The 230,686-nt window shown below is 31.5% G+C and carries 218 protein-coding genes and 2 tRNA genes (2 of these 220 only partly in view); 91 read left to right on the top strand and 129 right to left on the bottom strand.

All coding sequences use genetic code 11. The features are described 5' to 3' along the window. From IFB02_RS09520 to IFB02_RS09500, 5 genes are all read left to right on the top strand, one after another. Positions 1–753, top strand: partial view of an ABC transporter permease gene (locus IFB02_RS09520; protein ID WP_106687147.1) — the 3' portion only. It extends 84 nt beyond the left edge of the window; 753 of the gene's 837 nt are visible here — the last part of the coding sequence; the start codon falls outside the window, past its left edge; its stop codon occupies positions 751–753. Between the two features lie 77 nt (positions 754–830). Continuing rightward, a complete protein-coding gene (locus IFB02_RS09515; RefSeq protein WP_191072690.1) occupies positions 831–4,154 on the top strand; it encodes a T9SS type B sorting domain-containing protein in 3,324 nt (1,107 codons plus the stop codon). 35 nt (positions 4,155–4,189) lie between these two features. Then, positions 4,190–6,031, top strand: a complete 1,842-nt coding sequence (locus IFB02_RS09510) for a T9SS type B sorting domain-containing protein (protein WP_191072689.1) — start codon at positions 4,190–4,192, stop codon at positions 6,029–6,031. Between the two features lie 108 nt (positions 6,032–6,139). Continuing rightward, positions 6,140–10,981 carry a T9SS type B sorting domain-containing protein gene (locus IFB02_RS09505; protein ID WP_191072688.1) on the top strand — a complete coding sequence of 1,614 codons (4,842 nt, stop codon included), beginning with the start codon at positions 6,140–6,142 and terminating at the stop codon, positions 10,979–10,981. A gap of 60 nt (positions 10,982–11,041) precedes the next feature. After that, the gene (locus IFB02_RS09500; protein WP_106687143.1) at positions 11,042–13,369 is read left to right on the top strand and encodes a T9SS type B sorting domain-containing protein; all 2,328 of its coding nucleotides are present in this window, start codon (positions 11,042–11,044) and stop codon (positions 13,367–13,369) included. A gap of 30 nt (positions 13,370–13,399) precedes the next feature. Here the strand turns inward: IFB02_RS09500 and IFB02_RS09495 are convergent, their stop codons facing one another. Continuing rightward, positions 13,400–13,711 carry a GIY-YIG nuclease family protein gene (locus IFB02_RS09495; RefSeq protein ID WP_106687142.1) on the bottom strand — a complete coding sequence of 104 codons (312 nt, stop codon included), beginning with the start codon at positions 13,709–13,711 and terminating at the stop codon, positions 13,400–13,402. A gap of 452 nt (positions 13,712–14,163) precedes the next feature. Between IFB02_RS09495 and uvrB the strand changes: the two genes are divergently transcribed. After that, positions 14,164–16,167 carry an excinuclease ABC subunit UvrB gene (gene uvrB / locus IFB02_RS09490; protein ID WP_106687141.1) on the top strand — a complete coding sequence of 668 codons (2,004 nt, stop codon included), beginning with the start codon at positions 14,164–14,166 and terminating at the stop codon, positions 16,165–16,167. Here uvrB and IFB02_RS09485 read toward each other — a convergent pair. After that, on the bottom strand, positions 16,164–16,565 hold the full coding sequence (locus IFB02_RS09485) for a hypothetical protein (protein ID WP_106687140.1): 402 nt from the start codon (positions 16,563–16,565) through the stop codon (positions 16,164–16,166). The genes uvrB and IFB02_RS09485 overlap by 4 nt on opposite strands. 168 nt (positions 16,566–16,733) lie before the next feature. Here IFB02_RS09485 and IFB02_RS09480 point away from each other — a divergent pair, with 168 nt between their 5' ends. Then, entirely contained in the window at positions 16,734–17,057 is a 324-nt protein-coding gene (locus IFB02_RS09480; protein WP_106687139.1) for a DUF1456 family protein, read from the top strand. A gap of 36 nt (positions 17,058–17,093) precedes the next feature. Next, entirely contained in the window at positions 17,094–17,795 is a 702-nt protein-coding gene (locus tag IFB02_RS09475; protein WP_106687138.1) for a phosphoadenylyl-sulfate reductase, read from the top strand. A gap of 53 nt (positions 17,796–17,848) precedes the next feature. Here IFB02_RS09475 and sucC read toward each other — a convergent pair whose 3' ends face one another. Next, entirely contained in the window at positions 17,849–19,042 is a 1,194-nt protein-coding gene (sucC, locus tag IFB02_RS09470) for an ADP-forming succinate--CoA ligase subunit beta (RefSeq protein WP_106687137.1), read from the bottom strand. A gap of 205 nt (positions 19,043–19,247) precedes the next feature. On the opposite strand from sucC, the gene lysA reads away from it, so the two are divergent. After that, positions 19,248–20,453, top strand: coding sequence for a diaminopimelate decarboxylase (lysA, locus tag IFB02_RS09465; RefSeq protein WP_106687136.1), 1,206 nt, complete (start codon positions 19,248–19,250; stop codon positions 20,451–20,453). On the opposite strand, the gene IFB02_RS09460 is transcribed toward lysA, so the two are convergent. The 3 genes from IFB02_RS09460 to IFB02_RS09450 form a co-directional block, all read right to left on the bottom strand. After that, on the bottom strand, positions 20,448–20,822 hold the full coding sequence (locus IFB02_RS09460; RefSeq protein ID WP_165569192.1) for a VOC family protein: 375 nt from the start codon (positions 20,820–20,822) through the stop codon (positions 20,448–20,450). The genes lysA and IFB02_RS09460 overlap by 6 nt on opposite strands. A gap of 2 nt (positions 20,823–20,824) precedes the next feature. Continuing rightward, on the bottom strand, positions 20,825–22,225 hold the full coding sequence (locus IFB02_RS09455) for a M20/M25/M40 family metallo-hydrolase (protein WP_106687134.1): 1,401 nt from the start codon (positions 22,223–22,225) through the stop codon (positions 20,825–20,827). Positions 22,226–22,363: 138 nt separating this feature from the next. Continuing rightward, positions 22,364–23,242, bottom strand: a complete 879-nt coding sequence (locus IFB02_RS09450) for a PPK2 family polyphosphate kinase (protein ID WP_106687133.1) — start codon at positions 23,240–23,242, stop codon at positions 22,364–22,366. A gap of 67 nt (positions 23,243–23,309) precedes the next feature. On the opposite strand from IFB02_RS09450, the gene IFB02_RS09445 reads away from it, so the two are divergent. Beyond that, positions 23,310–24,515, top strand: coding sequence for a hypothetical protein (locus tag IFB02_RS09445; protein ID WP_106687132.1), 1,206 nt, complete (start codon positions 23,310–23,312; stop codon positions 24,513–24,515). Between the two features lie 29 nt (positions 24,516–24,544). Here the strand turns inward: IFB02_RS09445 and IFB02_RS09440 are convergent, their stop codons facing one another. The 7 genes from IFB02_RS09440 to IFB02_RS09410 form a co-directional block, all read right to left on the bottom strand. Further along, positions 24,545–25,708, bottom strand: coding sequence for a sigma-54-dependent transcriptional regulator (locus tag IFB02_RS09440; protein WP_106687131.1), 1,164 nt, complete (start codon positions 25,706–25,708; stop codon positions 24,545–24,547). Beyond that, the gene (locus IFB02_RS09435) at positions 25,708–26,592 is read right to left on the bottom strand and encodes a DUF6268 family outer membrane beta-barrel protein (RefSeq protein WP_223878831.1); all 885 of its coding nucleotides are present in this window, start codon (positions 26,590–26,592) and stop codon (positions 25,708–25,710) included. Before IFB02_RS09435 ends, IFB02_RS09440 begins: the two co-directional genes overlap by 1 nt. After that, on the bottom strand, positions 26,573–27,481 hold the full coding sequence (locus tag IFB02_RS09430; protein WP_191072687.1) for a mechanosensitive ion channel family protein: 909 nt from the start codon (positions 27,479–27,481) through the stop codon (positions 26,573–26,575). Before IFB02_RS09430 ends, IFB02_RS09435 begins: the two co-directional genes overlap by 20 nt. Next, complete coding sequence (locus IFB02_RS09425; protein ID WP_106687130.1) at positions 27,481–28,794, bottom strand: ABC transporter permease; 1,314 nt, start codon at positions 28,792–28,794, stop codon at positions 27,481–27,483. Before IFB02_RS09425 ends, IFB02_RS09430 begins: the two co-directional genes overlap by 1 nt. A gap of 2 nt (positions 28,795–28,796) precedes the next feature. Continuing rightward, a complete protein-coding gene (locus IFB02_RS09420) occupies positions 28,797–29,720 on the bottom strand; it encodes an ABC transporter ATP-binding protein (RefSeq protein WP_106687129.1) in 924 nt (307 codons plus the stop codon). Positions 29,721–30,026: 306 nt separating this feature from the next. After that, positions 30,027–31,151, bottom strand: a complete 1,125-nt coding sequence (gene dnaJ, locus IFB02_RS09415; RefSeq protein ID WP_106687128.1) for a molecular chaperone DnaJ — start codon at positions 31,149–31,151, stop codon at positions 30,027–30,029. 40 nt (positions 31,152–31,191) lie between these two features. Next, entirely contained in the window at positions 31,192–31,749 is a 558-nt protein-coding gene (locus IFB02_RS09410) for a nucleotide exchange factor GrpE (RefSeq protein WP_106687127.1), read from the bottom strand. A 159-nt stretch (positions 31,750–31,908) separates the two neighbouring features. On the opposite strand from IFB02_RS09410, the gene IFB02_RS09405 reads away from it, so the two are divergent. Beyond that, entirely contained in the window at positions 31,909–32,553 is a 645-nt protein-coding gene (locus tag IFB02_RS09405) for a YceI family protein (protein WP_106687126.1), read from the top strand. 196 nt (positions 32,554–32,749) lie between these two features. On the opposite strand, the gene IFB02_RS09400 is transcribed toward IFB02_RS09405, so the two are convergent. From IFB02_RS09400 to IFB02_RS09385, 4 genes are all read right to left on the bottom strand, one after another. After that, on the bottom strand, positions 32,750–33,655 hold the full coding sequence (locus tag IFB02_RS09400; RefSeq protein ID WP_106687125.1) for a TIGR01777 family oxidoreductase: 906 nt from the start codon (positions 33,653–33,655) through the stop codon (positions 32,750–32,752). A gap of 86 nt (positions 33,656–33,741) precedes the next feature. Continuing rightward, a complete protein-coding gene (gene mnmD, locus IFB02_RS09395) occupies positions 33,742–34,419 on the bottom strand; it encodes a tRNA (5-methylaminomethyl-2-thiouridine)(34)-methyltransferase MnmD (RefSeq protein WP_106687124.1) in 678 nt (225 codons plus the stop codon). A gap of 5 nt (positions 34,420–34,424) precedes the next feature. Beyond that, positions 34,425–34,862, bottom strand: a complete 438-nt coding sequence (locus tag IFB02_RS09390) for a hypothetical protein (protein WP_106687123.1) — start codon at positions 34,860–34,862, stop codon at positions 34,425–34,427. Positions 34,863–34,865: 3 nt separating this feature from the next. Continuing rightward, the gene (locus IFB02_RS09385) at positions 34,866–35,381 is read right to left on the bottom strand and encodes a DUF4920 domain-containing protein (protein ID WP_106687122.1); all 516 of its coding nucleotides are present in this window, start codon (positions 35,379–35,381) and stop codon (positions 34,866–34,868) included. A gap of 107 nt (positions 35,382–35,488) precedes the next feature. On the opposite strand from IFB02_RS09385, the gene IFB02_RS09380 reads away from it, so the two are divergent. After that, entirely contained in the window at positions 35,489–36,556 is a 1,068-nt protein-coding gene (locus IFB02_RS09380; protein WP_106687121.1) for a branched-chain amino acid aminotransferase, read from the top strand. Positions 36,557–36,668: 112 nt separating this feature from the next. Here the strand turns inward: IFB02_RS09380 and IFB02_RS09375 are convergent, their stop codons facing one another. Then, a complete protein-coding gene (locus IFB02_RS09375) occupies positions 36,669–37,058 on the bottom strand; it encodes a pyrophosphohydrolase domain-containing protein (RefSeq protein WP_106687120.1) in 390 nt (129 codons plus the stop codon). 62 nt (positions 37,059–37,120) lie between these two features. Here IFB02_RS09375 and IFB02_RS09370 point away from each other — a divergent pair, with 62 nt between their 5' ends. From IFB02_RS09370 to IFB02_RS09365, 3 genes are all read left to right on the top strand, one after another. Continuing rightward, positions 37,121–37,306 carry a hypothetical protein gene (locus tag IFB02_RS09370; protein WP_106687119.1) on the top strand — a complete coding sequence of 62 codons (186 nt, stop codon included), beginning with the start codon at positions 37,121–37,123 and terminating at the stop codon, positions 37,304–37,306. Positions 37,307–37,400: 94 nt separating this feature from the next. Next, positions 37,401–37,727: a DUF1624 domain-containing protein gene (locus IFB02_RS13985; RefSeq protein ID WP_262891935.1), complete on the top strand. Its 327-nt coding sequence runs from the start codon at positions 37,401–37,403 to the stop codon at positions 37,725–37,727. After that, positions 37,705–38,550: a DUF1624 domain-containing protein gene (locus tag IFB02_RS09365; protein ID WP_262891934.1), complete on the top strand. Its 846-nt coding sequence runs from the start codon at positions 37,705–37,707 to the stop codon at positions 38,548–38,550. Before IFB02_RS13985 ends, IFB02_RS09365 begins: the two co-directional genes overlap by 23 nt. Positions 38,551–38,602: 52 nt before the next feature. Here the strand turns inward: IFB02_RS09365 and IFB02_RS09360 are convergent, their stop codons facing one another. Continuing rightward, the gene (locus tag IFB02_RS09360) at positions 38,603–40,642 is read right to left on the bottom strand and encodes a dipeptidyl-peptidase 3 family protein (protein WP_106687117.1); all 2,040 of its coding nucleotides are present in this window, start codon (positions 40,640–40,642) and stop codon (positions 38,603–38,605) included. Positions 40,643–40,734: 92 nt separating this feature from the next. Here IFB02_RS09360 and IFB02_RS09355 point away from each other — a divergent pair, with 92 nt between their 5' ends. Together IFB02_RS09355 and crcB are read left to right on the top strand one after the other, a co-directional pair. Next, positions 40,735–41,754, top strand: a complete 1,020-nt coding sequence (locus IFB02_RS09355; RefSeq protein ID WP_106687116.1) for an SRPBCC family protein — start codon at positions 40,735–40,737, stop codon at positions 41,752–41,754. Position 41,755: 1 nt separating this feature from the next. Continuing rightward, a complete protein-coding gene (gene crcB, locus IFB02_RS09350; protein WP_106687115.1) occupies positions 41,756–42,121 on the top strand; it encodes a fluoride efflux transporter CrcB in 366 nt (121 codons plus the stop codon). 1 nt (position 42,122) lies between these two features. On the opposite strand, the gene IFB02_RS09345 is transcribed toward crcB, so the two are convergent. Further along, a complete protein-coding gene (locus IFB02_RS09345) occupies positions 42,123–42,725 on the bottom strand; it encodes a DUF1684 domain-containing protein (protein ID WP_106687114.1) in 603 nt (200 codons plus the stop codon). Positions 42,726–42,999: 274 nt separating this feature from the next. Between IFB02_RS09345 and IFB02_RS09340 the strand changes: the two genes are divergently transcribed. Beyond that, positions 43,000–44,229, top strand: a complete 1,230-nt coding sequence (locus tag IFB02_RS09340) for an MDR family MFS transporter (RefSeq protein ID WP_191072686.1) — start codon at positions 43,000–43,002, stop codon at positions 44,227–44,229. A 75-nt stretch (positions 44,230–44,304) separates the two neighbouring features. Next, positions 44,305–45,276 (top strand): YpdA family putative bacillithiol disulfide reductase, encoded by a 972-nt coding sequence (locus IFB02_RS09335; RefSeq protein ID WP_191072685.1) that lies wholly within the window; start codon positions 44,305–44,307, stop codon positions 45,274–45,276. Here IFB02_RS09335 and IFB02_RS09330 read toward each other — a convergent pair. Further along, on the bottom strand, positions 45,273–45,713 hold the full coding sequence (locus IFB02_RS09330) for an Lrp/AsnC family transcriptional regulator (RefSeq protein ID WP_106687111.1): 441 nt from the start codon (positions 45,711–45,713) through the stop codon (positions 45,273–45,275). The two genes, IFB02_RS09335 and IFB02_RS09330, sit on opposite strands and share 4 nt — an antisense overlap. Before the next feature lie 118 nt (positions 45,714–45,831). On the opposite strand from IFB02_RS09330, the gene IFB02_RS09325 reads away from it, so the two are divergent. Next, positions 45,832–46,227, top strand: a complete 396-nt coding sequence (locus tag IFB02_RS09325) for a hypothetical protein (RefSeq protein WP_106687110.1) — start codon at positions 45,832–45,834, stop codon at positions 46,225–46,227. On the opposite strand, the gene IFB02_RS09320 is transcribed toward IFB02_RS09325, so the two are convergent. The 7 genes from IFB02_RS09320 to IFB02_RS09290 form a co-directional block, all read right to left on the bottom strand. Beyond that, entirely contained in the window at positions 46,224–46,763 is a 540-nt protein-coding gene (locus tag IFB02_RS09320; RefSeq protein WP_106687109.1) for a sigma-70 family RNA polymerase sigma factor, read from the bottom strand. The two genes, IFB02_RS09325 and IFB02_RS09320, sit on opposite strands and share 4 nt — an antisense overlap. A gap of 229 nt (positions 46,764–46,992) precedes the next feature. Next, positions 46,993–48,078: an SMP-30/gluconolactonase/LRE family protein gene (locus IFB02_RS09315; protein WP_106687108.1), complete on the bottom strand. Its 1,086-nt coding sequence runs from the start codon at positions 48,076–48,078 to the stop codon at positions 46,993–46,995. A gap of 11 nt (positions 48,079–48,089) precedes the next feature. Further along, positions 48,090–48,602, bottom strand: a complete 513-nt coding sequence (locus tag IFB02_RS09310) for a lactoylglutathione lyase family protein (RefSeq protein WP_027880746.1) — start codon at positions 48,600–48,602, stop codon at positions 48,090–48,092. A gap of 68 nt (positions 48,603–48,670) precedes the next feature. After that, positions 48,671–49,297 (bottom strand): DEAD/DEAH box helicase, encoded by a 627-nt coding sequence (locus IFB02_RS09305; RefSeq protein ID WP_191072684.1) that lies wholly within the window; start codon positions 49,295–49,297, stop codon positions 48,671–48,673. Between the two features lie 33 nt (positions 49,298–49,330). Next, positions 49,331–49,789, bottom strand: a complete 459-nt coding sequence (locus IFB02_RS09300; protein WP_191072683.1) for an RES family NAD+ phosphorylase — start codon at positions 49,787–49,789, stop codon at positions 49,331–49,333. A gap of 4 nt (positions 49,790–49,793) precedes the next feature. Continuing rightward, positions 49,794–50,297 carry a type II RES/Xre toxin-antitoxin system antitoxin gene (gene parS, locus IFB02_RS09295; RefSeq protein WP_106687105.1) on the bottom strand — a complete coding sequence of 168 codons (504 nt, stop codon included), beginning with the start codon at positions 50,295–50,297 and terminating at the stop codon, positions 49,794–49,796. A gap of 268 nt (positions 50,298–50,565) precedes the next feature. Then, entirely contained in the window at positions 50,566–54,009 is a 3,444-nt protein-coding gene (locus IFB02_RS09290) for a methylmalonyl-CoA mutase family protein (protein ID WP_191072682.1), read from the bottom strand. Between the two features lie 146 nt (positions 54,010–54,155). Here IFB02_RS09290 and purU point away from each other — a divergent pair, with 146 nt between their 5' ends. The 3 genes from purU (at position 54,156) to IFB02_RS09275 (ending at position 56,334) form a co-directional block, all read left to right on the top strand. Then, on the top strand, positions 54,156–55,004 hold the full coding sequence (gene purU, locus IFB02_RS09285; RefSeq protein ID WP_191072681.1) for a formyltetrahydrofolate deformylase: 849 nt from the start codon (positions 54,156–54,158) through the stop codon (positions 55,002–55,004). A 183-nt stretch (positions 55,005–55,187) separates the two neighbouring features. Then, on the top strand, positions 55,188–55,889 hold the full coding sequence (locus IFB02_RS09280; RefSeq protein ID WP_191072680.1) for a DUF4197 domain-containing protein: 702 nt from the start codon (positions 55,188–55,190) through the stop codon (positions 55,887–55,889). Positions 55,890–56,136: 247 nt separating this feature from the next. Further along, a complete protein-coding gene (locus tag IFB02_RS09275) occupies positions 56,137–56,334 on the top strand; it encodes a Lacal_2735 family protein (protein ID WP_106687101.1) in 198 nt (65 codons plus the stop codon). Here IFB02_RS09275 and IFB02_RS09270 read toward each other — a convergent pair. From IFB02_RS09270 to IFB02_RS09255, 4 genes are all read right to left on the bottom strand, one after another. Then, the gene (locus tag IFB02_RS09270; protein WP_191072679.1) at positions 56,302–57,102 is read right to left on the bottom strand and encodes an ABC transporter substrate-binding protein; all 801 of its coding nucleotides are present in this window, start codon (positions 57,100–57,102) and stop codon (positions 56,302–56,304) included. The two genes, IFB02_RS09275 and IFB02_RS09270, sit on opposite strands and share 33 nt — an antisense overlap. Further along, complete coding sequence (gene pyrF / locus IFB02_RS09265) at positions 57,102–57,917, bottom strand: orotidine-5'-phosphate decarboxylase (RefSeq protein ID WP_191072678.1); 816 nt, start codon at positions 57,915–57,917, stop codon at positions 57,102–57,104. Before pyrF ends, IFB02_RS09270 begins: the two co-directional genes overlap by 1 nt. A gap of 110 nt (positions 57,918–58,027) precedes the next feature. Continuing rightward, positions 58,028–59,104, bottom strand: a complete 1,077-nt coding sequence (prfA, locus tag IFB02_RS09260; protein WP_106687098.1) for a peptide chain release factor 1 — start codon at positions 59,102–59,104, stop codon at positions 58,028–58,030. Positions 59,105–59,191: 87 nt separating this feature from the next. Beyond that, positions 59,192–59,887: a hypothetical protein gene (locus IFB02_RS09255; protein ID WP_146131244.1), complete on the bottom strand. Its 696-nt coding sequence runs from the start codon at positions 59,885–59,887 to the stop codon at positions 59,192–59,194. A 392-nt stretch (positions 59,888–60,279) separates the two neighbouring features. On the opposite strand from IFB02_RS09255, the gene IFB02_RS09250 reads away from it, so the two are divergent. Next, positions 60,280–60,939: an ATP-binding cassette domain-containing protein gene (locus tag IFB02_RS09250; RefSeq protein ID WP_106687096.1), complete on the top strand. Its 660-nt coding sequence runs from the start codon at positions 60,280–60,282 to the stop codon at positions 60,937–60,939. A 1-nt stretch (position 60,940) separates the two neighbouring features. On the opposite strand, the gene IFB02_RS09245 is transcribed toward IFB02_RS09250, so the two are convergent. The 10 genes from IFB02_RS09245 to IFB02_RS09200 all read right to left on the bottom strand — a co-directional run bounded on the left by IFB02_RS09245 (position 60,941) and on the right by IFB02_RS09200 (position 73,334). Then, positions 60,941–61,885, bottom strand: a complete 945-nt coding sequence (locus tag IFB02_RS09245) for a DUF3078 domain-containing protein (RefSeq protein WP_106687095.1) — start codon at positions 61,883–61,885, stop codon at positions 60,941–60,943. Positions 61,886–61,899: 14 nt separating this feature from the next. Next, complete coding sequence (locus IFB02_RS09240; RefSeq protein ID WP_106687094.1) at positions 61,900–63,078, bottom strand: AIR synthase related protein; 1,179 nt, start codon at positions 63,076–63,078, stop codon at positions 61,900–61,902. A gap of 94 nt (positions 63,079–63,172) precedes the next feature. Next, positions 63,173–64,660, bottom strand: a complete 1,488-nt coding sequence (locus IFB02_RS09235) for a carboxypeptidase regulatory-like domain-containing protein (protein ID WP_106687093.1) — start codon at positions 64,658–64,660, stop codon at positions 63,173–63,175. A gap of 3 nt (positions 64,661–64,663) precedes the next feature. Further along, a complete protein-coding gene (locus tag IFB02_RS09230; RefSeq protein WP_106687092.1) occupies positions 64,664–66,151 on the bottom strand; it encodes a CsgG/HfaB family protein in 1,488 nt (495 codons plus the stop codon). Between the two features lie 15 nt (positions 66,152–66,166). After that, entirely contained in the window at positions 66,167–66,571 is a 405-nt protein-coding gene (locus tag IFB02_RS09225) for a curli production assembly/transport component CsgF (RefSeq protein ID WP_106687091.1), read from the bottom strand. Positions 66,572–66,581: 10 nt separating this feature from the next. Beyond that, positions 66,582–67,391, bottom strand: coding sequence for a CsgE family curli-type amyloid fiber assembly protein (locus IFB02_RS09220; protein ID WP_106687090.1), 810 nt, complete (start codon positions 67,389–67,391; stop codon positions 66,582–66,584). A gap of 4 nt (positions 67,392–67,395) precedes the next feature. Further along, a complete protein-coding gene (locus IFB02_RS09215; RefSeq protein ID WP_106687089.1) occupies positions 67,396–67,893 on the bottom strand; it encodes a hypothetical protein in 498 nt (165 codons plus the stop codon). A gap of 119 nt (positions 67,894–68,012) precedes the next feature. Continuing rightward, positions 68,013–69,515: a hypothetical protein gene (locus IFB02_RS09210; protein ID WP_106687088.1), complete on the bottom strand. Its 1,503-nt coding sequence runs from the start codon at positions 69,513–69,515 to the stop codon at positions 68,013–68,015. Between the two features lie 320 nt (positions 69,516–69,835). Then, on the bottom strand, positions 69,836–70,855 hold the full coding sequence (locus IFB02_RS09205) for a hypothetical protein (RefSeq protein WP_106687087.1): 1,020 nt from the start codon (positions 70,853–70,855) through the stop codon (positions 69,836–69,838). A 292-nt stretch (positions 70,856–71,147) separates the two neighbouring features. Beyond that, positions 71,148–73,334, bottom strand: a complete 2,187-nt coding sequence (locus IFB02_RS09200; protein ID WP_106687086.1) for a glutamine synthetase III family protein — start codon at positions 73,332–73,334, stop codon at positions 71,148–71,150. A gap of 186 nt (positions 73,335–73,520) precedes the next feature. Here IFB02_RS09200 and IFB02_RS09195 point away from each other — a divergent pair, with 186 nt between their 5' ends. Then, positions 73,521–74,540, top strand: a complete 1,020-nt coding sequence (locus IFB02_RS09195) for a glutamine synthetase beta-grasp domain-containing protein (protein ID WP_106687085.1) — start codon at positions 73,521–73,523, stop codon at positions 74,538–74,540. 66 nt (positions 74,541–74,606) lie between these two features. On the opposite strand, the gene IFB02_RS09190 is transcribed toward IFB02_RS09195, so the two are convergent. Both IFB02_RS09190 and IFB02_RS09185 read right to left on the bottom strand, forming a co-directional pair. Then, positions 74,607–75,548, bottom strand: coding sequence for a calcium/sodium antiporter (locus tag IFB02_RS09190; RefSeq protein WP_106687084.1), 942 nt, complete (start codon positions 75,546–75,548; stop codon positions 74,607–74,609). 104 nt (positions 75,549–75,652) lie between these two features. Continuing rightward, complete coding sequence (locus IFB02_RS09185) at positions 75,653–77,602, bottom strand: endonuclease (protein ID WP_106687083.1); 1,950 nt, start codon at positions 77,600–77,602, stop codon at positions 75,653–75,655. Between the two features lie 529 nt (positions 77,603–78,131). On the opposite strand from IFB02_RS09185, the gene IFB02_RS09180 reads away from it, so the two are divergent. The 3 genes from IFB02_RS09180 to IFB02_RS09170 all read left to right on the top strand — a co-directional run bounded on the left by IFB02_RS09180 (position 78,132) and on the right by IFB02_RS09170 (position 78,710). Beyond that, complete coding sequence (locus IFB02_RS09180; RefSeq protein WP_106687326.1) at positions 78,132–78,284, top strand: SsrA-binding protein; 153 nt, start codon at positions 78,132–78,134, stop codon at positions 78,282–78,284. A 63-nt stretch (positions 78,285–78,347) separates the two neighbouring features. Beyond that, positions 78,348–78,421 (top strand) — tRNA-Arg (locus IFB02_RS09175). Positions 78,422–78,506: 85 nt separating this feature from the next. Further along, a complete protein-coding gene (locus IFB02_RS09170) occupies positions 78,507–78,710 on the top strand; it encodes a YgaP family membrane protein (protein WP_106687082.1) in 204 nt (67 codons plus the stop codon). A 26-nt stretch (positions 78,711–78,736) separates the two neighbouring features. On the opposite strand, the gene IFB02_RS09165 is transcribed toward IFB02_RS09170, so the two are convergent. The 7 genes from IFB02_RS09165 to IFB02_RS09135 all read right to left on the bottom strand — a co-directional run bounded on the left by IFB02_RS09165 (position 78,737) and on the right by IFB02_RS09135 (position 85,047). Then, positions 78,737–79,012 carry an ATP-dependent Clp protease adaptor ClpS gene (locus tag IFB02_RS09165; RefSeq protein ID WP_106687081.1) on the bottom strand — a complete coding sequence of 92 codons (276 nt, stop codon included), beginning with the start codon at positions 79,010–79,012 and terminating at the stop codon, positions 78,737–78,739. Between the two features lie 86 nt (positions 79,013–79,098). Then, positions 79,099–79,935, bottom strand: coding sequence for a M57 family metalloprotease (locus IFB02_RS09160; protein WP_106687080.1), 837 nt, complete (start codon positions 79,933–79,935; stop codon positions 79,099–79,101). Positions 79,936–80,160: 225 nt separating this feature from the next. Continuing rightward, complete coding sequence (prmA, locus tag IFB02_RS09155) at positions 80,161–81,000, bottom strand: 50S ribosomal protein L11 methyltransferase (RefSeq protein WP_191072677.1); 840 nt, start codon at positions 80,998–81,000, stop codon at positions 80,161–80,163. Positions 81,001–81,144: 144 nt separating this feature from the next. Then, positions 81,145–81,894: a triose-phosphate isomerase gene (gene tpiA / locus IFB02_RS09150; protein WP_106687078.1), complete on the bottom strand. Its 750-nt coding sequence runs from the start codon at positions 81,892–81,894 to the stop codon at positions 81,145–81,147. Between the two features lie 143 nt (positions 81,895–82,037). After that, positions 82,038–83,114: an ABC transporter permease gene (locus tag IFB02_RS09145; RefSeq protein ID WP_106687077.1), complete on the bottom strand. Its 1,077-nt coding sequence runs from the start codon at positions 83,112–83,114 to the stop codon at positions 82,038–82,040. 11 nt (positions 83,115–83,125) lie between these two features. Then, positions 83,126–84,427 (bottom strand): BT_3928 family protein, encoded by a 1,302-nt coding sequence (locus tag IFB02_RS09140; RefSeq protein ID WP_106687076.1) that lies wholly within the window; start codon positions 84,425–84,427, stop codon positions 83,126–83,128. An 80-nt stretch (positions 84,428–84,507) separates the two neighbouring features. Next, positions 84,508–85,047: a DUF1599 domain-containing protein gene (locus IFB02_RS09135; RefSeq protein WP_106687075.1), complete on the bottom strand. Its 540-nt coding sequence runs from the start codon at positions 85,045–85,047 to the stop codon at positions 84,508–84,510. Between the two features lie 115 nt (positions 85,048–85,162). On the opposite strand from IFB02_RS09135, the gene folP reads away from it, so the two are divergent. Genes folP through cdaA form a run of 3 tightly spaced genes read left to right on the top strand, consistent with a single transcriptional unit; the run spans position 85,163 to position 87,458 of the window. Then, a complete protein-coding gene (gene folP / locus IFB02_RS09130; protein WP_106687074.1) occupies positions 85,163–85,987 on the top strand; it encodes a dihydropteroate synthase in 825 nt (274 codons plus the stop codon). Continuing rightward, positions 85,980–86,636, top strand: coding sequence for a hypothetical protein (locus IFB02_RS09125; protein ID WP_106687073.1), 657 nt, complete (start codon positions 85,980–85,982; stop codon positions 86,634–86,636). The genes folP and IFB02_RS09125 overlap by 8 nt, the downstream gene beginning before the upstream one ends. 36 nt (positions 86,637–86,672) lie before the next feature. Then, positions 86,673–87,458 (top strand): diadenylate cyclase CdaA, encoded by a 786-nt coding sequence (cdaA, locus tag IFB02_RS09120; protein WP_106687072.1) that lies wholly within the window; start codon positions 86,673–86,675, stop codon positions 87,456–87,458. Here cdaA and IFB02_RS09115 read toward each other — a convergent pair. Together IFB02_RS09115 and truA are read right to left on the bottom strand one after the other, a co-directional pair. Beyond that, positions 87,455–89,221 carry an ABC transporter ATP-binding protein gene (locus tag IFB02_RS09115; protein WP_106687071.1) on the bottom strand — a complete coding sequence of 589 codons (1,767 nt, stop codon included), beginning with the start codon at positions 89,219–89,221 and terminating at the stop codon, positions 87,455–87,457. The genes cdaA and IFB02_RS09115 overlap by 4 nt on opposite strands. Next, positions 89,214–89,963: a tRNA pseudouridine(38-40) synthase TruA gene (truA, locus tag IFB02_RS09110; protein WP_106687070.1), complete on the bottom strand. Its 750-nt coding sequence runs from the start codon at positions 89,961–89,963 to the stop codon at positions 89,214–89,216. The genes IFB02_RS09115 and truA overlap by 8 nt, the downstream gene beginning before the upstream one ends. Positions 89,964–90,059: 96 nt before the next feature. Here truA and IFB02_RS09105 point away from each other — a divergent pair, with 96 nt between their 5' ends. After that, the gene (locus IFB02_RS09105) at positions 90,060–90,554 is read left to right on the top strand and encodes a metallophosphoesterase family protein (RefSeq protein ID WP_106687069.1); all 495 of its coding nucleotides are present in this window, start codon (positions 90,060–90,062) and stop codon (positions 90,552–90,554) included. Positions 90,555–90,612: 58 nt separating this feature from the next. On the opposite strand, the gene IFB02_RS09100 is transcribed toward IFB02_RS09105, so the two are convergent. Next, the gene (locus IFB02_RS09100; RefSeq protein WP_106687068.1) at positions 90,613–91,026 is read right to left on the bottom strand and encodes a DUF4293 domain-containing protein; all 414 of its coding nucleotides are present in this window, start codon (positions 91,024–91,026) and stop codon (positions 90,613–90,615) included. A 211-nt stretch (positions 91,027–91,237) separates the two neighbouring features. Between IFB02_RS09100 and rho the strand changes: the two genes are divergently transcribed. Then, positions 91,238–92,884, top strand: a complete 1,647-nt coding sequence (gene rho / locus IFB02_RS09095; protein ID WP_106687067.1) for a transcription termination factor Rho — start codon at positions 91,238–91,240, stop codon at positions 92,882–92,884. A 133-nt stretch (positions 92,885–93,017) separates the two neighbouring features. Here the strand turns inward: rho and rpsT are convergent, their stop codons facing one another. From rpsT to proS, 3 genes are all read right to left on the bottom strand, one after another. Further along, positions 93,018–93,269: a 30S ribosomal protein S20 gene (rpsT, locus tag IFB02_RS09090; RefSeq protein ID WP_106687066.1), complete on the bottom strand. Its 252-nt coding sequence runs from the start codon at positions 93,267–93,269 to the stop codon at positions 93,018–93,020. Positions 93,270–93,294: 25 nt separating this feature from the next. Beyond that, a tRNA-Glu gene (locus IFB02_RS09085) sits at positions 93,295–93,366 on the bottom strand. 162 nt (positions 93,367–93,528) lie between these two features. Next, a complete protein-coding gene (gene proS, locus IFB02_RS09080) occupies positions 93,529–95,007 on the bottom strand; it encodes a proline--tRNA ligase (protein WP_106687065.1) in 1,479 nt (492 codons plus the stop codon). A 100-nt stretch (positions 95,008–95,107) separates the two neighbouring features. On the opposite strand from proS, the gene IFB02_RS09075 reads away from it, so the two are divergent. Together IFB02_RS09075 and IFB02_RS09070 are read left to right on the top strand one after the other, a co-directional pair. Then, positions 95,108–96,100, top strand: a complete 993-nt coding sequence (locus IFB02_RS09075; RefSeq protein WP_191072676.1) for a hypothetical protein — start codon at positions 95,108–95,110, stop codon at positions 96,098–96,100. A 71-nt stretch (positions 96,101–96,171) separates the two neighbouring features. Continuing rightward, positions 96,172–97,692, top strand: coding sequence for an OmpP1/FadL family transporter (locus IFB02_RS09070; RefSeq protein ID WP_106687063.1), 1,521 nt, complete (start codon positions 96,172–96,174; stop codon positions 97,690–97,692). Positions 97,693–97,953: 261 nt separating this feature from the next. Here the strand turns inward: IFB02_RS09070 and IFB02_RS09065 are convergent, their stop codons facing one another. Next, the gene (locus IFB02_RS09065) at positions 97,954–105,042 is read right to left on the bottom strand and encodes a T9SS type B sorting domain-containing protein (RefSeq protein WP_191072675.1); all 7,089 of its coding nucleotides are present in this window, start codon (positions 105,040–105,042) and stop codon (positions 97,954–97,956) included. Between the two features lie 48 nt (positions 105,043–105,090). Next, positions 105,091–105,561, bottom strand: a complete 471-nt coding sequence (locus IFB02_RS09060) for a hypothetical protein (protein ID WP_106687610.1) — start codon at positions 105,559–105,561, stop codon at positions 105,091–105,093. 195 nt (positions 105,562–105,756) lie between these two features. Here IFB02_RS09060 and folE point away from each other — a divergent pair, with 195 nt between their 5' ends. From folE to IFB02_RS09040, 4 genes are all read left to right on the top strand, one after another. Beyond that, on the top strand, positions 105,757–106,443 hold the full coding sequence (folE, locus tag IFB02_RS09055) for a GTP cyclohydrolase I FolE (protein ID WP_106687611.1): 687 nt from the start codon (positions 105,757–105,759) through the stop codon (positions 106,441–106,443). 7 nt (positions 106,444–106,450) lie between these two features. Next, complete coding sequence (gene cysS, locus IFB02_RS09050; RefSeq protein ID WP_106687612.1) at positions 106,451–107,935, top strand: cysteine--tRNA ligase; 1,485 nt, start codon at positions 106,451–106,453, stop codon at positions 107,933–107,935. Between the two features lie 44 nt (positions 107,936–107,979). Next, positions 107,980–108,225: a membrane protein insertion efficiency factor YidD gene (gene yidD / locus IFB02_RS09045; RefSeq protein WP_106687613.1), complete on the top strand. Its 246-nt coding sequence runs from the start codon at positions 107,980–107,982 to the stop codon at positions 108,223–108,225. Positions 108,226–108,366: 141 nt separating this feature from the next. Further along, entirely contained in the window at positions 108,367–108,870 is a 504-nt protein-coding gene (locus tag IFB02_RS09040) for a hypothetical protein (RefSeq protein WP_106687614.1), read from the top strand. A 163-nt stretch (positions 108,871–109,033) separates the two neighbouring features. Here IFB02_RS09040 and IFB02_RS09035 read toward each other — a convergent pair whose 3' ends face one another. The 12 genes from IFB02_RS09035 to IFB02_RS08980 form a co-directional block, all read right to left on the bottom strand. Beyond that, positions 109,034–109,549: a DUF192 domain-containing protein gene (locus IFB02_RS09035; protein WP_106687615.1), complete on the bottom strand. Its 516-nt coding sequence runs from the start codon at positions 109,547–109,549 to the stop codon at positions 109,034–109,036. Further along, a complete protein-coding gene (gene lgt, locus IFB02_RS09030) occupies positions 109,550–110,476 on the bottom strand; it encodes a prolipoprotein diacylglyceryl transferase (RefSeq protein ID WP_106687616.1) in 927 nt (308 codons plus the stop codon). A gap of 289 nt (positions 110,477–110,765) precedes the next feature. Beyond that, on the bottom strand, positions 110,766–113,777 hold the full coding sequence (gene secDF, locus IFB02_RS09025) for a protein translocase subunit SecDF (RefSeq protein ID WP_106687617.1): 3,012 nt from the start codon (positions 113,775–113,777) through the stop codon (positions 110,766–110,768). Positions 113,778–113,907: 130 nt separating this feature from the next. Further along, a complete protein-coding gene (locus IFB02_RS09020) occupies positions 113,908–114,510 on the bottom strand; it encodes a hypothetical protein (RefSeq protein ID WP_106687618.1) in 603 nt (200 codons plus the stop codon). A 105-nt stretch (positions 114,511–114,615) separates the two neighbouring features. Further along, positions 114,616–115,263, bottom strand: a complete 648-nt coding sequence (locus IFB02_RS09015; protein ID WP_191072674.1) for a DUF4412 domain-containing protein — start codon at positions 115,261–115,263, stop codon at positions 114,616–114,618. 123 nt (positions 115,264–115,386) lie between these two features. After that, the gene (gene mdh, locus IFB02_RS09010; protein ID WP_106687620.1) at positions 115,387–116,313 is read right to left on the bottom strand and encodes a malate dehydrogenase; all 927 of its coding nucleotides are present in this window, start codon (positions 116,311–116,313) and stop codon (positions 115,387–115,389) included. Positions 116,314–116,397: 84 nt separating this feature from the next. Next, positions 116,398–117,411 carry a DUF6588 family protein gene (locus IFB02_RS09005; protein ID WP_317173456.1) on the bottom strand — a complete coding sequence of 338 codons (1,014 nt, stop codon included), beginning with the start codon at positions 117,409–117,411 and terminating at the stop codon, positions 116,398–116,400. Between the two features lie 80 nt (positions 117,412–117,491). After that, complete coding sequence (gyrB, locus tag IFB02_RS09000; RefSeq protein ID WP_106687622.1) at positions 117,492–119,426, bottom strand: DNA topoisomerase (ATP-hydrolyzing) subunit B; 1,935 nt, start codon at positions 119,424–119,426, stop codon at positions 117,492–117,494. A gap of 304 nt (positions 119,427–119,730) precedes the next feature. Further along, on the bottom strand, positions 119,731–120,471 hold the full coding sequence (locus IFB02_RS08995; RefSeq protein ID WP_106687623.1) for a hypothetical protein: 741 nt from the start codon (positions 120,469–120,471) through the stop codon (positions 119,731–119,733). Positions 120,472–120,669: 198 nt separating this feature from the next. After that, entirely contained in the window at positions 120,670–122,343 is a 1,674-nt protein-coding gene (gene asnB, locus IFB02_RS08990; RefSeq protein WP_106687624.1) for an asparagine synthase B, read from the bottom strand. 182 nt (positions 122,344–122,525) lie between these two features. After that, a complete protein-coding gene (locus IFB02_RS08985; RefSeq protein ID WP_106687873.1) occupies positions 122,526–123,074 on the bottom strand; it encodes an HNH endonuclease family protein in 549 nt (182 codons plus the stop codon). 67 nt (positions 123,075–123,141) lie between these two features. Next, positions 123,142–123,771 (bottom strand): 7-carboxy-7-deazaguanine synthase QueE, encoded by a 630-nt coding sequence (locus tag IFB02_RS08980; RefSeq protein ID WP_106687625.1) that lies wholly within the window; start codon positions 123,769–123,771, stop codon positions 123,142–123,144. 168 nt (positions 123,772–123,939) lie between these two features. On the opposite strand from IFB02_RS08980, the gene IFB02_RS08975 reads away from it, so the two are divergent. From IFB02_RS08975 to IFB02_RS08935, 9 genes are all read left to right on the top strand, one after another. Continuing rightward, entirely contained in the window at positions 123,940–124,680 is a 741-nt protein-coding gene (locus IFB02_RS08975; protein WP_106687626.1) for a hypothetical protein, read from the top strand. Between the two features lie 36 nt (positions 124,681–124,716). Continuing rightward, positions 124,717–125,409 (top strand): hypothetical protein, encoded by a 693-nt coding sequence (locus tag IFB02_RS08970; protein WP_106687627.1) that lies wholly within the window; start codon positions 124,717–124,719, stop codon positions 125,407–125,409. Between the two features lie 87 nt (positions 125,410–125,496). Continuing rightward, on the top strand, positions 125,497–127,017 hold the full coding sequence (locus IFB02_RS08965) for a helicase HerA-like domain-containing protein (protein WP_106687628.1): 1,521 nt from the start codon (positions 125,497–125,499) through the stop codon (positions 127,015–127,017). 17 nt (positions 127,018–127,034) lie between these two features. After that, a complete protein-coding gene (locus IFB02_RS08960) occupies positions 127,035–127,586 on the top strand; it encodes a hypothetical protein (protein WP_106687629.1) in 552 nt (183 codons plus the stop codon). A gap of 62 nt (positions 127,587–127,648) precedes the next feature. Next, positions 127,649–128,050, top strand: coding sequence for a hypothetical protein (locus IFB02_RS08955; RefSeq protein WP_106687630.1), 402 nt, complete (start codon positions 127,649–127,651; stop codon positions 128,048–128,050). Then, positions 128,047–128,412 carry a cupin domain-containing protein gene (locus IFB02_RS08950; protein WP_106687631.1) on the top strand — a complete coding sequence of 122 codons (366 nt, stop codon included), beginning with the start codon at positions 128,047–128,049 and terminating at the stop codon, positions 128,410–128,412. Before IFB02_RS08955 ends, IFB02_RS08950 begins: the two co-directional genes overlap by 4 nt. Positions 128,413–128,414: 2 nt before the next feature. Next, on the top strand, positions 128,415–129,254 hold the full coding sequence (locus IFB02_RS08945; RefSeq protein ID WP_223878830.1) for an alpha/beta hydrolase: 840 nt from the start codon (positions 128,415–128,417) through the stop codon (positions 129,252–129,254). 2 nt (positions 129,255–129,256) lie between these two features. Then, positions 129,257–130,018, top strand: coding sequence for a 23S rRNA pseudouridine(2604) synthase RluF (gene rluF, locus IFB02_RS08940; RefSeq protein WP_106687632.1), 762 nt, complete (start codon positions 129,257–129,259; stop codon positions 130,016–130,018). 91 nt (positions 130,019–130,109) lie between these two features. Beyond that, complete coding sequence (locus IFB02_RS08935) at positions 130,110–130,298, top strand: hypothetical protein (RefSeq protein WP_106687633.1); 189 nt, start codon at positions 130,110–130,112, stop codon at positions 130,296–130,298. Here the strand turns inward: IFB02_RS08935 and IFB02_RS08930 are convergent. The 5 genes from IFB02_RS08930 to IFB02_RS08910 form a co-directional block, all read right to left on the bottom strand. Then, positions 130,285–130,989: a YwaF family protein gene (locus IFB02_RS08930; protein WP_106687634.1), complete on the bottom strand. Its 705-nt coding sequence runs from the start codon at positions 130,987–130,989 to the stop codon at positions 130,285–130,287. The two genes, IFB02_RS08935 and IFB02_RS08930, sit on opposite strands and share 14 nt — an antisense overlap. A 49-nt stretch (positions 130,990–131,038) precedes the next feature. Beyond that, the gene (locus tag IFB02_RS08925; RefSeq protein ID WP_106687635.1) at positions 131,039–131,926 is read right to left on the bottom strand and encodes a bifunctional 5,10-methylenetetrahydrofolate dehydrogenase/5,10-methenyltetrahydrofolate cyclohydrolase; all 888 of its coding nucleotides are present in this window, start codon (positions 131,924–131,926) and stop codon (positions 131,039–131,041) included. Between the two features lie 74 nt (positions 131,927–132,000). Further along, the gene (gene ffh, locus IFB02_RS08920; protein WP_106687636.1) at positions 132,001–133,329 is read right to left on the bottom strand and encodes a signal recognition particle protein; all 1,329 of its coding nucleotides are present in this window, start codon (positions 133,327–133,329) and stop codon (positions 132,001–132,003) included. 119 nt (positions 133,330–133,448) lie between these two features. After that, a complete protein-coding gene (locus IFB02_RS08915; RefSeq protein ID WP_223878829.1) occupies positions 133,449–133,919 on the bottom strand; it encodes a hypothetical protein in 471 nt (156 codons plus the stop codon). A 39-nt stretch (positions 133,920–133,958) separates the two neighbouring features. Further along, positions 133,959–136,355: a hypothetical protein gene (locus IFB02_RS08910; RefSeq protein WP_106687637.1), complete on the bottom strand. Its 2,397-nt coding sequence runs from the start codon at positions 136,353–136,355 to the stop codon at positions 133,959–133,961. Positions 136,356–136,503: 148 nt separating this feature from the next. On the opposite strand from IFB02_RS08910, the gene IFB02_RS08905 reads away from it, so the two are divergent. From IFB02_RS08905 to IFB02_RS08890, 4 genes are all read left to right on the top strand, one after another. Continuing rightward, positions 136,504–137,019 (top strand): RNA polymerase sigma factor, encoded by a 516-nt coding sequence (locus tag IFB02_RS08905; RefSeq protein ID WP_106687638.1) that lies wholly within the window; start codon positions 136,504–136,506, stop codon positions 137,017–137,019. 72 nt (positions 137,020–137,091) lie between these two features. After that, positions 137,092–137,982: a FecR family protein gene (locus IFB02_RS08900; protein WP_106687639.1), complete on the top strand. Its 891-nt coding sequence runs from the start codon at positions 137,092–137,094 to the stop codon at positions 137,980–137,982. After that, complete coding sequence (locus IFB02_RS08895; protein WP_106687640.1) at positions 137,975–140,260, top strand: TonB-dependent receptor plug domain-containing protein; 2,286 nt, start codon at positions 137,975–137,977, stop codon at positions 140,258–140,260. The genes IFB02_RS08900 and IFB02_RS08895 overlap by 8 nt, the downstream gene beginning before the upstream one ends. 59 nt (positions 140,261–140,319) lie before the next feature. Next, on the top strand, positions 140,320–140,898 hold the full coding sequence (locus IFB02_RS08890) for an outer membrane protein (RefSeq protein WP_106687641.1): 579 nt from the start codon (positions 140,320–140,322) through the stop codon (positions 140,896–140,898). 33 nt (positions 140,899–140,931) lie between these two features. Here IFB02_RS08890 and IFB02_RS08885 read toward each other — a convergent pair whose 3' ends face one another. The 36 genes from IFB02_RS08885 to rpsL form a co-directional block, all read right to left on the bottom strand. Further along, entirely contained in the window at positions 140,932–141,846 is a 915-nt protein-coding gene (locus IFB02_RS08885) for a dimethylarginine dimethylaminohydrolase family protein (protein ID WP_106687642.1), read from the bottom strand. Between the two features lie 66 nt (positions 141,847–141,912). Further along, positions 141,913–143,199, bottom strand: coding sequence for a citrate synthase (locus IFB02_RS08880; RefSeq protein ID WP_106687643.1), 1,287 nt, complete (start codon positions 143,197–143,199; stop codon positions 141,913–141,915). 175 nt (positions 143,200–143,374) lie between these two features. Beyond that, positions 143,375–144,667 carry a phosphopyruvate hydratase gene (gene eno, locus IFB02_RS08875; protein WP_106687644.1) on the bottom strand — a complete coding sequence of 431 codons (1,293 nt, stop codon included), beginning with the start codon at positions 144,665–144,667 and terminating at the stop codon, positions 143,375–143,377. A gap of 149 nt (positions 144,668–144,816) precedes the next feature. Further along, on the bottom strand, positions 144,817–145,920 hold the full coding sequence (gene carA / locus IFB02_RS08870) for a glutamine-hydrolyzing carbamoyl-phosphate synthase small subunit (protein WP_106687645.1): 1,104 nt from the start codon (positions 145,918–145,920) through the stop codon (positions 144,817–144,819). An 85-nt stretch (positions 145,921–146,005) separates the two neighbouring features. Then, positions 146,006–146,476 (bottom strand): 50S ribosomal protein L17, encoded by a 471-nt coding sequence (gene rplQ / locus IFB02_RS08865; protein ID WP_106687646.1) that lies wholly within the window; start codon positions 146,474–146,476, stop codon positions 146,006–146,008. A gap of 59 nt (positions 146,477–146,535) precedes the next feature. Next, positions 146,536–147,528 (bottom strand): DNA-directed RNA polymerase subunit alpha, encoded by a 993-nt coding sequence (locus tag IFB02_RS08860; RefSeq protein WP_106687647.1) that lies wholly within the window; start codon positions 147,526–147,528, stop codon positions 146,536–146,538. A gap of 95 nt (positions 147,529–147,623) precedes the next feature. Next, a complete protein-coding gene (rpsD, locus tag IFB02_RS08855; protein WP_106687648.1) occupies positions 147,624–148,229 on the bottom strand; it encodes a 30S ribosomal protein S4 in 606 nt (201 codons plus the stop codon). Positions 148,230–148,414: 185 nt separating this feature from the next. Beyond that, on the bottom strand, positions 148,415–148,807 hold the full coding sequence (gene rpsK, locus IFB02_RS08850; RefSeq protein ID WP_106687649.1) for a 30S ribosomal protein S11: 393 nt from the start codon (positions 148,805–148,807) through the stop codon (positions 148,415–148,417). Between the two features lie 107 nt (positions 148,808–148,914). Next, positions 148,915–149,286 carry a 30S ribosomal protein S13 gene (rpsM, locus tag IFB02_RS08845; protein WP_106687650.1) on the bottom strand — a complete coding sequence of 124 codons (372 nt, stop codon included), beginning with the start codon at positions 149,284–149,286 and terminating at the stop codon, positions 148,915–148,917. A gap of 2 nt (positions 149,287–149,288) precedes the next feature. Further along, on the bottom strand, positions 149,289–149,405 hold the full coding sequence (gene ykgO, locus IFB02_RS08840) for a type B 50S ribosomal protein L36 (protein WP_010519235.1): 117 nt from the start codon (positions 149,403–149,405) through the stop codon (positions 149,289–149,291). Positions 149,406–149,409: 4 nt separating this feature from the next. Continuing rightward, a complete protein-coding gene (infA, locus tag IFB02_RS08835; protein ID WP_007094967.1) occupies positions 149,410–149,625 on the bottom strand; it encodes a translation initiation factor IF-1 in 216 nt (71 codons plus the stop codon). A 9-nt stretch (positions 149,626–149,634) separates the two neighbouring features. Continuing rightward, positions 149,635–150,984 (bottom strand): preprotein translocase subunit SecY, encoded by a 1,350-nt coding sequence (secY, locus tag IFB02_RS08830; RefSeq protein ID WP_106687651.1) that lies wholly within the window; start codon positions 150,982–150,984, stop codon positions 149,635–149,637. A 13-nt stretch (positions 150,985–150,997) separates the two neighbouring features. Next, complete coding sequence (gene rplO, locus IFB02_RS08825) at positions 150,998–151,450, bottom strand: 50S ribosomal protein L15 (RefSeq protein WP_106687652.1); 453 nt, start codon at positions 151,448–151,450, stop codon at positions 150,998–151,000. Between the two features lie 12 nt (positions 151,451–151,462). Continuing rightward, complete coding sequence (gene rpmD / locus IFB02_RS08820) at positions 151,463–151,645, bottom strand: 50S ribosomal protein L30 (protein WP_106687653.1); 183 nt, start codon at positions 151,643–151,645, stop codon at positions 151,463–151,465. An 11-nt stretch (positions 151,646–151,656) separates the two neighbouring features. Beyond that, positions 151,657–152,181, bottom strand: coding sequence for a 30S ribosomal protein S5 (rpsE, locus tag IFB02_RS08815; protein ID WP_106687654.1), 525 nt, complete (start codon positions 152,179–152,181; stop codon positions 151,657–151,659). A 6-nt stretch (positions 152,182–152,187) separates the two neighbouring features. Further along, on the bottom strand, positions 152,188–152,544 hold the full coding sequence (rplR, locus tag IFB02_RS08810) for a 50S ribosomal protein L18 (protein ID WP_106687655.1): 357 nt from the start codon (positions 152,542–152,544) through the stop codon (positions 152,188–152,190). Positions 152,545–152,554: 10 nt separating this feature from the next. Beyond that, positions 152,555–153,097 (bottom strand): 50S ribosomal protein L6, encoded by a 543-nt coding sequence (gene rplF, locus IFB02_RS08805; RefSeq protein ID WP_106687656.1) that lies wholly within the window; start codon positions 153,095–153,097, stop codon positions 152,555–152,557. A gap of 19 nt (positions 153,098–153,116) precedes the next feature. Further along, on the bottom strand, positions 153,117–153,515 hold the full coding sequence (gene rpsH / locus IFB02_RS08800) for a 30S ribosomal protein S8 (protein WP_106687657.1): 399 nt from the start codon (positions 153,513–153,515) through the stop codon (positions 153,117–153,119). A gap of 59 nt (positions 153,516–153,574) precedes the next feature. Beyond that, a complete protein-coding gene (gene rpsN / locus IFB02_RS08795) occupies positions 153,575–153,844 on the bottom strand; it encodes a 30S ribosomal protein S14 (protein WP_106687658.1) in 270 nt (89 codons plus the stop codon). 3 nt (positions 153,845–153,847) lie between these two features. Next, positions 153,848–154,399 carry a 50S ribosomal protein L5 gene (rplE, locus tag IFB02_RS08790; protein WP_106687659.1) on the bottom strand — a complete coding sequence of 184 codons (552 nt, stop codon included), beginning with the start codon at positions 154,397–154,399 and terminating at the stop codon, positions 153,848–153,850. Positions 154,400–154,401: 2 nt separating this feature from the next. Further along, on the bottom strand, positions 154,402–154,713 hold the full coding sequence (gene rplX / locus IFB02_RS08785; RefSeq protein WP_106687660.1) for a 50S ribosomal protein L24: 312 nt from the start codon (positions 154,711–154,713) through the stop codon (positions 154,402–154,404). A gap of 13 nt (positions 154,714–154,726) precedes the next feature. Further along, positions 154,727–155,095, bottom strand: coding sequence for a 50S ribosomal protein L14 (gene rplN / locus IFB02_RS08780; RefSeq protein WP_106687661.1), 369 nt, complete (start codon positions 155,093–155,095; stop codon positions 154,727–154,729). 2 nt (positions 155,096–155,097) lie between these two features. Further along, positions 155,098–155,355, bottom strand: coding sequence for a 30S ribosomal protein S17 (rpsQ, locus tag IFB02_RS08775; RefSeq protein WP_027880204.1), 258 nt, complete (start codon positions 155,353–155,355; stop codon positions 155,098–155,100). Between the two features lie 12 nt (positions 155,356–155,367). Further along, positions 155,368–155,559 (bottom strand): 50S ribosomal protein L29, encoded by a 192-nt coding sequence (rpmC, locus tag IFB02_RS08770; RefSeq protein WP_106687662.1) that lies wholly within the window; start codon positions 155,557–155,559, stop codon positions 155,368–155,370. A 12-nt stretch (positions 155,560–155,571) separates the two neighbouring features. Then, the gene (rplP, locus tag IFB02_RS08765) at positions 155,572–155,991 is read right to left on the bottom strand and encodes a 50S ribosomal protein L16 (RefSeq protein WP_106687663.1); all 420 of its coding nucleotides are present in this window, start codon (positions 155,989–155,991) and stop codon (positions 155,572–155,574) included. Between the two features lie 20 nt (positions 155,992–156,011). Further along, positions 156,012–156,731, bottom strand: a complete 720-nt coding sequence (rpsC, locus tag IFB02_RS08760) for a 30S ribosomal protein S3 (protein WP_106687664.1) — start codon at positions 156,729–156,731, stop codon at positions 156,012–156,014. A 7-nt stretch (positions 156,732–156,738) separates the two neighbouring features. Then, the gene (gene rplV, locus IFB02_RS08755; RefSeq protein ID WP_106687665.1) at positions 156,739–157,146 is read right to left on the bottom strand and encodes a 50S ribosomal protein L22; all 408 of its coding nucleotides are present in this window, start codon (positions 157,144–157,146) and stop codon (positions 156,739–156,741) included. A gap of 3 nt (positions 157,147–157,149) precedes the next feature. Continuing rightward, on the bottom strand, positions 157,150–157,428 hold the full coding sequence (gene rpsS / locus IFB02_RS08750; RefSeq protein WP_013869040.1) for a 30S ribosomal protein S19: 279 nt from the start codon (positions 157,426–157,428) through the stop codon (positions 157,150–157,152). 6 nt (positions 157,429–157,434) lie between these two features. Then, entirely contained in the window at positions 157,435–158,259 is an 825-nt protein-coding gene (rplB, locus tag IFB02_RS08745; RefSeq protein ID WP_106687666.1) for a 50S ribosomal protein L2, read from the bottom strand. Positions 158,260–158,269: 10 nt separating this feature from the next. Then, on the bottom strand, positions 158,270–158,560 hold the full coding sequence (rplW, locus tag IFB02_RS08740) for a 50S ribosomal protein L23 (protein ID WP_106687667.1): 291 nt from the start codon (positions 158,558–158,560) through the stop codon (positions 158,270–158,272). Positions 158,561–158,568: 8 nt separating this feature from the next. Continuing rightward, positions 158,569–159,198 carry a 50S ribosomal protein L4 gene (rplD, locus tag IFB02_RS08735; protein ID WP_106687668.1) on the bottom strand — a complete coding sequence of 210 codons (630 nt, stop codon included), beginning with the start codon at positions 159,196–159,198 and terminating at the stop codon, positions 158,569–158,571. Continuing rightward, the gene (gene rplC / locus IFB02_RS08730; RefSeq protein ID WP_106687669.1) at positions 159,198–159,815 is read right to left on the bottom strand and encodes a 50S ribosomal protein L3; all 618 of its coding nucleotides are present in this window, start codon (positions 159,813–159,815) and stop codon (positions 159,198–159,200) included. Before rplC ends, rplD begins: the two co-directional genes overlap by 1 nt. A gap of 145 nt (positions 159,816–159,960) precedes the next feature. After that, entirely contained in the window at positions 159,961–160,266 is a 306-nt protein-coding gene (rpsJ, locus tag IFB02_RS08725; RefSeq protein WP_007650482.1) for a 30S ribosomal protein S10, read from the bottom strand. A gap of 11 nt (positions 160,267–160,277) precedes the next feature. Then, positions 160,278–162,404, bottom strand: coding sequence for an elongation factor G (gene fusA, locus IFB02_RS08720; protein WP_106687670.1), 2,127 nt, complete (start codon positions 162,402–162,404; stop codon positions 160,278–160,280). A 5-nt stretch (positions 162,405–162,409) separates the two neighbouring features. Beyond that, positions 162,410–162,886 (bottom strand): 30S ribosomal protein S7, encoded by a 477-nt coding sequence (gene rpsG / locus IFB02_RS08715; protein ID WP_106687671.1) that lies wholly within the window; start codon positions 162,884–162,886, stop codon positions 162,410–162,412. Between the two features lie 22 nt (positions 162,887–162,908). Then, positions 162,909–163,283, bottom strand: a complete 375-nt coding sequence (gene rpsL / locus IFB02_RS08710) for a 30S ribosomal protein S12 (RefSeq protein ID WP_008269190.1) — start codon at positions 163,281–163,283, stop codon at positions 162,909–162,911. Positions 163,284–163,465: 182 nt separating this feature from the next. On the opposite strand from rpsL, the gene IFB02_RS08705 reads away from it, so the two are divergent. The 7 genes from IFB02_RS08705 to rlmB all read left to right on the top strand — a co-directional run bounded on the left by IFB02_RS08705 (position 163,466) and on the right by rlmB (position 176,525). After that, positions 163,466–165,148, top strand: a complete 1,683-nt coding sequence (locus tag IFB02_RS08705) for a BamA/TamA family outer membrane protein (protein ID WP_106687672.1) — start codon at positions 163,466–163,468, stop codon at positions 165,146–165,148. A gap of 117 nt (positions 165,149–165,265) precedes the next feature. Next, positions 165,266–168,487 (top strand): SusC/RagA family TonB-linked outer membrane protein, encoded by a 3,222-nt coding sequence (locus IFB02_RS08700; RefSeq protein WP_106687673.1) that lies wholly within the window; start codon positions 165,266–165,268, stop codon positions 168,485–168,487. Between the two features lie 11 nt (positions 168,488–168,498). Then, positions 168,499–169,917 carry a SusD/RagB family nutrient-binding outer membrane lipoprotein gene (locus IFB02_RS08695; RefSeq protein WP_106687674.1) on the top strand — a complete coding sequence of 473 codons (1,419 nt, stop codon included), beginning with the start codon at positions 168,499–168,501 and terminating at the stop codon, positions 169,915–169,917. A 185-nt stretch (positions 169,918–170,102) separates the two neighbouring features. Continuing rightward, positions 170,103–173,417 carry a SusC/RagA family TonB-linked outer membrane protein gene (locus tag IFB02_RS08690; protein ID WP_191072673.1) on the top strand — a complete coding sequence of 1,105 codons (3,315 nt, stop codon included), beginning with the start codon at positions 170,103–170,105 and terminating at the stop codon, positions 173,415–173,417. 20 nt (positions 173,418–173,437) lie between these two features. Continuing rightward, positions 173,438–174,946, top strand: coding sequence for a RagB/SusD family nutrient uptake outer membrane protein (locus tag IFB02_RS08685; protein ID WP_106687676.1), 1,509 nt, complete (start codon positions 173,438–173,440; stop codon positions 174,944–174,946). A gap of 53 nt (positions 174,947–174,999) precedes the next feature. Beyond that, on the top strand, positions 175,000–175,722 hold the full coding sequence (locus tag IFB02_RS08680; protein ID WP_106687677.1) for a DUF4843 domain-containing protein: 723 nt from the start codon (positions 175,000–175,002) through the stop codon (positions 175,720–175,722). Between the two features lie 68 nt (positions 175,723–175,790). Beyond that, positions 175,791–176,525, top strand: coding sequence for a 23S rRNA (guanosine(2251)-2'-O)-methyltransferase RlmB (gene rlmB, locus IFB02_RS08675; RefSeq protein WP_106687678.1), 735 nt, complete (start codon positions 175,791–175,793; stop codon positions 176,523–176,525). Here rlmB and IFB02_RS08670 read toward each other — a convergent pair. Then, positions 176,522–177,286, bottom strand: coding sequence for a rhomboid family intramembrane serine protease (locus IFB02_RS08670; protein WP_106687679.1), 765 nt, complete (start codon positions 177,284–177,286; stop codon positions 176,522–176,524). The genes rlmB and IFB02_RS08670 overlap by 4 nt on opposite strands. A gap of 227 nt (positions 177,287–177,513) precedes the next feature. Between IFB02_RS08670 and IFB02_RS08665 the strand changes: the two genes are divergently transcribed. Then, positions 177,514–178,791, top strand: coding sequence for a replication-associated recombination protein A (locus IFB02_RS08665; protein ID WP_106687680.1), 1,278 nt, complete (start codon positions 177,514–177,516; stop codon positions 178,789–178,791). Here the strand turns inward: IFB02_RS08665 and IFB02_RS08660 are convergent, their stop codons facing one another. The 4 genes from IFB02_RS08660 to radC form a co-directional block, all read right to left on the bottom strand. Further along, a complete protein-coding gene (locus IFB02_RS08660; RefSeq protein ID WP_106687681.1) occupies positions 178,792–179,583 on the bottom strand; it encodes a hypothetical protein in 792 nt (263 codons plus the stop codon). 4 nt (positions 179,584–179,587) lie between these two features. Next, on the bottom strand, positions 179,588–180,271 hold the full coding sequence (locus IFB02_RS08655) for a YjjG family noncanonical pyrimidine nucleotidase (protein WP_106687682.1): 684 nt from the start codon (positions 180,269–180,271) through the stop codon (positions 179,588–179,590). Next, on the bottom strand, positions 180,264–181,562 hold the full coding sequence (locus tag IFB02_RS08650) for a polysaccharide deacetylase family protein (RefSeq protein WP_106687683.1): 1,299 nt from the start codon (positions 181,560–181,562) through the stop codon (positions 180,264–180,266). The genes IFB02_RS08655 and IFB02_RS08650 overlap by 8 nt, the downstream gene beginning before the upstream one ends. An 85-nt stretch (positions 181,563–181,647) precedes the next feature. Next, positions 181,648–182,346, bottom strand: coding sequence for a RadC family protein (radC, locus tag IFB02_RS08645; protein WP_106687684.1), 699 nt, complete (start codon positions 182,344–182,346; stop codon positions 181,648–181,650). A 63-nt stretch (positions 182,347–182,409) separates the two neighbouring features. Between radC and IFB02_RS08640 the strand changes: the two genes are divergently transcribed. The 4 genes from IFB02_RS08640 (at position 182,410) to IFB02_RS08625 (ending at position 184,503) form a co-directional block, all read left to right on the top strand. Beyond that, positions 182,410–182,862, top strand: coding sequence for a DUF1569 domain-containing protein (locus tag IFB02_RS08640; protein WP_106687685.1), 453 nt, complete (start codon positions 182,410–182,412; stop codon positions 182,860–182,862). 113 nt (positions 182,863–182,975) lie between these two features. Further along, a complete protein-coding gene (locus IFB02_RS08635) occupies positions 182,976–183,575 on the top strand; it encodes an FMN-binding negative transcriptional regulator (RefSeq protein ID WP_106687686.1) in 600 nt (199 codons plus the stop codon). Between the two features lie 4 nt (positions 183,576–183,579). Continuing rightward, positions 183,580–183,942 (top strand): DUF1304 domain-containing protein, encoded by a 363-nt coding sequence (locus IFB02_RS08630; protein ID WP_106687687.1) that lies wholly within the window; start codon positions 183,580–183,582, stop codon positions 183,940–183,942. 3 nt (positions 183,943–183,945) lie between these two features. Continuing rightward, on the top strand, positions 183,946–184,503 hold the full coding sequence (locus IFB02_RS08625) for a hypothetical protein (protein WP_106687688.1): 558 nt from the start codon (positions 183,946–183,948) through the stop codon (positions 184,501–184,503). Between the two features lie 81 nt (positions 184,504–184,584). Here IFB02_RS08625 and IFB02_RS08620 read toward each other — a convergent pair whose 3' ends face one another. The 4 genes from IFB02_RS08620 to IFB02_RS08605 all read right to left on the bottom strand — a co-directional run bounded on the left by IFB02_RS08620 (position 184,585) and on the right by IFB02_RS08605 (position 190,731). Continuing rightward, positions 184,585–186,015: a hypothetical protein gene (locus IFB02_RS08620; RefSeq protein ID WP_106687689.1), complete on the bottom strand. Its 1,431-nt coding sequence runs from the start codon at positions 186,013–186,015 to the stop codon at positions 184,585–184,587. Between the two features lie 219 nt (positions 186,016–186,234). Then, positions 186,235–188,112, bottom strand: a complete 1,878-nt coding sequence (locus IFB02_RS08615; RefSeq protein WP_106687690.1) for a hypothetical protein — start codon at positions 188,110–188,112, stop codon at positions 186,235–186,237. 25 nt (positions 188,113–188,137) lie between these two features. Beyond that, entirely contained in the window at positions 188,138–189,490 is a 1,353-nt protein-coding gene (locus IFB02_RS08610) for a UDP-N-acetylmuramate--L-alanine ligase (protein ID WP_106687691.1), read from the bottom strand. A gap of 230 nt (positions 189,491–189,720) precedes the next feature. Then, the gene (locus IFB02_RS08605) at positions 189,721–190,731 is read right to left on the bottom strand and encodes a tetratricopeptide repeat protein (protein ID WP_223878828.1); all 1,011 of its coding nucleotides are present in this window, start codon (positions 190,729–190,731) and stop codon (positions 189,721–189,723) included. A gap of 113 nt (positions 190,732–190,844) precedes the next feature. Here IFB02_RS08605 and IFB02_RS08600 point away from each other — a divergent pair, with 113 nt between their 5' ends. Beyond that, positions 190,845–196,967 (top strand): alpha-2-macroglobulin family protein, encoded by a 6,123-nt coding sequence (locus IFB02_RS08600; protein ID WP_106687692.1) that lies wholly within the window; start codon positions 190,845–190,847, stop codon positions 196,965–196,967. A 111-nt stretch (positions 196,968–197,078) separates the two neighbouring features. After that, positions 197,079–198,653 (top strand): hypothetical protein, encoded by a 1,575-nt coding sequence (locus tag IFB02_RS08595; RefSeq protein ID WP_106687693.1) that lies wholly within the window; start codon positions 197,079–197,081, stop codon positions 198,651–198,653. Between the two features lie 43 nt (positions 198,654–198,696). On the opposite strand, the gene IFB02_RS08590 is transcribed toward IFB02_RS08595, so the two are convergent. The 3 genes from IFB02_RS08590 to IFB02_RS08580 all read right to left on the bottom strand — a co-directional run bounded on the left by IFB02_RS08590 (position 198,697) and on the right by IFB02_RS08580 (position 201,805). Beyond that, complete coding sequence (locus IFB02_RS08590) at positions 198,697–199,419, bottom strand: SDR family oxidoreductase (protein WP_106687694.1); 723 nt, start codon at positions 199,417–199,419, stop codon at positions 198,697–198,699. 225 nt (positions 199,420–199,644) lie between these two features. Then, complete coding sequence (obgE, locus tag IFB02_RS08585; protein ID WP_106687695.1) at positions 199,645–200,640, bottom strand: GTPase ObgE; 996 nt, start codon at positions 200,638–200,640, stop codon at positions 199,645–199,647. Between the two features lie 49 nt (positions 200,641–200,689). Further along, a complete protein-coding gene (locus IFB02_RS08580) occupies positions 200,690–201,805 on the bottom strand; it encodes an adenylate kinase (RefSeq protein WP_106687696.1) in 1,116 nt (371 codons plus the stop codon). 119 nt (positions 201,806–201,924) lie between these two features. Here IFB02_RS08580 and IFB02_RS08575 point away from each other — a divergent pair, with 119 nt between their 5' ends. The 9 genes from IFB02_RS08575 (at position 201,925) to IFB02_RS08535 (ending at position 208,672) form a co-directional block, all read left to right on the top strand. Further along, complete coding sequence (locus tag IFB02_RS08575) at positions 201,925–203,079, top strand: 5-(carboxyamino)imidazole ribonucleotide synthase (protein WP_106687697.1); 1,155 nt, start codon at positions 201,925–201,927, stop codon at positions 203,077–203,079. Position 203,080: 1 nt separating this feature from the next. Then, entirely contained in the window at positions 203,081–203,566 is a 486-nt protein-coding gene (gene purE, locus IFB02_RS08570) for a 5-(carboxyamino)imidazole ribonucleotide mutase (protein ID WP_106687698.1), read from the top strand. Positions 203,567–203,933: 367 nt separating this feature from the next. Then, on the top strand, positions 203,934–205,964 hold the full coding sequence (locus IFB02_RS08565; protein WP_106687699.1) for a M3 family metallopeptidase: 2,031 nt from the start codon (positions 203,934–203,936) through the stop codon (positions 205,962–205,964). A 129-nt stretch (positions 205,965–206,093) separates the two neighbouring features. Next, positions 206,094–206,597, top strand: a complete 504-nt coding sequence (locus IFB02_RS08560) for a GbsR/MarR family transcriptional regulator (protein WP_106687700.1) — start codon at positions 206,094–206,096, stop codon at positions 206,595–206,597. 54 nt (positions 206,598–206,651) lie between these two features. Continuing rightward, entirely contained in the window at positions 206,652–206,987 is a 336-nt protein-coding gene (locus IFB02_RS08555; RefSeq protein WP_106687701.1) for a hypothetical protein, read from the top strand. Continuing rightward, positions 206,984–207,334 (top strand): hypothetical protein, encoded by a 351-nt coding sequence (locus tag IFB02_RS08550; RefSeq protein WP_106687702.1) that lies wholly within the window; start codon positions 206,984–206,986, stop codon positions 207,332–207,334. The genes IFB02_RS08555 and IFB02_RS08550 overlap by 4 nt, the downstream gene beginning before the upstream one ends. A 3-nt stretch (positions 207,335–207,337) precedes the next feature. Beyond that, complete coding sequence (locus IFB02_RS08545) at positions 207,338–207,736, top strand: hypothetical protein (RefSeq protein WP_106687703.1); 399 nt, start codon at positions 207,338–207,340, stop codon at positions 207,734–207,736. Between the two features lie 127 nt (positions 207,737–207,863). Further along, positions 207,864–208,415 (top strand): sigma-70 family RNA polymerase sigma factor, encoded by a 552-nt coding sequence (locus IFB02_RS08540; RefSeq protein WP_106687704.1) that lies wholly within the window; start codon positions 207,864–207,866, stop codon positions 208,413–208,415. A gap of 2 nt (positions 208,416–208,417) precedes the next feature. Continuing rightward, complete coding sequence (locus IFB02_RS08535) at positions 208,418–208,672, top strand: hypothetical protein (RefSeq protein WP_106687705.1); 255 nt, start codon at positions 208,418–208,420, stop codon at positions 208,670–208,672. Here IFB02_RS08535 and IFB02_RS08530 read toward each other — a convergent pair. Further along, positions 208,652–209,479, bottom strand: a complete 828-nt coding sequence (locus IFB02_RS08530) for a UbiA prenyltransferase family protein (RefSeq protein WP_106687706.1) — start codon at positions 209,477–209,479, stop codon at positions 208,652–208,654. The genes IFB02_RS08535 and IFB02_RS08530 overlap by 21 nt on opposite strands. A gap of 175 nt (positions 209,480–209,654) precedes the next feature. Between IFB02_RS08530 and gcvP the strand changes: the two genes are divergently transcribed. From gcvP to IFB02_RS08510, 4 genes are all read left to right on the top strand, one after another. Next, positions 209,655–212,504 carry an aminomethyl-transferring glycine dehydrogenase gene (gene gcvP, locus IFB02_RS08525; RefSeq protein WP_106687707.1) on the top strand — a complete coding sequence of 950 codons (2,850 nt, stop codon included), beginning with the start codon at positions 209,655–209,657 and terminating at the stop codon, positions 212,502–212,504. 99 nt (positions 212,505–212,603) lie between these two features. Beyond that, entirely contained in the window at positions 212,604–213,662 is a 1,059-nt protein-coding gene (locus tag IFB02_RS08520; protein ID WP_106687708.1) for a 3-oxoacyl-ACP synthase III family protein, read from the top strand. A 23-nt stretch (positions 213,663–213,685) separates the two neighbouring features. Further along, on the top strand, positions 213,686–214,213 hold the full coding sequence (locus IFB02_RS08515; RefSeq protein ID WP_106687709.1) for a methyltransferase domain-containing protein: 528 nt from the start codon (positions 213,686–213,688) through the stop codon (positions 214,211–214,213). 7 nt (positions 214,214–214,220) lie between these two features. Next, positions 214,221–215,069, top strand: a complete 849-nt coding sequence (locus IFB02_RS08510) for a glycosyltransferase family 2 protein (protein WP_106687710.1) — start codon at positions 214,221–214,223, stop codon at positions 215,067–215,069. A gap of 16 nt (positions 215,070–215,085) precedes the next feature. Here the strand turns inward: IFB02_RS08510 and IFB02_RS08505 are convergent, their stop codons facing one another. The 3 genes from IFB02_RS08505 to IFB02_RS08495 form a co-directional block, all read right to left on the bottom strand. Further along, complete coding sequence (locus tag IFB02_RS08505) at positions 215,086–215,892, bottom strand: DNA/RNA non-specific endonuclease (protein ID WP_106687711.1); 807 nt, start codon at positions 215,890–215,892, stop codon at positions 215,086–215,088. Between the two features lie 89 nt (positions 215,893–215,981). After that, entirely contained in the window at positions 215,982–216,686 is a 705-nt protein-coding gene (locus tag IFB02_RS08500; protein WP_106687712.1) for a hypothetical protein, read from the bottom strand. A 232-nt stretch (positions 216,687–216,918) separates the two neighbouring features. Further along, positions 216,919–219,555 carry a valine--tRNA ligase gene (locus IFB02_RS08495; RefSeq protein WP_106687713.1) on the bottom strand — a complete coding sequence of 879 codons (2,637 nt, stop codon included), beginning with the start codon at positions 219,553–219,555 and terminating at the stop codon, positions 216,919–216,921. A gap of 186 nt (positions 219,556–219,741) precedes the next feature. On the opposite strand from IFB02_RS08495, the gene IFB02_RS08490 reads away from it, so the two are divergent. Beyond that, the gene (locus IFB02_RS08490) at positions 219,742–220,167 is read left to right on the top strand and encodes a DUF1573 domain-containing protein (protein WP_106687714.1); all 426 of its coding nucleotides are present in this window, start codon (positions 219,742–219,744) and stop codon (positions 220,165–220,167) included. 49 nt (positions 220,168–220,216) lie between these two features. On the opposite strand, the gene IFB02_RS08485 is transcribed toward IFB02_RS08490, so the two are convergent. Beyond that, the gene (locus tag IFB02_RS08485; protein ID WP_165569190.1) at positions 220,217–221,440 is read right to left on the bottom strand and encodes an aspartyl protease family protein; all 1,224 of its coding nucleotides are present in this window, start codon (positions 221,438–221,440) and stop codon (positions 220,217–220,219) included. A gap of 241 nt (positions 221,441–221,681) precedes the next feature. On the opposite strand from IFB02_RS08485, the gene IFB02_RS08480 reads away from it, so the two are divergent. The 11 genes from IFB02_RS08480 to IFB02_RS08430 all read left to right on the top strand — a co-directional run. Next, the gene (locus tag IFB02_RS08480) at positions 221,682–222,872 is read left to right on the top strand and encodes a pyridoxal phosphate-dependent aminotransferase (protein WP_106687716.1); all 1,191 of its coding nucleotides are present in this window, start codon (positions 221,682–221,684) and stop codon (positions 222,870–222,872) included. After that, the gene (murB, locus tag IFB02_RS08475) at positions 222,872–223,885 is read left to right on the top strand and encodes a UDP-N-acetylmuramate dehydrogenase (RefSeq protein WP_106687717.1); all 1,014 of its coding nucleotides are present in this window, start codon (positions 222,872–222,874) and stop codon (positions 223,883–223,885) included. The genes IFB02_RS08480 and murB overlap by 1 nt, the downstream gene beginning before the upstream one ends. A 52-nt stretch (positions 223,886–223,937) precedes the next feature. Next, a complete protein-coding gene (locus IFB02_RS08470; RefSeq protein ID WP_106687718.1) occupies positions 223,938–224,468 on the top strand; it encodes an RNA polymerase sigma factor in 531 nt (176 codons plus the stop codon). A gap of 12 nt (positions 224,469–224,480) precedes the next feature. Further along, complete coding sequence (locus tag IFB02_RS08465; RefSeq protein WP_191072672.1) at positions 224,481–225,281, top strand: anti-sigma factor; 801 nt, start codon at positions 224,481–224,483, stop codon at positions 225,279–225,281. Between the two features lie 113 nt (positions 225,282–225,394). Next, positions 225,395–225,598, top strand: a complete 204-nt coding sequence (locus IFB02_RS08460; protein ID WP_106687720.1) for a membrane or secreted protein — start codon at positions 225,395–225,397, stop codon at positions 225,596–225,598. 5 nt (positions 225,599–225,603) lie between these two features. Then, positions 225,604–226,716 (top strand): glycosyltransferase, encoded by a 1,113-nt coding sequence (locus tag IFB02_RS08455; RefSeq protein ID WP_191072671.1) that lies wholly within the window; start codon positions 225,604–225,606, stop codon positions 226,714–226,716. Next, positions 226,707–227,252: an RNA polymerase sigma factor gene (locus IFB02_RS08450; RefSeq protein WP_191072670.1), complete on the top strand. Its 546-nt coding sequence runs from the start codon at positions 226,707–226,709 to the stop codon at positions 227,250–227,252. The genes IFB02_RS08455 and IFB02_RS08450 overlap by 10 nt, the downstream gene beginning before the upstream one ends. After that, positions 227,252–228,466 (top strand): Nramp family divalent metal transporter, encoded by a 1,215-nt coding sequence (locus IFB02_RS08445; RefSeq protein WP_191072669.1) that lies wholly within the window; start codon positions 227,252–227,254, stop codon positions 228,464–228,466. Before IFB02_RS08450 ends, IFB02_RS08445 begins: the two co-directional genes overlap by 1 nt. A 49-nt stretch (positions 228,467–228,515) precedes the next feature. Next, positions 228,516–229,394: a lipoyl synthase gene (lipA, locus tag IFB02_RS08440; RefSeq protein ID WP_106687723.1), complete on the top strand. Its 879-nt coding sequence runs from the start codon at positions 228,516–228,518 to the stop codon at positions 229,392–229,394. Beyond that, the gene (gene gap, locus IFB02_RS08435; protein ID WP_191072668.1) at positions 229,394–230,392 is read left to right on the top strand and encodes a type I glyceraldehyde-3-phosphate dehydrogenase; all 999 of its coding nucleotides are present in this window, start codon (positions 229,394–229,396) and stop codon (positions 230,390–230,392) included. The genes lipA and gap overlap by 1 nt, the downstream gene beginning before the upstream one ends. A gap of 44 nt (positions 230,393–230,436) precedes the next feature. Next, positions 230,437–230,686, top strand: partial view of an ATP-binding protein gene (locus IFB02_RS08430; protein WP_191072667.1) — the beginning only. Its footprint extends 1,985 nt past the window's final position; 250 of the gene's 2,235 nt are visible here — the first part of the coding sequence; it begins with the start codon at positions 230,437–230,439; its stop codon lies beyond the right edge, outside the window.

Raw genomic sequence — 230,686 nt, 5'->3', positions numbered from 1 at the left:
TTAACTTCAATAGCATTAATAGCTTCAATTAAATTTGATATTGGTCCAATTAAATTTCATTTAGCAGATCAAGGTATTTTTGACTTTCCGTATATATGGCATTTTAATACTTATGTCGCAGCATCTTTAAAATTTTTCTTAGCTATTGTAATTGTGTCTATGATGGCAAATGAGTATAGCAACAAAACCATAAAACAAAACTTAATAGATGGCTTAAGTAAAAAAGAATTTATTGCCTCAAAATTTGTAACAGTTAGTGTATTTGCTTTGTTTTCTACACTATTTGTTGCAATAATAACTTTAATTTTAGGATACTCGTTTTCAGATATAACAGAAGCTTATCATGTGTTTTCTGATACCGAATATGTATTAGCCTTTTTTATAAAACTATTAGGATTCTTCTCTTTCTGTTTATTTTTAGGCATCTTAATAAAACGATCTGCATTTGCATTAGGCTTTTTATTTGTGTGGTTTATCATAGAAAAAATCGCCTATGGATTATTACGTTGGGAAATAGAATTTACAGAAAACTCATGGAAAACCATTACACAATTCTTTCCTCTAGAAAGTATGTCTAATCTAATCGTAGAACCAGGATCAAGACTTGGTGCTGCTAAAGAATTAGCCAAACAAGTTGGCGAAGATTTCAACTTTGACTACTCAGTACATTGGTATCAAATAGTAATCGTTTTAGTTTGGACAGCAATTTTTATTTACGGATCCTATAAATTACTTGAAAAGCGCGATTTATAAAACCTAGATTTTAACAATCTAAACAATATTATTTTTTTGTAATTATAATATCTTTACGCTGCTATGCTAACAAGGTTATGAAAAAGATAATATTATTAACAATTTTATTGGCAACTTCATTATGTTATTCTCAAAATGAAGCTGCCAATTGGTATTTTGGAAACAACGCAGGAATAAACTTTGACACAGGAACAAATACTGTATCTGCACTTCTAGATGGACAATTAGCAACAGATGAAGGTTGCACTAGCATCTCTGATAGTAATGGTGACTTATTATTTTACACTGATGGAATTACAGTATTTAATAAAAACCATCAAGTTATGGCTAATGGTAATGGATTAAAGGGTAATCCATCTAGTACACAATCTGCTATTATCATACCTAAACCTCAAGATCCTGATATTTATTATATTTTTACTGTTGATACACAATATCAAAACACTCCAGACGAAGGTTTTCATTATTCTGAAGTAGACATGTCCTTAAATACTGGGTTAGGTGAAGTAACTAATAATAAAAACATAAATTTACTTAACAATACTTCAGAAAAGTTAAGTGCTGTATTAAAAGATTGCCAGACAGAAAATATTTGGGTTATAACTTTTGCCAATTCAGACGGTAATAGTGACATTAATAATTCATTTTACGCTTATGAAGTTACCTCTTCTGGTGTAAATACAACTCCAGTTGTTAGTATATTTAATTTTTTTATAACTGAAAGAAGAGGCTACTTAAAAATATCTCCTGATGGATCAAAAATTGCTTGCGCAAATATCGGTGAAGGACTATATTTATTTGATTTTGACACAAATACTGGTCAGGTTTCTAACCCGCAAAGTATTAACATAAACATAAATCCGCAAGGTAATCCTCAAAGAGCTTATGGTGTAGAATTTTCACCTAGTAGTGAAATACTTTATGTTTCAACTTATTTTGAAACTCCTCAAGACGATTTCAATAATCCAAATGCACAATACGGAGCACTTTTACAATACGATTTAAATGCAACCAACATTAGTGCTTCAGAAAATGTACTTGATCAAAGAGTAATGTATCGTAGTGCTTTACAGTTAGGTCCTGACGGAAAAATTTACCGCTCTTTAAGTGCGACTTACAATCAAGGTACTCCTTTTTTAAGCACAATAAACTCTCCTAATAACTTAGGTCAAGCAGCAGATTACCAACACCAATCTATAAGTCTAAACAATAGACTTTCTAGACAAGGTTTACCGCCTTTTATAGCTTCATTTTTTGTTGAAAAAATTGATATTATTCCAACAGACACCTCAAACAGCGTTGATTTACCATTGTGTACTGGCGATAATTATACATTAATTGCCGAAGATATTCCTGGAGCAACATACACATGGACTCAAGACGGAAATCCGTTACCAACACCTTCTACACCTAACGAATTACTTATTAACCAAGATGGAAATTATGAAGTTGTTATAGATCTAAATAATGGCGACTGTGATGTAAAAGAAGGACAAGCTATTGTTACATATTACGATATTCCTACAGCTACAATGCCTAACGATATAATAATTTGTGATGATAATAACGATAATGTTTGGACATTTAATTTAAGTAACCAAAATGCAGATATATTAAATGGTCAAGATGCATCAATTTATCAAGTAAGCTATTATATATCGCAAACAGATGCAGATAACAAACAAAACCCGTTAAACATAAACTATCAAAATGTATCACCAATCGAAACAATTTATGCGCGAGTAGAAAATATTGCTAACACAAATTGTTTTGCTACTACATCATTTAATTTAGAAGTTTATCAAACTCCGGTAATACCAACATTAGACGACTATCTAGTTTGTGATGATTCTTCAGATGGAGACGACACTAATGGTCAAACTAACATAGATTTATCAAGCTTTAACAACCAAGTGTATAACGGGCAAAGCACGTCTTTATTTAATATCTCTTATCATTCTAATTTAAATGAAGCAAATGCTAATCAAAACCCTTTAAATTTAAACTATTACAATACAACACCTTTTCAAGAAGAAATTTTTGTAAGATTAGAAAACATGAATAATATAGATTGTTATTCTGTTGAAAGTTTTAATTTAATAATCAATCCTGTTCCAGAAAGTTTTGATCATACAATATTACAATGTGACGAAGATGGCATACCAGATGGTTATACAATTTTTAATTTAGAAGAAGCTGTGTCAGACATCACTAACGGAGACAATAACTTAGATGTTATATTTTATAACTCTTTAAATGATGCAGAAAACGAGAATTCACCAATAACAAATTCTACATCGTATAACAATTTAACTAATCCGCAAGTTGTCTTTGCTTCTACTATAGATGTAAATGGTTGTTCACATATTACAGAGTTAACACTTGAGGTTAGCACAACTCAAATAAATAATTTTCAATTTGAAGTTTGTGACGAATTAGGCTCTGAAGACGGTTTTAACACCTTTAATTTAACTGAAATAAGTACAGAAATGTCTTTAGCATTACCAAGCACAGTTACAATTAATTTTTACGAAACTTATAACGATGCCTTAACTGAAAGTAATATACTTCCAACATCGTACAATAATACAAATGCATATAATCAAACCATTTTTGCTAGAGCTGAAAATAATAATGATTGTTACGGTATAAGCGAAGTAAATTTAGTTATTAATCAAAGACCAGAATTAGAAGCAGATTCAACTTTATACTACTGTTTAAATGATTTTCCTGAAGAAATAACGCTATCTGCAACAACACCTTTAAACAATACTTATTATTATAGTTGGTCTACAGGAGAAAATACAAACAGTATACAAGTAAATCAACCAGGAACATACACTGTAACAGCAACTACGGTAAACGGATGCGAAAAAACAAGAACCTTTGTTGTAGAACCTTCAAATATTGCAACCATTAGTGATATTATAATTTTAGATGGTGATAACGCATACAATCAAGTTACTGTACAAGCTAATGGAGAAGGAATTTATCAATACGAATTAGTAGATGCATTAGGCAATAGTACTGGTTATCAAGACAACAATACGTTTACCGAAGTTCCTGCAGGCTTATATACTGTTAATGTTAGAGATGTTAAAAATAATTGCGGAATTGTAGATCAAACAATTTCGGTAATTGGATTTCCTTCATACTTCACACCAAATAATGATGGCGTAAATGATTATTGGCAAGTGTATGGTGTTTCATCTCAATTTCAGCCAAATTCTAAGATTTTCATTTTTGACAGATACGGAAAATTACTTAAACAAATAGATCCAAAAAGTGAAGGTTGGGACGGAAACTTTAATGGTCAACCAATGCCTTCAAATGATTATTGGTTTTCTGTAACCTTACAAGATGGTCGTGTTTTTAAAAGTCATTTTACCTTAAAAAGATAGTTTTTTAGTACATTTAGAACGTATTGTCCTAAATTATGAAAAGCTATACATTTTGTATTACTCTATTTTTATTATGCATTTGCAACCTTGCTAATGCACAAAACATAGAATTGTTTCAGCAATTTAATGGTAGATACGACTATTTAGCTATAGGAAACACATTAAATCCTGCCGAAAATAATTTAGATGGCTCTTTTTGTTCTATAGCTACATCAGCTTCTGCAGATTTACAACTTCCAGCTAACACAACTATTATTGCTGCGTACCTTTTTTGGTCTGGATCTGGAAGTGGCGATACAAACGTCTTGCTAAACTCTACAAGTATTGATGCGCAAGATACTTTTAACGTAGATTATAATGCTGGATCTAATGGGTTGCTCACCTATTTTTCGTCTTACGCAGATGTGACAAATCAAGTTTTATCCGAAGGAAATACTACATATACAGTTTCAGATTTAAACGTTAATGATGTATTACTATCCAACTTTGGGTATTGTAATAATCGTACAAATTATGCAGGTTGGAGTTTGTATGTTATTTATGAAGATTTAAATCTTCCACTAAATCAAATCAACCTATTTTTAGGTTTAGAAATCATAAATTCTGAAGTTCAAGAAAAAACAATAACGCTTACCAATATTGATGTTTTAGATAATGATAATGCAAAAATTGGCTTTTTAGCTTGGGAAGGCGACAATGCTTTAAACTATGGAGAAAGCCTTTCTATTAACGGAAATGTATTATCCAATCCACCATTAAACCTAGCAAATAATGCTTTTAATGGTACAAATAGCTTTGCTAACGCCACTAATTTTTACAACGCAGATTTAGACGTTTATAATATTGAAAACAACATTTCTATTGGAGATACCGAAGTTGTTATTAACCTAACTACTGGTGGATTAGATGAATTTGGTTTTTTTAGAGCAGATCTTATAATTTTAAACAATATAATTACTGTTTTAAATAGCCAACTTCCAGACGCTACAGTTATTGACAATTTTTACACAGTTACTTGTGGTAACCGAGAAATTGACCTAAACTATACCATACAAAATGCAAACAGCACAGATATTTTACCGGCAAATACACCTGTAGCATTTTATATAGACGGAAATTTAATAGGTCAATCTAATACCATAAATGATATTGACATAAACGCAACCGAAACTAACCAGATCACATTAAATATACCTTCTATATATCCCGATGATTTTATTTTAGAAATAGTAGTTGATGATAATGGCAATGGAATAAGTACTATTACAGAAACTAATGAAAATAATAACAACATATTTCTTACTATTAATTTAATTCCGCTTCCAGAAACCAGTCAAATTAACGGATTGCTAGACTGTGATCAAGGTTTTAATGCAGCAATTTTTAACCTTACAGAGGTAACAAATCAAATAGATCAATCTATGTATTCAAATTTTTCATTTTATGAAACCTATGAAGCTATCTCCCAAAATAATCCTATAATCAACACAGCAAATTACGTATCCAACCAAACGCCTCAAACCATTTATATGACTGCAGATAACAGTAACTGTTTTGATATTTTTGTATTTGAACTAAACACAGAAAACTGTCCTCCTTATATACCTCAAGGCTTCTCTCCTAACGACGATAACAAGAATGATTTTTTCAATATTCAAGGTCTTTATGATGTATTCGAAAATCATGAATTACTAATTTACAATCGCTACGGTACGCTATTATTTAAAGGCAATAATAACCTAAAATGGCATGGACAAATTAATCAAGGTGTGATAAACATCAACCAAATTGTACCTTCTGGCACGTATTTTTATGTCTTAAAGCTAAACGATAAAAACTACAAAGATCTAGTTGGTTGGGTTTATTTGAATAAATAATTTTTTAAACATTTTATCGTAATTATTTGCATTTTATCGATATTTTAAATACGTTTGTCGTATCCTAAATCAATTCCCAACGTTTAGATAAACTATTGATAGCGAGCTATGAAAACGGAAAAAACCTACAACAAAAGTCTAATTTTTTGGCTAACCATTGTACATTTATTATTAGGCTATTTAACATTTGCCCAGCAAATCACAATAAATGATACATTTTCTGCGCAAGAATTGGTAGAAAATAATCTTGTACAAGGTTGTGTAGAAGTGAGCAATATTAGCTCTAACATTAATGGTCAAATTGATGGGTTTTCTAGTTTTGGATATTTTGAAAGAGCTGGCTCTAGTTTTCCTTTTGAAAACGGTATAATGCTTTCCACTGGACAAGCTGTTTCAGCTGGAAATGCTTTAAACGCTAATGAGTTAAACGATGGTACAACCAATTGGACTACAGATCCAGATTTAGAAACTGCTTTAGGGATAAGCAATACATTAAATGCAACTTCAATAGAATTTGATTTTATATCTACTTCAAGTACTATTTCATTTAATTACATATTAGCATCAGAAGAGTATTTTGCAGATTACCCTTGTCAATATTCAGATGGATTCGCTTTTTTAATTAGAGAAGCCGGAACAAGTAATCCTTATCAAAATATTGCGTTAGTTCCTGGTACATCTACACCAGTTAACACTATGACTATTCATGATGAAATAGTTGGGTTTTGTCCTGCTGAAAATGCCAATTATTTTGAAGGTTATAATATAGGTGATACTAACTTTAACGGACGAACAACAATTTTAACTGCTTCTGCTACCATTACACCAAATGTGCAGTATAATATAAAATTAATTGTTGCCGATCAAACAGACCAAAATTATGATACAGCTGTTTTTATAGAAGGAAATAGCTTTACAGATTCGGTAGATTTAGGTAACGATATTAATACTTGTGATGCATCTGTTACGTTAGATGCAAACACTAATAATCCTCAAGCAACTTACCAATGGTATTTAGATGGCGCTATTATTCCTGCTGAAATTAACAGCACACTAAATGTAACGTCAGATGGTGCATATACAGTACAAATCACTGTGCCTTTAAATGCTAGTTTTTGTACGTTTGAAGATACTATAAATGTAACTTTAAATACAATACAAACTGGTCCATCTGTTACAGATATAGTTGTTTGTGACGATGCATCTAATGACGGTACAGAAGTTTTTGATTTAAATCCTAAAATTACCGAAGTTGAAGCTGTTTTACCAAATTCGACTTACAATATTACATTTCACACATCACAATCAGATGCGATAAATGATCAAAACTCAACAACTTCTGTAACTAGTACTTCACCAACTCAAGCTGTGTATTACAATGCGCAAGACACAAACACTGGTTGTATTTATGTTGGAACCTTCAACTTAATAATTAATCCGTTTCCTACAGTTACAAACCCAACAACACTTTCGGTTTGTTCTAATAATGGTGGTAGCGTAGATTTAACTGTAAAGGATGACGAAATTACTAACAGCAACGTAAATTATTTAATTACTTACCATTTTAATCCTGCAGATGCTCAAACAGGAGCAAATCCAATACCTCAACCTTATACACCTTCAAATCCAACCGAAACTGTTTATGTTCACGTTATGGATGTTACAACTGGTTGTATTGCAACAACGTCTTTAGATATAGAGGTTAACACCAATCCTGTTATAAATCCTGATGTACAACAATTAGATGCTTGCGAACAAGATGGAGATGGTTTTGATACTTTTGATTTAACCCAAAATATAGACGATATTTTAAACGGACTCACTAACGTAACGGTAACTTATCATGAAACTTTAGACGATGCAAATCTTGGTTTAAATCCTATTAACAACCCAACAAGTTATGATAATATAGATCAAGATGTACAAGTAGTTTTTGTTAGAGTTGAAGATAACGCAACTGGTTGCGCATCTGTAGTACCAATGGAACTGCATACCTTTTTATTAGAAACCGGGACAAATATTACAGATTTTTACGAGTGTGACGATGCTAGTAATGATGGTATTGTGGATTTTGATTTACAACAAGTTGGGATAGAAATTATTAACGACTTAGAGAATGTAACTATAGATTTTTACGAAACCGAAACCGATCAAACTAACGGTACAAACGCTATAGACCAATCTGTTTTATATACGATTACTACAAATCCAACCGAATTATTTATAACCTTAAACAGCTCTACTTGTACGCATTTTGCAAGTATATTTTTACATATCAATGAAGGATTTGACATTTCACTTACAGACACACAATATTACTGCGATACCGACGACGATGGATTTACAAGCATAGAACTTTCAAGTTTTGATGCTTACGCTGGAACTGGTGTACCTAATCCTTATGTAAGTTATTTTGAAACCCAAACCGATGCCGATAATAATGCTAATATTTTACCAGCATTTTATAATAATCCAACTAATCCTTTAACACTTTACGTTAGAGTACAAAACACAAATACTAGTTGTTACGCAATTTCTTCAATTAATATTGAAGTTTTGCCTGCTCCAACCATTATGCAACCTTCAGATATTGTTATTTGTGACGACGATCAAGATGGTATGTACATAGTAGATTTAGATGCTAAAATTGCCGAAATTGTGAGCGATACAACTAACCGCACAATAACTTTTCACACATCTCAAAATGATGCAGATGCTAGCAATAACGCTATTACTAACACATTAAATTATAATGCAGATACACAAACCATATTTTGTAGAGTAGAAAATACAACTACTGGTTGTTATGCTGTACAACCCTTTGAAATTATTGTAAATACCTTACCTGTTTTCCCTAACATTTCTACCTATACTAATTGCGAAACCGATGGTAACCAAATAGCAGATTTTATCTTCCAAGATAAAGATGCCGAAATTTTAAACGGTCAAACAGGTAAAGAAGTTTTGTATTTTGAAACTGCTCAAAACGCTATAGACAATATTGCTCCAATAGATAAAACGGTTGCATACCAAAATACATCTTCGCCTCAAACTATTTATGTTAGAGTACAAAACTTAACAGACAATAGTTGTTATGGGACTTCATCGTTTGATATAGTCGTTGGATCGTACCCTATTTACAATGCACCAACGGATGTTTTTGTTTGTGACGATGTGACTAATGACGGATCAGAAACTTTTGATTTAAATACAGTAACTGCAGAGATTATACAAGGTTCTCCAGAAACATTAATTGTAAATTATTACGAATCGCTTACTGATGCAGAAAATGAAGTTAATCCGTTACCAATTTCAACATTTAGTAATACACAAAATCCGCAAGAATTATTTGCAGTAGTAGACAATGGAACGTATTGTAAAGGTATTGCTAGTTTCGAATTCAATGTAATTCAAGTACCATTAACAAACATGCCTAGTGCTTTAGAAACTTGCGATGATGATACAGATGGTTTTTCAACTTTTGATTTAACTGTTTCTGAAGTTGAAGTATTACCAATCCGTCAAAACAATACGGTAATCGAGTATTACACAGATTCATTAGAATTAGAACAAGGGATAAATCAAATTTCAAATCCTCAAAATTTCACAAATACGGTAAATCCGCAAACAGTATTTATTAAAGTCGTAAATACGGTTTCTAATTGTTATGCAGAAATTCCTTTAGAATTAATTGTTGAAGTTCCGCCAGTAATTAATCCCAATGTAAGTATTCAAATTTGCGAAGATGCATCTTTCACCTACAATTTAAACGATGCGTTGCCAGAATTAATTGACACAACACAATCTATTGTTTCAGAATTTTACGCAACACTTAACGATGCACAACTTCAACAAAATATGTTAAACACTAATTACACGTATAATGTTGGTAGTCAAAACATCTATTTACGTGCTAATTTTACAGGTAGCGATTGTTTTAATATAGAACCACTTACTTTAACAGCAAATCCTTTACCAACTGCTAATACCATACAAGATTTACAGACTTGTGACGACGATTACGACTTTATTGCAAACTTTGATTTAAGTGTGCAAACAGCTATAGTCTTAGGCAGTCAAAATGCATCTAATTTTACGGTAAGTTATCACGAATCTCAATCTGATGCAGACAACAATCAAAACGCTTTAAGTGATTTAAACGTAACAACAGAAAACGGAACGCCTTATTTTATTAGAATTGAAAACAACACGACAAACTGCTACTCTACTACCAGTTTTACAACAATTGTAAATCGTAAACCAGAAGTAGATATAGAAGATCAAGTGCTTTGTCTTGATGATTTACCATTACTAGTTTCTGCAGAGACCAATGTTGCTACAGATAGTTATTTATGGTCAACAGGAAGCACAAGTTCTTACATAGAAGTTTTACAAGTCGGAACCTATTCTGTTACAGTGACCACACAATTTGGATGTAGTACATCTACAACCTTTAGTGTTTCAGAATCTGAAGCAGCAACCATAGAATTTACAGAAACTGTAGATTTTTCAGATCCTAATAATGTAACTGTAGAAGTTTCAGGAATTGGTGATTATCTATATCAATTTGACGATAATGATCCACAAGAATCTAATTTCTTTTACAATGTACCAATTGGTCCACATACTATTACAGTGATAGATTTAAACGGTTGTAATTCAACTTCAAAAGACATTGTAATTATAGACATTCCTAAATTTGTTACACCAAATAACGATGGGTATTTTGATACTTGGCATATTACTGGTGTAGAACAACTAGAAGGTACAATTGTTTACATTTTTGACCGTTATGGTAAACTTCTTAAAACACTTACACATGCTTCGCCTGGTTGGGACGGAACATACAATGGTAATGTTATGCCTACAACAGACTATTGGTATGTTGCTAATGTTAAAAAAGGAAGTATAGAGTTTCAAGTAAAAGGACACTTTACCTTAAAGCTTTAACATATATTAACTGTTAAAAATTAGAATAGTTCCGTACCTTTGCATGCCATTTGTAAATGTATGAGACTTACTGTAATCTGCTTATTGTTTTTATGTGCAAATCTAGTATCATCACAAAATGTGACTACAGATTGGACAACTTACTCTGCGCAACAACTAATTGAAGATGTGTTAATTGGCAATTCTTGTATTAGTAATGTTAATGTTACTAATGTCGTTGGCGGCAATTTTTCTACCAATGATTTAAGTTATGGTTATTTTGATAGTAATGGCTCTTCTTTTCCGTTTCAAAGTGGTATTGTTTTAAGTACAGGAAAACTTTCTAATGTAAATGGTCCAAATACAACTTTAAGTGATGACGATGCTAATAACTGGAATGGTGATCCTGATTTAGAACAAATCCTTAACGAAACCAATACATTAAACGCTACAATAATCGAGTTTGAGTTTACTGCGCCTGCTAATCAAATTAGTTTTAGATATTTATTTGCTTCAGAAGAATATCAAGAAGGTAATTCTAGTACTTGCCAATATTCCGATTTATTTGGATTTTTAATTAGGCCAACTGGTACGCAACAATATGAGAATATTGCGTTAGTACCTAATACAAATACACCTGTTAAAGTCACTACAGTTCATCCTGGAATTCCTGGTGCTTGTCAAGAAGAAAATCAAGCGTATTTTGGAAGTTGGAATAATAGCAATGCACCTATAAATTTTAACGGTCAAACTGCTGTTTTAACTGCAATTGCTAACACGACTCCAAATCAAACTTACGAGGTAAAATTAGTAATTGCAGACGAGCAAAACTACAGATATGATTCTGCTGTTTTTTTAGAAGCTAGTAGTTTTGAATTATATACAGATCTTGGTCCTAACTTACTTCAAGAGACTAACAATGCTTTATGCGAAAATGATACAGTTACTTTAGATGCGTCTCAAGTAAATGCTAGTAGTTTTAGATGGTATAAAGACAACGATTTACAACCAGAAACATCTTCTACTTACAACGTAGATACTCCTGGATTATATAATGTAGAAGTGACTTTAAATTCAGGCTGTATTTCTTACGGAGAAGTTGTAATAGAACAATTTAATGAACCTACTGCAATAGACACATCAATTACTAATTGCGATATCAATCAAGATGGATTTACGACGTTTAATTTAACAAATGCAGATCAAACAATTATTAATAATAATAGCGACTATTACGTAGCAAATTATTATGTTTCGCTTAATGATGCAGAATTACAAGTTAACGAAATTCAAAATCCTCAAAGTTTTGATAATACCCAAATTAATCAAACAGTCTACGCATTAGTAGCTAGTAATCAAAGTAATTGTACTTCTATCGCACAAATAGATTTAAGCATTTCTAATAACACATTACCGGTTTATACTTTAGATGAATGTGACCAAGATACAATTGATGGTTTTACAACCTTTGATTTAACACAAATCCAAACGCAAGTTGAAAATTCGGTTCCAGCAAATTCAACTATTACGTTTTACGACAGTTTAGATAACGCTTTCGCGGAAAACAATCCGCTATCATTAAATTATCAGAATACAGTTGCTAATTTTCAAACCATTTACATTAAAGTTACCAACCAAAACAATAGTTGTTATGCAGTTACAGAATTAGAATTATCTGTTTTGTATACACCACAAGTACAAACAGATGAAACTTTAGATTACTGCCTTAATAATTACCCTGAAACTATTACGCTTTATGGTGGCGTTTTAAACGATTCGCCTAGCAATTATTATTACCAATGGTTATTAAATGGTGTAGATACTGGTGTAAACACAAGTTTTATAGATGTAAATGAAATAGGTATATATACCGTAATAATTACAGATCCAAACGGTTGTTTTAATTCTAGAACGATTACGGTTAACCCAATAGAAGCGCCAATAATAGAAAGTATAGATTATACAGATTTTTCTAATAACAATATTGTAACTGTTAATTTACAAAACACAGGCGCGTTTAACTTTGCTATAGACAATTTACCATACCAAGACAGCAATGTGTTTACAAATGTAACAGCTGGTTTACATACTATTTATGTTACAGAAATTAATGGCTGCCAAACCGTTGAGCAAACTATTGCTATCATTGGTTTTCCTAAATATTTTACACCTAACAACGATGGTGTAAATGATTTTTGGAAACCTTATGGCGTTTCAGAAGCATTTAATTCGGATGTAGATATTAAAATTTTTGATCGCTATGGTAAACTTTTGCACCAACTTAATCCATTAAGTCAAGGATGGAATGGTACTTTTAAAGGACAACTACTTCCAACTAACGATTATTGGTTTGTTTTTACAGATGCAAATGGTAGAAGCTATAGAAGTCATTTTACTTTAAAACGTTAATATTTTTTTGATTATTAATCAGATACAATTCTAATTTACCGACCAAGTCCAATCTTTTGAAAGATCTTCCCAATTAGGATTATCTTTTTCAACTAGATTAATTTTCCATTGTCGTTTCCATTTCTTCATATTCTTTTCCCTTTTTATCGCGTCATTAACATATTGATATATTTCAAAATAAATTAATTTATCTAATCCATATTTAGAGCTAAAACCTTCGACTAATTTATTTTTATGTTCAAACATTCTTCTTTCTAAATCGTTAGTAACTCCTATGTATAGAGTACTGTTATGCTTATTACTAATTATATACAAATAGTATTGATGTTGAGTTTTAAACATAATATTATTTTCTCAAGATAGATTCCTGCCTGCGCAGGAATGACAGTGCAATTCTAATTTTAACTTTAAGATAAAAAAAGTTTTATCATTTACTAAGTTAGGTACTAATGAAATTTTCTAATTTTAGTAAAAACTGTTATTGCTACGCATGAATAACCAAACGTTTATCATTTAAACTTTTTATGAATCTAAGGTTTTATTATTTACTTGTTACGTACTTATGGTATTTTTCAATATTAGCAAACCTTGTCATTCCTGCACAATTTTTATAGATCGATTCAAAGTTAAACACTTTAAGATAACAAGTTTTACTATTCAACAGTTACGTTATATTGCCATTATTTAATATTAATAATCCTTGTCATTCCTGCGCAGGCAGGAATCTAAAACAAACTTGTATTCTTAACCTTCCTTTAAATAAAAATCTGATTATTATTCAGTAATTTTACAAGATGAAATTCAATATAAAATCAGAATTTGAGCCAACTGGTGATCAACCACAAGCTATAAAACAATTAGTCGACGGTTTAGATAGTAACGAGAAATACCAAACCTTACTTGGTGTTACTGGTTCTGGTAAAACCTTTACGGTAGCTAACGTAATAAAAGAAGTGCAAAAACCTACTTTAGTTTTAGCACACAATAAGACGTTAGCAGCACAATTGTATTCTGAATTTAAACAGTTTTTCCCCGATAACGCTGTTGAATATTTTGTCTCTTACTATGATTATTATCAACCAGAAGCTTATATACCAACATCTGGAGTTTACATAGAAAAAGACTTATCTATTAATGAAGAAATAGAAAAAATGCGACTAAGCACAACATCGTCTTTACTGTCTGGTAGACGTGATGTTTTGGTTGTTGCATCTGTATCGTGTTTGTATGGTATTGGAAATCCAATTGAATTTCAAAAAAACGTAATCACTTTAGAAGTCGATCAAGAAATTTCGCGTACAAAATTACTTCATATGTTAGTGCAAAGTCTGTATTCACGTACCGAAGCCGATTTTAGACATGGTAATTTCAGAATTAAAGGAGATACCGTAGATATTTTCCCAAGTTATGCAGATGATGCGTTTAGAATTCACTTTTTTGGTGACGAAATTGAAGATATCGAACAGTTCAATATTCAAACTAACGAAGTCATAGAACATTACGATCGTTTAAATATTTATCCTGCCAATATGTTTGTAACATCGCCAGATGTGTTACAAGGTGCGATTAGACAAATTCAAGACGATTTAGTCAAGCAACACGATTATTTTAAAGATATTGGCAAACACCTTGAAGCTAAACGTTTAAAAGAACGTACCGAATTTGACCTAGAAATGATTAGAGAATTAGGCTATTGTTCTGGTATAGAAAACTACTCAAGATACTTAGATGGTCGTGAGCCTGGTACACGTCCGTTCTGTTTATTAGATTATTTTCCTGATGATTATTTAATGGTTGTAGACGAAAGTCACGTTACTATTTCTCAAGTTCACGCGATGTATGGCGGAGATAGAAGTCGTAAAGAAAATTTGGTAGAATATGGTTTTAGATTACCTGCTGCAATGGATAACAGACCTTTAAAGTTTGAAGAGTTTGAAGCATTACAAAATCAAGTGATTTATGTATCTGCAACGCCAGCAGATTACGAGCTAGAAAAAACAGATGGTGTTTACGTAGAACAAGTAATTAGACCAACAGGTTTATTAGATCCAATTATCGAGGTAAGACCAAGCTTAAATCAAATTGATGATTTAATTGAAGAAATCCAGCAACGTGTAGAAAAAGACGAGCGCACGTTAGTCACCACATTAACCAAAAGAATGGCTGAAGAATTAACTAAATACTTAAGCCGAATCCAAATACGTGTACGCTACATACATAGTGATGTAGATACTTTAGAACGTGTTGAAATTATGCAAGATTTACGTAAAGGCTTATTTGATGTATTGGTTGGTGTAAACTTGCTTCGTGAAGGTTTAGACTTACCAGAGGTATCTTTAGTTGCTATTTTAGATGCCGATAAAGAAGGATTTTTAAGATCTAATAGATCTTTAACCCAAACTGTTGGTCGTGCTGCACGTAACCTTAACGGAAAAGCAATAATGTATGCCGATAAAATTACCAATAGTATGCAACAAACTATTGATGAAACCGAATACAGACGCCAAAAACAGATTACTTACAATACTAAAAACAACATCACACCAAAAGCCTTAAATAAAAGCTTAGATAGCGTTTTAGCTAAAAATTCAGTTAGTACTTATAGTTACGAATTGGAAGCTGCAAAAGCAGCTGAACCAGAAAGTAAATATTTAACAAAGCCAGATTTAGAGAAAAAGATAAAAGAAAAAAGAAAACTAATGGAGCAAGCAGCAAAAGCTCTAGATTTTATTGTCGCTGCGCAACTTCGTGATGAAATTAAATCGTATCAAGACCAGCTAGAATCATTAAAAAATTAATTGTACTGTGTTCTAAAAATATCTATTAGTACTTCGGCAGGAACAACTCTATCAGGAAAACCATCCATTAAGTATAATACTCGCATTATAGATTCATGGTTTAATCCCATTTTTAATCCGTAATTAAAAAGTTTGGCTTCATCTTTACCCGATCGTTTACTATCTAAATGTGCTAATAAAACTAATCTATGAAATTGTACAATGCGTTCGCTATGAGATTTTAATACTATTCCATTTATAGGATTAGAAATCAAATAATCAAAATCTTCTCTAGAAACTTCTAATTGCTTAGCTACAGCTAATAAAAAATTAAATTCTATAGGCTTAAGATTTGTATCTCCTTTTGCAAATGCAATCATTTCAGATAGCAAGCTTAATTTTTCAACACGATTAGTCATAACAGTTTCTTTTTTAGCTGTATAAAGTTAACTAAAAGTGATTTTTTATGGTCGTCAAAACTGTGCCACTTATCGAAAAATGAGTAGCTTTACACCTAATTTTAAGGCATTTTATCTGTCTACAAATAAAAACACCATTATTACTTATTGATTTTCAATTAATTAAACATGACAAATAACGATATATTTAAAAAACTAAGAGTCGCGCATAAACTTAAAGATACAGACATCGTAGAGATTTTAGCATTAGTAGATTTTAGAATAACAAAATCTGAATTAAGTGCATTTTTTAGACGCGAAGACCATCCTAATTATGTAGAATGTGGTGATCAAATATTACGTAATTTTTTAAATGGCTTAATTATTCATTTGCGTGGACCAATGCCTAAAAAAGAAAATAATTCTAAGGACAAACCTTCAAACGCTTCAAAACCAAAGTCGTTTAAACCAAAAAAAACGTTTAAAAAACCAAATAAAAATAACGAAAACTAAAATTAATCTTATCTTGCAAACTTTGAAAGATTGAATATGTTTGAAACTACTCCTCAAGTTATAGTAAAACCTTCTATTACTGAAGAAGAAATTAAAGTCCTAAATAAAAAGTATAAAGCATTAACTGTTAATGAAAGAATTATACAGTTGTATAAAGATTTTGATATTAAAGACATAATGCTTACCAGCTCTTTTGCAGCAACTTCAGCTTTTTTATTAAAAATTATATCTGATATTAATACAAATCAAAAAGTATATTTTATTGATACTGGATATCATTTTGAAGAGACTTTAAATTATAAACAACAGCTTGAAGAAAAATACAATTTAAATGTTATTTCTATTGGTGCTGTAAAAGAAGAACATGAGTTTACCTCTAAAGATGAAACTTGGAGAAAAAACCCAGATTTTTGCTGCTCTATAAATAAGGTTAAACCTTTAGATTTAATCAAAAACCAATATAAAATTTGGGTTTCTGGATTAATGAAGTGGCAAAGTGATCATAGAGCAACTTTAGATATTTTTGAATTAAGAGGCGATATTTTAAAATTTTATCCTTTACTAGATGTCACTAAAGAAGAAAGAGATGCTTTTATTAAAGAGCATCAACTACCTTTTCATCCTTTAGTAGAAAAAGGTTATAACTCTATTGGTTGTAAACATTGTACTGTTCCAGGAGAAGATCGATCTGGACGATGGAACAACAATCCAAAAACAGAATGTGGATTACATTTATAAAAAAAGAGCAACTAAAATAGTTGCTCTTTTTTAATTTATATCTATTTAAAGTATTAAGATAAAACTTCTTGTACTTTATCTGCAGCTTCTTGAAACTCTGTTGCACTTAGTACATCTAATCCAGAATTGTCAATTAATTCTTTAGCAATATCTGCATTTGTACCTTGTAATCTTACAATAATTGGTACTTGAATTGCATCACCCATATTTTTATAAGCATCTACAACACCTTGCGCTACACGATCACAACGTACAATACCACCAAAAATATTAATTAATATAGCTTTTACGTTAGGATCTTTTAAGATAATTCTAAAAGCAGCTTCTACACGAGCAGCATCTGCAGTTCCACCAACATCTAAGAAGTTAGCTGGTTCTCCACCTGCTTGCTTAATTAAATCCATAGTCGCCATAGCTAATCCAGCACCGTTAACCATACAACCAACGTTACCATCAAGATCTACATAATTTAATCCTAATTGTCCAGCTTCTACTTCAATTGGGCTTTCTTCACGTAAGTCACGTAATTCTGCTAAATCTTTGTGTCTGTATAATGCATTTGCATCTAAAGTTACTTTTGCATCTACAGCCATAATTTTATCATCACTTGTTTTTAATACTGGATTAATTTCAAATAATGAAGCATCAGACTTATCGTATGCTGTATATAATGCAGTAACAAATTTTGTCATTTCTTTAAACGCTGTACCACTTAAACCTAAATTAAATGCTACACGACGCGCTTGAAAAGGTAAAATTCCTGTAGCAGGATCAATCTCTTCAGTAAATATTAAATGAGGTGTTTTTTCTGCAACTTCTTCAATATCCATTCCTCCTTCTGTAGAGTACATAATCATGTTACGACCATTACCTCTATTTAAAAGTACAGACATGTAAAATTCATTAGGCTCAGAATCACCAGGATAATATACATCTTCTGCAACTAAAACTTGGTGTACACGTTTACCTTCGGCAGAAGTTTGAGGCGTTACAAGATCCATTCCTATAATTTGCCCAGCAATATCTTTAACTTCGTCTAAATTTTTAGCAAGTTTTACTCCGCCACCTTTACCACGTCCACCTGCATGAACTTGTGCTTTAATAACGTGCCAACCTGTACCAGTTTCTTCAGTTAATTGTTTTGCTTTTTCAACTGCTTCGTCTGCTGTTTGGGCAACTAAACCACGTTGGATACGTACGCCAAAACTGCTTAATAATTCTTTTCCTTGATATTCGTGTAAATTCATCTTATTTAAAGTAAAATTTTAGTTCAACAAAAGTAAATAATCACATTTACTTACCCTAATATTTACTACTTAAAATGGTAGAGAAATTTTATTAAAACTTTATAAATTGTTAAATAATTAACAAAATGTGTAAAATGTGTAATATTATAAAGTATTCCTTTTTTTATTAGCTTAATAAAATACCTTTGGCTAAAAATTAAATGTTATGCAAAACAAGCAACTTTTAGATATTGCAAAAGAATTTGGTAGTCCTGTTTATATTTATGATGCTAGTAAAATAGAAACGCAGTACAAAAGATTAACTTCTGCGTTTAAAAAAGTAAAACATCTTAAGGTAAATTATGCGGTAAAAGCATTATCAAATATTTCTGTATTAAAGTTGATGTTAAAACTTGGAGCAGGATTAGATACTGTATCTATCCAAGAAGTGCAACTTGGTCTAAAAGCTGGATTTAAGCCAGAACAGATAATTTTTACACCAAATGGTGTCTCTTTAGAAGAAATTGAAATTGCTGCAAAACTTGGTGTACAGATTAACATTGATAATTTATCTATCCTTGAACAATTTGGAACTAATCACCCTAAAACTCCGGTTTGTATTAGGATAAATCCACATGTTATGGCTGGCGGAAATACAAATATTTCAGTTGGGCATATAGATAGTAAATTTGGTATTTCTATACATCAAATACCTCACATACTTCGTATCGTAGAAAATACTAAAATGAATATTAATGGTATACATATGCATACTGGAAGTGATATTTTAGACATCGATGTATTTTTGTATGCTAGCGAAATTTTATTTGAAACTGCTAAACATTTTAAAAATTTAGAATTTATAGATTTTGGATCAGGTTTTAAAGTTCCTTACGGTAGTGGTGATATAGAAACTAATATTGAAGAATTGGGAGAAAAACTAAGTGCTAGATTTAATGAATTTTGTAAATATTATGGTAAACAACTTACCTTAGCTTTTGAGCCTGGTAAGTTTTTGGTTAGCGAATCAGGACAATTTTTAGTTAAAGTAAATGCTGTTAAACAAACAACATCTACTGTATTTGCTCAAATAGATAGCGGATTTAATCATTTAATTAGACCTATGCTTTATGGCTCTAAACACGAGATTAAAAATCTTTCTAATCCAAAAGGTAAAGAACGATTTTACAGTGTAGTTGGATACATATGCGAAACCGATACTTTTGCTAATAATAGACGAATTAACGAAATTAATGAAGGTGATATTTTAACTTTTAAAAATGCTGGTGCATACTGTTTTTCTATGTCTAGCAATTATAATTCTAGATATAGACCTGCTGAAGTATTAGTATATAAAGATAAAGCACACCTTATTAGAAAAAGAGAAACTTTTGAAGATTTGATTACCAATCAAATAGAAATTACATTATAAATTTTGATAAAATACTAGACCATTTTTATCTAAATCGTAAAAAGCAAATTCTTTTGTTCCCCAATCTGTATGTATCACTTTAGTATCTTTATTAAACGCATTTTTAAAATTATATTCCTGAAATAAAACCTCAACATGTTGCGTTACAATTCTTAACATTGGTCTGTTTTTTTCTACTTCCCATTCTTTTGCATCGTGCCACTGTAAGTGAATTTCTATGTCATCACGTCTAATTCCTGCATAAGTTGGTTGTTTGCCATCATCTGCAAATGCAATACTGAAACCTAATTTATTAACGTAAAACTTTAAGGCTTCTAATACGTTTTTTACGGGTAAAATAGGATGAATTTGATGTAATTTAGTTTGCACAATTAATCTTTAATTGGGTTAACTTCTGGTATATTATCTATACCATAAGTATCAAATAAGTAGATTAAACTTGTCATAGTTGCTGCACCTAACTCCAACTCGCGTTTATTTACAGCATCAAACGTATCGTTAGCTGCATGATGATGATCAAAATACCTTTGAGAATCTGGTCTTAAACCAGCTAAAACATTGCTTGTTGTTTTTAACGGACCAATATCTGCTCCGCTTCCACCTTTTTCAAAATAATGAATTAAATATGGCTCGAATAAAGACTTCCAGCTTAGTACTTTTTCAAAATTAGCATCGCTGCAATCAAAACTAAATCCTCGAGGAGTAAATCCACCAGCATCACTTTCTAAAGCAAAAACATGAGTTTCATTTTTAAGTTTAGCGTCTTCTGCATATTTTTTTCCGCCTCGTAATCCATTTTCTTCATTCATAAATAATACAACTCTAATACTGTGTTTTGGTCTTATTCCACTATTTTTTAATAATCTTAAAACATCCATAGATTGTACTACTCCTGCACCATCGTCATGCGATCCATCGCCTAAATCCCAAGAATCTAGATGTCCGCCAACAACCATAAATTGATTTGGAAATTCTGTTCCTGTAATCTCTCCAATTACATTATATGATAATACATCATCAAATTGCTCGCAGTTTTGTTTAAAATAGAATTGTAAATCGCTATCGTTTTTTAAGGCTTCAGAAAGCTTATCGGCATCATTTGTACTAATTGCAGCAGACGGTATATGTTTACTATTTGGTATATCACCATAAGACATACTTCCTGTATGTGGTAAATCGTCTTGACGTAAATTCATAGATCGGACTATTACACCAACAGCACCGTATTTTATTGCTTCCATTGCACCAGCGTAACGTTGGTTTACACAACCGCCATAAGCCATAAATGTTTGAATTAAATCGGCTTGCATTGGTCTGTTATAAAAAACTATTTTACCTTTTATTTTATCTACGCCAAGAGTTTCTAATTCTTCAAAATTTTTAACTTCAATTACATTAGCTGTTAATCCATTTTGTGGTGTTGCTATTGATCCGCCAAGTGCACAAATGTTTACTTTATTAATTACAGAATTAGTAACAAAATGCGCTTCTTCTTTGTCGCCTCTTACCCATTTTGGTACCATAACTGGTTGTAACCATACTTTATCTAAACCTAACTTTTCTAGTTCTGCTTTAGTGTACTGAACAGCTTTTTCGGCATTTTCAGATCCTGATAATCTTCCTCCAATTGAATTTGATAAATAATCCAACCATTGGTAACTTTTTCCGTTAGTTAAAGATTGTGTATAGATTGTTTTTAATACCTCTTGATCTGTTTGCGCATTGACGTTTGCAAATAGTAGTAGTGCTAAGATTATTGTAAGCTGTTTCATGATTGTTGCGTTAGCGATTACTCATATATTTTTATTTTGAAAGAAATCGTGATTACTTTGTAATTGAACGGTTTGTTTGAGCGCCTCGTAGAGCGCGAGTAGCGAAAGCGCGACCCTTGTGGTAACGCCCAAAAAAGACTACTCGTTAGTTAGTTGTTCTTTATAAAGATGTAGGTTTTCTTTAGTTATAGCATCTAATTCTGGTTCTTTAATATCTGTATAAGTTTTTAAAGTTTCGTATAAAATAGTTGCTACGGTTAATCTTGCTGTTGGTTTATCGTCTGCTGGAATATTATACCATGGTGCTTGATCTGTACTTGTTCGATTTATGGCATCTTCATAACAAGTCATATAATTATCCCATAATTTTCTTTCTTTTAAATCTCCTGCCGAAAATTTCCAGTTTTTTTCTTGTAGTTCTAAGCGTCTTAAAAGTCTTTTTCGTTGTTCTTCTTTAGATAAGTTTAAAAAGAATTTAAAAATGATTGTTCCATTTTCTGCTAAGTGCTTTTCAAAATTTTTAATTTGTTGAAAACGCTTATCCCAAAAGGCTTCATCTACATCTTCTATAGACTTAACAAACGGAAGTTTTTCATTTAAAATGTATTCTGGATGCACACGAGTTACCAATACATTTTCATAATGCGTACGATTATGTACACCAAATTTTCCTCTTGCTGGTAAATGCAAGTAATGTCTCCATAAATAATCATGTTTTAATTCTAGTTCTGTAGGCACTTTAAAACTCATTACTTCTACGCCTCTAGCGTTAAAATCTTTAAAAACTTCTCTAATTAAACTGTCTTTTCCAGACGTGTCCATACCTTGTAAACATACTAAAACAGAATATTTACCATGCGCATACATGGTGTCCTGTAGCTCTCCTAATTTTCTTCTAACTTTTTTTAATGCTTTTTTGGTTTGGTCTCTATCTGCATCAAGATTTATAGACGTTGGTAACTGCTTTAAAGTTATTTGATTAGTTATTTTATGGTCGCTTATATTTATGGATTTCATTATAAAGTAATTATTATGGATATTAAATATACAGAAGATTTTGTAGTTTGCAATTTAAAACCAAACTATGTTTTATCGCTATTTATTAATTTTTTGCTTTGGTTTCCTGTATTGTAATGCACAACAGGACACATTGCAGCCTTTTTATAAAACTAATATTTCTAAACCAGACATTTTATCTACACATAGTTTTGGTGTGTTTACATCTAGACTTCAGGGTCATTTTGAAATGACTGCACAAAAAAAATCTTCTGTTTTTATTGGATTGAAAAGCGGAAATGTATGGAGTCCGCCGTTACTGGTCTATATTCCTAAAAATGAAGCTGACAGAGTAAGAGTAAGAACTTACAATTGGGATCAAGCCCATCGTGCTTTTGATGAAAACACCATTGAAAAAGACTCCTTTTACATTGCTAACGATGGTGTTACCAAAGGTTTTAACTTAAATTTTAATATTTATCTTGCTAAAAAACATGAACTTATTATCGATTTTAGAACTCACCTTTTAACTAGCGGAAAATCTATTTTTAGTATTCTTACTAGTGATGAATTTATCGAGAAATTTCATGAAAATATAGCTGGAGGAAATGATCCTTTTGATAGGAAAGTTTTCGGTTTTAATAAAGCAACTATTAATTACGTAGATCGAAACTCCAATAGTATGACGATTAATAATGGTGATTTTTTTGCTACTGGAATTAAAACTAGTTATTACTATTATCCAGGATTATTTAAAAGATTATCTCAGAATTTTAAAGTGAATTTTGGTGCACATCTTGGAGCAAATTTATCTAAATATAATAGTGCTTTAGATTTAGGGTTGTCTACCAACGCTATTAAATTGTATAAATTAAATACAAGTAGTCAAATCAACGTTGGGTTAAGTGTTGGTGTTTTACGCAAAAATATAATTGATTTTAAATCTACAAATTTGGATTTTGGCACTAATGCTTTTATAGCAAATTTAGAATCTTCTTTAGAGTATAGTTTTAAAACTAAACAAGACGTTATACATGCGTTTGGTGCAAATTTTTATTTACAATCTAGCCTAAATAAAAAAGAAGAGCTTGATTACATTATTCCTATTAGACATCCAAATGCTTTTAAATCTTGGGGACAAGGTGCTTTAAACCTTTACAAAAACATAAATTATTGGAGTTTTATATATTCTTTTAGTAAAAAAAATACCACTTACTTTTATGTACAACAAGACCTTACTTTAAATAATAACCCAGACATACAAACTGGTGTTGGATATAAATTTAGTTTATAAAAAAAGCCTCTATATTTAGAGGCTTTTTTTTATTTACTAGCAAAAAGTTTGACATCTTTTTCGCTTACCTCTTTTTCTCCTAAAATTAATAAGCGTTCTACGACATTTCGCAATTCTCTTATATTTCCTGTCCAATCGTAATCTTGTAATAATTTTACTGCTTTATCAGAGAATGTTTTTTCTGCTGTACCTTGTTCTTCAGAGATTTTTTTTGCAAAATGACTTATTAATAAAGGTATATCTTCTCTTCTATCGTTTAACGCAGGAACTTTAACTAAAATTACTGCAAGTCTATGATATAAATCTTCTCTAAACTTACCGTCTTCAATTTCTTTTTTAAGATTTTTATTTGTGGCTGCAATTACTCTAACATTAACTTTAATGTCTTTATCGCTTCCTACTCGCTGTATGCGACTTTCTTGTAATGCACGAAGTACTTTTGCTTGCGCAGAAAGTGACATATCTCCTATTTCATCTAAAAAAATGGTACCACCATTAGCAGCTTCAAATTTTCCTGCGCGATCTTTTGCTGCACTTGTAAAAGCTCCTTTAACATGACCAAATAACTCGCTTTCTATTAATTCTGAAGGAATTGCAGCACAATTAACCTCAATCATTGGACCTTTACTTCGTTCGCTTTTTTCGTGTAACCAATGCGCAACTAGTTCTTTACCTGTTCCATTTGGTCCTGTAATTAATACTCTTGCATCTGTTGGCGCCACTTTATCTATAATATCTTTGATTTGTGATATAGCGTCGCTATCTCCTATCATTTCGTATTTTTTGCTGACTTTCTTTTTAAGAATTTTGTTTTCTACAACTAATTCTTTTCGGTCTAATGCATTACGAACAGTGTTTAATAAACGGTTTAAATCTGGCGGCTTTGAAATATAATCAAAAGCACCTAAACGCATGGTATTTACTGCGGTATCTAAGTCTCCATGACCAGAAATCATTACCATTGGTATTTCTGGTTTTATTTTTTTTACTGCTTCTAGGACTTCAACACCATCCATTTTAGGCATTTTAATATCGCACAGAATTAAATCGTAATCGTCTTTTTTTATTTTGTCTATTCCTGCCAATCCATCTTCAGCTTCATCTACTTCATACGTATCATTTTCTTCAGAAAGTATTTTAACTAATACTCTTCTAATTGCTGCTTCGTCTTCTATTACTAGTATTTTTGACATTATATTTTAAATTTTATTCCTGTTCTTAAATAAAATGTATTAGTATCGTCTAAAGTAAATACATCTTCTCTATCTTGATTTCTAAGTACATTATTCATCATAAATGTATGACCAATATAACTGTAACCTACTAAATGTTTTGAAAAATTATAATCATATCCTATGCCAATTACTGCAATTGACAAAGATATATTATCTACTTGCTTACCTAAAACCATGGTTGGCTTTTGTAAATGGGCAAAATAACCATCTAATCCTACAAATGTTTCTATCGAGTGTTTATCGTTAAAATAATAGGTAACGTTAGATTTTGGTACTCCTAAACTTAATGACCAATTCTTATTAACCTGTCTAAAATAGTTTACAAAAGGAAGCGGAAACGGCAATCCTGTTGTTGTATTATAAGTTAGGCCTAAAATTAAGCGATAAGGACGTTTTATATCTGTTGCATCTGTCCTATCTTTTATTGCATAAACGCCACCATTTAAAAATAAATCTTCGTGGGTTATTTTGTTATTTAATGTTGAAGCTATTCGCGGTGTTATTTTTGCTCCAATACGCCAATTTTGATTTAATTTAAAGGTATATCCTAAATTAAAATCGATAATATTTAAAGTTCTTAAAGGATCTTTATCAAATGGATAATTGTCTTCTAAGTTTAAAATAATGCGGTTATATTCTCCACCAATAATTAAGTAGCAATCTTCGCTTGTTTTAAGCGGAAAATTAAGTAATGCTCTTAGTCTAGTATATTGATCTTCTGAGTTCCCTTTAGGTATAAAAGAATACTCTAATCGTGCTAGATCTGTTAATTGTGCCAATGCCGAAAAACAAAAGCTAAATAGTAATAAGGTTAGAAATATTTTAGCTTGGTTTTTCTTCATTTGGTTTATGTATAATATGAACATCTCTTTGCGGGAAAGGAATGCTAATGTTATGGTCTTTAAATAACTTATTTATTGTAAATCTAATATCACTTTTAGGCATTACAGCATTAAAACTATCGTTTAAAGTGAAAATTAACTTAAATGTTAATGCACTGTCACCAAAATCTGTAAATAAAACGGTTGCTGCAGGATGTTTTAATACGGCTTCGTGTGATTCGGCAGCTTGTAAAAGTAATTTTTTAACCAACTCGACATCACTACCATAAGCAACTCCAACAGTAATACTTTCTCTTGTAGATGTACCGTTTTGCGTCCAGTTATACAATATGTTAGTTAAGTATAAATGATTAGGTATAATTAATACTTTATTATCTATAGTTACAGCTCTTGTGGTACGTAGTTTAATCTCTTCTACACGACCTACTTTACCATCTATTTCTATAATATCACCAACGTGAGCCGATTGATCGATAAGAATAAAAACTCCAGAAATTATATCCTGAAAAAAGGTTTGTAATGCTAAACCAATACCTATTAAAAGTGCTGCAGATGCTGCGAAAACTGCGGTGACATTTACACCAATTCCGTTTAAAGTAATAAGTAATATTATAACATAGATAAGCCATCTAAAATAACCATACACTACACTAAACTTACCTTTATCTTCTTCCGGTAATCGTCTTGTTAAGACTTTAAGTAAAATTCTTAAAAATATAGTGGTTATAAATATAACGCTAACTATAATGATAAGATCTCTAACAGAAACCGTTATTTTATCTGAAAAATCTATATGCAGATTTAAAAAATCTGAAAATTTTTCCCACATCGTGCTCTCTACAATAGCATCTTCAATTTTTTCTATTTTTTCTTCGACTTTACCTTGCATTAGTATTTAATCCATTTAATAAGTTCTTTGTAACTAGGCTTTTTACCGTACATTAAAATACCAACTCTATATATTTTTGCTGCAAACCAAACCGTAAATAAAAATGTTCCTATTAATAACGTTAAGGACACTATTTGCTGCCAAATGGGTACGCCAAATGGTATACGCATTAACATTACTACTGGAGAAGTAAATGGTATAAACGAAAATACGGTACTTACGGTTCCATGCGGATCTTCAATCACCGTAAACATACCAACATAAACCGCTAAAATTAAAGGCATTAAAATTGGCAACATAAACTGCTGTGTATCTGTCTCGTTATCTACTGCTGCACCAATTGCTGCATATAAAGAACTATATAATAAATAACCACTAATAAAAAACAACAAAAAGGCTATAATCAAGTTAGCTAAAGGTAAGTTGAAGAATGCCGAAAAAATAATTTGTGCTTTTTCTGCAGCATCTGGATCTGTCATAGCTTGCTGCATCATTTGTTGTTGTGGCGACTGTATTTGCGCTAAATCTATACCAAAAATAGCTGTAACAATTACCATTAAAACGCCACCTAAAATTAACCAAATTAAAAATTGGGTAATACCTGCTAAAGATGTACCAATAATCTTACCTAACATTAACTGTATTGGTTTTACAGATGAAATGATAACCTCTATAATTCGGCTAGTTTTTTCTTCAATAACGCTACGCATAATCATGTTTCCATAAATTATGATAAACATAAAAAGTAAATAACCTGCAGCGCCACCAAACGCTAATTTTACTACACTGTCAAATTTTGAAGATTTCTCTCCTGAGAAATTTTCTTGAGAAATATCTATTCTAATTTTAGAATCGTCTATTAACTTTGTATCAATACCTTTATTAGCAAGATTTTTATGGGTTAATTCTGTTTCTATCAACTTCTCTAAATCTGAAATTAAAGATAATGCTGGTGTTTCTTTAGAATAAAACTGAACTTTATTTTTTGCGTCTGAAAGATCATTTATTTCTTCTATGTAAAGCAAACCGTAATTGTCGTTTGTTTTTACAATTTGTTTTGCATCTTCTAATTGCTTTCCTTCTAAGATATCGTATTTAATTTCTTTAGAATCTTTAAATACATCTGTTAAATATCCTGATTCATCTAATACAGAAATATGTCTTTGTGAGTCATTATTTAACTGCGATAAATAAGCGACAACTGCAATTAGTGCTATAAATATTAACGGACTTAAAATAGTCATAATTAAAAACGCTTTGTTTTTAACCTTTGTTAAATATTCTCTTTTTATAATAAGTGGAAGATGATTCATAATTAATTATTCTTAACCGTTTGAATAAATATATCATTAGCACTTGGAATTACCTCTACAAAATGAGATACTTGTCCTTTTGTGGTAAGGTAATTTAGCAAATCGTTAGCGGTTTCTTTTTCAGTTAGTTTTATATTTAATTTTAAATCGTTTCCTAAAGTTTTAAAACTTGCTGGTGTTACACTAAATTTTTGCTGTAATTCTTGTTCTAAGCTTAACTCTTTTGGATTTATACCAATTTCGAAGGTATTGGTTTTGTATTGGCGTTTTACATCCATTAAATTACCATCCAAAATTTTATTTGACTTGTTTAATAAAGCTATATGATCACACAATTCTTCTACAGATTCCATACGATGAGTAGAAAAAATCACTGTTGCACCTTCGTCTCTTAATCTTAAAATTTCGTCTTTAATTAAGTTTGCATTTATAGGGTCAAATCCAGAAAAAGGTTCGTCAAAAATTAGTAACTTAGGTTGGTGCAATACCGTAACTACAAATTGTATTTTTTGAGCCATTCCTTTAGATAACTCTTGGATTTTTTTATTCCACCAATCACCTATTTCTAGTCTATCAAACCATATTTTAAGACGCTTTTTAGCTTCGGCTTTGTCCATACCTTTTAGTTGAGCTAGGTAAAGTGCTTGCTCACCAACTTTCATTGATTTATACAAACCACGTTCTTCTGGTAAATATCCAATATCTTTTATGTGGTGATTTTTTAAAGTTTCTCCATCTAATAACACATGACCAGTATCGGGCATTGTTATTTGATTAACTATTCTTATTAAGGTGGTTTTACCTGCACCGTTTGGTCCCAATAGTCCAAAAATGCTACCTTTTGGAACAGCAATAGACACATTGTTTAATGCGGTAAAATCTCCAAATTTTTTAGAAACCGAATGGACTTCTAATAAGTTGCTCATACTTTAGTTTGATTGATTAGTTAGTGTATCTAGTCTTTGTAAATATAGAAAATGTTAAAAAAGTAACCGTGTAGATTATGGCTTTTTTAACTTTAAGAATTTAATTTTTGCACAAAAAACAAAACCCATCCTTCACAAAAGTCAAGGATGGGAAAAAATTGCTATGAAAAAGAAAAATTACCGTTGGATAAATCCAACGATAAATCAAATATAGTATTTTTATTTAAAACAGTTGTTAAATGATAAAAATAGTTAAACAAAAAGTCCGCTTTTAACGGACTTTTATGCATTTACTCTATTTGTTTGTTATGAAAACATGTCTTTTACTTTCTCAAAAAAGGATTTATCACCTGTATCTGGTTTTGGTGTAAAATGCTCGTCATCTTTCATATTTTCGAAAAATTCTTTTTGAGTTTTATTTAAAGTTTTTGGTGTCCAAACATTAACATGCACTAATAAATCACCTTTTCCGTAACCATTTATACTAGGTATTCCTTTTCCGCGTAAGCGTAAAATTTTACCTGATTGTACACCTGCTTCTATTTTAATTCTAACTTTTCCTGTAACTGTATCTATTTCTTTAGATGCTCCTAAAATGGCGTCTGGTAAACTTACGTACAAATCGTAATGTAAGTTATCGCCTTCTCTTTGTAGGTTTTCGTGTGGCAATTCTTCTATCGCAACTAATAAATCACCAGAAATACCATTACCTGGCGCTTCGTTACCTTTTCCAGACACTTTAAGTTGCATTCCATCTACAACTCCAGCTGGAATATTTACAGGTATAGTTTCTTCTTTTATAATTAACCCTTGAGCATCTGCGTCTTTAGGTTTTTTATCGATAATTTGTCCTGCTCCGCCACATGTATTACATGGTGCAGATGTTTGCATGCGTCCTAAAATGGTGTTTGTTACTCGTGTAACTTGTCCAGAACCATTACATGTTGTACAGGTTTTATAGGTTGTTCCAGATGCTTGAACTTTACGTTTTACTTTTATCTTTTTTTCTACGCCATTTGCAATTTCTTCTAAAGATAATTTTAATCTAACTCGTAAATTACTTCCTTTTACACGACGTTGTCCGCCACTAAAACCGCCACCAAAGCCAGAAAATCCTCCGCCTCCAAAAGCGCCACCAAAGATATCTCCAAATTGGCTAAATATGTCGTCCATATTCATACCGCCGCCACCAAATCCGCCAGCGCCTTCAAACGCTTGGTGACCAAATTGATCATAACGCGCTTTCTTATTCTCGTCACTTAAGACTTCGTAAGCTTCTGCAGCTTCTTTAAATTTAGCTTCTGCTTTTGGATTATCAGGGTTTTTATCTGGATGGTATTTAATAGCTTGCTTACGGTAAGCCTTTTTTATTTCGGCTTGCGATGCTGATTTTTCAATACCTAATATTTCGTAATAGTCTCTTTTTGCCATGTTATTTTGCTTTAAGCTTTGCTTTTAGCTATAGTATAAATTATTGTCCAATTACTACCTTAGGGAAACGTATAACGGTTTCGCCTAATTTGTAACCTTTTTCTATAACATCTACAATTTTACCTTTTAAATCTTCTGTTGGAGCTGGTATTTGTGTTACCGCTTCGTGATGATCTGCATCAAATTTATCGCCTTTTTCTACTTCAATTTTTGTTAATCCTTTTTGTTGAAGTGTTTGTAGCAATTTATTGTAAATTAATAGAACACCTTTACGTAATTCTTCTGCCTCTTTGTCTTCTTCGATATGTAATAAGGCACGTTCAAAATCGTCTAATACTGGTAACATTGCTACCATTACATCTTTACTTGCTGTTTGAAATAACTCTATACGCTCTCTAGATGTACGTTTTTTATAATTTTCAAATTCTGCAAATAAGCGTAAAAACTTATCTTTTTCTTGCTGTAATTCTTCTTTTAGCTTGTCTTCTACAGATATTTCTTCTGTGTTATTATCTGCATCATTTACAGCATTTGTTGTATTAGAAGCTGTTTTAACGTCTTCTTCTATATGGTTTTCTTCTTTATTTTTTTTACTCATTGTCGTACTTTTTTAAATACTTTTTATATGATGGCAAAAGTACTGCCAATAAGTTTAAAATGTCAAAATGTCATTATAATTTTTTAACATTAATTTAATTATCTTCCATGGAATATTTTTCTATATTTGTACAACTAAATTCAAAAAACAAGATATATTATGAAAAAATTAGTATTTAACTTATTTACAGTTGCAGCATTAGGACTTGCTGTTGTTGCTTGTAAAAACGAAAAGAAAGCTGAAACTACAGACGCTAAAGAAGTACAAGAAGTAGCTGCATCTGCAAAATATAAAGCTATTCCAGAAAACTCTATGATTATGTGGAAAGCTAATAAAATTGTTGGTGGACACGAAGGTACAATTAACGTATCTAATGGTGTTGCTAATCTTGAAGGTGATAAATTAGTTGGTGGATCTTTTATTTTTGACATCAATACAATTAATCCTACAGATATTCCTAAAGAAGAAGAAAGTCACGCTAAGTTAACTAGCCACTTAAAAAATGCCGATTTCTTTGATGTTGAAAATCACGATACTGCTGTATTTGAAATCACTAGCGTTGAAGGTAACAACGTAAGCGGAAACTTAACTTTAAAAGGTATTAAGAAAAACGTAACTTTTCCTGCTCAAGTAACTGTTAATGGTGATGAGTTAACTATTTCTAGTGAAACTTTTACAATTGATAGAACAGAATGGGGAATTGAATATAACTCTGGAAAAGTAATGGATCCTGCAAAATTAGGTGATTACTTAATTAAAGATGATGTTGAGTTAAAAGTTATGGTAAAAGCTAAAAAAGCATAGGTTTTAGTTGAAACTATTTTTATAAGTGAAAGAGCCACAACATCATGTTGTGGCTTTTTTTTTTAGCTATAATTAAAAAAAGAAGTTTAAAGATTTAAAAACATCTAAAACAGGCTACATTACTATCACAGTTAAGCAGCACAATGGAATACGATTTAAGACTTTAGGTAAAAATGTATTAAAACACGATTCTTAATTATTTTAATTCGGCTTCTAATGCTCTTTGTAGTTTGTAATATTTAAATTGAAATCCAGTATCTTCAATTTTTTTAGAACTTACGCGTTGACTTTCTATTAGTAGAATATGCATTTCACCTAAAATAATATTTAGCATAAATTTAGGTATGTTAGGTAAAAAATAAGGCACTTTTAAAGTAGTTGCAATTGCTTTGCTTAACGTATTATTAGATTCTGGATTAGGTGCAACACCATTATATACACCTTCTAATTCTTCTTCTAAAGCATGTAAAAATATCGAAGCCAAATCGTCTATATGAATCCAAGATTGCCACTGTTTTCCAGAACCTAAAGCTGCTCCAGCACCAAACTTAAATGGTTTTATCATTTGTGGTAAAGCACCACCTTTTTTAGATAACACTAAACCTATTCTAATTTTTACTACACTAATTCCTAATGTTTTAAAAGCATCTATAGCGTGTTCCCATTTTTGAACAACTTGACCTAAAAAGGAAGCGCTTACTTGCTTATCTTCTTCTGTATAATAATTGGTTAAAGAACTAGGATAAAAACCTATTGCACTAGCTGAAATTATTTGAGAAATATGATGATCTATATTTTGTAACGTATTAAATAATAATTGTGCAGATTGTGTACGGCTTAAAATTATTTCTTTTTTATAAGTATCTGTCCACCGTTTTGATATAGATGCACCAACTAAATTAATGATGATATCTACATTTTTAAAACAAGCTTCGTCAATTTCATTTTTAGATGGATTCCATAAAAACCCTTGAAAATTTGGCTTGTTGCTTAGTTTATTTTTACTAGTAGTTAGGTAATTAACAGCAATGTTTTTTTCGTGACATTTTTTAACTATCTCTTTTCCTATCAATCCAGTTGCTCCTGTTATTAATACACGCATTTCTTTTTCATTTTATGTAAAAATACGCATTAATAATGTGCTTAAAATAACCTTTAAGTTTGATTTAACAGATTTTACAAAAGCGATTACTTTACAGCTCTTAACATATGCCTTTTACTTGGCGGACCAGGACAACGTTGTACAGTAAACCCAACACTTTGCATAGCTCGTCTTGCTGCGCCTTGAGCACAGTAGGTTACTAAAACGCCTTTATTATTTAAAGCTTTATAAAGAATTTTAAAAATTGGTGCTGTCCATAATTCTGGTTGCGATCCAGGACCAAACGCATCGTAGTATATGATGTCAAAATAATTTTGGTCTTTTAAATTGAAAATATCTTGTTGACGCTTTTCTAGCGTAAAATGTTCTGAAATTTTTACCACCTTTTCCCATTCTACCTCGTGCATTTTATTAAAAGTAGATTGCAAGTCTTCTCTTTTAAAGGCTTTAGGAAAGTTTAGCTGCGATGTGATTTCTAAAGAAATTGGATATTGCTCTACACCAACGTAGTCAATATTTAGCGCTAATGTTTCTGAAGAAATTAGTGTGTTAAACGCATTTAATCCACTACCAAAACCTACTTCTAAAATACGACATCTATTATCTTGTAAGTTAGGTTGCTGAAACTTTAAACCTGCATCTATAAAAACATGGTTAGATTCTTCTATCGCTCCAAAAATAGAGTGATAATGTGTATTAAATTTAGGATGAACTAAGGTGTTTGATCCGTCTTTGGTGACTTCAATTTTAGGATTAAAAGCCATGATAATTATTTAATTATCAGCTTTTTTATACGTGGTATTGGACCTGTACATTCGGTAGTGTGACACGATATACAAATACCAACTGCATTATTAAATCGTGTTTCTAGAGGCACTTTAGAATTTGCATTAAAAATTTCTTTTTCGGCTTCTATGTAAAGATTAGAGAAGCTTTTAAACGTTACATTTCGGCTTTTAAAATCTGATAATTGCGCGTTATGAATGTTTAAAAACTTCTCCGGAAATTCTGTAGGTATTTTACCTTCTATTATATCTTGTTTAAGCTGCTGGTTATAAGCGTACATTTCGTTCATTAGATTTGCCATTTCAGAAGGCGTGTACATATCGTATACTTTTTCAGCTTTTTCAGTAGTTTCAACTTGCTCTTTTTTATCCTTACAAGCAAAAAAAACTAAGAGTATTAAAAGGTAAAATAACTGTTTCATTTTTTATTTTTCTACTAACAAAACACCATCTGCGACTAAAGAATACGTGCGTTCTGGATCTGTGATCGCTTCAATTTCTTCTTTAGATTTACCAGCGTCTTCTGCATAATGACGTAATTCTTCAACAGGCATTTCTTTTACAAAAGCTTTACCGTTTACTATTACTTCTTCACCAGAAATGTTTTTTGGCATGAAAAATCCATAATCTTTAAAAGTAACTCTTACTTCGTTTCCATCGCCTAAATCTGCAGTCATCCAACAACCTTTAGCTTGGCAAACTTCGTTAACTTTAAGTTTTACTTTAGTATCTATCGTATCACCTACTTTTAAATCTTTATAGTGCGTTAACATAGAGTTAGCAGCAATAGCATCGTCTGCCATAATTTCTTTTCCAAAAGACTTGTATTTTACCTCAACAACTTCTTTTTCAACAACTTGTTCTTCTACATTGTTTTTGGTTTCTTCTTTACAAGCGTAAAATGCTGCAGCTACAGCAATGATTAATAGGTATTTTTTCATTATTATATTGTTTTAATTAAATCTTCCTCAAATATAGTATTTTAAGGTGAATTTAGGATTTATTATCCTTATTTCTGTATTTTTGTAGATACAAACCAAGCCAATTTATGGGAACAATAAATAAAAACGAAATTCAAATTTTCAAAACCGAAAATTCTAAAATAGATCAAATAGATTTTAATAATCTAGCATTTGGACAAGTATTTTCTGATCATATGTTAACCTGCGATTTTAAAGATGGTATTTGGCAAAAACCTATTATTGAGCCTTACGGACCAATTAGTTTGATGCCTTCTTCTAAGATTTTTCATTATGGTCAATCTATTTTTGAAGGAATGAAAGCCTACAAAGATAAAAATGGTGATGTGTTTTTATTTAGACCAATGGAAAACGTAAAACGTTTAAATAAATCTGCAAAACGTCTTGCTATTCCAGAACTTCCTGAAGATTATTTTATGGAAGGTTTAAAGGTACTTCTTGAAGTTGAAAAAGATTGGATTCCAGAACAAGAAGGTAGCTCTTTATACATAAGACCTTTTGTTTTTGCAACTGGTGAAGGTTTTCATGCATCGCCTGCAAATCAATATAAATTTATTATTGCCTTAGCGCCTTCAGGTGCTTATTTTGCTGGAAAAGTTAGAGTTTTAATTGAAGAAAACTACTCGCGTTCTGCAAATGGTGGCGTTGGTTTTGCAAAAGCTGGTGGTAATTACGCAGGTCAATTTTATCCTACGCAACTAGCAAAAGATAAAGGTTACCAACAAGTGATTTGGACAGACGATACGTCTCATGAATACATTGAAGAAGCTGGCGCAATGAATGTTTTTGTAAGAATAAAAGATACCTTATTAACGTCTCCAACTAGTGATCGTATTTTGGATGGTGTGACTAGAAAAAGTGTTTTAAAAATTGCTGAAGACGAAGGTATTAAAACAGAAGTTAGAAAAGTAAAAGTTAGCGAAATTGTTGAAGCTGCTAAAAAAGGTGAGCTTAAAGAAATGTTTGGTGCTGGTACAGCTGCTGTAATTTCTCCTATTTCTGGATTTGGATTTAGAGATGAAGATTTTGAATTACCAGAATTAGAAAACTCTTTTGCTATGCGTATTAAAAAGCGTATTGTAGATATACAAACTAACAAAGCTGAAGATCCTTTTGGATGGAGAGTACAGGTTTAAGTGCGAAGTGCGAAGTGCGAAGTAAGCAACATATATCATAAAAAAAGCAACTATTTTGGTTGCTTTTTTTATGACTTCTATCTTCTGTCTTCAAACTTCAAGCTTCAAGCTTCTAACTTTTCTCCAAAATCTCTTTAATGTTCGGCTTAAAATAGTTTGGTCCTTTTAACACTTTTCCGTCTTCGCGGTAAATTGGCTCGCCATCTTCACCTAATTTACTCATGTTACTGCGTTGTATTTCTTCAAAAACTTCTTCTATTTTATGCTGTAAACCATGTTCTATAATGGTTCCACATAAAATGTAAAGCATATCACCTAAAGCATCTGCAACTTCTACTAAATCATCATTGTTTGCTGCCTCAAGGTATTCTTCGTTTTCTTCACGCATTAACTTATAACGTAACAGGTTTTTATCTGTTCCTAAGTCAGCTTTTGGTGTTTCTCTATATCCTATTTTAAAAGCTGTATGAAAGGCTTTTACTGCATCTATTTTATCTTGCATAATACTTTATATTCTTTTTGTTTGGAGGTATTGGTTTTAGTAATTTTGCTTAAAAATAAATTATGTTTAGTAAAGGGCAAATCATTTTTGGAGTTTTATTCGCTATCGCTTTTATAATTGTAATGGTATTTATGTATCGTAAAGATTTAAAACTTCATAAATTACATTATCGTGGTGTACTTTGGATACTTCTTGCATTTATTGGATTTATAGGTCTAATTGCCTCTATCAAATTTATTTTTATGTAGATTTTTTTTTTATGATTATCATAAAAAAAATTAAGATAAACTTCACATTATATAAGCAATCACTTTCTATTTTGCCGTCCTTATTTTAAAAATAATGACTGTAAATTCTCCCATTAAAAAAAGAATTCCCTCTATAGACACTTTAAGAGGTTTTGTAATCTTATTAATGCTTGTAGATCACGTTAGAGAACGCTTTTTTTTGCACATGCAAGTAAGTGATCCTTTAATAATAGAAACTACATCTTCTGGTTTGTTTTTCACAAGATTATCGGCGCATTTATGTGCTCCAATTTTTGTATTTCTTACAGGACTTTCAGCTTGGCTTTATGCAAATCCGCATAACAAACCTAAACGTTCTCCAAGTGGTTTTTTATTTAAACGTGGTTTATTTTTTAATCTTGCTAGAATTAACCTTAGTTAACTTTTCATGGTTTGGTAATTACAATAACCTATATCTACAAGTTATTTGGGCAATTGGATTAAGTATGATTTGTTTATCTGTTTTAGTAAAACTACCAATTCGATTAATTTTAGTCATAGGTTTATTAATTATATTTGGGCACAACTTATTAACTCCGATAAGTTTTGAAAATACAGATGCAGGTTACATTCCTTGGACCATTTTACACGATAGAGGCTACTTATTTACTTCAGATTGGTTTAAAATAAAAATATCTTATCCTGTTTTACCATGGATTGGTGTTATTGCTTTAGGTTACAGTTTAGGTAGTTTATATAGTAGTAAAACATCAAGTAAAATAAGATTAAAATCTTTAACCTTTTTAGGCGCAAGTTGTTTACTACTACTTATAATTTTAAGAGGATTTAATATTTATGGTGAAACACTACCTTGGATAAACTACAGCAACACAATAGACAATTTAAAATCATTTTTAAACTATACAAAATATCCGCCATCTTTAGACTTTTTGCTATTTGGATTAGGGATTGGTTTTTTACTACTTATCATTTTTGAAAAGTTTGAAAATAAATTAACTAATGCAATAAAAGTTTTAGGCTCTGCTCCTATGTTTTTTTATATCCTTCATCTTTATGTGTTATTATTAATTTATACTGTTTTTATTAATCTATTTGGAGCAAATAAAGGCGATTATTTTGGATTTGATCACTTATATCAAATATGGATATTTAGTATATTATTAAGTATAGCACTTTATTTTCCAACGAAAATTTTTGCGCGATACAAAAGAAAAAGCAAATCAAAACTGATTAAATATTTTTAAATAAAAAAGGCGCTTACAATGTAAGCGTCTTTTTTATTTAAACTGTCTAGCCTTAATTTTTAGTTTGTAAAAAATTGTAATTAGTACTGTAATCTAGCATTTGAGCTTCAAAAGTATCTGGTTGTGTTACTTTAATGGATGTGATTTCTCCTGAGTCATTTGTTTCTGGTACTAAAACAGGATTTACAAATCCGCTGTAAGGAGCAGATTTAAATTGTTTGTTACGTTCTAAAACTTCGGCATGAATAGCTTGATCTACTTTTACACCGTAATCTTCTACTAAAGCTTCTACAGCTGCATAATCGCCTTCTGATTTTATACGTTGTGTCTCGCGTAATAACTGACCGAATAATTCGTGTAGTTTTTCATAATCATTAATATTGAAATAAGTTTTACCATCACGAGTTACTTTTTCTATCACGTTATCTGCTTTTCCTTTTTCGAAAACCCAAGCACTTACCCATTGTCTGTTACGCATATGCGCTTCTTCTACATCATCTCCTAAATTTAAACGAATTAATTGAGTCATTAATCCATTACGTATGTAACCATCGTAAGCTGCTTTTCCTACAGATTTCCAATCGTCTACTAAGCCTAATTCTTCTAATTTTGGGTTGTATAAATAGTAAAGTCCTACTAAATCTGCACGACCTTCTTCTAAAGTAGACGCATAATTTTTAAGCGTTTCTTTAGTCTCACCAACTCCAGGATTTAATTGTCCTGATGCATGACCAATTACTTCGTGTAACGCTGTATGCAACTTATCTGCTAATTGTCCATATTTTTCTTCTAGTTGAAGTTCTTCTTCATCATGAACAAACTCTTTTAATCGTCCTGTGCTACCAGCATTGTTATAAGCTTCAATTATGTTTCCTAAAGATACAGACTTACTTCCTACTGCTGCTCTAATCCAGTTTGCATTTGGTAAGTTTACACCAATTGGTGTACTTGGTGAAGCATCACCAGCTTCTCCAGCAACATTAACGACTTTGTAAGTTACACCAACGACGTTTTTCTTTTTATGCTCGTCCATTAAAGGTGAATTATCTTCAAACCATTGCGCATTTTCAGATAACACTGCCATTTTTTTAGACATATCAAAATCTTTGATTTGTACGATAGTTTCGTAACTTCCTCTGTATCCTAACGGATCATTATACACTTCAATAAAACTATTTATGTAGTCTATATCGCCATCTGTAGCAGCAGTCCAAGCAACGTTGTAGTCGTCCCAAGTTTGTAAATCTCCTGTTTTGTAATATTCGATTAACAATCCTAAGGCGTTACCTTGGGCTTCATTTTCAGCAACACTTTTTGCTTTTTCTAGCCATTTAATAATTTCGTCAATTGCGCTTCCGTATAATCCACCAGATTTATACACGCGTTCTTTTAATTGACCGTTTTCTTTGACTAATTGCGAGTTTAATCCAAAAGATAATGGCTTTTCTGGATTAGGAGATTTTTTTTGTTTGTAGAAAGAAATCACATCTTCATTAGTCACATTTGGACCATAAAAATTAACTGCAGAAAGCGCTACATTATCTACGCCTTTTGCTTGATTAACTTTTTTAAGGTCTTGATCATTAAAAATAACATCAAACGCTTCGCCTTCTAAAGTTGTTTCTGTATCTGCTAATAATTGCTTTAAATACTCTGAAGAAAACTCAGGTTTAAGCTTATCGTTTGAATAGTGATGATGAATACCATTACTAAACCATACACGCTTTAAATAGGTAGTAAATGCTTGCCAATCTGCTGTAGTTTTATCGCCTTCATACGTTTTATAAACATTTTCTAAAGCTGCTCTAATAGCTAAATTGTGTCTGTAGTTTTGATCCCACATAATATCACGACCTGCTAATCCAGCTTGTGTTAAATAATAGGCTAATTGTTGTTGTTTAAGACTTAAATTATCCCAACTAGGGATTTTGTAACGTAAGATTTTTATATCAGCAAAAGTATCTACGTTATAATCAAAAGTAGATTCTTTTTTTACTGAAGTGTCTTCGGTTGTTTGTGCTTTTTTGTCTTCTCCACAAGAAAATAAAAGTGAAGTTAATAATGCAGCACTAAATATTGTTTTTAGTTTCATTGAATAAAATTTTTAAAAGTGCTTAAAGATATAAATATTTAACCTATTAAATTTGATTATATTTGAATTACTAACCACAAATTTTATAGATAATGAAATTCTTAAAATATATATTTTTCGTCTTACTAATAGCTATCATTGCAGTATCTATTTATGTAGCTGTCCAACCTAGTAATTTTGAAGTTTCAAGAACCAGAATAATCAATGCACCTTCTGGAGTTGTGTATAATAATGTAGCCGATTTAAAGCTTTGGGAAAACTGGTCTCCTTGGAAAGAACAAGATCCAGCAATGAAAATTATGTACAACGATCAAACCAAAGGTGTTGGCGCAAGCTACAGCTGGACAGGAAAAGATGGAAATGGCAACATGAAAATTGTTAATACAAATCCACCAAAATCTATAGAGCACCAATTACAATTTGAAGATTATGATCCTTCTAAAATTAATTGGACTTTTACACCAACTAACGACGGAAAAACCGAAGTAAAATGGCAAATGAATAGCGAAAACATACCATTTATGTTCAAAGCATTTGGTTTAATGTCTGGCGGATTTGATAAAATGATTGGTCCAGATTTTGAACGCGGATTAGAAAAATTAGATAGCGTTACAACAACACAAATTAGACAATATAATATTGAAATTAATGGTGTTACAGAACATAGTGGCGGTTATTATTTATACAATACAACGTCTTGTAAGATTAGTGATTTTCAAAAAAAAATGGCAGAAATGCTACCTAAAGTTGGTCAGTTTGTAGCTAAAAATAATATAACAGTTTCTGGATCTGCATTTGTAATTTATCACAAATGGGATGAAGAAAATAATACTGTTATGTTTTCTTGTGCAATGCCAACACCAAATAAAGTAGTCACAACAACAAGCGACATTTTAACTGGTCAATTAGAACCTTTTAAGGCTGTAAAAACGACACTAAAAGGCGATTACAGCAACCTAAAAGAAGCTTGGGATAAAGGCATGAAGTATATAGAACAGTACAATCTTGTATTTGATGAAGATGGTGTTGCTATTGAAAGCTACGTTACCGATCCATCAAATGAGCCTAACCCTGCAAAATGGATTACAGAAATCTATATGCCTGTAGAATAGCATGAAACAACTAATATTAGTTTTTATTGGTGGTGGCTTTGGTAGTGTACTACGTTTTATTATTGGTAAATGGCTAAACAGCAATCAATCCGGAATACCTTATGGTACATTTTTAGCTAATATTTTAGGTTCGCTTTTAATTGGATTTATTTTAGGATATGCGCTTAAAAATAATAGCCTAAACCAGAATCAAACCTTATTACTAGCAACTGGTTTTTGTGGCGGTTTCACTACCTTTTCTACCTTTGCTTATGAAAACCATTTGTTTTTAAAAAGTGGCGACTTTACCAGCTTTGCTATCTATACTATCGCCAGTTTTATTTTAGGATTTTTAGCGGTGTTTTTAGGTATCTGGCTAGCTAAATAAATTATTTTTTAAACACTTTAACACCAGCTTTTACAGCAACATCAAGATAATTTTCTCTTGGAACAATTGGGCAAGAAAATTTTTCGTTATAAGCGCAATATGGGTTGTATGCTTTATTAAAATCTATTTCTATAGTATTACCTTCTGGTATTCTTAAATCTATATAACGACCGCCGCCATATGTTGTATCTCCGTTAGTATCATCCAAAAAAGGTAAGAATAAATAATCCTCAAAGCCTTCTTTTGTCATTAACTCTTTACCTTGATAGACATTAAGTGTATATGCTTTTCCTTTTAATTGAAAGTTTAAAACACCATAAACACGCTCGTCTGTAGTTTCATTTAAGGTCCTTTTCATTTTAAACCATTTAGAGTTTGGTGTGCGTTTTAATGTTGCTTTAGCAACAAAAGTACTATCAAATTGAAAAAAATCTAAACCTTTAAAATTTTGTCTATCTCTATCTTTTAAAGGCGATTTAGAAGCATCTTTAAACATGGCGTTTTGATCTTTTTGCCAATCAGTTGCTCCTAAAATTGGTTGTTTACCTTCTTTACAGTTAAAAATTATTAGTACAACACAGAAAATAGAAAAGAAGTTTTTCATTTTTAAAAAATTAAATTATTTAGTTTCAAAAATACGACTTATTAAAAATTTTACTTAGCTTTGATTTAAACTTTTAAGAAAAGAATGAAAAGAGTCAACACATATTGTAAGCAACAAACCACTTCTATCAAGGATTGCAATAGAAGAAGGACGCTTTATATGTTTTGATTATTTAAATATCAATACTATTAATATAAAAAGTCCGACTTAAATGTTGGACTTTTTTATTTTGGTTCATCAACAAGTTGGTCTTTTTCAAATCAATCAAAAAATAATGAAAAGATTACTAACACTTTATTTAAACACTTTTAAAGGGTTATCAAGAGAAGTTTGGTGGCTAGCTTTAATCACTTTAATTAATCGCGCAGGTACAATGGTTATTCCTTTTTTATCGTTGTATCTTACAGAAGATTTAAGTTTTTCTACATCTACCGTAGGATCTATTATGACTGCTTTTGGATTAGGATCTGTTGTTGGATCTTGGTTAGGCGGAAAAATAACTGATAAAATTGGCTACTATAAAATTATGGTATTTAGCCTATTTGTATCTGGATTATTATTTATTTACCTGCAATATTTAAAAACTGTAATAAGTCTATCTATTGGTATTTTTGTTTTAATGCTAGTTGCAGATATGTTTAGACCTGCTATGTTTGTGGCATTAAGCGCATACAGTAAACCCGAAAACAAAACAAGAAGCGTTACTTTAATTAGATTAGCTATAAACTTAGGTTTTTCAGCTGGTCCTGCAGTTGGCGGATTAATTATTGCTGGTTTAGGTTACAATGGATTATTTTGGGTAGATGGTATAACTTGTATTTTGGCTACTTTACTGTTAATTCAACTATTAAATCCTAAAAAATCTAAAGTTTTAGACGAAGTTAAAGTAGAAGAGCCTTACTCAGCATACAAAGACAAAGCTTTTATTATCTTCCTATTTGCCTTATTCTTATTTGGAGTTATGTTCTTGCAATATTTCTCTACCATGCCAATTTATTATAGAGACAGTCACTTTCTAACCGAACCTGAAATTGGTTTACTTTTAGGTGCTAATGGTTTTTTTATCTTTTTATTAGAAATGCCTCTTATAAAATGGTTGGAAACTACAAGATTTAAAAAAACTAGTCTTATTCTTTTTGGAGCATTTTTAACAAGTTTAAGTCTTTTAATTTTAAATTTTACAACGTGGACTGGCATACTAATTATTGGTATGTTTTTAATGACGGTTGGAGAAATGATTGCGTTTCCTTTTGCCAATGCATTTGCTTTACAACAGGCTAAAAAAGGCAATCAAGGAGAATATATGGCATTATACTCTATTGCGTTTTCTTTTGCTCACATTTTTGGTCACAAATTAGGCTTAGAAAGCGTAAGCAATTATGGATTTGATAACACTTGGTATATCTTTACATTTGTTGGTGTAGCTTGTATGTTTTTATTATTTATTTTAAAAATATTTATGAGCTCAACAAAAAACAAACCTGCTGTAATCAAACACTACTAAACAGAATTTTAAATGTTTGTTAATTGTAATTTGTTATTATAATACCGCATGTTTTATCATTAAATTTGTGTTACGATGAAAAACAAAAACCTAGATGTTATTATAATTGGCGCAGGACCAATTGGTATTGCCTGCGCTTTAGAGTGTAAGAAAAATAACTGGAATTATTTAGTAATAGAAAAAGGTGCGTTAACCAATTCGTTATTTAATTATCCTTTAAATATGACGTTTTTTTCAACTTCAGAAAAATTGGAAATAGATAACATTCCGTTTATTAGTAATAACCCAAAACCTACACGTAATGAGGCTTTAGAGTATTACCGACGTGTAACAACTTCTAATAATCTAAATATTAATTTATACGAAGAAGTTAAAACGATTACTAAAACTAATAAGTATTTTGAAATCTCTACGAACAAAAATAATTATAGCGCTAAACAAGTAATTATCGCAACTGGCTTTTATGATATTCCAAATTTGTTGAATATTCCTGGTGAAGAATTGCCAAAAGTATTTCATTATTACAAAGAGGCGCATCCGTTTACCTTACAAAATATAGCGATTGTTGGTGCAAGTAATTCGTCTGTAGATGCTGCTTTAGAAATTTACCGTAAAGGCGGAAACGTAACTATGATCGTTAGAGGTGAAACTATTGGCGAACGTGTTAAATATTGGGTAAGACCAGATATTTTAAACCGAATTGAAGAAGGTAGCATTAAAGCTTATTTTAATTCTGAAATCACGTCTATTGACACAGATTTTATTGAAATTAAAACACCAGAAGGCAACAAAAAACTACCTAATGATTATGTTGTTGCATTAACAGGTTACCAACCTAACTTTAAGTTTTTAGAACACGTTGGTATTAAATTTTCTGAAGACGAAAAACACATCCCAAATTACAATCCAGATACTATGGAATCTAATGTTGAAGGACTGTATCTTGCTGGTGTTATTTGTGGTGGTATGGAAACACACAAATGGTTTATCGAGAATTCTCGTATTCATGCAAAGCTAATTGCAGAAGATATTGCCTCTAAAAACTAAAGCTTTTTTATAGCATTGTTTTTTACCACATGAGATAAGATAATTTGCGTTTTACATTCCCCATAAACAATTAACTGATCTATAAAACTCTCTAAATGCTTTTGGTTTTTTAAGATTACTTCCATAACGATGTTTTCGTTACCTGTAATTCGATAGCAATTTACCACTTCATCAAACGTTTTTACCTTTTCTAAAAACGGTTTTAGTTTTCCCATAAAAGCTTGTAATGTAATTAATGCTTTTAACTGATAACCAACTTCAAAAGGTGATATTAATGTAATATGATTTTGGATAATTCCTAAATCTTCCATTTTCTTTATACGTTCAGAAACTGCTGGTGATGTAATACCGACTTGCCTACCAATTTCGGCATTAGACTGTCTTGCGTTTTGTTGTAAACACTTTAAAATCTTCCAGTTAAGTGTATCGATATTCATTTTAAAAGAATTAACAGAAAATAATTTAATTTTTAAAGTAAAAACATATTTTTACTTTAATTTCTAAAGACAAAAATACAAACTAGTCTTTAATTTTGAGTAAAAGAAAAATAAAAAAATGTCGGCTCAAGTACCTTCTCATCTTTCAGACTTACCTATTTACAAGCAAGCAATGCAAATATTTGTGTTGTCTAGAAGTATTTCGACCTATTTAAGTCAGGATCTTTCCTATTTATATGAAGATGGACAAGAAGATAAAAACATCTATTTTTCTGGAGATATTGTACAGCAATCTGTGTCTTTAGCACCAGAAATTATTAATGCCGAATTACACAGACATACAGATAAAAAGCACAAACATGCTGCTTCTGTAAGACGTTTAACTAACCGACTTTACAGAAATTGTAAACGTTTAGAAACCTGTAATAGCAATGGTAAAGACTTTCTTCCGTTGTTAAAAAAAGAACTTAGAGTATTTAGAAAGTTACAACGTAATTGGATGATGACGCTTTAATTGCAAATCTTACAATCGTCCTTGTCCTTTAATTCGCCAACCAAATAACCATCATTGTTCATTTCGTAACCACAACAATCCATAAAACCTCGTGCTATTTGCTTTCTGCCATGTTGTATTTGAGATTTTACGGTAGATAATGAAAGATTTAAACGCTTAGCGACTTCTTTTTGTTTTAAACCCATAATGTCTGACAAGAAAATAGGTTCTCTGTATTTTTTAGGAAGATTGACTAAAATGCCTCTTAAGCAATCTTTTTCTGTATGCTCATGGTTTTCTAAAGTGTCTGTTACTTCAAAATCATTTAGCTCTACCTTAATTTTTTTAGTTTTAAAGTAGTCCATAAGCGTATAGCGCGCGACAGAAAATAACCATGGTATTAGTTTATCATCATTCTTCAAGGTTTGTAATTTGGTATGTACTTTTATAAAAGTCTCTTGCAAAATATCATCTGCAACGCTTTCATCTTTAGTTTTACTTAAGATAAAGCGTTTTATATCCTGAGCATATGTATCCCAAACGTGCTTTGTAGTCATATTTTAATAAAAAAAATCAGCTTAAATTTTCAAAAAAACTTAAGCCGATTTTAGGTTTAACAATTACAATTTGTACATGTACAATTTTGACAAGTACAGTCTGCACATCTTCCGTTTTTACATGGTTCGCAATTACAATTACAAGATTTATCTGTTCTCATAAGTGAATAAATTTTTAAGGTTCACTTAATAGACGATAAAACTTTAAAAAAGATGCATAATTCTTAAGCTATTTTGGTAATTCAACTTTATTTATAGTGAATTTTAAGTCACTTATATCGCCTGAAGCCTCGTTAATTCTAGAATTGGTGTAATACAAATACCCATCGTAAATACTAAAAGTATCTGCCCATTTTACCTTATCGCCTTCAATTAATGTTTTAATAGTGCCGTTTGGTGTGATATAATCAATTTTATTGTGTTCTAAATCGGCATAATACAGATTACCCTTTTGATCAAAAATCATTCCGTCTGGTGCTGCAGTTTTGGCTTCAAATGTTACAGAAGCTTCAATTTTAGCTTTATCTTTTAAATTGAAACTACTCACAGGAATAGAGTATAAACTGTAACCTGTTAGTGCGTGGTAAAATAAGCGTTGCTTTTTTTGGTCAAACGCTATTCCGTCAGAATGTACTGTATTTTTCCAAATAGCGTTATCAAAAGTAAGCTCAGAGACTTCCGCTGTTGTACTTTTGTGGTTATCTAAAATTCGAATACTTTTTCCTGTGTTTAAATCTAAAGCGACTAATCCTGCGTGACCAGAATCTGTAAAATATAGTTTATTATTTACCTTGTCTACACGCAAATCGTTAATGTAAGAATCGCTATGATAACTATCTTTATCTAACTTGTAAGTTTGCTCTAAAGTATTAGTGTTTAAGTTGAACACAAACACTCTTGGCGCATCTACAACACCAGAAAATTTAGGATTTCTCGTATCTAAAATATATAATTTATCCTCAAAAGCAACTACAGATTGTACACCTAAAAATTGATCGTCTTTTGGCTGATCGTCTGGTTGCCATAAATTCCAAGTATCATTTGGGTACGACTTAGATGAACCATCTTCAAACACCTCGACTACCGAATATTTAACCGTATCACGCCATCTAGGAAAGTTAGCAAACACACGTCCGTTTTCTGTAACTGTTACACCTGTAACTTGCTGACCTTTAAAACTGGCAACTTCAACAACCTCTTGCTTATTTTCAGAAATTGATTCTGTAGTTTCAATAGCTTCTTTGTCTTTTTGTGTATCATTTTTACAAGCAAAAAAAGATGCTACAGATAACAATAATATAATTATCTTTTTCATTTTAAACTATTTTATTTGTCTTCATTTGCATAAGCACCAGAAGAATAGGTTAACTCATAACTGTGTGTATAAATCTCGAAAACAATCCCAAAAGGATCTTCTACATAACACATTTTATAAGGCTTATCGTTTGGATAATATTCTCTAATTGGCATACGTTGTTTTCCGCCAGCAGCAACAATTTTTTCAATTAAACCTTCAATATCAGGATCTTGTACACAAAAATGAAACAAACCTGTATTGAATGGATTAAATTCTGGTGCTTCTTTTTTTCCGTGAGGAAAACTAAATAGCTCTACACCTATACCGTCAGACGTTGCCAAATGTGCAATTTCAAAGGTTTCCCAGTCGTCACCAAACACATCTATACACATTTGCCCTATAGCGGTATCGGTTTCTTTTTTTACTAAAGATGGTGGCATAATGGTGTACCAACCCATTACTTCTGAATAAAATTTTGCAGCTTTATTAATATCTGGTACTGTAATACCAATGTGCGAAAATCGTTTTGGATATGTTGTCATAACTTTGTTTTATAATTATAATATTTTGCAAAGCTACTTGGTAATAAAAAGAAAGTATGTTATAGGTATTATAAAATTTGAGATTTCACCTTCACCATTCTAGCATTAAACATAAAGCTATCTTGATAAGCAGCTATTTTTGAATTGAAGTTTTCTGAGAAGATTACAAATTGCGCTTTTGGCGTACTTTCGGTTAAACGTAAAATGTAATTATGGTTATTATCTCTATTTATAAAATCTGCATCATGGACGATAAACAATTTTAATTCGCCTGTATGCACACTATTTAAGTGGTATAATTTGCTTAATTGCTTTGGTGTTGCTATTAAAATATCTACACCATAATAAATATCTTCACGTTGTGTTTCTAAGTTTTTTGCAGCATAAGCGCAATAAATTCTTAAGTCTGTATTAGCAGTAAAAGCTTCAAATTTTTCTTTTAACTGTAACGCTTCTTGCTTGTCCTTAACTAAAATTAATGCTCTTGGCGAATCTTCAAACGCTTCAGCTTTTAATTTTTGAATCACAGAAATAATCAAAGCTGTTGTTTTACCGCAACCTTTTGGTCCAATCCCATAGACATCTGCACCACTTTTTATAATGGGTAATATTTTTTTCTGAAACTCATTAGGTGTTTCTATGCCTAATTTTTCTAAAGATTCTTTTAATAAGGGATGATATTTTTTAAAAGACATGTAATTTAGTTTACAATTAAATTTTAGTTTGAATTATAAAAATACTCTAGCATCTAAATTTAATAGCTCGGATCTTATAATTTTTATTTTTTTAATTTCTGAATGTTTGGGATTAATAATCACATTATTTTCTAAAGGAAGAATTGCCGAAGGTACTTTAAGTCCCAAACTAGCACCTTCATCTGCCCAATTAGTACCATAATTTTGAGTACTATGATGTGGCGGATTTACTCTTAAATATTCTGAAATTTCAGTGAAATTTTCTTCGTCATTGATTAATTTATCTGGTACATCTATCTCTATAAAATAAAGATCAGTTGGCGCTAAATCTTGATTAAAATGAACTAAAACTTCTAAAACACATAAAGATAAAGACGTCGAAAAATAAAGCATATTTGTGCCTCTTTTATTCCATCGTCCACCAAATAACCTAGCGCCTTCACCACTTAAATCTTTGATGTAATTTTTTTTGGCTATTCTAAATAATCTCATGATTTTAAGAATATACACCGTGTTCTATACGTCCAAGAATATCCAAAACCATTTTAGTACCAAAACTAGTATCTAAATAATTTAATGGTTTTTGAAAATTTAGATATCTAATATCTTGATGTAACCACTTTGTAAATACTTCTAAAGAATTAAATACTTCTATACCTTTAGTAATAACTTCTGCAATTTCTAGGATTTGCTCTGTACTATAAACATTAAGTAAATCATCAGATTTTTTACGCTGTATTGTACGATGTGAAATATGAATTAAATCACTCATTTTCTCCATAGAAATACCCAATAAACCACTTAATGTTACTATTACAGACTTAGGTAATCCTTTACGGCTAATATCTATAAGATCTAATTCATTATTAATTGGTTGTCCTAAATTTAAACTTCCTCCTAAAACACTAACCATTTTATCATACTTAGAGTTTAAATTATAAAACTGTTCTGGCTCATTAGCCAAACTATGTATTGTATTTTCTGTTTTATACGCTTTCATAACAACGACATTTGTCACAAATATAACTATTTTTGTCGTGCTTTAATAATTTTTATCCCTTTTTAACTTAATTATTAAACTAGAGGAATAAAAAAAGACAATCTTTATTACAAGATTGTCTTTTCTATTAGCTAGTATTTTTTCACTAAAGTAAACGATATTTACAATTCTAAAAAATTCAAAAAAAAGTTTACTTAAAAGATACTTCGATTTTGCTCAGTATAAACGATTCGCACGCGTTTTGAAACATCAAAAAGCAGCTATCTGCTTACATATTTCTTCTATATTGTCCACCAACTTCAAATAATGCTGAAGTGATTTGACCTAAACTACATACTTTACAAACATCCATTAAGGCTTCAAAAATATTTTCGTTGTTTATGGCTTTTTGCTGAAGCTCTTTAAGCATATTTTCAGTTTCATTTCCTTTGTGTAAATTTTCTAAGGTTTTAATCTGATTTTGCTTCTCTTCTTCTGTTGCTCTAATCACTTCCGCAGGTATAACAGTTGGCGATCCTTTACTACTTAAGAAGGTATTTACACCAATTATTGGGAAATCTCCGTTGTGTTTTAATGTTTCATAGTACAGACTTTCTTCTTGAATTTTACTACGTTGGTACATCGTTTCCATAGCACCTAAAACGCCGCCACGTTCTGTAATACGATCAAATTCTGCTAAAACAGCTTCTTCAACTAAATCGGTTAGTTCTTCGATTATGAAAGAACCTTGTAACGGATTTTCATTCTTTGCTAATCCTAGCTCTTTATTGATGATTAACTGAATTGCCATAGCACGACGTACAGATTCTTCTGTTGGTGTTGTAATCGCTTCGTCATATGCATTGGTATGCAACGAGTTACAGTTATCGTAAATCGCGTAAAGTGCTTGCAACGTTGTACGAATATCATTAAAATCTATCTCTTGCGCGTGTAAACTACGACCAGATGTTTGGATGTGGTATTTTAACATCTGAGCTCTAGCATTGGCACCGTATTTATTTTTTAAAGCTTTTGCCCAAATACGTCTAGCCACACGACCAATTACGGCGTATTCTGGATCGATTCCGTTTGAAAAAAAGAAGGATAAGTTTGGTCCAAACTTATTGATGTCCATACCACGACTTAAATAATATTCCACGTAAGTGAAACCATTAGATAACGTTAACGCTAACTGTGTAATTGGATTTGCTCCAGCTTCTGCAATATGGTAACCAGAAATAGATACCGAATAGAAGTTACGCACATTATTATCTATAAAATACTCTTGCACATCACCCATTAAACGTAATGCAAACTCTGTTGAGAATATACACGTATTTTGAGCTTGATCTTCTTTTAAAATATCGGCTTGAACTGTACCTCTAACTTGAGCAATAGTTTTGGTTTTAATATCGTTATAAACAGCTTCTGGTAAGACTTGATCACCAGTAACACCTAATAACATTAACCCTAAACCGTCGTTACCTTCTGGTAAACCTCCATGGTATTGTGGTCGTTCTACGCCTTTATCTTTGTATATCTTAGCTATTTTAGCTTCAATGTCTTTTTCAAGACCATTTTCTTTGATATAAATCTCGCATTGTTGGTCTATTGCAGCATTCATAAAAAAGCCTAATAACATTGGTGCAGGACCATTAATAGTCATACTTACCGATGTTTTTACATCTGCTAAATTAAATCCTGAATACAGTTTTTTAGCATCGTCTAAACAGCAAATACTTACACCTGCATTACCAATTTTACCATAAATATCTGGACGTAAATCTGGATCGTTACCATAAAGTGTTACACTATCAAAAGCTGTAGATAATCGCTTTGCTGGCATACCTTGACTTACATAATGAAAACGCTTATTGGTACGTTCTGGTCCACCTTCGCCAGCAAACATACGTGCTGGATCTTCACCTTTACGTTTAAATGGGTACAATCCTGAAGTATATGGAAATTCTCCAGGAACATTTTCTTGCAAAGTCCATTTTAAAATATCTCCCCAAGCTTGATACTTTGGCAACGCTACTTTTGGAATTTGTAAATGCGAAAGCGACTCGGTATGCGTTTCAATCTTTATTTCTTTATCACGAACTTTAAAACTATAAATTGGCGCTTTGTATTTGTTTACTTTGTCTTCCCAACCTGTGATGACTTCCCAATTGTATGGATCTAAGTTTAGTTTGACACGGTCAAATTCTGAGATAAGTAGTTTGATAAAATCCTTTTTGTCATCCTGAACTTGATTCAGGATCTCATCTTGATCTAAACCTTGTTTTCCTAAAAAAGACTTTTCGACTGCGCTCAAGGTGACATCACCAACTGAACATATCGTCTTATAAATTCCATATAATTTTTGAGCGACTTCAACTTGAACTTCAGCAGTATTATCATAAGCGCGATTGCTCTCTGCTATTTCTGATAAGTAACGTGTACGGTTTGGTGGAATAACAAAAACCTTCTCACTCATTTGATCTGTAATTTCAAATGTAGAATTTAAATCGGCTTCAGTATTTTCAACTAATTTATCCATTACCGTTTTGTACAACGTATTCATTCCTGGATCATTAAACTGCGATGCGATAGTCCCAAAAACAGGCAATTTATCTTGCGGAATGTCCCAAAGGTTATTGTTACGCATGTATTGTTTACGCACATCTCTTAAAGCATCTAAAGCGCCTCTTTTGTCAAACTTATTGATAGCTACTAAATCTGCAAAGTCAAGCATATCAATCTTTTCAAGCTGTGTAGCAGCACCAAATTCTGGCGTCATCACGTAAAGTGAAACATTAGAATGTTCTATAATTTCGGTATCAGATTGACCGATACCAGACGTTTCTAAAATAATTAAATCGTATTCGGCAGCTTTTAAAACCTCAACCGCTTCATTAACATATTTTGATAAAGCTAAGTTAGATTGACGTGTTGCCAAACTACGCATATACACACGAGGTGAATTAATGGCATTCATACGAATACGATCACCTAGCAATGCGCCACCAGTTTTTCGTTTTGATGGATCTACTGAAATTAAACCTATGGTTTTTTCTGGAAAATCGATTAAAAAACGTCTAACAAGCTCGTCTACCAAACTCGATTTTCCTGCGCCACCAGTACCGGTAATTCCTAAAACTGGTGTTTTTGATGTTTTATTTTTATTATGTATTTGATCTAAAGTGTCTTTAGCTACTTCAGGAAAATTCTCGGCAGAAGAAATTACTCGCGCTAAATCTTTTGGATTTTTCTTTGCTAAATCTTCAACTTTTACCTCAAGCTTATCACCTATTGCAAAGTCCGATTGTTGCACAAGATCATTAATCATACCTTGTAATCCAAGCTCACGACCATCGTCTGGCGAGTAGATACGTGTAATCCCGTAATCCATCAATTCTTTAATTTCAGAAGGAAGAATTACTCCGCCGCCACCACCAAAAATTTTGATGTGTCCAGCGCCTTTTTCATTTAAAAGGTCGTACATGTATTTAAAATACTCGTTATGTCCGCCTTGATAAGATGTTAATGCTATAGCATTTACATCTTCTTGAATAGCTGTGTTTACAACTTCTTCTACACTACGGTCATGCCCTAAATGAATAACTTCTACGCCAGTAGATTGAATAATACGGCGCATGATATTTATGGATGCATCGTGCCCATCAAAAAGTGATGCTGCGGTTACGATACGTACTTTATGTTTTGGTTTGTATGGTGCGATTTGTTCCATTCGTAAAAATCTATCTTTTTAAGAGCTGCAATTTACGGATAATTCAAAAAAATTGCGATTAAAATTAAAATATTCTAAAAGAATAAATAAAGATTTTTTTTCGTCTGTTTTATAGTAATTTAGTTAACTAACTATGCAAGTGATCTATGACTAAAATAACGCTTTTAATTAATTGCAATGACCAATCTGGAATTATTGCAGCTGTTACCAATTTTATAGCAAATAACAACGGAAACATTGTTTATATTGACCAACACGTAGACCGAGAACAAGATATATTTTTTATGCGTCTAGAAAGTGAGTTTGAACAATTTAACATGATGGCATTTAAAGCTAATTTTAAATCGGTTTTAGCTGAAAAATTTAAGATGAAATGGCGCATTTACGACACCGAAGATTTGCCTAATATGGCCATTTTTGTTTCTAAATATGATCATTGCTTATACGATATTTTAGGTCGCTATAATAGTGGTGAATTACATGTAAATATCCCATTTATAATTAGCAATCATAACACATTAAAACCAATTGCAGATAGCTTTAACATACCGTTTTATCACATTCCTGTGACTAAAGACACGAAAGAAGAAGCCGAAACAAAGCAATTAGAATTATTAAAAAAACACCATGTAAACTTTATTGTTTTAGCGCGTTATATGCAAATTGTTTCTAATAGATTAATTGATGTGTATCCTAATAAAATTATTAATATACATCACTCGTTTTTACCAGCTTTTGTTGGTGCAAAACCTTATCATAGCGCTTACAAACGTGGTGTGAAAATTATTGGTGCGACAAGCCATTATGTAACCGAAGCATTAGATGCTGGTCCAATAATTGAACAAGATGTAGAACGCGTATCACATACACATGCTATTGAAGATTTGATTGCCAAAGGAAGAGATCTTGAAAAAATAGTTTTAGCTAATGCTATTAAACTTCATTTAAAAAGAAAAGTTATGGTGTTTAATAATAAGACTGTGATTTTTTCTTAATCCTTGGCTTTGCAAAAACGATTGAGGCTTTGTTGAAGCTCTTTTTGTGTTGTTGCACCTATGCAACACAAAAAAGCGACTGCCGAAAGCGTGGTATTTTGTTAAACTTACGTTGAAGACAACTTAAGTTTAACAAAATATTTGCCCTAATAATTAGTACCTTTAGCCTCTAAATATTTTATAATGAAACGAATTTTTGCTTTTATATTACTAATTTCTGTCACTTCTTGTGCAGAATTACAAGGTGTTGTTAGCCAATTACCACAAGGCGGAACAGTATCTGAATTGGATATAGCTAACGGTTTACGTCAAGCTTTAGATTTAGGAATAGACAAACAAGTGTCTAAATTAACTCAAACCGATGGGTTTTATAAAAACGAATTGGTTAAAATTTTACTTCCTGAAGAATTACAAAAAGTAGATAAAGCTTTACGTGATATTGGATTAAGTAGTCTTGCAGACGAAGGTCTTAAAGTATTAAATCGTGCTGCGGAAGATGCTGTTAGCGAAGCAACTCCTATTTTTGTAAACGCTGTTAAAGGCATTACGTTTACCGATGCTAAAAACATTTTATTGGGTAACGATAAAGCTGCTACAGAGTATTTAAAATCAAGAACACAAACCGAACTTTATAATAAATTTAATCCTGTAATTAAAAACAGTTTTGCTAAAGTTGGTGCTGATCAAATTTGGGAAAACTTAATTAACAAGTACAATAATATTCCGTTTACAAATAATGTAAATCCAGATTTAACAGATTACGTTACAACCGAAGCTTTAAAAGGTGTTTACACCATGATTGCTGTTGAAGAAGGCGAAATACGTAATAAAGTAAGCTCTAGAGCAACTGATTTGCTTAAAAAAGTATTTGCGTTACAAGATTAACTTTTTAAAATAATGATTGCATAATGTTAACGTAACATTTGAAATTAGAAATTGTAACATCTTTGCATCGCACAAGAGTAAAGACGTTATCGTTTTCTTTTACTTGAGTTAGTTTAGTTAGTTATTTAAAGAGTCTGTATTTAGGGAAATGATATAGACTCTTTTTTTTATGCAAAAAAATTAGATTTTATTTTTTTTCTTCAAATAAATAAACTAATTTAAATAACTGAAAATCAACCCAATAAATATGAGTCGTCGTGATCTTTTAAAGCAGCAACAACTAAAGCTTAACAAGCGATACAAGCAACTTGTTGAAGAAGCTTATAACCTACGCCAAACTAATCATGAAGAAAGTGATATGTCTGAATTTAGAGCTATTAAAATTCTTGATAAATTAAATAAGCTTAAATTTTTAGTCAGAGATACTTCCCAATCTATGTCTTAGTTTAATAAAATAGTCAAACGCTTTTATTAGTCTAGAGCCATACCACGAAAAATATTCTCCGTCTACAAAAACGGTTTTTGCGTGATGTGTTTTACGACCAATTTCAAAAGCATGTTCGTCTTTAAAAGGATAAGGTTCGCTTGATAAAAAGACAATTTCTGGATCGCCTTCTAATCTTATTTTTTTTATTTCGACTTCAGGATAACGCTCTAAATTGGCGTAAATGTTGTCGTATTTATTTAATTGAAGTAAATGATTGATAAACGTATTATTTGCTGCCACCATCCAAGGTTCTCTCCATATAAAATAAGCAACTTTTAAAACGTCTTGGTCTTTAATAAATGTTTTAAAATTATTTAGATGAAATTGAATTTTATCTGTAATACGTTGTGCATTAGTGCGTTTTTTAAAGATGACACCATAATCTGTTATTAATTGTAAACAGTCTTCTATGGTTACAATATCTGACACATGAACTTGACAAATCTCTTGACAAGCCTTCACAATTTCTGGCGTATTTTCTTCTTTATTACATAAAATAATATCAGGATTAAGCTGCTTTATTTTATCTATTTTAATGTTTTTAGTTCCGCCAACTATTTGTTTGGTGCTTTTAAAATGAAATGGATGCACACAAAATTTAGTAATACCAACAATGCTTTCTTCTAAACCTAAATCATAAAGTAATTCGGTTTGAGAAGGCACTAAACTAACTATGCGTTTTGGCGTAACACTTATATCTATTGGATTACCCAATTGGTCAATCATTACGCTTCTAAAATTGCTTGCATTTCTTTTTGTAACGCTTCTGCTTTTTGAGCTGCTGCTTGTGCAAAATCTTCTTGATTTGAAGCATAAATAATTCCTCTAGACGAGTTGATTAATAATCCTACATCTTTAGTCATACCATATTTACACACGTCTTGAAGATTACCGCCTTGTGCTCCAACTCCAGGAACTAACAAGAAACTATCTGGTATTATTTGCCTTATTTCAGATAGATATTCAGCTTTTGTAGCACCAACTACGTACATTAAGTTTTCTGAATTTGTGTAAGTTTTAGACGTTTCTAATACTTGTTTGTAAAGTTCTTTACCTTCTACAAGCTTAGTTTGAAAATCGAATGCACCTTGATTAGATGTTAATGCTAAAAGAATGGTGTGTTTGTCTTTAAACGCTAAAAAAGGTTCGACTGAATCTTTACCCATATATGGCGCAATTGTCACGCTATCAAACGCTAAATCTTCAAAAAAAGCTTTTGCATACATGGTACTTGTATTACCTATATCACCACGTTTTGCATCTGCTATTGTGAAAATTTCTGGATGATTTTCGTTTAAATAATTGATTGTTTTTTCTAAAGCTTGCCAACCTTTTAAACCGTAAGCTTCAAAAAATGCAATATTTGGTTTGTATGCCACACAAAGATGATGTGTTGCATCTATTATGGCTTTATTAAACTCGAAAATTGGATCTTCGGTTTGTAATAAATGTTGAGGAATTTTATTTAAATCTACATCTAACCCAACACAAAGGAAGGATTTCTTTTTTTTGATTTGGTCTATTAGTTGTTGTGTTGTCATGATTGATATACAGACTAAAAAGATGTTAATCTTAGTTTTATTTTCTTTTTTATAGATTCCTGCTTTCGCAGGAATGACAAATAAAAAAGCCTCAAAAAAGAGGCTTGATTTTAAATAGTTTCGTCACTAGCTTTTAACTTTTCTGTGTTTTCTGCTAGCTGTAATTCGTCTATAATTTTTTGAATATCTCCGTTTACGATATTTGACAAATCGTATAATGTTAATCCAATACGGTGATCTGTAACACGTCCTTGCGGATAGTTGTAAGTTCTAATCTTTGCACTTCTATCACCACTTGTTACCATTGTTCCTCTTAAAGCAGCTTCTTCTTCCATCTTCTTTGCTAACTCTAAATCGTACAATCTAGAACGTAATACTTTAAACGCTTTTTCTTTGTTTTTATGTTGCGACTTTTGGTCTTGACATTGCGCTACTAATCCTGTTGGAATATGTGTTAAACGTACTGCCGAATAGGTTGTGTTTACAGATTGTCCACCAGGTCCTGAAGAACAGAAATAATCTATACGAACATCTTTAGGATCTATCTCTACATCAAACTCTTCTGCTTCTGGAAATACCATACATGTTGCTGCACTGGTATGTACACGACCTTGAGTTTCGGTTTGTGGGACACGTTGTACACGATGTACACCAGCTTCAAATTTTAAAGTTCCGTAAACGTCTTCTCCAGACACTTCAAATTGAATTTCTTTAAAACCGCCATTTGTACCTTCGCTATAATCTACAACATCTACTTTCCAGCCTTTACCTTCGCAATATTTGCTATACATTCTAAATAAATCTCCTGCAAAGATACTTGCTTCGTCTCCACCTGTTCCAGCACGTAATTCGACTACCGCATTTTTAGCATCTTGCGGATCTTTAGGGATAAGAAGCATACGGATTTCTTCTTCTAATTTTGGAATTCCGTCTTTAGCTTCGTCGTATTGCATTTTTGCCATTTCGACCATTTCGGCATCGCTTCCGTCAGAGATAATTTCTTCTGCTTCTTTTAAATTATTGGTAAGCTCTATATACTCTTCGCGTTTGTCCATTAACACACGAAGGTCTTTATATTCTTTATTTAACTCTACATAACGCTTTTGATCTGATATAATATCCGGTTGAATAATTAAATCACTAACCTCATCAAAACGTTGTTTTACAATTTGTAACTTGTCTAACATCTATCTTTTTGTTGAGCAACAAAAATACGATAATTTATGAATTTGCAATATTTATTGTGTATTGAATATCTATTGCTTTGTAGTGATTTATTTTAGGTAATTTTTCACTTTAGGATAGTCTCTTGTCATGATATATCTTACCGAATAATAACATGAAAAAACAAACAAAAACCTGTGGAATATTGATAATGGAAGTATATCAAAATAATAAGCCAACACTGCAGATAGATCTGAAAATGCAAACCCAAACACCATTAAAGAAAAATACAAAGTACGTTTGGATGGTTTTGTAAAATTGGCATTTCCTGTAAAAAAACATAGTATTAATAATACAATCCCGTGTGTATAAATTACATATCTATGTAAAGGGTAATCACTATTTAAATGCTCTACAAAATGAACTAATTGGCTTAATGCGTAAAGATTAAGCAATGCCAAAAACATAAAAAAAATGAATATTAATTTATTGGTTTTGCTGTAATTAAACTTTTTTATTGCGATTATAAATAGTAATAGATAACCAACTATTTTTACTAAAGAGGTTAAACAATTAAAAAGTACATTTTCATAGTTAAAAACCAATACACTAGATATGATAAAAGGTATAAACGCTAAACGTACGTATTTACTATACTTCTGATGGAAATTAAAAAGTAAAACAAAATAAAACAATATTGTTAATAATCGTATTAATCGATTAGCAAACAAAGAGAAGTAAGCTACCGAAATAAAATTTACAATAGCAATAAGAATGGTTAGTATTAATAGCGTTTTTTTGCTCATTGGTTAGTTGGGCAATTATCACTCTAAGTTAATAATAATATTGAATGAATGCTCTACACATTAAAATATTTACATTAAATTAACGTTCTAAAGCCATGACTAACTTGTTTAAATCTGTACTATTTTTCTACCGTCCAATTATAAATTGGTCTGTTGTTATAAATGTTATATTTTTAATTTTAGGGATACAAAACATTGCTTTAATACTTGTAAACAAGCTTTTTATACTTTGTTTTTTATATTATTTTATTAGTCAAACCAAAGCTAAACAGCGCTTAATTTTCTTTAATAATTTAGGGATTTCTAATTTTAAATTGTTTGCTAGTATTTATTTAATTGATGCAGTGATTACCATCCTTTTTGTAAGTTTAATTTCAACTTTTATTTAGATTTTGGTTTTTGAAATTGATAATGTAGAACTTTATTTTAATAAAAAAACCATTTTAAATGGTGTTTACCTAAAAGCACAAACTAATACAATTACCGGAATTTTAGGACGTAATGGTTGTGGCAAAAGCTGTTTACTATCTATTATTTTTGGATCTTTATCTTCCAAATACGCGTTGATTAGAATTAATAATAAACCTATTACTAAGGCACTTTATTTAACTAATCAAGTGGCTTATTTACCTCAATTTTATTTTACGCCTAATCAAATTAATATTAACAAACTTTTTAAGCTTTATAAGGTTAGCTGGAAAGATTTTGAAGCTAAATTCCCAGAATTTAAGACATACAAGAGCAAAACAATTAATTATTTATCTGGCGGAGAAAGACGCGTAATTGAAATTTATTTAATCTTAAATACACCTTCTAATTTAGTCTTGTTAGACGAACCGTTTTCTAATATTTCTCCTATTTACATAGAAAAAATAAAACAGATAATAAAAAGAGTTAATAAGACAAAAGCTATTGTATTAACAGATCATAGTTATAATGAAGTTATAGATATTGCAGACCAAATTTATTTATTAAAAAATGGCTGCACTAAACTAATAAATCACATTAAGGAGTTGGAGTCTTATAATTATTTAAGTTTTGGAACTTTGTAGTTTAAAAATCTACAACAACTCCAATACCTAAAAGCTGTTTCCATTGTACAGATGCACCTTTTTCTACAAATTCGTCTTCGGTATCTGTTTCTTCAATAATCTTAACATCATTATCATACTTTATATGAGAGCCTAATGTTGCTTTTACAAAATCGTTTACTTTAAAATCAAATACAACTTCCCAATCTACATCTATATTACCAAAACTGTTTAGATAATCTGTATAAAGACTTAATTGGTTTCTTAAATAAATATTATCCATTACTTGTGCCTCGTAAGCATTAGTAATTAAAATTCCCATTTCTGTCCTAACAGTTTCTCCATCTACCAATTTATTACCATCAGTATCATAAACTGCTGGAGTCACACCAAACGCACCTTTATCTGCTAAGGATTGATCTAAAACAAAAGTTCCTTTAAATGTTAATGGCGATAAATAAAAAGACAGTTTTTCTATGTTTTTACCATACTCTGCTCCGCCACCTAAAAACACATAACCTGGTGACATAAATCTAGAAATTGGATTATCTCTATTTGGATAATTATACCCGTTAGAATATTGAGTTTTAAAATTAAAACGTCCAGAAAAATACCAATTAGTTAACGTATCTCTTCTATAACCAATAGTTGAAATTAACTCTAATTCGTCTTCTGTTTTTCTTAATTTTTGGCTTTCTTGTTTATTAACACCATATCTTGTTTTTATAGCATTAAACCAAATTAAATTGTTTTTTTTATATCTTAAACTTGAATTTATAGCTAATAAAGCTGAAATAGAATTTGCTCCACCAGCACTCCAATTAACAAAGGTTACTTCATTAATATCCATACCAACTCTATTAACCTGTTTCCACTTTAATGTATCAAGGTTTTTAACAATAGAATCTGTTTGAGCGAATAAAATTTGAGCGGTTAAAAATGTAAGGATAGTCAGGAAAAATCTCATAAATAATAGTTTGATTAGTAAGTAAACGTACCGTATTCACTTTCTATTGTAAGTTGTTTTTTTGAAGCTGCTTCTACACGACCAATCACTTGAGCTTCAACATTAAAGGATTTAGAAATTTTTATAATATCTTCTGCCACTTCTGGTTTTACATACAATTCCATTCTATGACCACAGTTAAATACTTGATACATCTCTTTCCAGTCTGTTTTTGACTGTTCTTGTATTAATTTAAATAATGGTGGAATAGAAAACATGTTATCTTTAATCACATGTAAATTATCTATAAAATGAAGAATTTTTGTTTGCGCTCCGCCACTACAATGAATCATTCCGTGTATATCTTCACTTGTATATTTAGAAAGAATCTCTTTAATAATTGGTGCATAAGTACGTGTTGGAGATAACACTAATTTACCAGCATCTATTGGCGAATCTTCTACCTCATCTGTTAATTTTACTTGTCCAGAATACACTAAATCTTCTGGTACAGACGCATCAAAACTTTCAGGATATTTTTTTGCTAAATACTTATTAAACACATCATGTCTGGCAGATGTAAGTCCGTTACTTCCCATACCACCGTTATAAAACTTCTCGTAAGATGCTTGACCAAAACTTTCTAATCCAACAATTACATCACCAGATTGTATATTTGCATTGTCTATAACGTCTTTTCGCTTCATTCTAGCAGTTACAGTAGAGTCTACAATTATTGTTCTTACTAAATCACCAACATCTGCAGTTTCTCCTCCTGTAGAATGTATAGTAACTCCAAATGTTTTTAAATCTTCGATTAACTCTTCTGTTCCATTAATTATTGCAGAAATAACTTCTCCAGGAATCAAATTTTTATTTCTTCCAATGGTAGACGACAACATGATATTATCGGTTGCTCCAACACAAAGTAAGTCGTCAATATTCATTATTAATGCATCTTGAGCAATACCTTTCCAAACAGATAAATCACCTGTTTCTTTCCAATACATGTAAGCTAAAGACGATTTTGTTCCAGCGCCATCTGCATGCATGATTAAACAATAATCAGAATCGTTAGTTAGATAATCAGGTACAATTTTACAAAAGGCTTTAGGAAACAATCCTTTATCTATATTTTTTATTGCGTTGTGCACATCTTCTTTAGATGCAGAAACGCCTCTTTGGCTATATCTTTTAGAAATTTCGGAACTCATGTTGTTGTGTTAAGCCACAAAGATATTTATAAAAAAAAAGCACACAAATTATTTATGTGCGCTTTTACAGTTTATTTGATGTGGTTGGTTTATTTTACTTCCAGTCAGGCATTTTTCCATCTTCTAAAAACAATTCTCTTATACTTAAATCTGAAATATCTATTGTCATAATATTTCTTTGCGAAACACCATCGTTAGACGTGTTTACAAATATTAATTGTGCCTCGTTTGGCGAAAATTGCGGATCTAAATCGTTTGTTCCTGCTGGTTTTGTTAAAGATATATTGGTTGCTGTTGTTGTTGTTAAATCGTATATAAACATATTAGAATTAAATTGCCTATAATCTACATTTTGATTTGCAGACAAATCGTATGTGTATACTAGCTTAGTACCATCATAAGAAAAATCCAATCCTCCTGCCGCACCATTAACACCTTGCAGCACAATATCTTGTACTACTCCAGAAAGATTTATTGTAAAAATTTCTACTTGATAACCTGAATTATCATTTGTTTTTAATGCTATTTTATTTGAGGCAGGATTCCAATCTACTTCTGTAATAAAATGCCCATTAATAGTTTGATATAATTGTGTTAATCCTGTTCCAGACACTTCTATTTCGTATAATTTGTCAAAATTTGGAAACAGTAGTTTGGTGTCGTTGTCTTTCCATTCGAAGTCAATTTCTTCTAAATTAAATCCATTTACAGCTACCGCATTGGTAACTTGTGATATATTAGATCCATCTAAATCCATTGTAAATAAATGGGTTTGTCCGCCATTATTACTTAAAAAAGCTAATTTATCTACAGAGCTTGCTCTTCTTGGTCTCCAAGAATTGGTATTTGCCGAAGTTAATTGAAGTGTATTACCACTTTCATCTGAAGAAAATATTACATTATTTCCATTAATTTTTCTTGTAAAAAACACACGATGTTCTGGAAACTCTAAGGTTGTAAAATTAAAAACTGTACTTGCTACAGGATTATTTATACCATCTGTTGCTGTGACTTGCCAAAAATATTTTGTGTTATACATTAATCCTGACACTGTTAAGGTAGTATCTGTAAGATCAGAATACTGTAAAACATCACTGTTTTGATCATTTAAAAGTTGTACACTATAAGTTAATTGATCTTCTTCAGGATCTGATCCTTCCCATGTTAATTCTACTATTAAATCTGTATCTATCGTGTTGTTAGATGGTGTTACTAATGTTGGTGCATTTGGCGCATCGTTATTTGCTGTTTCCACATCCAACTCGAAAACTATATTGGTTGTTGCATCATCGTTGATAGTTGCAGACTCAAACTTGGTTAAATAACCTTCTTTTTGAGCTTGAACAGAGTAAGTTCCAACTTCTATATCTGATATTTGGTAGTTTCCGTTTTCATCTGTAAATACAATACTTGTATTAGGACTTGTTGATACTCTTGCGTTTTCTAAAGGTGTATTATCGCCTTGAGAAACTACTTTACCTACTAATATACCTCGTCCTGTTAATTCAATTTTATCTTCACTACAACCTGAAACAAAGATAATTACACATAAAAGCGATAATATATTTATTGTCTTTTTCATTATCTAGTTGTTTGATTTGGATTTTCTATTTGACTTTAATTCTTCCTGCATCTTCCTTCTGTTCTCTCTTTTTAATGCTTTTATTTCTTTCTTTTTTAATCTTTCTAACTCTTTCTTTTTATTAAATTGAGTAGATGGTTGTGTTAAATAATAATTTATACCAACGCCAAATCTATAAAACATGTCATCCATAGTTCCTGCGTCTATATTATCTAATTGATCACTAAAGGCAAGATTATGCTCTCCATATAGATAAACACCAATATTTTCTTTTACCAAGTATTCTAGTCCTAAACCTGCTTGTATTTTAGGATCTATCTGCTCAAAATTATTTGTAGCATTGGTACCTACGCCAAAAAACAAATATGGTGTTAACTTATCATATGGTAGAATGTTGTAATTTAAATTAAGATCGAAAGACATAAATCCTTGGTTAAAAACGGTTTTATTTTCTAAGTTGAATTTATTGAAAGTGAAATCTAAATTTAGATGAGAATTTAACTGACGTTTAAATCCTAATTTTACATTTAATTGTGGTTGTGGATCTGGTAAATCTCCGTTAATAAGACTAATTCCTGCAGCTGCTGTGATGGCATTTTGACCTCTTCGCTCTGTTAAAAAGCGTTCGTAAATTTGTGTAGCTTCAGCTTCTGCTTTTTCATCTTCGTAATTTTTAATAATGGTTGCTGTAGCTTCTTCACTTGCTCTTGGCAACCATAATTCGTCTTTAATTCCTTCTATTATTAAAGCTTCTACAGCTTTTTCTATCGCTTCTTTTAAAGCTAGTTGTACTGGTTCGTTTTTTGTAAATCCTATTTCTGTTTCTAACAACCTTTGAAAATTCACATACTTGAATAAATTTGCAGATACTGCTTGAGACAATATGGTTTTAGATATATAAACCGTTTTTAATATTTTACCATTTGATGTATTTACAGCTCTTAAATACACACTAATTCTATCTTCTCTATATTGTGTAGATGCGCCAACACCAAAATATCTTGCGCCTGCGCCACCAGTAATTATATTGGTATCGTACGAAATAATACCGCCTTCTAACAATACACCTGCGTATAATAATGGTGGTAAGTTAGGCTCGTTTGGGTTTTGATTTTTACGGTATTCTGAACGTGTATTTCTTATTATGTTTCTTTCATTTAAAAGATTACTTAAATTTTCTCTTTCTATTAAAGTAAACCATTTAGAATCTTCTAATGCTTTTATTAGCATTGTTGTTCCGCCTTGCGATACAGCTGTACTAAAAGTACTTCCGTTTTCTACAGATTTATATTGTCCTGTTTGATCTTTAAAATTATAAACACCAGCAACTACTGGTTCTTGTGGTAAAGGAAAGTTTACTAGTTTTTCTGAGACTGGTGTAACTTCGCCAACTCTTGCTCTTTGTTGTTGATAAGGCTGATTAAAAAATGCGCCACAACCTGTTAAAGCAAGTAGTAAAATAACTGCTATAGCAGACTTAAGTTTTAACATGTTAATTTTGATTAGTTATGGATTTGGGACTATAATTTGGGTTTCGTCTCCTGTGGTTACATCTAGGATATTTACTACTAAACCTTCGGCAGAGTCATAAATTTCTAAAGTTAAATTCCCGAATGTAAATGTTCCTTCTTCTAATCCTTCTCCTAATTGCGAACTAAATAGTGTTCTTGATAACGAACTTAACACTTGACGATTTAAACTTTCTGCAAATTGATCTAATTCTGATCCTTGAGCATTATCATTTTTTGCATCTGGATCTTCAAATGAGTTTTGCGAATTAGCAGAACTAAGTAACCATTGATAGTTAAAAGTATCGCCTCCAAATGCTGGATTTATTGGCTGGTAAGTTAATTGCTGTCCAATGCTAGCGTATCCAACTAACATGCAAACGGTGATTAATAGCGTTTTCATAATATATAAATTAGTAGCGCTGTTGTATATCTGCGCTTTCTTCTAAATTTTTTAAGTATTTGTACACTCTTAATATGGCTTGATCATTGACTTTGGTTAAATAGTCAATACTTGGTCTTACAAAAAATTCGAACACCTTTTTTTCGCCTACTAAAACTTCTATTTTAGTATTTCTACCTAGAGCTAAAACCTCTTTTATTTTTACAATTTTATTTGCGTTTATATTATTTACAGTATACAAGTTATAAAAAAGTTTGTAAAAATCTCTACCTGGTTTTGTTTTTGTTTCTTCTAATACCAACCCTTTTATTTCTACTCCATCTTCTTTTGTACTGCTTACATCTACAGTTTGTTGTGTTGCTTTAGGGTTTGTTTTTAAATTTATATCTGAAAGAATTTTTTTCTTAAATGCTTGATCACTTCCATCATCATTTAAAACTATTCTATCTTTTCCAATTAACTTTTTATCTAAATTGTAGATTAATAAAAGTAATGTGGTTTTTGTATGTTTTGGACTATTAATTACGGTAGAAGATAAATCTAATTTTTGATTTGCTTGTATTACAAATCTACCTTCTTGGTCGTTTTTGGAAGAGTTGCCTAGCGAATCTTTTTTTATTACAGATAATTTATAAACTAGGCTTTCTGTAATTTCGGTTTTATTAAATGCAGTTCCTACAATTGTTATAAAACCATCATTTTTTTCTGTTCTTATTTTTGCTTCAATGTCTTTATTGATAATTTGAGCAAGTGTAATTGCATGCATAAAAATTACACAAACTATACTTAAAACAACTTGCTTTTTATCAAATTTAAACATGTGACTAATCGAAATTTCTAATTATTACAGATTGACTTTGTCCCTGCATAGAAACTTTTATTTTATCTGATAAAGAGTTGTTTCCAAAAATGGTTAAATTTTGATTGTCACCATTTTGAACAATTGTTGCCTCTCTTACTTGAGACTGTAAAAAACTGGTATCAAAAACAGTATTATTATTTCCGTTTTGTAAAATCGATTGGTCAATAGTATTTACATTTAAATTAACAAATGTAGAGTTATCATTTCCGTTTTGAATAACAGTTACATTACTATCCTGAGATTTAATTTTAGTATTAGAAACATTACTATCTCCTATTTGAGTAATAAACACATTATTTTGTTGCGCTATTTGTGTTTGATTAACTAACAACATATTTGCTTGGCTGTTAGACAATGCTTCAGCTGTTGTATTTGATGCATTATCATTAACAAAAGTTTGCGCGCTACTACTAAATGCAAAAACTAAATTAAGGATAATTATACTTAATATTTTTTTCATAACTAACTAATTTGGTATAAGTTACAAAATAGTGTTGTTTATAAAAAGTATAAGAGCAAATTAATGCTCTTATACCTTTTTTATAAAATTAACTAAAAGAACTTAATCTTAACTTGTTATTAGTCCATTTGAGTTACAACAGATGAGTTGTTGTTACCAATTTGGTCAACATCACTTACATGAGTATTCCCAGTTTGAGAAACTATACTGTTGTTACCCATACCATCTTGTAATACATCACTTGTATGGCTTAATCCATCTTGTGCAACATCACTAATGTTAAGCATTCCTGTTTGAGTAACTGTAGATAAGTGTAAATCTCCTGTTTGTGCTACAGTAGAAGTGTTTAAGTCTCCTGTTTGCATAACGTAAGATTCGTTATCATTTCCAGCTTGAGCAACTGAAGAACCATTAGCATTTCCAATTTGATCTACATCAGAAATATTACTATCTCCATTTTGAGCAACTGAAGAACCGTTAAGGTTTCCTGTTTGATCTACAAAAGAATCGTTCATATCACCAACTTGAGCTACAAAAGATCCATTGTTGTTACCATCTTGAGTTACATAAGACTCGTTATCATTTCCAAATTGAATTTGAGTAGAACCATTTGCATCTCCGTCTTGATCTGTAGTAGAAATGTTAGAATCTCCAGTTTGAGAAACTAAACTACCATTAAAGAATCCTTCTTGATCTACATCAGAATCATTCATGTTTCCTGTTTGATCAACATCTGAATTGTTGTTTCCTCCATCTTGTCTTACATAAGAAATGTTATCATCTCCTATTTGATCTACAGCACTAGTATTGTAATCTCCTTGGTAACCTTGATAAACATCACTATCATTATTATTACCATCTTGCATTACAGAGCTAGTATTAAAATCTCCCCATTGATCTAAGTATGAGTCATTATCTGTTCCTATTTGATCAACATCAGATAAGTTATCATTACCATCTTGCCATACAAAAGAATCGTTATCATCTCCAGATTGATAAACATCACTATCATTGTTATCTCCTGTTGTACCTTGCCATACAGTAGATTCATTACTGTTACCATATTGAGATACATCAGAATCATTCATATCTCCGTCTTGTAATACAGTAGAATCGTTACCATCTCCAGTTTGATAAACGTAAGAATCGTTATCATCACCGTCTTGATCTACATCACTTGTGTGATTGTCACCGTTGTAACCTTGTAAAACTATAGAACCATTATTATCTCCTTCTTGATCTACAGAACTAGAGTTTGCATCTCCCCATTGATCAACATAAGAGTCATTACTATCTCCATCTTGATCTACTGAAGAAACGTTATCATCTCCATCCTGCCATACAAAAGAATCGTTAAAATCTCCATCTTGATCTACATCACTAGTATTGTCGTTAGAGCTGTAAGCTTGTCTAACTTCAGAATCGTTAGATGTTCCTAATTGATCAACAGTAGACATGTTGTCGTCTCCTTCTTGAGTTACTAAAGAGTTGTTTGTTAATCCTGTTTGACCAACAGTTGAAGAGTTTCCGTTTCCTATAGTTGAAACAGTACTTGTGTTTGATTGTGCGAACATTACAGTTCCACACATAAGTGCAGCTGCACTGAAAAATAATTTTTTCATTGTGAATATTTTATTGATTAATAGCTTTTCAAATATAGATATTTTTTTAATCGTAAAATTAGATGTCCTAATTAAGTTTTAATAAACAAGCAATTATTCGTTATGTATTATTTTTTTATCGGTAAAAAGCATTTTCAAGAAAGTTTTTTCCTACAAATAAAAAACAGCTTAAATACTGAATAACAACAGTATATACGTACACCTACGTACATTTAAGCTTATATTATTAGATAAAAAAAAAGACTAATCTGGCAAAGATTAGTCTATATAAAAAAACCTCGATAAAAATCGAGGTTTTGTATTGTATATACTTAACAGTTTTAGTCGTTTTGTGTAACAATAGAAGAATTATTATTTCCTATTTGTGATACATTACTTACATGTGTAGTTCCGAATTGACCAACATCACTTATGTTATCATTTCCTGTTTGAGTAACATTAGATAAATGTTGTAATCCATCTTGCATTACATATGATGTATTTAAATCTCCTGTTTGTGTTACATTAGAAACATGCATAGTTCCATATTGTAAAGTTAAAGCATAGTTATCATCTCCTGTTTGCATTATATTACTTTCATTATCGTCACCATATTGACCAGCACCAGCATAATTACCATCTCCAATTTGATCAATATCTGAGTCGTTATCATTACCTAACTGAGCATTTTCACCTACATTAAAATTACCCACTTGATCTATTGTACTATAGTTTGAATCTCCCCATTGCCATTCATTAGAGATATTGTTGTCTCCTGTTTGATTAACATAGACAGTATTACTATCTCCTATTTGATCTGTCATAGAATAGTTAGCATCTCCATACTGATTAGCAACAGATGTATTAAAATCTCCATCTTGAGATTGGCTAGACGAATTAAAATCTCCATACTGATAATTATATGCATAGTTATAATTTCCTGTTTGAGAAATAGCTGAAGTATTATCATCCGATCCATCTGCGTCACCATATTGATCTATGTGACCATAATTAGAATCTCCTGCTTGAACAATAGATCCTGTATTACCGTCATTTAAACCAGCTCCTGTACCGTATCCTTGGTGAATTTCAGAACTGTTGAAATCTCCTGTTTGAGAAGCCATAGCTGTGTTTTCGTCTCCTAAAGAATCTACATCAGAATAATTTGAAGTTCCATCCTGCATTACATCTGCAGAGTTTAAATCTCCCCATTGTTCTACTGTAGAATAATTTGTCATACCTGTTTGAGAAACAACTGAAGAGTTTGTGTTTCCAACTTGATTAACGTCACTGTCGTTTGATTGTGCAAACATTAAAGATCCGCACATAAGTGCAGCTGCACTGAAAATTAATTTTTTCATTGTGAATATTTTATTGATTAATAGCTTTACAAATATAAAGCATTTAATACGCTAATTTTGAACAGCTTAATTTTTGAATCCTTTTTTAAGAATTTAATCGTTATACATTTTAATAATATCGATAAAATACAATTTTACGTAATATTAATCCTACATATATTTACTCTCTAATTATTAATAATAAATTAAAAATACGTAGGTCTACGTATGATTTTTTTATGCTATTCTTAATAAAACACAACCCTAATTGATAATTTATAAAAAAAGCTCCTTTATTAAAGGAGCTATAATTTTATTTAGTGAATAATAATTCTCTATATTTTGTTAATGGCCATAACTGGTCATCGACTAATAATTCTAACTTATCACAATGATATCTTATTTGATCAAAGAAGGGTTTAACTTTATCACAATACAACACCGATTTTTTATAAATATCTTCAACTGCATTTGCTTCTTTTCTTGATGCTGTCATTTTTGTAACACTAGAATTAATAGCTTCTATATGACTGGATATTTCTTCTATAATAAGCAATTGTTCTTTTGCTACTTTTTTAAATTCTTTTCCATAAATATCCTTTAACCCTTGAACATTCTTTATTAAGGTATTTTGATATTTTACTGCTGTTGGCACAACATGGTTTCTAGCAATATCACCTAGAACACGTCCTTCTATTTGTACACGCATTGCGTACTCTTCCATTTCTATTTCGTAACGTGCTTCAGCTTCAATTTTATTCATTACGCCTAATTCTTCAAAAAGCGCTAAAGATTTTTTAGAGATTTTTGCTTTTAATGCTAAAGGCGTTGTTTTATTATTACTTAAACCGCGTTTATTTGCTTCTTTTTCCCATGCTTCTCCATAACCGTTTCCTTCAAAAAGAATAGTTTTAGATTGCTTAATATACTCTCTTAAAATATTAAAGATAGCATCGTCTTTTTTCATTTTTTTCTTATCTACTAACTTATCAACTTCTGCTTTAAATTCTATTAATTGTTTTGCAACTATGGTATTTAACACGGTCATTGGATTTGCACAGTTAGCGGTAGACCCTACAGCTCTAAATTCAAATTTATTACCTGTGAAGGCAAATGGCGATGTTCTGTTTCTATCTGTATTATCTAAAAGAACGTCTGGTATTTTACCAACCACGTTTAGTTTTAAATCTGTTTTTTCTTCTGGAGACAATTTACCATCGGTTACGTTTTCTAACTCGTTTAAAGTTTTAGTTAATTGCTCTCCTATAAATACCGAAATTATTGCTGGTGGCGCTTCATTTGCTCCTAATCTATGATCATTACTTGCAGATGCGATAGACGCTCTTAACAACTCTTCATTATCACAAACCGCTTTAATGGTATTAATAAAAAAGGTTAAAAATTGAAGGTTGCTCATTGGTGTTTTTCCTGGACTTAATAGATTAACTCCTGTATCTGTACTTAAACTCCAATTATTATGTTTACCAGATCCGTTAACGCCTGCAAATGGTTTTTCGTGAAATAAAACTTTAAAATTATGTCTTGCTGCAATTTTATCCATAACATCCATTAGTAACGAGTTATGATCTACCGCAAGATTTACTTCTTCAAAAATTGGCGCTAATTCAAATTGGTTTGGCGCGACTTCATTATGTCTAGTTTTTACAGGTATACCTAGTAACATACATTCGGTTTCTAAATCACGCATAAAAGACATCGCACGATTTGGAATAGTCCCGAAATAATGATCGTCTAATTGTTGTCCTTTAGCTGGCGCATGACCTAAAAGTGTTCTTCCTGTTAAAACAATATCTGGTCTTGACATGGCTAAACTTCTGTCAATTAAAAAATATTCTTGTTCCCAACCCAAAGACGCATTTACTTTTTTTACATTTTTGTCAAAATATTTACAAACTGCGACAGCAGCACTATCTACAGCTTGTAATGCTCTAAGTAAAGGTGTTTTATAATCTAATGCTTCTCCCGTATAAGCAACAAAAACAGTTGGTATACAAAGTGTTGTACCATAAATAAAAGCTGGCGATGTTGGATCCCAAGCTGTATAACCTCTTGCTTCAAACGTATTTCTAATTCCGCCATTAGGAAAGCTAGATGCATCAGGTTCTTGCTGCACTAATTGATTACCTCCAAATTTTTCAATAGACATTCCTCCTTCTATAGTTTCAAAAAAAGCATCATGTTTTTCTGCAGTTGCTCCAGTTAAGGGTTGAAACCAATGCGTGTAATGTGTAGCGCCTTTAGAAATTGCCCATTCTTTCATTCCAGTTGAAATATGATCTGCAACTACACGATCTATTTTTTTTCCTAACTTAACAGCATCCATAACACTTACAAAAGCCTCTTTTGTAAGGTATTGCCTCATTGTTGCTTCATTAAACACATTTTGACCAAATAATTCTGATCTTCTTTTATTTTCTTCTATAAATATTGGTTTATGCTGTAACGATTGTTTTACTGCATGAAATCTTAATGTTGACATATCGTTTTATTAATTTACAATTGCGAAATTACAATTTTTTATACTTTAAAATTATTACACCCTAAAAAAAATAGGGTTATTAACAAGTTTTTGATAAAATTAAAACTTACACCCATATTTTTATATAGGTCGAATTAAAAAACTATTATATTTGCATGCAACTATAACTAATAAAAATTTTATACCATGAGTAAATCTAAATTAGAGTACATTTGGTTAGATGGTTACCATCCAACTCAAAACATGAGAAGTAAAACTAAAGTTGAAGACAATTTTAGCGGTAAATTAGAAGATTGTCCAATTTGGTCTTTTGATGGTAGCTCAACAAAACAAGCTACAGGAGACTCTTCAGACTGTCTTTTAAAACCTGTTGCTATTTATCCTGATCCAGCTAGAAAAAATGGATATTTAGTAATGACTGAAGTTTTAAATCCAGATGGTACACCTCATGTTTCTAACGGTAGAGCAACTATTGACGATGATGATAACGATTTCTGGTTTGGTTTTGAGCAAGAGTACTTTATCATGGATAAGAAAACTCAATTACCTTTAGGATTTCCTGTTGGTGGTTATCCTGCTCCTCAAGGTTTATATTATTGCTCTGTAGGTGGAAGAAATACACATGGTAGAGCTTTAGTTGAAGAACACGCTGATTTATGTATCGAAGCTGGATTAAACTTTGAAGGTATTAACCAAGAGGTTGCATCTGGTCAATGGGAATTTCAATTATTTGCTAAAGGTGCTAAAAAAGCTGGAGACGAAATTTGGGTTGCTAGATATTTATTAGATAGATTAACAGAAAAATACGGATATTATATAGAATACCATCCAAAACCATTAGGAAAAGAAATGGATTGGAATGGTTCTGGAATGCATGCTAACTTCTCTAACACAGTATTAAGAACTTGTGGCGATAAAGACACTTACATGAAAATATGTGAAGCTTTTAGACCTGTAGTTGCAGAACATATTGCTGTTTACGGAGAATTTAATGATCAAAGATTAACTGGTGATCACGAAACTGCATCTATTAACGACTTTAGTTACGGAGTTTCAGATAGAGGTGCATCAATTAGAATTCCAATTATTACAGTAGAAAAAGGCTGGAAAGGTTGGTTAGAAGATCGTAGACCAGCATCTAACGGAGATCCATACAAAATAGCAGGAAGAATTGTAAAAACGGTTAAATCTGCAAATATTAGTTAAACATTATTATTGTTAAATCCTAAAAAACGCTTTCATCATTTTGAAAGCGTTTTTTTTTATTTCTGCTTAACCTTTAAAAACAATAAAAATAAATACAGCGTAAACCACTACCAAAGCAAAACCTTTAAACTTATCTATTGTATTTTTTTTAGGTATCAAACCTAAAGGAAGTATCACTGCTGCAAAAAGCAGCATCCAAAAAATATCTCGACTTAAAATTAAAGGTTCTTCTATTGGAATAGTTTTTACAATTGAAGTTAAGCCTAAAACTGAACCTATATTAAATATATTTGACCCAATTAAATTACCTAAAGAAATAGCTTTTTCTTGTTTTGCAGCTGCAATAACAGAAGCTGCTAATTCTGGTACACTTGTCCCAATTGCAATCATAGTTACACCAATTACAGCTTCACTAACTCCAAGTTGTGTTGCTATTTGCGTTGCACCTTTAACCAACCATTCACTTCCAAAAAATAATGCCAAAGCACCAATTAACAACCAAACTAGTATTTTAAATGAAGATACAGCAGACAACGCATCGTCTACATCTTCTAATTCTTCAGTTGAATTTTGGCTCTTAATTAAATAAACCACAAAAATTATTAATGCAATAAATAAAATGGCGCCTTCAATAGGAATTAACTGGCTATCATTCCATAAGAAATAATAAAGCACTACAGAAAATAAAATCATGACAGGCCAAGTTAATTTATAAAACGATTTATCTATACCAATTGCTCCTACTATAGCTGTAACACCTAAAACCAAACCAATATTAGCGATATTAGATCCAACTACATTATTTATTGCAATAGCTGGAGAACCGTTTAATGCAGCCTGTAAGCTAACCAACAATTCTGGCGCAGACGTTGCAAAGGACACAACCGTCATACCTATTATTATTTTTGAAATATTAAGTTTGAAGGATAACGCTACAGAAGATCGCACTAAATATTCTCCTCCTACTACTAAAAGCACAAATCCTAAGATTAAAAAAACAATACTCATATTAATAATTTTATGCGAAGATACAGTTTGATATATTGTATTACAATTATTCTTTTAGACTAAAAAAAATAAACCCGAATTAAATAATTCGGGTTTAAATTATCCTATTTTTTTATTATTTTCCTTATTAGACTTTTATTGTTTTCAGTTTCAATTTTAACTAAATATAAGCCACTTGCAACTTTTAAATCTATGTAGTTGTTATTAGCAACTTGTTGTTTTAGTACTAATCGTCCTTCAGAAGAAAACACAGAGATATTGTAATTTTGTTCTTTACCTGAAACATAAAGCTTGTCTGTTATTGGATTTGGAAATAACTTAATAGAAGATGTTTCAAAAGTATCTGTATTTAAGTTTTGATTCCAGGTATCACCAACATTTGTTCCCCAAATATATTCTACTAAATCTGGTTGATCTATAAATGGGTTACGGTTAAATTGCCATTCATAAACCACATTATTTCGATTCATTTCAAAATCGTCAGGCGGATCATTTCTATGCCAATCTAGCAAAGTAGCTAAATCACCCATTTGTCCAGAAACACTAGGATAACCATTAACTACACTTAATCCGTTATACCTTATTTGAAGAAATAAAACACTTCTAGCAACATCACCTTTAAAGCTACCTAACGTGCCGCTAGGACCATTGTATTGTCCGTAATGTTGATTTCCTCTTAAACTATTTTCAGGTCCATCTGCTGCTCTTAATGCATGCGCATCGCTATTACCATGTCTTAAAGAATCTGCTTTTGTTGCCCAAAAAATATCTTTTCCGTCGCGTGTATCATCTGCTTCAATACTATTATATCCTGCCAAAGATCTTGGAAAAGTATGTTCTCTATTCCATTTTGCAACATTACTAGCGTTATTTTGAAAATCTAATTTTGCTCTACCTTGCTCTGTATAAACTAACCAAACCTGATTAGAATTTTCAGGGTTTTGATCGGCTTCTTGCAAAATATCTATTATATCCGCATAGGTTTGTGCTCTAACTACATTAGGATCTGCTACAATATCTTGCAGAGCTTGCTCTAAAGCTGCTCCTGACAATCCATCTATACTATCATAATAACCTGCCGGTTGCGTACTTGACACTAATCCATAAGTTGGATTTACTGGAGAACCAAATGGTGCAACTGTAAAATCGTTATCTACAACCCTTAATTTAATGTTATTATTATAAGGAATTAATGGTGTTGGCAAATTATCAAATCTAATTAATGGTTCTTCATCACCTTCATCTAATGCATCGTCTACTAAAGTAATAGTTGTTGTTACTTGATTTTGACCACTTAAAATGGTTAATGATGTATTTCCTGTAAAATCGAATGTATCAAAAGACTGGTTATTTAATGTAAATGAAAATGAATAATCAGAATCCACATTTTGTTGCGCTGTAAAAGTGATATCAAAAGATAATCCTTCGTCTATCATAATTTGATTTGTAGAAATTTCTAAAGCATTTAATACAATTCCACTACCATCATTTAACTGTCTTGGAGTTGGCGTAGTTGACGTATATGATCCATCGTTATTACGCTGTATTGAGTTTGTGTTATTTCCTGGTCCTTCATTTATCTGCTCTGTAACACCTAATAAAGCCATCAAGCCTGTATCATCTGCATCGCTAGTATCATACACTAAAGCATCTACTAAATTGGTTTGTGTTGCCAATGTCCCAATTGGGAAATCATAGTCATTCCCTAAATAAATAGCTATTGCATCTGCTCCGTTTTGAATTAAATTTTCACCAATAAACACTTGCGGATATGGGTTAACCGTATCACTACCAATTAACAATAAACCATTTACATCTGTAACAGCTCCATCTAAGTCTAACGCATAATAACTACTATCGCCTCCTGAAGTAGATCCGTTAAAAAACACTAACACATAACCGTCTAATGGAAAATTTGGAGTTTCGGATTTTAACTCTATAAATTCTTGGTAGTCTATACCTGGTGTATCACAATCTAGCTCATTTATTACTACTGTTTGAGAATACCCAAAACATATGAATAGTAAACATGAGATTTTTAATAAATGTTTCATTTTTAGGAGAATTATTTTTGCAAATATACTACTATAAATAAGTTAATATTTAAGTTGTTAGGATTTATTTAAATAAACCAAAATGAACAGAAACTGCTTTTTACAGACAAAAAGTCCCTTATTTTAAAAAAACACTACAAAAAAACGCCTTGAATTATTACATATTTAAATAATAAATTCAATTTAAACTTACAGATTATAATTTTAATTAAGAGATGTTTAAAAATATTAAAACCGATAACGTTTATTTAGTTTATAAGTTAAAGTGAATTTTATAGATTTTCAACTTTTTTCTTGGAAGTAAACATTTAAAAAATATATCTTCAAAAAACAATCACAAAATGTGACTGTAATATTAACCCTTAAACCAAACAACTATGCTAACAATTGCCAAATTTATAATCGATATTATAACATCGATTATAGTCTAAAAACAAAACGTAAAACTTAGTCTAGAATAAGTTTTACCTTTTTTTAAACTAATTTGGCTTTACAAACAAAACACATAGCTTTGCAAAAAGGTGTTATTATGAAAAAAACAATTTTTAAAGCATTATCTAAACTTAACAAACTTGTACTACCTAGTTATACTAAGAAAAGATTAGATTTAAGTAAAGCAACTAAACTGCAATTACTAATCTTTGGATGGAAACTTTATGTTACAAAAAATGCGTTAGATTAAATTTATCCCTATTAATTTTGAAGTTTAAATAAAAAAGAAATATATTTGCACCCACAAAAAAAAGGCCTCGTGGCGCAACTGAATAGCGCATCTGATTACGGCTCAGAAGGTTACAGGTTTGAATCCTGTCGAGGTCACTACTTTAAAGCAAGCTAATTTTAGCTTGCTTTTTTTATTTACATTAGTTAAATTTAAGCCTAACCAATTAATAACAAGATTGTTATGAATAAAAACATGGGCGCATTAGACAAAAGTTTAAGAGTTTTAACCGCAATTATTATCGCTATATTATATTTTTTAAATGTTATTGAAGGCACCATTGCTTATATTTTAATGGTTATAGCAATTATATTTTTAATCACAAGTTTTATTAATTTTTGTCCAATCTATTCGTTAATAGGAATTAACACTTGTCGGAAGAAATAAAAAAGCGCCATATCTGGCGCTTTATATTAAATTATTTCTGCACTTAAGCCTGCTTCAAGCAACTTACTGCATCTTGGTTTTAGATCATCATAATCACCTGTTTTTACAGTACACTTACCTTTATAGTGAACCAATATAGAACATTGCTCTGCTTGTTCTGGCGTGTGATCACAAGCATAAATTAGTGTATCTATAACATGATCAAAGGTGTTTACATCATCATTGTATAAAACAATTTCATTATTTTTTTTCTCTAAAGTATCTACTAAGTATTCTTCTTTAATTTTTTCAATAGTACTCATAACTATATTTTTTATAAAAATAAGAAATATTTAAATACAAAAAAAAGACCTTTGAGCTAACAAAGGTCTTTTTACTTAGGGATTAATTAATACATTATTTGCAAGCCATTAATATCATCGACTCCAAATTCTCCATCTTCGTTACTGCTAAAACACGCTAACATTACAGAAGTTTCTGGACTATTACCGCCTAAATCTATAGCACCTATAGATCCAGCTCCTTCGTTTACGTTTTGTCCACAACTTGCTCTATTAAACCAATCTGTATGTCTAAATCCAACAGAATGTCCAATTTCATGAGTAATTACGTGCTCTACAACATTTGTATCATAGTTATCTAAACCATATATCTGTACCCATTTGTATGGATTACCATTTTCTGGAAATCCTGCAGATCCACCTGCACCAGATTGACTTGGATTATGATACACGACCATGTCTTTATTAGAATAATTAGTTCCGAACGTTAGTTGAAACGATATTGAAACACCGCTTAAAGCATTGTAATTATTTACTGCCCATTGTAACGCAGTTCTTTCTTTAGAAGAAAGCCCATAACCGCCGCCACCAGTATAACCAATTATTGTAATAGTTTTACCTTGCGACACAAGATTATTGGTACGATAATTACGACTGTTTTCGCTTGCGGTAGTTTTCATATTTAATATCTGACTTTCGGTCATATAAATATCTCCTTCTACCTCAATCATTTCTGTAGTACTACCATCTGGCAATAAAAAGTCTACATATTTTACATCGTCTGTATTAATTTGTGCTTGCGCTAGCTTCTCTAAAAGCTCTGTAGATAATTCTTTTGTTAAAGCTTCTTCTTCAACGATTGCAGAATCTTCTGTAGTTTGACATGATTGTAATCCTAAAATTAGACATAGGCTACCTAAAGCCATAAATTTAATTTTTTTCATTGTTTTGAATTTTAAATTAATAAATGGTTGCTTTACGTAAAATGTGTCACACAAAAATTAATGTTAGTTTAAGGGATAATGCTATTAATCTTATGTGAGATAATTATCATGATAAAGGTAAGGTAATTAGATTGATGAAATTTGCGGTTTACACCGTAAAATAAAGAGAATTAAGGGTTTTTGTGTTAAAATTTTATGCATTTTATCGAACATTGTCTTTTATGCTTATTTTTTTACAAAATGAAGTGCAACCCAATTGTTTTTATTTAATGTTGTTTTTAATACAAGGTTGTTACTATTACATTCTTTTTCTATTAGCGGAATATCTTCTTGATAAAAACCACTTAAAAACAAGCTACCATTAGCGTTTAATCGCTTTGCATATACATTTATGTCTTGCAATAAAATGTTCCTGTTTATGTTTGCAATTATTGTGTCGTATTGCTGATCTGTAAGTAAAGTCGCATCACCTTCGTAAACCGCTATATTATTACAGTTATTACGCTCTACATTTTCTAAGCTGTTTAAATAACACCAGTTATCTATATCTATAGCATCTATTTTATTGGCGCCTTTCATTTCTGTAAGTATTGCCAAAACCGCTGTACCACAACCCATATCTAAAACCGATTGGTCTTTAAAATTGTTTTGCAGAATATATTGAATCATCATGTGTGTTGTTTCATGATGTCCTGTTCCAAAGCTCATCTTTGGTTCTATAACAATATCAAATTCTGTGTCAAATTTTTCATGAAATGGCGCACGTACTGCACATTGATTATCTACTACTATTGGGTTAAAGTTTTTTTCCCATTCTGCATTCCAATTGGTTTGTTCTATATCTTCATGCGTGTAGGATATATCAAACTCTTCAGATTTTAATATTTGAATATCTTCTAAGATATTTTCATTCCACTCGTCTTTTTGGATGTATGCTGTTACTCCTTCTTCGGTTTCGACAAAACTTTCAAAGCCAGCGTATCCTAGTTCGGCTATTAAAATTTCTACAGCTGGTTGTAATGGTTCTACTTTAAAATAGTAACCTTTATAGATAATATTTGACATTGGTTTTGCTATTTATTTTACGGATAATCCCGTGTTAGCGATTGAAATGACATCCTTTTTTGAGGTACGAAAAAAAGATATAATGGAAAGCGCGACGCTTTGCCTGACTTAAATCAGGCAAAGGGTAACACTATAATTAGTATTTTAAAATGCGTTTACGATTTCGAAAAAATCTTGGGCTTTTAATGATGCGCCTCCTATTAATCCTCCATCTACATCTGGTTTTGAGAAAATTTCTTTTGCGTTGTTTGGTTTTACGCTTCCGCCATAAAGTATTGATACGCTATTTGCGACTTCTTCACCATATTTTTCTGATAAAGTTTTACGTATAAATGCGTGCATGTCTTGTGCTTGTTCTGGTGTTGCAGTTTCGCCTGTTCCTATTGCCCATACTGGCTCGTAGGCTAAAACAATGTTTTTAAATGCGTCTGCTTCTAGATGAAATAACGCATTGCTTATTTGCGATTTTACAACTGCTTCTTCTTTATTTGCTTTGCGGTCTTCCAACTCTTCTCCAAAACAGAAAATTACTCGCATTGTATTTGCTAATGCTGCATCTACTTTTTTAGCTAATATTGCATCTGTTTCGTTAAAGTAAGCACGTCGCTCGCTATGTCCTAATATAACTGTTTGTATGCCTACACTTTTTAACATTGATGCACTAACTTCTCCTGTGTAAGCTCCATTATCTGCAAAGTGCATATTTTGCGCTACCACTTCTATATTAGATGTGCGTAAGGATTGAAATGCATGCCAAAGGTTAGTAAATGATGGCGCTACCATTACTTCTGCTTCACTGGTTTGTGTTTGCTTTTGCAAATCTGTTAATAAGCCTTCTGTTTGGGCTAAATCATTATTCATTTTCCAGTTTCCTGCGACGATATTTTTTCTCATGTTTATTCTGGCGAATGCAGTAATTACTACCTTCTTTTTAATTAAACTTTTATTTTATTAGTGAAAAACTGATTTTTTAAAGTTTTAAACACTATTGTAATTTTATTTGTCTGTTATGAGCTCCCTTGCTTTCGCAGGAATTTTTACTCTAATTTTACTTTTGGATCTAACCAACCGTAAATGATATCTACAAAAATATTAATTATTATGAATAGTAAAGCAATTATTAGTACAGATCCCATTATTACTGGTAAATCTAAGGTATTTAATGCGTTAACTATTTCTTTTCCTAATCCGTTCCAACCAAAAATATACTCTACAAAAACTGCGCCTGCTAACATACTAGCAAACCAACCAGAAATTGCTGTTACCACTGGATTTAGTGCGTTTTTTATTGCGTGATTTTTTATAATTTGAAATTGTGATAATCCTTTTGCTTTTGCAGTGCGAATGTAATCTTGATTAAAAACTTCTAGTAACGAATTTCGCATTAATTGAATGACGACTGCTAATGGACGTATTCCTAACACAAAAGCAGGAAGAATAAGGTTTTTCCATTTGATGTGTATTTGCTCACCAAAGTCGTCAAGCTCATACAAACTACCTGTCATCTCTAAATTAGTGTACTTATGTAATACAAACCCAAAAAACCATGCAAATAATATGGCGCTAAAAAATGATGGTACGCTCATCCCTAAATTGCTTAATATTTGTATGCTTTTATCTAAAAATGTATCTTTTTTTAATGCTGAAATTATACCCAAAAACACTCCTAAAATTAAAGCTATTGTGATGGCAGTAAATGCCAACACAAAGGTATTTGGTAAGGTTTCTGAAAGAACTTGACTTACTTTTTTACCTTGTTTTGTAAAGCTTTCTCTTAAATATGAGAACTTTATAACCGTTGTGATATTTCCTAAAGAAAATAGTTTGGTTGCTGTGTATTTATTTGGTCTTAAAAATGTGTAATCGTCTTCTTTTTTTGAATGAAAGGAAATTGGTGATAAATCATTTAAATAGTATAGATATTGTGTTGTAATTGGCTTGTCAAATCCATATTTTTTTTTGACAATTGCCAACTGTTCACTATCCTCGTTTTGTCCTAACATCATTTGTGCTGGATCACCAGGCAAGACACTAAATAAAAAGAAAATAACTGTTACTACACCAAATAGTGTGAATAATGCATAACTAGTTTTATTTAGTAAATAACTTATCAGAAGTCTATAATTTATTGTTGATTGTTAAGCGTAATTTTAATTATACCGTTGTAATTTACGCTAGAAGTTTGGTTTAAAGAATCTAAAATAGCACCTTCTTTAATTACATCCATTTTATCTATAGTATTTGGATCTAAACTATCCATTTGGCTTTTTGTTGCTATACTATCATTAATAAAATAGGCTATTATTTCTTCTTTTTTAGGTCTTTCTACTTTAGGTAATTCAATTTCATCTACATCATTCCAATGTTTCTTTTGAATGATTGTTCCTTTTTTAAGCTTTAATATTCCTGGATTAGAACGTATAATTGTTTTTAATGCAGTTTCGTCACAGAAATAATAATCATAACCTAATCCATATTTAGTTGTTATTGTTTTTACTTCTTCTGGACCTGTTGCTGTTAAGCCTATTACATCGTAACCGTTAGCAATTGCTTTATCTGTAAATACTTTTATTGCTTCTAAACCTTGTGTTTCGGCAGTTGCTAAATTATAGTTTACAATTAAAATTACATTTGGTCTATTTAAGATATCTTCTGTATAATCTTCGCCATCTTTTTCGATAGAAAAATCGTGTATTGGCGGCTCATAACCTTCTTTTATAGTCTTAGTTTCTACTTTTATGTATTTTCCTGAAGATGTTGGATAACTTCCATTTGTAACGTATTCTACATCTTTACCGTTTTCGTTAAACGTCCAAGTATACTCTATTACTGCTTGTGGCGCATCTTCTGGAATTATCATTTTTTCGGTAATATTATTACCTACTTTAAATGGTCTAAAATCTATTGTTGGCAAATGCATTAATACATGATAGGCAAAGCCTAAACATGCTATAAAGCTAATTAATGCTATAATAGTCGTTATAAATTTATTGAAAAAAGGCTTAATGTATTTTTGTCCTGCAAAAATGATAAGTATCATAACTAACAATACAACATCTTTACCAAAGCTTTCCCATGGATCCATTTTCATAGCGTCACCAAAACAACCACAATCTTTTACTTTATTAAAATATGCCGAATAAAAAGTTAAAAACGTGAAGAAAATAATCATTAACAACAAGCTCCATAACGTAAATTTCTTCTTGTAACCAATAATTAAAAACACACCTAAAAGCACTTCTAAAACCACAACAACTATAGAAATGATTAAAGCATATGGTGTAAAAAATGGTAAATCTAAAACGGTTGGTCCAAAATATTCTTCTAGTTTAAAAGCAAATCCTATAGGATCATTTAGCTTTATAAATCCTGAAATAATAAAAAATATTCCGACAAAAATTCTTAAAAATCCAACTACAACTTTCATAGTGCTTTGTTATTTCTGACTAGACAGAAATATATTTAGTTAATATTATTTATGTTTTCCTACCTACGCAGGAATAACAGTTATTTTTCGTTTAAATGAATCATAGAAAACACTGCATAGTTTACCATATCTTGATAATTGGCATCTATACCTTCGCTTACCAATGTTTTTCCTTGGTTATCTTCAATTTGTTTTACACGTAATAACTTTTGTAAAATTAAATCTGTTAGGCTACTAACGCGCATATCACGCCAAGCTTCGCCATAATCATGATTTTTATTTTCCATTAATGTTTTTGTGATATTTACGTGCTTATCATACAATTCTAAAGCGTCTTCTAATTGCATATCTGGTTGCTCTACAACACCTTTTTCTAATTGTATTAATGCCATAATACAGTAGTTGATAATGCCAATAAATTCGCTTTGTTCACCTTCGTCAACTTTTCTTACATCATTTTGTTGTAAACCTCTTATACGTTGTGCTTTAATAAAAATCTGGTCTGTTAAAGAAGGTAATCTTAAAATACGCCATGCACTACCATAGTCGGACATTTTCTTTTTAAAAAGATCACGACAAATTTTAATTACTGCATCGTATTGTTTGGAAGTATCTTGCATAAATGATGTTCTTATCTTGATAATTTGCGTAAATTTCGCATAAAAATTTTTAAAGTTCAAAGTTTAGGGATTAAAGTTTTTATAAGATATCCCAACTTCTATTATACATGTACTTATGACAATAAATTGTAAAGGACAACTAGTTGATTTAAGCTTACCAAAAGTAATGGGTATTTTAAATGTAACTCCAGATTCTTTTTATGATGGCGGACACTATAAAGACGAAAATTCTATTTTAAATCAAGTAGAAACTATGCTTAATCAAGGCGCTACCTTTATAGACGTTGGCGCTTACAGCTCTAGACCTAATGCAGATTTTGTTACTGAAGATGAAGAATTGCAGCGCATAATTCCTATTATCGAGTTACTAATGAAACATTTTCCAGAAATTATTATTTCTGTAGACACTTTTAGAAGTGAAGTTGCCAAACAAACCATTAATGCAGGCGCGAGTTTGATTAATGATATTTCGGCAGGATTTTTAGATAAAAACATGCTAGAAACAGTTGCAAAACTAAGTGTACCATACATTATGATGCATATGCGTGGTACACCACAAACCATGCAAACGCTTACAGAATATGACAATTTAACTAAAGATGTTAATCTTTATTTTTCTGATCGTATTAGCAAAGCAAGAGCTTTAGGTATAATAGATTTAATTTTAGATCCTGGTTTTGGATTTGCCAAAACTACACAGCAAAATTTTGAACTTTTAAACCAATTAGAGCTTTTAAATATCGCCGATTTACCACTTTTGGTTGGCATATCTCGTAAATCGATGATATACAAAACACTAGACACAACAGCTCAAAATGCACTAAACGGAACAACAGCTTTACACATGATTGCGTTACAAAAAGGTGCTAAAATTTTACGCGCGCATGATGTTAAAGAAGCCAAAGAATGTATCACACTTTACAACCAATTACATGCTTAAAAAAATAGGATTAACAGGATTAATCACGCTCTTTTTATGGTCCTGTGGAAACGAAAAAGTTATCCAATTACCAGAAGTACAACACGCTAAAATAAGTGAAATTTTAGATGTTTCGCCTGCATATATTTTTTATAACGAAACACAACCAGACAGTGTTGAACTTAATAGAAAAAATTTAATTATCTCTACCAACTGGTTATTTAATGTAGATAAACGCTTGACTTTAGAGCAAGCCATACCAAAAATTAAATTTTTGCAAGACAAAAAACGAAATGCAAAAATGCACAAAAACGAAGCAGCAAAAAACTATTACACTTGTAATGATACCAGCATTAAAAATTTAGGGTTTATTGAGTTTACTAATGTAAATTATATTGAAAAAATCAATCCTAAAAACAATAGCATATTAGCAATTAACAGTTTAAATAACATTACACTTCAACATCAAGATTTAAAGCTTACAGAAGTTAATGTTGATGATTTAATTATTCAACTTGAAAGTAATTTTAGTAATAGTGAAGAAAATATTGTTTTGACACTTCATTTAAATAAACACTTAAAATTTCAAGAATACATTACAATAAAAAGTAAACTTCAAAACTTAAATTTTGAAACCGTAGTTATTGATAACAACGAGTATATTTTTTAATTCAATTTCATTAATTTTACAAAAAACAGCAAACCTTTGGAAATAGTAAACGACATTTTAAAATTTAGTTTAATAGATGTTATCGATGTTATTCTAGTTGCACTGCTACTCTATTACGTTTACAAATTAGTTAAAGGTACAGTTGCCATAAATATCTTTATTGGTATTGTAATTATTTATATTATCTGGAAAATTACACAAGCCTTACAAATGCAACTATTAAGTAACATTCTTGGAGGTTTTATTAGCGTAGGTATGTTTGCTTTAATTGTTGTATTTCAGCAAGAAATAAGAAAGTTTTTATTAATGATTGGCTCTACCAATTTTGCGAGCAAACGTAAGTTTTTTAGTCAGCTTAAATTTTTAAAAATGGAAGAAAGCGCAACTACAGATGTAGATGCCATAATTTCGGCTTGTAATAAAATGAGCGCATCAAAAACTGGTGCATTAATTGTTTTAGAGCGTAATAACAACCTTGATTTTTTAGCTAATACTGGTGACGAGATGAATATTAAAGTCACACAACCTATCATAGAAAGTATATTTTTTAAGAATAGCCCATTACATGATGGCGCAATTATTATTCAAGATAATATAGTAAAAGCAACACGTGTCATATTACCCGTAAATAACGAAAAAAATATACCACAACGTTTTGGTTTACGTCATCGTGCTGCTGTTGGTGTTACCGAACGTACTGATGCTATCGCTATTGCAGTAAGTGAAGAAACTGGACAAATTTCGTGTTTTAGAGATGGCGAATTTTTGCCTTTTACTGATACTACAGAATTAGCAGACATCTTGAAAAAAGATTTGGTTTAAGCCACTTCAGATTTTAAAAACTGAACTTCGTAAAGGTTTCTGTAGTAACCATTTTCCTTTTTAAGTAACTCTTGATGTGTTCCTTGCTCTACAATTTGACCATTATCCATTACAATAATATTATCTGCTTTTTGTATGGTTGCCAAACGGTGAGCAATTACTATAGAAGTACGACCTTTAGTAATCTTATCGGTCGCATTTTGAATTAATTGTTCGGAATGAGAATCTACAGAAGATGTTGCCTCATCAAGTACTAAAATACTTGGATTGGTGACATAAGCACGCAAAAACGATATTAACTGGCGTTGCCCAGAAGATAACATTACACCACGTTCTTTTACATTGTAATGATAACCGTTTGGTAAACTCATTATAAAATCGTGTATTCCAATATCTTTTGCAGCTTGCATAACTTGCGTTTCGGTAATATCTGGATTATTTAATGTGATGTTGCTTAAAATAGTATCTGCAAACAAAAACACATCTTGTAATACTACTGCTGTTTGCTGTCTTAAAGATCCTAAAGTAAAATCTTTAATATTTACAGAATCTATTTTGATTTCGCCTTTATTAATTTCGTAAAAACGATTTAATAAATTAATTACTGTACTTTTTCCTGCGCCAGTTGCACCAACAATAGCAACGGTTTGTCCTGCGGTTACTTCAAAAGAAATTCCTTTTAAAACTTCTTCGTCTTCTACATATCTAAAATGAACATCTTTGAATGAAATTTCACCTTTTAAATTATCAGCCACAATAGTTCCTGAATTGTCAATTTGCGATGTCGTATCTAATATTTTAAAGACTCTATTGGCAGCAACGAGTCCCATTTGAAGTGTACTAAACTTATCTGCTATTTGACGCAATGGTCTAAATAACATTGGCGTCATAGATATAAACATAAATAAATCTCCTGCCGAAACTGTTCCGCCTATAATCACTTTTAAACCACCAAAATACACGACTGCTCCTATCGTTAAAGCAGATAATACTTCTAATACCGCAAAAAATATCGAGTTATACCAAACCGTTTTTAACCACGCATTTTTGTGTCTTGTATTTATTTCTTTAAAATTTTTATACTCGGTAATTTCTCTAGTAAATAGTTGTAGAATTTTCATACCTGTTACTCGTTCTTGCACAAAGGAGTTAAGGTTAGAAACTTCATTTCTAATCTCTTCAAAAGCTTGTTTCATATAACGCTGAAACACTTTTGTTGCGTAAAGAATAATTGGCAACATGACAAATACAATTAATGCTAATTGCCAATTCACATAAAGCATTGTTGCAGAAACAACAAGCATGATTAACAAGTCTCTTATTATAGAAAACAATCCGTCACCAAATACAGAAGAAATACGTTCCATATCTGTTACAGCTCTAGTAATTAGTACTCCAACAGAAGAGTTGTTAAAGTATTTCATTTTAAAGCTTAGCATGTGATCAAATAATTTTACACGTATATCTTTTACCATTTTTAATCCTAACCAAGACGAATAATAGATAAAAAATAACTGAAACACGACTAATGCTAATAATAGCACAGCCATTACCACAATTAAACTAACAAAACCATCGTAGTCTTGTTTTACTAAATGCTGATCTACGATTTGACGTACTAATAATGGTGAAGCAATACTTAATGCTCCTAAAATTAAAACAGAAACTATTAAACCATAAAATACTGGACGATATGGTTTTGTGTATTTAAAAAGACGTTTAAATAAATTAACGTCAAATATATTTTCTTTAGACTTACTCATTAAGTTTTATATAATCAGGATATTCTACTTCTGTTAAATACAAACCGTGCGCAGGAACAGAAAAACCTGCTTCTCCACGATTTTTAGAAGCAATAATATCATGTATTTGATTAACTTCTATCTTTCCAACACCAATATTTATTAGTGTTCCAACAATTGCTCGTACCATATTACGCAAAAAACGATCTGCTTTTATGGTAAAATGAAGCTCGTCTTCCACAACTGTAAACGCTGCATGTTTTATATCACAATTATACGTTTTTACATCTGTATGCACTTTAGAAAAACATTGAAAATCTTTATAATTCAATAAGATTTGCGCAGCTTCATTCATTTTACAAACATCAAGTTTTTGTTTTACAAAATAAGCTTGCTCTGTATTAAACGCATTTTTTTTAAGTGAAATTCTATACAAATAACTTCTGCTTATAGCATCAAAACGCGCATGAGCATCTTTTTGCACTGCAAAAACATCATGAATTGCAATATCTTTAGGTAAAAACGAATTCAGTTTATAGATTAATTGATTGCAATCTACTTCATCTTTAGCATCAAAATGAGCAAATATTTGCTTTGCATGTACGCCTGCATCTGTTCGTCCTGCTCCAACAATAGAAGTTGGACTATTAAGTAAAACAGTTAAAGCGTTTTCTAAAACTTCTTGTACAGAAATTGCGTTAGGTTGATTTTGCCAACCGTGATAAGCTTTTCCGTTATAAGATAATTCTATAAAATATCTCAATTAAACCCTTATTTTTACAAATTGAAATGCAAAGATAATATAAAGACACAAGTTGAAAGCTTGATACTACAAGTTTTAAGAATAGTTTAATTATAGATGAAAAAAATACTACTACTATCAGATACGCACAGCTATATTGACAATACCATATTAAAGCATGTTAAAAATGCTGACGAAGTATGGCATGCTGGTGATATTGGAGATTTAAGTGTTACAGATCAAATACAAAAATTAAAACCTTTGCGTGCTGTTTGGGGAAATATAGATGGAGATAAAGCAAGAGCAGAATTCCCAGAACATAACCGTTTTACCATAGAAGGTGTTGATGTTTGGATTACACATATTGGCGGTTATCCTGGCAGGTATAATATTAGAGTTAAAGAAGAAATAAAATTAAATCCACCAAAATTATTTATTTGTGGTCATTCACACATTTTAAAAGTGATGCCAGATAAAAAATTAGGATTATTACATATAAATCCTGGTGCAATAGGTATTCATGGGTTTCATAAAGTACGTACAATGCTCCGTTTTACAATAGATAATGGCAAGATTGATAATCTAGAAGTTATACAATATGATAGAAAATAAAAAAACCGAAGTTATTCACTTCGGTTTTTTTCGCACTAATACTACTAAGATGATAGGTTTATCGTAATCTATCTACTGATTTTACAAGATCTTCATCCTTTTTTATGGCTCTATTGGCTAGAACCAAGAATACGATAGAAATAACAGGAAGAAAAATCCCAACACCTTTCTCAGAAACCGCAGTAGCTTCTCCAGATGTGTTTAGTATTCGATATACGAAAAATCCTAGTAAAATTAAGTTTAATATCATGTTAAGTCGTCCCAACATAAATTGAGATTTCCTATTTTTAAAATTGAATATAGAAATTACAGATAAAATCGCAGAACCAACAAATAACCCAATTGCAGGCAATTCATCTTTTGCAAAAATAACTGTACCTTCTGTAGTAGTCCAAAGATTAAACACAAAAATTAATGCTCCAGATATAATGGTAACTACTAACAAATACAATGTTTGAATGCGTTGAAGCATAATAATTTTTAATTTTTAGGACTACAAAAATATAGTTTCTTTTATAAATAAAGAATAAAAAATTAAAATAAAAGTTGTATTATTGCATTAACGTTATGCAACTCTCAGACACGCAAAGCGTTACTTCTTCAGAAGTTTATCTAATTATCTTCAAGAAAAAACTTAATCAAAAAAAATTTTCATTAACATATCAAGTTAATTCAACGTATCAATGTTTGAAATCTCACAATTAAAAGAAATGAAGCTTCCTGAATTACAGGAAATAGCTAAAAAATTGAGCGTACCTAAATTTCGCTCTATGAAAAAATTAGATCTAGTTTATCAAATACTAGACAAACAAGCAGCAGATCCTAAAGCTGTATTAGAGGTAAAAAAAGAAGAAAAAGAAAACAAGCCAAAACCTCAAAGACAAAAAAGAGCTAGAGTTAGCAAACCTACTACTGCTTCAAAAACAGATAATCAAGCAAAACTAGAACTTGAAACTAAGGATAGCAGTAAGACAGAAAAAAAAGAGCAAACAAAAAAACCAGCTCAAAACAATCAAAAAAATAAGGCTAACCAAAACGAAACTAAAAAAGACGATAAAACTAAAGACAACACAAATACTCAAAAAAATAATCGTCAAAAAAATAATAACCAGAACAAAAATAACAACCAAAATAATAATCAAAACAACAATCAGAAAAACAATAACAACGGTAATAAAGACAGCCGTAATCGTTATAGAGAACCTGATTTTGAATTTGATGCAATTATCGAAAGTGAAGGTGTATTAGACATCATGCAAGATGGATATGGGTTTTTAAGAAGTTCTGATTACAATTATTTATCATCACCGGATGATATTTATGTATCGCAATCACAAATAAGGCTATTTGGATTAAAAACGGGAGACACAGTTCTTGGTAATGTAAGACCACCAAAAGAAGGAGAAAAATATTTCCCATTAATTAAGGTAAACAAAATAAACGGGCAAAACCCAAATGTTGTAAGAGACCGAGTATCTTTTGAACACTTAACACCTTTATTTCCAAAAGAAAAATTTAATATAGCAGAAAAACAAAGCACCATTTCTACAAGAATAATGGACTTATTTTCTCCTATAGGAAAAGGGCAACGTGGTATGATAGTCTCTCAACCTAAAACAGGTAAAACCATGTTACTAAAAGACGTTGCTAATGCAATAGCAGCAAATCATCCTGAAGTATATCAAATGATACTTCTTATTGATGAACGTCCTGAAGAGGTAACAGATATGCAAAGAAATGTAAGAGGTGAAGTTATCGCTTCTACTTTTGATAAAGAAGCTCATGAACATGTAAGAATAGCAAATATTGTATTAGAAAAAGCTAAACGATTAGTAGAATGTGGTCATGATGTTGTAATTCTATTAGACTCTATAACAAGACTAGCTAGAGCATACAATACGGTACAACCAGCATCTGGTAAAATTCTTTCTGGTGGTGTAGATGCAAATGCATTGCACAAACCAAAACGATTTTTTGGAGCTGCAAGAAATATAGAAAATGGCGGATCTTTAACCATTATAGCTACTGCTTTAACAGATACAGGTTCTAAAATGGATGAAGTAATCTTTGAAGAGTTTAAAGGTACGGGTAATATGGAACTTCAATTAGACAGAAAAATTGCTAATAGAAGAATTTTCCCAGCAATCGATCTTACTTCTTCAAGTACACGTCGTGACGACTTACTTTTAGATGACAATACTGTACAACGTATGTGGGTTATGAGAAAATACCTTGCAGACATGAACCCTGTAGAAGCAATGGAGTTTATAAATGAAAGATTTAAACAAACGCAAAACAATGAAGAGTTTTTAATCTCTATGAATGGTTAAAATTAAATCCTATATATAACTAAAAAAAGCCTAGATAATTTCTAGGCTTTTTTTATTAATTCTATATAAAATTAATTTAATAAAAAAAGCTTCACAAAAGTGAAGCTTTATAATATTATATAACTGAAAATTATTATAATGCAGCTACGTGTTTAGCTAAGCTAGATTTTAAATTAGCAGCTTTGTTAGCGTGTATAATGTTTTTCTTAGCAAGCTTATCTAACATAGACACAACAGATGGAAACAACTCTTCAGCTTCCTTCTTGTTTTCCATTTCACGTAATTTCTTTACCGCATTACGAGTAGTCTTATGCTGATATCTATTTCTTAGACGCTTAGCTTCGTTACTTCTTATTCTTTTTAATGCTGACTTATGATTTGCCATTTGTGTTTCTTTATTAAAAAAATTGTAGCCCGTAGGGGAATCGAACCCCTCTTACCAGGATGAAAACCTGGCGTCCTAGCCGATAGACGAACGGGCCATTTACCATTTTGAGAGCGCAAATATAAAACTTATTTTAATACTTGCAAAAAATATTTAAATTTTATTTCAAAATAACGCCACAATGTTTCCATTGCGGATGCAAAAATACAACTATTTTTAAGTCTTGCAACAATTTTTTTAAAATTTTTAAATTAATTCTTTAATATGCCTTAGCAAATAAAACTCTTTTACTAGATGGCTTACCTGATAGTACACAAATACCTTGTTCTTCTTCACTATCAAGAGGCATGCATCTAATTGTAGCTTTTGTTAACTCTTTGATTTTATTTTCTGTTTCTGGTGTACCGTCCCAATGAGCAGAAATAAAACCTCCTTTAGTTTTTAATACAGTTTTAAATTCTTCAAAAGTATCAACTTTAGTTATATGATTGTCTCTAAAACTTAAAGCTTTATCGAATAAAGAGTTTTGTATTTCTTCAAGTAATTCTTTAACTGTTGTAGAGATTCCATCAAGCGAAACTATGTCTTTAGTTAATGTATCTCTTCTTGCTAATTCAACCGTTCCGTTTTCTAAATCTCTTGCTCCTATTGCAATTCTTAAAGGAACACCTTGTAATTCATGTTGTGCAAATTTTGCACCTGGTCGTAATGTATCTCTTTTATCAAATTTCACAGAAATATTTTGCGCTCTTAATTCTTTAATAATATCTTCAGCAACTTTAGCTATTTGTTCAAATTGATCTTCATTTTTATAAATAGGCACAATTACAACTTGATTAGGCGCTAAATTAGGTGGTAACACTAAGCCTTTATCATCACTATGTGTCATAATTAATGCTCCCATTAATCTAGTAGATACGCCCCATGAAGTTGCCCAAACATAATCTTGTTTCCCTTCTTTAGAAGTAAATTTCACATCAAAAGCTTTGGCAAAGTTTTGACCTAGAAAATGTGATGTTCCTGCTTGTAATGCTTTACCATCTTGCATTAATGCTTCAATACAGTAAGTTTCTACTGCTCCAGCAAATCTTTCGCTTTCGGTTTTTAACCCTTGAATTACTGGAATTGCCATAAAATTTTCAGCAAATTTAGCGTAAACACCATTCATTTGTTCTGCTTCTAAAATTGCTTCTTTTTTAGTTGCATGAGCAGTATGTCCTTCCTGCCATAAAAACTCTGCAGTTCTAAGAAACAAACGCGTTCTCATTTCCCATCTTACAACATTTGCCCATTGATTTACTAAAATTGGTAAATCCCTGTAGGATTGTATCCATCCTTTATATGTGTTCCAGATAATTGCTTCACTTGTAGGTCTTACCACTAATTCTTCTTCTAGTTTAGCTTCGGGATCTACCCTTAATTTCCCTGGATTGTCAGGATCATTTTGCAACCTATAATGAGTTACAACAGCACATTCTTTTGCAAATCCTTCGGCATTTTTTTCTTCTGCTTCAAAAAGCTTTTTTGGTACAAAAATTGGAAAATATGCATTTTCATGACCAGTTTCCTTAAACATTCTATCTAATTCTGCTTGCATTTTCTCCCAGATTGCATATCCATATGGTTTAATAACCATACAACCTCTAACTGCTGAATTTTCAGCTAAATTAGCTTCTACAACCAACTCGTTATACCATTTAGAATAATCTTCTGCTCTACTTGTTAATTTTTTACTCATATCGGTTTTTTGGCACAAATATTGTGACTATGTTAAATAATAAAATAGTTTAGCAAAACTAACTATTTTTGTTATGTTCAACAATATAAAATATAATGTTATGAAAATAATTAATTACTCTTTTAAAAATAAACCTTCAATTTTACTTGTAATTATTGGAGTTATATTAACGTCTTGCGGATCTTACCAATATGTTGGACAAACAAATGATGGTATTTATGAAACCTCTGAAAGCGAAGTTATTATCACTGATAACGAATCAAATGACAACTATTACACAAATTACTTTAGAGATAAAGCTTTAGAAGTAGAAAATTTAAATACTGAAGAGAGTGATATTTTTACGGATATAGATACTTATCAAAGCACTTATACAGATTCTACAAACGTAAAACAAAATGCTGGTTGGGGAGAAACTAATAATCAAGTTGTAGTAAACTTATATAATGATGTTTATACAGACCAACTCTATAGATATGGATGGGGTAATTGGACTGATGTATATTTTTATAATTACGGATGGAATAATTGGAGATGGAATAGATGGAATAGATGGAATTCTTGGGGATGGAATTCTTGGGGATGGAACAATTGGGGATGGAATGCCGGCTTTTACGATCCATTTTGGTATGGAGGATTTTATGGTTACGCCTACCATCCTGCTTACTATGGTTATTCTCCTTATTATAATGGTATATACTCTAGAAGAGGTATAAGTTATAATGCAGGTAGAAGAGGAACTATGACTAGAACTAATAGCATGTTAAACGGAAGATCGTCTTCTAGAATATTAAACAACAATGCTACAAGACCTAGTAGAAGCACTTCTGTAAGACCTAGAACTAATACATCTGTAAGACCAAGAAGTAACAATTCTACTGTTAGACCTAGCAACTCTACTGTAAAACCAAGATCAAATTCTACAGTAAGACCAAGAACTAATTCTACAGGTAGACCAAGAACAAACAACACGGTAAAACCAAGAACTAGTACTCCTAGAAATAATAATTATTCTACTCCAAGAACCAACTCTTCTTCAAGATCTTTTAGAGGATCAAGCAGAAGCAGTTCTAGAGGCGGTAGAAGAGGATAATTAAATTACTTACACAAATAGTTAAAGTATTATTCTAATAATGCTTTAACTATTTTTTTAATAAAAATTTTATGAAAAAAATATTCACAATAACTTTATGTATTGCATCTAGTTTATATCTAAATGCTCAAACAACTACAGACGCTTTAAGATATTCTGTAAACGACATACAAGGAACAGCTAGATACAGAGCTTTAAGCGGTGCTTTTGGCGCTTTAGGAGGCGATATTAGTGCGGTAAGCATAAACCCTGCAGGATCTTCGGTATTTACTAGTAGTCACGCTACATTCACTTTAGAAAGTAACTCTAATAAAAATGAAACTAGTTACTTTAATGGAAATCAATCAAACTCAAACTCGAACATAGATTTTACACAAGGTGGCGCAGTTTTTCTTTTTAAAAACAATAACGACTCTTCACCTTGGAAAAAATTCTCTGTAGGAATTACTTATGAAAACTTTAAAAATTATGATAATGACTGGTCATCAAGTGGGACAAGTCAAAGCTCTATAGATAATTATTTTTTAGCAAATGCTCAAGGCTTAAGACTGGACGAGATTTCGGCCTTACCAGGCGAAACAACTACAGAAGCTTATTCTGAAATTGGAGCTATTTATGGTTACCAAAACCAACAAGCTTTTTTAGGTTACGACTCTTACATTTTAGAACCAGAAACTTTTGATGACAGCAATACGGTTTACACTTCTAATATCGCACCTGGATCGTTTAATCAAGCCTACAATTATAGTGCAACGGGCTATAACGGGAAGATTAGCTTTAATGCTTCTGCTCAATACACTGATAATTTTTACATTGGTCTTAACTTAAATTCTCACTTTATAAATTACGATAAGTTTACTAGTTTTTATGAAACAAACTCTAACGCAAATACGGTTGTAGACGAAGTTTTATTTGACAACACCTTATCTACTACAGGAAATGGATTTTCTTTCCAAATAGGTTCTATTTGGAAAATCACTCCTGAGTTAAGAGCTGGTTTTACATATGATTCTCCAACATGGTTAACCATTGAAGAAGAAACTACTCAATATTTAGAGACTCATGTTATAGATGATACAAATGGAGATTTTTATCAAATTGTAAATCCAAACATTATTAATGTATATCCAAGCTACAGACTTCAAACACCTGCAAAAATAACAACTAGTATTGCTTATGTTTTTGGACAAAATGGTTTAATTAGCTTTGACTATTCAACTAAAAATTATAGCAACACTAAATTTAAACCTACTTCAGATGCGTATTTTAACCAACAAAACAATATAATGTCTAACGAATTAACCAATGCTAATTCATACAAAATTGGTGCAGAATACAAGTTAAAACAATTTAGTTTTAGAGGCGGATATAGATTTGAAGAAAGTCCTTATAAGGATGGTGAAACTATAGGAGATTTAAATGGATATTCATTTGGGTTAGGTTATGATTTTGGCAATACCATATTAGACTTAACTTACAGTAATTCAAAACAATCTACAAATAACCGTTTTGTTAACGTTGGCTTAGCAAATTTTACTACAGTTGAAAACACTAACTCTAATGTTACTTTATCATTAGGTTTTAAATTATAACTTTAATTAACATGTAAAAAAATCCTGAATCTTTAATTCAGGATTTATTTTTTTTATACTTTATAAATTACATTAATCTACATATACCAAAGCGCAATAGTAAAAGACGACGAGGTTATTGAGTTTAGAGCTAATCTTAAATTAACTTTTGAAGTAAAGTAATCTTTCTTTTCTTTTTATTGAATATTAAAAAAGCCTGAACTTTTCGTTCAGGCTTTTTCTTTTGTTTGTGGTTTGTTTATTCTTAGTTGTATTCTCTTATTATCGTTTTAATGTAAAGTGTGCTCTAAATTGCTTCTTCGCTGTCTCATGCGATTCGCCTGGTTCTCTATACTCTACCGTAAACCAATAGTCACTTGTTGGTAATGGATTACCATTATAAGTTCCATCCCATCCTTCGCCCATTGGACTTAATTGCTTTATTAATTTCCCATACCTATCAAATATATAGATAACTGCATCTGGCTGATCGCTTATTCCGTAAATCTGCCATGTCTCATTATAACCATCGCCATTTGGTGTGAAATAATGCGGGTAATCCATAACCATTACTGTTATACTTGACTCGCCACAACCATTTATATCTCTTACCGTTATTGTATGTTCGCCTCCGCTTACATCGTTAAATAGATACGTGTTATCATTTGGTGTGTTTGTATACCACGAACCGCCATCTAATTGGAATTCATATTCTGATATTCCTGTTCCTGTTGCTGTTACTTGTATACTATGCTCATCTGCAAACGCTGGCGTTACTACATCGGCTTGTATACTTGGCGGCGCACTTTCTTCTACGATTGTATTATCGGTACTTATACATCCTGTTACGTTGTCTTCTATGGTTACTGTATAGTTTCCTCCTTGGATTGGTGCTATACTGCTGCCTGTTCCTACTACTGTTCCGTTTAAGGTCCATTCAAACGTGTAGTCTGATGGGTTTAAACCTGTTTCTATCACTAATGGATTGATTACTTCTGTTCCATTTGTATTTACACATAATAGATAATTAGCCTCTAAATCTACTACTGGTAATGGATTTACTGACAATGTTATTTCTGCTACTTCGTAACATACAGAGCTATCTACCATAGTTCCTGTTCCATCGTCTTCCATTGTGTCATTATCTACTCTTACGTAAATTATTTGTGGATTAGATGTGTTTTCATACACTGTTGGTATTGGGTTTGTTCCTGCTTCTGCATCTTGTAAATTATCATAGTAAGTTACTGTATAATTAGTTGGATCTTGACCCATTAATACATCTGCATTTTGCGTGGTTAAATCAAACTGTGCTTGATCATCTGTTGGATCTCCATCAAACTCTATATTATCATCACATTCATAATAGATTGGCATTGATTGATTAGCTTGCGCTGCTTCATTAACTTCTATATTAAACATTGTTGTTACATCACATCCTGTTATTGTATTGGTTATGTTGACATAAATCTCTTGAGGATTTGTGATGTTAAAATATGGACTTACTAATGCGTTTATTCCTGAATCTGCATCAGATTGACTCTCGTGATAGGTTACTGTAAATACTGTCGCATCTTGACCATTTAGTATCTCATCTGTTTTACTTTCTAAATCAAATCCTGCTACTTCATCTGTGTTTAATTCGCATATAATATAATCCTCTATTGGACTTACCTCTGGTAATGGGTTTACTGTAATATCAAAGTTTACCAAAGTAAAGCATCCTGTACCGCCTTTTGTAACTCTCATATAAATAGTTTGAGGGTTTATAGCGGTTCCTGGATTAGCTGGATCTTCATTGGTATGCATTGTTGGGGCTACTATTGGGTTTACTCCCATTAACGCATCATCTAAATCGGTATAATAACTTGCTGTTACATTTGGCTCGCCATTTAATGTTACGTTTTCATAAGTCGTTAAATCAAACATCTCTATCAAATCATTTGGACCTACTATATTAGTATCGTCACACAACTCTAAATCTGTTGGATTTTGATTTGGTGTTGGATTTGGTAACACACGAATGGTTAATGTGGTTAAAGAGAAACATCCTGTATCTGAATCTACAACTCTTACATATACCGTTTGCGCTCCTGATGCTGTATTTTGATACATTGTTGGATCTGGTATTGCATTAACTCCGGTTTGTGCGTCTGATGATGTTTCATAATAACTAACTGTCCAACTTGCTGTTGCTCCCGTTATCTCATCATTTTTTACCGTTAAATCAAATACCGCATAACCATCATTATTCTCATAATATACTGCGTCTAACTCATCACAAATCTCTAATGGTGTTGGTTGAACTAGTACTGGTGGAAACTCTACTCTAATCTCAAATTCACCTGTAGTCACACAACCATTAACATTGCTTTCTAATCGCACATATATGGTTTGAGGGTTATTTTGATTCGTATAATTTCCTGGATTAACAATTGGCATATTACCTGTATCTGCTCCTGCTTGTGTGGTATGATATGTTAATGTGAAATCTAATGGATCTTGTGTCCCTAAGATTTGTGGCGTCATTACTGTTACAAAATCAAATTGATTGTAACCGTCGTTATCATCATCACATATAATATAATCTGGTATATTTACTGGAACTTCTGGTGATGGCTCTACAACTAAATCCATTGTTACTATCGTATAACATCCCGTTAACGTATTCTCTGCTCTTATATAAATGGTTTGAACATTTTCTACTATATTTTCATAAGGACTACTTAATGTATTTTGTCCATTTTCTGCATCTGCTTGGGTCTCATGATAGCTTAAAACTATGTTTGGCTCGTTATTTATAATTCCTGCTGTTTGACTGTCTAAATCAAATCCTGAATAAATCCCATCATTATCTTCATCACATGCTACTAATGGCGATGGCGCTACTGGTGATGGTAATGGATTAACTCTTAAATCTAATGTGATTGTATTAACACAACCTGTAGTATTATCTTCTGCTCTTACATATACCGTTTGCGGATTTGGTCCATTGGTATATGGACTAAATATTTGTGCTGTAGCATCTGCTGTATCTGCACCTAACTGAGTGTCATAATACGTTAAGGTAATTCCGGTTTGACCGTTTAATATTTGTGCATTTGCGTCTTCCAACGTAAATGCTTCTTGCTCATCACCTGGATTATTATAATCACATAAATTTAATTGATCTGGTTGCACCAATACTGGCAATGGATTTACAATTAGATCTAACTCTGTAAGTTTATAACATCCTGTTGCATTATACTCTACACGAACCCAAATGGTTTCCATATTTGGTGTTGTGTTGGTGTAGTTTGATGGTGTTGCTATTGCATTTGATGGTGTTTGTGCATCTGCTTGTGTTTGATAATAGCTTATGGTCACATCGGATGGATTTATATCGTTACTAGAATCTGAATCCAATAAGTTTAATATCTCATCATTAGATTGTATTAAATCAAATGCTACTAACCCATCTGTGTCATCATCACACTCCTCTAATGCTGTTGGTGTAATATCTATTTGAGGTGTTGGGTTTACTATTAATTGTAAATCTACGTAGCTAGCACAATCGGTTACTATAGTTTGACTCTCTACACGCACATAAATAGTTTGTGTGTTTACTACTATATTATCATATGGACTTGTTAATGCATTTACATTATTCTCTGCATCACTCATCGTCTCATGATAGGTTACTACCAATCCTGCTGCGCCTCCTGTTATTTGCCCATCTGCATCTGTTAACATAAACTCACCAAAACCATCACTGTCTGGATCACAATACTCTAATGGTGTTGGGGTAAAAGCGGTTGGTGCTTGCTCTACCTGTAATTCCAGTGTTGTTGTGTCATAACACGTTGTATTTGCATCTTCTACCCTTACATAAATTAATTGTGGGTTAGTTAGATTTGTATACGGAATTGGTAATGGATTTGTTGCTGTTTCTGCATCGGTTAATGTTAAATAATAACTCGCAACATATGAGGCTACTCCGCCTGTAACTTCAGTATCTTTTAATGTTAAGTCTATTTGTGTAATTCCATCTGGTGTGTTATCATCACAAACTTCTAATGGTGTTGGATCTATTGCTATTACCTCTGGATGTACTGTTACATTTTGAGTTGTTGTTGTTGGACATGGTCCGTTTGTTGTATATTCTACAGTATGTACTGAACCTGGTAAAGCTCCTGTTACTGTTCCGGTTGCTGCATCTATTGTCGCTCCTGTTGTGGTTAACACAAATGTTCCGCCTGATAATCCTGTTACTGTCGCTGTTGCACCATCACAGGTTGGGTCTAAATTAAAACTTGAATTATCTGCAGGTAATACATTTAATACAAATGTACTGGTTGCTGGACATTGCGTGGCTGTTGTATACTCTACCGTATAACTTGTACCTGGTGTGGCCATAGTCACTGCTCCTGTACTTGCATCTATCTGTACTGTATCTCCTGATGGTGCTGGTGGATTAAACGTATAGGTTCCGCCTGGCATTGCTACACTATCTACTGTTCCTCCATCACAGTTTGGCACCATTGTAAAACTTGGATCGTCTTGCGCTAATACTGTTACATTTTGTGCACTTACTTCTGGACATGGTCCGCCTGTAGTATATTCTATTGTATAGGTATCACCATAAGTTCCACCTGTTACTGTTCCCGTTACTGCGTCTATTGTTATTGGTGATCCTGGATCTGGATTTAATACAAATGTACCACCGGTATCGCCTGTTATTGTTACTGTCGCACCATCACACGTCGCTGTTGGTACAAAACTAGCATCTTCTAATGGATACACTGTAACGGTTGCTGTTGAACTCGCTGGACAAACTCCGTTAGTTGTGTGTTCTACTGTATAGGTTGCTCCTGGTGTGGCATTTAAAATTGTTCCTGTTGCTGTATCTATAGTAGCTCCATCTCCTGGTATTGGATTAAAGGCATAACTTCCTGGTGTTGCTTCGCTATCTACTACAGCGCCATCACAGGTTGGTTGTAAGGTAAAACTTGGATCGTCTGTAACTAATACTGTAAAGTCTACGGTGGTGGTGGTTGGACATGCGCCTGTTGTTGTATAACTTATACTATGCGTCGCTCCTGATGCTGCGCCTGTTACCAGTCCTGTTACCGGATCTATTGTTGCTCCGGTTGGTGAACTAAAAGTACCGCCTGGTGTTGATACATTACTTACCGTAGCACCATCGCATGTTGGTGTTACTGTGTAACTGGAATCGTCGTTTAAATTTACTATTAAATTAAATAATGGTGTGGTGGTTACATTATAACAACTCGCATCTCCTATAACTTCTATCCTTACATATATTGGCTCTGGATTTGTTACATTAGTATGTGGACTCATTAATGCGTTTACATCACCATCTGCATCTGCAAAACTAGTATGATATGTAACTTCATAATTGGATGCCGGTTGTGTTCCTAATATTAATGGCGTCTGAGTCTCTAAATCAAATGGCATAAATCCATCATTATCCATATCGTCACATTGTACCATGTCCGGCGCTGGATTGATGGTAGGCTGAGTTGTAATATTTAATGTAAAAGTTTCTGTTTCAAAACAATTAGTATTTAAATATTCAATTCTAACATAGATAGTTTGCGGATTACCTAAAGTTGCTGTTGAACTATAGGCTGATGGATTTGCAATAGCATTAATATCTGAATCAGCATCTGTTTGGGATTCATGATAAGTAATTACTAAATCTGCAGGTATTGCTGAAGGCGCTGTTAAAACAGCATCATTTTGTGTTAAATCAAAAATATAAGGAGGAGCTCCTGGATTACACATGAATAAATTATCAGGCAAACCATTATCTACTTCTGGATAAATATCTATACATACTTGTTCTGTATATTCACATCCAAAATCATTCATAACTCTGTAAGTATAACAATATTGTCCTGGAGCAGAAGGTTGTACTGTTATATCATTTCCAGAAGAACTAACTATTGTAGGATCTGAATCCCAAGCTTCAGAAGTAGTTACAGGAGTAAAAGAATACTCTGGTGGCTGTAAGGTTGGATCAAACTCAATACTCCAAGAGAAAATATAACCATTATCTATACTTAGATTATCAATTATTTGTATACACCAATCACCGTTAAGTGGACTGCCTAACAAATTAGACAAGTTACCTTCAGGTAAATAAGTACCAGGTGTTATAGAGTTATTTGGTGGGTTACTACCAGCTATTATTGTTGGTCCGTTTTCAATAGTAACAGTTCCTGTACTTGCAAAACAATAATCTGCTCCAACTCCAGGAGTATTAGAACCATCGTCATTTGCTCCTCCTAGATATGTACCTCCTCCACCAGGATAACCTTTAAGAACAGCCATTTGACCATTGGGACTTATTATATTGATATCTAAATCTCCCATAAAAGAATGCTCCATATTAACACAAATTCCTATGATTTGATTAATATCAGTAAGTGTTAAACCTGAATCATAACAATCTACAGTAACACATGTTTGATAAGTTGCTCCAGAACCGTCAGGCAAAAACGTTGTACCACTTACAGGAGGCGTACAATCATTAATAAACTCAACTTGGTTTGCTACTCCTGTAAGAGTTACTTGTTCTCCAAAACAAGCAGTAGCAGAAGAAGCTGAAGTTCCTGTAAAATCAGGCTCTGTGCTTACTTGTATTACTTGATTTATTAAATTTGTATTAGAACATCCTGCAGGATCTGGATCTGTATTAGTATCTGTAACATTTAAATTTACTATATAAACTCCTGGTGTAGCATAAGAAAAAGTAGCTGTTTGACCAGAGACAAAATTACCATCACCTAAGTCCCATTCGTAAGTTGCTCCTGTACCATCAACAGAAAAATTAGCACTACCGTTTAATGTTATTGGATCTCCCGGACATACTCTTATATAACCATCTCCGTTTGGTGCTGGTGTAGCACTATCTAATTGAGAAACTATTGATTGACAAGGTTCAAAACAAGAGATATTTGCTTCCCAACCAGTTGTATTGGCTGATCCATCTGATACAAATTCTATAGTTAAACATCCTGTAGGATTATTAGGTGTTGCAGACACAAAACCTGGGTTATTAGCTGCTCCTCCACCAGAAAAAGTACCAAATGCATTTGCAGCTGTACTATCACCATCATAGATAGTCATCGTGTCAGAATTTAATTGCGTACTAAAAGCAACAAAATCTAATTGGACTTGTTGACCAGCAACATCTGGACAAATAGTTAGAACAAAATTTTCGTCGTTAGAATAGTTAGCTGCACTTCCTCCTGAGTCATAAAAAACTCCACCACATTGGCTTACTGTGGTAGTTTGCATCAAAACATCTTGTGCAAAAGAAAAACAAATATTTAGAAGTAATAATGGTAGTAAAAATTTTTTCATTTTTTTATCTTTTGTAAGGTTGAAATACTTATTGTAGTTCAATCTCATTTATTTTTTTAAGTTTTGTGCTTTAATAACAATGTAATATTCTGTATTATCAATATGATACATAACAGAACCAACTCTAAAAAACTCCAAATTATATTTTAAAGGATTAAATGTTTCTAGATTAAAAGTTAAATCCCTTTTTAGATTTGGATTATAATTATCAAATAAGCTTACCTGAGATAATTTTTTAACCTTACTTCCTAAATTTCCAGTTATTTTCTTAATTACAATTCTATTTCTTAGTAAGTGTTTAAAATCATTTAGCCTTGCTGGCCTACTTAAAACATACTTATCTAATTTATCTTGATACACCTCTTTAAGCATATTAAACTCTTTAGAAGAAAGAGGAGAATTAATATTATTAGAATACTTAACCGGTTGTGTTTTAAGCTTTTTATTGTGCTGTGCATTAACTTCTTGAGATGCTAATAGCCCTAAAAAAGCAATAGTAAAAAATAGGAAACGATTCATAGTTTTATTGATAGTTATATAATAAGACCGAAAATTAAGAAATTTTTAATAAATACAATGTTAATTTGATAACGTTATTATTACTTTTTTATAACACTTCTAAATAGTCCATTAATAAATACTAATCTTTAAAGTTTTAATTTTATTAATTGCTTATCTTTGCAGACTATTTTTAACATGACATTTTAAACAAAAATGAAGATTGACAATTCTGTAGAAAATATTGAAAATGAAGATCACTTAGGTGAAAACCATATCGGCACAAACCATGACACACCTTTAAGAAAGGATGCATTCAACCTTTCTGATCAAGAAAAAATTGAAAGCATAAAAAAAGATGTCACTAATATAATGAACACTTTAGGTTTAGACTTAACAGACGACAGTTTAAAAGGAACACCAAATCGTGTCGCTAAAATGTTTGTAAACGAAATTTTTGGAGGCTTACATCCAAATAAAAAACCTAAAGCGTCTACTTTTGACAATAAATATCAATATGGCGAAATGCTTGTAGAAAAAAACATCACTGTGTATTCTACTTGCGAGCACCATTTACTACCAATAGTAGGTAAAGCTCATGTTGCGTACATTTCTAATGGAAGCGTAGTTGGTTTATCAAAAATGAATAGAATTGTAGACTATTACGCAAAAAGACCTCAAGTACAAGAACGTCTTACTATTCAAATTGTAAAAGAACTTCAAGAGGTTTTAGGTACAGAAGATGTAGCGTGCGTTATAGACGCCAAACATTTATGCGTAAACTCTAGAGGTATTAGAGATATAGAAAGCAGCACGGTTACATCTGAGTTTGGTGGTGCTTTTAAAAACAAAGAAACTAAACGCGAATTTTTAGATTACATACAATTAGAGACTAAATTTTAGTACAATCATGCAACTTTACCAAGAACAAAACATTAAAATTTATAATTCTTTATCAGGAGAAAAAGAACAATTTAAATCTATACACGAAGGTTATGTAGGCATGTATGTATGCGGACCAACAGTATATAGCAATGTACATCTAGGTAACGTAAGAACATTTATGTCTTTTGATGTAATCTTTAGATATTTAAAATATTTAGGCTACAAAGTAAGATATGTTAGAAACATTACAGATGCTGGACATTTAGAAAATGATGCCGATGTAGGTGAAGATCGTATCGCTAAAAAAGCTCGTTTAGAAGAAATAGAGCCTATGGAAGTTGTACAACGTTACACCGTAGATTTTCATAACATCTTAAACACGTTTAATTTTTTACCTCCAAGTATAGAACCAACAGCAACAGGTCATATTATTGAACAAATTGAACTTATCAAAACAATAATAGATAATGGTTTTGCTTACGAAGTTAACGGTTCTGTATATTTTGACGTACATAAGTATAACGAAAGCAAGGAATACGGCATTTTAAGTAAGCGTAAGCTTGAAGATTTAATTCATAACACTCGAGAACTTGATGGGCAATCCGATAAGAAAAACCCACAAGATTTTGCGCTTTGGAAAAAAGCAGAACCATCACACATTATGCGTTGGCCATCACCTTGGAGTGACGGATTTCCTGGTTGGCACTTAGAGTGTACTGCAATGAGCACTAAATATTTAGGCGAACAGTTTGATATACATGGTGGCGGAATGGATTTAAAATTCCCGCATCACGAGTGTGAAATTGCTCAAAACCAAGCAGCTAAAGGCAAATCGCCAGTTAACTATTGGATGCATGCTAACATGTTAATCATGAATGGTAAAAAAATGGCTAAGTCTACTGGGAATTTTATTCTACCAAACGAAATTTTCACTGGCGACAATCCACATATTACCAAAGCTTTTACACCAAGTGTTGCTAGATTTTTTATGTTACAAGCGCATTATAGAAGTGTTTTAGATTTTACCAACGATGGATTACTTGCAGCAGATAAGGGTTACAACCGTTTAATGGAAGCTATAAAATCTTTAAGCACATTAAAAACAAACGCATCAAGTAGCATAGATATTAATGCATGGAAACAGAAATGTTTTGATGCTATGAACGACGATTTTAATACACCTATTTTAATTGCTAATCTTTTTGAAGCTGTAAAATACATTAACCAAATAAAAGACGAAACAGAACAAATTACTAAAGATGATTTAAACTTACTTACCAGAACCTTAAACGAATTTACTTTTGAAATTTTAGGTTTAAAAGATGACAAAGAAAACTCATCTACTGGTACAGATAAATTATCAGGAACTGTAGAGCTTTTAATAAAATTACGTCAAGAAGCCAGAGCTAATAAAGACTTTGCTTTAAGTGATAAAATTAGAGATGAATTAGCTGAAGTTGGCATACAATTAAAAGATGGTAAAGACGGTACAACGTTTACTTCAAATTAAAACAAATCCTTTCTTTAATTAGAAAGGATTTTTAGTTTATAACCATGAAAAAACTAATCATTAAACCTTTTTTATTTCTTATAAAAATATACCAAACTTTTATTTCTCCATTTACACCAAACACGTGTAGATACCAGCCTACATGTTCGCATTACGCAAAAGAAGCGTTGTTAACTCATGGGTTATTAAAAGGTGGTTGGTTAAGCTTAAAAAGAATATCTAGATGTCATCCATTTGGAGGAAAAGGATTTGATCCTGTACCACCAAAAAATAAAACAAACCACAGCTGATATTTAAATTATAGTTTAGAGAAAAAAGTGATTATTTTTTATCAATCACTGTCATTGTTGCGAAAGCAGGAATCTAAAAAAAAAAAAAAAAAAATTGATTCCGCATCAAGTGCGGAATGACAACGTAAGATGTAACCAATTTTGAGAAACCCAAAAAACATAAAAGAATTATTAGAAATTGATACCGATTTCCTTTATCGAAATTCAGAATTCAAAGCTGATTTGATTTCTGACCATAATAAAAATAGGAATTTTCTACTGTTTGACTTGAAAGCAATTTTTTTTGGTTTGTTTGACCAAATACTAATCTCGGTGTTTGATAAAAAAGCAAGACATCTTGAATTAAGGTCATCAAATTATGAAAACTCTGAATTAAAAAAGCTCATTGATTTATTAATAAATGAATATGGTAACGATGAGAATGACCAAAATTGGTCTGATTGGAAAACTTTTAAACAAATGACATGGTGGTTTAAAAATGATATTCACGAACAGACTTATGACGACTATAAAAATAAGGATGATTTATATTATGGCTTGATGATTTCAGAAGATGAAACTATTGGATTAAGCTTAGCCATTATTGAATATTCTAATATTGATTTTGAATTTGACAAAAAAAACTGGCTACAACAACATTTATAACTCATTGAGACTGTATTTCTAAACGGAATTAATTACAATTTACATTGGTTTTTAACGGAAAATCCTATCGGATTTCCCTCATCAAGTGCGGAATAACAAAACAAGATATAAATTAAAAGGATTGACTTAATACTTCAGCCTTTTTACATTTCTTTTTAATCAATTACTTTTTAATAGATATTGTATCTTTTACAATTCTATACTCGTAGTAATCCATTTTATCACCAACTTCTAGCAATAGTTTTTGAGCCATTCCTGCATTAAGCTCTAAAACAAATTGTGCTTTTGCGTTAGACGGTAAAGAAGATTCGTCCATTGGCTTGGCATTTTCTTGAAAACTAACAATACGTTTATTGTGATCTATAAAGATTAAATCTAAAGGAAAACGAGTGTTTTTCATATAAAAACTACGCTCTCTTATATCTGGAAACACAAATAACATTCCTTGATTTTCTTTCATAGCATCACGATACATCAATCCAGTTTGGATTTCGTAAGGTGTTTTTGCTATTTCTATATCAAATATTTTAATAATTGTATCTGTTGTACCTTTAAACAAAGTTAACTCACCTTCTTTTTTAAAATCTACTTTAACAGGTGTTACTACTTTTTCTTCTTTACAAGAAGTTACAAGTACTAACACTAAAGATATAACTACAAGACTAAATACATTTTTCATTTATGCTTTTTCTGTTTTTTGTTTATACATGAACATAAAATACAGTCCAATTAGAATAAAAGGAATACTTAACCATTGTCCAGTATTTAACATCCAATCTGCACGTTCTGGATTTTGTGCTTCTTTTACAAACTCTACAAAAAATCGTACAGTCCATAATAGCACTAAAAACAACCCAAAAAGGAAACCACGTTGCTCACTTTTATTTGTTTTTAAGTAAAAATACAGCAGAATTAAAAATACAAATACATAACAAAAAGACTCGTATAATTGCGCTGCATGACGATAAGGTATTGCCTCTAATAAATTTGCAAACTTTGGATTATCGGTAACTGCTGCATAGGCTTTTTTTACATCCTTAATTCCTGTAAGTTTTACTATATCGGACTTGTGATAATAATCTTGTACAAATCTAACTCCTAAACTAGAATCTGTGACTTTACCTATTATTTCAGAGTTTATAAAGTTTCCTATTCTAATAAAGACAGCTCCAGATGCTACAGGAATTACAATACGGTCTAAAATCCACATTAGCGATTTGTAATTATATTTTTTTCGGTATAAATACATTCCTACTATAATACCTATTGCAGCACCATGACTTGCTAGTCCTTGAAATCCTGTAAATTCAAATTCTGGTTTTGTTCTAAATGGTAAAAAGACACTTAAAAAATCTTGACCAAACAATTCTGGTTGGTAAAAAATAACATGACCTAATCTTGCGCCTAACATGGTTGCTAATACTGTATATATAAATAGCGGATCAAGATATTCTAGTTTGATTTTTTCGCGCTTAAAAATATAGCTCATTATTTTATGTCCTAAAACAAAAGCTATAATCCACATTAAGCTATAAAAATGAATTTTGAAGTTTCCTGCTATATCTATTCCTGTTATTGGATTCCAGTCAAATTTTAATGCGTACATGTTATTTTTTTTACGATTGTAAATATAGTATTTATGCTTTAGTTATAAATAGAATTAACGCAGGTTTATTAATTAATTGATTTTAAATTTATAATTATTAGGCTTAAAATTATGTTGGCTTATGCGTTAGGGATTGAGCTATTGTTGGAGCACATCTTTGATTGCGACTAGCGAAAGCCCGACGCACTTTTGCCCTAAAAGCAAAAATGGGTAACGCCCAAAATAATTACATAAAAAAAGCCTTTTTACTAATGCAAAAAGGCTTTTTTATTATTTGGAGTTTGAAGGACTATTTTACAACAGTCTCGTCAATTACTTCTTCTTTCTTTTTTAAAGATTGTGCTGCGTCTCCTTTTTTAGCAGTATCGTACATAATTGGTGTTGCGATAAATAATGATGAATATGTACCTACAATTACACCTACGATTAAGGCAAACATGAATCCTCTAATTGATTCGCCACCAAAAATAAAGATCGCTAATAATACTACTAATGTAGTTAAAGATGTATTTAATGTACGGCTTAATGTACTACTTAAAGACTTGTCTATAACTTCTGTGAATGGCCAGTTTGTGTATTCATTAAAGAACTCACGAATACGGTCAAACACTACTACGGTATCGTTTAACGAGTATCCAATTACTGTTAGTATTGCTGCTATAAACGCTTGATCAATTTCCATTGAGAATGGCATAAACTTGTATGTTAATGAGAATACACCTAATACAATTATAACATCATGGAATACTGCTGCTACTGCACCAAGAGAGAATTGCCATCTTTTAAAACGGAATAAGATATATAAGAATACAACTACTAAAGATCCTAATACTGCCCAGAAAGAGGCTTGTTTGATATCGTCTGCAATTGATGGACTTACTTTATATTGGTCCATAATTCCTACTTGCTTATCTGCTTTAGAAAGGTCTTTAAATTCTTCGAAAGATTGACCATTTAAGTAAGGTTGTAACGCACCGTAAAGTTTTGTTCTTACTTCTTCGTCTACTTCGTTAGCTGTTTCGTTGATTTTATATTTAGTTGAAATCTTTAAGTTGTTTTGATCTCCTACAGTTTTTACTGTTGCACTACCAAACACTTCTGGTGAAGCTAAAATTTCTTCTACCTCAACAGCGCTTATTGGCTCTGCAAAACGAACTTGTGTAGTACGTCCTCCAACAAAATCAATACCTTGATCTAATCCGTTTGTAAATAAAGATCCTAAACTTAATACTAATAATACTCCTGAAATTGCATAAGCAACTTTACGTTTTTTAAGGAATTCTATATTAATATTTCTAAATAAGTTTTTAGTAATTCCTGTAGAGAAGTCTAATTTTCCTCCTTTATTAACATACCAGTCAATTAATAATCTAGTAATAAAAATTGCTGTAAATAAAGATGTACCAATACCTATTAATAATGTAGTTGCAAAACCTTTAATTGGTCCTGTACCAAATACGAATAAGATTAATGCTGTTAAACCTGTTGTTATGTTTGCATCTAAAATTGAAGATAAAGCGTTGCTAAATCCGTCGTTAATTGCAGATTTTTGATCTTTACCTTTACCTAATTCTTCTCTAATACGCTCAAAAATAAGTACGTTAGCATCTACCGACATACCAATTGTTAATACAATACCTGCAATACCAGGTAACGTTAATACTGCACCAATACCAGATAAAATTCCGAAGATTAATAAGATATTGAATAACATTGCGATATCTGAGAATATACCTGCTTTACCATAGTAAAACACCATCCATAATAATACTAACACTAATGCAATACCAAAAGACATTGTACCGCTATCTATTGCTTCTTGTCCTAAAGATGGTCCTACTACACTACTTTGAATGATATCTGCTCTTGCTGGTAATTTACCTGCACGTAAAATGTTTGCTAAATCTTTAGCTTCACTTAATTTAAAGTTTCCAGAAATCTCTGTGCTTCCTCCAGCAATTGCACCGTTTGATGCTGTTGGTGCAGAATATACAGTGTTATCTAATACAACTGCAATTTGACCTTGAGTTTTGTATGCTTCACCTGTCATTTCTTCCCAAGTTTTAGCACCTTTACTATCCATTTGCATACTTACAACTACTTTGTTTGCTTGGTTGTAAGATTGTCTTGCATCTGTTACTACAGATCCATTTAATGGTGGCTTATTGTCTCTATTACCTTGTAATACATAAAGATCTACTAACTCGTTACCTTCTTCTACTTTACCAAATACGAATTTAGTATATCTTAATTCTGCTGGTAATTTTGCTCTTACTTCTGGCATTTCAAGATAACTTGCTAAAAGCTCTTTATCTTCTACTTTTACTTGTGCTAAAGTTGCTCCAAATCCTGGTCCAACAAATAAATCTAATAATGGATTTACTTCTGTAACAGTTTCGTCTTGCTCTCCTGTTAATTCTGCAATTGCTTTTTCTTCATCAGACATTTCTTCTTCTGTTGAAGCTTCTTCTGAAGTTTGATCTGTAGCACCTAATTTTTCTTTTAAAACATTGTTAGCTTCTACTAAAAACGAACTAAATAACTCGCCTCTTGATCCGTACCAAAACTCTAATTGTGCAGTTTTAGTGATTAAGTCTGTAGCTCTTTCTACATCTTTTACACCTGGTAGTTCTAATAATACACGACCAGAGTTTCCTAATCTTTGAATGTTTGGAGACGTTACACCAAACTCGTCAATACGCTTACGTAATACTTCAAAAGCAGAAACTACAGACTCGTCTATCTTTGTTTCTAATACTCTTTTAGTATCATCATCAGACATATTTAAATCTATTTCTCCTACTAAAGAACGCGTAGCAAAAATATCTGGAGACGCTAACTTCTTGTCTCCTTTTATAGCATCAAAAGCAACAAAAAAGTCTTCTAAATATGTGTTTTGACTATCTTTTTGTAATTGATCTGCATCGTCTAACGCTTTTCTAAATGTTGGATCTTTACTATCGTCTGCTAGTCCTATTAAGATATCTTTTACAGAAATTTGTAAAATAGCCTCTAATCCTCCTTTTAGGTCAAGACCTAACTTCATAGAGTTTTCTTTTACTTCACTGTAAGTGTTTCCTAAAAATACTTTTTCTTTAGATGTTGCTAAAGAGTCTAAGTAACTTGCTTCAATCTCGTTTACTTTATCATTACGATCTTTTGCAGAAGCATCTACTTTACTTTCTGCTACTTGCTTAGCTTCACTTTCTATCGCATTATTTTTAAATGTGAAAGACAATTGGTAAATACTTACCAATCCAAATAAAACTGCAAATAGTCTTACTAATCCTTTGTTTTGCATTATTGTTTAAATTTTGGTCAATTATAAATCGGGCAAATATACGTTTTTTACCCACGAATTGACAATTATGTTTTAAGTTTGATTATGTTGTTTTTAACGTGTTTATTAACACATTGCGTAGTTACTTATGTTAGCTTAAAGGTCCTGCTCTAACTTCTGGAATTGCGTAACTATTTTCTTTTACAACAAGTGAAGATGTACTTGTGATTTTTACTTTTTTAGCAATTAAACTATTGCTAATACAAATAACATTGTTAAAATAACCTACAGGTATATTTGTTGTTGTAGATCTATCTAAATCCTGCTTAACGACTAAAATACTTTTACCTGCCGAATTTGAGGAATTTGTGTTTAATGGGCTAATTTCGACAACATCTAAATTTATATTTGATGTCTCTTGATTATTGTGATGGTCTTGGTTATTTAATACTAGATTTAACTGAAACTCTATTACATTTTGTAGTTTTTGTTTAACTAAAACCACATGTTTAGAGCTATAATATTTAATCTTAAGTTGCTGATTGGGACTTTGTGTTACTTGTATATTTTTTACACCTAAAACTTCTAATTGTTCTTTAATTAGTGCGATTGCTGTTTTAGATTGATTTACTGTAACGTTTTGGGTATTAAAATGCACATTAACCTCTTGATTGGGTAAAGAGGTATTATTTTGTGTTAGACCAATAAGAGCAAACACAACAATTAAAGCACTTAAGTACCATTTTGTTTTCATGCTGCCAAATATAAAAATTAAATTACTTAAAGTCTATTTTACTTAAATTTAATCATAAAAAAAAGCAGCTATTTTGCTGCTTTTCTTTTGTTTATTGTTTTTTAATTATTGTTTTTCAATATAACCTTCAGGAACTGTCATATCAAATTTATCATCTGGAACAGTATCTTTAGAAACATCTGTGACTTCATATGTCATTACCATATCCATACCTTGTTGTTTTACATCAAAAACCATATGCATAGGAAAACCTTCAAACTTACCTCCAAATGTTGCGGTTTGTTTACTTACCGCTTCTATTTGCGTAGTTGCAAAAACTTTTACCGTCATATCAACACCATCTTGAGTCATGATTATATCATACTCATCACAAGTATAACCTAATATCTCTTTAGCGTTTTCTGTTTTTTTTATGTCAATTCCTTCTGTATCTATATCGTCTTTTACAAATTCTGAAATAGAATACGTCTTACCATACATAGGTATGTTTTGTAAAGTTAAGACTTTATTTTCATCTCTATCTGTTATCGAAATTGTTTCTCCTGTCATTGGATTAGAAGTCTCAGACCTCATCTTTGCACCTTTTATGTAAGTTAAAATTTGCGTGTCGCCTACCATTTGTAATTGTGCATTTAATTGTTCATTTGCACTACTCATTGTCATTTTTGATGTTATAACACCTTCAGTCAATTTTCCTTGTGCAATACTTAATGTTACCGCAAAAGTAAAGGCTATTTGTAATAGTTTTTTCATGATTTTTTCCGTTTAAATTATTAATTCTGAAATGTAAGGATTTTATAACAAACTAATTCTTTTTGAATAAAAAAAGCCTCATTATTAAAATGAGGCTTTTAATTTCCTATTTCATATAAAAGCTTACAGCTCTAATAATCCATTAGTTTTTGATACACCTTCTGCACTTTCTTTCATATGTGCTTGTTCTGCATCACTTAATTCTATTTCTACGATTTTTTCTATACCGTTACGTCCTAAAATTACAGGAACACCAATACATAAATCGTTTAATCCAAATTCTCCTTCTAATAAAGCAGAACAAGGGAACATTTTTTTCTGGTCACAAGCAATTGCTTGAACTAATCCAGAAACAGCTGCTCCTGGCGCATACCATGCAGATGTACCTAATAATTTAGTTAATGTTGCTCCACCTACTTTGGTATCTTCTTTTACTTGATTTAACCTTTCTTCTGAAATAAATTCTGAAACTTTTACACTATTACGAGTAGCATGAGCTGTTAATGGTACCATACCTTTATCAGAATGTCCACCAATTACCATTCCGTCTACGTCACTAATTGGGCATTCTAAAGCTTCTGCTAATCTATACTTGAAACGTGCAGAGTCTAATGCTCCACCCATTCCTATAATACGGTTTTTAGGTAAATCTGTAGTTTTGTGCACTAAATATGTCATAGTATCCATTGGGTTACTAACAACAATAATAATAGTGTTTGGAGAATGCTCTATTAAGCTAGACGATACAGATTTTACAATACCAGCGTTTATACCTATTAACTCTTCACGAGTCATTCCTGGTTTACGAGGTATACCAGAAGTAATTACACAAATATCACTATCTGCTGTTTTAGAATAATCGTTTGTTACACCTGTAATTTTGGTATCAAAACCATTTAAAGATGCTGTTTGCATTAAATCCATTGCTTTACCTTCTGCAAATCCTTCTTTGATGTCTAATAAGACCACTTCAGAAGCGAAGTTTTTAATAGCAATATACTCTGCACAACTTGCACCTACTGCTCCTGCACCAACTACTGTTACTTTCATATTTATAAATTTATATTGTGTTAAAAAATTTGTGTTACAAATTTAACAATTTAAGCGGAAGAATTATGCTAATTTGTTGAGTTTCTAAAAGCTAAAATTAATTCCTAATGTTGCGCTATCAAATTCTGCAATTGCATAAGACGCATTAAGCCCAAAAAAACCTAATTTTAAATTTGCTCCTAATGTTATAATTACACCTTGTGTTGTACTTTCTATAGAAAATGGATCTACAATTTCTTCTGAAAAAAGCACATCATTAGACACAACATAAGTCCCTAATAAATCGGTTGTTGTTTTTGCATCTATATAACCAACAGAACCGTAAAAATTAATAACCTTAAGTTTTGTACCAACAATTAATTGATATAACATAGAATTTACATTTGTTTGAACTTGTTGATTTTCTCCATCTACGACATTGGTTGATGTAAAATCATAACTTCCGTCTAAATGGGTGTAAGCTATTAATCCTGAAATTGCTACTGGAAAAACTTTATCTGCTGGTAACCACGATGTAAATTCTTGCTGAATACCTAAACCGTATAGTCCAATTTTAGCATCTTCGGTTTCTACTTTTGGGAAAAACCTTCCTTTTATTTGCGTACCTTTAAATACTGAAAAACTTCCTTGTAAATATGCTGTTGGTAGTAAATTTACGTTTGCTGCTCCAATACCTGTTGGTAAAGTTAACTCTACTTCTTGATTTCCAAAAATTGGATCGTCATACGTTACAATTACTGTAACATCTGGATCGTTATGTCCTAATGCAGTTGCCACCACTTTTGAAGGACTATTATCTTGAAACCTAATATTTTCATAATCGTTTACATTTAAAACAAACGATTTTTTTTCGTCTTTAATAAATCCTGCATTTCCTATAATAGACAACTCTACACCATATTTTTTTGGTGACTTTGCATTATTTGCCCATCCATTATTTATTCCATAAGCTAATCCATCTGTCGCTGGTAGCAAGTAGCTTGTAGAAAATCGTTTAGCGTCTTCTATTCCTGCTGCTAACAGATCGTTTAAATCGTCTTGTGCAATTGTTGTTGTTACAAACAATACAATTAGCAATTGAGTTATTTTTTTCATCATATATAATTTTTATTATTAACGAAAAAACACCTGTATTGGTGTGTTACAGGTGTTTTATTTTTAGTTTTTGCTAGCTAGACTTATGCATCTATATTTGCATATATTGCATTTTTCTCGATAAATTCTCTACGTGGAGGCACTTCGTCTCCCATTAACATAGAGAATACACGATCTGCTTCTGTACCATTGTCTATTTGCACTAATCGCATGGTACGGAACTCTGGATTCATGGTTGTATCCCAAAGTTGCTCTGCATTCATCTCTCCTAAACCTTTATATCTTTGAATCTTTGAAGATTCTCCAAATTCTTTAACAATATCATCTCGTTCTTTATCATTCCAAGCGTATTGTTTTTTGTTTCCTTTTTTAACTAGATATAATGGAGGCGTTGCTATGTAAACGTGACCAGCCTCAATTAATTCTTTCATGTATCTAAAGAAGAATGTTAAGATAAGCGTTGCAATGTGGCTACCATCGATATCGGCATCACACATAATAACAATCTTATGATATCTTAATTTTGAAAGGTTTAATGCTTTACTATCTTCTTCTGTACCAATAGTTACACCAAGTGCTGTGAAAATATTTTTAATTTCTTCATTTTCAAACACTTTATGCGTCATTGCTTTTTCTACATTTAAGATTTTACCTCTTAAAGGAAGTATAGCCTGAAACGTTCTATCTCTACCTTGTTTTGCTGTTCCACCTGCAGAATCTCCCTCAACTAAAAACACTTCGCACTTTTCTGGGTCTTGCTCAGAACAATCAGATAATTTTCCTGGTAAACCACCAATACTCATTACTGTTTTTCTTTGTACCATTTCACGTGCTTTTTGTGCAGCATGACGTGCTTGTGCAGCTAATATTACTTTTTGTACAATTGTTTTTGCAGTATCTGGATTTTCTTCTAGGTAATCTGTAAGCATTTCTGAAACTGCTTGACTTACACATGCAGAAACTTCACGGTTACCTAGTTTGGTCTTTGTTTGACCTTCAAATTGCGGTTCTGCTACTTTTACAGATACAATTGCAGTTAATCCTTCTCTAAAGTCGTCTCCTGCGATATCAAATTTTAACTTATCTAACATTCCAGACTCATCTGCATACTTTTTTAAAGTATGAGTTAATCCACGTCTAAATCCTGATAAGTGTGTTCCTCCTTCGTGTGTATTAATATTATTTACGTAAGAGTGTAAATTTTCTGCATAACTAGTGTTGTAAATCATCGCAACTTCAACAGGAACTCCGTTTTTCTCTCCTTCAAAAGAAATAGCATCTTGCATTAATGGCTCACGATTACCATCTAAGAATTTTATAAATTCTTTTAATCCTTCTTCTGAGTGGAAGGTTTCACCTTCAAAAGAACCATCTTCTTTCGTAGCTCTTTGATCTATTAAATGTATAGTGATTCCTTTATTTAAATATGCTAATTCACGTAAACGACTAGCTAAAGTATCGTAATTATACTCTAATGTTTGCTGAAAAATTTGTGGATCTGGCTTAAAAGTTACAACTGTACCTCTTTTATCTGTATCGCCTACTGCTTTTACAGGATAAAGCGTTTTACCTCTTTCGTATTCTTGTTCCCAAATTTTACCGTCTCTATGTACAATTGCTTTTAAATGCTCTGATAATGCATTAACACAACTTACACCAACACCGTGTAATCCTCCAGAAACTTTATAAGAATCTTTATCAAATTTTCCTCCAGCACCAATTTTAGTCATTACAACTTCTAATGCAGAAATACCTTCTTTTTTATGTATATCTACAGGTATACCACGTCCATCATCTTCTACAGTAATAGAGTTGTCTTGATTAATTGTTACAGTAATATTATTACAATGTCCTGCTAACGCTTCGTCTATAGAGTTATCTACAACTTCATAAACTAAGTGATGTAATCCTCTTACACCAACATCACCAATATACATGGATGGACGCATACGTACGTGCTCCATTCCTTCTAACGCCTGTATACTATCGGCAGAATATTGTTTTTTTTCTTCGCTCATATATCGAAATATTTAATTTTACTCCTAAGTTAAAAATAGATTGTTAGTCTATCGCAACTAACATATACACATAAAAAAAGACGCTTGTGCGCCCATTATGAGTACAAACAAATATACGAAATATTAAGGCTTTTTCAAGCTTTTTTAAGCCTACTAAAGAAAAATTATCAACATTTGTTAAAAACAATAAAAACCTCTTAAAACGATTAAAAAGTAGCTTAAACGTTATTTTTCGAATTTTTAAGATGTGTTTTTAAATGAAATTTTACAACATTGCTTAAATCGCTTAAAACACATCAATTTATTACCTTATTTGAACAATTGTAAAGTAACTATCTATAATATTGTCTGATAAATTTACAGTTGCTCCTAAATCTGAAAACATTTGAAAAGTTATTGTATCACCAACGTTTAACTGCACTAATGTTTCTGTTTTTCTAGCTGGTGGAGTTACCGGTAAATTTAACAATAAAGTTTCTGGTATTGTCACTACAATTAAGTCCATTTCTGGAAAAACTACATTAACTGTAACGTTGCTAAAGTTTTCCTGCGCGACGATAGTTCCATTTTTTAAAATGCAAACTCCGTAATTTGTAGATGCAGATATTGATGCAGCTGCATTTACCTGCACATTTATTTGATATATACCATTTTGCTTGGCAGTAAATGTGTGTGTTGTGGTGTCATATTCACTATTTAAATCAAAAGATTCACTATCAAAAGGAATATCTGTATATGTAGTTGCTAAGTTTATAGAAGATGATGTAGAGTTAACAAATCCTCCTTTAACTGCTGTTAGCAGTACAGATTCTATAATATCTTTTGAAGGAATCGATTTTATAATCTCGTTAGATGTAACCAAAACCGAGTCTTGCGCAACTAATGTTTTTACAGCAACATTGGTCTCTTCAACAATATCTCTTACTCGCAAATTTCCATTTACATCTAAGGTTGCTGTTGGATTAGGCGTATCTATTCCTACTTGCGCAGTAACACTACAAGTAATAAGGAAAAAAATTATTTTAAACTTTAATTTTACAAACATAAATTTATGATTTATTAAAGCCTTAGGGAATACTCTAAATTACAACAAAAAAATCATTTAAACAATATTTTTTTACATTTTAACGACAAGTAAGTGATTTCGTTCGGTTAATGACTAATTAATCAATATGCAATAAAAAAGCCAGTATAAAACTGGCTTTTAACTAACTATAATCAAAATATTTTTCCAAATAAATTTTTAACTCTTTACATATGCTGAATCATGCACGTTTGCTATCGCTCTTCCCGATGGTTCGTTCATGTTTTTAAATGCTTCATCCCATTCTAAAGCTGTTGCTGTACTACAAGCTACACTTGCTTCTTGAGGTACGCTTAATGCAGCTGCATCACTTGGGAAATGCGACTCGAAAATAGAACGGTAATAAAATTCTTCTTTATTTTGTGGTGTCTGAATTGGAAAACGGAATTTTGCGTTCTCCATTTGCTCATCTGTTACTTCTTTTTCTACTATTTCTTTTAAAGTATCAATCCAACTATATCCAACACCATCACTAAACTGCTCTTTTTGTCTCCAAGCTACACTTGCTGGTAACATATCTTCAAAAGCTTTACGTATAATCCACTTTTCCATACGTTCGCCATTTATCATTTTGTCTTGCGGATTAATACTCATAGCTACATCCATAAATTCTTTATCTAAAAATGGCACACGACCTTCAATTCCCCAAGCAGCTAAACTCTTGTTTGCTCTTAAGCAATCGTACATATGAAGTTTATCTATCTTACGCACTGTTTCTTCATGAAATTCTTTTGCATTTGGCGCTTTGTGAAAGTATAAATAACCTCCAAAAACCTCGTCTGCTCCTTCTCCAGACAACACCATTTTTATACCCATAGATTTTATAACTCTAGCCATTAAATACATTGGTGTTGAAGATCTTATAGTCGTAATATCATAAGTTTCGATGTTATAAATCACATCTTTTATAGCGTCTAACCCTTCTTGAATTGTAAATTTAATTTCATGATGTACAGTACCAATATGGTCTGCTACTTTTTGAGCAGCAGCTAAATCTGGTGAACCTTCTAAACCAACTGAAAAACTATGTAATTGCGGATACCAAGCTGCTTGTTGATCATCGCTTTCTACTCTTAATTGTGCATATTTTTTTGCAATTGCAGATGTAACAGAACTATCTAATCCGCCAGACAATAATACACCATAAGGCACATCACTCATTAACTGTCTTTTTACAGCAGCTTCTAGAGCGTCTTTTACTTTTGCTATACTTGTTTGGTTATCTTTTACATTGTCGTATTCTCTCCAATCTCTGTTCCACCATTTAACAAATTCGCCATCTTTACTAGACATATAATGACCTGGAGGAAATAATTCTATTTTAGTACAAATTCCTTCTAGCGCTTTTAACTCTGAAGCAACATAAAATGTCCCGTTTTGATCCCATCCAATATATAACGGTATAATTCCCATATGGTCTCTTGCAATAAAATACTCGTCTTTTTCAGTATCATAAATTGCAAATCCAAAAATACCGTTCATTTCATCTACAAAATCAACACCTTTTTCTTGATACAATGCAAGAATAACTTCGCAATCACTTTGTGTTTGAAAATCGTATTTCCCTTCAAATTGCTTACGTAATTCTCTATGGTTATAAATCTCTCCGTTAGCAGCTAAAACTAGTTTTTTATCAGGACTAAATAGTGGTTGCTTACCAGAAGCTGGATCTACAATAGCCAAACGCTCGTGCGCTAATATTGCTTTATCATCACTGTAAATACCTGACCAATCTGGACCACGATGCCTAATGGTTTTAGACATTTCTAGAATTTGAGGTCTTAAATCTTCACTTTTTTGTTTTAAATCGAAAGCACATACAATTCCGCACATAATATTTTATTTTAATCTGTTAGTTTCTATTTGATAGAACAAATATGACATTTAACTTTCAGTATTAAAACAGTTTACACTATTATGCTTACATTTTTAACAAACAAACTAATATTAAGTTACATATTGTTTGTTTTTGAAGGCAAATTTAATGGATGAGTTAAAATTTGTGACTTTAAAGTTTACACTTTAATATGCCCCCAATTTTCTCCAGTTTTTATTCTATGTAATTGCATCTCTGACACTCCAAACTGCTTAGCTAGTATTTTTAATCTAGTTCTTCTATTTGGGTCAAACAGTTTTTTCTTTAATCGAATAACTTGAGTTTCGGTTAATTTTGCCGAAGGTGTTATCTTTTTTCTAGTTTTATAATGCGGATTACTAAACTGGTGCACTTCTTTTTCTCTTTTTGTTGCCCATTTTAGGTTTTCGACCTTATTATTAAACTTATCATAATCTAGATGAATCACATATGTAGCGTCTTCTGGCTGATCTAAAAAGTGTTGCGCTACTAATTTATGAATATATCTTGCTGTTTTTTTGCCGTCATTTTTTTCTACAGCAACAGTGTTATATCCATTTATGGAATATTGTTTTTCTATTAAAACATCTTCACCATTTACAACTTTAATTAGCCGACCATGGTTAGAGATTTTAAATGTCATTTCTGTGGAAATCTTATCATCAAAGACGATATCTTTCCAGATTTCATTGTAGTAGTTTCTAATCATATTGTATTTCATTTACACACATTATATACAGTATGATTGATAGTATGGACTGCTAATTTACTAAAAATTAGGGAATATTAAGGTATTTATGTGTTTGTAAAGATACTTTCCATTTAGGATTAGCCATAACATAATCTACAATTTGAGGTATCATTTTGTCTCTTTTACTCCATTCTGGCTGCATGTACAATATGCAATTGGCGTTTACTTTACTAGCTTGTTCTTCGGCAAATTTAAAGTCGTCTTTGTTGTAGATAATTACTTTTAACTCGTTAGCATTGTCATATACTTTTTGAGTTGGCAATTTCATTTTTTTAGGAGATAAACAAATCCAATCCCATTCACCTGTTAACTCGTAAGCTCCAGAAGTTTCTATATGTGTTTTACAACCTACTGCTTTTAGTTGTTTGGTAAGTTCGGTCATATCCCAAGTTAAAGGTTCTCCACCAGTAACTACAACGGTATCACTATATTTTCTAGCATTAGCAACAATGGTTTCTGTTTTTGTTGGCGGATGCAATTCTGCAATCCAACTTTCTTTAACATCACACCAATGACAACCAACATCACATCCTCCAATTCTTATAAAATAGGCAGCAGTTCCTTTAAAATAACCTTCACCTTGAATTGTGTAAAATTCTTCCATTAATGGAAGCATCAAACCTTTGTCTACTAATTCTCTTATTTCTTTTTTCATGGTGGGCAAAAGTAAGATAAATAGCTGAATTACTATCGAATTTTCGGTTTTGAATTACGTTTAATCTAGAAAAACGAGGTAAACATCGAAAAAAAGCAAAACCCAATACTCTATTTTTTCGTAAAAATTATAAGAGATAGTATTTTTAAACTGAAAAGATTAATAGCCATGAAAACAATTATCCCTCTAATTTTATTTTCATTTTTTTCAACATTTGCACTTTCGCAGGTTGGTATTAACACTTCAAATCCAGATAATTCTGCGATACTTGATATAGAAAGCAATGAAAAAGGAGTTTTATTTCCAAGATTAACAACCGCAGAACGTGATGCAATTATAAACCCTGCAAATGGTTTAATAATTTTTAATACAGATGTTGATCAATTTCAATATAACATAAACACTACAGGAACACCTGTTTGGGAAGCTGTAAGCGCAACTGCGACCTCAACAGCATCACTTGGACAATCTACTAAATATAGTAATATTGATGTTACAACTAACATAAATAATAACGCTGCCATAAACTTACCTGTTTTTGGACTGATGGAATGGAATGACAACACAACTCTATATACAGTTGATAACATAAACCATACTATAACTATTAACGAAACCGGTAGATATGAGTTACTTGTTAATGCTAGTATTGTGTCTGCAAATACAACTGCTAGAAAGGCTCCAGAAATGTACATATCTGTTAATGGTGCACAAGTAGGATCATTTTCTTCTACTGGTTACATGAGAAGAGCTAACGGTCATGAAGAGACCACTTTAAATCTAAATGAAGTAATACAAGTTAATGCTGGCGATGTTATTAGTATTGATATTTTAAGAGCAGGAAATACTGGAGCAGTAAATTTAAGATCTGTTGGAAGCACCAATTTTTATATTGAAAAAATATTATAACCATAACATACAATTTCTCCCAAACTATTTATAGCCATGAAAACAATTATCCCTCTAATTTTATTTTCATTTTTTTCAACTTTTACACTATCGCAGGTTGGTATTAACACTTCAAATCCAGATGATGGATCTGTTTTACAAATAGACAGTACAACTGGCGCATTCGTTCCTCCAAGAATGACTACAACACAGATGAATGCAATACCAACGCCACTTGAAGGCGCAATGGTTTATAACACTACTACAAATGCATATTATGTTTTTAAAAACAATAATTGGACACCGCAATCTAATCGTACTTTAATAGTTAATCGAGAATTTCCTACAAATAATAACGCAATTTTAACGCCTAATAATACGTATGTAGATTTTCCTATTGGCAATGCAAATACAATTTCTAACAATACAGATTTGTATAATGTAACAGCAAATGGTACTATTAGTATCAATCAAGCAGGAAATTATTTATTTACCGCATCTTTATCTTCTCCAAACATGCCTAACGGAAACACCAAATATATTTTAGCCTTATTTATAAATAATACACTTGTTGGTTATTTAAATAGAGGTGTTGCTACTTTACAAAGCACAGATTATTGGGGAACAAGTGGCGCCATTATGTATCCTGTAAACGCCAATGATGTAATTAAAATAAGATATGTTATTAATAATAATGGTACAACTATAGACGCTAAGTTTGCAAATATTGGCGTCACCAAATTAGACTAGTCATAACTTAATATTGAATTAATATTTGCTTGATTAGTAATTTTTTTCTTCCTGTTTTTTCCTGTATTTTTATCCAAATTTAATACGATGAGTAGACAAGAAGATTTTTTTAATCATATAGTTGAAGGTAATACTTGTAAAGGCGATTTTATCACTTTAGGATCGGCTATATTGGATGGACAAACATTACAAAACGCATATATAAATGTACCGCTAAAAACCATGAATAGACATGGTTTAATCGCTGGAGCAACAGGTACAGGAAAAACTAAAACACTTCAAGTTTTAGCTGAAAATTTAAGCGAAAAAGGTATTCCTGTTTTATTAATGGATATAAAAGGAGACCTTAGCGGAATTGCACAACCAAGTCCTGGTCATGTTAAGATAGACGAACGCATGAAAAAAATAGGCCTATCTTTTGAGCCTAAAAGTTTTCCAGTAGAAATTATGAGTCTTTCTGAGCAAGATGGTGTAAGACTTCGTGCAACGATTAGCGAGTTTGGTCCTGTATTAATTTCAAGAATCTTAGATCTTACCGAAACTCAAGCTGGTATTGTTGCTGTTATTTTTAAATACTGTGATGATAACAAATTACCGTTATTAGACTTAAAAGATTTTAAAAAGATTTTACAATATGCTACAGACGAAGGTAAAGAAGAATTTAAAGAAGCTTACGGAAGAATAAGTACAGCATCTTCTGGAGCAATTCTTAGAAAAATAATAGAAATAGAACAACAAGGTGGCGATTTATTTTTTGGTGAAAAAAGTTTTGAAGTAGAAGATTTAGTACGTACTACGCGTGATGGTCGTGGTTACATTAATATTATTAGATTAACAGACATACAAGATAGACCAAAATTATTTTCGACATTTATGTTAAGCCTTTTGGCAGAAATCTACGAGACTTTTCCAGAAAAAGGCGATGCAGACAGACCAGAATTAATCATGTTTATTGACGAGGCGCATTTAATTTTTGATCAAGCCTCTAAAGCTTTACTTAATCAAATTGAAAGTATTGTAAAACTAATACGTAGTAAAGGTATTGGCTTATACTTTGTAACTCAAAACCCAACAGATGTTCCTGAAGGCGTATTAAGTCAATTAGGTTTAAAAATTCAACATGCTTTACGTGCCTTTACAGCTAAAGACAGAAAAGCTATAAAGCTAACCGCTCAAAATTATCCAGACACAGATTATTATGATACTGCCGAAGTATTAACTAGTTTAGGAACAGGTGAAGCTTTAGTATCAGCTCTAAACGAAAAAGGAAGACCAACACCATTAGCCGCAACTATGATGCGTGCTCCAATGAGTAGAATGGATGTACTAACAGACAAAGAGTTGCAAAATCTTCTTGACGATTCTAAGTTAGTGTTAAAATATAATGACGAAGTAGATCGCGAAAGTGCTTATGAAATTTTAAACAAAAAAATTGAAAAAGCAGAACAACTAAAAGCCGAAGAAGAAGAAAAAGAAGCAAAAGAAAAAGCATCAAGATCATCCAGCAGAAGCCGAAGAAGCACAAGACAAAACCCAATTATTAAAGTATTAACAAGTGCTACATTTATTAGAGCTGCATTTGGAATACTTAAAAAAGTAATGAAATAAAATAACGACTAACAAAAATGAAAAAAACAATATTTGCCCTAAGTACATTATTAGCTTTAGCTACTTCTTGTAAAAAAGAAGTAAATCCTTTTTTAATTACAGACCATAATGTAGGTTTAATAACAGATAGCACTCAAGTAAAAGATCTAGATGTTATTTTTGCAAAAGACTCTGTTGTTAAACCCATTGCAGGAGACGAGTTTACTGGTACTTTTAATAGTATAGAAGTTTATGAAAAAGGCGGCAACCATTTATTAAGTATTACACCTAAACAAGCTTTAGATAGTACTTCTTTAATTTCATCAATTAAATTTAAGGACTCAAGATTTAAAACCGAAAAAGGTATTAATAGTCTAAGTACTTTTGGTGATATAGAAAACAATTACGAAATCACAAAAATTCAAAATTCTTTTAAAAGTGCTTCTGTAAGTGTAAAAGGTAGTCCTTTAATGTTTCTTTTTGATAAAAATGATTTGCCTGCTGAGTTTAGATTTGATATGAGAAAAACTATAGAACCAGTTAATATTCCTGATCAAGCAAAAATTAAACATTTCATGATTGGATGGTAAAAGGTATTTAGTATTTAGTATTTAGTATTTAGTATTTAGTAAAAATATTAAGCAAGTAATTAATGAGTGTTGTCCAATTTAAAAATTCAAAAAAGAAAAAAGCAAATCTTATTGCTGCTGTATTATGGATCATTTACTCTATTACTATGTTTTATTATGACAGCAAAAACTCTTTATGGTATAAATATCTCGGTATTCCATTAGTTATCTTTTATCTTTTAGCGTATTTTTTAGACAAAGGAATAATCTATCAAATAGATAACAACATAATTAAAACTAAAGGTGTTTTTAGCAAATCTTTTGATTTAAATGAATTGAAAAGAATTAACAGAAACCAACACGGGATGCGATTAATTTCTGAAAAACAAAATGATTTTAGAATAGAAAAATCTTTTCTTACAATTGAAGATTACAACGCTCTAGAAAGCATATTAAAAACCTATGAAAAAGCTACTGAAAAATGAAAAAATACACGATACAAAATAGCCCATTTGTTGTACCAACAACTGACGGAAAATTAATAGAAGAACATTTTGGACAAGCTACAAATGATAATAAAGATATAAGCATAGCGCACATGATTGCGCCTGCTGGTTGGTCAGAGCCATTTCAGACTCCAGAATTTGATGAGTATACCTATATTATAAAAGGTAAAAAGCAATTTATTATTGAAGATGAAACCGTTGTTTTAGAAGCTGGACAATCTATAAAAATCAATAAAAACACAAGAATACAATACTCTAATCCATTTACTGTTGCTTGCGAATATATTTCTATTTGTACACCAGCATTTTCTATGGATTTAATTCACAGAGAAGACCAATAATAATGAAAAAAATAATTCAAAAAGCTTTACCAAAAATTATTGGCACATCGCTAAACACTATTAGTCATATTGCGCCAAAATATGCAAGTACAAAAGCATTAGATATTTTTGCTACGCCAAGAAAAGGTAGGTTAAACCATTGGCAAAAAAGCTTTTTAGAAAATGCAGAACAGCTTACCTTAAACTACGAAGACTACAACATACATACTTACAACTGGAAAGGTAATAAACAAACAGTTTTATTAGCTCACGGTTGGGAAAGTAATACCTATCGTTGGAAATCTTTAATAAATAAATTAAAAGAAGAAGATTATAATATTGTTGCTTTAGATGCTCCTGCACATGGACAATCTAGCGGTAATAAATTTAATGCTATTTTGTATTCAGAGTTTATAAATATTGTTGCAAATCACTACAAACCAAATATCGTTATTGGTCATTCGGTTGGTGGTATGGCTACTGTATTTTTTCAGTATAAATATCAATTAAATAGTATAGAAAAATTGGTGTTACTTGGCGCGCCATCAGAGTTTACAAAAATTTTCAAAAACTACGTTAATTTGCTAAATTATAATCGTAAAATTGAAAAAGGATTAAACCAATTAGTTGTAGACAAATATGATAACGAACCTGCATTTTTTTCTTCAGCTAACTTTTCAAAAACAATAGAAGCTGAAGGTTTGATTATTCACGATAAATCTGATAAAATTATAGATTATAATGAAGCTGAATTAATAGCAAAACATTATAAAAATTCTACTTTAAAAACTACAGAAGGTTTAGGTCATAGCTTAAAAGACGAAAGCATAGACGATCTAATTGTAAACTTTATAAACAATTAACTTTGGAAGAACAACTAACAAGACTTAACAAATATCTAAGTGAAGCTGGATATTGCTCACGTCGCGAAGCCGATAAATTAATAGATGCTGGTCGTGTAACCATTAATGGTATTGTTCCAGAAATGGGCACAAAAGTTGGCGAAAAAGATGTTGTAGCTGTAGATGGTGAAATTGTAAAAAACAATAAAAACCAATTTGTCTATTTAGCGTTTAACAAACCTGTTGGTATAGTTTGCACAACAGATACAAGAGTTGAAAAAGACAATATTATAGATTTTATTAATTATCCAAAACGAATTTTCCCTATCGGACGTTTGGACAAACCAAGTGAAGGATTAATCTTTTTAACAGACGACGGTGACATCGTCAATAAAATACTTCGCGCTAGTAATAATCACGAAAAAGAATATGTCGTAACCGTAGACAAACCTATATCGCAAACATTTATTAACCGAATGTCTAACGGAATATATTTAGAAGAACTAGGTAAAACCACAAAAAAGTGTAAAGTAAAAAAACTGGATAGTCACACGTTTAACATTATACTTACGCAAGGATTAAATCGTCAAATTAGACGTATGTGTACGTATTTAGGTTACGAAGTACAAACCCTAAAACGTGTTAGAATTATGAATATAAAATTAGATGTTCCAGTTGGATCTTATCGTGAATTTACTAAAGAAGAAATCAAGACTTTAAATGCACTTTTAGAAGATTCTACCAAGACATTTAAAGCACAAACTACTAATAGACGAAAAAAATAACACTACCTTAAACCTATTGATTAACATATCATTAAGTCTAATCCGTACAAATAATAGCTATCTTTATAATTCAACCAAAAAAATTTGAATTATGATTAGAATATTAGCATTGGTATTAACCATTGGCGGAATGATAGCATTAATATTAGGTATCTTAGGTATTTTTGGCAACAACCTAGTTGCGTTAAGTCCTTGGGCTTTAACTATTTTGGGTGGAATTTTTTTCTTATCTGGTGTTTCTATGCTTAAATACAGAAAAGATAAACCTATCGAGTCTTAACAGATTGTTTACCAAACAAATAAAATGGTAAATACACTATTAAAAAAGCAGGTATTAACATTACCTCAACCTTTATTATATAATAAGGCCAATCTCCTAAGTAGTCTAATACTGAAGCTGAGATTGGCTTTTTATTTAAATACGAATAATTAGAATTTAACAGATAATTAATCGCCATTAAGATTAAAGCATAGACTTGCAAAACTAAAAAAGACTTTACAACACTTTTTAAAGTTGGTTTAAATTTTAAGACACTTATTGCATAAAGTATAATTAAAATTAAACCTAAATGAACAATCCAATATCTAAAGTAATCAAACGAAGGAAATCCAATAGCAATGTCTGGAGTAATCACACCTTGAATGGTTCCTAGAATTATCCAAAACAACAATATTTCAAAAAGCAAATAACTTTTACTAACCGTAAATACAACAATAAACAAACCCATAAAACTACATAAAAATAAAGGTAAGTCTGTTTGTAAACTATAAGTAGTAAATCCTATTTGATAAAGATGAAAAAGTACCATAATTCCTGATACCAAAACACCTAATAAATTAAATATTAAATATTGTGTTTTTAATGTTTGCTTTTTACTGTAAAAAATTACTAAAAAACCAATACCAATAGCTAAAATAATTGGCAGCAAGTGTTCTAAACTTCCAAATAAGACACGTTGAGTTAAGGGCATAAAAAAACCTGAAGTTAATCAGGTTTAAAAATATAAAATAATAATTTAATTATTTGTTAGATTTTCTATGTCTTTCTCTAGCTAATAGCGTGTTTTTAAGTAACATTGCGATTGTCATTGGTCCTACTCCACCAGGTACAGGAGTAATGTAACTCGCCTTTTTACTTACATTTTCATAATCTACATCTCCTGTGATCACATAACCTTTAGCAGCGTTTTCATCAGGAACACGAGTAATACCTACATCAATAATTACTGCATCGTCTTTAACCATTTCGGCTTTTAAAAAATTTGGCACACCTAATGCAGAAATAATAATATCTGCTTGACTTGTTATTTGAGTAATGTTTTTAGTATGACTGTGTGTTAAAGTAACGGTTGAGTTACCAGGAAACCCTTTACGTCCCATTAAAATACTCATCGGTCTTCCAACAATATGTGATCTACCAATAACCACTGTATGCTTTCCTTTAGTATCTACTTGGTAACGATCTAATAGTTCTAAAATCCCGAAAGGAGTTGCAGGAATAAAAGTTGACATATCTAATGCCATTTTACCAAAATTCATTGGATGAAATCCATCTACGTCTTTATCTGGATGAACAGCCATCAAAACCTTTTGAGTATCTATTTGCGGTGGTAATGGTAATTGAATGATAAAACCATCTATATCATCATTTTCATTTAACTCTTCTATTTTATCTAATAATTCTATTTCGCTAGTTGTATTAGACATACGTACCATTGTAGATTCAAATCCTACACGCTCGCAAGCTCTTACTTTACTACCTACGTAAGTTAAACTTGCTCCATCGTTACCTACAATAACTGCTGCAAGATGTGGCACTTTTTCGCCATTAGCCTTCATCTTATCGACTTCAGCTTTAATTTCATTTTTAATGTCGTTACTTACCTTTTTTCCGTCAAGAATTGTCATGTTGTGTTGTTGTTATTTAAGATTGGTAATTAAACTAAACTTGTTGTTTTATATTGAAAATAAAAAAACATGAGTTACCTCATGTTTTTCATTGCTTGCATCATACGTTTTCCGCCGCCACCTTGCATCATTTTCATCATTTTGCTCATTTGGTCAAACTGTTTTAATAATTGGTTAACCTCTTGAACAGATGTACCAGAACCTTTTCCGATACGTTTTTTTCTACTTGCGTTTATTATAGAAGGATTGGCGCGTTCTTTTGGTGTCATAGAGTGTATAATTGCTTCTATACCTTTAAAAGCATCGTCATCTATGTCTATATTTTTCATCATTTTTCCAGCTCCTGGTATCATCCCGATAAGGTCTTTCATGTTACCCATCTTTTTGATTTGCTGGATTTGCTTTAAGAAGTCGTCAAAACCAAATTGGTTTTTAGCGATTTTCTTCTGTAATTTTCTAGCTTCTTGCTCGTCAAACTGCTCTTGCGCTCTTTCTACTAAAGATACAACGTCTCCCATACCAAGGATACGATCTGCCATACGTGAAGGATAGAAAACATCTATTGCTTCCATTTTTTCACCTGTACCAATAAACTTAATTGGTTTGTTTACTACAGATTTAATAGAAATTGCAGCTCCACCACGTGTATCACCATCTAATTTGGTTAAGATTACACCATCAAAATTTAAGACATCGTTGAAGGCTTTTGCTGTATTTACAGCATCTTGACCTGTCATTGAGTCTACAACAAAAAGTGTTTCTTGTGGTTGAATTGCTTTATGGATGTTAGAGATCTCGGTCATCATAGCTTCATCTACAGCTAAACGACCAGCAGTATCTATAATAACTACATTGTGACCATTTGCTTTTGCATGCGCTATACCTGCTTGAGCAATTGCTACAGGATCTGTATTACCTTTATCGCTATATACATCTACCTTTATTTGATCTCCTACTACGTGTAACTGATCTACCGCTGCTGGACGATATACATCACAAGCTACTAATAAAGGTTTTTTTGTTTTTTTCTTCTTTAAGTAATTGGCTAATTTACCCGAAAAAGTGGTTTTACCAGATCCTTGTAAACCAGACATTAAAATTACAGTTGGAGCTCCAGAAAGATTAATTCCTGTTGCGTCTCCGCCCATAAGTTCTGTTAATTCATCTTTAACAATTTTTACCATTAACTGTCCTGGTTGTAACGTTGTTAATACGTCTTGACCAAGTGCTTTTTCTTTTACGTTGTTGGTAAATTCTTTTGCAATTTTGTAGTTAACATCGGCATCTAAAAGCGCACGTCTTACTTCTTTTAGGGTTTCGGCAACGTTTACTTCTGTAATGCTACCATGACCTTTTAATACGTGTAAGGCTTTATCTAACTTTTCACTTAAATTATTAAACATAATTTTTTTGATTTTTAAGAAGCACAAAAATAGGAATTTGATGTGTATTTATAAAGTCTAATTACTATTTAATTGAATAAAAAAAGGCTTATCAAATCTGATAAGCCTTTTTGTTGTATTTATTGAAGTTTTTCAAAAGTTAAATAATCTGTTCCTCCATTTCCTCCACTTATATCTATGAGCTCGATTTTTGTTGAAGAATGAGAAATTATATCCCAATCGTCTGATAATTCTTCAAAATTTGGTGGACTTGTAAAATTTATATTAAAGTCTACATCTTCTGGAGAATCATCTGAGCTATTACTATCTGTAACAGACCAACTTCCTATGTAAGTATTTGATCCGTTGGCAGCAGTTAGTTGATTATTTGTTTCAAAAGAAAACGTAAATCCATTAAAATTCTCTGTTTCTTCTTGATCTGTATCAAAAAAGTAGGTCACTTCCCAATTACTACTTTGGACTTGAGTAGTAATTTGTTGTATGGTCTGCGAATTATTAGTTTGCTGATTATCGTCATCGTCTGAACACATTGATGACATTAATGACATTGACAACATTAATAATAACGAAGTTTTAATTTCTGTTTTCATAATGAAAGGATTTAGATTAATTAACGTGTATAAATTTAATTATTGTTTTTCAAAAACTAACACATATTGATTGTTATTATCGTCATTAACATGATGTAATTCCATACGATTAGCGTCTACTTCTGTAATATACCAATCGTCATCCAATTGCCAGTATGGGAATTGACCTAAGTAATTGATTACAAATCTTAAAGTTCCGTTACTGTCTCTTACCACATCACCTTGTAAGTTTGTGATTGTACCATTATCATTTGCTATGATATTAGCTTCGGTAGAAAAATCAAATTCTATTCCAGCGTAATCTGAAGTATTATCTACATTATCCATTGTAGAGTATGTGATTTGCCAATCTCCGTTGTATAACCAATTTTGGATTTCTTCTACATCGTTATCTGATGTGTTTGTACAAACTTTTTCAAATTTTAATGTTGTATTTGAATTAGAATCTGAGAAAATTATATAGTCGTCTGAAATTAAATCAACAGAATAATAATTACCTAATCCTGAAGACGATCCATACATCGCAAATAGCACTATTAATTCTTGTGACCCTGTTGCGTCTGCAGATAGACTACCGTAATTTACTGCTGCTCCATCTGTTGCATATACAAATTCGTTTTCATGAAAAGTATATGTATGTGAAGCGTAATTATCTGTTTGATCTGTCCCATTTGATATAAAGCTGTAAACAGTCCAATCGCATGATGTGATAGCATCAAATAATTGAGTTTCGGTATAACAATTTTGTTGTTCTAAAACCATGGTTTGGCTTGTTCCGTTTATAAATTCTAAATAATTAGTGTCACAATTTGTAACTTTCCAGTAATCATTTATTGCTTGAATATTTGGACCTGCTACGTTGTAAAATTCTAATACTGCATCTCCTGCAACTTCTGTTACTTCCCAATTACCTGTGTAACTGTTGTTGTCTTGTGTATTAATAATTGTTAATGCATTTCCTGATTGGAAAATTAAATCATAATGCACTAAATTATCATCTCCATTTAAACTTGTAACATTCCATTTACATTCTTGTAAATAAGCTTCTACATCTTGTGTCGAGCAGTTTACACTACAATCTTCTAGTATTAATTCTATTTCGAAGATTTCATAATTTCCGTTAGTTAATAATTCAACTCTAACATATATGGTTTGAGGCGATGTTGTATTTGTAAATGCTTGCGGATTTGCGATAGCGTTTGTTCCATTTTCGGCATCTACAATAGTTTCGTAGTAAGTTAAATTATACGTTGCTGGATCAACACAATTATTAAAAGCAACTGTAAGATCAAAGACTTCAAATCCATCTAAATTATCATCACACTTTACAATTTGAGCATCAAAACTTTCAAAACAATCAAAATCATTATTGCTTGTATTACATTCTTGCTCTATTTGCATATTTATGTTGTTAGAAGTATGGATTAAATCAAACTCATAATCATGCTCGCAGTCTACAATAATCCAATCTCCAGAAATATCACTCCAGTCTGTGGTAAAGGTTAGCACAAAATTAGCACTGCTTTGTGCTACAGACCAACTACCATCATGTACAGCATTTCCTGAAGCATCGTAAGCTGTAAAATTATAGCTACTATCAAAATCTATATAATAATCGTTAAAAGTGTTTGTATTGTTGTATTGCGAGATTTCCCAAACACATTCTTTTAAAGCTAATTCTATAAACTCTTCTGTACAATCGTCGTCATTCCAATCGTAGTCATCATCTTCGTCACAAGTTCCATCTGCATTTTCTATTGCTGTGGTTAACTCTGCATTACTATTTACTACAACTATGTCGCCATTAGCAGCTTCTAAAGACACAGGGAAATTTAAACTAGCAATTACAGGACCATTTAATGTGTCTAAAAATGAATATAATTCTTGATCAGAATTTACCGTAACTGTATCTATAACTTGAAAATCTGTATTATAAATAGAAAATGAAATTGGATAAACAAAGTCTATACACTCTATATCATCATCCGTTTCGTTTTCGCCATTACAATCTGCAATTAACGCGTCTAATTGTTGCTGACTTGTAATTGTAATTTGAGAATAATCGTTTAAAGTAACCGTTATAGGAAACGAGATTTCTACTTGATCATCATCTGTTGTTAACGCGTCTAAAATGGCTTCTAATTGACTATAATCTGTAACGCTTTGAATGGTTATTGTTACACCATTTGCTGTAACAGTAACAGGCAAATTAACTTCCAAGCAATTGGCATAATCTACAATATTGTCTATAGATCCATCATTAGATGCTGTTCTTGCCATTAAATTTGCTGTTGCTGAATCTCCTTCAATAACATCATCGTTGGAAGGATTAATAATTTCGGTTTCTTCTTGCTGACAAGAGAATAACATCGCCAGCATAAAAAAAGCACATAACCAGACACTTTTTAAATTAAAGGATAAGTTGGTTTTTTTCATAATTGTTGTTTTTTATTGTTGAAATTTCTTTTTCAAAAAGCAAGATTTTCCCACTTTTAAATATAAAACAGTTTAAACTAAAAAATTCCTACCTTGACTTTGTAAAAAAATTAATTCTACTTTGTAGTCGCTAACAATTACACATTTAATGTCTAAACAATTACATAAAGATTTTTGCCAACAAAGTTTATTTAAATCGTTTTTTAATAAGCATTCTAAATCCTTACACGATTATTTATACTATAAGTATGGAGAACGATTAAATCCGCAAGACAAAGTTCAAGATGCATTTATTAAGCTTTGGGAAAATTGTAAAAAAGTCACTCCAGAAAAAGCAAAAAGTTATGTTTATACTATTGCTAACAATTTAATGCTAAATGAAGTTGCACATCAAAAAGTAGTTTTAAAACATAAAACGATAACTCCAAAATCTTATAGTAACGAGAGTCCAGAATTTTTGATGCAAGAAGAACAATATAAAGTAAAACTAGAAACCGCAATAGCAAACCTTACAGAAGCAGAACGCGTTGCGTTTTTAATGAATAGAACCGAAGGAAAACGCTTTAAAGAAATTGCTGCTATATTAGATATAAGTACAAAAGCTGTAGAAAAACGTATTTATAGCGCACTTAAAAAGTTACGAAAAGACATAGAAGGTATATAGTTAAATTAAAAAAATTAAATTAACAGGTAGGACTTTTATAAACTTACTTGTTTTATAGTAGAAGAGTCAATTATGGAAAAAGAATACTTAATAAAAAAATGGCTAGATAATAACTTATCCGATAGCGAACTTGAAGCTTTTAAGTCGCTAGAAGATTATGATGCTTTGGTTAAATTATCTAATTATTCTAAAGGATTTAAAGCTCCTAATTTTAATCAAGAAGCTATTTTAGATACAATAATTAGCCAGCCAAAAGCTACACCAAAAAAAGAAAATTGGATTGTAAAAGCTTTAAAAGTTGCTGCAATTTTAGTGCTATGCTTTAGTGCATATTATTATACTACTACATTAGATACAAGTTATAGTACAGATTTTGCAGAAAAAAAATGGATTGAATTGCCAGATCACTCTACCGTTAACTTAAATGCGCTATCAAACATAACTTACAATAAAAACAATTGGAAAACTACAAGAGACATAAATTTACAAGGTGAAGCTTTTTTTAATGTAGAAAAAGGAAGCAGCTTTAATGTCATTACAAATAATGGAACTGTAACGGTTTTAGGTACTGCTTTTAATGTAAAGCATCGTGATAACTTTTTTGAGGTTACTTGTTATCAAGGTCGTGTAAAAGTGATACATAAAGATAAAACAACAATATTAGCTAAAGGTGAGACTTTTTTAGTAGTTAACGGTATTATAATTAATAGATCTACTGCTTTAGATAAACCACAATGGTTATCTAACACAAGTGCTTTTAAAAGCATACCTTTAAAAGAAGTTATTGCCGAATTTGAAAGACAATACAATGTTAAAGTAACGACTAAAAACATTAATACAGATTTAATTTTTACTGGTCGTTTTACACATGATAATATAGATACCGCCTTAAAATCTATTACTTTACCTATACAGTTAACATATACTAAAACTAACAATACTATAATTTTAACTCGTGAATAAACGCGTAAGTTATTATTCTTTTTTATTACTATTTATACTGTGTTTTTTTAAGCTAAACGCGCAAACAAAAAAAACAACAGCTAAACAACTATTATCTGAAATTGAAACTGAATTTAATGTAAGTTTTTCTTATGCAGATCAATCTTTATCTGGTGTCGAAGTTTTTATAGACTTAAACAATAAAAATCTACAGTCTATTTTAGAAGAAATTGAGCAAACTACATCACTTCAATTTAATAAAATAGATAATACATTTTATTCGGTCACCCAAAAAGACCAACAATTAAACTTGTCTTTACAAGAACTAGAAGAAGTAGTGATCAACCATTATTTAACTTCCGGAATAAAAAAACATAATTCTGGTAGTATAAGCATAACACCATCTAAATTTGGTATACTTCCTGGTTTAACCGAAGCAGATATTTTACAAACCATACAAGCATTACCTGGTATTGTTAGTGTAGATGAAACGGTTTCTAACATAAATATAAGAGGCGGAACACATGACCAAAACTTACTACTTTATGAAGGTATAAAAATGTATCAAACTGGTCATTTTTTTGGTTTAATATCTGCATTTAATTCACAATTAACACAACACGTAACAGTTACAAAAAACGGAACAAGCGCAAAATATGGTGATGGAATTTCTAGTGTAGTATCCATGCAATTATCCGATAAAATACAAGAAAATAATGAATTTGGCGCAGCTATAAATCTTGTTAGCGCTAGTGTTTTTACCAAATTACCTTTAAGTAAAAACACCGAAATTCAGTTAGCAGCACGAAGATCTATTACAGATATGATTAATACGCCAACTTATAATCAATATTTTGAGCGCGTGTTTCAGGATACAGATTTAACTAATACCGAAGATGCTGCAACTTCTAAAAACGAAAACTTTTATTTTTATGATACTGCTATAAAATTCTTATACGATATTTCATCTAAAGACAAACTAAGATTTAATTTTCTTAATATTTATAATGATTTAGAATATAATGAAGAAGCTACAATTAACACAAACAATGAAGCATCTGTAAGTCATTTAAGCCAACAAAATATTGCTTCTGGATTATCTTATCATAGACAATGGAATGATAAAATAAATACGCTTACACAATTGTACTATTCTAATTACAATTTAGATGCTACAAACTATGATATTTTAAATAATCAAAGATTGGTTCAAGAAAACAACGTATTGGATGCTGGTTTAAAATTTCAATTAAATTATCAACTCAATTCAACTATAAATTTAGATGCTGGATTACAAATATCTGAAGTTGGAATAAGCAATCTAGAAGACGTTAATAATCCGTTATTTAAAAGCTATATAAAGCGTGTGATAAGAACATATTCTTCTTTTCTAGAGACAGAAATTAAGTCTAAAGATAAATCTGCATTTCTAAAATTTGGTTTAAGATATAATTATATTCCTAAATTTAAAACACACTTAATTGAGCCAAGATTACAATTAAGCAAAGCCTTTTTAAAACATTTTAGAGCCGAAATTTTAGCCGAAATAAAAAGCCAAACTACATCACAAATTATTGACCTACAAAAAGACTTTTTGGGTATAGAAAAACGTCGTTGGGTTTTATCAAACAACACGACAATACCTATATTAAAAAGTAAACAATTAAGTTTTGGGTTAACATACAATAAAAATAAATTGCTTTTAAGTGCAGAAGCTTATATTAAAAAAGTAAATGGTATTACCACTAGAAGTCAAGGTTTTCAAAACCAATATCAATTTGTAAACGCTATAGGAAACTATCAAATACATGGTTTTGATGTGTTAATTAATAAACAATTTAAACATGTAAGTACATGGTTAAGCTATACAAACTCTACTAATCGTTATTTTTTTAAAGATTTAAATAACAGTTCTAAATTTGCAAATAATTTTGATATTACCCATGTTATAGACTTTGGTAGCACTATAACTTTTGACCAATTAAAAGTTGCGCTTGGTGTTAATTGGCATTCTGGAAGACCATTCACATCAATTAATAATAACTCTACTTCAAATACTATTGTTTACAATACTCCTAATGATAGCCGAAACAAAAGTTACTTAAGAAGTGATTTAAGTGCAACCTATAATTTTTTAATTGGCAAATCTAATGCAGAAGTTGGTGCATCCATTTGGAATATTTTTAATAAATCCAACGTATTAAACACGTATTATACTACTACAGACAATAATATTAATAAAGTAGAGCATCAATCGTTAGGCTTAACGCCAAATGTGAGTTTTAAAGTTAGATTTTAGGATTACTTCTTTATAAAAAGTACATTTAGTAACTCAAACTATTAATCTAATTTTTATAAATGAAATTTAAACTTTTTATAGTAGTTATTCTACTAAGTTATTCTAATCTATTTTCTCAAGATTCTAATTTTAATGTCGAATTAAATTATCCTTTACCTATTGACGATAACTTTATTGGAAGAAATTACAACGGTATAATTGAAGCTGGTTTACGCTATAGATTTGTAAATACTTCTATTTTAAATGTTGGAATTGCATTAAATTCTGGTGTTTTAAAAAACACTAATTCCGATAACGAAATTGGTATTGATGTTACTGTAGTTAGCGTACAACCTAGAGTTTTTGCCGAGCTAGATATTGAAGCTCTACCATCGTTTCATCCTTCTGTAGCGTTAGGATATTCTTATATGAATTTTAAATCAAAAAATTTTAGTGACACTAGCGTAGAAGACGCTAATACATTAGACTCCAAAAATGGTTTTAACTTTAATTTTGGGATAGCATACGATATTACAAAAACCTTATTTATTCAAGCACAATACGATTTTGTAAAACTTACTGTTAATAATGGTGTCCCTAATACAAGATATAACACCGAAGTTAACATGTTAAAGCTTGGACTAGGCTACAGATTATAATAAAAAAAACACCTTTTAAAAAGGTGTTTTTTTTTAATCTCTTATTAAAGGCATTGTACTACAGCGTAATAAACCTTCTTGTTTAGCTATTTCGGCGTAAGGCACTTCTTCTACAGTAAATCCATTTTCTCTTAACCAAGTATTAAGACGAGAAAAGTTTTTTTCTGAAATGATAACATCTTCAGAAATTGAAAAAATATTACTGTTCATATTATACATTTCTTCTTTAGAAATTATAAAACAGTTAGCTTCTCCAAAATAATTTAGCAACCATTCAAATTCTGTTTGATCCCTAAAGCCTTCTTTATGTAAAATGGCTTTATTAGTCCCGATTGGCTGAAAACAACAATCTAAATGCAATGCATTATCATAAGGATTGGTTTGAGATTTATTTAAATCGAAACTCTTAACTTTTTTATGCGGAAATTGTTCTTTTATAAAATCTACACCTGCTTTATTTGTTCTAGCAACTATATAATCAGAATAGTCTTCACCACGATATGTTCCAATAAAAATATAATCGTTCCAAAGCATTACATCGCCACCTTCAATGTGTGCTTCTTCTGGTGGACGAATTACTTTTTTTGGATCTACTTGGTCTATAATATATTGTATCGCTTCAAGTTCATTTTCTCTATCGGGTAAAATGTTGGCTTTTACAAATACATCATCGATTACAAAAGCAATATCTCTTGCAAAGATTTGATTACAATCTTTGATTAATTCTGGTCTATAAACTTTAACATCATATTTTTTAAAAACTTTAGCGACTGCTTCCATTTCTTTAACCATATCTTCTTCTATCGGGTAAGTACCTGCTTTGATATGTTGTAAAGATTTTGGGTCGTAAGCCTCTTCTATTTTTGGTGTTGGTCCATTACTTACAGCTGTTCCTAATACAACAGCTCTTAACCTTGATGTCTCGTTTTTTACGTTTAATTTTAACATAAAGTAAATATATAAAAAAGCTCCATAAGATATTTATGAAGCTTCTTTTTTAAAATTATTTTGAATCTATCTTTGGTTAATAGATTTAAATTCTCTGTGGTTTTCACCAATGTAAATTTGTCTTGGACGACCAATTGGTTCTTTACGTAAACGCATTTCTCTCCATTGTGCAATCCAACCTGGTAAACGTCCTAAAGCAAACATTACTGTAAACATTTCTACAGGAATACCCATTGCTCTATAGATAATTCCTGAGTAAAAATCTACGTTTGGATATAATTTTCTTTTTACAAAATAGTCATCACTTAATGCTTCTTGAGCTAATCCTTTTGCTATATCTAATACTGGATCTTCTACTCCTAAATCACCTAATACATCGTCTGCAGCTTTTTTGATAATCTTAGCTCTTGGATCAAAGTTTTTATATACACGATGACCAAAGCCCATTAAACGGAAAGGATCTTCTTTATCCTTTGCTTTTGCCATATATTTTTTAGTATCGCCACCATCTTCTTTAATAGCTTCTAACATTTCTAATACAGCTTGGTTTGCTCCACCATGTAATGGTCCCCAAAGTGCAGATATACCAGCAGATAAAGAAGCGAATAATCCTGCGTGAGATGATCCTACAATTCTTACGGTTGATGTAGAACAGTTTTGTTCGTGATCTGCATGTAATATTAATAATTTATCTAATGCGTTTACTAGAATTTCATTTTGCTCGTAAGCTTTGTTAGGTTTTTCAAACATCATTTTTAAGATGTTTTCTACATATCCTAAATCTTCACTACCATAATTAAGTGGTAATCCTTGTTTTTTACGCATTGTCCATGCTACAAGTACTGGGAATTTTCCTAAAATTCTAACAATTGCATTGTACATATCTTCTTCTGAATCTACATTTACAGATGAAGGATTAAATGCTGTTAATGCACTTGTTAACGATGCTAAAACGCCCATTGGATGAGCTGTTTTAGGAAAAGCATCTATTATCTTCTTAATATCGTCGTCTACTACAGAATGTTTTTTGATATCTGAGTGAAACTTATTTAATTGGTCTTGAGTTGGTAATTCTCCAAAAATTAATAAATATGCCACTTCAAGAAAATCTGCTTTTTCTGCAAGATCTTCTATTGCGTAACCTCTATATCTTAAAACACCTTCTTCACCGTTTAGGAATGTTATAGCACTTTCGCAAGAACCTGTGTTTTTATAACCTGGATCTATTGTTGTAACTCCACCTGTTACACTTCTTAATGCTTTAATATCTATTCCAATTTCATTTTCAGTTCCTACAATTAATGGAAATTCGTGTTTTTCGCCATTAATTTCTAGAGTTGCTTTATTTGACATATATTATTTTGAATTATTTTGTTTGTTAAAAAGTGCCGTAAAAATACGAAAACTATAACGATTTCTAAAGCGTATTAACATGGTTTTTGCTATATTGATATAGTTATTTGCTATAATAAAAAACTCTCATTGAAAAATGAGAGTTTTTTTAATAATTATTTAAAGTTTAATTTACTTAACGCTTTACTTTAAATGCTTTTTCTTTAGGATAGTAAGCTACATCTCCTAATTCTTCTTCAATTCTTAACAACTGGTTATATTTTGCCATACGATCACTACGTGATGCAGATCCTGTTTTAATTTGTCCACAGTTTAATGCTACTGCTAAATCTGCAATAGTATTATCTTCTGTTTCACCTGATCTATGAGACATTACAGATGTATAACCTGCATTGTGTGCCATATTAACTGCTGCAATAGTTTCAGTTAAGGTACCAATTTGATTTACCTTAATTAAAATTGAATTTGCTATGTCTTGTTCAATTCCTCTAGATAAACGCTCTACGTTAGTTACATATAAATCGTCTCCAACTAATTGTACTTTATCTCCGATTTTTTCAGTTAAATATTTCCAACCTTCCCAATCATTTTCATCCATTCCATCTTCAATTGAAATTATTGGGTATTTACTTGCTAATTCTGCTAAGTAATCTGCTTGTTCTTTACTTGTTCTTATTTTACCAGTATCGCCTTCAAATTTAGAGTAATCGTATTTTCCGTCTACGTAAAATTCTGCAGCAGCACAATCTAATGCAATCATTACATCATCACCTAAGTTATATCCTGCATTTTTAACAGCTTTTGCAATAGTATCTAATGCATCTTCTGTACCGTCTAAAGTTGGTGCAAAACCACCTTCGTCACCTACTGCTGTACTTAAGTTACGATCGTGTAATACTTTTTTTAAGTTATGGAAAATTTCTGTTCCCATTTGTAAGGCATGTGTGAAGTTTTTTGCTTTGACAGGCATTACCATAAATTCTTGAAATGCTATTGGTGCATCACTATGAGAACCTCCATTAATAATATTCATCATTGGAACTGGTAATGTATTTGCGCTTACACCACCAACGTATCTGTATAAAGGCATACCTAACTCGGCTGCTGCTGCTTTAGCTACAGCTAAAGATACGCCTAAAATAGCATTTGCACCTAATTTAGATTTATTTGGTGTTCCATCTATTTTACACATTAATGTATCTATGTAATTTTGCTCAAATACATTTACGCCTAAAAGCTCTTCTGCTAATATATTATTTACATTATCTACAGCTTTTGTAACGCCTTTACCCATGTATGTATCGCCTCCATCTCTTAACTCTACTGCTTCATGTTCTCCTGTAGAAGCTCCTGATGGAACTGCTGCTCTACCTAAAAATCCATTTTCTGTTTCAACATCTACCTCTACTGTTGGATTTCCTCTTGAATCAAAAATTTGTCTTGCGTGAACATTAATTATAATACTCATATATTTAATTTTTAGTTAATTATCTTCAAATTTAAGGTTAAATTCTCACTATAAATAGCTTTAAAGTAAGAAATACACAAAATTTAAACTATATCGTTTTAGTAAAATAAAAAAGACAATGATTGTTAATTTTCATTGTCTTTTATGTATTAATTTGATTTTATATTTTCTATAAATTGGTCAAATAGATAACTAGAATCATGTGGTCCAGGACTTGCTTCTGGATGATACTGTACAGAGAATACATTTTTGCTTTTCATTTTTATACCTGCTACTGTATTATCATTTAAATGAACATGTGTTATTTCTAGATCTGGATGAGCTTCGGTTTCTTCTCTATTTATAGCAAAACCATGATTTTGCGACGTAATTTCTCCTTTTCCAGTTTCCAGATTCATAATTGGATGATTAATTCCTCTATGACCATGGTGCATTTTATAAGTTGAAATTCCGTTTGCTAATGCAATTACTTGATGTCCTAAGCAAATACCAAATAATGGTTTATTTACCTCTATAATTTGCTTTGCTACCTGAATTGCGCTTTTTAAAGGTTCTGGATCTCCTGGTCCATTAGATAAAAAATAGCCATCTGGATTCCAAGAACTCATATCTTCAAAAGAAGTATTGTAAGGATAAACTTTAATATACGCGCCTCGTTTTGCTAGATTACGTAGAATATTCTTTTTTATACCAATATCTAATGCAGCAATTTTTATAGTAGCATTTTCATCTCCAACAAAATATGGTTCTTTGGTAGAAACTTTAGAGGCTAATTCTAAACCATTCATTGATGGAACTTTTGCTAATTGCACTTTTAATTGTTCTATATTGTCTACTTCTGTAGTTATTACAGCATTCATAGCTCCATTATCTCTAATATAAGTAACAAGTGACCTTGTATCTACATCTGAAATTGCTAATAAATTATGCTTGTTTAAAAAGTCTTCTAAAGAACCGTTAGAGTCTTCTCTTGAGTAATCATAACTAAAGTTACGACATATTAACCCAGATATTTTAATAGAATCAGATTCAACTTCTTGATCATTTACGCCATAATTACCAATATGCGCATTGGTAGTTACCATTAATTGACCATAATAAGATGGATCTGTAAAAATTTCTTGGTATCCTGTCATACCAGTGTTAAAACAAACTTCTCCAAATGCAGAGCCTTCTTTACCTACTGCTTTTCCGTGAAAAATTGTTCCGTCTTCTAATAAGATTAGTGCTTTTTTTAATTTTTGATATTTCATTGTATAAAAAAGTTTCACAAAATTGCATAAAAAAAAGGATAATCTAAAATAGATTATCCTTTATATTTTAAATGCTTATTAACATTTATTCTTCTTCGTTAGTTGCTGTTGTTTCAACAGGAGCAGCAGCAGCTTTAGATCCGCCTCTTCTACTTCTTCTTGTTGATTTTTTAGCTTTTTTGTCTGCGTTGTAGATTTCATTATAGTCTACTAACTCGATCATTGCCATATCAGCGTTATCACCTAAACGGTTACCTAACTTGATAATTCTTGTGTATCCACCTGGTCTATCACCAACTTTAGTTGCTATATCTCTAAATAATTCTGTTACAGCATCCTTTTGTCTTAAACGACTAAAAACGATACGTCTGTTATGAGTTGTATCTTCTTTAGCTTTAGTGATCATTGGCTCTACAAATACTTTTAAAGCTTTTGCTTTAGCAACAGTAGTATTAATACGTTTGTGCTCTATTAAAGAACAAGCCATGTTTGCTAACATAGATTTTCTATGTGCAGTTTTTCTACCTAAGTGGTTTATTTTTTTTCCGTGTCTCATGACATTTTTGTTTTAACCATCATCTTGCTCTACCCATTTTGAGGAGCAAAATATGAGTGTTAGTCTTTATCTAATTTATATTTTGAAAGATCCATACCAAAGTTTAGACCTTTAACGTTTACTAATTCTTCTAACTCTGTTAAAGATTTTTTACCAAAGTTACGGAACTTCATTAAATCGTTTTTGTTGAAAGATACTAAATCTCCTAATGTATCTACTTCTGCAGCTTTTAAACAATTTAGAGCACGAACAGAAAGATCCATGTCTACTAATTTTGTTTTTAATAACTGTCTCATGTGAAGCGATTCTTCATCATAAGTTTCAGTTTGAGCTATTTCATCAGCTTCTAGAGTTATTCTTTCATCAGAGAATAACATGAAATGATGTATTAATGTTTTAGCTGCTTCTGTTAATGCATCTTGAGGATTGATAGATCCATCTGTTTGGATTTCGAAAACTAATTTTTCGTAATCTGTTTTTTGCTCTACACGGTAATTTTCAATGCTATATTTAACATTTTTAATTGGTGTGTATATTGAATCTGTAAAAATAGTTCCCATTGGTGCTGTAGCTTTTTTATTTTCTTCAGCAGGAACGTATCCTCTACCTTTTTCAATTGTAATTTCCATGTTAATATTTACCTTAGGATCTAAGTTACAGATTACTAAATCTGTATTTAATACTTGAAAACCAGAGATAAACTTTTGGAAGTCACCTGCAACTATTTTTTCTTGACCAGAAATAGAAATAGAAACAGACTCGTTATCTACATCTTCTATTTGTCTTTTAAAACGTACTTGTTTTAAATTTAAAATTATTTCTGTTACGTCTTCAACTACACCTGCTATTGTAGAAAATTCGTGATCTACACCTTCTATTCTTACAGATGTAATTGCAAAACCTTCTAAAGATGAAAGTAAAACTCTTCTTAAAGCATTACCAACAGTTAATCCATAACCTGGTTCTAATGGTCTGAATTCGAACTTACCTTCGAAATCAGTAGAATCGATCATGATTACTTTATCTGGTTTTTGGAAACTAAATACTGCCATATTTTCTTCGTTTTAATTGTTATCTAGTTGCGCGGTTTATAAGTTTGAAGAAGAACAAACAAACCCTTTGGCTAAATACCAATAGTTTTAATTTATTATTTAGAGTATAATTCGACTATGAATTGCTCATTAATATTTTCTGGAATTTGAATTCTAGCTGGAACAGATACAAAAGCACCTTCTTTTTTCTCGCTATTCCAAGTAATCCATTCAAAAACGTTGCTAGAGTTAGATAAAGATCTTTCTATTGCTTCTAAAGATTTTGATTTTTCTCTAACACCTACAACATCACCTGCTTTTAATTGGTAAGATGGAATATTTACAACTTCACCATTAACAGTGATGTGTCTGTGAGAAACTAATTGTCTTGCACCGCTTCTTGATGGAGAAATTCCCATACGGAAAACAACGTTATCTAATCTAGATTCACATAATTGTAAAAGTACCTCACCTGTAATTCCTGGTGCTGCAGTTGCTTTTTTAAACATGTTTCTGAATTGACGCTCTAATATACCGTAAGTATATTTAGCTTTTTGCTTTTCCATTAACTGGATAGCATATTCAGATTTTTTTCCACGTCTTTTGTTTGCTCCATGTTGTCCTGGAGGATAATTTCTTTTTTCGAAAGCTTTGTCGTCTCCGAAGATAGCTTCGCCAAACTTACGAGCTATTTTAGTTTTTGGACCAGTATATCTTGCCATTTTTAAATTATTTAAGAGTGATTATGAATTAAGGTCTAAATCTTATCCTTCGATAATCGTTAATCTCTTGTTATACTTGTTAAATAAAATTTCAGTTTGCAAATTTATACAAAAAATTAATACCATCTAATTAAAGATGATATTAATTTTCTGATTTGCTTTATTTTAGATAGAATTGAGTAAAATTATACTCTTCTTCTTTTTGGTGGACGGCATCCATTATGTGGTAATGGAGTTACATCTATAATTTCTGTTACTTCTATACCTGAATTGTGAATAGATCTGATTGCAGATTCTCTTCCGTTTCCTGGTCCTTTAACATAAACTTTCACCTTTTTTAAACCAGCTTCTTTAGCTACCTCAGAAGCATCTTCTGCTGCTAACTGCGCTGCATATGGTGTGTTTTTCTTAGAACCTCTAAATCCCATCTTACCTGCAGAAGACCATGAAATAACATCTCCTTTTTTATTGGTAAGTGAAATAATGATGTTGTTAAATGAAGCTGTGATATGCGCTTCTCCAACAGCATCAATAATAACTTTACGTTTTTTTGTGTTTTTAGCGTTTGATTTTGCCATATTGATATTGTTCTTTTGTTTTTAGTGATAGTCGCTAGAATCCTAAACCTTATTAAATTTCGAACAGATTCCTTCCAACGTCTAAATACTAAAGACCAAATTAATTTTTAGTTAGCTTTTTTCTTGTTAGCTACTGTTTTTCTTCTACCTTTTCTAGTTCTAGAGTTGTTTTTAGTGCGTTGACCTCTTAAAGGAAGTCCAGCTCTGTGACGAATACCTCTATAACATCCTATATCCATTAAACGTTTGATGTTTAATTGAGTTTCGGAACGTAATTCACCTTCAATAGTATAAGATCCAACAGCATCGCGGATTGCTCCAATTTGATCATCTGTCCAATCAAGTACTTTGATATTTTCGTCTACTTTAGCTGTTGCTAAAATTTCTTTTGCTCTACTTCTACCTACTCCGTAGATATAAGTTAAAGAGATAACTCCTCTTTTTTGTTTTGGTATGTCTACACCTGCAATTCTTGCCATAATTATCCTTGTCTTTGTTTGAATCTAGGATTCTTTTTGTTAATGACGTAAAGTCTACCTTTTCTGCGCACTATTTTACAATCTGCGCTTCTCTTTTTAATTGATGCTCTTACTTTCATCGTATTAGTATCTATAGGTTATACGAGCCTTAGTTAAATCGTAAGGACTCATTTCTAATTTCACTTTATCTCCTGGTAAAAGTTTTATGTAATGCATACGCATTTTACCAGAAATATGAGCTGTCACAATGTGACCATTTTCTAATTCTACACGGAACATTGCATTAGATAATGCTTCTATAATTGTTCCGTCTTGTTCTATTGCTGCTTGTTTTGCCATGTTAAAAGATTAAGCTACTGCTTTTCTATTTTTACCTGTTTTCATCAAGCCATCGTAATGTCTATTTAACAAGTAAGAATTTACTTGTTGCATAGTATCGATTGCAACTCCAACCATGATTAATAATGATGTACCTCCAAAAAACAATGCCCATCCTTGTTGAACACCCATTAACTTAACGATGAATGCTGGGAAGATAGCTATTAAAGCTAAAAAGATAGAACCTGGTAAAGTTATTTGAGACATTATTTTATCTAAATACTCTGATGTTTCTGATCCTGGACGAATACCTGGAATAAATCCACCGCTTCGCTTTAAATCATCTGCCATTTTATTTGTAGGTACTGTAATTGCAGTATAAAAATATGTAAATATGATTATTAATAATGCAAATACTAAATTGTACCAGAAACCAAATATATCTGAGAAATTTGTTTGTAGCCATAGTCCTGCTGAAGTATCTTCTAAGAAAGAAGATTTACCAATAAGTCCAGGAACAAACATAATAGCTTGAGCAAAGATAATTGGCATTACTCCAGAAGCATTAAGCTTTAATGGAATGTACTGTCTAGAGCCAAATACATTTTTTTCGTATCCACCAGTTGCAGATCTTCTAGCATATTGTACTGCTATCTTACGAACAGCCATTACTAGTAATATTGATAATAGAATGATAACAAACCAAATAACAATTTCGAATAAAATCATCATAACGTTATTACCATCTTGTAATCTAGATGCTGCATTTTGCAGGAAAGCTTTAGGTAAAGTCGCAATTATACCAACCATAATTAATAATGATATACCATTACCAATACCTTTATCGGTGATTTTCTCACCTAACCACATAGCAAAAATAGTACCTGTTACAAGTATTACGATTGAGGATATATAAAACATACCTCCTTGACCTAGTAAGAATGCTGAATTTGGTATACCAAAAACAGGACCTAAACTAGCTAAATAACCTGGTGCTTGAACTAAACAAATAGCTATAGTTAGCCATCTTGTAATTTGTGTAATCTTTTTTTGTCCGCTTGCACCTTCTTTTTGTAGTTTTTGTAAATAAGGAATAGCAATTCCCATTAATTGTACTACGATAGATGCAGAAATGTATGGCATAATCCCTAGAGCAAAAACAGAAGCATTAGCAAAAGCACCACCTGTAAATGCATTAAGTAATCCAAATAAACCTCCTTCGGCTTCAGTTTGTAAATTCCCTAATTGTGCAGCATCAATACCTGGTAATACTACTTGTGCTCCAAAACGATAAACTAATAACAAACCAACAGTTACGATGATTCTGTTTCTTAGTTCTTCAATTTTCCAAACGTTTTTTAATGTCTCTATAAATTTCATGCGTTCAATGTTCTTATAAAGTTACAGCTTCTCCTCCTGCAGCTTCTATAGCAGCTTTTGCAGTAGCAGTAAATTTATGAGCTGTTACACTTAATTTTGATTTTAATTCACCTCTTCCTAAAATTTTAACTAATTCGTTTTTACCAACTAGTCCTAAATTTACAAGTGTTTCAAAATCTAATGTGTCGTTAATCTTTTTATCATCAACTAATTGTTGAATAGTATCAAGATTTACACCTTGATATTCTTTACGATTAATATTTGTAAAGCCAAATTTAGGAACTCGTCTTTGAATAGGCATTTGTCCTCCTTCAAATCCAACTTTTTTAGAGTATCCAGATCTTGATTTAGCTCCTTTGTGACCACGTGTAGCAGTACCACCTTTACCAGAACCTTGACCTCTACCTACTCTTTTTCCTTGACTTTTAACTGAACCTTGTGCAGGTTTTAAATTACTTAAATCCATTTTTCAGTATTATTATTTAATTTCTTCTACAGAAACTAAGTGATTTACTTTTGCTACCATTCCTAAGATATTAGGAGTAGCCTCGTGCTCTACAACTTGCCCAATCTTTCTAAGACCAAGAGCTTCTAATGTTCTCTTTTGTCTTTGCGTTCTATTGATTGCGCTTTTAACTTTTGTTACTTTTATCTTAGACATTTCTGTTTTTATTATCCGTTAAAAACTTTTTCTAAAGAGATTCCTCTTTCTCGAGCAATCGATTTTGGGTTTCTTAATTGTAATAAAGCATCAAAAGTAGCTTTTACAACATTGTGTGGATTTGAAGATCCTTGAGATTTTGATAATACGTCATGTACACCAACTGCTTCTAAAACTGTTCTAACAGCTCCACCAGCAATTACTCCTGTACCAGGAGCAGCAGGAATAATATTTACTCTTGCTCCACCGTATTTACCTTTTTGCTCATGTGGTAAAGTACTTTTTGCTAAAGGTATACGAACTAAGTTTTTCTTAGCATCTTCTATTGCTTTTGCGATTGCACTAGCAACATCTTTAGATTTTCCTAAACCATGACCTACAACACCTGCTTCGTCACCAACAACTACTATTGCTGAGAAACCGAATGCTCTACCTCCTTTGGTTACTTTTGTTACTCTTTGTACACCAACTAAACGATCTTTAAGATCTAATCCACTTGGTTTTACTAACTCTGCGCTTTTGTATTTTTGATACATAATTTCTTAGAATTTAAGTCCTCCTTCTCTAGCTCCTTCAGCTAATGATTTTACTCTACCATGATATAAATATCCACCTCTATCAAAAGAGATAGTTTCAACACCAGCCTTTAGGGCTTTTTCAGCTATAGACTTACCTACTAATGCAGATATCTCTACTTTATTGCCTTTAGAAGAACTAATATCTTTGTCTCTTGAAGATGCAGCTACAATAGTTTTTCCTGTAACGTCATCTACTATTTGAGCATAGATTTCTTTATTACTTCTGAAAACAGATAATCTTGGTCTTGCTTCAGTTCCTGAAACAATTTTACGAATTCTGTTTTTTATTCTTAATCTTCTCTGTGATTTTGTTAACGCCATAACTAAATGATTATGCAGATTTACCTGCTTTTCTTCTTAATTCTTCTCCAACAAACTTGATACCTTTTCCTTTGTAAGGTTCAGGTTTTCTAAATCCTCTAATTTTAGCAGCAACTTGACCTACTAATTGTTTATCAAAAGATGTTAATTTTATTATTGGATTTTTACCTTTTTCAGAAACAGTTTCTACATTAATTTCTGGTGCTAAGCTCATCACTATATTGTGAGAAAATCCTAGGGCAAGTTCTAAAACATTACCTTGATTACTTGCTCTATATCCAACTCCAACTAATTCTAATTGTTTAGTCCATCCTTTAGATACACCTAAAATCATATTGTTAATTAAAGAACGGTAAAGACCATGCTTTGCTTTGTGATTTTTTGTTTCGGCAGAACGACTAACTAAAACGTTTCCTTCTTCTACTTTTACTTCTACAGTATCAAAGTCTTGAGTTAATTCTCCTAACTTTCCTTTTACTGTAATTGTATTATTGTCTACTGTTACAGTTACTCCTTCTGGAATGGCAACTGGATTATTTCCTATTCTTGACATTTTCTTTCTGGATTTTTAATTAGTAAACGTAACATAAAACTTCTCCACCAACGTTTTCTCTTTGTGCTTGCTTACCAGTCATAACTCCGTGAGAAGTTGAAACGATAGCAATACCTAAACCATTAAGAATTCTTGGTAATTCTTTAGCTCCTGAGTACTTACGTAAACCAGGTTTACTAATTCTTTGAATTTTTCTAATTACTGGTTCTTTTGTCTCTTTATTGTACTTTAAGGCAATTTTAATAGTACCTTGTACTGAAGAGTCATCAAATTTATAACTTAAAATATATCCTTGATCGAATAATATTTTAGTTATATCCTTTTTTAAATTTGAAGCAGGTATTTCAACTACTCTATGATTAGCACGCACTGCGTTTCTAATTCTAGTTAAATAATCTGCTATTGGATCTGTATACATATGTATTTATTTGCGGATTTGGTTTTTGTGTTTATACAAACCTTAACCCAATTAATATTTTACCAACTTGCTTTTTTAACTCCTGGTATTAACCCTTGGTTAGCCATTTCTCTAAACATAACACGAGAAATTCCAAACGTACGCATATAACCTTTTGGTCTACCTGTTAGTTTACAACGGTTATGTTGACGTATTGGAGAAGCGTTTTTAGGTAACTTTTGTAATGCTTCATAATCTCCAGCTTCTTTTAAAGCCTTTCTTTTTGCTGCATATTTAGCTACTGTTTTCGCTCTTTTAACCTCGCGGGCTTTCATTGATTCTTTAGCCATAACTTAGTTTTTTTGAAAAGGTAATCCTAATTCTGTTAATAATGATTTTGCTTCTTTATCAGTTTCTGCTGAAGTTACAAATGTAATATCCATTCCGTCAATTTTATTAACTTTATCAATATTTATTTCTGGAAAGATTATTTGCTCGGTAACTCCTAAGTTGTAGTTACCTCTTCCGTCAAATCCTGTAGCTTTAATTCCGTTAAAATCTCTAACGCGAGGTAAAGCTGTAGTAATTAAACGATCTAAAAACTCATACATTCTTTCGCCACGTAAAGTTACTTTTGCTCCAATTGGCATACCTTTACGTAATTTGAAAGACGCAACGTCCTTTTTAGACATAGTAGAAACAGCTTTTTGACCTGTAATTGTAGTTAATTCATCTACAGCATAGTCAACTAACTTTTTATCTGCAACTGCAGCACCAACACCTCTAGATAAAACTATTTTTTCTAGTTTTGGTACTTGCATTACATTACTATATCCAAACTCTTCTGTTAGAGCAGCAACTATTTTGCTTTTATACTCTTCTTTTAGTCTCGGTGAATATCCCATAACTATAATACTTCATTAGATTTTTTAGAAAATCTTACTTTTTTATCACCTTCAGTTCTGTAACCAACTCTTGTTGTTTCTCCTTTAGAGGTTAACAAAGAAAGGTTAGAGATATGAATTGGTGCTTCTTTTTCTATAATACCGCCTTGTGGGTTTTGTGCGCTAGGTTTAGTATGTTTTTTAATCATATTTACACCTTCTACAATAGCTTTATTTTTAGCTATTAACACTTTTTGAACAGTACCTTCAGATCCTTTATGATCTCCAGCTATTACTTTTACGGTATCTCCTGTTTTAATTTTTAGCTTTGCCATCTTGATTTATCAATTAAAGCACCTCTGGTGCTAATGATACAATTTTCATGAATTGTTTATCACGAAGTTCTCTAGCTACAGGTCCAAATACACGTGTTCCTCTCATTTCACCTGTTGGGTTTAATAAGACACAAGCGTTATCGTCAAATCTTATGTAAGATCCATCTGGACGTCTAACTTCTTTTTTAGTACGAACAACTACTGCTGTTGAAACAGCTCCTTTTTTAATGTTTCCATTAGGAGTTGCATCTTTAACAGCAACAACTATCTTATCACCGATAGAAGCGTATCTTCTTTTAGTACCACCTAGAACACGTATTGTTAATACTTCTTTTGCTCCAGTGTTATCTGCTACTTTTAATCTTGATTCTTGTTGTACCATAATTACTTCGCTCTTTCAATTATTTCAACTAATCTCCAACATTTAGATTTACTTAAAGGTCTTGTTTCCATGATCTTTACAGTATCTCCAATATTACAATCGTTTGTTTCGTCGTGTGCTACGTATTTTTTCGTTTTTAACACGAACTTTCCGTACATAGGATGTTTTACTTTTTTAACTTCAGATACCACTATAGATTTCTGCATTTTGTTACTAGTAACAACACCTATACGCTCTTTTCTTAAATTTCTATTTTCCATCTTTTAGCAGAATTATTTTAATTCTCTTTTAGTTAATTCTGTGGCTATTCTAGCTACATCACGACGTAAAGTACGCAGTTGAATTGGATTATCTAAAGGAGAGACTGCATGAGCCATTTTTAAATCTGAATAGCTCTTTTTTGACTCACTAAGTTTCTCTTGTAACTCAGCTACAGATAATTCTTTAATTTCTGATTGTTTCATAATATTAATAAATTATGCTTCGTAATCTCTAGCGATTACAAACTTAGTTTTTACTGGTAATTTTTGAGCTGCAAGTCTTAATGCTTCTTTAGCAACGTCTAAAGGCACACCTCCAACTTCAAATAAAATTCTTCCTGGTTTAACAACTGCTGCCCAATATTCTACAGCACCTTTACCTTTACCCATACGTACTTCAAGAGGCTTCTTTGTAATTGGCTTATCTGGAAATATTTTAATCCATAATTGACCTTCTCTTTTCATGTAACGTGTAGCGGCTATACGTGCAGCTTCTATTTGACGTGAAGTTAAAAAGTTAGAATCTAGTGATTTTATTCCAAAAGTTCCGTTAGATAATTGGTGACCTCTTCCAGAGTTACCTTTCATACGTCCCTTTTGTTGTTTTCTAAATTTTGTTCTTTTAGGCTGTAACATTTTTTCTGTGCTTTAAAAAATTACTTTCTACGACGTGATTTGTTGTCTCTGTTTCCTCCACGTCCACCTTTTCCTTGCTTCTTAGATAATCCAACAAGAGGAGAAAGCTCTCTTTTTCCATATACTTCACCTTTCATGATCCATACCTTAACACCTAATCTACCATAAGTAGTATGTGCTTCTACTAAAGCATAGTCAATATCGGCTCTAAAAGTTGATAAAGGAATACGTCCTTCTTTGTAGTGTTCTGAACGCGCCATTTCAGCACCGTTTAAACGTCCACTAATCTGAACTTTAATTCCTTCAGCATTCATTCTCATTGTTGCAGCAATAGCCATTTTAATAGCACGTCTATAAGAAATACGATTTTCTATTTGACGAGCTATACTTGAAGCAACTAAGAATGCATCTAATTCAGGTCTTTTAATCTCAAAGATATTGATCTGAACTTCTTTTCCTGTAATCTTTTTAAGCTCTTCTTTTAACTTGTCTACCTCTTGTCCTCCTTTACCGATAATAATACCAGGTCTAGCAGTAGTGATAGTAACGGTTACAAGTTTTAAAGTTCTTTCTATAATTACACGAGATACACTAGCTTTAGATAAACGTGCATGAACGTATTTTCTTATCTTATCGTCTTCGGCAAGTTTATCACCATAATCGTTTCCTCCGTACCAGTTAGATTCCCATCCTCTGATAATTCCTAAGCGATTTCCGATTGGATTTGTTTTTTGTCCCATATCTATCTTAGCTTTGTGTTTTATTGTTTGCTCCTACAACGATTGTTACGTGATTTGAGCGTTTTCTTATTCTGTGTGCACGTCCTTGAGGAGCTGGTCTTAATCTTTTTAACATAGATCCACCATCTACTCTAATTTCTTGAACAAAAAGTTCAGCGTCTTCAATACTTGCATCTTCATTTTTAGCTTGCCAATTAGCAATCGCAGAAAGTAATAATTTTTCTAAACGATTTGAAGCTTCTTTTTGACTAAACTTTAAAATGTTAAGTGCTTTTTCTACGCGTTCTCCTCTTACTAAATCAGCAACTAAACGCATTTTTCTTGGTGACGTAGGACAGTTATTAAGTTTTGCAAAAGCAACTTGCTTTTTCGCTTCCTTAATAGCGTCTGCCATTTGTTTTTTACGACTTCCCATAGCTTACTTTTTACCTTTATTTTTAGCACCTGCGTGACCTCTAAATGATCTTGTAGGTGAAAATTCTCCTAACTTATGTCCTACCATGTTTTCTGTTACGTAAACAGGTACAAATTGACGACCGTTGTGAACTGCTATAGTTTGACCAACAAAATCTGGAGTAATCATACTTGCTCTTGACCAAGTTTTGATTACAGTCTTTTTGTTAGCTTCTACATTTGCAGCAACTTTTCTTTCTAATTTATAATGAACGTAAGGTCCTTTTTTTAATGATCTTGCCATGTCTTATTATTTCTTTCTACGTTCTACAATATATTTATTACTAGCTTTAGTTTTAGAACGTGTTCTAAATCCTTTAGCAGGTACACCGTTTCTAGAACGAGGATGACCTCCAGAAGATCTTCCTTCTCCACCACCCATTGGGTGATCAACAGGGTTCATTACAACCGGTCTAGTTCTTGGTCTTCTACCTAGCCATCTACTACGTCCTGCTTTACCAGAAACTAATAATTGATGATCTGAATTTGAAACAGCTCCTATTGTAGCCATACAAGAAACTAATATTAATCTAGTTTCTCCAGAAGGTAACTTAACAGTAGCAAACTTACCATCTCTTGCCATTAACTGAGCAAAAGCTCCAGCACTACGAGCCATAACAGCACCTTGACCTGGTCTTAACTCAACACAAGAAATAATTGTCCCTAATGGAATATTAGCTAAAGGCATTGCATTACCTATTTCAGGTGAAGCACCTTCACCAGAAACTATAGTCTGACCTACGGTTAATCCATTTTGAGCAATAATGTAAGCTTTTTCACCATCTTGGTAATTTAATAAAGCTATAAATGCTGTTCTGTTTGGATCGTATTGAATTGAAGCTACTTCTGCAGGTATTCCTGTTTTAGCTCTTTTGAAATCAATAATACGATATCTTCTTTTATGACCACCACCTTTATAGCGCATAGTCATACGTCCTTGACTGTTTCTACCACCAGTTCGTTTTTTCGGAGCTAATAAACTTTTCTCCGGCTTGTCAGTAGTAATGGCGTCAAACCCATTTACTACTCTAAATCGCTGACCTGGTGTGATTGGTTTTAATTTTCTTACTGACATTTGTCTTTAATTACATGTTAGTGTATAAATCAATCATTTCACCTTCCGCCAGTTGTACAATTGCTTTTTTCTTAGCATTTGTTTTACCATGTTGAATACCAGTTTTTGTATACTTAGTATTTCTATCTGGACGGACATTTATTGTACGAACTTTTTCAACAGAAACTCCATAAGCAGCTTCTACTGCTTTTTTGATTTCTACCTTGTTCGCCTTAGTGTTCACGAAGAAACTGTAACAGTTATTTAACTCACTGTTTGCAGTTGCTTTTTCTGTGATTATAGGTTTAATTAAGATACTCATTTTGTTTCTTATTTACTTAAATTCGACTCAATTCCTTCTAGAGAACCCTCTAAAAGAACTACTTGATTTGCATTTAAAATCTTGTAAGTGTTTAATTCTGAAGTAGTTACAACCTCAGAACCTTTTAAATTACGTGACGACAAATATACATTATTATTTGACGTACCCAACACAAACAGAGATTTTTTATTCTGTAGATCTAAAGCATTTAATACTGCTGTAAAGTTTTTAGTTTTTGGTGTTTCAAAATTGAAATCTTCTAAAACAATAATTGACTTTTCATTTGCTTTAATTGATAAAGCAGATTTTCTTGCTAAACGCTTTAAATTTTTATTTAATTTAAAAGAGTAATTTCTTGGTCTTGGACCGAACATACGTCCACCACCTTTAAAAACTCCTGATTTAATACTACCAGCTCTTGCTGTACCTGTACCCTTTTGTTTTTTAATCTTACGAGTACTACCTGCAATTTCACTTCTTTCTTTAGATTTATGAGTACCTTGTCTTTGATTAGCTAAGTACTGCTTTACATCTAAATAAACAGCGTGGTTGTTAGGCTCTATACCAAAAACACCATCAGAAAGGTCTGCCTTTCTTCCTGTTTCTTTTCCGTTTATATCTAAAACTGCTACTTTCATTACTTTCTGATAATTACATAAGCGTTTTTGTGACCAGGTACACAACCTTTAACCACTAGTAAGTTCTTTTCAGGAACTACTTTTAAAACTCTTAAATTTTCAACTTTTACTGAATCTCCTCCCATTCTTCCAGCCATTCTCATTCCTTTGAATACTCTAGCAGGGTAAGATGCAGCTCCAATAGATCCTGGAGCTCTTAAACGGTTATGCTGACCGTGAGTCGCTTGACCTACACCACCAAAACCATGACGTTTAACAACACCTTGAAATCCTTTTCCTTTTGATGTACCTGATACATCAACAAATTCTCCTTCTACAAAATGATCTACTGTAATAGCATCACCTAATTTGTACTCCTCCTCAAAACCTTTGAATTCGACTAATTTGCGTTTTACAGAAGTACCTGCTTTTTTAGCGTGACCTAAGTCTGCTTTAGTAGCACTTTTTTCTGTCGCGTCATCGAAACCTAATTGTACAGCACTATAGCCATCAACTTCTTCAGTTCTGACTTGGGTAACGATACATGGACCTGCTTCGATTACTGTACATGGAATGTTTTTTCCATTTTCATCAAAGATGCTGGTCATACCGATTTTTTTTCCAATTAACCCAGACATAATTATTTATTTAGTTATTAATTTATTTATTAAAACTCAAGGCTGAAAATACGTTTCAGCCTTGAATTGTATTTTTTTCCGTTTTTCCTTCGCTCGCAGCTCCGGACATGTTTCGCTTAAATCCTTTAAACGATTTGTATCTTACTTACACTTTAATTTCAACTTCAACTCCACTTGGTAATTCAAGTTTCATTAAAGCATCAATTGTCTTAGAAGACGAAGAGTAGATATCTAATAATCTCTTATAAGAGCTTAATTGAAATTGTTCTCTTGACTTCTTGTTTACGTGTGGTGAACGTAATACAGTGAAAATCTTTTTGTGAGTTGGTAAAGGTATTGGACCTGTAACAACTGCTCCAGTGCTTTTTACTGTTTTTACAATCTTATCAGCAGACTTGTCTACTAAATTGTGATCGTAAGACTTTAATTTTATTCTGATTTTTTGACTCATTTTCTTAAGATTTACGATTCAACGCCTTTAGCAGCTTTTATTACTTCTTCAGATATGTTAGATGGAGTTTCTGCATAATGAGAAAATTCCATTGTTGAAGTTGCACGTCCTGAAGATAAAGTTCTTAAAGTAGTTACATAACCAAACATTTCTGATAATGGCACTACTGCCTTTACAGTTTTTGCTCCGTTACGATCACCCATATCACTTACTTGACCTCTACGACGATTTAAATCTCCAACGATATCACCCATGTTTTCTTCTGGTGTAATTACTTCTAATTTCATCATTGGCTCCATGATTACAGCTTTAGCAGCTTTTGCAGCAGCTTTAAACCCTAATTTGGCAGCTAATTCGAATGATAATTGATCAGAATCTACATCATGGTATGAACCATCTGTTAAAGTAACCTTCATAGCATCTACTTCGTATCCAGCTAAAGGTCCATTTTTCATTGCTTCTTTGAATCCTTTTTCTACTGAAGGAACGAATTCTTTAGGTACATTACCACCTTTAATTTCAGAAACAAATTCTAAACCATCTTTTCCTTCTTCTGCAGGCTCTAATGTAAATACAATATCTGCGAATTTACCACGTCCACCAGATTGTTTTTTGTAAACTTCTCTGTGTTCTGCACGTTGAGTAACAGCTTCTTTGTACTCTACTTGAGGTTGACCTTGGTTTACTTCTACTTTAAACTCACGCTTTAAACGATCTACAATAATATCTAAGTGAAGCTCACCCATTCCTGATATAATTGTTTGACCTGAAGCTTCGTCTGTTCTTGCTGTAAACGTTGGATCTTCTTCAGCTAATTTTGCTAAAGCCATACCTAATTTATCAACATCTGCTTTAGTTTTTGGTTCAACCGCGATACCAATTACTGGATCTGGGAATTCCATTGATTCTAAAACAATTGGTGCATTTTCAGCAGATAAAGTATCTCCTGTTTTGATATCTTTAAATCCTACAGCTGCACCTATATCTCCAGCTTCAATATATTCAATTGCATTTTGTTTATTAGAATGCATTTGATAGATACGAGAGATACGCTCTTTTTTACCTGAACGGTTATTTAAAACGTATGAACCTGCATCTAATCTTCCTGAATATGCACGGAAGAATGCTAAACGTCCAACAAATGGATCTGTAGCAATCTTAAATGCTAATGCTGCAAACGGATCGTTTACGTCTGGTCTACGAACTACTTCGTCTCCAGATTTCGGATCTGTTCCTATAATATTATCTCTATCTAATGGAGAAGGTAAATAACGACAAACAGCATCTAATAAAAACTGTACACCTTTATTTTTAAACGAAGAACCACATACCATAGGTATTATAGCCATATCCATTACAGCAGCTCTTAATGCAGCGTGCACTTCTTCTTCTGTAATAGAATCTTCATCCTCCATGAATTTTTCTAAAAGATTCTCGTCATACGTTGCAACTTCCTCTATTAAAAGCGCACGATATTTACGAGCTTCTTCTTTCATATCTTCTGGAATTTCGATAACATCAAAAGTTGCCCCTTGAGTTTCGTCATGCCATACTATTGCTCTGTTCTTAACTAAATCAACAACTCCTTTAAAATCAGCCTCATCACCAATATTTAATACAATTGGCACTGCGTTTGATTTTAACATGTCTTTTACTTGTTGACATACTGCTAAAAAGTTAGATCCTTGACGATCCATCTTATTAACAAAACCGATACGTGGTACTTTGTAGTTATCTGCAAGTCTCCAGTTAGTTTCTGATTGAGGCTCTACACCATCTACAGCACTAAATAAAAACACTAAACCATCTAATACACGTAATGAACGGTTTACCTCTACAGTAAAATCAACGTGACCTGGAGTATCGATAATATTAAAATGATACCCTTTTGTATCTGGTGTTGGTTGTCCATTTTCTAATGGGAAGTTCCAAGTACAAGTAGTTGCAGCAGAAGTAATTGTAATACCTCTTTCCTGCTCTTGCTCCATCCAATCCATAGTTGCAGCACCATCATGTACTTCACCTATTTTATGTGAAACTCCTGTATAGTAAAGAATACGCTCTGTTGTTGTTGTTTTACCAGCATCAATATGAGCAGCAATTCCTATATTTCTTGTAAATTTTAAATCTCTTGCCATTTTTTTTAGAATCTAAAGTGAGAGAATGCTTTATTAGCTTCTGCCATTTTGTGAGTATCTATACGTTTCTTTACAGCTGCTCCTTCTTCTTTAGACGCTGCTAAAATTTCTGAAGCTAATCTTAAAGCCATAGATTTCTCGTTTCTTTTACGAGCATAACCTATTAACCATTTCATTGCAGTCGAAACTTTACGATCTGCACGAATTGGATTAGGAATCTGAAAAGTAGCACCACCAACACGACGACTACGCACTTCTACGTGAGGCATTACGTTTGATAAAGCATCTTTCCATATTTCTAAAGCTGTTTTTTCATCATCTGTTTTCTTTTGATCTACAATGTCAATAGCATCATAAAACACCTTGAAAGCAACAGATTTTTTTCCGTCCCACATCATCATATTAACGAATCTAGTAACTAACTGATCGTTAAAACGCGGATCTGGTAAAAGCGGTCTTTTTTTCGCTTGTCTTTTTCTCATGTCTTCTTCTTAAAGTTTTAAATTACTTCTTAGGGCGTTTTGCACCATACTTAGATCTACGTTGTGTTCTACCCGCAACACCTGCTGTGTCTAAAGCACCACGAACGATGTGATATCTAACTCCTGGTAAATCTTTTACCCTTCCACCTCTAACCAATACTATCGAGTGCTCTTGTAGATTGTGACCTTCTCCACCAATGTATGCATTAACCTCGTTACCGTTTGTTAAACGAACCCTTGCTACCTTACGCATTGCTGAGTTAGGTTTTTTAGGTGTTGTTGTGTAAACACGAGTACATACACCACGTCTTTGCGGACACGAATCTAAAGCAGCCGATTTACTCTTCTTGGTTATTTTGGCTCTTCCTTTTCGTACTAATTGTGAAATTGTTGGCATATAATTTATATATAATTTTTTCGTTACCTCTTCTTAGAGGGCTGCAAAGGTAGAAATTAAATTTAATAATTCAAATCTTAAAGCATTAATTTTCAAAGGAATTTACTTATTAATAGATAATAAATTTTCATTTGAATTAATTCATCTAATTTTACATTTATTATTTAACTAAAAATTGAGTATTGAAAATTTCATCTTTATTTCTATTTCTTTTCGCATTTTATCTCCCTGTTTTTCTTATAGGACAAAGCAAAAATCTTCATTTTAAAAACATAGACTCAACAAATAAAGATGCGAATAACAAATATGACATAATTAGAACATATTCCAATTCTTCAGAAAAAGATAGTCTACTTAATGACTTTACAAAAAAATTAATCAACGAAGGCTACATTAATTTTTCTATTGAAAAAGAAAACAACTCAAATACGAACACAACTATATATTATTATCAAACTAGACATAAAATTGAAAAAATAGAAATTAGCTTAGAATTCATTGAAGACAATTTTCTTTTGAAAGAAATAACATACTTACTTCCAAGTGACTTAATAATTAATTATGAAACTGTCGAAGAAAATTTACAGACTCTAAGCAACCAACTAAGCAATAAAGGCTATCCATTTTTAAATTTAAAATTAACAGAAATTAAACAAAAGAATGAAAACACATTAAAAGCACAATTGATAATTGAAAAAAATGGAAATAAAAGAAAAATAGATCAAATTAAAATTAGAGGTTACAAAAAGTTTCCTAAATCCTACGTTAATCATTTTTTAAAAATTAAAAATGGTAAGAATTTAAATTTAACACAAGTTAGAAAAAAACTTAATCGATTAAAAAGCTTATCATTTTCAAGACAAATAAAAGAGCCCGAAATTTTATTCACTAAAGACTCTTCTATATTATATATGTATTTAGAAAAAACAAAAAGCAACAATTTTGATGGTTTTCTAGGGTTTACAACAAACGAAAATACTAACAAAATAGAATTTAATGGATACTTAGACGTCGAGTTAATCAACAACTTAAATTTTGGAGAAAAATTAATTTTAAATTACAAGAAAGACGAAAGCAATCAAACTATATTTAATATCGACACAGAATTACCCTATATTCTAAACTCACCTGTAGGATTAAATATAGGTTTAAATATCACTAAAATAGATTCAACTTTCTCTAATAATTCCCAAAAAATCAATCTATTTTATCCTATTAACGATAAACACATCATTAGCGCAGGATTACTAACTACTATATCAAGCAACCTAAGTAACACAACAGAAAACAACCTATTAAATTACCAATCTAACTTCACCAATTTAAATTACACATTCACTTTAAATCAAGAAGACTTATTTTTTAATACTAAAACCAGATTTAGCCTAAACTTAGGATTTGGTAACAGAAAAACAAGCTTAACAACAAACAAACAACAGATAATAACATTTAATGGAAATCATATATTTAGATTAAACCAATCTAATAACATCTACATAAACTTAGACACTCAACTTCTGCTATCTGACAATTTTTTAGAAAATGAACTTTTTAGATTTGGAGGCATAAATTCAATTAGAGGATTCTCTGAAAACACCTTAACAGCTAATTCTTTATTAGTTATAAACACAGAATACAGATACATTCTTAGTAACAACTTATTTGTTAACAGCATTACAGATTTTGCCAATTTCCAAAACAACAACTTAAACTTAAATGAAAATCTTTACAGTTTTGGCTTTGGTTTTGGCTTAAAAACCAAATCAGGACTTCTAAGATTCATATACGCAAACGGTAAAAACGAAAACACTCCATTCAAATTGAATAATTCAAAAATCCATTTGAAGCTATCGACAACTTTCTAATAGTTGAACGATTTTTCAATCAAATCTTTAACCACAATTAAATTTTAACCAACTATTATTGGTTTATTAACTTTTTATTATCATTTTTGGCAATGACTAATTCAAATAAATAACAACATGAAAACAAAGTTTAGTGGAATTTTAACGCTATTCCTAGCGTTTATTGTGCAACTTTCATTTGCGCAAGAAAAAACTGTTTCTGGAGTTGTTTCCGACGAAAACGGCTTGCCTTTACCATCGGCAACCGTTTCTGTAAAAGGAACTTCAAACGGAACAACAACAGATTTTGACGGTAATTACAGTATATCTGTAAATAACGGTCAAGTATTAGCCTTTAGTTACGTCGGCTATGGAACAAAAGAAGTAACAGTAGAATCTTCAAATACCATAAATGTAAGTCTGCAACCAGACAACACATTAGATGAAGTAGTTGTAACTGCTTTAGGTATTAAAAGAGAAAAGAAAAGTTTAGGTTATGCAACTCAAGAAGTTTCAGGAGATGAAGTTTCTAAGGTTAAAGCTTCAAACTTTGTTAATTCTCTTTCTGGAAAAGTAGCAGGTTTAGATATTAAATCTTCTGGTACATTAGGAGGATCAACAAACGTGGTTATTAGAGGTAATTCTTCTATTGCTGGAAATAACCAAGCCCTATTTGTAATCGATGGAATTCCAATTGACAACGGAAACTCTAATTCAAGTGGTCAGGTTACTGGTCGTGGTGGATACGATTACGGTAATGCAGCTTCAGATATTAACCCAGATGATATAGAATCTATAAACATTCTTAAAGGTGCAGCAGCAACAGCACTATATGGATCTAGAGCTTCTAACGGTGTAGTGATGATTACAACAAAAAGAGGTCAAAAAAGAAAAGGGATTGGAGTTACAGTAACTTCTAGTTATATGGTGACTTCTGCGGATAAGGAAACATTACCTGTTTACCAAAAAGAATACGGTGCAGGATATGGTCAATTTTATGATGACCCATCAGGATATTTTGGATACGAAGATATTGATGGAGACGGTAACCCAGATTTAACAACTCCATTTACTGAAGATGCATCTTATGGAGCAGCATTTGATCCTTCATTACAAGTATTCCAATGGAATTCAATTTATCCTCAATTAGACACTTATCAACAAGCATCTCCATGGGTAGCTGGTGAAAACGATCCAAACTATGTATGGAAATCTGGTGCTACAAGAATTAACTCTGTGTCTTTAGATGGAGGAACAGATAAAAGTACTTTTAGATTAGGAATTACTAATTTACTACAAGAAGGTAACCTACCTAATAGTGAGATTAAAAGAAACACAATAAACTTTTCTGGCTCACAAGATTTAACTGATAAATTAACAGCTTCAACAACTTTTACATACACAAATACTGGTGGAAAAGGAAGATACGGTACTGGATATGATGCAAATAACGTAATGCAACAATTTAGACAATGGTGGCAAGTAAACGTAGATGTTGCTGAACAAGAACAAGCTTATTTTGCAACAGGAGACAATATTACCTGGAATCCAAATTCATCTACAGATTTAAGTCCAATTTATTCTGATAACCCTTATTGGACATTTTATGAAAATTACCAAACTGACGAAAGAAACAGATACTTTGGAAACTTAGTATTAGATTACGAAATAAATGATTGGTTAAGCGTATTAGGTAGATTTACTTTTGACACATACTCTGAATTACAAGAAGAAAGAACAAATGTTGGAAGTGCAAACGTTTCTTCTTACAGCAGATACAACAATAATGTATCTGAGTATAACTATGATTTAATCCTTAATTTTAATAGAGATTTAACTGAAAAATTAAACCTTGACGGAAACTTAGGATTCAATTTAAGAGTGAATGAAAGAAACAGCATCTTTGCGCAAACTAATGGAGGATTAAACCTAGCAGGCTTATATGCATTGTCAAATAGTGTTAATCCTATTAACGCTCCTTCAGAATATGAAGCTAAATCTAAAGTAGATGGTCTTTATGCTAGAGCAAGTTTAGGTTATGATGGGTTTGCTTACTTAGAAGGTACATATAGAAGAGATAGATCTTCTACTTTACCAATAGACAACAATACTTATGGATATTTCTCTATTACAGGTAGTTTACTATTCTCTCAACTTTTTGATGCAGAATGGTTATCATTTGGTAAGATTAGAGGTAACTATGCTGAAGTAGGATCAGACACAAACCCATACAGAGTATTCAATACTTACGGAATTAACACTCCATTTAATGGAACCGGATCTGCTTCAAACCCTAGTGCTAAAAACAATTTAAATCTTAGACCTGAAAGACAAGAGAACTGGGAAATAGGACTTGAAATGCAATTCTTAAACAGAAGATTAGGATTTGATGTATCTTACTATGACACAATGAATATTGATCAAATTACAAGTGTACCAGTTTCTAACTCAACAGGATATTCTTCTGTATTATTAAACGCTGGAACTATTTCAAATAAAGGTTGGGAAGTACAACTTAACGGTAGACCTTTACAATCAGATAATTTTAAATGGGATGTTAACTTAAACTGGGCTAAAAACGAAAGTTTAGTTGTATCTCTAGCGGATGGTATTGACAATTTACAATTAGGATCATTCCAAGGTGGTGTATCTCTAAATGCAACACCAGGACAACCTTATGGTATAATAAGAGGTACTAACTTAGTGTATCATGAAAATGGACAGCCTATTGTTGGAACAAACGGATACTATTTAAAAACTGCAACTAATAATGAAATAATTGGAGACATAAATCCTGATTGGACAGCTGGTATCCATAATAGTTTCACTTATAAAAACATAAACTTAAGTTTCTTAATTGACATTCAAAAAGGAGGAGATGTTTTCTCTCTTGACACATGGTACGGCTACGGAACAGGTTTATATGACTTTACAGCAGGATTAAACGATCTTGGTAACCCTGTAAGAAACCCAGTAACTACTGGGGCAGATAGCGGAGGTGTAATCTTACCTGGAGTACAAGCAGATGGTTCTACTAATGATGTAAGAGCTTATGCTGGTTGGTATGCAAACCCTTGGGGATGGGCACGTGCTGCAAACAAACAACACGTATATGATGCAGGTTTTGTAAAATTAAGAGAAGCTAGTATAACTTATTCTTTTACAGATAAAATGCTTGACAAACTTCCATTTACAAATGCATCTTTATCTCTAATAGGTAGAAACCTTTGGATTATAGATAAAAATGTTCCTTATGCAGATCCAGAAGCTGGTTTAAGTTCTGGAAATATTCAAGGATACCAATCAGGTTCATACCCTTCAATTAGAGAAATTGGAGCATCTTTAAAATTACAATTCTAAAAAATTAGATTATGAAAAAAATACTTATAACAATATTTTCATTATCTGTTTTATTTGGTTGTCAATCAGACGAACAGTATGAAGATTTAAACAGAGACCCTAAAAACCCTACTGATGTTGCAGCAGAGTTTTTATACAATTCAGCTACCAAAAGCTTAGTAGATCAAATGACTAATACAAATGTTAATAATAACATCTTTAGATTACTAGGGCAATATTGGACTGAAACAACTTATACAGACGAGGCTAATTATGATTTTACAGGTAGAAATATCCCACAAAATCATTGGTCAGAAATGTATAGAGACGTTCTATTAGATTTTAACACAGCAAAAGACGTAGTTAACGCTTCTGCATTATCACAACAACAAAAGAACGCAAGATTAGCACAAATTGAAGTGTTATCAATTTACACTTGGCAGCAACTTGTGGACACATTTGGAGATATTCCTTACACTGAAGCATTGGGTGATGAAACTTTACCAGCTTATGATGACGCTGAAGCTATTTACTTAAGTTTATTAGATAGATTAGATGCTACTATACCTAATTTAACCGGTACAGGTTTTACATCAGCTGACAACATTTACGGTGGAGATATGACAGCTTGGAATAAATTTGCAAATTCGCTAAAACTAAAATTAGGAATAAGGTTGTCAGATTTTAACACGTCACTATCACAAACAATTGTGGAAGAAGCTTACTCTGCAGGAGTTTTTACTTCTAATGCTGATAATGCTTTATTTCAATATGAATCTTCTACTCCTAACACAAATCCGCTTTGGGTTGATTTAGTACAATCTGGAAGATCAGATTTTGTTGCTGCGAATACAATAGTAGATGTAATGAATGATCTTGATGACCCTAGAAGAAGTGCGTATTTTGATGATAATTTAGGAATGAATACATATTCAGGAGGAATATACGGTGACAATAATAGTTACAATAGCTATACTCATGTTGGAGATTTAATGTTAGATCCAACTTTACCAGGTGTACTATTAGACTTTGCTGAAGTTTCATTTTATTTAGCTGAAGCTGCTCATAGAACTTGGACAGTAGGTGGAACTGCAGAACAACATTACAACAATGGTATAACTGCTTCTTTTGAATTTTGGAATGCTGGTGACGTAACATCTTATTTAACAAATCCAGAAGTAGCCTATACAACAGCTCAAGGAGACTGGAGACAGAAAATCGGAACTCAATTCTGGTTAGCAATGTATAACAGAGGTTTTGAAGGATGGACAGTTTGGAGAAAATATGACAATCCAACATTTAATCTACCTGCAGTAACTTCAAATCCAGTTCCTACTCGATATACGTACCCTGTTAACGAGCAGAATCTAAATGAAACAAACTGGAGTGCTGCATCTGCCGCTATTGGTGGCGATGAGCAAACCACAAAATTATTTTGGGATTTAAATTAATATCCCCAAAAAAATAACTTTAAAAAGCCTCAATATTTTGAGGCTTTTTTTATTTATTAAAGTATAAAACTATACAGATGCGATTTAATTATTTTTAAGAAGAATTACATTTTTAGGAAAAAAAAGTTGTTATATTAAGATTTTATTATGATTTTTGGCATAGACTAATTCAAATAAATTATAAAATGAAAACAAAGTTTAGTGGAATTTTAACGCTATTACTAGCGTTTGTTGTGCAAATATCATTTGCGCAAGAAAAAACAGTTTCAGGTGTTGTTTCAGATGATAATGGATTACCATTACCATCAGCAACTGTTTCTGTCAAAGGTACATCTAATGGTACATCAACTGATTTTGATGGTAACTATACTATTAGCGTATCTACAGGCGATGTTTTATCTTTCAGTTACGTAGGTTATGCTACTAAAGATATCACAGTTGGAGCCTCTAACTCAATTAATGTAACTTTAGAACCAGATAATACTTTAGATGAAGTAATTGTCGTAGGTTATGGTACAACAACTGAAAGAGCTTACGCTGGTACCGCTAAAGTGGTAAAAAGTGACGTTTTAGAAGCAAAATCATTTGCCAACGTTACACAAGCTTTAGCAGGAGAGGTAGCAGGTGTTACTGTTATTAATACTTCTGGACAACCAGGTACGGTTGGTACAATTCGTGTAAGAGGTTATGGATCTCCAAATGGGAATAGAGACCCGTTATATGTAGTAGATGGTGTTCCATTATCAGGTACATTTGCACTAAATACAATTAACCCTTCTGATATCAAAAGTACTACAGTATTAAAAGACGCAACAGCTACTGCGATTTATGGATCTCGTGGTGCAAATGGAGTTGTAGTAATTACAACTAAGAGTGGTTCTTCTGTAGATAAGTCTTACATTGAAGTAGATTTAAAAACAGGTATAAACGATCAAATAATTCCAAGATACAATGTTATATCTTCTCCTGAGCAATACATAGGATTAGTATGGGAAGGATTATACAACAGAGGTGTTGTAACTGGAAATCCTGATCCAGTAGGTTTTGCAAACACTACATTATTAGGTAACAATGGTATTGGAGACGGTTATAATATGTGGGATGTTTCTACAGGTGGAGAATTAATAGACCCTGTAACAAGAACCGTAAGACCTGGTGTAAACAGATTATTCACTCCAGAATCTTTTGCTGATGAAGCATTTGGTACTGGTATTAGAACTGAAGCAAACATTAGATTAGGTGGAGGTAGTGACAAATCTAGATACTACGTATCTTTAGGATACTTAAATGATGAAGGATATATAATTAATTCTGATTACAAAAGATATACTGGATTAATTAATTTAAGTACAGATATAAAAGATTGGTTAAAAGTAGGTGCTAATGTAAACTATGCATATTCAGAAAGCACAAACAATGGTCAAACTAACGGTTCTGAAAACTTATTTGAATTTGCAGATAAGATGGCTCCTATATATCCTGTATATGCTAGATTCCCTAATTCAGGTACTTTAATTGCTGACCCTATATACGGAGGTAATCAATTTGATTATGGATCTCCTACAGGTGATTTAAATGGTGATGGTGTTATAGATCCATCTTTAGGTGAATTTGACAGAGCTAGACCAAATGCTAACTTACTTAACCCTGTTGGGTCTGCATTATTAGATTTTAATGGAGGAGATAACCACGCTTTAAATGGTAATTTCACGGCTAATATATCTTTAACTAAAGATTTAAAAGCAGAAATAAGATACGGAGCTCAATATAGATTCCAAAGATTTTACAATGTTGGAAATAACAATTACGGTATTGCAGCAAACTCAAATGGTACTATAACTATTACCGATACGCAGTTATGGAATACAAGTTTCTTACAGTTATTAAGATATAACAAGACTTTTGGAAATCATAATTTAGAGGCTTTAGTTGCTCATGAATCTAATGAGCAAAGATCGGATGTGTCTCAACAATTTAAACAAAATGTATTCCAACCAGGTGTTTACAACTTAAGCAACTATGCTGAAAGTACTTCTCCTGCAATTGGAACTACAGATGGATCAGCTATTGAATCTTATTTTGGACAAGTTAATTATAACTATAAAGGTAAATACTATTTAACTGGTTCTTTAAGAACAGATGGTTCTTCAAGATTTGTAAATGATAAATGGGGTGTATTTGGTTCTATTGGTGGAGCATGGGTTATCAGTGAAGAAGACTTCATGCAAGATAGTTTCTTATCTTATTTAAAATTAAAAGGTTCTTATGGTGTAACAGGTGATCAAGAGGGTGTTTCTACAGTTTCTGGATACACAATTTACAGTAGAGAATTTGTAGGAGGAGCATTATCATTACCTGAAGTAAGACCAGGAAACCCTGACTTAACTTGGGAAGAATCAAAAATGATTCAATTTGGTGCAGAGTCTTCTTTTGGTAAATACTTAGATTTAAATATAGATTATTATAACAAAAACACAGATAACTTATTCTTCAATCAAAGAAGAGGTCCTTCTGCTGGTTTTGCTTCAATATTAGTTAATGATGGAGAAGTAGCATATAATGGTTTAGAATTTGACTTAACAGCTCACTTAATACAAAAAGAAGATTTTAAATTAGATGTTTCTGTTAATGGTGAAATATTAAGTAATGAGTTTAAAGCAATGCCTATTGATGTATCAACTGGTGAGCAAAAAATTCTTGATGTTCAAGGTGTTTACGCATATTCTGTAGGTAGTTCAATTTACGACTTCTATATGAGAGAATGGGCTGGTGTAGATCCTGCTGATGGATCTCCAATGTGGTATCAATATTATGATGATGCTAACAATAATGGTGTGTTAGACGCTGGTGAAGGTGATTTATCAATAGACGATGGTATGGGTAATAACTTAAATGGTACTAACTCATTATTTGAGTATAGTCAAAAAGTTTCAAATGCTAACATCAAAAAAGCTGTTACTAAAAACTACTCAGAAGCGACTGAAGTATATTTAGATAAATCTTTTATTCCAGATTTAAGAGGAGCTTTCAGATTAACTGGATCTTTTAAAAACTTTGATTTCTCAACTCAATTCACTTATAGTTTAGGAGGTTATGCTTATGATGCACAATATGCAGAATTAATGAGTGACAGATTTGGTGCTGCAGGTAACAACTATCATTCAGATATTTTAAACAGATGGCAACAACCAGGTGATATTACAGACGTACCATTATTATCAGATAATGCTATTACTAATAGTACTTCTACTTCATCAAGATTTATCATAAGCACGGATTATATAGCATTAAATAATGCTAGATTAGGTTATACAGTACCTAATAAATTAATATCTAAATCAGGTATTGATGCATTAAATTTATGGGTATCTGGAGATAACTTAATGATTAAAACAAAAAGAGAAGGTTTTAATCCATCTATTAGAGAAAATGGTAACTCTGGTAGACAAATCTATGCACCTGCAACTACAATAACTTTAGGTGCTAGAATTAAATTTTAATTAAAAAAAAAATATTGAATATGAAAAATTTATTAACAAAAGCTTTAGCGATAGCTATTATAGGATTATCGTCAAGCTGTAGCGAAGAGTTTTTAGATAACTCTGGTGTTGCTGGTGAAAGCCAACCAACAGCTTCATTTACTTCTGCTCAAGTGGAGCAGGCAGCATTAACTAATACTGATATACCAGCTGCATCAGTAAATGGTATTTATGCACAAATGATTCAAACTGGATCAGGAGGAACAGACTTAAACCATGATGATTTTGGTCAAAAAGGTTATGATATTTACGGTGACATGTTATGCGGTGATATGGCATTAAGCGTAAGTACATATGGATGGTATAGAGCTGATATTACAGAATTCCAAGCTCCATTAGATTTCACAAGAGGTAGAAACAGAATGGTTTGGAGATATTATTATAGAATTGTACGTTCTGCTAATAACGTTATTGAGTCATTAGGAGGTAATGACGCTGTACCAGAATTAGATGCTAATAAATACTCTATGGGTCAAGCTAAAGCATTAAGAGCTCATTCATATTTTTACTTAACTCAGTATTTCCAAAAAGAGTATGTTGCTAATGAAGCTATATTACCATTATATACTGAACCTTTATCTGAAAACTTACCTAAGTCTTCAGCTGAAGAAGTTTACAACTTAATGGAGTCTGATTTAACTGATGCAATTTCTCTTTTAGATGGTTTTAATAGAACTGCAAAAAACCAAGTAGATCAAAATGTAGCTAGAATGATTTTAGCTTACGTACTTGGTGCTAAAGGAGATAGATGGCAAGATGTAGCTGACTTAACACAAGATGTTATAAATACTACTAGTCACACTATGTTACCTAACACAGATGTTACTAATGGTTTTGCTGATGTAAACAATAATAGTTGGATGTGGGGAATTGACCTAACTGAAAACAATGGTTTAGATTTAGTATCATGGTGGGGACAAGTTGATGCTTGGTCTTATAGTTATGCATGGGCTGGTGATTACAAAGTAATCGATTCAGATTTATATGCAGCTATTCCAAATAACGATGTAAGAAAAGCTCAATTCTTTAACAATCCTTCAAACGGAAGACACTTACAGCCATTATTTAAGTTTTTTGCTTCAGACCAAATTGGAGGAGCATCGCAAACAGTTACTGCTGATTATGTATACATGAGAGTTGAAGAGGCGTTTTTATTAAATGCTGAAGCAAATGCTAGAATTCCTAATGAAGCAGCTGCTAGAACTAGCTTAAAAGCATTATTAGATTTAAGAGTACCTAGTTCAGCATATGTTGATGCTTTAACTGGACAAGCTTTAAGAGATGAGATATACTTACAAACAAGAATAGAGCTTTGGGGTGAAGGTAAAAGTTACTTAGCAATGAAAAGAAATCAAGCTACTACAGTACGTGGTGGAAATCACTTATCATTTGTAGGAGAGCCAATTCCTTACAATGATGAAAGAATGCAGTTTGAAATCCCTCAAGATGAAATTCAAAATAATCCATTCTTAAGTAATCAAAATCAATAAATAGTAAATAGCACTACTACTAAGGTAGTAGTGCTTTTAAAAATCAAATAATTATGAAAAACTTTAAACTATTTTTACTATCATTAGTTGCTTTGATAGGTCTTACAAGTTGTGAGGAAGAATTAGAGCCGCAAAACACTAACTATGTTACTTTTGAAGTTGATAGAACATTAGAAGTTACTCCTGATGGGACTTCATCATTTGATGTAATGGTATATGCAGCTAACGTGGTAGGAAATGACAGAACATTTAATGTTAATGTTTCTGATGCTTCTACTGCAGATCCTTCTAGTTATACATTAGGTTCTTCTGTGACTATACCAGCTAACTCAAATGTAGGTAAATTATCTTTAACTGTGACTGATATAGATTTAGACTTAGCAAACGCTAAAACTTTAGTTTTAAATTTAAGTGAACAAAACGGATTATCATTAGGAGATGGTATAACTTTAAGTTTATTAGAACAATGTTTATTTAATTTAGTAAACTTAAATATAACTTTTGATGGTTATTCAGAAGAGTTACAATGGGGTATTTTTGATTCTAATGGTAGCTTATTACTAACAAACTCTTATGCTGCAGGAGTATCTTCTACTTCAGAACAATTTTGTCTAGAAGATGGAGATTATACATTCTTAGTTGTAGATTCTTACGGTGATGGATTATCTTATCCAGAAGATGGGACTGTTTCTTTAACAAGTAATGGTACAGTATTAGTTGAAGTTTCTGGTAACTACGGTTCGCAATACCAAGAAGGTTTTACATTAGGTAACTAATTTAAGACTAAATAATATATTTATAACAGCCTGATTTATCAGGCTGTTTTTTTTTTTACCTTTATCCCATGGAAAAAACAACTCAGATTTTTGGTATTCGAGCAATTATAGAGGCTATAAATTCTAATAAAAATATAGATAAGGTCTTTTTACAAAAAGGTTTAAAAGGAGATTTATATAAAGAACTAGAAAGCTTAATTAATAGTAATAGAATTAATTCTTCTTACGTACCTGTTGAAAAGTTAAATAAACTAACTAACAATAATCATCAAGGTGCTGTTGCACAAATTGCGCCAATTAAATTTTATGAGTTGGAATCTTTACATGAAAAAGTGTTAGAGAAAACCACTACTCCACTATACTTATTATTGGACCAATTAAGTGATGTAAGAAATTTTGGTGCAATTATTAGAACCGCAGAATGTACAGGTGTAAATGGAATTATAATTCAATCCAAAGGATCTGCTCCTGTTAATGGAGACACTATAAAAACTAGTGCCGGAGCAGTATTTAAAGTACCAATTTGCAAAGTATCGCATATAAAGGACGCTGTGTTTTTTTTACAAGCATCTGATGTAAAAGTAATTGCAGCAACTGAAAAAACAACCAATACATTATACGATGTAGATTTTAAAGGTGCTTGTGCAATTATTATGGGTTCTGAAGGTAGAGGGATAAATCCATCGGTAATAAAAGTAGCTGATGAAAAAGCTAAATTACCGCTTTTAGGTGAAATAGAATCTCTTAATGTTTCTGTGGCTTGCGGTGCATTTTTATATGAAGCAATAAGACAAAGACGTTAGTCTTCAGTTTTATCTTTTTTAAACACATAATTTACTGGTGTAGAGAACGTATTATTTGATGTGATTTCTAAATCTTCGTCAATACTATTCTCTTCTGGTAAACTTTCTATAAAGTAACCATTTTCGTCAAAGTGTTTTAAAAATTCATCTTCTTCTTCGTTATAATCGGGTTGTTCCCATTTATATTTTTTTGGTTTTGCAATTTGTTTTTTAAATAAAAGAGCAAATAAAAACCCAATTACCAAACCAGATAAATGTCCTTCCCAAGATACGCCATCTTTTATAGGTAAAACATTCCATACCATACTTCCATATAAAAACACAACTAAAAGAGATAATGCAATTAATCTATAATGCTTTGCAAAAACACCTTTAAAAAAAATAAAGCTTGCCAAAACATAGATTAATCCGCTTGCTCCTATATGATAAGAAGGTCTACCAATAATCCACGTAAATAACCCGGATAATAATATCCCATAAATTATTATTTTGAAAGCTATTGGTTTATAGAAATAAAATAAGGAAGCTGATAATATAAATAAAGGAATTGTATTGTGATAAAGGTGTTCTATTCCTCCATGAATAAAAGGACTAAAAATTATTCCTCTTAATCCAATTAGTTTTTGCGGGAATATACCAAAGGAATTAAAGTTTAAACCAAATCTAATTTCTATTGCAAAAATTAACCATAAAAACATTATAAATCCCAACGGGAATAATATAACTTCTGGACTAAATTTAAATTGTTGATTAGATTTCATGTAATTAAGATAGCAAATAATTATCCAAGTTTAAAAGATTGAAAAATTGTCAGCAAATACAAGCGTAAGGGATAGAACGGTTTGTTTGAAATCCTTTTGCTTGCAAAAGATTGAGTAGTGATAACCCGACTTTTATTGCTTTAAGGCAAGAAAAGTTACGCCATAACTAATATTATCTTAACTAAAAGTTGTGTCATGTTTTAAAAGATTTATACTAATTTTACAATATGAATACGCCACTAGCAGAACGTTTACGTCCTCAAAATCTAGAAGACTACATTAGCCAACAACACCTTGTTGGACCTAATGGTACGTTAACTAAACATATACAGCAAGGTTTAATCCCATCGATGATTTTTTGGGGTCCACCAGGTATTGGAAAAACAACCTTAGCCAATATTATCGCTAATACATCTAATAGACCTTTTTACCAGTTAAGTGCTATAGCTTCTGGTGTAAAAGACGTTAGAGATGTTATACAAAAAGCTAAAGAAAGTGGCGGATTATTTACTGCTAAAAATCCTATTTTATTTATTGATGAAATCCACCGTTTTAGCAAATCTCAACAAGATAGTTTACTACAAGCTGTAGAAAAAGGTTGGGTTACATTAATTGGTGCAACTACCGAAAATCCTAGTTTTGAAGTCATTTCGGCATTATTGTCACGCTGTCAGGTTTATATTTTAAAAGCTTTTGAAAAAAACGATTTAGAAGCACTTTTAAAACGTGCTATTGAAAAAGACGAAATCTTATCTCAAAAAAACATAAAACTTAAAGAGACTAGTGCGTTATTGCGTCTTTCTGGTGGAGATGCTAGAAAGCTTCTTAACATTTTTGAATTAATTGTAAATGCCGAAACTAATGAAAAGATTATTATAACCGATAAGATGGTTATGGATAAGGTTGAAAATAATACGGTACGATATGATAAAACTGGTGAACAACATTACGATATTGTTTCAGCTTTTATAAAATCAATTCGTGGTAGCGATCCTAACGCTGCAGTGTATTATCTTGCTAGAATGGTTGAAGGTGGCGAAGACGTGAAATTTATCGCTAGACGTATGTTAATTTTAGCTAGTGAAGATATTGGTAATGCAAATCCTACTGCATTAGTTATTGCAAATAGTACGTTTCAAGCGGTATCTACCATTGGTTATCCAGAGTCTAGAATTATACTTAGTCAATGCGCAACGTATTTAGCATGTTCTGCAAAAAGTAATGCTGCGTATATGGCTATTAACACAGCACAGCAATTAGTTAAACAAACTGGTGACTTAAGTGTACCGCTTAACATACGCAATGCGCCAACAAAACTAATGAAAGATATTGGTTATGGCGAAGATTACAAATACAGCCACAATTATACAAACAATTTTGCAGCGCAAGAGTTTTTACCAAAAGAGATAGTAAACACAACTATTTATCAACCTGGTAATAACGCTAGAGAAAATGCACAACGCGAATTTTTAAAACAACGTTGGAAAGATAAATACGGCTATTAATTAAAATTTAATAGCTATAGGTTCTAGCTCTAATTTACCATTTACTTGTGTAGCAATTACCCAATTGTTATTAATCTTATAAAGCACAGCATCTTTACCCTTTACAATATACAAATCCTCTTTACCTGAATATAAAATAGTGTAAACGGTTTGACCATTACTGTTCTTTAAATTATAATTTATAACTCCAAAAGCTTCGGCTATTAATGTGTTGTTTTCAATATTATTTTTGGTGTTGTTAACTGGAGATTTAGTCTTTGTATCTTCTGCATCAGATTTATCAACAGTGTCTTTTATTGGTTCTTGTTTTACTTTAGGTACTGTAGTAACAACAACTTCTGCTTCATTGTTTTCTTTTGCTTCGTATTTATGTGTGAAATTAGACAGACTATTTAAAGCATTTCTAACAGCTTCGTTAAATGCAACTATATATTTTTTTTCTCTGGATTCTCCAATATCAGTTGTGTAAACTTCTTTTCCGTAACAGTCTTTAAATTGAAACTTTAGTTTTGTTTTAAACATACCAGACTCGTCTATCACACTTGTTCTTAAAACCAAACAATTGTCTTTTACAGCATCTTCTGGCAGTGTTTCGTTTTCCATAAGTACTTTAAAATTTTGTTTTTCTAATAAGAATTTTGTCAAACCATTTAGTCTATACTGGTTTGGTTCTTTTTGAAAATCATACTGCTCTTTTACAATTACATATTTATAATTATTTAATTGTTCTTGTGCAGACAATACAGTAGTAAATAAAACTGTAATTATGGTTACTATTTTTAAAATTTTCATGAGTTTATAAGTATGTTTTTATCTCTAATAGATGATTAATTGTTTTTATTGATTGATCAATTTTTTCGTTATGGTAGTTGTAACAAATTGCGTCTAGACCAATATTTAAAGCACCTAAAATATCAGCTTCATAGTTATCACCTATCATAATACTATTGCTTGTTTTAGCATTGGCCAAATCTAAAGCATGATTAAATATTTTAGGATTTGGTTTTTTTACACCAACCATTTCAGAATTTGTAATAGTATCAAAATATTGGATGATGTTGGCTTTTTTCATTTTATGATGCTGTACCGCTTCAAAACCATTGGTTATAATATGTAATTGATATTTAGGTTTTAAATAGTCTAAAATCTCTAAAGTACCTTCAAATAAATGATTATGATTTGACAGATTGTCTATATAATCATCCGATAATTGATTAATTACCTCTGCTTCTACTTCAATATTTAGCGCATCAAAAGTATCTTTTAATCTATAAAATCTTAGATGTTCTTTACTTACTTTTTCTTCTCTATAAAGTTTCCAAAATTGTAAGTTCAATGGTTGATAAACTTCTAAAAACTGTGGTAAGTCCACTTGTAAATCATTCTTTTTAAAAATGAAATCGAATGTTAAAGCCGAATTTTTATCAAAATCCCAAAGGGTATGATCAAGATCAAAAAATATGTGTTTTATGTTAGTCATTTACAGATTTTAAAATAATATTAAATAAGCTTTTAAAATGTTTCCAACGCGGTATATTACTAAATGTATAGTTATGAAACACAGGAACAAAATTACCGTTAACAGCTTTTATTTGACGGATTAACTTTTGTAATACTTCTTGTTTATCTAATAACGAATTGTGCTTTAAAAAAGCAAAATCTAAAGCGTGATAAGGAACTATTTTAAGTGGCGTTTGTATTTCGTAATCTAAATCATAGAAAAAAAACGGAGTACATGTTCCTGCTCTAAAACCTAAATGGTTTACATAACCCATTGTATAGTCTTCTGGTATTTCTAATTCTACCAAATTACGGTAAGATTCTGGTAAATTTACTTTAGAAAAAGATTGTCTAGAACCTGCAATATTAGTGTTAATTATTGCCTCCATCCTACTCTTTTCTTTTTTTAGTAACTCGATATCTGTAAGTGCAAAAAAAGACGATTTTATCCCTACTTTACAATAGTCTGCAACATGTTTTATTAACGACACAAACTTTTGTTTTTGACTATTTATATTCTTATCATATGTCGAATAATCGCCAACTAAAAAGAAAAAAATAAATTTAAAAGATTGCTTTTTTTGTCTGTTAAGTATGTACTTGTAAGTATCGTAAGGATCTTTACGCATGCCTAATAATACACCAAAACGCTCGTAAACATCTTTAAATCTGAATGCAAAAAAGTCTTTAAATGTTCCGCCATAAGTTCTCATAATTCCTTTTAACTTGTATTTATAAGCAGATGGAACATCTATAACTGGAGTTACAGAATATTTTTTTTCTTCAAAAACATAATCAGGAAAATGCTCAAGCAGTAAATTTTTAAATTTATAAGCCCAAATATCAACAACTGGTTGTGTTAAAAAGTTGTTGTTGTAAGCAAGGCTTTCTTCAGCAGGAAAACGTCCATAATTATCTTTTACGTGTGGTAAATATTCTTCATATCTACTAATTAAATAAAACGTTGCTGCAAAAATATCAAACGGTAAAGCACTTTTTTCTCCTGTAGGGAAAAAGCATTTAGTGTCTTCCCAATCGTAAATATTTATGTCAAGATCTGATAACCCTTGCTCAAATAACAAATCATTAGATCTTATAAACACTTCGCTACTTAAAGGTTGTTTGGCGTAAGACATTTTAAGGCTGTCATGTGCTATAAAATCTTCTATAGTTGTTGTAAAATCTACAGGTATACCTAAAATCCTTGTACATACTTGTTTAAAAGTATATTTAATACGAGGCGTTATTTTATGTGTGTAGACTAGTAACATTACTATTTAAAATTTCAACTTCAAAAGTACCATTTTCATTCTTAATCTAAGTGCAATGCTAGATAACTTTAATACAATTTTAAAATTATAGTAATGCGCTATCTGCAAAACTAAAATAAGCGTTTTCTGTAATTATTAAATGATCTAAAACACGTATATCCAAACTTTGAGCAGCTAATTTTAATTTTTGGGTAATATCTTTATCGGCTTGACTAGGTTTTAAGGTTCCTGAAGGATGATTATGTGCCATAATTATTGCAACTGCACCTACTTGTAGCGCTTGTTTTAAGACCAAACGCGTATCTACCAAAGTACCTGTAATTCCGCCTTTACTTAGCTGTAATTTATCAATAACTTTATTAGAATTATTAAGGTAAATAATCCAAAATTCTTCATGTGGTAGCTCGCCAATTATTGGTTGCATTAACTCAAAAACAGATTTGCAAGAGGTGATTTTAAATTGCTGTAAGGCTTCTTCTGCTCGTCTACGTCGTCCTAATTCTAAAGCTGCAGCAATGCTAATAGCTTTAGCTTCGCCAATGCCTTTAAATTGCATTAATTGTTTAATGCTTAATTTTCCTAACTGGTTTAAGTTATTATCTACGCTAGATAAAATGCGTTTACATAAATCTACAGCGCTTTCTTCGCGGTTTCCTGATCCAATTAAAATAGCGACTAATTCGGCATCACTTAAGGCTGTTTTTCCTTTTTTTAGAAGCTTTTCTCGTGGTTGATCGTCTTCCGACCAGTTTTTTATTGAAAAAGATGGCTTTTTTTCAGACATTTGATAAAACTACACAATATTTTGTAATTTTTAAACATCAAAAAACCAACTAATTATCTTTATATGAAATCTATTTTTGAAACCGAAGCTAAAGCTGAACTATTAAACCGTTTAGAAAATCTTGAGGCTGAATCTTCTGCTAAATGGGGAAAAATGAACGTTAACCAAATGCTCGTGCATTGTCAAAAACCTATCGAATTAGCTCTAGGCGAAAGCACTATTAAAAAACCTAATTTTTTAATGGGTATGATGATGAAACTTGTTGCGCCAAGCCTTTACAACGATAAACCTTGGAAAGAAGGTTTACCAACCGCTAAAGAATTTATTATAGTTAACACTGAAGCTTTTAGCTCCGAAAAAGATAAATTAAAGTCTAAAATTGAAACCATGAGCACATCTAAAGACTATTTTGAACCTAAAAAGAAACATCCAATTTTTGGTACGTTTACAGCAGACCAATGGGGAAAAAGTGCTTACAAACATTTAGATCATCACTTTAGACAATTTGGTGTGTAGTTTTGACTATGCTCAGCTATCAATTTGACTACACTAAGCTTGTCAAAGCTTAAAAACACTTCGACAAGCTCAGTGTGACAAAATAAAACTTTAAATACTTTCAAACTTAAAAAGTGTATCCTCCAAAAAAACACCAAGATAATGACCAGCTTCATCATATTGAAGTGATAAAAACGTATCCGTTAGCTACATTAATTTCGGTAAAAGATAATCAACCTTTGATAACGCATTTGCCTTTAATTTATCGCGAAACCGATGGTAAACTTATAGGACACATAGATATTTATAATCCGCAAACGGACTTGCTTCAGCATGAAAATGAAGTGACCATAATATTTTCTGGTCCGCAATGTTACATTTCGCCAAGTATTTATACGACAACACAATTACCAACTTGGAATTACATTAAAGTACACCTTACCGGAACTGTTACCAGAATTGAAGACAAAGCTGCTTTAAAACAGTCTTTAATTACGATGACCAAGTTTTTAGAAGCGCCAGAACACAACTACGTTTTAGAGCCTGACAACCCAAGATTAGATAAAAATTTAGACTATATTAAATTGTTTGAAATAGATATTAAAACTTGGGAAGGCAAGTTTAAACTCTCTCAAGACAAACTACCAAAAGACAAAGAAAACGCCAGACAACAATTAATTAAAAGTAGTCAAGATAGTATTAAGGCGTTTTTGGATAAAGTATTTAAAAATTAAAATCATGAATATACTAACCAACATTATCATAGCCATAGTAGCCTTGCTTCACCTCTATTTTTTATATTTTGAAATGTTTGCTTGGGAAACCAAAGGACCAAAAATTTTTAGGCAGTTTCCTAAAAATTTATTTACACCAACCAAAGCATTGGCGGCAAACCAAGGATTATATAATGGGTTTTTAGCTGCTGGATTAATTTGGACGTTTTTTATCACTAACCCAACGTGGAAATCTAACATTGCATTATTCTTTTTAGGTTGCGTTGCTGTTGCTGGTATTTATGGCGCATTAACCGCATCTAAAAAGATATTTTTTGTGCAAGCCTTACCGGCTTTGATTGGGATTTTATTGGTGTTAATCAAATAAATTATGTTTAAGAGCGAATTTAAAAGAATTGCAGAAAAAGAAAACGGAAAATTTTATTTTGAAGATAAAGATATTTCGATTGGTCTTGGTGTTAGATCTCCTAATGTTATCTATATAATTAAGTTTGAATATAACAATAGTTATTTTACCATTTACAATAGAACAGGCGCTGCTTATGTTGGCGAAATTAGTTGTGATTTACCATCTACAACTCCAATTACACATTTTGAAATCACTTCGATTTCACATCTTTTAAATCTATTTATAAGAAAGAAAAGCCGATTTAAAATTAAAAGTGAAAACAAAAATTTAAATTACTTTCTGGAGAATAACTTAGCACTTAAACAATTAAATAAAATCGCAAAAAAAGAAAATTTTAGTCCATTAATACATACATATTCTGATAATAAAAAGAAAAAAATAATCACAAAATACCATCTAGAATTTAACAACTGGACCCAAGTTATTGAGCCTATAATTGAGTTATTTAAAAACCTAACTGACGAATTTGAAAAAGGGATTTTTAACATTAGTGAAAACTCTTATCGTGAGATGAACTAAATAAATTCAATTTAAAAATTATCTTTATACGTTACTTTAACATCTCTAATTCTAAACAGAAAAAAAATAGTCTCTTAGTTACTAAAAAGATTCTCTAATATGTATTGGGTACATCTTTTTTAATCTATTATATTCTCTTTTGTAAGCTTCAGATCCAAATCCTACAGCATTATTAGATTGTGGATAAACCTTAAAATTCTTTTGTTCTTTTTCTCTTAATTTTTCTACTGTTTCATAATGGATAGATAGCATATCTATATAATCTTGATATGTAGTATTATCATCATAAATGTATTTAATGTAAGTCTTAGCGTTTATTTTGTTCTTAAGAATAGTAGAAAGATTGTTTTTAGTAATTAATTCTCCATCAACCTCGATTTCTTTTTTTAATTGAATCAATAAGGAATCTTTAAAATGATTTTTATAGTAATTTCTTATTTGGGAATAATCTGGAGATAACGGACGATTAATGCCTTTCCTTTTATTTTCGATGTCTAAAACATCAAAAGATATTGTTTTGAATATACTTTTACTTTCCCATTCGTTAAAATGCTCTTTGCTGTCTACCGCTATATAATTGATTCTCGAAATATTATTTTTTAAAAGTTGCACTTCTAACTGTTTTATATATAATAATTTCAAATCAGCATCTGCAAAAAGATTAACTGTCAGTCTTAAAACAACTTCTTCCCTAACACTACTTTTCATTTTTGAAATAATATCCTGTAGTTCATTCAACTTAATTTTTTCTTTTTCAGAAAGCCTTCTATTTTCAACATAAATGTCTAGTTCTTTTTTTGAATTAAGTTTTAATCTTAAATTGATAACATTAAACCTTTGATAATAATTGGGACTTGAATAATTAGAGTAAGGTAAATCTATAATTGGATTGTATTTTAAAGCGACTTTTTCCAATCGTTTATAATCTGTAACGTCAAATTTTGCTAGTGATAGTATTAAAATCACAGTGGTTATAAAGTGGATGAATAAAATTTTATACTTACGCTTTTTAAGTATTTGTATTAATGTTTTCCAAATATCTAGATATAGAACGATTATGATTAAAATTTGAATTGGATAGTAAAAAAATTCGTTTTTAAAATTGATTCCGTTTGCTGCAAATACTCCAAAAACAACTCCAATTCTTAAAAACCAGTGTACAAAATTAGCACCTAAAAATACTTGATCGTTTAAAATGCGTTTCTGTTTAAAACTTCTTCTATTTAAAGCTTTTGATGGTCTTGAAAAAAGATAACTTATAAAAACAGAGTTACCTATCATTACAGAAATTGCAGCGTAAAACAAGTTATGCTTGTATTTTTCGGACTCTGAAATTTCTTGAGGAAATTCTATAAAACCTAATTCAATTAATCTAAAAACATGATCTAAGACATAAAAAAAAGAGTATAAGACTATAGCACTAAATAGTCCATAACAAATGGCTAATCCAATTCTGGTCTTACTAAAAGTATTTGGATAAAAATTAGAGTCAAAAAATAGTCTAGAAAACATAAAGTCTTTTCATATAAGTACTAAAAACACAGTATATGTTACTTAAAATGAGTAACCTTATTTAAATTGTCATTCAGCAATCGATACGAAATCCAATATATTCGGCACATTTAAAGTTTCCTGCCTACGCAGGAAAAACACTACTCAATCAATCCTTTTACAGCATCAAAATCCAATCCGCTATGATTACTGCTAATTAATTATTAGTATAATTTAATTTTAAAACCTTTCAAAATAAGGAAATTCGAAAATAGGGAATATTGAATTACTGTTATTATTAATAAATATTCTCTCTCTTACTGATGATGTAATATAAAATGGGTTTGATGTTACTAAAACATTAGATATGTAATCTGAATAAGAATAAAAATCAGAATAATCTTCGGATACAGCCTGTACAGCGTCTAGGTTTCCATTATTTATTAGTTCTGTAATATCTGAAGCTATTAACCCATCTGGTATTGTAGGTACTGTTATCTGGTTAGAGTTGCCGTCAAATATAAATTCAATTTTAACATTTTGATTAGCTAATCTCGCTCTTCCTACTTCATATCCAGAAACACCATTAAAATTAATTGTATTACCAGTATAATTAAAACTAACATTAAGATTTGGTACACTTATACTTGATGGTGGTAAACCAACACCTTCTTTACAGTAATTACCAACCCTTAAAGAATAAAAATTATCATTAAAAATATCTGCATATGAATAATTGTATAAATTATTACTACCCGATAAAGAGGCATCCCAAAACACTTGATGTCCATTTATATCATTATAAGATACTGTATCTTCAAAACCATATATACTTAAAAACGGAGTATCATTACTATTATTTATTTGAACACTACTGTTTACAACATTACTAGTTGTAAAATCAGAAATATTCAATACAGATATTAAGTTAGGGTTATCTACAAACATCCATTGATAATCTGAATTATCATTGGTGTTGTAATATTGTATAAATGCTTTATTTGATCCTAGGTTATCATTATAAGACGTTGAGAAGTGACCTGATAACTCATCATTTATATAAACATAATTATAACCTCTTCCTGCCGATTTAATCATGTATCCATTTTGATAAAAAGGTAAATCCATTACGTTAGTATCTACGCTAAGAGCATTTGGTCTTGGTTGAAATGTAATTGTATTACCAACAATACTTTTAGTTAAGTCACTGTATACATAAATGTTATAAATAGCATTTTCAAACTCTTCTATAAATGTTAATGTATACTTTGCATTATCAGTAAAATTTAAATCTTCTGTACATAGTTTAATTACTTCTGAAAAATCAGAATGTGTTTCACTATCTAAATAATTACCGTTTTCGTCAGAAAGAATAACATGAAATGTATCTATATTAGGTCTAGTAAAGTTGTCTGGAAAATCTATGTTTACCACAAATAAGGAAACAACATCAATACTTACTGATTGATTGGATGTATTATTAGCAATATCAGTCATTTCAAAAGACAGTTCTTGTGCTCCTTCGTAAAGTTGAGTATCTAACTCTAAGACAAAATTATCATTACCATTAAACTCAGAAATCAAAGTAGGTCCTATATACACTTTCACACTACTTATACCTGCAATTTCATCTGAAACACTAGGGTAAATCACTGCGTTTTCTCTACAATAATATATTGTGCTAGCTATTGAGTTTAAATCTAATATTGGACCTGTGTTGTCTATTTTTATATCAATACTTTTTGAAGCCAATACAGATGTGTTAGATAAAATTTTAATTGTTAACTCATGATCTCCATCTTCAAAATCTTGTACAGGAATATTGAATGAATCTGTTGGTACTTCATCAAAAGATTCAACTAAATTATCATCTATAAAAACATCTGTCCTACTAATATCAAGGTTTTCTAAAATTGTAATAGATATATTGTCTGTAGATAATAATATTCTATTTTGTTGCAAATCATTTGAAGAACCATTTTCTATTAACTGAATTGAGATTATCGATGGATCTATATTTTGACTTTCTACTGTTTTAATAGAATTTTCTTCATTTGAGCATGAATTGAAACCAATAATTGATAATAGAATTACTAGAAATTTATGTAGTGCTTTCATTTTATTTTTTTTTAAATTATAGAATTTATAGTAAACTTTTTAATTCTTCAAAATCCAATCCGCCATAATTACCGCTACTCATTAACAATAAAGCTTTGTTATCAAAATTTTGAGAGAACAGATAATTTTTAAAATCGTCTGGATTGGTATAAATAATTAAATCGTCACGCTCAAAAGCATCTGCTATTTGTTTGTGTGTTACCGCTTCTAGTTTTTTAATTTCTACCGCATGCGGACTATAAAATACTAGTGCAACATCTGCTGCATCTAAAGCGCCTTTATATTCTTTTAAAAATTCGGCATTTAAACTACTATAAGTATGTAATTCTAAACACGCAACCAAAGTACGATCTGCGTATTGTTCTTTAACTGCTTTTGTTGTTGCACTTACCTTACTTGGCGAATGTGCAAAATCTTTATAAGCAACGCTATTATAGGTTTCGGCAATTTTTTCTAAACGTTTGCTTGCGCCTTTAAATGTTGAAATAGCTTCGTAAAAATCATCTTCATCAATTCCCATATGTTGGCAAATCCATTTTGCACCAGCCAAATTATTTAAGTTGTGCTTACCAAACACTTCTATTGGCATTGGTCCTTCTGGAGTTTCTAACAATGTTTCGCCATCTTCAACAGTATATTCTGGTGTGTGATATGGTAATTTTCTAATTGGGTTTTCGCTAGCTTCTACAATGCGTTTTACAGCTTCGTCTTCTTCGTTAAAATTTATACTTCCGCCACGTACAATACTATCTACAAAGATTTTAAACTGTTCTTCATAATTTTCATAAGTCGGAAACACATTAATATGATCCCAAGCAATACCGCTTAACAATGCAATATTGGGTTTGTATAGATGAAATTTTGGTCGTCTATCTATCGGACTACTTAAATATTCGTCACCTTCTAAAACAATAAAATCGTTATCCTCGGTTAATTTTACCATCACGTCAAAACCTTCTAATTGTGCTCCAACCATAAAATCGACATCGCGATCATGGTAATGCATAACGTGTAAAATCATAGATGTTATTGTGGTTTTACCATGACTACCACCAATAACAACTCTAGTCTTATCTTTAGATTGCTCGTATAAAAACTCTGGATAACTGTATATTTTTAAGCCTAATTCTTGAGCTTTTAATAACTCTGGATTATCTGCTTTAGCGTGCATTCCTAAAACGATAGCATCTAAACTTTCGGTAATTTTCTCAGGAAACCATCCAAATTGTTCTGGCAATAATCCTTTAGCTTCAAGACGTGATTTTGAAGGTTCAAAAATCGTGTCGTCACTTCCTGTTACTTGATATCCTTTGTTATGTAATGCTAATGCAAGGTTGTGCATTGCGCTTCCGCCAATAGCTATAAAATGTACGTTCATGGTTTATTTTTGAAGATGTTTCAAAGATAGTTGTTTTGATACTAATTCCCGAATAATTTAAATGACGAAATAAACTTGATTATTTTACAGAGATATTAATGTTTATTAACTCTTTAGCTAATTTTTGAGATAATTTTGACACGAATTTCACGAATATTCACTAATAAAATAATTAGATAGCTTAATTTCAACTAAAGACTAAAAACTGTTTACTGCTTACTGCTTACTGCTTACTGCAAACTTTTCTTAAATTCTTTAAACACATCAATGTCTGGCAATTCACCTAAAGCTAATTCAATATATTCTAAAGCTTTATTAGTTTCTTTTTTATGCTTATAGATTTGAGCTAAACGGTAATTTGCCCAAGCTTTTGGCACACCATCTTTAGCCGAATAGTTAAAAATATAACTTTTTAAACACGATTCACCTTTATCTAATTGCACATTATATTCTGCACTTACTTTTCCAATTTGGTAGCGCAAACTATTTCTAAAATGTACGCTTTGCTCGTTTTCAATATTTTTAATTGCCTTTTCAGGTTGTTTTTGGTTTTCGTAAAAGCTTGTTAATTTACTGTAACACGTAATAGAGCCGCCAACTTTAATCGCTTTTAGGTAATAATCTTCGGCAAGTTCTGGCTCGTCATCATATTCATAAATATATCCTTTTGCTAAATAGCCATCAACTTTAGATAGATTTTCAAGCTCGTTAGCATATTTTAAAGATTTGCTTTTGCTACCGCCAATTATACCTGGTAATTGCATGTATAACTCTACTAAAGCCCAACGTGTTTCGATATGATTTGGATCTAATTCGGCAGCTTTTAAAAATGCTGCTTTCACATCATCTATAATTCCTAATGCTTTAAATTTGCTTACAGATAAGGCTTTCATCCCTAAAGCGCCACCATATTTGTAATGGTAATTGGCTTCGGTTGGTTTAGCTTCGGTTAACTTTTTATATTGTTTTGCTGCATCGTCCCATTTTTTTTGATGTCCGTATGCATCGCCTAATAATTCTATTGCTTCTAGATTATTTTGGTTATTATCCACAAAAGTTACTAATTCATTTTCCGCTTTAGTAAATAGTTTTTTTGCAATAAAAGCTCGACTTTTTTCTAAAGTAGACTGACCTAATAACACAAAAGGAAAACAACATAAAATTATTAATAATCGCATAGAATTAATTTTCATAGTTACAAAATTAACATTCTCTTGGTATTGTTTTTGATTCTTTTGCATTAATTATGGTTAACTTTAAAAATAGACAGTTTTACTAATCAAAACTACACATTTACGCATTTAGTATTTTAAAACTAAATGTTTAAAAATACTTTGGTATAAAAAATTATAAAATGAAACATTTATCTGCACTAATAATGATATTACTTTTTGCTTCTACTTACGCCCAAAATAATTATAAAAAAATATGGGAAGATGTAGAAAAACATGAACAAAACGGACTTCCAAAAAGCGCTTTAGACGTTGTAAAAACGATTGAAACCTTAGCTAAAAAAAACAAAGACAACGACCAGTTTATAAAGACATTATTTTTTAAAAGTAAATACGCTTTAATTTTAGAAGAAGACGCGCAATTAAGCATTATTAACGATTTTAAAACTGAAATTACTAACAGCCAATCGCCTATCAAAAACGTATTACAAAACCTATTGGCCGATTTGTACTGGCAATATTTTAATCAGAATAGATATAAATTTTATAATCGTACAAAAACCGAAAGCAAAGTTGATAACGAAGATTTTAGAACTTGGGATTTAGAAACTTTATTTACTCAAATACAAACGCTTTTTAATCAATCTTTAGAAGACGAAAGCGTTTTAAAAACAACGCCAATTAATCAATTTGAAGCCATAATTTTACTTGCCGAAAACTCGCAAACATATAGACCTAAGTTATATGATTTATTGGCGCATAATGCATTAGACTTTTTTAAAACAGACGAGAACAGCATTACAAAACCAGCATATAAATTTGAAATTGATAACGAAATCTATTTAAGTGCTTCATCACAATTTTCTACCCTAAAACTTGACGCTAAAGACAGTACATCTTTACAACTACAGGCTTTAAAAGTGTATCAAAAACTAATTCAATTTCATCAACGAAATAAAAATTTTAAAGCGTTAGTTGATGTTAATATTCAGCGTCTTGACTATGTCTTACAACATGCAACGTTTAATAATAAAGATGAAATTTACCTTCAAACATTAAAAGATGAAATTTTTAGCATAAAAACAGATGAAACAGCTGCGCTTTACGAATTTGAAATTGCCGAAAAAACCTTTCAAAATGGCTTACAATTCGATGCAAAATCTAATACCGAAAATCGTTGGCTAATACAAGAAGCTTTAGCGATTGTAGACAATATTATTAAACGTTTTCCTGATAGTAAAGCTGCTAAAAACAGTACAATTTTAAAACAACAAATTTTAAATAAAGAACTACAAATTACTACCGAAACGTATATTCCGATTCAGCAAAACAGCCGATTTTTGGTACGTTATAAAAATGTAGAAAATCTTGAATTCACGCTATACAATTTATCAAAAAATCAGTTAGAAACATACAACAAAACCTATCGTGAAGACGAGCGTTTAACCTTTATTAAATCCTTAAAACAACATAATAATTGGAGTAGCAACTTAAAAAATGAAAACGATTACCAATCACACACAACAGAAGTTGTTGTACCAAAATTATCTAATGGTAGCTATTTAATTCTTGCTAGAGCCAATAGTGATTTGTACGCTACACAAATCTTTCAAATTACCGATTTTGCGCTAACCGAAATGGAAACCAATAACGACGTTATTTTTCAATTAATAGACAGAAATAACGGGCAACCTATTCAAAATGCAACTTTAAATATTACGTATCGAAAAAATTACAAAAACAAATACCACAACTCGACATTAAAAACCGACGTATTTGGTAAAGCTACCTTAAAAAAAACACCAACTTATCTTTCAGACGTTAATGCAGAAGTTGTCCACAACAACCAAACCGCTTATTTTGGGGATTATTACATTGGCAGAACATACAATAATAATAACAAAGAAGAAACACGTTATAACACATTCGTTTTTACAGACAGAAGTATTTACAGACCTAGCCAAACTGTTTATTTTAAGGCAATCGCCATAAAAACAAGTAACGAGAAATCTGAAGTGTTACAAAACGAAGCTGTTTACGCTATTCTTTATAATGTAAACAATGAAGAAGTTGGTCGTTTAGAATTAAAAACTAACGATTTTGGATCGGTTGCTGGCGAGTTTATTTTACCAAATTCAGGTTTAAACGGACGATACAAAATTCAAATTTTAGGAAAAAATCACACCTTTGATAATGGCAGACATTATTTTTCTGTTGAAGAATACAAGCGTCCAAAATTTGAGGCTAATTTTAATCCAATCACCGAAACCTTCAAAATTAACGATAGCATTACCATAAAAGGTAACGCAAAAGCCTACGCAGGTAGTAATATTAGCGATGCTAAAGTCACTTACACCGTAAAACGCAAAGTACAATATCCAACTTGGTGGTACTGGCGCAGACCTTATTTTAATAGCGAGTCTCAAGAAATTACACACGGTGAAACCACAACAAATAATAAAGGTGAATTTGATATTACCTTTAAAGCCATACCAGACCAAAGTGTTGATCAAAAATCACAACCTGTTTTTAATTACGAAGTCACTGCAGACGTCACCGATATTAATGGTGAAACCAGAAGCTCAACTACAATCGTCAACGTTGGCTATCATGCTTTAACAGCAACTATGTCTGTAAAAAGTGAATTAGATAAAAGCAATAAAGAGCATGTAATTCAAATCGATACTAAAAATTTAAATGGCGAATTTGTTCCTGCAAAAGGCACCATTAAAATCTACAAACTTAAAGCGCCAAATCAAGTATTAAGACATCGTCCTTGGGACTCACCAGATTATCATAATTTAAGTGAAACTGAATTTAAAACGCTTTTTCCACATGATGCTTACAACAATGAAGACGATAGCCAATTTTGGGATAAAGGTGAACTGGTATTTTCTGAAGAATTCAATACTGAAAACACTAAAGACGTTAAACTTGGTAATATCAAAAAATGGAAATCTGGTAAATACCTTATCGTTTTAGAAAGCAAAGATAAGTTTGGACAATTAGTGAAAGATGAAACTAGAACAACACTTTACAATGAAAAAGATAAAACTGTTTCAGACAACCAATTGTTTACCATTACTACAAATAAAGACAGTTACCAACCTAACGACACTGCAATAATCACATTTGGTAGTGCAGCGACAAACCTTACTGTTTTTATTGATATAGAAAAAGATAAACGCATCATAAATACCTATAAATATGAGTTAAACAACGAAAAGAAAACCATACGCATTCCTATTACAGAAAAAGATGTTGGTGGTTTTGCTGTACATTATAGTATTGCTGTTTTCAATAGCTATACCACTAACACATTGGCTATTTCTGTGCCATATCCAAAAACCGATTTAGAAATAGAAACCACAACCTTTAGAGACAAAATACAACCAGGAACGGACGAAACTTGGAGCTTCAAAATTAAAGGTCCAAAAGGCGAAAAAATCTCAGCAGAATTATTAGCCAGCATGTACGATGCCTCTTTAGACCAATTTAAATCACTTAATTGGGATTTTAATCCGTTGTACCAACCTACTTACAATTCAAATCATAACAAAAACAACGGAAACAGTTTTGGACAACGCGGATTTAGAGTCATCAATAACAACAAGAATTACTATAGCTATCCAACACAACAATACGACCAAATTAATTGGTTTGGGTTGAGTTTTGGCAATAATTATAGATATGATGCTTTACGAGGAAGATCTTCAGGTTTTATTGTTAAAGAAAAAGCTATAATGGAATTTGCTGCTCCAAATGATGAAGTCTTTTTCAAAACAGCTGATTCAATTGTTTATGACAAAGACAAAAAAAAGGCTTTGATTTATTCAACTAAAACTGAAACATCAGGAGGATTTCTGATTACTGAATCAACAACAAAAACAAATGATAATAAAACAGATTTCAGCACTGTTACAATTCGTAAAAACCTACAAGAAACAGCATTTTTCTTTCCGCAGTTACAAACAGACAAAGATGGTAACGTTAGTTTCAATTTTACAACACCAGAAGCATTAACTACATGGAAACTACAATTATTAGCGCATACAAAAACTCTGAAAAGTAAAGTTTCAACTTTAGAAACAGTGACGCAAAAAGAGCTTATGGTTATACCAAACGCACCACGTTTTTTACGTCAAGGTGACCAAATAACCATTAGCACTAAAATTGCCAACTTATCTAATAACGATTTATCAGGACAAGCTAAATTAATATTGACTGATGCGGTTTCTGGTGAAGATATTACAGATAAATTGGTCGTTGAGCGTAGTCGAAACGATAATAACAATTCGCCTTCTACTACTATTCAAAACTTCACCGTAGACAAAGACAACAACACACAAGTCGCTTGGCAACTATCTATTACAGATACGGTAAATGCTGTTCAATATAAAATTGTAGCAAAAGCAGGAGATTTTAGTGATGGCGAACAAAGTGCTTTACCAGTTTTAACCAACAGAATGTTAGTTACCGAAACATTACCAATGTGGATTAGAAGTAACCAGACTAGAACATTTACACTAGATAAGCTTAAAAATACCTCATCAAGAACTTTAAAACATCATAAATTAACATTAGAAATGACTAGCAATCCTGCTTGGTACGCGGTACAAGCTTTACCTTATTTGATGGAATATCCTTACGATTGCAACGAGCAAACCTTTAGTAGATATTACGCTAATGCGTTGGCTAGTCATATTGCAAATAGCAATCCGCGTATTCAAGAGGTATTTAATCAATGGAAAAATACCGATGCGTTGATTAGTAATTTAGAAAAAAACCAAGAACTTAAATCTATTTTAATTCAAGAAACACCTTGGTTACGCGATGCGCAAAGCGAAACCGAACAGAAAAAACGTATAGCGTTGCTTTTCGACTTAAATAAAATGAATAACGAATTGCAAAACGCTAAAAACAAATTAAAACAAAACCAAATGTCTAATGGTGCTTGGGCTTGGTTTAATGGCGGACGACCAAACCGTTTTATTACGCAACACATTATCACTGGTTTTGGACATTTAAAACAACTTGATGTTACTCAAAGCGACAGCGAAGCATCAATGATCAGAAAAGCAATCCAATATTTAGATTCTGAATTTATAGAAGAACACAACAACTTAACTAAATACAATAAAGATGTAGATTTAAGCAAAGACCATTTAAGTCATATGCAAATTCATTACTTGTATATGCGTAGCTTTTTCCCAGAAATAAAAACGTCTAAAGAGGTAAAAACTATAATGGATTATTATCAGTCCCAAATTCAAAATTATTGGTTAAGCAGAAGTCTATATAACAAAGGATTAATGGCTTTAATTTCTTTCAGAAATAATGACACTAATACCACGTCTAAAATTTTAAATTCATTAAAAGAAACCAGTATTACTAGTGAAGAATTAGGTATGTATTGGAAGTCTAACGAAAATTCTTGGTATTGGTATCAAGCACCAATTGAAACACAAGCGTTACTAATTGAAACATTTACTGAAGCTGGTAATGTCATTCAAAATGAAACGAAGAATTTAGAAACCATAGATAATCTTAAAATCTGGTTACTTAAAAACAAGCAAACCAACCGTTGGAAAACAACAAAAGCTACTACCGAAGCTGTTTACGCATTATTACTTCAAGGTAGCGATTGGTTAAGTGTAACCGATATGGTAGACATTGTTTTAGGTAATCAAAAAATAGATCCTAATACTATGGAAGACGTTAAAGTTGAAGCTGGTACTGGCTATTTTAAAACGTCTTGGTCTGCTAACGAAATTTCGCCTAAAATGGCGGAAGTAAAAATTTCTAAAAAAGGAAAAGGTATTGCTTGGGGAAGTTTATACTGGCAGTATTTTGAAGATTTAGATAAAATTACCTCTGCGGAAACGCCACTTCAACTAAAGAAAAAATTATTCTTAAAAACAAATACAGATACTGGTAAAGCACTTACCGAAATTACTAAAGCAACCAAACTTAAAGTTGGCGATTTAGTAACCGTAAGAATCGAATTAAGAAGCGACAGAAATATGGAATTTATCCACATGAAAGATATGCGTGCAGCTGGTTTAGAGCCGACCAATGTGATTAGTCAATACAAATGGCAAGATGGTTTAGGCTATTATCAAAGCACAAAAGACGCAAGTACAAACTTCTTTTTTGATTACTTACCAAAAGGCGTTTATGTGTTTGAATATGACTTACGTGTTAATAATGCTGGTAACATGAGTAATGGTATAACTACTATACAAAGCATGTACGCACCTGAATTTAGTAGTCATAGTGAAGGCGTAAGAATTGATGTTGAATAAAAATGTAAATATTGAAAACCAAAAAAGGCTTCCAAATTTGGAAGCCTTTTTGTAAGAAATTAGCTAATAAGTCTTAAAAAATTATATTTGTCCCATAAAACCAGTAAACAAATGAAAAAAATCACAGTAATTATTTTATTATTAGTCACTTTTATCGGTAACGCACAAGATGTATCAATGACTAAAAGTGCCATTTTTAAAGACTCAAAAAAAAGTAGCTCTTTAAAGTTTTCTTTAGAAGATGATAATGGCGGATTAGTAACAATTAGAGCTTTTTATGGCGGAATGGCAAGAAAATTAAAAGGCTATTACATTCAGCATTTTGACTCTAATTTAAAATTATTAAAAGAAACAGAATTTGAAGTAGATAAAAATACAATAAAAAATGCTTTTATCAAAGATGGTAAACTTCATTTAATAGAATATGTGTTTGACAAGAAGGCAGATAAAATTAGTTTTAATGCCTTATCAGCAGACCTAAAAACTTTAAAATTTAACTCTAAAGAGATTCTATCGCTTTCTGAAGAAAATCAAAAAAAATATTTTGGGTTTGCAGTTTTCCCTATAATAATCAGCAACTTTTCTCAATATGACAGTAACCATGCTGGAGAAGTTGTAATGTCAAGTGGCAATAATTATTTTGTAATAAACTTTGATATTAATAACAAGGATCAAGAAACTCACAAAGTTTTTGTATTCAATAACAATTTTGAAAAAGTTTATGAGCAAACGATTCAGAAAAATATTAAAGATAAATATTTTGATTACGAAAGTATCGATATAGACGACAACGATGGTACTGTTTATTTTTTAGGTAAATCTTTTGAAAATGAATCAAGAAGATCTAAAAAAGATGGTAAAACTAATTACCATTTTGAACTTTACAAAGCTAACGCTAATGGTCAATCAAGCGTAAGTTTTAAAAATCCAGATAAGTTTATTTCGTCCTTAGAATTAATAAAATCAAATAACCGCGTTGCTTGTGTTGGTTTCTATGGAAAAAAAGATGAAGGTAGAATTAATGGCGCTTGTTTATTTAATTTAGATCCTGAAAGCTTAAGTATGCAGAATAAAAAATTTACTCCTTTTTCTGATGAATTTTTAACAGATAAATACGGAAACAGAGAAGGTAAAAAAGAACGTAAAAAGAAAAAAGGAATTAATAATATAGACTTTAAAGGCGTGTATATGTTAGCTAATGGAGACATCATTATTAATGCTGAAGAATTTTACATAACTACGCATACAACTATGAATGGTAATGGAGGAATGACAACATATACTATTTACCATTTTGATGATATTATGAGTCTTAAGATGAATAAAGACGGAGATTTAATTTGGGCTAGAAACATTAATAAAAGACAAACTGGTTTTGCTACTAGCTCTTTTACCTCTATACCTGTTGGAGACAACTCTTATTTCTTTATAAACTGCTCTGATAATATTAAAAAATTAAGTGCAGATCGTATTGCTTTTAAACAAACAAAAGCTAAAAGATCTAACTTATATATGATTAAAATAAATAATGATGGAAAATTTGACTTTGAAAAATTAATAGACGATAAAGATTCTAAAGTATACTATAAAGTTAATAATGGTAATGTAAACCTTAACGATCAAACAGTAATATTAACTGGTAAACGAAAGAAAAACACTAGAATATTAAAACTTAAAATAAAGTAATAAAAAAGGCTTCCAGATTTGGAAGCCTTTTTTATTACTGTTTTTATTTACTTGGTGGCGTTGTTGGTCGTACTTCAATTTTACTTGGCAACGTACGGGGATGCATTTTTAATAAATCTACGACTAACTCGCCTATATCTTCAATTTGAATTTTCCATGCGCCTTCATCACTTGGCTCGTTACCATTAAAGTAAGTCGAAACTGATCCTGGCATAATCGTACTAACTTTTATACCGTATTTACGCAAATCTAACATTACCGCTTGGGTAAATCCTGTAACACCAAATTTACTAGCGTTGTACGCAGATCCGCCAGCAAAAAAGTTGGTACCTGCTAAACTTGAAATAGTAATGTAATACCCTTTAGTTGCTTTAAGTGCATCTACACTTGCCTTAATCGAATTAAAAACACCGGTTAGGTTGGTATCTATAACTTCATTCCATTGTTGTGAAGTTAAATCTTCTATGCTACCAAAATGTCCTAATCCTGCATTGGCTATAACAATGTCTAACTGTCCAAAGGTATCTAAAGTTGTTTTAACAGCTTTTTGCTGACTTTCTAATTGTCTTACATCTGCTTCTAGTCCGATTGCTTTTGCTGAAGATACATTTGCGTTAAGTTGTTCTGCTGCTTTTTCTGCAGATGCTACACTTCTACTGGTTATAGCGACATTAACACCTTGTTGCATTAATGCATAGGCTATACCATATCCAATGCCTTTTGATCCGCCTGTTATTAAGGCTACTTTATTATTTAAATTGCTCATAGAATTTTATTTTTTTGGTTGAAACCCAAAGTTACAAAACCTACGACGCAAGTCGAATTTTAAAATGTTAGGATATTTATAAAATTGAAATAATCTCTGACTTAAACACTAAGACAGCAAACATACCCGCGTTAAGGATTGAATGGCATGTTTGAGCTCTCCCATCTTTTTAGTTGGGAAGCGAGTAATGAAAGCCTGACCCTTTAGGGTAACGCCAAAATAAAATTAATTAAGCATGTCCCATAATTTATCTTTAAGCGTTGTAATGCCTTGTTGAGCTACACTTGAGATAAATAAATATGGAATTGGTAAGGTTTGATCTAACTCTTGCTTTAGTTCGGCTTTAAGCTCATCATCCAACATATCACATTTTGAGATGGCTATCATGCGGTCTTTATCCAACATTTCTGGATTGTAACGTCTAAGCTCGTCTAACAAAATTTCGTACTGTTTGTTTATATCTGGCGCATCTGCTGGAATTAAAAATAGTAATACCGAATTACGCTCTATGTGACGCAAGAAGTAATAACCTAAGCCTTTACCTTCGGCAGCTCCTTCTATAATTCCTGGTATATCTGCCATCACAAAAGTTTGATAATCGCGATATTTTACGATTCCTAGATTTGGCTTTAACGTTGTAAACTCGTAATCTGCAATTTTTGGTTTTGCAGCGGTCATTACAGATAGTAAAGTAGATTTTCCTGCGTTAGGAAAACCTACTAAACCTACATCTGCTAAAACTTTAAGTTCTAATGTTATGTCTTTTTCTTCTAACGGAATACCTGGTTGCGCGTAACGTGGTGTTTGATTGGTACTGCTTTTAAAGTGCCAGTTTCCTAAACCACCTTTTCCACCTTCGGCAACAATTTTTTCTTCACCTTGTTCGGTGATTTCAAAAAGGATATCGTTAGTTTCTGTATCTCTCACTACGGTTCCTAATGGTACTTCGATAATGTAATCTTCTCCATCTGATCCTGTGCTACGATTACTACTACCATCGCCACCATGACCTGCACGAATATGACGTTGAAACTTTAAATGTAGTAATGTCCAAAGGTTTTCGTTACCTCTAATAATTACGTGTCCGCCACGTCCACCATCGCCTCCATCTGGTCCACCTTTTGCGTTATATTTTTCGCGATTAAGATGCGCAGATCCTTTCCCTCCTTTTCCTGAAGAGACATGCATTTTTACGTAATCTACAAAGTTACCTTCGGTCATGCTTTGAGTTTAAAGTTCTAAGTTTAAAGTTTAAACTAGTTAATTAATTTTAAAGTTTATCGATTACAGCACAAAGACGCTCAGTAATTTCTTCTATACTTCCTACACCATCTACACCGTAATATTTATCTTGTGCAGAATAATAGTCTTTTAAGATAGCTGTTTTGTTGTAGTATTCTTTAATACGATTTCTAATAATAGACTCGTCTGCATCGTCTGCTCTACCACTAGATTTACCACGTTCTAGAAGACGTTGTACTAAAACTTCGTCGTCTACTTCTAAAGCTATCATTGCATTAATTTGAGAATCTTTAGTATCCATTAATTTATCTAAAGCTTCTGCTTGAGCATTTGTACGCGGAAAACCATCAAATATAAATCCGTTAGCGTCTGCATTTTTTTCAACTTCTGCATTTAACATGTCTATAGTTACTTGATCTGGTACAAGCTCGCCTTTATCCATGTATGACTTAGCCAACATACCTAAAGCGGTTTCATTTTTAATATTAAATCTAAATACATCACCTGTAGAGATGTGTACTAAGTTATATTTTTCTTTTAAAAAGTTGGCTTGTGTTCCTTTACCTGCTCCTGGAGGACCAAATAATACTAAGTTAGTCATGTGTTGTGTTGTTTTTAATTGATATACTTCTGGTAAATCTCTTCCTAATCCATCGTAGTCTAATCCATAGCCTACAATAAATTTATTAGGAATCTCTTTACCTATATAATGTAATTTAAAGTCCTTTTTATATGCTTCTGGTTTGTAAAATAATGTTGCAATTAGAAGTTGCTTAACGTTTTCATTTTTAAAAATTCTATGAATTTCGTTTAAGGTATTACCCGTATCTATGATATCCTCTAGAATTACAACAGTTCTACCAGTTAAATCTTGTGTTAAACCAATTAATCTTTGTATGTCTTCTGTTGATTTTACACCTTCATAAGATGCTAATTTAATAAACGTAACTTCACAAGGTTTTGGGTATTTTTTTACAAAATCACTTACTAGCATAAATGATCCATTTAATATCCCAACAAAAACTGGTACTTCGTCTTTTAAATCTTTGGCTAACTGCTCTGCCATGTTAGTCACAGCAAAATCAATTTCTTTTGCCGAAATAAATGGTCTAAATTCTTTATCGTGAAGCTTAATGGTTTTCATTCTCCAATATTAAAAGGCAAATATAATGATTTGAAATAGCTTAACGATATTTGATTTGTTTTTTTAAAGGCTATTTTACTTTTAAAATGTATTTTTGTTGCACACAACTAATATTAAAAATGAATTATTTTTCTTCAGACTTTAAATTAGGTATTCTTGGTGGCGGACAACTTGGTAAAATGCTACTTTATAATACCCGAAAATTTGATATTCAAACTTTTGTTTTAGATAATAGTGATCAAGCTCCAAGTAAAATTGCTTGCGATAAATTTGTAAATGGCGATTTGTTAGATTTTGATACGGTTTACAACTTTGGAAAACAAGTTGATGTTCTAACTATAGAAATTGAAAATGTTAATGTTGATGCTTTAGAACAGCTAGAAAATGAAAACATAAAAGTATATCCGTCTTCAAAAACTTTACGCCAAATTCAAAACAAAGCCAATCAAAAACTATTTTACGTAGATAACAATCTTCCAACTGCGCCTTTTAGCAGATTTGCTTATTTATCTGAAATAGAAGACGCTATAAATAATGGCGGTTTAGAATTTCCTTTTGTTTGGAAAGCTGCAAGATTTGGGTACGATGGTAATGGTGTAAAAATTGTAAGACAATTAAGTGATCTAGAAGGTTTGCCTGCTGGCGAATGTATTGCTGAAAATATGATCCCATTTAAAAACGAACTTGCTGTAATTGTAGCTAGAAACGTATCTGGAGACATTAAAACGTATCCTGTTGTTGAAATGGAATTTCATCCTGAAGCCAACCAAGTAGAATATGTAATATGTCCAGCACGTATTTCTGATGACGTCGCAAAAAAAGCACAAGACGTTGCTTTAAAAACAGCTGAAGCTTTTAACCATGTTGGATTATTAGCTGTAGAAATGTTTCAAACACAAGACGACCAAATTTTAATTAATGAAGTTGCGCCAAGACCACATAATTCTGGACATCAAACTATAGAAGCTAGTTTTACTAGTCAATTTGAACAACATTTACGTGCCATTTTAGATTTACCTTTAGGTGAAACTAAAAGTAAAGTTGGAGGTATAATGGTAAACCTTGTTGGTGCAGAAGGACATACTGGAAATGTGTTATATAAAAACATAGAAACCATTATGGCTTTTGAAGGTGTTACACCACATATTTATGGTAAAAAGCAAACACGTCCATTTAGAAAAATGGGACACGTAACCATAGTTAATGAAGATTTAAGCAAGGCAAGACAAATTGCCGAAAAAGTAAAAAACACAATACAAGTAATAAGCGAATAAGATGAGTAAAGTTGCCATAGTAATGGGAAGTAATAGCGATATGCCAGTAATGCAAGACGCTATTGATATTTTAAACGGATTTGATATAGAAATTGAAGTAGATATTGTTTCTGCACATCGTACACCAGAAAAATTATTCGATTTTAGCAATAATGCACACAAAAGAGGTATTAATGTAATAATTGCTGGTGCTGGAGGAGCAGCGCATTTACCTGGTATGGTTGCATCCATGAGTCCGTTACCAGTAATTGGAGTACCAGTAAAAAGTAGCAACTCTATAGATGGTTGGGACTCAGTATTATCAATTTTACAAATGCCTGGCGGCGTACCAGTTGCTACCGTAGCATTAAATGGTGCTAAAAATGCTGGAATATTAGCAGCACAAATTATAGGCGCAACAGATAAATGTGTTCTAGATAAAATAATTACTTACAAAGAAGGCTTAAAATTAAAAGTAGTACAAGCCGCAAAAGACATAAAAAAATAGCATAAAAAAAGCCTTGACAGGAAGTCAAGGCTTTACATCGCTATTAATCTTTCTATATGAGTTATACTCACATCAAAAAAACTAAGGCAAATGTCTAAGTTTTATAGCTAAAGAAAGAATTGAGTAATTTTATTTTAAGAAATTAGATGAAATGCAAAAATATCAGACCAAATGCATTCGTTTTTGGGTTTATAAAGAAAAAAAGCCCCAAAATAAATTTGAGGCTTTTTATCGCTATTAATCAATAATTTTTATGTGAGTAACCAGCTCACGGGAAAAAATCGAGTCAAAAATAATACAAATCAGCAATATAAAGCAACTAAATATAATTTTTTTAACAAAAAATATAATCTAAAACGATTTCGGTATGAAAATACTTCAAAATACATTTAAAACTCCATATCAAACAGCTCCGTTTCAATCTATTAAAAATGAAGATTTTAAACCTGCTATAATAAAATTAATTGAAGAAACAAAAGCTGAAATTGAAGCTATTTCAAAATCAGAGAATTTTCCTACATTTAAAAATACAATTGAAGCTTTAGAATTTGCTGGTCAACAATTGGATCGAGTTACAAGTATATTTTTCAACTTAAATTCTGCTGAAACAAATGAAGAGATTCAAAAGATTGCTCAGGATATTTCTCCGCTTTTAACCGAGTTTAGTAACGATATTACTTTAAACGAAAAACTTTTTGCTCGAATTAAAGAAGTTTACAACCAAAAAGAGCAGCTTGATCTTACTGAGGAACAAAAAACTTTGCTTGATAAAAAATATAAAAGTTTTTCTAGAAATGGTGCAAACCTTTCTGAAGAGAAAAAAGAACAGTTAAGAGCAATTGATAAAAAATTAGCGTCGCTTAAATTAAAATTTGGCGAAAATGTATTAGCAGAAACCAATGCTTTTGAAATGCATATTACCAATAAAGAAGATTTAGACGGTTTACCAGAAGGCGCAATTGAAGCAGCACAACAATTAGCCGAAAGCAAAGGTAAAGAAGGCTGGTTAATCACTTTAGATTATCCTAGCTATATTCCATTTATGACTTATGCAAAAAACAGAGCATTACGTAAAAAACTCTCTATTGCTTTTGGAAGTAAAGGATTTAACAATAATGATTTAGACAATCAAAATAACGTTTTAGAAATTGCTAAACTAAGATACCAACGTGCTAATCTATTAGGCTATAAAACACATGCCAATTTTGTTTTAGAAGAGCGTATGGCACAAACGCCAGAAAAAGTAGAACGCTTTTTAAACGATTTATTAGACAAAGCAAAACCTGCTGCAGAACGTGAGTTTGCCAACCTTCAAAATTTTGCAAAAGAATTAGATGGTATCGATCACCTTGAAAAATGGGATGGCGCATATTACAGCGAAAAGCTTAAACAAAAGCTTTTCAATTTAGATGACGAAAAACTTAAACCATACTTTAAATTAGAAAACGTGATTGATGGTGCTTTTAAAGTAGCCAATAAATTATTTGGATTAACTTTTAAAGAAATAGATACTATTGACAAATATCATCCAGATGTATTGACTTACGAGGTTTTAGACGAAAACGATAACTTAGTTTCAATCTTTTACGCAGATTTTTTCCCGCGTGCAGGAAAACGTAACGGTGCTTGGATGACGTCTTACAAACCTCAATTTGTACAAAACGGCGTTAATGAAAGACCTCATGTATCTATTGTTTGCAACTTTACTAAACCTACTAAAACCAAACCATCTTTACTAACTTTTAATGAAGTTACCACATTGTTTCACGAGTTTGGTCATGCATTACACGGTATGCTTGCTAATACAACTTACCCTAGCCTTTCAGGAACAAGCGTGTATTGGGATTTTGTAGAATTACCTAGTCAAATTTTAGAAAATTGGTGCTACGAAAAAGAAGCATTAGAATTATATGCAACTCACTACGAAACCGGAGAACTTATCCCAATGGATTTAGTAGAAAAAATTAAAGAAAGTGCTACTTTTAACGAAGGTATGCAAACCTTACGTCAAATAAGTTTTGGCTTATTAGATATGCATTGGCATGGTATTAACCCAACAGAAGTTACAGATGTAAAAGCACACGAAAAAGAAGCTTTTAAAGACACACAATTATATCCTGATGTGGCAGAAAATTGCATGAGCACAGCATTTTCTCATATTTTTCAAGGCGGATATTCTTCTGGATATTACAGTTACAAATGGGCAGAAGTTTTAGATGCAGATGCATTTGACTATTTTAAACAAAACGGAATCTTTAATCGTGATATTGCTTTAAAATTTAAAGATAATGTACTATCAAAAGGCGGTACAGAAAATCCATTAATTTTATACAAACGCTTTAGAGGTCAAGACCCAAAACCAGAAGCTTTATTAAAACGTGCTGGATTGATTAAGTAATATATTATGTCATTCTGAAGGTAGTAAATAATTAAAACATTAGTTGTTTCTACTTCTTCAGAATGATATTTTTTTCAATAAACTTTCAAAGATTATTGAAAGTTTAAAAATTATTAATATATTTGTGTCATGGAATATCAAGAAGCAAAAGATAAATTTATAAACACTTGGGGAAGTTTGGGCACGCTTTGGGGCATAAACAAAGCTATGGCTCAAATACAAGCTTTGCTTTTTATTTCGACAAAACCATTATCTATGGAAGAAATCATGGAAGAACTTCAAATATCCAGAGGTAACACAAGCATGAATCTTAGACAATTAATGGATTGGGGAATTGTAACCAAAGAGCTTATTCCAGGTGAACGTAAAGACTTTTTCACCACAGAAAAAGACGTTGAAGAATTAGCTAGAATTGTAGCTAAAGAACGTAGCCGACGTGAAATAAAACCAATTATTAAAGTATTAAGCGATGTCTCTTCTATTAAAGATGATGGCACAGAAAAAACCAAAGAATTAATTAAGCAAACAAAAGCCTTAAAAGAACTTACTGATAATTTAGACCTTTTAATGAACAAACTTGTAGACCAAAAACAAAACTGGATTACTAAGTCTTTATTAAAACTAATCAAATAAAAAAATTTAAACTTAACTTTCAATATTTTCTGAAAGTTTCAAAATAATAGAATTATGAAAATAAAATCTTATTTAAATCTCATATTTTATTTATTCACTTTAAGCCTCTATTTATATGAAACTATTTATGGTGCACTAATTCAAATAATATTAGGAATAATCCAAATTGTGATAGCAATTTCAATAAATAGTAATATAAAAAAATTAAATAACTATTCAATAAAACTTATAAATATCTATTGGATATTAATTGGATTATGGCTTTCAACAACAATTTTAATCAAAGTAATTTTTGATTTACAAAACGTATTTATTCCATTGTTATTAGTAACACCAATGATTATCGGGACATATTTCACAATCGTGCTTTTTAAAATACAACAGGTATGAACTTAAACATCATCACATACACCATTTACCTTCCAATAATTGTATTTATAACAGTAAGAATTGGATGGTTGTGCTATAAAAATGGAGAGTTGTTTTTATACACCTTATTTGAAGATAAATCTTTAGTAAAATCTATCAACAATCTATTACTTATAGGATATTACCTAACTAATATAGGCTATGCAATAATTACCATTTCTTATTGGGAAACTATACATAATGTAGTCGAAATAATAAGTAGCCTCACCTTTACTTTAGGAAAAATCATACTAATACTCGCAACATTACATTACAACAATATTTTTTGGCTTCAATTAACACATAAACACAAATTTTTAAAACAATAAATTATGGAACATTCAAAAATCATTATCGGTTACTTTATTTATTTACCAATTGTTATTGCTCTAACCATATTTGTTTCTAAAATGCTTTTTAAAAACGGAAAGCTTTTTATGATAGATATTTTTAAAGGAAAAGAGGATATTGCTTTAGCTACCAACAAACTTTTTGAAATAGGATTTTACCTCATAAACATTGGTTTTGCTCTTTTTACAATGAAGATTTTTTACTACGGAAGTGATCCTATGAGCTCACAAACGCTAATAGAAATTTTAAGTAAAAAATTAGGCGGATTTACCATCTATTTAGGTGTCATGCTATTTTTTAATCTGTTTCTATTTTTTAGAGGAAGAAAAAAATCAAAAACTATCACTAAAAGAGTTTATAACCCACAAATAAATAGCTAAAATGAATACTAAGCGGAAATTATTAAATTTCCGCTTTTTGTTTTACAACTCTTATCATAGTGTTAAATAAGCAAAAAAACATCTCATTTTTAGTTATTTTTGATAAAGAAAAAGAAAAACCAACCTAATGCCACAACACAATTTAAACCCAAATAATTGGATAGATCTTTACAGTGATTACTTATTTAATTACACCATAACACGTGTAAACGACCGTGTGATTGCTCAAGACTTAGTATCTGAAACTTTTTTGGCTGGGTTAAACGCTATGAAAAACTTTAAAGGTCAAGCATCAGAACGTACTTGGCTTATTTCTATTTTAAAACGAAAAATTATTGATTATTATCGTAAGATTAATTCTAACAAAGGTAAAGCCGAAGTTAGAATTAATTACAACGATAGCGATCTTGAAGGTGATTGGCTAGAACAACAAATTGCAGATCCTTTTGACAAAACTGCTGAAGATACAATTGAAAACGAAGAGTTAGCAAAAGCAATCCAAAATTGCTTGGCTAAACTTCCTAAAAAACAAGCCGAAGTTTTTAAAAAGAAAACTATTTTAAATCAAGATACAGATACAATTAGTAAGGATTTAAATATTACTGCGTCTAACCTTTGGGTAATTGTACATAGAGCAAGAGTCGCTTTAGCAAGTTGCCTAGAAAAAAATTGGTTTTAATTATGGGTTTATTTTTTATAAAATGTAAAGAAGCTGGTCATGTTTGTGATAAACATCAATACGAAGAAGCTTCAACTAAAGAAAAAATAAAGTTGAATATTCATTTAATGTATTGTTCTGCATGCCGAAAACACTCTGCAACAAATAAAAAATTAAGTCAGCTGATAAAAAAAATACAATTCCAATTTTTATCTTCAGAAGAAAAAGAACAACTTAAAAAAGCTTTTGAAAAAGAATTACAAAAGCATCAAAATTAACCAAAAAATAGGTAAAGCTTCTACCCAAAAAGAAGTGTAATATGTGTTTCGATATTTTGTTGAAAACAGAATAAAAAGCATCAAAATAAAAGTCATAATTATTTCCTTATAAAGGTATATAGTTATAATTTCTTCTTTAAAAACATTCAACCCTAAAAAAATTAAAAGCAATAACACACCAAGTATTTTGGTCTTTTTTACACCAATTTGCTGCGGAATTGTCGCAAGTTTTATACTATCAAATTTAAGATCTCTAATTTCAAAAGGAATCATTAAAGCTAATACAAACACAAAATTTTGAAGGACTGTAATCCAGACTTTAGATGTTAATTCTTGATGATTATTTAGCGCTGGTAAAACTACGGTTGTAAATGCCCAAACTGCAGCAATAATATACACTTTTAATCCGCTTATTTGTCTTAAGTTTTGTTGCTCGTCTAAATATATTCTTTTAGGTAAAATTGGGATAGCATATAAAAAAGTAATAATACCTAATCCTGCTAAAATGAATAGTACGTTAGCCTCTAATTTTAAGGCATAAAATACCATCAACAAAAAACTAAAAAAAGAAAATACTTGAATTACTTTTAGCCATCTTGCCAAACTACGATGGTGCCATTTTGCAATTCCAAAATATTTGACAAAATTATAGCCTGTAATTGTCGCATAAAAATTAAAATACAGGATATTTTCATCGTAAGGTAAATTAAAAATTAGAAGTGTAATCCAGCTTAAAGCATACACTGATAAAGCTACGTGTATACTACTATTTATATAAAAATCTAAAAGCTGTTTGGCTATCTTCATTAAACAAAAATAATCAATCTGTTAATAAAGCGGTTAAATGGTTAAAAACTTTCAATTTTTAACTAAAAAATCGTTGTAGATTTCGTTAATTTTGCAAACGCGTAAAAAACGCAAAATAAAACGCAAAACTAATTTGTAATGCTCTAAAATTAGAGCACTTAACAACACAACACAAATGAACACAAACGCTTTTGCATTGCGCCACATTGGACCTAGAGAGCATGACATTAATCAAATGTTACAAACTGTTGGTGCAGAAAGTATAGAACAACTTATCGCAGAGACAATTCCTGCAAATATTCGTCTTAAAAGCGATCTAAATTTAGATCCTGCAATGACCGAATATGAATATGCAACGCATATTAATAACCTATCTAAACTAAATAAAACATTTAAAACTTACATTGGTTTAGGATATCATCCAACTATTTTACCTGCCGTAATACAACGTAACATTTTAGAAAATCCAGGTTGGTATACAGCTTATACGCCATACCAAGCAGAGATTGCTCAAGGTCGTTTAGAAGCTTTATTAAATTTCCAAACCATGATTACAGATCTTACTGGAATGGAAATAGCTAACGCATCTCTTCTTGACGAAAGTACTGCTGCTGCAGAAGCTATGAGCTTACTTTTTGCAGTTAGAGAAAGAGCGCAGAAAAAAGAAAACGTTAATAAGTTTTTTGTATCTAAATACATATTACCACAAACGCTTTCTGTATTACAAACAAGAGCTATCCCAATTGGTATTGAATTAGTCATTGGTGATGAAGATACATTTGATTTTTCTTCAGAATTTTTTGGCGCTATTTTACAGTATCCTGGTAAAAATGGGCAAATAACAGATATAAAATCTTTTATTGCTAAAGCCAATGATAACAATATAAAAGTTGCTGTAGCTGCAGATATTTTAAGTTTAATAAAACTTGAAGCTCCAGGACAATTTGGTGCAGATGTCGTGGTTGGTACAACTCAACGTTTTGGAATTCCAATGGGTTATGGCGGTCCACACGCAGCTTATTTTGCAACAAAAGAGGCTTACAAACGTGATATTCCTGGTCGTATTATTGGTGTTACCAAAGATGCTAGCGACAATCGTGCATTACGTATGGCGCTACAAACAAGAGAACAACATATTAAACGTGATAAAGCAACATCTAACATTTGTACAGCTCAAGTGTTATTAGCTGTTATGGCTGGTATGTACGCTGTGTATCACGGTCCAAAAGGCTTAACGTTTATCGCAAACAAAGTTCATAATAGCGCGTCAACTTTAGCTTCTACGCTATCAAAAATGGGTATCGAGCAAGTTAACACGTCATATTTTGATACTTTACAAATAAAGGCTAATGCTGCTAAAGTAAAAGAAGTTGCAGAAAACAACGAGGTTAACTTCTTCTACGAAGATGACAACACGGTTTTAATTTCTGTAAACGAAACAACTTCTATTTCAGATTTAAATGAAATTGTTAAAATTTTCGCTGAAGCGGAAAACAAATCTGCTATAGAAATTTCTGAATTAACCGAGTCAAATCATATAGATACTGACTTAAACAGAACAAGCGACTTTTTAACTCTAGAAGTATTTAACGCTTACCATTCTGAAACCGAATTAATGCGTTACATCAAAAAATTAGAACGCAAAGATTTAGCATTAAACCATTCTATGATTTCTTTAGGATCTTGTACAATGAAGTTAAATGCAGCCTCAGAAATGTTACCATTAAGCCAAACTAATTGGGGAAGCATTCATCCATTTGCTCCAATAGAGCAAACTGAAGGTTACCAAAAGGTATTAAAAGCGTTAGAAGATCAATTAACAGAAATTACTGGTTTTGCAGCAACATCTTTACAACCAAACTCTGGTGCACAAGGTGAATATGCTGGATTAATGGTAATTAGAGCATATCACGAATCTCGTGGCGATCATCACCGTAACATTTGTTTAATTCCAAGTTCTGCTCACGGTACAAATCCTGCTAGTGCAGTAATGGCTGGCATGAAAGTAGTCGTGACAAAAGCAGACGAGAACGGAAATATAGATGTAGAAGATTTACGCGAAAAAGCCGAATTACACGCAGAAAACCTTTCTGCTTTGATGGTAACTTACCCATCAACTCACGGTGTTTACGAGTCGGCAATTAAAGACATTACAAAAATTATCCATGATAATGGCGGACAAGTTTACATGGATGGTGCCAACATGAATGCCCAAGTAGGATTAACAAATCCTGGTAATATTGGTGCAGATGTTTGTCACTTAAACTTACACAAAACCTTTGCTATTCCTCATGGTGGCGGCGGACCTGGTGTTGGACCAATTTGCGTTGCCAAGCAATTAGCACCGTTTTTACCTGGTAATCCAGTTATAAAAACTGGCGGTGACAATGCCATAACTGCAATCTCTGCAGCTCCTTTTGGAAGTGCTTTAGTTTGCTTAATTTCTTACGGATATATAAAAATGTTAGGTGCTGAAGGATTAAAAGCTTCAACCGAAATAGCGATCTTAAACGCTAACTATATAAAACATCGTTTACAAGGTGCTTTTGAAACTTTATACTCTGGAGAACAAGGTCGTGCAGCTCACGAAATGATTATAGATTGTAGACCGTTTAAAGCTAATGGTATTGAAGTTGTAGACATTGCTAAACGATTAATGGATTATGGTTTTCATGCGCCAACGGTATCTTTCCCTGTTGCAGGAACTATGATGATTGAACCTACCGAAAGTGAAAACAAAGCAGAAATGGATCGTTTTTGTGACGCTATGATTTCAATTAGAAAAGAAATTGATCACGCAGATAAAGATGATGATAATAATCCTCTTAAAAATGCGCCACATACATTAGACATGCTAACTAATGACGAATGGTTACTACCATATTCTCGTGAGAAAGCAGCATATCCTTTAGATTACGTAAAAGACAATAAGTTTTGGCCAACTGTACGTCGTGTAAATGACGCTTATGGAGATCGTAATTTAATCTGTACTTGTGCGCCAATAGAAGAATACATGGAAGCATAATTGCTTTTGGGCATCGTATAATATAAATTCAAATCTGTCTTTTTATTTAGTAGCTAGTATATTTGTATATTAGTAAAAATAAAAAGGCAGATTTTTTTTATGACTATAAAAATTACCGGAACTGGAAGTTATATTCCAGAAAATATTGAGAAGAACGAAGACTTTCATCAACATGAGTTTTTAAATGTAGACGGTTCCCAAATCAATTCCCCAAACGAAGTTATTGTTGAAAAATTCAAGGACATTACTGGTATTGTAGAACGTCGTTATGCAAATGATAAATTAATCGCATCAGACCTAGGTTATTTAGCTGCTGAAAAAGCTATTGAAGACGCTAAAATTGATAGAGAAAATATAGATTACATCATCGTAGCACATAACTTTGGAGACGTTAAAAAAGATGCAATCCAAAGTGATATTTTACCTTGTTTAGCAACTAGAGTAAAACATAAATTACTCATTAAAAATCCTAAATGTGTTGCTTACGATATCTTATTTGGTTGTCCTGGTTGGGTTGAAGGCACTATCCAAGCGCAAGCATTTATAAAAGCTGGAATGGCAAAAAAATGTTTAGTCATTGGTGCAGAAACTTTATCTAGAGTTGTAGACAAACACGATCGTGATAGCATGATTTACAGTGATGGTGCTGGCGCAACAATTATTGAAGCTACAGATGAAGAAGGCGGAATTCTAGCACACAACACTGCTAGTTTTACATACGATGAAGCCTATTATTTATTCTTCGGAAATTCTAACAATCCAGAATTAGATAAAGACACTAGGTACATAAAAATGCATGGTCGTAAGATTTATGAATTTGCTCTAAACAATGTACCAAAAGCCATGAAAGAATGCTTAGACCATAGTGGCGTAGATATTAAAGACGTTAAAAAAGTATTGATCCATCAAGCTAACGAAAAAATGGACGAAGCTATCATAAAACGTTTTTACAGACTTTATAAAACTCCAGTTCCAGAAGGCATTATGCCAATGAGTATTCATAAACTTGGTAACAGTTCGGTTGCAACCATACCAACACTTTTTGACTTAATAAGAAATAATAAATTAGAAAATCAGCAGATAGAAAAAGGAGATGTTATTATATTTGCTAGCGTTGGTGCAGGAATGCACATTAACGCTATTGTTTATAAATATTAATCCGCTTTCGCGGAAAATAACTGATGTACGAAAACACATTTCCGCATAAAAGATATAAGCTTACGTTTCAATTTTTAGAAAAACATATTTCTAAATCCGAAACCATTTTGGATTTAGGTGTAGAAAATCCGTTTACCAAAATTCTAAAGGGTAACGGATTTTCTGTTGAAAACACTAAAGGAGAAGATTTAGATATAGATACTTCAACTATAGAAAATTCAGACGCTACAGTAGTTACCGCTTTCGAAATTTTTGAACATCTACTCTCGCCTTTTACCGTTTTAAAAAGGATAAAAGCCAACAAATTAGTGATTAGCGTCCCATTGCGTTTATGGTTTTCTTCTGCTTACAGAAGTAAAACCGATATGTGGGACAGACATTATCACGAGTTTGAAGATTGGCAATTAGACTGGCTACTAGAAAAAACAGGTTGGAAGATTATTGACCGACAAAAATGGACTAATCCAACCAAAAAACTAGGTATTAGACCAATTTTAAGATGGTTTACACCAAGATATTATATTGTTTACGCTGAACGAATTTCAAAATAATTTAAACATGAAATTCTGCATTATCATACCAGCACATAATGAAGAAGATTCTATTGGATTAACTTTAGATTCTTTAGCAAAACAAACGTTGCTTCCACAAGAAATTATTGTCGTAAATGATAATTCTACTGATAAAACTAAAAAGATTGTTGAAGGTTTTCAGCAAAAATTCAACTTTATAAAACTGGTAAATAACACCTCATCAAATCTACATTTACCCGGCACAAAAATCATTAATGCATTTTATAAAGGTTATGAGATTGCAAACAAAGATTTTGATGTGATTTGTAAGTTTGATGCCGATTTAATTTTTCCGTTTAATTATTTAGAACAGTTAGCATTTCATTTTAATAAAGATGAAACTATAGGAATGGTTGCGGGATATTGTTATATCGAAAAAAACAACCAATGGATTTTAGAGTCAATTACTGGTAAAGATCACATAAGAGGTGCATTAAAAACGTACACAAAATCGTGTTTTGAAGCAATTGGACAACTTAAATCTTCTATGGGTTGGGACACTATTGATGAGTTACTGGCAAAATATTTTGGCTTTAAAATGGTTTTAGACGAAAACCTTCACGTCAAACACTTAAAACCAACTGGAGCAAGCTACAATAAAGCTGCAAAACATTTGCAAGGTGAAGCGATGTACAAAATGCGATACGGCTTTTTACTTACGTTTCTAACTGCTGTTAAAATGAGTTTAAAGAAGAAAAGTTGGCCTTACTTTTACAACTATTTAGTAGGTTATTTTAAAGCTGTTATGCAAAAACCAGATCGTCTTATTACTAAAGACCAAGGTAAATTTATAAGACAATTGCGATGGAAAGGTATTAAGCAAAAATTGCTTTAGACTTTATAGATTGAAATTAAAAACTCCAATTTTTATAAGCAGAGTTAGATTCTAATTTATTTTCTATTTGATCATCTAATTCTGGAAAAAAATCTATTCCTGTTAGTGTTTCTAGGTGATCTACAGAAGTTACAAATTTATACAATGGTAAATCTGAGTCCTGATGAGGCATTAAAAATGCGATCACCTTTGGTTTACCACTATTGTAATCCATTAATATTTTATAAAATTGATTAGGTACAGCAACGTCTTCTTCACCTATTGTTTTTAAATTTCCTTTTAAAATTCCTCCTGTAATCACAAAAACACCATCATATTTTACTGCCCAATATCTTGTTTTTTGTTCTAATGTATTCCAAATTCCAGAATTAAATTGATGATTTTGAGGTGATATATTACTAGTTAAAAACGTTTCGTCATGAGCTTCTTTACTATATCTTTTATCGCCAGCTGGACATAAATGACCACGATCGTAACCAGATTGTTTATAATTACGCCAATGCGCAGCACCAGTTTTTATGGCGTTATCAATTTCAAAATATGGTCTTTTGTGTTCTTTTTTACTAATGTGTGATTTTTTAAGTTCGTATGCAACCCATTCTGCTTGCTCATGTGGCTCGCTATAACTTAAACTATAGCCATTATGGTGTACGATTTGTCCTGTTGTACTTGTAGGTAAAAAAAATGTTTTTGTATTAACTTTTACCTCTTTACCAGTATTTACAACACTTTGCTTCTCTTTATTATCTAAATAATGATTAGCAAGATAAACTGCAATTAGTAGGATTGCAGATAAAATGGACATTTTTGTGCGTTTACTCATAATTAAACGTTTGTCGCAAAATACTAAATAATGGCTATAAAAAAAGCCTTTCTGTTTAAGAAAGGCTTAATTTTTAAGCTATAGTAATTCTACTGTTTATCTTCGTAGTCGGCAATTTTATTTAGCTTATCAATTTCTTTTTGATATTTTTTATTTGCCTTTTCGATGTTTCCTTTTTCTATTTGCTCGTTATATTTTTCTATTGCTTTTTCATTAACTTTAATGTATTTCTCAACAGTTTCGGTTAATTCTTCTTGCAAATCAGCATACTTTTCAGAAACTTCTTCTAAGTTTTCTTTGTATTCTTTTTCGGTAGCATTAGGTTCTGCCATCAATTCGTTATATTCTTTTTGAATATCTGCAACATCTTCCATAACTTCTTCAGTTTTTAACCAAGAAGGAATACTTTCGTCTAAAGTAGCAATTACACCTCTTAAATTCCCTACTCTTTCTTTAGTGTAAATGTTTGCTTTTTTCATTTCATCTAACTCATAAGTAAGAATGTTGAATTGTTGCCAACCGTCGAAGCCTACAATTCCTGCTTCGGTAGTTTGGTAATTGATATTTCTACCATCATTCATGGCGTACTCTTTAGACATCACTTGATTAGAATCCATGATATAATCACTTTCAGCATTGTTATCTGTAGCATTATCCATTTCTGTTTCTAATTCTTCTACTTGTTCTTCTACAGTATCTACTTCTGTATCTGCAGTTTTGTAATCGCTTTTACAAGACATAAAAGCTACACTAGATACTACTAAAGTTGTTGTTATTAACTTAATTGATTTCATAGTTTTTAGTTTTTTGGTTTATATATTCCAAAACTATTACGATTACTTAATCTGAAGAAATTTTTAAGTATAAACTAATGCTAAATTTTTGACGAATATTAACATAAACTCAATTTTTATTAACTTTTGTATAAAATTTTATGTTAAAAATGTGTTTTTATTTAATTTTTCAAAACAAAAAAGCTCTAAAAACTAAGTCTTTAGAGCTTTTAATATTCTATTATATTTTTACCTATTTAAGTGTTGCTAAACTCGCCTTCAACGTTTCAATTTTAGCCAATGCATCTGCTTCTTTTTTCTTTTCTGAAGCTACAACTTGCTCTGGCGCATTGTTTACAAAACGTTCGTTCGATAGTTTTTTCTGTACCGATTTTAAGAAACCTTCGGTATAATTTAACTCTTCGGTTAGCTTTTTAATTTCGGCTTCAACGTCTATAGCGCCAACCATTGGCACGAAATATTCGTTAGATTTTACTCTAAAGGTTAAAGCTCCTTCAACTGCTTCATCTACATATTCAATCGCTTCTAGATTACCCATTTTTTGGATAATCGCATCAAACGTAGTTGATGATTTTTCGTTATTAATTACCGAAAATCCTATCGCATCTTTAAACGCAATGTTCTTTTCTTTTCTAATAGTACGAATTCCTGAAATCACTTCCGAAGCAAAATCAAATTCTGAAATCAAGGTTTCGTTTATTGGTTTTGCTGTTGGCCAACTCGCTACAATTAACGCCTCTTCTGGCGTGCGATCTTTTATGTAATGCCATAAATCTTCTGTTAAAAATGGCATAAACGGATGTACAATTTTTAAGTTATCTTCAAAAACAGAAATAATTGCATTGTATGTTTTAGCATCAATTGGTTGCTGGTATGCTGGTTTTACCATTTCTAGTAACCAACCACAAAAATCGTCGTAAATTAACTTGTAAATAGCCATTAGCGCATCGCTTAAACGGTATTTACTAAAGTGATCTTCAATCTCGATTAATGCTTTTTGGAATTTAGATTCGTACCACTCTATCGCAATCTTACTTGCTTCTGGTTGTTCTATGCTTTCCGAAACTTCCCAACCATCAACTAAACGGTAGGCATTCCAGATTTTGTTACCGAAACCTTTTCCTTGTTGGCATAGTGATTCGTCAAACAATAAATCGTTTCCTGCTGCGCTACTTAATAATAATCCAACACGAACACCATCGGCGCTATATTCTTCGATAAGTTTTAATGCGTCTGGCGAGTTTCCTAAAGATTTACTCATTTTACGACGTTGCTTATCGCGTACCAATCCAGTTAAATATACATTCTGGAAAGGCTTTTCATCTTTATACTCGTAACCAGCAATAATCATACGTGCTACCCAAAAGAATAAAATATCCGGTCCTGTTACCAAGTCGTTTGTTGGGTAATAGTACTTAATTTCTTCGTTTTCTGGATTGCGAATACCATCAAACACCGACATTGGCCATAACCATGATGAGAACCATGTATCTAGTGCGTCTGTTTCTTGAGTTAAGTCGCTAGTTGTTAGTTGTTGGTTGTTAGTCTTTTCTTGCGCAAGCTTAACAGCTTGCTCAAGAGTTTCAGCAACTACAAAATCTTCTTTTCCGTCGCCATAATAGAATGCAGGAATTTGTTGTCCCCAAAGTAATTGACGAGAAATATTCCAGTCGCGAATGTTTTCCATCCAGTGACGATACGTGTTTTCGAACTTTTTTGGAAATAGTTTTATATCTGCGTTTTCTCCTAAAACTGCTTCAATAGCAGGTTTTACCAACTCTTCCATTTTTAAGAACCATTGGTCGCTTAATCGTGGTTCGATAATGGCTTTGGTACGCTCAGAAATTCCAACACGGTTATTATGGTCTTCAATTTTTTCAATTAGACCTAAACTTTCCAATTCTTTTACAATCTCTTTTCGAACTTCAAAACGATCCTTTCCTTCGTAATGTAAACCGTAACTGTTTAATGAAGCGTCTTCGTTAAAAATATCGATCACTTCAAGGTTGTGCTTATCGCCCAACACCTTATCGTTTTCGTCATGTGCAGGCGTTACTTTTAAACAACCTGTACCAAATTCAACATCAACATAATCGTCTTCAATTATAGGAATTAGACGATTACAAATTGGCACTATCGCTTTTTTTCCTTTTAAATTGAAATGACGCTCGTCTTCTGGATTGATACAAATTGCCGAATCACCTAAAATAGTTTCAGGACGCGTTGTAGCAATAGTTAACGTATCGTCGCTACCTTCAATTTGATATTTTATGTGGTATAGTTTTCCTTGCTTGTCTACATATTCAACTTCTTCGTCCGATAGTGTTGTTTTTGCTTCTGGATCCCAATTTACCATACGGTAACCGCGATAGATAAGTCCTTTGTTGTACAAATCAACAAACACTTTTATTACAGCTTCGCTCATATCGTCGTCCATAGTAAACTTGGTACGATCCCAATCGCAAGAACAACCTAGCTTTTTAAGCTGCTCAAGGATTACGCCACCATATTCGTGCGTCCAATCCCAAGCGTGTTTTAAAAACTCGTCGCGTGTTAAATCGTTTTTATCGATGCCTTGCGCTTTTAATTTGGCAACAACTTTGGCTTCGGTCGCAATAGATGCGTGATCGGTTCCTGGAACCCAACAGGCGTTTTTACCTTGTAAACGCGCACGACGAATTAACACATCTTGAATGGTATTATTCAACATATGTCCCATGTGAAGTACTCCTGTGACATTTGGCGGTGGAATAACTATGGTATATGGTTCTCTCTCGTCTGGTGTAGAATGAAAGTAGTTGTGTTTCATCCAGTAGTCGTACCATTTGTTTTCTACCTGTTGTGCATCATATTTTGATGGAATACTCATCTTTGGAATAGTTTTTGAATTATAATTGGCAAAAATACTTATTATTCTGTTTTATAGAAATTATTAAACAATGAATTACGTATAGTTAAATTATTCAAAAGTATTTGTATGTATGCTTTACGTCTAATAATTTTGCTACTGGAATAAAAAGTAATTACATTTACAAACCATATAAAATTTTATACAATGAAAAAATTAATGACAATTCTGTTTATTGGATTAATTAGCTTATCTGTAAATGCTCAAGAAAAAGTAGCTAAGATTGAGTTTAAAGAAACCACAATTGACTACGGTACTATTGAGAAAGGAGCTAATGGCTTTAGAACATTTGAATTTACCAATACAGGTGATGCACCATTAATTATATCTAAGGTAAGTTCTAGTTGCGGATGTACTGTACCAAAAAAACCAAAAGATCCAATTATGCCTGGTGAATCTGGTGAAATTGAAGTAAAGTACGATACTAACAGAGTTATGCCTATTAGAAAAACTATTACTGTTTTATCTAATGCAGACACACCAACAGTTTCTTTAAAAATTAAAGGAAATGTTATAGATCCTTCTAAAACTAGTGTTTTAACTAAGAAAGAAAAAAGTGTTATGGAACAATAATACTTTTAATAATACATAAAAAAAGCCGAAACTTAAGTTTCGGCTTTTTTTATTCTAAAGGTGATTTTAAAGTTAACTTAAATTGCCTTTCAAATCCATTTCTATCTACTTTTATTTGTAATATTTGACCAGATTCTTGAAAGAAATAACTATTTAATTTATCTAAACTCATATTTTCGGTTAGCTTTTTATTAATTGCTACAATCCTATCGCCTATTAGTAAACCTGATTTTTCAGCTGGAGAATCAGGCACAATTTGATAAATCACGTAAGTTGGTTTTAATTGATATCTATAATTGGACTTAATTACTCCAGACACATTTACATGATACCTATCGCTAAAACTTATAGTAGGATTGTTGTACGGATCTATTTCCATTACCATTCTTACTCCACTATGTTCAACTAAAAGTCCACTTTTATTGTAACTAAAAGGTGCTCTAAAATTAGAATTAGGTTTAAGATATAATTTAGAATTTGGGTAATCAAAAATACAATTAAAACGTTTTAAAATTTCTCCTCCTAATGAACCATTTCTATCATAAAAAGACTGAACAGAAGACACAGTTAATAAATCCGGAAAAGCAACTTTAGGGTTTTTAATTACAAAATCTCCTAATTTTAAAGCTTCTATTTTAGAGCGTTTACCGTAAACACTACCGCTTAATCCTGCACCTAAATAGTCTGTAAAATAATTTGTACCAACAACTATTTGCTTTTTATCATTTTCAAAAAGCCAAATAGCATCACTACTACCAGAATCTAATAACATATTAACTGGTATGTTTTTTTTAGATTCTAAATCTACTTTTGCACTTAAAAACGGTTTGTTATAATTAAAAGTTAGATCAAAAGACTGATATTTTTTACAGTTTTTATATTTAAAGCGTTCTGGTTTATAAATTTTAATATGCTTTTTATTATAATCGATTTGCACTACAAAATCCTTAAAAACATCATATCCAATAATACCATCTATTGCTTTACCTAATTTTGGCGCAAAATTTAAATCGGGATCAAATACAGCAAAAAAAGCCTGATCTTTATTTACTGCTTCTCCTATTTTAAAAACATTATGACTAGACCTTAAAGCTTGCAGATTAGAGCCATTTCCTAAGCCTCTAACTTCAATTTTTTCAGCATTTAAAATCTGTAAAGAATCTGACGCTTTTAAAAAATTAAACACAATTGGTTTGCTAACACCTGTATCTAATAAAAACTTTAGTTGTAAACCGTTAACTTCTACGGGAATTAAAATGACGTTATTAATCATTTCAAAATCAATTTTATCATAGCTTATATCATCAGGCAAAACATATTGACTTTGAGAATAAAGCTTACCAACAAAGCAAAGACAAATGGTGTATATAAATAATCTAACAAGCATTTAAAAAGCAGAAAAAAGACGTCTTCTTAAATTTACAAATCTTTATTTAGATTTTAATTTTTAACACCTAATATTTAGAATTAATTATAATAATTTTCGCAAATTTGCATGACAAATAAAAGTAAAAATGCCAGCAATTTCACAAAAGGGGCAATCTATGCCTCAATCACCAATAAGAAAACTTGTACCATTTGCAGAACAAGCTTATAAAGACGGAAAAACTGTATACCATTTAAACATTGGTCAACCAGATATTAAAACGCCGCAAGTTGCTTTAGACGCTGTTAAAGTACACTCTTTAGACATATTAGCTTACACAAGATCTGAAGGATCTGAAGGCTACAGAAAAAAAATAGCCGACTATTACGAAAAAAATGACATTCATGTTAATCACGACGACATTATAGTAACTACTGGTGGTAGTGAAGCATTACTTTTTGCTTTTGGAAGTATCATGGATGTAGATGATGAAGTTATTATACCAGAACCATTCTATGCAAATTACAACGGATTTTCTACTGCTTCTGGCGTAAAAGTTGTTCCTGTAATTTCTAAAATTGAAGACAATTTTGCATTACCTGCTATAGAAGAGTTTGAAAAATTAATTACTCCTAAAACAAAAGCAATACTTATTTGTAATCCTGGAAATCCTACAGGATATTTATATTCTAAAGAAGAAATTAAAAAACTAGCAGACATTGTAAAAAAACATGACCTGTTTTTAATAGCAGACGAAGTTTATAGAGAATTTGCTTACGATGGAGCAAAACACTTCTCTATTTTACAAGAAGAAGGTTTAGAAGACTATGCAATTGTTATAGATTCTGTATCAAAAAGATATAGTATGTGTGGCGCACGTATTGGTTGTTTAGTATCTAAAAGCAAAGAAGTTATAGCAACAGCTTTAAAATTTGCTCAAGCACGATTAAGTCCACCAACCTTAGCTCAAATCGCAAGTGAAGCTGCATTACAAACTCCGCAAAGTTACTTTGATGAAGTTATTGAAGAGTATGTAGAAAGACGTAACGTGTTAATCGAAGAGTTAAGTAAAATAGAAGGCGTAAAAGTAGCAAAACCAAAAGGCGCATTTTATTGTATTGCAGAGTTACCAGTTAAAAATGCAGATAAATTTGCACAATGGTTATTAGAATCTTTTGATGTAAATAAAGAAACTATAATGGTTGCTCCTGCAGCAGGTTTTTACAGTACGCCTGGTGTTGGACTAAACCAAATTAGAATCGCTTATGTTTTAAACAAAGACAGTTTAATTAAAGCTGTAAATATTTTAAAGGAAGCACTTAAAGTTTATAAAGATTAGTGCAAATATTAGACAACATATCTTTAAAACCATATAATACGTTTGGAATAGATGTAAAAGCAAAACATTTTGCATCTATCCAAACTATTGAAGAGTTAAAATCATTATACTCAAACAATAATTACCCTAAAAAGTTTTTAATTGGTGGCGGTAGCAATATGCTTTTAACTCAAGATATAGATGCTTTAGTAATTCACTTAAATTTACAAGGCATACAAATTTTAAAAAAAGAAGACAACTTTGTATATATAAACGTAAAAGCTGGTCAAAATTGGCACGACTTTGTACTTTGGACACTAGATAACAATTATGGCGGATTAGAAAACATGTCTCTAATTCCTGGAAATGTTGGTACAGCACCAATACAAAACATTGGCGCTTACGGTGTAGAATTAAAAGATGTTTTTTATTCGTGTGAAGTACTAAACCTAGAAAACTTACAAATAGAAACCTTAACCAATAAAGCTTGTAATTTTGGTTATAGAAATTCTATTTTTAAAAATGAAGCCAAAGGAAAATACATCATCCTAAGTGTTACCTTTAAACTAACTGTTAGCAATCATTCGTTAAACACAAATTACGGCGCAATTACAACACAGTTAGAAGCTATGCAAGTTAAAGATCCAACAATAAAAGACGTATCTAACGCAGTAATTGCTATAAGAAAAAGTAAATTACCAGATCCAAAACAGATTGGTAATTCAGGAAGTTTTTTTAAAAATCCAATTATTTCAAAACATCAATTTAAAGATTTAGAAAAGAATTTCCCTAACTTACCACATTACGTCATTTCTGATACAGAAATAAAAATTCCAGCTGGTTGGCTAATAGAAAAAGCAGGATTTAAAGGAAAAACTTTTGATAATTACGGCGTACATAAACAACAAGCATTAGTCTTAGTTAATTATGGTGGCGCAACAGGACAACAAATCTTAGAATTATCAAAATTGATACAAAAAACAATTTATCGTATCTTTAATATTTCAATTGAAGCAGAAGTCAATATTTTTTAAAAATAAAATCTTCATTTAAAAATAGATAAACTAACTAATTACACTTAAAATTTTGAATTTTTCTCTTGAAGATAGTATAATAACCCATTTAAAAAATGGAGACAAAATTGCAATTAATTTACTTTACGAAAATTACGCAGATGCACTTTTTGGTGTAATAAAAAAAGTAATAAGTGATGACGATCTAGCCCAAGATGTACTTCAAGAAACACTTATAAAAGTTTGGAAAAAAGGTAAAAGTTATGATCCAGAAAAAGCAAAACTATTTACTTGGCTTTACCGTATTGCTTACAATTCTGCAATAGATAAAATTAGATCTGTTAACAATAAATCTTCTAAAGAAATCCAAATTGAAGATTCAAACGTATATAAACTGACTACCAAAAGTTTAAACGAAGATGTGATGGATATAAAAAAGCACCTTCACACCTTAGACATTAAATATCAAGAAGTCATAAATGCACTGTTTTTTGAAGGTATGACCCAACAAGAAGCTAGTGAAGAATTAAACATACCGTTAGGTACAATAAAATCTAGATTAAAAATAGCATTACGTGAATTAAAAAAAATTTACAACCCTTAATCTAATAATGTGATGAATGTAAATGAAAAAATAACTACTTTTTTAAACTCTGGTTTATTAGAACAATATCTAATTGGCCAAACCAATACGTCGCAAACTTTAGAAGTAGAACATTATTTAAAAACATCTCCAGAAGTTAACAAAGCCTACAAAAAGCTTGAAGAACAATTAGAGTTTACAGCACAATTACATGCTGTAAAAGCGCCAAAAAATGTTTTAGATTCTGTTTTAAATTCTATTGAAGAAACTCCTGTTGTAAAACTAAACACAAAACCAAAAAGAAAATGGTACAGTTTAGCAATAGCAGCAAGTGTTGCAGCATTACTATTTGCTGGAAGTTCTGCGTATTTATACATGCAAAACAATCAGCTTTCTAAAGAAAATCAAGTAATTGTAGACGAGATTTTTGATCTAAGAGGTGACATTACAAACAACAATAATAAGTTAAACGACATCTTAGAACAATTTAAACAATTAAATAATCCAGAGACCGAAAAATACGTACTAGAAGGTAATAGAAGCGCAAAAGACCTAAAAACTGTAGCATATATAAATCCTAAAGAAAAAAGATCTATGATAGATGTTGTTTCTTTACCACAATTACCAGACGATAAAGTTTACCAAATTTGGGCAGACATACAAGGTAAAATGGTAAGCTTAGGAATACTAAACGAAGCCGATAGAAAGCTTCAAGAGATACCTTACACTGAAGACGCGCTAGGTTTGAGTATATCTATAGAGCCAAAAGGCGGAAGCTTACAACGCTCTAACGATACACCTGTTGCCGAAATCTCTTTAAAATTAAATGATTAAATTCATTTATAAATTAAAACTAACAAAAAGCCATACGTTAAAGTATGGCTTTTTTATTATAAAATTTAGTAATTAAATAATATCTTTGCAGTATAATATAAAGACAAAATATTTTGAAACTTTTATTAATTACATTATTACTTTTAGGATTAGGCATTGCAGGAATTGCAATCAAAATTTGGGCAAAAAAAGACGGTAAATTTGCTGGAACTTGCGCAAGTCAAAATCCTATGTTAAATAAAGATGGTGATGCTTGTGGATTTTGTGGTAAAACACCAGATCAATTCGATTCTTGTAATCAACCTCAACACTCTTAAATTACATGATAATACTTGATGTTTTATTCTACAGCTTTGTAGTTGTAGTCCTAATACAAGTATTATATTACGGCGTACTTTTTGGAAGTTTCGCTTTTTCTAAAGCAGAAAAACCCAAAGGTAAAAACCTACCTATTTCGGTTATCATTTGTGCAAAAAATGAAGCTGAAAACATTTCACAATTTTTACCTTCAGTAATAAATCAAAATTATCCAAATTTTGAAATCGTATTAATTAACGATGCTAGTTCTGATGAAACTTTAGATGTTTTTGAAAGCTTTAAAGCGCAACATAACAATATAAAAATAGTTAATGTTGAAAATAACGAAGCATTTTGGGGAAACAAAAAATACGCTCTAACATTAGGAATTAAAGCAGCAAGTTTTGATCATTTACTTTTTACAGATGCCGACTGTAAACCTTTATCTACACAATGGATTACTAAAATGTCTGGTTATTTTTCAGATCAAAAAACTATTGTATTAGGTTATGGTAGTTATACGCCAGTAAAAAAATCGATATTAAATAAACTAATACGTTTTGAAACGTTACTTACAGCTGTTCAATATTTTTCTTACGCAAAAATAGGATTACCATATATGGGCGTTGGTCGCAACTTAGCTTATCATAAAGACGAGTTTTTTAACGCAAATGGTTTTATAAACCACATAAAAATAAGATCTGGTGACGACGACCTTTTTATTAATGAAGTCGCAACAGCAAAAAATACTGCTTTAGCATTAGACCCAAAGTCGTTCACAACATCTATAGCAAAAACAAGTTTTAAAGCTTGGTTTAGACAAAAAAGAAGACATGTTTCTACTGCAAAACATTATAAATTTAAACACAAGTTTTTATTAGCGTTATTTTACATTAGCCAAGTTTTATTTTGGGTATTTGGTATACTTTTATTGTCTACCTTACATTTATGGCCTTTTGTATTAGGCATATGTATTATTAGGCTAATTATTCAGTTTTTAAGTTTAGGATATGCTGCAAAAAAACTTAAAGAAGTAGATTTAATTTTAATGTTACCTTTTTTAGAAATTTTCTTACTTATATTGCAATTCTGTATCTTTATAAATAATCTAATTTCAAAACCAAATTATTGGAAGTAAAAGAAGCTATACAAAAAGCCAAAAACAACGATCAAAAAGCATTTAAATACCTTTTAAATACATATTGGGATCAAGTATATGGATTTCAGCTTAAACGCGTAGAAAATGAAAATGATGCAGAAGACATCACAATTCAAACCTTTTCTAAAGCGTTTGATAAAATAGATACGTTTAACGACAACTACACCTTTAGCACATGGCTTATTACCATATCAAAAAATATTCATATTGATATTGTAAGAAAAGAAAAACACTCTATCAAACAAGCTTTAACTAGAACAGACGATGAGGTTTATCAAGTTTTAGACGAGTCACCTTCGGCAGAAGATAAACTTATTACTGAACAAAATTTGGCTCAACTTTTAAAAGATATTAAAAAGCTAAAATTGCACTATCAAGAGGTTATTAACTTAAGATATTTTCAAGAGTTAAGTTATAAAGATATTTCAGAGCATTTAAACGAGCCAATTAACAACGTAAAAGTTAAGTTATTAAGAGCTAAAAAACTGCTTGCCGAGATTATTCAAAAACAATAATGAATTTCAACTTAAAAAAACTTGGTCCTGGTTTATTATTTGCTGGAGCAGCAATAGGTGTTTCGCATTTAGTACAATCTACACGTGCTGGAGCAGAGTTTGGTTTTGGATTTATTTGGGCTTTATTACTAATCAATCTTATAAAATATCCTTTTTTTCAGTTTGGACCAAGATATGCTTTGGCAACAGGAGAAAGTTTACTAGAAGGCTACAAAAAATTAGGTAAAGGTATTTTATTCACCTATTTTATTTTAACCTTTCTAACCATGTTTACCATTCAAACTGCAGTCACCATTGTCACAGCAGGATTAGCAAGTTCATTATTTGGTAGCATTTTTTCTGTAGAAATCTGGACAGTAATTATCCTAATAATTTGCGCATTAATTATTTTAAGAGGAAAATATACAGTACTTGACAAACTAATGAAGGTTATTGTAATTACTTTAACCATAAGTACTATAATTGCTGTAATTTTAGCTCTTAAAGGAAATACGCAACCCATAACAATAACGCAAATCATACCAGAAAACGCCAAAAGTATTGCCTTTTTGATTGCGTTTATGGGTTGGATGCCAGCACCTTTAGATGTCTCTATTTGGCAATCCCTTTGGGCTATAGAGAAACAAAAAAACAATCCAAATTATGATGTAAAAACTGGATTATTCGATTTTAATATTGGATTTATCGCAGCTATTTTTGTTGGCTTAGGATTTATAGCTTTAGGCGCTTTGGTAATGTTTAATTCTGGCCAAACCATAAGTCCGCTAGCTTCTGTTTTTGCCAATCAATTAATAGAATTATACACAAAACAGCTTGGTAATTGGTCGTATGTGATTATTGGTATAGCAGCATTTACAACTATGTTTAGCACTACACTAACTACATTAGATGCATCTCCTAGAGCGATGACAAAAACTGCAGAACTTATTTTTAACACCAGTTTTAAAAACGGATTTTTATTTTGGTTAATACTATTAGTTTTAGGTACTGTATTAGTGTTTTTCTGCTTACAATCAGAAATGGGTTTACTAATTAAAATTGCAACCATTTTATCTTTTATAACTGCGCCTTTTTATGCTATAGCTAACTATAAACTAATCACAAGTAAACATACTCCGTTAAATTGGCATCCAAGTTTAAAACTTAAACTAACAAGTTGGTTTGGTATATTATTTTTAATTGGATTTAGCTTTTGGTACTTAACAACACTATAGTTTTTATTCACATTATTTACTCGTATCTTTGTGACTTGATTATTTAGATATGAACACAGAGAATACTTCAAATATATTACCAGAAAGAAAACCTAAACCAAAATGGCTTCGTGTAAAATTACCTACAGGTAAAAAGTATACCGAGTTAAGAGGCTTAGTAGACAAATACAAACTTAATACAATTTGTACTTCTGGAAGCTGTCCAAATATGGGCGAATGTTGGGGCGAAGGTACTGCAACCTTCATGATTCTTGGTAACATTTGCACTAGATCATGTGGCTTTTGCGGTGTTAAAACTGGTAGACCTGAAACTGTAGATTGGGACGAACCAGAAAAGGTTGCTAGATCTATAAAAATAATGAAAATCAAACACGCTGTTCTTACCAGTGTAGATAGAGATGATCTTAAAGACATGGGAAGTATCATGTGGGCAGAAACCGTTAAGGCTGTAAGACGTATGAATCCTGAAACTACTATGGAAACTTTAATCCCTGATTTTCAAGGTATAGAAATGCACCTTGATAGAATTATTAATGTTGCTCCAGAAGTTGTTTCGCATAATATAGAAACCGTTAGGAGATTAACTAGAGAAGTACGTATTCAAGCAAAATACGACCGTAGTATGCAAGTTTTAAATTATTTAAAACAGCAAGGACAACGTCGTACTAAATCTGGAATAATGTTAGGTTTAGGCGAAACTAAAGAAGAGGTAATTGAAACTTTACACGATTTAAAAGAAAACAACGTAGATGTTGTTACTATTGGACAGTATTTACAACCAAGTAAAAAACATTTACCTGTAAAACGTTTTGTGATGCCTGACGAATTTAAAGAATACGAAGAAATTGGTCTTAAACTTGGTTTTAGACATGTAGAAAGTAGCGCCTTAGTTAGATCTTCATATAAAGCTCAAAAACATATAAATTAATGATAACGGTTGCTATTAACGGTTTCGGTCGTATTGGTAGGCGTGTTTTTAGATTACTACACAATCATCCATCTATAAAGGTAATTGCTATTAATGATTTGGCTGATGCTAAAACATTAGCACATTTATTAAAATACGATAGTATTCATGGTGTTTTTCCTGCTGAAATTTTTTCTACTGAAAATTCCATAGTAGTAAACAATAAAAAAATTCCATTAGATAATAAAAAACATCCTAAAGACATTGATTGGTCTACACTACAACCAGATTTTGTCATTGAATCTACTGGTAAATTTAAAACTTCCGAAGATTTAGAATTTCATCTTAAAAACGGATCTAAAAAAGTAATTTTAAGTGTTCCGCCAATTGACGATACGATAAAAACAATTGTTTTAGGCGTCAATCAAAATAGTTTGGATGGTAGCGAAAAGATAATTTCTAATGCATCTTGCACGACAAATAACGCTGCACCAATGTTTAAAATTATTAACGATTTATGTGGTATAGACCAAGCTTATATAACTACAGTACACTCCTACACTACAGATCAAAGTTTACATGATCAACCACATCGTGATTTACGTCGTGCTAGAGCTGCAGGACAAAGTATAGTTCCTACCACAACTGGTGCTGCTAAAGCATTAACCAAAATATTTCCTGATTTATCTAATGTAATTGGTGGTTGCGGTATTAGAGTTCCTGTTGCAAATGGATCTTTAACAGATGTTACATTTAATGTAAAAAATACTGTGACCATAGATCAAGTAAATAACGCATTTAAAGTAGCTGCTCAAACAACTTATAAAGGTATACTTGAATATACAGAAGATCCGATTGTGTCTATAGATATTGTAGGTAATACACATTCTTGCATTTTTGATGCACAAATGACGTCTGTAATTGGTAATATGGTAAAAATTATTGGTTGGTATGATAATGAAACTGGATATTCCAGTAGACTAATTGACTTGATTATCAATTTATCGGACGAAAGTTAAGATTTTTCGGATAAATAATTATATTTGTGTGTTTTAAAGATAACATGACTAGCCTTTTCAAAACATACATTATTCCGTTTTTAGTAGTTTTGCACTTTAGTTTTGCGTATTCACAAGACTTAAGTCAAAAGGAAATTGATGCGATTAAAAACAAAATTGCTTTTGATATTAATTTTGCTCAAAAAAATATCAATAACAATGAATATTACAAAGCGCAAGACGATCTTGACCAAGCGTTAGAATTAGCCAAACAAATTAACGATAATAAAAGCATTGGATTAATATATTCTAAAA

Source organism: Mesoflavibacter profundi (assembly GCF_014764305.1).
GTDB lineage: Bacteria > Bacteroidota > Bacteroidia > Flavobacteriales > Flavobacteriaceae > Mesoflavibacter > Mesoflavibacter profundi.
The sequence above is the reverse complement of the archived record's forward strand: the minus strand, read 5'-3'. Positions and strand labels throughout refer to the sequence as shown.

Bases quoted from the DNA above. Each gene is read 5' to 3' on its own strand.
- IFB02_RS08695 (WP_106687674.1), top strand. From the start codon at position 168,499: ATGAAAAAAATACTTATAACAATATTTTCATTATCTGTTTTATTTGGT.
- radC (WP_106687684.1), bottom strand. From the start codon at position 182,346: ATGTCTGAAAAAAAGCCATCTTTTTCAATAAAAAACTGGTCGGAAGAC.
- IFB02_RS08890 (WP_106687641.1), top strand. From the start codon at position 140,320: ATGAAATTTAAACTTTTTATAGTAGTTATTCTACTAAGTTATTCTAAT.
- yidD (WP_106687613.1), top strand. From the start codon at position 107,980: ATGAAAAAACTAATCATTAAACCTTTTTTATTTCTTATAAAAATATAC.
- IFB02_RS09280 (WP_191072680.1), top strand. From the start codon at position 55,188: ATGAAACGAATTTTTGCTTTTATATTACTAATTTCTGTCACTTCTTGT.
- IFB02_RS08625 (WP_106687688.1), top strand. From the start codon at position 183,946: ATGTTTAAGAGCGAATTTAAAAGAATTGCAGAAAAAGAAAACGGAAAA.
- IFB02_RS09310 (WP_027880746.1), bottom strand. From the start codon at position 48,602: ATGACAACATATCCAAAACGATTTTCGCACATTGGTATTACAGTACCA.
- IFB02_RS08995 (WP_106687623.1), bottom strand. From the start codon at position 120,471: ATGTTTGTAAAATTAAAGTTTAAAATAATTTTTTTCCTTATTACTTGT.
- IFB02_RS08955 (WP_106687630.1), top strand. From the start codon at position 127,649: ATGAGTGTTGTCCAATTTAAAAATTCAAAAAAGAAAAAAGCAAATCTT.
- IFB02_RS08885 (WP_106687642.1), bottom strand. From the start codon at position 141,846: ATGTTAAAATTAAACGTAAAAAACGAGACATCAAGGTTAAGAGCTGTT.
- IFB02_RS13985 (WP_262891935.1), top strand. From the start codon at position 37,401: ATGACTGTAAATTCTCCCATTAAAAAAAGAATTCCCTCTATAGACACT.
- pyrF (WP_191072678.1), bottom strand. From the start codon at position 57,917: ATGACAACACAACAACTAATAGACCAAATCAAAAAAAAGAAATCCTTC.
- IFB02_RS09440 (WP_106687131.1), bottom strand. From the start codon at position 25,708: ATGTCAAAAATACTAGTAATAGAAGACGAAGCAGCAATTAGAAGAGTA.
- mnmD (WP_106687124.1), bottom strand. From the start codon at position 34,419: ATGGCTTTTAATCCTAAAATTGAAGTCACCAAAGACGGATCAAACACC.
- IFB02_RS09210 (WP_106687088.1), bottom strand. From the start codon at position 69,515: ATGAAAAAATTATTTTTCAGTGCAGCTGCACTTATGTGTGGAACTGTA.
- rho (WP_106687067.1), top strand. From the start codon at position 91,238: ATGTTTGAAATCTCACAATTAAAAGAAATGAAGCTTCCTGAATTACAG.
- IFB02_RS08505 (WP_106687711.1), bottom strand. From the start codon at position 215,892: ATGAGTAAACGCACAAAAATGTCCATTTTATCTGCAATCCTACTAATT.
- IFB02_RS09320 (WP_106687109.1), bottom strand. From the start codon at position 46,763: ATGACTACAAAGCACGTTTGGGATACATATGCTCAGGATATAAAACGC.
- IFB02_RS08910 (WP_106687637.1), bottom strand. From the start codon at position 136,355: ATGAAAAAAACCAACTTATCCTTTAATTTAAAAAGTGTCTGGTTATGT.
- IFB02_RS08975 (WP_106687626.1), top strand. From the start codon at position 123,940: ATGAAAACAATTATCCCTCTAATTTTATTTTCATTTTTTTCAACATTT.
- IFB02_RS09185 (WP_106687083.1), bottom strand. From the start codon at position 77,602: ATGAAACATTTATTAAAAATCTCATGTTTACTATTCATATGTTTTGGG.
- IFB02_RS08530 (WP_106687706.1), bottom strand. From the start codon at position 209,479: ATGAAGATAGCCAAACAGCTTTTAGATTTTTATATAAATAGTAGTATA.
- ffh (WP_106687636.1), bottom strand. From the start codon at position 133,329: ATGTTTAATAATTTAAGTGAAAAGTTAGATAAAGCCTTACACGTATTA.
- IFB02_RS09330 (WP_106687111.1), bottom strand. From the start codon at position 45,713: ATGAATATCGATACACTTAACTGGAAGATTTTAAAGTGTTTACAACAA.
- cysS (WP_106687612.1), top strand. From the start codon at position 106,451: ATGCAACTTTACCAAGAACAAAACATTAAAATTTATAATTCTTTATCA.
- IFB02_RS09230 (WP_106687092.1), bottom strand. From the start codon at position 66,151: ATGTTAAAACTTAAGTCTGCTATAGCAGTTATTTTACTACTTGCTTTA.
- rpsK (WP_106687649.1), bottom strand. From the start codon at position 148,807: ATGGCAAAATCAAACGCTAAAAACACAAAAAAACGTAAAGTTATTATT.
- IFB02_RS09400 (WP_106687125.1), bottom strand. From the start codon at position 33,655: ATGCGTGTATTAATAACAGGAGCAACTGGATTGATAGGAAAAGAGATA.
- IFB02_RS08690 (WP_191072673.1), top strand. From the start codon at position 170,103: ATGAAAACAAAGTTTAGTGGAATTTTAACGCTATTACTAGCGTTTGTT.
- IFB02_RS08455 (WP_191072671.1), top strand. From the start codon at position 225,604: ATGATAATACTTGATGTTTTATTCTACAGCTTTGTAGTTGTAGTCCTA.
- dnaJ (WP_106687128.1), bottom strand. From the start codon at position 31,151: ATGGCAAAAAGAGACTATTACGAAATATTAGGTATTGAAAAATCAGCA.
- IFB02_RS09220 (WP_106687090.1), bottom strand. From the start codon at position 67,391: ATGTTTAAATTTGATAAAAAGCAAGTTGTTTTAAGTATAGTTTGTGTA.
- rpmD (WP_106687653.1), bottom strand. From the start codon at position 151,645: ATGTCTAAGATAAAAGTAACAAAAGTTAAAAGCGCAATCAATAGAACG.
- IFB02_RS08555 (WP_106687701.1), top strand. From the start codon at position 206,652: ATGAAAATAAAATCTTATTTAAATCTCATATTTTATTTATTCACTTTA.
- IFB02_RS08580 (WP_106687696.1), bottom strand. From the start codon at position 201,805: ATGAAAACCATTAAGCTTCACGATAAAGAATTTAGACCATTTATTTCG.
- IFB02_RS09275 (WP_106687101.1), top strand. From the start codon at position 56,137: ATGAGTCGTCGTGATCTTTTAAAGCAGCAACAACTAAAGCTTAACAAG.
- lipA (WP_106687723.1), top strand. From the start codon at position 228,516: ATGAACACAGAGAATACTTCAAATATATTACCAGAAAGAAAACCTAAA.
- IFB02_RS09425 (WP_106687130.1), bottom strand. From the start codon at position 28,794: ATGAATCATCTTCCACTTATTATAAAAAGAGAATATTTAACAAAGGTT.
- IFB02_RS09165 (WP_106687081.1), bottom strand. From the start codon at position 79,012: ATGAGTACTATTGAAAAAATTAAAGAAGAATACTTAGTAGATACTTTA.
- asnB (WP_106687624.1), bottom strand. From the start codon at position 122,343: ATGTGCGGAATTGTATGTGCTTTCGATTTAAAACAAAAAAGTGAAGAT.
- IFB02_RS08985 (WP_106687873.1), bottom strand. From the start codon at position 123,074: ATGATTAGAAACTACTACAATGAAATCTGGAAAGATATCGTCTTTGAT.
- IFB02_RS08600 (WP_106687692.1), top strand. From the start codon at position 190,845: ATGAAACATTTATCTGCACTAATAATGATATTACTTTTTGCTTCTACT.
- rpsM (WP_106687650.1), bottom strand. From the start codon at position 149,286: ATGGCAAGAATTGCAGGTGTAGACATACCAAAACAAAAAAGAGGAGTT.
- IFB02_RS08485 (WP_165569190.1), bottom strand. From the start codon at position 221,440: ATGATTAATAACGTCATTTTAATTCCCGTAGAAGTTAACGGTTTACAA.
- IFB02_RS09475 (WP_106687138.1), top strand. From the start codon at position 17,094: ATGTTTGAAACTACTCCTCAAGTTATAGTAAAACCTTCTATTACTGAA.
- IFB02_RS09100 (WP_106687068.1), bottom strand. From the start codon at position 91,026: ATGCTTCAACGCATTCAAACATTGTATTTGTTAGTAGTTACCATTATA.
- IFB02_RS08925 (WP_106687635.1), bottom strand. From the start codon at position 131,926: ATGACAATTCTTGACGGAAAAAAGGTAAGTAACGACATTAAAAATGAA.
- IFB02_RS08700 (WP_106687673.1), top strand. From the start codon at position 165,266: ATGAAAACAAAGTTTAGTGGAATTTTAACGCTATTCCTAGCGTTTATT.
- rlmB (WP_106687678.1), top strand. From the start codon at position 175,791: ATGGAAAAAACAACTCAGATTTTTGGTATTCGAGCAATTATAGAGGCT.
- IFB02_RS09180 (WP_106687326.1), top strand. From the start codon at position 78,132: ATGAAAAAAACAATTTTTAAAGCATTATCTAAACTTAACAAACTTGTA.
- IFB02_RS09290 (WP_191072682.1), bottom strand. From the start codon at position 54,009: ATGGAACAAATCGCACCATACAAACCAAAACATAAAGTACGTATCGTA.
- rplO (WP_106687652.1), bottom strand. From the start codon at position 151,450: ATGGATTTAAGTAATTTAAAACCTGCACAAGGTTCAGTTAAAAGTCAA.
- IFB02_RS09140 (WP_106687076.1), bottom strand. From the start codon at position 84,427: ATGAAAGTTGTAGTTGGATTTTTAAGAATTTTTGTCGGAATATTTTTT.
- IFB02_RS09360 (WP_106687117.1), bottom strand. From the start codon at position 40,642: ATGAAACTAAAAACAATATTTAGTGCTGCATTATTAACTTCACTTTTA.
- IFB02_RS08930 (WP_106687634.1), bottom strand. From the start codon at position 130,989: ATGCCCTTAACTCAACGTGTCTTATTTGGAAGTTTAGAACACTTGCTG.
- IFB02_RS08970 (WP_106687627.1), top strand. From the start codon at position 124,717: ATGAAAACAATTATCCCTCTAATTTTATTTTCATTTTTTTCAACTTTT.
- rplC (WP_106687669.1), bottom strand. From the start codon at position 159,815: ATGTCTGGGTTAATTGGAAAAAAAATCGGTATGACCAGCATCTTTGAT.
- rpmC (WP_106687662.1), bottom strand. From the start codon at position 155,559: ATGAAACAATCAGAAATTAAAGAATTATCTGTAGCTGAGTTACAAGAG.
- IFB02_RS09065 (WP_191072675.1), bottom strand. From the start codon at position 105,042: ATGAAAAAATTTTTACTACCATTATTACTTCTAAATATTTGTTTTTCT.
- IFB02_RS09170 (WP_106687082.1), top strand. From the start codon at position 78,507: ATGAATAAAAACATGGGCGCATTAGACAAAAGTTTAAGAGTTTTAACC.
- IFB02_RS08680 (WP_106687677.1), top strand. From the start codon at position 175,000: ATGAAAAACTTTAAACTATTTTTACTATCATTAGTTGCTTTGATAGGT.
- IFB02_RS08660 (WP_106687681.1), bottom strand. From the start codon at position 179,583: ATGAAAATTTTAAAAATAGTAACCATAATTACAGTTTTATTTACTACT.
- IFB02_RS09255 (WP_146131244.1), bottom strand. From the start codon at position 59,887: ATGAGCAAAAAAACGCTATTAATACTAACCATTCTTATTGCTATTGTA.
- IFB02_RS09410 (WP_106687127.1), bottom strand. From the start codon at position 31,749: ATGAGTAAAAAAAATAAAGAAGAAAACCATATAGAAGAAGACGTTAAA.
- IFB02_RS09480 (WP_106687139.1), top strand. From the start codon at position 16,734: ATGACAAATAACGATATATTTAAAAAACTAAGAGTCGCGCATAAACTT.
- IFB02_RS08880 (WP_106687643.1), bottom strand. From the start codon at position 143,199: ATGTCAAATAAAGCAACTCTAGAAATTAATGGCGAAAAACACGAATTT.
- IFB02_RS08490 (WP_106687714.1), top strand. From the start codon at position 219,742: ATGAAAAAATTAATGACAATTCTGTTTATTGGATTAATTAGCTTATCT.
- IFB02_RS08935 (WP_106687633.1), top strand. From the start codon at position 130,110: ATGATTAGAATATTAGCATTGGTATTAACCATTGGCGGAATGATAGCA.
- IFB02_RS09135 (WP_106687075.1), bottom strand. From the start codon at position 85,047: ATGCAAGATACTTCCAAACAATACGATGCAGTAATTAAAATTTGTCGT.
- lysA (WP_106687136.1), top strand. From the start codon at position 19,248: ATGCAAAACAAGCAACTTTTAGATATTGCAAAAGAATTTGGTAGTCCT.
- IFB02_RS08520 (WP_106687708.1), top strand. From the start codon at position 212,604: ATGACTATAAAAATTACCGGAACTGGAAGTTATATTCCAGAAAATATT.
- eno (WP_106687644.1), bottom strand. From the start codon at position 144,667: ATGAGTATTATAATTAATGTTCACGCAAGACAAATTTTTGATTCAAGA.
- purE (WP_106687698.1), top strand. From the start codon at position 203,081: ATGAGTAAAGTTGCCATAGTAATGGGAAGTAATAGCGATATGCCAGTA.
- obgE (WP_106687695.1), bottom strand. From the start codon at position 200,640: ATGACCGAAGGTAACTTTGTAGATTACGTAAAAATGCATGTCTCTTCA.
- IFB02_RS09515 (WP_191072690.1), top strand. From the start codon at position 831: ATGAAAAAGATAATATTATTAACAATTTTATTGGCAACTTCATTATGT.
- IFB02_RS09435 (WP_223878831.1), bottom strand. From the start codon at position 26,592: ATGAAGAAAAACCAAGCTAAAATATTTCTAACCTTATTACTATTTAGC.
- rpsT (WP_106687066.1), bottom strand. From the start codon at position 93,269: ATGGCAAATCATAAGTCAGCATTAAAAAGAATAAGAAGTAACGAAGCT.
- prfA (WP_106687098.1), bottom strand. From the start codon at position 59,104: ATGTTAGACAAGTTACAAATTGTAAAACAACGTTTTGATGAGGTTAGT.
- IFB02_RS08945 (WP_223878830.1), top strand. From the start codon at position 128,415: ATGAAAAAAATAATTCAAAAAGCTTTACCAAAAATTATTGGCACATCG.
- IFB02_RS09325 (WP_106687110.1), top strand. From the start codon at position 45,832: ATGTCGGCTCAAGTACCTTCTCATCTTTCAGACTTACCTATTTACAAG.
- IFB02_RS09505 (WP_191072688.1), top strand. From the start codon at position 6,140: ATGAAAACGGAAAAAACCTACAACAAAAGTCTAATTTTTTGGCTAACC.
- rplN (WP_106687661.1), bottom strand. From the start codon at position 155,095: ATGGTACAACAAGAATCAAGATTAAAAGTAGCAGATAACACTGGAGCA.
- gyrB (WP_106687622.1), bottom strand. From the start codon at position 119,426: ATGAGCGAAGAAAAAAAACAATATTCTGCCGATAGTATACAGGCGTTA.
- infA (WP_007094967.1), bottom strand. From the start codon at position 149,625: ATGGCAAAACAAGCAGCAATAGAACAAGACGGAACAATTATAGAAGCA.
- IFB02_RS09370 (WP_106687119.1), top strand. From the start codon at position 37,121: ATGTTTAGTAAAGGGCAAATCATTTTTGGAGTTTTATTCGCTATCGCT.
- IFB02_RS08550 (WP_106687702.1), top strand. From the start codon at position 206,984: ATGAACTTAAACATCATCACATACACCATTTACCTTCCAATAATTGTA.
- crcB (WP_106687115.1), top strand. From the start codon at position 41,756: ATGAAACAACTAATATTAGTTTTTATTGGTGGTGGCTTTGGTAGTGTA.
- rpsL (WP_008269190.1), bottom strand. From the start codon at position 163,283: ATGCCAACAATTTCACAATTAGTACGAAAAGGAAGAGCCAAAATAACC.
- IFB02_RS08655 (WP_106687682.1), bottom strand. From the start codon at position 180,271: ATGACTAACATAAAACACATATTTTTTGATCTTGATCATACCCTTTGG.
- IFB02_RS09160 (WP_106687080.1), bottom strand. From the start codon at position 79,935: ATGAAAAAAATTAAATTTATGGCTTTAGGTAGCCTATGTCTAATTTTA.
- IFB02_RS08515 (WP_106687709.1), top strand. From the start codon at position 213,686: ATGTACGAAAACACATTTCCGCATAAAAGATATAAGCTTACGTTTCAA.
- IFB02_RS08560 (WP_106687700.1), top strand. From the start codon at position 206,094: ATGGAATATCAAGAAGCAAAAGATAAATTTATAAACACTTGGGGAAGT.
- rpsC (WP_106687664.1), bottom strand. From the start codon at position 156,731: ATGGGACAAAAAACAAATCCAATCGGAAATCGCTTAGGAATTATCAGA.
- rplX (WP_106687660.1), bottom strand. From the start codon at position 154,713: ATGGCAAAGCTAAAAATTAAAACAGGAGATACCGTAAAAGTAATAGCT.
- IFB02_RS08565 (WP_106687699.1), top strand. From the start codon at position 203,934: ATGAAAATACTTCAAAATACATTTAAAACTCCATATCAAACAGCTCCG.
- IFB02_RS09225 (WP_106687091.1), bottom strand. From the start codon at position 66,571: ATGAAAACGCTATTAATCACCGTTTGCATGTTAGTTGGATACGCTAGC.
- IFB02_RS09380 (WP_106687121.1), top strand. From the start codon at position 35,489: ATGGGAACAATAAATAAAAACGAAATTCAAATTTTCAAAACCGAAAAT.
- IFB02_RS09115 (WP_106687071.1), bottom strand. From the start codon at position 89,221: ATGAGTAAGTCTAAAGAAAATATATTTGACGTTAATTTATTTAAACGT.
- IFB02_RS09035 (WP_106687615.1), bottom strand. From the start codon at position 109,549: ATGAAAAATGTATTTAGTCTTGTAGTTATATCTTTAGTGTTAGTACTT.
- folE (WP_106687611.1), top strand. From the start codon at position 105,757: ATGAAGATTGACAATTCTGTAGAAAATATTGAAAATGAAGATCACTTA.
- IFB02_RS09215 (WP_106687089.1), bottom strand. From the start codon at position 67,893: ATGAAAAAAATATTAAGTATAATTATCCTTAATTTAGTTTTTGCATTT.
- IFB02_RS09340 (WP_191072686.1), top strand. From the start codon at position 43,000: ATGAAAAGATTACTAACACTTTATTTAAACACTTTTAAAGGGTTATCA.
- IFB02_RS08595 (WP_106687693.1), top strand. From the start codon at position 197,079: ATGAAAAAAATCACAGTAATTATTTTATTATTAGTCACTTTTATCGGT.
- rplR (WP_106687655.1), bottom strand. From the start codon at position 152,544: ATGGCGTTAACAAAATCACAGAGAAGATTAAGAATAAAAAACAGAATT.
- rpsH (WP_106687657.1), bottom strand. From the start codon at position 153,515: ATGTATACAGATCCAATAGCAGATTATTTAACTAGAATTAGAAACGCA.
- IFB02_RS09420 (WP_106687129.1), bottom strand. From the start codon at position 29,720: ATGAGCAACTTATTAGAAGTCCATTCGGTTTCTAAAAAATTTGGAGAT.
- IFB02_RS09375 (WP_106687120.1), bottom strand. From the start codon at position 37,058: ATGCAAGATAAAATAGATGCAGTAAAAGCCTTTCATACAGCTTTTAAA.
- rpsN (WP_106687658.1), bottom strand. From the start codon at position 153,844: ATGGCTAAAGAATCAATGAAAGCCCGCGAGGTTAAAAGAGCGAAAACA.
- IFB02_RS09125 (WP_106687073.1), top strand. From the start codon at position 85,980: ATGCTTAAAAAAATAGGATTAACAGGATTAATCACGCTCTTTTTATGG.
- IFB02_RS09240 (WP_106687094.1), bottom strand. From the start codon at position 63,078: ATGAGTTCCGAAATTTCTAAAAGATATAGCCAAAGAGGCGTTTCTGCA.
- IFB02_RS09445 (WP_106687132.1), top strand. From the start codon at position 23,310: ATGTTTTATCGCTATTTATTAATTTTTTGCTTTGGTTTCCTGTATTGT.
- IFB02_RS09335 (WP_191072685.1), top strand. From the start codon at position 44,305: ATGAAAAACAAAAACCTAGATGTTATTATAATTGGCGCAGGACCAATT.
- rpsD (WP_106687648.1), bottom strand. From the start codon at position 148,229: ATGGCAAGATATACTGGTCCAAAAACTAAAATAGCTCGTAAGTTTGGC.
- IFB02_RS09500 (WP_106687143.1), top strand. From the start codon at position 11,042: ATGAGACTTACTGTAATCTGCTTATTGTTTTTATGTGCAAATCTAGTA.
- rpsS (WP_013869040.1), bottom strand. From the start codon at position 157,428: ATGGCAAGATCATTAAAAAAAGGACCTTACGTTCATTATAAATTAGAA.
- IFB02_RS08620 (WP_106687689.1), bottom strand. From the start codon at position 186,015: ATGTTTTCTAGACTATTTTTTGACTCTAATTTTTATCCAAATACTTTT.
- IFB02_RS08575 (WP_106687697.1), top strand. From the start codon at position 201,925: ATGAATTATTTTTCTTCAGACTTTAAATTAGGTATTCTTGGTGGCGGA.
- IFB02_RS09405 (WP_106687126.1), top strand. From the start codon at position 31,909: ATGAAAAAATTAGTATTTAACTTATTTACAGTTGCAGCATTAGGACTT.
- lgt (WP_106687616.1), bottom strand. From the start codon at position 110,476: ATGTACGCATTAAAATTTGACTGGAATCCAATAACAGGAATAGATATA.
- IFB02_RS09015 (WP_191072674.1), bottom strand. From the start codon at position 115,263: ATGAAAAAACTATTACAAATAGCCTTTACTTTTGCGGTAACATTAAGT.
- IFB02_RS08545 (WP_106687703.1), top strand. From the start codon at position 207,338: ATGGAACATTCAAAAATCATTATCGGTTACTTTATTTATTTACCAATT.
- rplP (WP_106687663.1), bottom strand. From the start codon at position 155,991: ATGTTACAGCCTAAAAGAACAAAATTTAGAAAACAACAAAAGGGACGT.
- IFB02_RS08480 (WP_106687716.1), top strand. From the start codon at position 221,682: ATGCCAGCAATTTCACAAAAGGGGCAATCTATGCCTCAATCACCAATA.
- IFB02_RS08510 (WP_106687710.1), top strand. From the start codon at position 214,221: ATGAAATTCTGCATTATCATACCAGCACATAATGAAGAAGATTCTATT.
- IFB02_RS08665 (WP_106687680.1), top strand. From the start codon at position 177,514: ATGAATACGCCACTAGCAGAACGTTTACGTCCTCAAAATCTAGAAGAC.
- IFB02_RS08905 (WP_106687638.1), top strand. From the start codon at position 136,504: ATGTCTAAACAATTACATAAAGATTTTTGCCAACAAAGTTTATTTAAA.
- IFB02_RS09485 (WP_106687140.1), bottom strand. From the start codon at position 16,565: ATGACTAATCGTGTTGAAAAATTAAGCTTGCTATCTGAAATGATTGCA.
- IFB02_RS08670 (WP_106687679.1), bottom strand. From the start codon at position 177,286: ATGAAATCTAATCAACAATTTAAATTTAGTCCAGAAGTTATATTATTC.
- IFB02_RS08615 (WP_106687690.1), bottom strand. From the start codon at position 188,112: ATGAAAGCACTACATAAATTTCTAGTAATTCTATTATCAATTATTGGT.
- IFB02_RS09270 (WP_191072679.1), bottom strand. From the start codon at position 57,102: ATGATTGACCAATTGGGTAATCCAATAGATATAAGTGTTACGCCAAAA.
- folP (WP_106687074.1), top strand. From the start codon at position 85,163: ATGACAATAAATTGTAAAGGACAACTAGTTGATTTAAGCTTACCAAAA.
- IFB02_RS08630 (WP_106687687.1), top strand. From the start codon at position 183,580: ATGAATATACTAACCAACATTATCATAGCCATAGTAGCCTTGCTTCAC.
- IFB02_RS08535 (WP_106687705.1), top strand. From the start codon at position 208,418: ATGGGTTTATTTTTTATAAAATGTAAAGAAGCTGGTCATGTTTGTGAT.
- IFB02_RS09070 (WP_106687063.1), top strand. From the start codon at position 96,172: ATGAAAAAAATATTCACAATAACTTTATGTATTGCATCTAGTTTATAT.
- rpsE (WP_106687654.1), bottom strand. From the start codon at position 152,181: ATGTATCAAAAATACAAAAGCGCAGAGTTAGTAAAACCAAGTGGATTA.
- IFB02_RS09430 (WP_191072687.1), bottom strand. From the start codon at position 27,481: ATGCAAGGTAAAGTCGAAGAAAAAATAGAAAAAATTGAAGATGCTATT.
- prmA (WP_191072677.1), bottom strand. From the start codon at position 81,000: ATGTCAAATATTATCTATAAAGGTTACTATTTTAAAGTAGAACCATTA.
- carA (WP_106687645.1), bottom strand. From the start codon at position 145,920: ATGAAATATCAAAAATTAAAAAAAGCACTAATCTTATTAGAAGACGGA.
- IFB02_RS08915 (WP_223878829.1), bottom strand. From the start codon at position 133,919: ATGAAAACAGAAATTAAAACTTCGTTATTATTAATGTTGTCAATGTCA.
- IFB02_RS09455 (WP_106687134.1), bottom strand. From the start codon at position 22,225: ATGAAACAGCTTACAATAATCTTAGCACTACTACTATTTGCAAACGTC.
- IFB02_RS08860 (WP_106687647.1), bottom strand. From the start codon at position 147,528: ATGGCAGTATTTAGTTTCCAAAAACCAGATAAAGTAATCATGATCGAT.
- purU (WP_191072681.1), top strand. From the start codon at position 54,156: ATGACTAAAATAACGCTTTTAATTAATTGCAATGACCAATCTGGAATT.
- IFB02_RS09495 (WP_106687142.1), bottom strand. From the start codon at position 13,711: ATGTTTAAAACTCAACATCAATACTATTTGTATATAATTAGTAATAAG.
- IFB02_RS08500 (WP_106687712.1), bottom strand. From the start codon at position 216,686: ATGAAATCAATTAAGTTAATAACAACAACTTTAGTAGTATCTAGTGTA.
- IFB02_RS09245 (WP_106687095.1), bottom strand. From the start codon at position 61,885: ATGAGATTTTTCCTGACTATCCTTACATTTTTAACCGCTCAAATTTTA.
- IFB02_RS08495 (WP_106687713.1), bottom strand. From the start codon at position 219,555: ATGAGTATTCCATCAAAATATGATGCACAACAGGTAGAAAACAAATGG.
- rpsG (WP_106687671.1), bottom strand. From the start codon at position 162,886: ATGAGAAAAAGACAAGCGAAAAAAAGACCGCTTTTACCAGATCCGCGT.
- IFB02_RS09235 (WP_106687093.1), bottom strand. From the start codon at position 64,660: ATGAAAAAGACAATAAATATATTATCGCTTTTATGTGTAATTATCTTT.
- IFB02_RS08900 (WP_106687639.1), top strand. From the start codon at position 137,092: ATGGAAAAAGAATACTTAATAAAAAAATGGCTAGATAATAACTTATCC.
- tpiA (WP_106687078.1), bottom strand. From the start codon at position 81,894: ATGAGAAAAAATATCGTCGCAGGAAACTGGAAAATGAATAATGATTTA.
- sucC (WP_106687137.1), bottom strand. From the start codon at position 19,042: ATGAATTTACACGAATATCAAGGAAAAGAATTATTAAGCAGTTTTGGC.
- IFB02_RS09315 (WP_106687108.1), bottom strand. From the start codon at position 48,078: ATGAAAAAGATAATTATATTATTGTTATCTGTAGCATCTTTTTTTGCT.
- gcvP (WP_106687707.1), top strand. From the start codon at position 209,655: ATGAACACAAACGCTTTTGCATTGCGCCACATTGGACCTAGAGAGCAT.
- IFB02_RS09450 (WP_106687133.1), bottom strand. From the start codon at position 23,242: ATGAAATCCATAAATATAAGCGACCATAAAATAACTAATCAAATAACT.
- IFB02_RS08980 (WP_106687625.1), bottom strand. From the start codon at position 123,771: ATGAAAAAAGAAATAAGAGAATTAGTAGACAAAGGTTTGATGCTTCCA.
- rplD (WP_106687668.1), bottom strand. From the start codon at position 159,198: ATGAAAGTAGCAGTTTTAGATATAAACGGAAAAGAAACAGGAAGAAAG.
- rplW (WP_106687667.1), bottom strand. From the start codon at position 158,560: ATGAGTATCTTAATTAAACCTATAATCACAGAAAAAGCAACTGCAAAC.
- mdh (WP_106687620.1), bottom strand. From the start codon at position 116,313: ATGAAAGTAACAGTAGTTGGTGCAGGAGCAGTAGGTGCAAGTTGTGCA.
- IFB02_RS08965 (WP_106687628.1), top strand. From the start codon at position 125,497: ATGAGTAGACAAGAAGATTTTTTTAATCATATAGTTGAAGGTAATACT.
- rplE (WP_106687659.1), bottom strand. From the start codon at position 154,399: ATGGGATATTCACCGAGACTAAAAGAAGAGTATAAAAGCAAAATAGTT.
- gap (WP_191072668.1), top strand. From the start codon at position 229,394: ATGATAACGGTTGCTATTAACGGTTTCGGTCGTATTGGTAGGCGTGTT.
- parS (WP_106687105.1), bottom strand. From the start codon at position 50,297: ATGAAAGCGTATAAAACAGAAAATACAATACATAGTTTGGCTAATGAG.
- rplQ (WP_106687646.1), bottom strand. From the start codon at position 146,476: ATGAGACACGGAAAAAAAATAAACCACTTAGGTAGAAAAACTGCACAT.
- IFB02_RS09355 (WP_106687116.1), top strand. From the start codon at position 40,735: ATGAAATTCTTAAAATATATATTTTTCGTCTTACTAATAGCTATCATT.
- IFB02_RS09390 (WP_106687123.1), bottom strand. From the start codon at position 34,862: ATGAAACAGTTATTTTACCTTTTAATACTCTTAGTTTTTTTTGCTTGT.
- IFB02_RS09060 (WP_106687610.1), bottom strand. From the start codon at position 105,561: ATGAATCGTTTCCTATTTTTTACTATTGCTTTTTTAGGGCTATTAGCA.
- IFB02_RS09200 (WP_106687086.1), bottom strand. From the start codon at position 73,334: ATGTCAACATTAAGATTTCATGCAGTAAAACAATCGTTACAGCATAAA.
- secDF (WP_106687617.1), bottom strand. From the start codon at position 113,777: ATGCAAAACAAAGGATTAGTAAGACTATTTGCAGTTTTATTTGGATTG.
- IFB02_RS09385 (WP_106687122.1), bottom strand. From the start codon at position 35,381: ATGAAAAAATACCTATTAATCATTGCTGTAGCTGCAGCATTTTACGCT.
- rplV (WP_106687665.1), bottom strand. From the start codon at position 157,146: ATGGGAAGTCGTAAAAAACAAATGGCAGACGCTATTAAGGAAGCGAAA.
- IFB02_RS09205 (WP_106687087.1), bottom strand. From the start codon at position 70,855: ATGAAAAAATTAATTTTCAGTGCAGCTGCACTTATGTGCGGATCTTTA.
- IFB02_RS08685 (WP_106687676.1), top strand. From the start codon at position 173,438: ATGAAAAATTTATTAACAAAAGCTTTAGCGATAGCTATTATAGGATTA.
- fusA (WP_106687670.1), bottom strand. From the start codon at position 162,404: ATGGCAAGAGATTTAAAATTTACAAGAAATATAGGAATTGCTGCTCAT.
- uvrB (WP_106687141.1), top strand. From the start codon at position 14,164: ATGAAATTCAATATAAAATCAGAATTTGAGCCAACTGGTGATCAACCA.
- IFB02_RS08445 (WP_191072669.1), top strand. From the start codon at position 227,252: ATGAATTTCAACTTAAAAAAACTTGGTCCTGGTTTATTATTTGCTGGA.
- IFB02_RS08960 (WP_106687629.1), top strand. From the start codon at position 127,035: ATGAAAAAAACAATATTTGCCCTAAGTACATTATTAGCTTTAGCTACT.
- rplB (WP_106687666.1), bottom strand. From the start codon at position 158,259: ATGTCAGTAAGAAAATTAAAACCAATCACACCAGGTCAGCGATTTAGA.
- IFB02_RS09105 (WP_106687069.1), top strand. From the start codon at position 90,060: ATGAAAAAAATACTACTACTATCAGATACGCACAGCTATATTGACAAT.
- IFB02_RS08640 (WP_106687685.1), top strand. From the start codon at position 182,410: ATGAAATCTATTTTTGAAACCGAAGCTAAAGCTGAACTATTAAACCGT.
- ykgO (WP_010519235.1), bottom strand. From the start codon at position 149,405: ATGAAAGTAAGAGCATCAATTAAAAAGAGAAGCGCAGATTGTAAAATA.
- IFB02_RS09510 (WP_191072689.1), top strand. From the start codon at position 4,190: ATGAAAAGCTATACATTTTGTATTACTCTATTTTTATTATGCATTTGC.
- IFB02_RS08590 (WP_106687694.1), bottom strand. From the start codon at position 199,419: ATGAGCAATTTAAATAATAAAGTAGCCTTAATAACAGGCGGATCAAAA.
- IFB02_RS09075 (WP_191072676.1), top strand. From the start codon at position 95,108: ATGAAAATAATTAATTACTCTTTTAAAAATAAACCTTCAATTTTACTT.
- IFB02_RS09300 (WP_191072683.1), bottom strand. From the start codon at position 49,789: ATGAGATTATTTAGAATAGCCAAAAAAAATTACATCAAAGATTTAAGT.
- IFB02_RS08540 (WP_106687704.1), top strand. From the start codon at position 207,864: ATGCCACAACACAATTTAAACCCAAATAATTGGATAGATCTTTACAGT.
- IFB02_RS08465 (WP_191072672.1), top strand. From the start codon at position 224,481: ATGAATGTAAATGAAAAAATAACTACTTTTTTAAACTCTGGTTTATTA.
- IFB02_RS09020 (WP_106687618.1), bottom strand. From the start codon at position 114,510: ATGAAAACAAAATGGTACTTAAGTGCTTTAATTGTTGTGTTTGCTCTT.
- rplF (WP_106687656.1), bottom strand. From the start codon at position 153,097: ATGTCAAGAATAGGAAATAATCCAGTTGCCATTCCAGAAGGAGTAACT.
- IFB02_RS08605 (WP_223878828.1), bottom strand. From the start codon at position 190,731: ATGCAAAAGAATCAAAAACAATACCAAGAGAATGTTAATTTTGTAACT.
- IFB02_RS09005 (WP_317173456.1), bottom strand. From the start codon at position 117,411: ATGATGAAAAAAATAACTCAATTGCTAATTGTATTGTTTGTAACAACA.
- IFB02_RS08610 (WP_106687691.1), bottom strand. From the start codon at position 189,490: ATGAACGTACATTTTATAGCTATTGGCGGAAGCGCAATGCACAACCTT.
- IFB02_RS08950 (WP_106687631.1), top strand. From the start codon at position 128,047: ATGAAAAAATACACGATACAAAATAGCCCATTTGTTGTACCAACAACT.
- IFB02_RS09190 (WP_106687084.1), bottom strand. From the start codon at position 75,548: ATGAGTATTGTTTTTTTAATCTTAGGATTTGTGCTTTTAGTAGTAGGA.
- rpsQ (WP_027880204.1), bottom strand. From the start codon at position 155,355: ATGGAAAATAGAAATTTAAGAAAAGAGCGTATAGGTGTTGTTACTAGT.
- IFB02_RS09305 (WP_191072684.1), bottom strand. From the start codon at position 49,297: ATGTCTTTTAAAAAATATCATCCCTTATTAAAAGAATCTTTAGAAAAA.
- proS (WP_106687065.1), bottom strand. From the start codon at position 95,007: ATGAGTAAAAAATTAACAAGTAGAGCAGAAGATTATTCTAAATGGTAT.
- rpsJ (WP_007650482.1), bottom strand. From the start codon at position 160,266: ATGAGTCAAAAAATCAGAATAAAATTAAAGTCTTACGATCACAATTTA.
- IFB02_RS09345 (WP_106687114.1), bottom strand. From the start codon at position 42,725: ATGAAAAACTTCTTTTCTATTTTCTGTGTTGTACTAATAATTTTTAAC.
- IFB02_RS09195 (WP_106687085.1), top strand. From the start codon at position 73,521: ATGAGTAAATCTAAATTAGAGTACATTTGGTTAGATGGTTACCATCCA.
- IFB02_RS08650 (WP_106687683.1), bottom strand. From the start codon at position 181,562: ATGTTACTAGTCTACACACATAAAATAACGCCTCGTATTAAATATACT.
- secY (WP_106687651.1), bottom strand. From the start codon at position 150,984: ATGAAATTTATAGAGACATTAAAAAACGTTTGGAAAATTGAAGAACTA.